Annotated in this window: 184 protein-coding genes and 4 pseudogenes (1 of these 188 only partly in view); 88 read left to right on the plus strand and 100 right to left on the minus strand. The window is 71.0% G+C overall.

Features of this window, described 5'->3' with window-relative positions; translation table 11 throughout:
- Positions 1 to 812, minus strand: the 5' portion of a protein-coding gene (locus BM290_RS25010) for an SIS domain-containing protein (RefSeq protein ID WP_093618098.1). The gene continues 304 nt to the left of window position 1, outside the view; the window shows 812 of its 1,116 coding nt (coding positions 1-812); the start codon lies at positions 810 to 812; its stop codon lies off the left edge, out of view.
- A 100-nt stretch (positions 813 to 912) separates the two neighbouring features.
- On the opposite strand from BM290_RS25010, the gene BM290_RS25015 reads away from it, so the two are divergent.
- Both BM290_RS25015 and BM290_RS25020 read left to right on the plus strand, forming a co-directional pair.
- Complete coding sequence (locus tag BM290_RS25015; protein ID WP_093618100.1) at positions 913 to 1,662, plus strand: GntR family transcriptional regulator; 750 nt, start codon at positions 913 to 915, stop codon at positions 1,660 to 1,662.
- A 34-nt stretch (positions 1,663 to 1,696) separates the two neighbouring features.
- Positions 1,697 to 2,173, plus strand: a complete 477-nt coding sequence (locus BM290_RS25020) for an NUDIX domain-containing protein (protein ID WP_307837944.1) — start codon at positions 1,697 to 1,699, stop codon at positions 2,171 to 2,173.
- A gap of 7 nt (positions 2,174 to 2,180) precedes the next feature.
- Here BM290_RS25020 and BM290_RS25025 read toward each other — a convergent pair whose 3' ends face one another.
- Both BM290_RS25025 and BM290_RS25030 read right to left on the minus strand, forming a co-directional pair.
- Complete coding sequence (locus BM290_RS25025; RefSeq protein WP_093618102.1) at positions 2,181 to 2,933, minus strand: SDR family oxidoreductase; 753 nt, start codon at positions 2,931 to 2,933, stop codon at positions 2,181 to 2,183.
- A 200-nt stretch (positions 2,934 to 3,133) separates the two neighbouring features.
- Positions 3,134 to 4,012 (minus strand): alpha/beta fold hydrolase, encoded by an 879-nt coding sequence (locus BM290_RS25030; RefSeq protein ID WP_239143645.1) that lies wholly within the window; start codon positions 4,010 to 4,012, stop codon positions 3,134 to 3,136.
- 107 nt (positions 4,013 to 4,119) lie between these two features.
- Between BM290_RS25030 and BM290_RS25035 the strand changes: the two genes are divergently transcribed.
- A complete protein-coding gene (locus BM290_RS25035) occupies positions 4,120 to 5,049 on the plus strand; it encodes an AraC family transcriptional regulator (RefSeq protein WP_093618106.1) in 930 nt (309 codons plus the stop codon).
- Here the strand turns inward: BM290_RS25035 and BM290_RS25040 are convergent.
- Positions 5,009 to 5,260, minus strand: a complete 252-nt coding sequence (locus BM290_RS25040; protein ID WP_093618108.1) for a hypothetical protein — start codon at positions 5,258 to 5,260, stop codon at positions 5,009 to 5,011. The two genes, BM290_RS25035 and BM290_RS25040, sit on opposite strands and share 41 nt — an antisense overlap.
- A gap of 25 nt (positions 5,261 to 5,285) precedes the next feature.
- On the minus strand, positions 5,286 to 5,816 hold the full coding sequence (locus tag BM290_RS25045; RefSeq protein WP_177319892.1) for a MarR family winged helix-turn-helix transcriptional regulator: 531 nt from the start codon (positions 5,814 to 5,816) through the stop codon (positions 5,286 to 5,288).
- 138 nt (positions 5,817 to 5,954) lie between these two features.
- On the opposite strand from BM290_RS25045, the gene BM290_RS25050 reads away from it, so the two are divergent.
- The gene (locus BM290_RS25050; protein WP_093618112.1) at positions 5,955 to 7,193 is read left to right on the plus strand and encodes an FAD-dependent monooxygenase; all 1,239 of its coding nucleotides are present in this window, start codon (positions 5,955 to 5,957) and stop codon (positions 7,191 to 7,193) included.
- A 30-nt stretch (positions 7,194 to 7,223) separates the two neighbouring features.
- On the opposite strand, the gene BM290_RS25055 is transcribed toward BM290_RS25050, so the two are convergent.
- Positions 7,224 to 7,823, minus strand: coding sequence for a TetR/AcrR family transcriptional regulator (locus BM290_RS25055; protein ID WP_239143644.1), 600 nt, complete (start codon positions 7,821 to 7,823; stop codon positions 7,224 to 7,226).
- A 92-nt stretch (positions 7,824 to 7,915) separates the two neighbouring features.
- Here BM290_RS25055 and BM290_RS25060 point away from each other — a divergent pair, with 92 nt between their 5' ends.
- Positions 7,916 to 8,665 (plus strand): SDR family NAD(P)-dependent oxidoreductase, encoded by a 750-nt coding sequence (locus tag BM290_RS25060; protein ID WP_093618116.1) that lies wholly within the window; start codon positions 7,916 to 7,918, stop codon positions 8,663 to 8,665.
- A gap of 91 nt (positions 8,666 to 8,756) precedes the next feature.
- On the opposite strand, the gene BM290_RS25065 is transcribed toward BM290_RS25060, so the two are convergent.
- Positions 8,757 to 9,473 (minus strand): alpha/beta fold hydrolase, encoded by a 717-nt coding sequence (locus BM290_RS25065; RefSeq protein WP_093618118.1) that lies wholly within the window; start codon positions 9,471 to 9,473, stop codon positions 8,757 to 8,759.
- Positions 9,474 to 9,568: 95 nt separating this feature from the next.
- Here BM290_RS25065 and BM290_RS25070 point away from each other — a divergent pair, with 95 nt between their 5' ends.
- The gene (locus BM290_RS25070) at positions 9,569 to 10,198 is read left to right on the plus strand and encodes a TetR/AcrR family transcriptional regulator (protein WP_239143643.1); all 630 of its coding nucleotides are present in this window, start codon (positions 9,569 to 9,571) and stop codon (positions 10,196 to 10,198) included.
- Positions 10,199 to 10,245: 47 nt separating this feature from the next.
- Here BM290_RS25070 and BM290_RS25075 read toward each other — a convergent pair whose 3' ends face one another.
- Positions 10,246 to 10,713 (minus strand): hypothetical protein, encoded by a 468-nt coding sequence (locus BM290_RS25075; protein WP_093618122.1) that lies wholly within the window; start codon positions 10,711 to 10,713, stop codon positions 10,246 to 10,248.
- Positions 10,714 to 10,900: 187 nt separating this feature from the next.
- On the opposite strand from BM290_RS25075, the gene BM290_RS25080 reads away from it, so the two are divergent.
- Complete coding sequence (locus BM290_RS25080) at positions 10,901 to 11,932, plus strand: methyltransferase (protein WP_093618124.1); 1,032 nt, start codon at positions 10,901 to 10,903, stop codon at positions 11,930 to 11,932.
- A gap of 284 nt (positions 11,933 to 12,216) precedes the next feature.
- Entirely contained in the window at positions 12,217 to 12,564 is a 348-nt protein-coding gene (locus tag BM290_RS25085) for a S24/S26 family peptidase (protein ID WP_093618503.1), read from the plus strand.
- A 96-nt stretch (positions 12,565 to 12,660) separates the two neighbouring features.
- Here the strand turns inward: BM290_RS25085 and BM290_RS25090 are convergent, their stop codons facing one another.
- On the minus strand, positions 12,661 to 13,308 hold the full coding sequence (locus BM290_RS25090; protein WP_093618126.1) for a TetR/AcrR family transcriptional regulator: 648 nt from the start codon (positions 13,306 to 13,308) through the stop codon (positions 12,661 to 12,663).
- A 71-nt stretch (positions 13,309 to 13,379) separates the two neighbouring features.
- Here BM290_RS25090 and BM290_RS25095 point away from each other — a divergent pair, with 71 nt between their 5' ends.
- From BM290_RS25095 to BM290_RS25105, 3 genes are all read left to right on the plus strand, one after another.
- Complete coding sequence (locus BM290_RS25095) at positions 13,380 to 13,862, plus strand: nuclear transport factor 2 family protein (RefSeq protein WP_093618128.1); 483 nt, start codon at positions 13,380 to 13,382, stop codon at positions 13,860 to 13,862.
- A 126-nt stretch (positions 13,863 to 13,988) separates the two neighbouring features.
- Positions 13,989 to 14,339: a hypothetical protein gene (locus BM290_RS25100; RefSeq protein ID WP_093618130.1), complete on the plus strand. Its 351-nt coding sequence runs from the start codon at positions 13,989 to 13,991 to the stop codon at positions 14,337 to 14,339.
- Positions 14,340 to 14,396: 57 nt separating this feature from the next.
- Positions 14,397 to 14,576, plus strand: a complete 180-nt coding sequence (locus tag BM290_RS25105) for a hypothetical protein (protein WP_093618132.1) — start codon at positions 14,397 to 14,399, stop codon at positions 14,574 to 14,576.
- A 110-nt stretch (positions 14,577 to 14,686) separates the two neighbouring features.
- Here BM290_RS25105 and BM290_RS25110 read toward each other — a convergent pair whose 3' ends face one another.
- Positions 14,687 to 15,670 (minus strand): S1 family peptidase, encoded by a 984-nt coding sequence (locus tag BM290_RS25110; RefSeq protein WP_093618134.1) that lies wholly within the window; start codon positions 15,668 to 15,670, stop codon positions 14,687 to 14,689.
- Positions 15,671 to 15,892: 222 nt separating this feature from the next.
- On the opposite strand from BM290_RS25110, the gene BM290_RS25115 reads away from it, so the two are divergent.
- Positions 15,893 to 16,777: a CPBP family intramembrane glutamic endopeptidase gene (locus tag BM290_RS25115; protein ID WP_203779455.1), complete on the plus strand. Its 885-nt coding sequence runs from the start codon at positions 15,893 to 15,895 to the stop codon at positions 16,775 to 16,777.
- Here BM290_RS25115 and BM290_RS25120 read toward each other — a convergent pair.
- Complete coding sequence (locus BM290_RS25120) at positions 16,765 to 16,953, minus strand: hypothetical protein (protein WP_093618136.1); 189 nt, start codon at positions 16,951 to 16,953, stop codon at positions 16,765 to 16,767. The two genes, BM290_RS25115 and BM290_RS25120, sit on opposite strands and share 13 nt — an antisense overlap.
- Positions 16,950 to 17,681, minus strand: a complete 732-nt coding sequence (locus BM290_RS25125) for a hypothetical protein (protein ID WP_093618138.1) — start codon at positions 17,679 to 17,681, stop codon at positions 16,950 to 16,952. Before BM290_RS25125 ends, BM290_RS25120 begins: the two co-directional genes overlap by 4 nt.
- Before the next feature lie 144 nt (positions 17,682 to 17,825).
- Here BM290_RS25125 and BM290_RS25130 point away from each other — a divergent pair, with 144 nt between their 5' ends.
- The gene (locus tag BM290_RS25130; protein WP_143133934.1) at positions 17,826 to 18,386 is read left to right on the plus strand and encodes a GNAT family N-acetyltransferase; all 561 of its coding nucleotides are present in this window, start codon (positions 17,826 to 17,828) and stop codon (positions 18,384 to 18,386) included.
- Between the two features lie 30 nt (positions 18,387 to 18,416).
- Here BM290_RS25130 and BM290_RS50945 read toward each other — a convergent pair.
- Positions 18,417 to 18,497: pseudogene (locus BM290_RS50945) on the minus strand (excalibur calcium-binding domain-containing protein); the annotation flags it as partial.
- A gap of 27 nt (positions 18,498 to 18,524) precedes the next feature.
- Complete coding sequence (locus BM290_RS25140; RefSeq protein WP_093618142.1) at positions 18,525 to 19,232, minus strand: hypothetical protein; 708 nt, start codon at positions 19,230 to 19,232, stop codon at positions 18,525 to 18,527.
- A 178-nt stretch (positions 19,233 to 19,410) separates the two neighbouring features.
- On the opposite strand from BM290_RS25140, the gene BM290_RS25145 reads away from it, so the two are divergent.
- Positions 19,411 to 19,815: a hypothetical protein gene (locus BM290_RS25145; RefSeq protein ID WP_143133935.1), complete on the plus strand. Its 405-nt coding sequence runs from the start codon at positions 19,411 to 19,413 to the stop codon at positions 19,813 to 19,815.
- Here BM290_RS25145 and BM290_RS25150 read toward each other — a convergent pair.
- The 6 genes from BM290_RS25150 to BM290_RS25175 all read right to left on the minus strand — a co-directional run bounded on the left by BM290_RS25150 (position 19,784) and on the right by BM290_RS25175 (position 25,560).
- A complete protein-coding gene (locus tag BM290_RS25150) occupies positions 19,784 to 21,487 on the minus strand; it encodes an endo-1,4-beta-xylanase (RefSeq protein WP_093618146.1) in 1,704 nt (567 codons plus the stop codon). The genes BM290_RS25145 and BM290_RS25150 overlap by 32 nt on opposite strands.
- 296 nt (positions 21,488 to 21,783) lie before the next feature.
- The gene (locus tag BM290_RS25155) at positions 21,784 to 22,674 is read right to left on the minus strand and encodes an NmrA/HSCARG family protein (RefSeq protein WP_093618148.1); all 891 of its coding nucleotides are present in this window, start codon (positions 22,672 to 22,674) and stop codon (positions 21,784 to 21,786) included.
- An 84-nt stretch (positions 22,675 to 22,758) separates the two neighbouring features.
- The gene (locus BM290_RS25160) at positions 22,759 to 23,199 is read right to left on the minus strand and encodes a MarR family winged helix-turn-helix transcriptional regulator (RefSeq protein WP_093618150.1); all 441 of its coding nucleotides are present in this window, start codon (positions 23,197 to 23,199) and stop codon (positions 22,759 to 22,761) included.
- Between the two features lie 281 nt (positions 23,200 to 23,480).
- Complete coding sequence (locus tag BM290_RS25165) at positions 23,481 to 23,885, minus strand: hypothetical protein (RefSeq protein ID WP_143133936.1); 405 nt, start codon at positions 23,883 to 23,885, stop codon at positions 23,481 to 23,483.
- A 36-nt stretch (positions 23,886 to 23,921) separates the two neighbouring features.
- Complete coding sequence (locus tag BM290_RS25170; protein WP_093618154.1) at positions 23,922 to 24,719, minus strand: class I SAM-dependent methyltransferase; 798 nt, start codon at positions 24,717 to 24,719, stop codon at positions 23,922 to 23,924.
- 40 nt (positions 24,720 to 24,759) lie between these two features.
- A complete protein-coding gene (locus tag BM290_RS25175; protein WP_093618156.1) occupies positions 24,760 to 25,560 on the minus strand; it encodes a class I SAM-dependent methyltransferase in 801 nt (266 codons plus the stop codon).
- A 46-nt stretch (positions 25,561 to 25,606) separates the two neighbouring features.
- Here BM290_RS25175 and BM290_RS48595 point away from each other — a divergent pair, with 46 nt between their 5' ends.
- Complete coding sequence (locus tag BM290_RS48595) at positions 25,607 to 25,750, plus strand: hypothetical protein (protein WP_177319893.1); 144 nt, start codon at positions 25,607 to 25,609, stop codon at positions 25,748 to 25,750.
- A 19-nt stretch (positions 25,751 to 25,769) separates the two neighbouring features.
- Here BM290_RS48595 and BM290_RS25180 read toward each other — a convergent pair whose 3' ends face one another.
- The 3 genes from BM290_RS25180 to BM290_RS25190 form a co-directional block, all read right to left on the minus strand.
- Positions 25,770 to 26,441: a dihydrofolate reductase family protein gene (locus BM290_RS25180; protein ID WP_093618158.1), complete on the minus strand. Its 672-nt coding sequence runs from the start codon at positions 26,439 to 26,441 to the stop codon at positions 25,770 to 25,772.
- Positions 26,442 to 26,659: 218 nt separating this feature from the next.
- Positions 26,660 to 30,241: a DUF4132 domain-containing protein gene (locus BM290_RS25185; RefSeq protein ID WP_093618160.1), complete on the minus strand. Its 3,582-nt coding sequence runs from the start codon at positions 30,239 to 30,241 to the stop codon at positions 26,660 to 26,662.
- A gap of 122 nt (positions 30,242 to 30,363) precedes the next feature.
- Positions 30,364 to 30,933 (minus strand): helix-turn-helix domain-containing protein, encoded by a 570-nt coding sequence (locus BM290_RS25190; protein ID WP_239143642.1) that lies wholly within the window; start codon positions 30,931 to 30,933, stop codon positions 30,364 to 30,366.
- Positions 30,934 to 30,971: 38 nt separating this feature from the next.
- On the opposite strand from BM290_RS25190, the pseudogene BM290_RS25195 reads away from it, so the two are divergent.
- Positions 30,972 to 31,439, plus strand: a pseudogene (locus BM290_RS25195) (methyltransferase); the annotation flags it as partial.
- Here BM290_RS25195 and BM290_RS48600 read toward each other — a convergent pair.
- Positions 31,409 to 31,717: a hypothetical protein gene (locus tag BM290_RS48600; RefSeq protein ID WP_093618162.1), complete on the minus strand. Its 309-nt coding sequence runs from the start codon at positions 31,715 to 31,717 to the stop codon at positions 31,409 to 31,411. The pseudogene BM290_RS25195 and the gene BM290_RS48600 sit on opposite strands and share 31 nt — an antisense overlap.
- Before the next feature lie 167 nt (positions 31,718 to 31,884).
- On the opposite strand from BM290_RS48600, the gene BM290_RS25205 reads away from it, so the two are divergent.
- Entirely contained in the window at positions 31,885 to 33,609 is a 1,725-nt protein-coding gene (locus BM290_RS25205) for a copper resistance CopC family protein (RefSeq protein ID WP_093618164.1), read from the plus strand.
- A gap of 203 nt (positions 33,610 to 33,812) precedes the next feature.
- Positions 33,813 to 34,886 (plus strand): hypothetical protein, encoded by a 1,074-nt coding sequence (locus BM290_RS25210; protein WP_093618166.1) that lies wholly within the window; start codon positions 33,813 to 33,815, stop codon positions 34,884 to 34,886.
- A gap of 149 nt (positions 34,887 to 35,035) precedes the next feature.
- Here the strand turns inward: BM290_RS25210 and BM290_RS25215 are convergent, their stop codons facing one another.
- Entirely contained in the window at positions 35,036 to 37,927 is a 2,892-nt protein-coding gene (locus BM290_RS25215; protein WP_093618168.1) for a M4 family metallopeptidase, read from the minus strand.
- A 229-nt stretch (positions 37,928 to 38,156) separates the two neighbouring features.
- Here BM290_RS25215 and BM290_RS25220 point away from each other — a divergent pair, with 229 nt between their 5' ends.
- Positions 38,157 to 39,179 carry a helix-turn-helix domain-containing protein gene (locus tag BM290_RS25220; RefSeq protein WP_093618170.1) on the plus strand — a complete coding sequence of 341 codons (1,023 nt, stop codon included), beginning with the start codon at positions 38,157 to 38,159 and terminating at the stop codon, positions 39,177 to 39,179.
- Positions 39,180 to 39,192: 13 nt separating this feature from the next.
- Here BM290_RS25220 and BM290_RS25225 read toward each other — a convergent pair whose 3' ends face one another.
- Positions 39,193 to 39,912 (minus strand): TetR/AcrR family transcriptional regulator, encoded by a 720-nt coding sequence (locus BM290_RS25225; RefSeq protein WP_093618172.1) that lies wholly within the window; start codon positions 39,910 to 39,912, stop codon positions 39,193 to 39,195.
- A 153-nt stretch (positions 39,913 to 40,065) separates the two neighbouring features.
- Here BM290_RS25225 and BM290_RS25230 point away from each other — a divergent pair, with 153 nt between their 5' ends.
- Complete coding sequence (locus tag BM290_RS25230) at positions 40,066 to 40,680, plus strand: TMEM175 family protein (protein ID WP_177319894.1); 615 nt, start codon at positions 40,066 to 40,068, stop codon at positions 40,678 to 40,680.
- An 85-nt stretch (positions 40,681 to 40,765) separates the two neighbouring features.
- On the opposite strand, the gene BM290_RS25235 is transcribed toward BM290_RS25230, so the two are convergent.
- Positions 40,766 to 41,782, minus strand: coding sequence for an ArsR/SmtB family transcription factor (locus tag BM290_RS25235; RefSeq protein ID WP_143133937.1), 1,017 nt, complete (start codon positions 41,780 to 41,782; stop codon positions 40,766 to 40,768).
- A gap of 140 nt (positions 41,783 to 41,922) precedes the next feature.
- On the opposite strand from BM290_RS25235, the gene BM290_RS25240 reads away from it, so the two are divergent.
- A complete protein-coding gene (locus tag BM290_RS25240) occupies positions 41,923 to 42,348 on the plus strand; it encodes a peptidase inhibitor family I36 protein (RefSeq protein ID WP_093618178.1) in 426 nt (141 codons plus the stop codon).
- 99 nt (positions 42,349 to 42,447) lie between these two features.
- On the opposite strand, the gene BM290_RS25245 is transcribed toward BM290_RS25240, so the two are convergent.
- From BM290_RS25245 to BM290_RS25260, 4 genes are all read right to left on the minus strand, one after another.
- On the minus strand, positions 42,448 to 43,623 hold the full coding sequence (locus tag BM290_RS25245; RefSeq protein ID WP_093618180.1) for a zinc-dependent alcohol dehydrogenase: 1,176 nt from the start codon (positions 43,621 to 43,623) through the stop codon (positions 42,448 to 42,450).
- Positions 43,620 to 44,162, minus strand: coding sequence for an SRPBCC family protein (locus BM290_RS25250; RefSeq protein ID WP_093618182.1), 543 nt, complete (start codon positions 44,160 to 44,162; stop codon positions 43,620 to 43,622). The genes BM290_RS25245 and BM290_RS25250 overlap by 4 nt, the downstream gene beginning before the upstream one ends.
- 359 nt (positions 44,163 to 44,521) lie before the next feature.
- Positions 44,522 to 45,106 (minus strand): type 1 glutamine amidotransferase domain-containing protein, encoded by a 585-nt coding sequence (locus tag BM290_RS25255; RefSeq protein WP_093618184.1) that lies wholly within the window; start codon positions 45,104 to 45,106, stop codon positions 44,522 to 44,524.
- Position 45,107: 1 nt separating this feature from the next.
- On the minus strand, positions 45,108 to 46,559 hold the full coding sequence (locus tag BM290_RS25260; protein ID WP_239143640.1) for a glutathione-independent formaldehyde dehydrogenase: 1,452 nt from the start codon (positions 46,557 to 46,559) through the stop codon (positions 45,108 to 45,110).
- A gap of 247 nt (positions 46,560 to 46,806) precedes the next feature.
- Here BM290_RS25260 and BM290_RS25265 point away from each other — a divergent pair, with 247 nt between their 5' ends.
- Entirely contained in the window at positions 46,807 to 48,276 is a 1,470-nt protein-coding gene (locus tag BM290_RS25265; RefSeq protein ID WP_177319895.1) for a GGDEF domain-containing protein, read from the plus strand.
- Between the two features lie 97 nt (positions 48,277 to 48,373).
- Here BM290_RS25265 and BM290_RS25270 read toward each other — a convergent pair whose 3' ends face one another.
- The 3 genes from BM290_RS25270 to BM290_RS47510 all read right to left on the minus strand — a co-directional run bounded on the left by BM290_RS25270 (position 48,374) and on the right by BM290_RS47510 (position 50,813).
- On the minus strand, positions 48,374 to 48,832 hold the full coding sequence (locus BM290_RS25270) for a hypothetical protein (RefSeq protein WP_093618188.1): 459 nt from the start codon (positions 48,830 to 48,832) through the stop codon (positions 48,374 to 48,376).
- Positions 48,833 to 49,065: 233 nt separating this feature from the next.
- Positions 49,066 to 50,328, minus strand: coding sequence for an alpha/beta fold hydrolase (locus tag BM290_RS25275; protein ID WP_239143639.1), 1,263 nt, complete (start codon positions 50,326 to 50,328; stop codon positions 49,066 to 49,068).
- A gap of 230 nt (positions 50,329 to 50,558) precedes the next feature.
- On the minus strand, positions 50,559 to 50,813 hold the full coding sequence (locus BM290_RS47510; RefSeq protein ID WP_143133938.1) for a hypothetical protein: 255 nt from the start codon (positions 50,811 to 50,813) through the stop codon (positions 50,559 to 50,561).
- A gap of 184 nt (positions 50,814 to 50,997) precedes the next feature.
- Between BM290_RS47510 and BM290_RS25280 the strand changes: the two genes are divergently transcribed.
- From BM290_RS25280 to BM290_RS25320, 9 genes are all read left to right on the plus strand, one after another.
- Positions 50,998 to 51,447, plus strand: coding sequence for a hypothetical protein (locus tag BM290_RS25280; protein WP_093618190.1), 450 nt, complete (start codon positions 50,998 to 51,000; stop codon positions 51,445 to 51,447).
- A gap of 432 nt (positions 51,448 to 51,879) precedes the next feature.
- Positions 51,880 to 52,560 (plus strand): DUF998 domain-containing protein, encoded by a 681-nt coding sequence (locus tag BM290_RS25285; RefSeq protein ID WP_093618192.1) that lies wholly within the window; start codon positions 51,880 to 51,882, stop codon positions 52,558 to 52,560.
- Positions 52,561 to 52,591: 31 nt separating this feature from the next.
- Complete coding sequence (locus tag BM290_RS25290; protein WP_093618194.1) at positions 52,592 to 52,954, plus strand: YciI family protein; 363 nt, start codon at positions 52,592 to 52,594, stop codon at positions 52,952 to 52,954.
- Entirely contained in the window at positions 52,954 to 54,201 is a 1,248-nt protein-coding gene (locus BM290_RS25295; protein ID WP_239143638.1) for an RNA polymerase sigma factor, read from the plus strand. Before BM290_RS25290 ends, BM290_RS25295 begins: the two co-directional genes overlap by 1 nt.
- A 37-nt stretch (positions 54,202 to 54,238) precedes the next feature.
- Complete coding sequence (locus BM290_RS25300; protein ID WP_239143637.1) at positions 54,239 to 55,222, plus strand: PaaX family transcriptional regulator; 984 nt, start codon at positions 54,239 to 54,241, stop codon at positions 55,220 to 55,222.
- A gap of 104 nt (positions 55,223 to 55,326) precedes the next feature.
- On the plus strand, positions 55,327 to 56,640 hold the full coding sequence (locus BM290_RS25305) for an extracellular catalytic domain type 1 short-chain-length polyhydroxyalkanoate depolymerase (RefSeq protein WP_093618198.1): 1,314 nt from the start codon (positions 55,327 to 55,329) through the stop codon (positions 56,638 to 56,640).
- Positions 56,641 to 56,758: 118 nt separating this feature from the next.
- Positions 56,759 to 57,049 carry a hypothetical protein gene (locus BM290_RS48605; protein ID WP_093618200.1) on the plus strand — a complete coding sequence of 97 codons (291 nt, stop codon included), beginning with the start codon at positions 56,759 to 56,761 and terminating at the stop codon, positions 57,047 to 57,049.
- A 117-nt stretch (positions 57,050 to 57,166) separates the two neighbouring features.
- The gene (locus BM290_RS25315; protein WP_093618202.1) at positions 57,167 to 57,955 is read left to right on the plus strand and encodes a hypothetical protein; all 789 of its coding nucleotides are present in this window, start codon (positions 57,167 to 57,169) and stop codon (positions 57,953 to 57,955) included.
- A 191-nt stretch (positions 57,956 to 58,146) separates the two neighbouring features.
- Positions 58,147 to 58,776, plus strand: a complete 630-nt coding sequence (locus BM290_RS25320) for a DUF4360 domain-containing protein (protein ID WP_373871067.1) — start codon at positions 58,147 to 58,149, stop codon at positions 58,774 to 58,776.
- A gap of 71 nt (positions 58,777 to 58,847) precedes the next feature.
- On the opposite strand, the gene BM290_RS25325 is transcribed toward BM290_RS25320, so the two are convergent.
- Positions 58,848 to 60,416, minus strand: coding sequence for a serine/threonine-protein kinase (locus tag BM290_RS25325; protein WP_093618205.1), 1,569 nt, complete (start codon positions 60,414 to 60,416; stop codon positions 58,848 to 58,850).
- A gap of 78 nt (positions 60,417 to 60,494) precedes the next feature.
- Positions 60,495 to 60,845 (minus strand): hypothetical protein, encoded by a 351-nt coding sequence (locus BM290_RS25330; protein WP_093618207.1) that lies wholly within the window; start codon positions 60,843 to 60,845, stop codon positions 60,495 to 60,497.
- Positions 60,846 to 61,051: 206 nt separating this feature from the next.
- On the opposite strand from BM290_RS25330, the gene BM290_RS25335 reads away from it, so the two are divergent.
- Both BM290_RS25335 and BM290_RS25340 read left to right on the plus strand, forming a co-directional pair.
- On the plus strand, positions 61,052 to 66,859 hold the full coding sequence (locus tag BM290_RS25335) for a ThuA domain-containing protein (protein WP_239143636.1): 5,808 nt from the start codon (positions 61,052 to 61,054) through the stop codon (positions 66,857 to 66,859).
- Between the two features lie 61 nt (positions 66,860 to 66,920).
- Positions 66,921 to 67,472, plus strand: coding sequence for a hypothetical protein (locus tag BM290_RS25340; protein ID WP_093618211.1), 552 nt, complete (start codon positions 66,921 to 66,923; stop codon positions 67,470 to 67,472).
- A gap of 34 nt (positions 67,473 to 67,506) precedes the next feature.
- Here the strand turns inward: BM290_RS25340 and BM290_RS25345 are convergent, their stop codons facing one another.
- Positions 67,507 to 68,358, minus strand: a complete 852-nt coding sequence (locus BM290_RS25345; protein WP_203779452.1) for an alpha/beta fold hydrolase — start codon at positions 68,356 to 68,358, stop codon at positions 67,507 to 67,509.
- 108 nt (positions 68,359 to 68,466) lie between these two features.
- On the opposite strand from BM290_RS25345, the gene BM290_RS25350 reads away from it, so the two are divergent.
- The 3 genes from BM290_RS25350 to BM290_RS25360 all read left to right on the plus strand — a co-directional run bounded on the left by BM290_RS25350 (position 68,467) and on the right by BM290_RS25360 (position 70,315).
- Positions 68,467 to 69,267, plus strand: a complete 801-nt coding sequence (locus BM290_RS25350; RefSeq protein WP_203779450.1) for a nucleotidyltransferase domain-containing protein — start codon at positions 68,467 to 68,469, stop codon at positions 69,265 to 69,267.
- 203 nt (positions 69,268 to 69,470) lie between these two features.
- Positions 69,471 to 69,860 (plus strand): HflX-like GTP-binding protein, encoded by a 390-nt coding sequence (locus tag BM290_RS25355; protein ID WP_143133939.1) that lies wholly within the window; start codon positions 69,471 to 69,473, stop codon positions 69,858 to 69,860.
- A gap of 224 nt (positions 69,861 to 70,084) precedes the next feature.
- The gene (locus BM290_RS25360; RefSeq protein WP_093618217.1) at positions 70,085 to 70,315 is read left to right on the plus strand and encodes a hypothetical protein; all 231 of its coding nucleotides are present in this window, start codon (positions 70,085 to 70,087) and stop codon (positions 70,313 to 70,315) included.
- A 45-nt stretch (positions 70,316 to 70,360) separates the two neighbouring features.
- On the opposite strand, the gene BM290_RS25365 is transcribed toward BM290_RS25360, so the two are convergent.
- Together BM290_RS25365 and BM290_RS25370 are read right to left on the minus strand one after the other, a co-directional pair.
- Positions 70,361 to 71,089 carry a hypothetical protein gene (locus BM290_RS25365; RefSeq protein WP_093618219.1) on the minus strand — a complete coding sequence of 243 codons (729 nt, stop codon included), beginning with the start codon at positions 71,087 to 71,089 and terminating at the stop codon, positions 70,361 to 70,363.
- 403 nt (positions 71,090 to 71,492) lie between these two features.
- On the minus strand, positions 71,493 to 72,485 hold the full coding sequence (locus BM290_RS25370; protein WP_093618221.1) for a hypothetical protein: 993 nt from the start codon (positions 72,483 to 72,485) through the stop codon (positions 71,493 to 71,495).
- 119 nt (positions 72,486 to 72,604) lie between these two features.
- Here BM290_RS25370 and BM290_RS25375 point away from each other — a divergent pair, with 119 nt between their 5' ends.
- Positions 72,605 to 72,877 carry a hypothetical protein gene (locus tag BM290_RS25375; protein ID WP_093618223.1) on the plus strand — a complete coding sequence of 91 codons (273 nt, stop codon included), beginning with the start codon at positions 72,605 to 72,607 and terminating at the stop codon, positions 72,875 to 72,877.
- Between the two features lie 180 nt (positions 72,878 to 73,057).
- Here BM290_RS25375 and BM290_RS47520 read toward each other — a convergent pair whose 3' ends face one another.
- The 5 genes from BM290_RS47520 to BM290_RS25400 all read right to left on the minus strand — a co-directional run bounded on the left by BM290_RS47520 (position 73,058) and on the right by BM290_RS25400 (position 78,356).
- Entirely contained in the window at positions 73,058 to 73,594 is a 537-nt protein-coding gene (locus BM290_RS47520) for an SMI1/KNR4 family protein (RefSeq protein WP_143133940.1), read from the minus strand.
- Positions 73,595 to 73,638: 44 nt separating this feature from the next.
- Positions 73,639 to 74,100, minus strand: coding sequence for a hypothetical protein (locus BM290_RS25385; protein WP_093618227.1), 462 nt, complete (start codon positions 74,098 to 74,100; stop codon positions 73,639 to 73,641).
- Between the two features lie 81 nt (positions 74,101 to 74,181).
- Positions 74,182 to 76,932 carry a tetratricopeptide repeat protein gene (locus BM290_RS50950; protein WP_143133941.1) on the minus strand — a complete coding sequence of 917 codons (2,751 nt, stop codon included), beginning with the start codon at positions 76,930 to 76,932 and terminating at the stop codon, positions 74,182 to 74,184.
- 171 nt (positions 76,933 to 77,103) lie between these two features.
- On the minus strand, positions 77,104 to 77,334 hold the full coding sequence (locus tag BM290_RS25395; RefSeq protein ID WP_143133942.1) for a hypothetical protein: 231 nt from the start codon (positions 77,332 to 77,334) through the stop codon (positions 77,104 to 77,106).
- A 194-nt stretch (positions 77,335 to 77,528) separates the two neighbouring features.
- Positions 77,529 to 78,356, minus strand: a complete 828-nt coding sequence (locus tag BM290_RS25400; protein ID WP_093618233.1) for an oxidoreductase — start codon at positions 78,354 to 78,356, stop codon at positions 77,529 to 77,531.
- A 101-nt stretch (positions 78,357 to 78,457) separates the two neighbouring features.
- Here BM290_RS25400 and BM290_RS25405 point away from each other — a divergent pair, with 101 nt between their 5' ends.
- A complete protein-coding gene (locus BM290_RS25405; protein WP_093618235.1) occupies positions 78,458 to 79,024 on the plus strand; it encodes a TetR/AcrR family transcriptional regulator in 567 nt (188 codons plus the stop codon).
- A 476-nt stretch (positions 79,025 to 79,500) separates the two neighbouring features.
- Positions 79,501 to 80,133, plus strand: coding sequence for an RICIN domain-containing protein (locus tag BM290_RS25410; protein ID WP_093618237.1), 633 nt, complete (start codon positions 79,501 to 79,503; stop codon positions 80,131 to 80,133).
- A gap of 114 nt (positions 80,134 to 80,247) precedes the next feature.
- On the opposite strand, the gene BM290_RS25415 is transcribed toward BM290_RS25410, so the two are convergent.
- Complete coding sequence (locus BM290_RS25415) at positions 80,248 to 81,486, minus strand: PQQ-dependent sugar dehydrogenase (protein WP_093618239.1); 1,239 nt, start codon at positions 81,484 to 81,486, stop codon at positions 80,248 to 80,250.
- 96 nt (positions 81,487 to 81,582) lie between these two features.
- Positions 81,583 to 82,044 carry a hypothetical protein gene (locus tag BM290_RS25420; RefSeq protein ID WP_143133943.1) on the minus strand — a complete coding sequence of 154 codons (462 nt, stop codon included), beginning with the start codon at positions 82,042 to 82,044 and terminating at the stop codon, positions 81,583 to 81,585.
- Between the two features lie 136 nt (positions 82,045 to 82,180).
- Between BM290_RS25420 and BM290_RS25425 the strand changes: the two genes are divergently transcribed.
- Both BM290_RS25425 and BM290_RS25430 read left to right on the plus strand, forming a co-directional pair.
- Positions 82,181 to 84,688 (plus strand): putative bifunctional diguanylate cyclase/phosphodiesterase, encoded by a 2,508-nt coding sequence (locus tag BM290_RS25425; RefSeq protein WP_143133944.1) that lies wholly within the window; start codon positions 82,181 to 82,183, stop codon positions 84,686 to 84,688.
- A 41-nt stretch (positions 84,689 to 84,729) separates the two neighbouring features.
- Entirely contained in the window at positions 84,730 to 86,070 is a 1,341-nt protein-coding gene (locus BM290_RS25430) for an ABC transporter substrate-binding protein (RefSeq protein WP_239143635.1), read from the plus strand.
- A 19-nt stretch (positions 86,071 to 86,089) separates the two neighbouring features.
- On the opposite strand, the gene BM290_RS25435 is transcribed toward BM290_RS25430, so the two are convergent.
- The gene (locus BM290_RS25435) at positions 86,090 to 86,953 is read right to left on the minus strand and encodes a helix-turn-helix domain-containing protein (protein WP_093618247.1); all 864 of its coding nucleotides are present in this window, start codon (positions 86,951 to 86,953) and stop codon (positions 86,090 to 86,092) included.
- A gap of 122 nt (positions 86,954 to 87,075) precedes the next feature.
- Between BM290_RS25435 and BM290_RS25440 the strand changes: the two genes are divergently transcribed.
- Complete coding sequence (locus BM290_RS25440) at positions 87,076 to 87,867, plus strand: class I SAM-dependent methyltransferase (protein ID WP_203779448.1); 792 nt, start codon at positions 87,076 to 87,078, stop codon at positions 87,865 to 87,867.
- Here BM290_RS25440 and BM290_RS25445 read toward each other — a convergent pair.
- Positions 87,848 to 89,038, minus strand: a complete 1,191-nt coding sequence (locus BM290_RS25445) for a MalY/PatB family protein (protein ID WP_093618249.1) — start codon at positions 89,036 to 89,038, stop codon at positions 87,848 to 87,850. The genes BM290_RS25440 and BM290_RS25445 overlap by 20 nt on opposite strands.
- A complete protein-coding gene (locus BM290_RS25450) occupies positions 89,035 to 89,502 on the minus strand; it encodes a mycothiol transferase (RefSeq protein ID WP_093618251.1) in 468 nt (155 codons plus the stop codon). The genes BM290_RS25445 and BM290_RS25450 overlap by 4 nt, the downstream gene beginning before the upstream one ends.
- Positions 89,503 to 89,591: 89 nt before the next feature.
- On the opposite strand from BM290_RS25450, the gene BM290_RS50045 reads away from it, so the two are divergent.
- Positions 89,592 to 90,152: a CGNR zinc finger domain-containing protein gene (locus tag BM290_RS50045; RefSeq protein WP_093618253.1), complete on the plus strand. Its 561-nt coding sequence runs from the start codon at positions 89,592 to 89,594 to the stop codon at positions 90,150 to 90,152.
- A gap of 41 nt (positions 90,153 to 90,193) precedes the next feature.
- A complete protein-coding gene (locus BM290_RS25460; RefSeq protein WP_239143634.1) occupies positions 90,194 to 90,940 on the plus strand; it encodes a hypothetical protein in 747 nt (248 codons plus the stop codon).
- A 168-nt stretch (positions 90,941 to 91,108) separates the two neighbouring features.
- Here the strand turns inward: BM290_RS25460 and BM290_RS25465 are convergent, their stop codons facing one another.
- The 3 genes from BM290_RS25465 to BM290_RS47525 are packed head-to-tail and all read right to left on the minus strand — an operon-like array spanning position 91,109 to position 94,339.
- Entirely contained in the window at positions 91,109 to 92,023 is a 915-nt protein-coding gene (locus BM290_RS25465; protein ID WP_143133945.1) for a hypothetical protein, read from the minus strand.
- 58 nt (positions 92,024 to 92,081) lie between these two features.
- Positions 92,082 to 93,263, minus strand: coding sequence for a barstar family protein (locus BM290_RS25470; RefSeq protein WP_093618257.1), 1,182 nt, complete (start codon positions 93,261 to 93,263; stop codon positions 92,082 to 92,084).
- Between the two features lie 29 nt (positions 93,264 to 93,292).
- Complete coding sequence (locus BM290_RS47525) at positions 93,293 to 94,339, minus strand: hypothetical protein (RefSeq protein WP_143133946.1); 1,047 nt, start codon at positions 94,337 to 94,339, stop codon at positions 93,293 to 93,295.
- 236 nt (positions 94,340 to 94,575) lie between these two features.
- Between BM290_RS47525 and BM290_RS25485 the strand changes: the two genes are divergently transcribed.
- Positions 94,576 to 94,893, plus strand: coding sequence for a hypothetical protein (locus tag BM290_RS25485; protein ID WP_143133947.1), 318 nt, complete (start codon positions 94,576 to 94,578; stop codon positions 94,891 to 94,893).
- A 256-nt stretch (positions 94,894 to 95,149) separates the two neighbouring features.
- Here the strand turns inward: BM290_RS25485 and BM290_RS25490 are convergent, their stop codons facing one another.
- From BM290_RS25490 to BM290_RS25500, 3 genes are all read right to left on the minus strand, one after another.
- The gene (locus BM290_RS25490) at positions 95,150 to 96,376 is read right to left on the minus strand and encodes a hypothetical protein (protein WP_093618264.1); all 1,227 of its coding nucleotides are present in this window, start codon (positions 96,374 to 96,376) and stop codon (positions 95,150 to 95,152) included.
- Between the two features lie 91 nt (positions 96,377 to 96,467).
- On the minus strand, positions 96,468 to 97,070 hold the full coding sequence (locus tag BM290_RS25495) for a response regulator transcription factor (RefSeq protein WP_093618266.1): 603 nt from the start codon (positions 97,068 to 97,070) through the stop codon (positions 96,468 to 96,470).
- Positions 97,067 to 98,176 (minus strand): sensor histidine kinase, encoded by a 1,110-nt coding sequence (locus BM290_RS25500; protein ID WP_093618268.1) that lies wholly within the window; start codon positions 98,174 to 98,176, stop codon positions 97,067 to 97,069. Before BM290_RS25500 ends, BM290_RS25495 begins: the two co-directional genes overlap by 4 nt.
- Before the next feature lie 108 nt (positions 98,177 to 98,284).
- On the opposite strand from BM290_RS25500, the gene BM290_RS25505 reads away from it, so the two are divergent.
- Together BM290_RS25505 and BM290_RS25510 are read left to right on the plus strand one after the other, a co-directional pair.
- Positions 98,285 to 99,163 (plus strand): ABC transporter ATP-binding protein, encoded by an 879-nt coding sequence (locus BM290_RS25505; protein WP_093618270.1) that lies wholly within the window; start codon positions 98,285 to 98,287, stop codon positions 99,161 to 99,163.
- Positions 99,164 to 99,176: 13 nt separating this feature from the next.
- Positions 99,177 to 99,896, plus strand: coding sequence for an ABC transporter permease (locus tag BM290_RS25510; protein WP_093618272.1), 720 nt, complete (start codon positions 99,177 to 99,179; stop codon positions 99,894 to 99,896).
- A gap of 91 nt (positions 99,897 to 99,987) precedes the next feature.
- Here BM290_RS25510 and BM290_RS48610 read toward each other — a convergent pair whose 3' ends face one another.
- Positions 99,988 to 100,398: a hypothetical protein gene (locus BM290_RS48610; protein WP_177319897.1), complete on the minus strand. Its 411-nt coding sequence runs from the start codon at positions 100,396 to 100,398 to the stop codon at positions 99,988 to 99,990.
- 183 nt (positions 100,399 to 100,581) lie between these two features.
- Here BM290_RS48610 and BM290_RS48615 point away from each other — a divergent pair, with 183 nt between their 5' ends.
- The gene (locus BM290_RS48615; RefSeq protein WP_177319898.1) at positions 100,582 to 101,610 is read left to right on the plus strand and encodes an ABC transporter substrate-binding protein; all 1,029 of its coding nucleotides are present in this window, start codon (positions 100,582 to 100,584) and stop codon (positions 101,608 to 101,610) included.
- Positions 101,611 to 101,625: 15 nt separating this feature from the next.
- On the opposite strand, the gene BM290_RS25520 is transcribed toward BM290_RS48615, so the two are convergent.
- From BM290_RS25520 to BM290_RS25530, 3 genes are all read right to left on the minus strand, one after another.
- On the minus strand, positions 101,626 to 101,919 hold the full coding sequence (locus tag BM290_RS25520; protein WP_093618276.1) for a hypothetical protein: 294 nt from the start codon (positions 101,917 to 101,919) through the stop codon (positions 101,626 to 101,628).
- Positions 101,920 to 102,206: 287 nt separating this feature from the next.
- On the minus strand, positions 102,207 to 103,454 hold the full coding sequence (locus tag BM290_RS25525; RefSeq protein WP_093618278.1) for an MFS transporter: 1,248 nt from the start codon (positions 103,452 to 103,454) through the stop codon (positions 102,207 to 102,209).
- Positions 103,451 to 105,202: an NAD(P)-binding protein gene (locus BM290_RS25530; RefSeq protein WP_093618280.1), complete on the minus strand. Its 1,752-nt coding sequence runs from the start codon at positions 105,200 to 105,202 to the stop codon at positions 103,451 to 103,453. The genes BM290_RS25525 and BM290_RS25530 overlap by 4 nt, the downstream gene beginning before the upstream one ends.
- 140 nt (positions 105,203 to 105,342) lie before the next feature.
- Between BM290_RS25530 and BM290_RS25535 the strand changes: the two genes are divergently transcribed.
- The 4 genes from BM290_RS25535 to BM290_RS25550 are packed head-to-tail and all read left to right on the plus strand — an operon-like array spanning position 105,343 to position 107,676.
- Positions 105,343 to 105,711: an ArsR/SmtB family transcription factor gene (locus BM290_RS25535; RefSeq protein WP_093618282.1), complete on the plus strand. Its 369-nt coding sequence runs from the start codon at positions 105,343 to 105,345 to the stop codon at positions 105,709 to 105,711.
- 57 nt (positions 105,712 to 105,768) lie between these two features.
- On the plus strand, positions 105,769 to 106,458 hold the full coding sequence (locus BM290_RS25540; RefSeq protein ID WP_093618284.1) for an arsenate reductase/protein-tyrosine-phosphatase family protein: 690 nt from the start codon (positions 105,769 to 105,771) through the stop codon (positions 106,456 to 106,458).
- Positions 106,451 to 107,227, plus strand: a complete 777-nt coding sequence (locus tag BM290_RS25545) for an aquaporin (protein WP_239143633.1) — start codon at positions 106,451 to 106,453, stop codon at positions 107,225 to 107,227. The genes BM290_RS25540 and BM290_RS25545 overlap by 8 nt, the downstream gene beginning before the upstream one ends.
- Before the next feature lie 38 nt (positions 107,228 to 107,265).
- Positions 107,266 to 107,676, plus strand: coding sequence for an arsenate reductase ArsC (locus BM290_RS25550; RefSeq protein WP_093618286.1), 411 nt, complete (start codon positions 107,266 to 107,268; stop codon positions 107,674 to 107,676).
- 61 nt (positions 107,677 to 107,737) lie between these two features.
- On the opposite strand, the gene BM290_RS25555 is transcribed toward BM290_RS25550, so the two are convergent.
- From BM290_RS25555 to BM290_RS25565, 3 genes are all read right to left on the minus strand, one after another.
- On the minus strand, positions 107,738 to 108,496 hold the full coding sequence (locus BM290_RS25555; RefSeq protein ID WP_093618288.1) for a TetR/AcrR family transcriptional regulator: 759 nt from the start codon (positions 108,494 to 108,496) through the stop codon (positions 107,738 to 107,740).
- A gap of 87 nt (positions 108,497 to 108,583) precedes the next feature.
- On the minus strand, positions 108,584 to 109,204 hold the full coding sequence (locus BM290_RS25560) for a TetR/AcrR family transcriptional regulator (protein WP_203779447.1): 621 nt from the start codon (positions 109,202 to 109,204) through the stop codon (positions 108,584 to 108,586).
- A gap of 138 nt (positions 109,205 to 109,342) precedes the next feature.
- Positions 109,343 to 110,035, minus strand: a complete 693-nt coding sequence (locus BM290_RS25565) for a hypothetical protein (RefSeq protein ID WP_093618292.1) — start codon at positions 110,033 to 110,035, stop codon at positions 109,343 to 109,345.
- A gap of 192 nt (positions 110,036 to 110,227) precedes the next feature.
- On the opposite strand from BM290_RS25565, the gene BM290_RS25570 reads away from it, so the two are divergent.
- Genes BM290_RS25570 through BM290_RS25580 form a run of 3 tightly spaced genes read left to right on the plus strand, consistent with a single transcriptional unit; the run spans position 110,228 to position 112,100 of the window.
- Positions 110,228 to 110,962, plus strand: coding sequence for an SDR family oxidoreductase (locus BM290_RS25570; protein WP_093618514.1), 735 nt, complete (start codon positions 110,228 to 110,230; stop codon positions 110,960 to 110,962).
- Complete coding sequence (locus tag BM290_RS25575; protein WP_093618294.1) at positions 110,962 to 111,867, plus strand: SDR family NAD(P)-dependent oxidoreductase; 906 nt, start codon at positions 110,962 to 110,964, stop codon at positions 111,865 to 111,867. Before BM290_RS25570 ends, BM290_RS25575 begins: the two co-directional genes overlap by 1 nt.
- 26 nt (positions 111,868 to 111,893) lie before the next feature.
- Positions 111,894 to 112,100: a tautomerase family protein gene (locus tag BM290_RS25580; RefSeq protein WP_093618296.1), complete on the plus strand. Its 207-nt coding sequence runs from the start codon at positions 111,894 to 111,896 to the stop codon at positions 112,098 to 112,100.
- Positions 112,101 to 112,161: 61 nt separating this feature from the next.
- Here the strand turns inward: BM290_RS25580 and BM290_RS25585 are convergent, their stop codons facing one another.
- Complete coding sequence (locus BM290_RS25585; protein ID WP_093618298.1) at positions 112,162 to 113,022, minus strand: LysR family transcriptional regulator; 861 nt, start codon at positions 113,020 to 113,022, stop codon at positions 112,162 to 112,164.
- Between the two features lie 72 nt (positions 113,023 to 113,094).
- Here BM290_RS25585 and BM290_RS25590 point away from each other — a divergent pair, with 72 nt between their 5' ends.
- From BM290_RS25590 to BM290_RS25600, 3 genes are all read left to right on the plus strand, one after another.
- Complete coding sequence (locus BM290_RS25590) at positions 113,095 to 113,691, plus strand: short chain dehydrogenase (protein WP_093618300.1); 597 nt, start codon at positions 113,095 to 113,097, stop codon at positions 113,689 to 113,691.
- A 70-nt stretch (positions 113,692 to 113,761) separates the two neighbouring features.
- The gene (locus BM290_RS25595) at positions 113,762 to 113,956 is read left to right on the plus strand and encodes a DNA-binding protein (protein WP_093618302.1); all 195 of its coding nucleotides are present in this window, start codon (positions 113,762 to 113,764) and stop codon (positions 113,954 to 113,956) included.
- Between the two features lie 48 nt (positions 113,957 to 114,004).
- A complete protein-coding gene (locus BM290_RS25600) occupies positions 114,005 to 114,400 on the plus strand; it encodes a hypothetical protein (protein WP_093618304.1) in 396 nt (131 codons plus the stop codon).
- Positions 114,401 to 114,422: 22 nt separating this feature from the next.
- Here the strand turns inward: BM290_RS25600 and BM290_RS25605 are convergent, their stop codons facing one another.
- The 4 genes from BM290_RS25605 to BM290_RS25625 form a co-directional block, all read right to left on the minus strand.
- Positions 114,423 to 114,860, minus strand: a complete 438-nt coding sequence (locus tag BM290_RS25605; RefSeq protein ID WP_093618306.1) for a hypothetical protein — start codon at positions 114,858 to 114,860, stop codon at positions 114,423 to 114,425.
- A 773-nt stretch (positions 114,861 to 115,633) separates the two neighbouring features.
- The gene (locus BM290_RS25615; RefSeq protein ID WP_093618310.1) at positions 115,634 to 116,254 is read right to left on the minus strand and encodes a hypothetical protein; all 621 of its coding nucleotides are present in this window, start codon (positions 116,252 to 116,254) and stop codon (positions 115,634 to 115,636) included.
- A gap of 40 nt (positions 116,255 to 116,294) precedes the next feature.
- Positions 116,295 to 117,368, minus strand: coding sequence for a hypothetical protein (locus tag BM290_RS25620; protein WP_093618312.1), 1,074 nt, complete (start codon positions 117,366 to 117,368; stop codon positions 116,295 to 116,297).
- A 23-nt stretch (positions 117,369 to 117,391) separates the two neighbouring features.
- Complete coding sequence (locus BM290_RS25625; RefSeq protein WP_373871065.1) at positions 117,392 to 117,733, minus strand: PadR family transcriptional regulator; 342 nt, start codon at positions 117,731 to 117,733, stop codon at positions 117,392 to 117,394.
- A 190-nt stretch (positions 117,734 to 117,923) separates the two neighbouring features.
- On the opposite strand from BM290_RS25625, the gene BM290_RS25630 reads away from it, so the two are divergent.
- Both BM290_RS25630 and xynC read left to right on the plus strand, forming a co-directional pair.
- Positions 117,924 to 119,273, plus strand: coding sequence for a 6-phospho-beta-glucosidase (locus BM290_RS25630; protein ID WP_093618314.1), 1,350 nt, complete (start codon positions 117,924 to 117,926; stop codon positions 119,271 to 119,273).
- 286 nt (positions 119,274 to 119,559) lie between these two features.
- Positions 119,560 to 121,311, plus strand: a complete 1,752-nt coding sequence (xynC, locus tag BM290_RS25635; protein ID WP_093618516.1) for a glucuronoarabinoxylan endo-1,4-beta-xylanase XynC — start codon at positions 119,560 to 119,562, stop codon at positions 121,309 to 121,311.
- 57 nt (positions 121,312 to 121,368) lie between these two features.
- Here the strand turns inward: xynC and BM290_RS25640 are convergent, their stop codons facing one another.
- Both BM290_RS25640 and BM290_RS25645 read right to left on the minus strand, forming a co-directional pair.
- The gene (locus BM290_RS25640; RefSeq protein WP_093618316.1) at positions 121,369 to 122,925 is read right to left on the minus strand and encodes a GGDEF domain-containing protein; all 1,557 of its coding nucleotides are present in this window, start codon (positions 122,923 to 122,925) and stop codon (positions 121,369 to 121,371) included.
- Between the two features lie 104 nt (positions 122,926 to 123,029).
- Positions 123,030 to 123,554, minus strand: coding sequence for a DUF2231 domain-containing protein (locus BM290_RS25645; RefSeq protein ID WP_093618318.1), 525 nt, complete (start codon positions 123,552 to 123,554; stop codon positions 123,030 to 123,032).
- A gap of 166 nt (positions 123,555 to 123,720) precedes the next feature.
- On the opposite strand from BM290_RS25645, the gene BM290_RS25650 reads away from it, so the two are divergent.
- Together BM290_RS25650 and BM290_RS25655 are read left to right on the plus strand one after the other, a co-directional pair.
- On the plus strand, positions 123,721 to 124,404 hold the full coding sequence (locus BM290_RS25650) for a response regulator transcription factor (protein WP_093618320.1): 684 nt from the start codon (positions 123,721 to 123,723) through the stop codon (positions 124,402 to 124,404).
- Positions 124,404 to 125,639, plus strand: a complete 1,236-nt coding sequence (locus BM290_RS25655) for a sensor histidine kinase (RefSeq protein ID WP_093618322.1) — start codon at positions 124,404 to 124,406, stop codon at positions 125,637 to 125,639. The genes BM290_RS25650 and BM290_RS25655 overlap by 1 nt, the downstream gene beginning before the upstream one ends.
- Positions 125,640 to 125,690: 51 nt before the next feature.
- Here the strand turns inward: BM290_RS25655 and BM290_RS25660 are convergent, their stop codons facing one another.
- Complete coding sequence (locus tag BM290_RS25660) at positions 125,691 to 126,665, minus strand: trypsin-like serine peptidase (protein ID WP_093618324.1); 975 nt, start codon at positions 126,663 to 126,665, stop codon at positions 125,691 to 125,693.
- A 346-nt stretch (positions 126,666 to 127,011) separates the two neighbouring features.
- Between BM290_RS25660 and BM290_RS25665 the strand changes: the two genes are divergently transcribed.
- Entirely contained in the window at positions 127,012 to 130,104 is a 3,093-nt protein-coding gene (locus BM290_RS25665) for an ATP-binding protein (protein ID WP_093618326.1), read from the plus strand.
- A 7-nt stretch (positions 130,105 to 130,111) separates the two neighbouring features.
- On the opposite strand, the gene BM290_RS25670 is transcribed toward BM290_RS25665, so the two are convergent.
- From BM290_RS25670 to BM290_RS25685, 4 genes are read right to left on the minus strand one after another with little or no spacing between them, the layout of a single operon-like run.
- On the minus strand, positions 130,112 to 131,680 hold the full coding sequence (locus BM290_RS25670) for an ATP-binding cassette domain-containing protein (RefSeq protein WP_093618328.1): 1,569 nt from the start codon (positions 131,678 to 131,680) through the stop codon (positions 130,112 to 130,114).
- Complete coding sequence (locus tag BM290_RS25675) at positions 131,677 to 132,489, minus strand: ABC transporter permease (RefSeq protein WP_093618330.1); 813 nt, start codon at positions 132,487 to 132,489, stop codon at positions 131,677 to 131,679. Before BM290_RS25675 ends, BM290_RS25670 begins: the two co-directional genes overlap by 4 nt.
- Positions 132,486 to 133,436, minus strand: a complete 951-nt coding sequence (locus BM290_RS25680; protein WP_093618332.1) for an ABC transporter permease — start codon at positions 133,434 to 133,436, stop codon at positions 132,486 to 132,488. Before BM290_RS25680 ends, BM290_RS25675 begins: the two co-directional genes overlap by 4 nt.
- A 1-nt stretch (position 133,437) precedes the next feature.
- On the minus strand, positions 133,438 to 135,069 hold the full coding sequence (locus BM290_RS25685; RefSeq protein ID WP_093618334.1) for an ABC transporter substrate-binding protein: 1,632 nt from the start codon (positions 135,067 to 135,069) through the stop codon (positions 133,438 to 133,440).
- A 256-nt stretch (positions 135,070 to 135,325) separates the two neighbouring features.
- Here BM290_RS25685 and BM290_RS25690 point away from each other — a divergent pair, with 256 nt between their 5' ends.
- Complete coding sequence (locus tag BM290_RS25690) at positions 135,326 to 138,496, plus strand: ATP-binding protein (RefSeq protein ID WP_093618336.1); 3,171 nt, start codon at positions 135,326 to 135,328, stop codon at positions 138,494 to 138,496.
- A gap of 20 nt (positions 138,497 to 138,516) precedes the next feature.
- Here the strand turns inward: BM290_RS25690 and BM290_RS25695 are convergent, their stop codons facing one another.
- Together BM290_RS25695 and BM290_RS25700 are read right to left on the minus strand one after the other, a co-directional pair.
- Positions 138,517 to 139,224, minus strand: a complete 708-nt coding sequence (locus BM290_RS25695) for an alpha/beta fold hydrolase (protein ID WP_177319899.1) — start codon at positions 139,222 to 139,224, stop codon at positions 138,517 to 138,519.
- Between the two features lie 89 nt (positions 139,225 to 139,313).
- Positions 139,314 to 142,508: an ATP-binding protein gene (locus tag BM290_RS25700; protein ID WP_093618338.1), complete on the minus strand. Its 3,195-nt coding sequence runs from the start codon at positions 142,506 to 142,508 to the stop codon at positions 139,314 to 139,316.
- 137 nt (positions 142,509 to 142,645) lie between these two features.
- On the opposite strand from BM290_RS25700, the gene BM290_RS25705 reads away from it, so the two are divergent.
- Both BM290_RS25705 and BM290_RS25710 read left to right on the plus strand, forming a co-directional pair.
- Positions 142,646 to 143,209, plus strand: coding sequence for a cupin domain-containing protein (locus BM290_RS25705; RefSeq protein WP_093618340.1), 564 nt, complete (start codon positions 142,646 to 142,648; stop codon positions 143,207 to 143,209).
- A gap of 4 nt (positions 143,210 to 143,213) precedes the next feature.
- On the plus strand, positions 143,214 to 143,807 hold the full coding sequence (locus tag BM290_RS25710; protein WP_143133948.1) for a carboxymuconolactone decarboxylase family protein: 594 nt from the start codon (positions 143,214 to 143,216) through the stop codon (positions 143,805 to 143,807).
- Positions 143,808 to 143,843: 36 nt separating this feature from the next.
- Here BM290_RS25710 and BM290_RS25715 read toward each other — a convergent pair whose 3' ends face one another.
- Genes BM290_RS25715 through BM290_RS25725 form a run of 3 tightly spaced genes read right to left on the minus strand, consistent with a single transcriptional unit; the run spans position 143,844 to position 148,460 of the window.
- The gene (locus BM290_RS25715; protein WP_093618344.1) at positions 143,844 to 145,082 is read right to left on the minus strand and encodes an MFS transporter; all 1,239 of its coding nucleotides are present in this window, start codon (positions 145,080 to 145,082) and stop codon (positions 143,844 to 143,846) included.
- A gap of 13 nt (positions 145,083 to 145,095) precedes the next feature.
- The gene (locus BM290_RS25720) at positions 145,096 to 145,890 is read right to left on the minus strand and encodes an alpha/beta fold hydrolase (protein WP_093618346.1); all 795 of its coding nucleotides are present in this window, start codon (positions 145,888 to 145,890) and stop codon (positions 145,096 to 145,098) included.
- Positions 145,887 to 148,460, minus strand: a complete 2,574-nt coding sequence (locus BM290_RS25725; protein ID WP_177319900.1) for an FAD-dependent oxidoreductase — start codon at positions 148,458 to 148,460, stop codon at positions 145,887 to 145,889. Before BM290_RS25725 ends, BM290_RS25720 begins: the two co-directional genes overlap by 4 nt.
- A gap of 123 nt (positions 148,461 to 148,583) precedes the next feature.
- Between BM290_RS25725 and BM290_RS25730 the strand changes: the two genes are divergently transcribed.
- Together BM290_RS25730 and BM290_RS25735 are read left to right on the plus strand one after the other, a co-directional pair.
- Complete coding sequence (locus tag BM290_RS25730; RefSeq protein ID WP_239143632.1) at positions 148,584 to 148,823, plus strand: 2TM domain-containing protein; 240 nt, start codon at positions 148,584 to 148,586, stop codon at positions 148,821 to 148,823.
- Positions 148,824 to 149,117: 294 nt separating this feature from the next.
- Positions 149,118 to 149,597 carry a lactonase family protein gene (locus tag BM290_RS25735; RefSeq protein ID WP_093618350.1) on the plus strand — a complete coding sequence of 160 codons (480 nt, stop codon included), beginning with the start codon at positions 149,118 to 149,120 and terminating at the stop codon, positions 149,595 to 149,597.
- Positions 149,598 to 149,682: 85 nt separating this feature from the next.
- On the opposite strand, the gene BM290_RS25740 is transcribed toward BM290_RS25735, so the two are convergent.
- Together BM290_RS25740 and BM290_RS25745 are read right to left on the minus strand one after the other, a co-directional pair.
- On the minus strand, positions 149,683 to 151,590 hold the full coding sequence (locus tag BM290_RS25740; RefSeq protein ID WP_093618352.1) for an alpha-L-fucosidase: 1,908 nt from the start codon (positions 151,588 to 151,590) through the stop codon (positions 149,683 to 149,685).
- 250 nt (positions 151,591 to 151,840) lie between these two features.
- Positions 151,841 to 154,114 carry an ABC transporter permease gene (locus BM290_RS25745; protein ID WP_143133949.1) on the minus strand — a complete coding sequence of 758 codons (2,274 nt, stop codon included), beginning with the start codon at positions 154,112 to 154,114 and terminating at the stop codon, positions 151,841 to 151,843.
- Between the two features lie 403 nt (positions 154,115 to 154,517).
- Between BM290_RS25745 and BM290_RS25750 the strand changes: the two genes are divergently transcribed.
- The gene (locus tag BM290_RS25750) at positions 154,518 to 155,162 is read left to right on the plus strand and encodes a hypothetical protein (protein WP_143133950.1); all 645 of its coding nucleotides are present in this window, start codon (positions 154,518 to 154,520) and stop codon (positions 155,160 to 155,162) included.
- 160 nt (positions 155,163 to 155,322) lie between these two features.
- Entirely contained in the window at positions 155,323 to 155,670 is a 348-nt protein-coding gene (locus BM290_RS25755; RefSeq protein ID WP_093618358.1) for a hypothetical protein, read from the plus strand.
- A 94-nt stretch (positions 155,671 to 155,764) separates the two neighbouring features.
- Here the strand turns inward: BM290_RS25755 and BM290_RS25760 are convergent, their stop codons facing one another.
- From BM290_RS25760 to BM290_RS25775, 4 genes are all read right to left on the minus strand, one after another.
- On the minus strand, positions 155,765 to 156,979 hold the full coding sequence (locus BM290_RS25760) for a WD40 repeat domain-containing protein (RefSeq protein WP_093618360.1): 1,215 nt from the start codon (positions 156,977 to 156,979) through the stop codon (positions 155,765 to 155,767).
- Positions 156,976 to 157,362, minus strand: coding sequence for a hypothetical protein (locus BM290_RS25765; protein ID WP_143133951.1), 387 nt, complete (start codon positions 157,360 to 157,362; stop codon positions 156,976 to 156,978). Before BM290_RS25765 ends, BM290_RS25760 begins: the two co-directional genes overlap by 4 nt.
- A gap of 180 nt (positions 157,363 to 157,542) precedes the next feature.
- Positions 157,543 to 157,743 (minus strand): hypothetical protein, encoded by a 201-nt coding sequence (locus BM290_RS25770; RefSeq protein WP_093618364.1) that lies wholly within the window; start codon positions 157,741 to 157,743, stop codon positions 157,543 to 157,545.
- A 398-nt stretch (positions 157,744 to 158,141) separates the two neighbouring features.
- A complete protein-coding gene (locus BM290_RS25775) occupies positions 158,142 to 158,600 on the minus strand; it encodes a hypothetical protein (protein ID WP_093618366.1) in 459 nt (152 codons plus the stop codon).
- 168 nt (positions 158,601 to 158,768) lie between these two features.
- On the opposite strand from BM290_RS25775, the gene BM290_RS25780 reads away from it, so the two are divergent.
- The gene (locus BM290_RS25780; protein WP_143133952.1) at positions 158,769 to 160,856 is read left to right on the plus strand and encodes an ATP-binding protein; all 2,088 of its coding nucleotides are present in this window, start codon (positions 158,769 to 158,771) and stop codon (positions 160,854 to 160,856) included.
- 7 nt (positions 160,857 to 160,863) lie between these two features.
- Here BM290_RS25780 and BM290_RS50060 read toward each other — a convergent pair whose 3' ends face one another.
- A complete protein-coding gene (locus BM290_RS50060) occupies positions 160,864 to 161,025 on the minus strand; it encodes a DEAD/DEAH box helicase family protein (protein WP_239143631.1) in 162 nt (53 codons plus the stop codon).
- A gap of 34 nt (positions 161,026 to 161,059) precedes the next feature.
- Between BM290_RS50060 and BM290_RS25785 the strand changes: the two genes are divergently transcribed.
- Entirely contained in the window at positions 161,060 to 163,315 is a 2,256-nt protein-coding gene (locus tag BM290_RS25785; protein WP_093618370.1) for a putative bifunctional diguanylate cyclase/phosphodiesterase, read from the plus strand.
- Here the strand turns inward: BM290_RS25785 and BM290_RS25790 are convergent.
- Together BM290_RS25790 and BM290_RS25795 are read right to left on the minus strand one after the other, a co-directional pair.
- Positions 163,305 to 164,096, minus strand: coding sequence for an ABC transporter permease subunit (locus BM290_RS25790; protein WP_093618372.1), 792 nt, complete (start codon positions 164,094 to 164,096; stop codon positions 163,305 to 163,307). The two genes, BM290_RS25785 and BM290_RS25790, sit on opposite strands and share 11 nt — an antisense overlap.
- On the minus strand, positions 164,086 to 164,985 hold the full coding sequence (locus tag BM290_RS25795) for an ABC transporter ATP-binding protein (RefSeq protein WP_093618374.1): 900 nt from the start codon (positions 164,983 to 164,985) through the stop codon (positions 164,086 to 164,088). The genes BM290_RS25790 and BM290_RS25795 overlap by 11 nt, the downstream gene beginning before the upstream one ends.
- 72 nt (positions 164,986 to 165,057) lie before the next feature.
- Here BM290_RS25795 and BM290_RS25800 point away from each other — a divergent pair, with 72 nt between their 5' ends.
- The 5 genes from BM290_RS25800 to BM290_RS25820 all read left to right on the plus strand — a co-directional run bounded on the left by BM290_RS25800 (position 165,058) and on the right by BM290_RS25820 (position 168,695).
- Positions 165,058 to 165,513 carry a GbsR/MarR family transcriptional regulator gene (locus BM290_RS25800; RefSeq protein WP_239143630.1) on the plus strand — a complete coding sequence of 152 codons (456 nt, stop codon included), beginning with the start codon at positions 165,058 to 165,060 and terminating at the stop codon, positions 165,511 to 165,513.
- A gap of 104 nt (positions 165,514 to 165,617) precedes the next feature.
- Positions 165,618 to 166,232 (plus strand): PilZ domain-containing protein, encoded by a 615-nt coding sequence (locus BM290_RS25805; RefSeq protein ID WP_093618520.1) that lies wholly within the window; start codon positions 165,618 to 165,620, stop codon positions 166,230 to 166,232.
- 115 nt (positions 166,233 to 166,347) lie between these two features.
- Entirely contained in the window at positions 166,348 to 167,196 is an 849-nt protein-coding gene (locus BM290_RS25810) for a DUF7674 family protein (protein ID WP_093618376.1), read from the plus strand.
- 71 nt (positions 167,197 to 167,267) lie between these two features.
- A complete protein-coding gene (locus BM290_RS25815) occupies positions 167,268 to 167,651 on the plus strand; it encodes a MerR family transcriptional regulator (RefSeq protein WP_093618378.1) in 384 nt (127 codons plus the stop codon).
- Between the two features lie 120 nt (positions 167,652 to 167,771).
- Positions 167,772 to 168,695 (plus strand): NADP-dependent oxidoreductase, encoded by a 924-nt coding sequence (locus BM290_RS25820; protein ID WP_093618380.1) that lies wholly within the window; start codon positions 167,772 to 167,774, stop codon positions 168,693 to 168,695.
- A 131-nt stretch (positions 168,696 to 168,826) separates the two neighbouring features.
- On the opposite strand, the gene BM290_RS25825 is transcribed toward BM290_RS25820, so the two are convergent.
- The gene (locus BM290_RS25825) at positions 168,827 to 170,410 is read right to left on the minus strand and encodes a methyl-accepting chemotaxis protein (RefSeq protein ID WP_143133953.1); all 1,584 of its coding nucleotides are present in this window, start codon (positions 170,408 to 170,410) and stop codon (positions 168,827 to 168,829) included.
- Positions 170,411 to 170,575: 165 nt separating this feature from the next.
- Here BM290_RS25825 and BM290_RS50765 point away from each other — a divergent pair, with 165 nt between their 5' ends.
- Both BM290_RS50765 and BM290_RS25830 read left to right on the plus strand, forming a co-directional pair.
- A complete protein-coding gene (locus BM290_RS50765; protein WP_275413287.1) occupies positions 170,576 to 170,707 on the plus strand; it encodes a hypothetical protein in 132 nt (43 codons plus the stop codon).
- Between the two features lie 67 nt (positions 170,708 to 170,774).
- Positions 170,775 to 171,938: a caspase, EACC1-associated type gene (locus tag BM290_RS25830; protein ID WP_177319901.1), complete on the plus strand. Its 1,164-nt coding sequence runs from the start codon at positions 170,775 to 170,777 to the stop codon at positions 171,936 to 171,938.
- A gap of 13 nt (positions 171,939 to 171,951) precedes the next feature.
- On the opposite strand, the gene BM290_RS25835 is transcribed toward BM290_RS25830, so the two are convergent.
- Positions 171,952 to 172,785, minus strand: coding sequence for a helix-turn-helix transcriptional regulator (locus tag BM290_RS25835; protein ID WP_093618386.1), 834 nt, complete (start codon positions 172,783 to 172,785; stop codon positions 171,952 to 171,954).
- Positions 172,786 to 172,886: 101 nt separating this feature from the next.
- On the opposite strand from BM290_RS25835, the gene BM290_RS25840 reads away from it, so the two are divergent.
- Together BM290_RS25840 and BM290_RS25845 are read left to right on the plus strand one after the other, a co-directional pair.
- Complete coding sequence (locus BM290_RS25840) at positions 172,887 to 173,537, plus strand: Atu4866 domain-containing protein (protein WP_093618388.1); 651 nt, start codon at positions 172,887 to 172,889, stop codon at positions 173,535 to 173,537.
- A complete protein-coding gene (locus BM290_RS25845; protein ID WP_093618390.1) occupies positions 173,537 to 174,865 on the plus strand; it encodes an amidohydrolase family protein in 1,329 nt (442 codons plus the stop codon). The genes BM290_RS25840 and BM290_RS25845 overlap by 1 nt, the downstream gene beginning before the upstream one ends.
- A 75-nt stretch (positions 174,866 to 174,940) precedes the next feature.
- On the opposite strand, the pseudogene BM290_RS25850 reads toward BM290_RS25845, so the two are convergent.
- Positions 174,941 to 175,508 (minus strand): annotated as a pseudogene (locus tag BM290_RS25850) (metallophosphoesterase family protein).
- Positions 175,509 to 175,683: 175 nt separating this feature from the next.
- Between BM290_RS25850 and BM290_RS25855 the strand changes: the two are divergent.
- Positions 175,684 to 178,137 carry a S8 family serine peptidase gene (locus BM290_RS25855; protein WP_203779445.1) on the plus strand — a complete coding sequence of 818 codons (2,454 nt, stop codon included), beginning with the start codon at positions 175,684 to 175,686 and terminating at the stop codon, positions 178,135 to 178,137.
- A gap of 150 nt (positions 178,138 to 178,287) precedes the next feature.
- Positions 178,288 to 178,758 (plus strand): DUF2690 domain-containing protein, encoded by a 471-nt coding sequence (locus BM290_RS25860; RefSeq protein WP_093618394.1) that lies wholly within the window; start codon positions 178,288 to 178,290, stop codon positions 178,756 to 178,758.
- A gap of 6 nt (positions 178,759 to 178,764) precedes the next feature.
- On the opposite strand, the gene BM290_RS25865 is transcribed toward BM290_RS25860, so the two are convergent.
- The gene (locus BM290_RS25865) at positions 178,765 to 179,241 is read right to left on the minus strand and encodes an NUDIX domain-containing protein (RefSeq protein WP_143133954.1); all 477 of its coding nucleotides are present in this window, start codon (positions 179,239 to 179,241) and stop codon (positions 178,765 to 178,767) included.
- A 187-nt stretch (positions 179,242 to 179,428) separates the two neighbouring features.
- Positions 179,429 to 179,769, minus strand: a pseudogene (locus BM290_RS25870) (hypothetical protein).
- Between the two features lie 413 nt (positions 179,770 to 180,182).
- Between BM290_RS25870 and BM290_RS25875 the strand changes: the two are divergent.
- Positions 180,183 to 180,758: an RICIN domain-containing protein gene (locus BM290_RS25875; protein ID WP_093618398.1), complete on the plus strand. Its 576-nt coding sequence runs from the start codon at positions 180,183 to 180,185 to the stop codon at positions 180,756 to 180,758.
- A gap of 111 nt (positions 180,759 to 180,869) precedes the next feature.
- On the opposite strand, the gene BM290_RS47535 is transcribed toward BM290_RS25875, so the two are convergent.
- Positions 180,870 to 181,376 (minus strand): GyrI-like domain-containing protein, encoded by a 507-nt coding sequence (locus BM290_RS47535; protein WP_177319902.1) that lies wholly within the window; start codon positions 181,374 to 181,376, stop codon positions 180,870 to 180,872.
- A gap of 96 nt (positions 181,377 to 181,472) precedes the next feature.
- Here BM290_RS47535 and BM290_RS25885 point away from each other — a divergent pair, with 96 nt between their 5' ends.
- Complete coding sequence (locus tag BM290_RS25885) at positions 181,473 to 181,925, plus strand: GNAT family N-acetyltransferase (RefSeq protein ID WP_177319903.1); 453 nt, start codon at positions 181,473 to 181,475, stop codon at positions 181,923 to 181,925.
- Between the two features lie 157 nt (positions 181,926 to 182,082).
- Here BM290_RS25885 and BM290_RS25890 read toward each other — a convergent pair whose 3' ends face one another.
- On the minus strand, positions 182,083 to 183,339 hold the full coding sequence (locus BM290_RS25890; protein ID WP_093618404.1) for an RNA polymerase sigma factor: 1,257 nt from the start codon (positions 183,337 to 183,339) through the stop codon (positions 182,083 to 182,085).
- Positions 183,336 to 183,704 (minus strand): YciI family protein, encoded by a 369-nt coding sequence (locus tag BM290_RS25895; protein ID WP_093618406.1) that lies wholly within the window; start codon positions 183,702 to 183,704, stop codon positions 183,336 to 183,338. Before BM290_RS25895 ends, BM290_RS25890 begins: the two co-directional genes overlap by 4 nt.
- A 199-nt stretch (positions 183,705 to 183,903) precedes the next feature.
- Between BM290_RS25895 and BM290_RS25900 the strand changes: the two genes are divergently transcribed.
- Entirely contained in the window at positions 183,904 to 184,548 is a 645-nt protein-coding gene (locus BM290_RS25900; RefSeq protein ID WP_093618408.1) for a dihydrofolate reductase family protein, read from the plus strand.
- A gap of 176 nt (positions 184,549 to 184,724) precedes the next feature.
- On the opposite strand, the gene BM290_RS25905 is transcribed toward BM290_RS25900, so the two are convergent.
- Together BM290_RS25905 and BM290_RS25910 are read right to left on the minus strand one after the other, a co-directional pair.
- Positions 184,725 to 185,111 (minus strand): hypothetical protein, encoded by a 387-nt coding sequence (locus tag BM290_RS25905; protein WP_143133957.1) that lies wholly within the window; start codon positions 185,109 to 185,111, stop codon positions 184,725 to 184,727.
- 550 nt (positions 185,112 to 185,661) lie between these two features.
- The gene (locus BM290_RS25910; RefSeq protein ID WP_093618412.1) at positions 185,662 to 186,501 is read right to left on the minus strand and encodes a helix-turn-helix domain-containing protein; all 840 of its coding nucleotides are present in this window, start codon (positions 186,499 to 186,501) and stop codon (positions 185,662 to 185,664) included.
- Positions 186,502 to 186,587: 86 nt separating this feature from the next.
- On the opposite strand from BM290_RS25910, the gene BM290_RS25915 reads away from it, so the two are divergent.
- Positions 186,588 to 187,286, plus strand: a complete 699-nt coding sequence (locus BM290_RS25915) for an SDR family NAD(P)-dependent oxidoreductase (RefSeq protein ID WP_093618521.1) — start codon at positions 186,588 to 186,590, stop codon at positions 187,284 to 187,286.
- A 125-nt stretch (positions 187,287 to 187,411) separates the two neighbouring features.
- The gene (locus BM290_RS25920) at positions 187,412 to 187,843 is read left to right on the plus strand and encodes an ATP-binding protein (protein ID WP_093618522.1); all 432 of its coding nucleotides are present in this window, start codon (positions 187,412 to 187,414) and stop codon (positions 187,841 to 187,843) included.
- A 555-nt stretch (positions 187,844 to 188,398) separates the two neighbouring features.
- On the opposite strand, the gene BM290_RS25925 is transcribed toward BM290_RS25920, so the two are convergent.
- Positions 188,399 to 190,027 (minus strand): MFS transporter, encoded by a 1,629-nt coding sequence (locus BM290_RS25925; protein WP_143133958.1) that lies wholly within the window; start codon positions 190,025 to 190,027, stop codon positions 188,399 to 188,401.
- Positions 190,028 to 190,990: an FAD-dependent monooxygenase gene (locus BM290_RS25930; protein WP_143133959.1), complete on the minus strand. Its 963-nt coding sequence runs from the start codon at positions 190,988 to 190,990 to the stop codon at positions 190,028 to 190,030. It abuts the gene before it with no gap.
- Between the last annotated feature and the right edge of the window lie 195 nt (positions 190,991 to 191,185).

Below are 191,185 nucleotides of genomic sequence, written 5' to 3' on the forward strand. Positions count from 1 at the left end.
TCGCCGGAGACGAAGATCGCGGCGAGGGTGCCCGGGGTGAGCGCGGCCTTGGGGCCGTGCCGGAAGGCCAGCGTCGACTCGCCCCAGGCCGCCACGTCGCCGGCGGTCAGTTCCAGGCATTTCAGCGCCGCTTCGCGGGCCAGGCCGGTGAGGCTGCCCGAGCCGAGATAGACGAGACGGTCGGGCCGTGACGCGGTCACCGTCTTCTCGATGCCGGTGGTGTCGGCGAGCACGGCGGCCGCCGCCCGGGCGAGCGCGTCGACGTCGACGTCACCGGCCAGGCACAGGTGCGCGGCCAGGATCATGCTGGTGAACGACGAGGTCATGGCGAAGCCGCGGTCGTTGGTGGCCGGCGGCAGGGTGATCACCACGGCGTTGGCGGCGTGCGCGTACCGGCGGACGAGGTCGCCGTCGGCGTTGCAGGTGATCAGGAGGTGGCGGGCCGCGGGGTGCAGCCGGTCCAGCAGCGCGGCCGCCGCGACGGACTCCGGGCTGTTGCCGCTGCGGGCGAAGGAGACGAGCAGCACCGGCCGGTTGCCGGCGGTCAGGGTCTGCGGGTCGGTGACGATGTCGGTGGTCGGCACGGCTTCGACCGGGCGGTCCAGCAGGCGGGTCAGTTCCGGGGCGAGCACCTGTCCGGCGTAGGCCGAGGTGCCGGCGCCGGTCAGGACGACGCGGGTCGCCGGGTCGCGCAGGGCGGGCCCGAGGACGTCGTCCAGCCGGGTGCGGGCGGCTGTCACCAGGCGCCGGGTCGCCTGCCAGACGGAGGGCTGCTGCTCGATCTCCGCCCGGGTGAAGTCACTGTCGGTCATTCCGCTCCTCGCCATGCTTCTGGTCTGGTGCTGGAAAGCTACTGGTATGCAACTGGTCTGTCAACGGTCGTGACCGGTATGGTGCTGGTAGCGTTGCGGCATGGAAGCGAGTCCCCTGATCGGCCCCGACACGATGCCCCTCTACCTCCGGCTCGCCGACCGCATCGAGGAGGATCTCCGGCAGGGCGACGGCTCCGACGGCGCCCGCCTGCCCTCCGAACGGCAACTGGCCGACCGCTACGAGGCGTCCCGCGTGACCATCCGCGCCGCCCTCGGCGAGCTGCGGGAACGCGGCATCGTCGTGTCGCTGCCGGCGCGCGGCTGGGCGATCGCCGCCGCCCCCCGGCCGCGCGGCGCCGGCACCGACGGCCGGGTCCTGGGCTTCACCGACCTCGCCCACCAGCGCGGCCTCACCATGCACAGCCGGGTGCTCTCCACCGAGGTGCGCCCGGCCACCGTCCGCGAGGCCGAGTTGCTGCGGACCGTCGCCGGCGCCGACCTGTTCGAGATGAGACGCCTGCGCTACCTCAACGACCTGGTCATCGCCGTCGAGCACAACCGGCTCCCGCTGGCGGTCGCCCCCGCCCTGGCCGGCACGGACTTCTCCCGGCGCTCGCTGTACGAGGTGCTGCGGGAGGCGTCACCGAAACAGCAGCCGCACTACGCGGACTACTCGGTCGAGGCGCGCAACGCCACCGCCGAGGAGCTGATCCAGCTGGAGATCACCGGACCGGTCCCGATCCTGTCGGCCACCCAGCTCACCTTCAACCAGGAGGCCGTCCCCATCGAGCTGACCGTCCAGGCGTACCGGGGAGACCGTTACACCTTCCGGGCCTCCATCACCGACTGACAGCGCCGTCACTGCCGGTGGATAGCCTGGCGCCATGACCACTGCCGACTTCACCGCCGCACTGCCGCGCAAGCGGATGGGCGCCGGGCTCCTGCTCTGCGACGAACGGGGCCGGGCGCTGCTGGTCGAGCCGACCTACAAGTACCACTTCGAGATCCCGGGCGGCGCGGTCGAGGCCGACGAGTCGCCGTACACCGCGGTGGTACGCGAGCTGAAGGAGGAGCTGGGCCTGTCGGTGCGGCCGGGCCGGCTGCTGGTCACCGACTGGGTGCCGCCGCGACCGGACCGTACCGAGGGCCTGATGCTGCTCTTCGACGGCGGGATCCTCACCGCGGATCAGACAGCGCAGATCCGCCTGCCCGCCGACGAGCTGCGCAGCTGGGCCTGGTGCACGCAGCAGGAGGCCGACCAGCGGCTCTCCGGCCTGCTGGCCCGCCGCCTCGCCGCAGCGGTCCGGGCCCGGGCCGACAACACCACCGCCTACCTGGAGAACGGCTACCTCGTCGCGTGACCCAGGGTCACGAGCGGTAGCGGCCGCTGAGCACGCCCAGCACGTCGGCGTAACGGCCCTCGGCGACGGCGTTGCGCTGCCACTTCACGCGCTCGACCAGGATCTGTTCGGCCTCGGGGCCGGCTTCGAGCAGGGTCATGACCTCGTCGAGGAAGTCCTCCAGAGGCATCGCCATCTCGGAGTTCCGCTGGTTCATCAGCGCGGTCCGGGTGGCCGGCGGCACCAGCTCGATGACCTGCACGCTGCTGCCGGTCAGCTGGACCCGCAGGCTTTCGGTGTACGAGTGGACGGCGGCCTTGGTGGCGTTGTATGTCGGGGTGGCCGGCAGTGGCACGTACGCCAGACCGGAGCTGACCGTCATGACGGTCGCGGCCGGCCGGGCGAGCAGGCCGGGCAGGAAGGCGTTGATCAACCGGATCGGGCCGAGCAGGTTGACCGTGACGGTGCGCTCGGCGACGTCGAGGGACGCCGGGTCGCGCAGGTCCTCGAGCTCCATGATGCCCGCCATGGTGATCAGCGTGTCCAGCTCCGGGTAGCGGACGGCCAGGTCGTCGCGGGCCGCGATGATCGACGCCGGGTCGGTGGTGTCGATCGTGACGGCGCCGATGCCGGGGTGCTCGGTGCGGATCCGGTCGAGCAGTGCGGTGCGGCGGCCGCCGACGATGACGGCGTTTCCCCCGGCGTGCAGGCGCAGCGCCAGTCCGAGGCCGATGCCGGAGGTGGCGCCGGGGATGAAGACGGTGTTTCCGGTGATGTTCACTGGGTTCCCTACGGTGACGATTGCGGAGATGCGGACGTGTCCGCATCTCCGCGGCGATGGAGGCGAGAAAGCACGTCACGGAATGCGATGCGGACGTGCGTATCCGAGCCGGGACGGGGCCGCCATCGCTGTCGGCCCCTTCTCCCTGCCGTGCATCCAGCATCGCGGCAGAGAGAAGGGACCGGAAGGCCACGTTCAGCCTAGGTGCGCGACACCCTGGCTACCGGCCGGCCGCGGGTGATCTGCGCGGCGGCCTCGGCAAACGCGCCGGGCTGCTCGAGATGGCCGAAGTGGCCGCTGCGTTCGAGGGTGACCGACCGGGCGCCGGGAATCCCGTCGGCCAGCCGGCGCGCCCAGGACGGGCCGGCCAGGAAATCGTGGCGTCCGGCGATGACGACGGTCGGGGCGGTCAGCTCGGCGAGGCGGTCGCGGACGTCGAACGGGACCGGATCCGCGGCGCCGGCCGGTTCCGCGTACATCCGCAATCCGGCCTGGAAGGCCGCGAACTCGTCGCGCCGGGCCCAGAAGTCGGCGAAGTAGAGCGGGACGGCGGCGGCGAAGGCCCGGCTGAGCGCGTCGTCGCCGTCGGCGACGGTGGCGAGCGCGGCGCGGAACAGGCCGGGCACGGCTGCGGCTTCCGGTACGTCCGGGTGACGCTGCGGGTACGCCTCGAGCGCGGCCATCCCGTCCGCCCAGAACTCCGCTCCCCCGTACGGCGACGTCGAATACAGGATCAGCCCGGCCACCCGGTCCAGGTGTTGCAGGGCGTAGGTCTGGGCGACGAAGCCGCCGTAGGAGTGACCGAGCACGTACACCGGGCCGGCGTCCAGATGGTCGACGACGGCGCCGAGGAACCGTGCGTACGTCGCGAGCCGGTAACCGCCGCCGGGCAACCGCCCGGACTCGCCGGTGCCCACCGGTTCCGGATAGACCATCGTGAAGTGTTCTTCCAGCTCCGGTGACCGCAGATATGCCCAGTCGAGGCCGGGCCCACCGGAGTGTGCGACACAGTACGGGCCACGCCCGGCCACGTGGAACACCTGCCGGACACCGTCGATCTCAAAGCTCTCGTCTCTCACCCCGCCATCGAACCGGGGCCGGCCCGCTCTCGCCATACTGAGATCTCGCAGACACATACGCATTCACCACCGCGCCCGGGGCGGGAGCCGCCGGTATCCTCCGCGCGGTGGACAAGATCAGCGAGGCGGTCACCACCGCACGAGCCGGCCGGGCCGTGGCCGTGCGCAACCGTTACGCCGGCTCCTGGGTCACCCGTTTCCCCGCCATCAACGGCGCCGGCCTGCACATCATCCGGCAAGGGACACTGTTTCTCATCCCGGAGCACGGCGACGCGGTACGGCTGAGCCCGGGTGACGTCGTCTTCGTGCCGCACGGGCCACCGCACGGGTTCAGCGACGGACCGTGCGCGTTCCGGGATCTGCCGCCGGCCCGCACGCCGTCGCCGGACCCGGAGCCGTACGACGTCGACTTCGTCTCCTGCTGTTACCACCTCGACCGCGGGCGCGGCCATGAGCTGCTCACCGGGCTGCCCGACGTCATCACGCTGCGCGCCGACGATCCGGGGGTGCGAGGACTCGCCGATCTGCTCGGTGAACACGCGTCCGGAGAGCACCCCGGCGACGACGTGGCGCTGCCCGCGATCATGGACCTGCTGCTGGTCCGGCTGTTGCGCATCTGGCACGACGGGCAGGGAGTCGCGCCGTCGCTCGATCCGGGTGTCGCGCGAGCCCTGACATCGATCCAGGAGAATCCGGAGAAGCCCTATTCCGTACGGCAGCTGAGCGCTCTGGCGCGGATGTCGCCCGCTTCGTTCGCCCGCCGGTTCAAGGAGGTCACCGGCGACACGCCGGGGGCCTACCTCATCCGCCGGCGGCTCGGCCGGGGCGCCGAGCTGCTGCGTCACACCGACCTGCCGCTGACCGTGATAGCCGGGCGGCTGGGTTATGCGACGGAGTTCAGTTTCTCGGCCGCGTTCAGCCGCGAGTACGGTGTGGCGCCCGGCCGCTTCCGCCGCCGGCACCGCGACGAACCGGCCACCCCGATCCGGCCATCGGTCAGCGGTGCTCCCGGACGCGTGCCACCGGCCACCCGATGAAGTCCGCGACCTCGTCGTCCGGGGTCGATTCGTCGACGACCCATTCCTCCAGGGCTTTCCGCAGGGACGGGGGTACGCCCGGCGTGACGACGTCGTTCTCGTAGTCGGCCCGGTTTGCGGCCTGCGTACGGCGGGCCTGGTCGGCGAGGAAGGGCGCTTCCAGGTATCGCCGGACGTGGACACGACAGCGTTCCTCGCCGCGACCTGCCATCGGTGAACCTCCGAACGACATCCGGCTAGGAACCGTGCCGGGGGCGGGACGATTCGAGGCTGCGCACGACGTCGGCGGTGGCGAGGTTCAGCTCGTCCAGGACGGTGACGAGTTGCCGCAGCAGCTCCGGCGGGTGCTGTTTCATCAGGGCGTCCACCCGGTCGCGCAGCGGCGCGAAGAATCGCAGGGTCTGCTCCTCGACGTCCGGGGGGATCCGCAGGGTGACGACCCGCCGGTCGCGGTGCTCCCGGGAGCGGACCACCAGGCCGGCGCTCTCCAGGCGGTTGATCAGCGTCGTCGTCGCGCCGGTGCTCAACCCGATGCGGCGGGCGAGGTCCTTGGGCGAGATCGGGGTCCCGCGATCCTGGGCGTACGCCACGTGACCGAACGCCTCGGCGTCGGCGGTCCCCACCCCCAGCCATCGCGCCACGTGCTGTGTCACGTCCATGGTCGAGGTCACGTACTGATTCAGGGCGTCGATGACCTGGTCGGGCAGGGGCATCTGCCGTCGCACGCCCGGATCGATCGCGGAGTCCACCCCATCAGCTGCCGTCATCACAATCCTCTCGCGGTCGATGCGCTCCCCCAGCCTAGCAGAGTTGACTTGAAATTTAAGTAGCTTCATTATGGAGCTACTTCAGAATCGTACCTTCTCCCGCCGGGGCGACCACCTCGGCAGACCGCAGGAGCAACCGTGTCAGACACCACCTCGGAACACCGCCGGCCGCCGCGCGTGCTGATCACCGGCGCCAGCATCGCCGGCCCGGCTCTGGCCTGGGGCCTCACCAGGATCGGATACGACGTCACCCTGCTGGAACGCTCGCCACGGCAGCGCGAGACGGGTCAGAACATCGACATCCGCGGGCTGGGCCGCGAGATCCTGCGCCGGATGGGCATCGAGGACGAGGTCCGCGGAAACCTGACCGGCGAGCACGGCACCCACTACGTCGACGACGACGGTCACGCCTACGCGACCTTCCCCCGCGAGGAGGGCCGCGACGGTCCCACCGCGGAGCTGGAGATCCTGCGCGGCACGTTCGCCGGGATGCTCGTCGACCTCGTCGAGAACACCGCCGATCTGCGGTACGGCGACTTCGTCACCGCCGTGCGCCAGGACGCGGACGGGGTGGACGTCGAGTTCGACAGCGGCGCCCGTGACCGGTTCGACCTGCTCCTGGTCGCCGAGGGCCGCAGTTCCCGTACGCGGAGGCTGCTCTTCGCCGATCGGACGCGCTACCGCGACTTCGGGGCGACCATCACCTACGGCACGATCGAGCGTCTGCCCGGCGACACGGACTGGTGGGACTGGTACACCGCCGTCGGCGGCCGGGTCGCCAGCCTCCGGCCCGACAACGTCGGCTCCATGCGCGCCACCCTGTCGTTCGCGTCCGACCCGATGGGGTACGAGGACCTCCCCGTCGAGTCCCAGTTGACCGTCCTGCGGGAGCGCTTCGCCGGGGCCGGGTGGCAGACCCGGCGCATCCTCGACGGATTCACCGCCCGGCCGGAGGAGTTCTACGTCCAGCGCGTGGAACAGGTGATCATGTCGACCTGGAGCAGCGGCCGGGTCGCGCTGCTCGGCGACGCCGCCTGGGGCTCGGGCCCCACCGGCATGGGCACCACGTTGTCACTGGTCGGCGCCCACGTCCTGGCCGGTGAGCTCGCCGGGACGTACGCCGCGAACGGCAACCACCCGGGGCGGGCCTTCGCCCGCTACGAGTCGATGCTGCGGCGCTACGTCGACAGCGCGCAGGGGCTGCCGCCCGGCGGCGCACGGCTCCTGCACCCGTCCACGCGGGCCGGGGTCACGGCGATCCGGGCGCTGCACCGTCTCACCGCGACCCGGCCGTTGCGCAAACTGCTGCAGAACAGCTCGTTCACCAGCGCACGGCACGTCCCGGACCTGCCCGAATATCCCTTGTTGAGGAGCTGACGCGACCCGTCGGGCGGTGCCGGGCAGCGCCTAGACGGGCGGCCAGTTACGCAGGGCGGTGGCGGCGACCTGCTGGAGTTCCGCACGGGTCGCGCCGCCGGCGGCCTGCACCGCCATCCCGTTCGCGATCGTCATGACATACCGGGCGATCAGGTCCGGGTCGGCGCCGGCCGGCAGGTCGCCGTCGGTGACCGCCTGCCGGAAACGGTCGCGCAGCAGCCGCTGACCTCCGGCGCGCCACTCGGCCAGCACGTCACGGGCGATCCGGCCGGTCTCGCCGACGGCCAGCGCGCCCTGGACCCCCAGGCAGCCGGAGGGGCAGCCCGGCTGAGTGTTGGACTCCACCGACCCGGCCAGGAAGGTCTCGGCCACCGCCCGGGCGTCCGGGGCACGCAGGGCGCGGACGACATACGCCCCGGGGCCCTGCTCGTAGCGCCGCAGCACCTGGCGGAAGAGCGCCTCCTTGTTGCCGAAGGCGGCATACATGCTCTTGCGGGAGATGCCCATGGCCTCGGTCAGGTCGGCCAGGCTGGCGCCCTCGTAGCCCTGCGCCCAGAAGACCCTCATCGCCTTCTCGAGCGCCTCGCCGGCGTCGAAGGCCCGTGGCCGGCCGAGCTGCATCCTCTCCATGACATGGATCATACCGCTTGTGCACCGATCGGTGCCGAAGTGCTAGGTTTCCTTTCGGCACCGATCGGTGCCGAAGTTTGGGGAGGTCAGAGATGCGCAGGTTGGAAGGCAAGACAGCGGTCGTCACCGGCGGCGGCACGCGGGGCATCGGCCGGGCCACCGCCGCCCGGCTGGTGGCCGAGGGGGCACACGTGGTCATCACCGGCCGGCGGGAGGCCGAGCTGGCCGAGGCCGTCGCGGCCATCGGCGACGGGGTCACCGCGGTGCCCGGCGATGTCACCAGCCCGGCCGATCTGGACCGGGTCTACGCGGCGGTGGCGGCCCGGGGGCAGGGCCTGGACGTGCTGTTCGCCAACGCGGCCACCGCGTCGTTCGCAACCATCGAGACGATCACCGAGGAGGACCTCGACCGGATCTTCGCGGTCAACGTCAAGGGCACCATGCTGACCGTGCAGAAGGCGCTTCCACTGTTGAACGAGGGCGCCTCGGTGATCGTCAACGCGTCCACCGCGGCGGACAACGGCACCGCCGGCTTCGGCGCCTACGCCGCCTCCAAGGCGGCCCTGCGGACCTTCACGCGCTCCTGGGCCAACGAGCTCAAGGGCCGGGGAATCCGGGTCAACGCCATCTCGCCCGGGCCCACCGACACCTCCGGGATCACCGAACTCGTCGGGGAGGAGAACGCGGCCGCCTTCAAGGCGGGCGAGGGCGCCCGGATCGCCCTCGGCAGGATGGGGCGCCCCGACGAGGTCGCGGCCGCGGTGGCGTTCCTCGCCTCCGCGGACAGCAGCTTCATGCTCGGCGCGAACCTGTACGTCGACGGCGGCGAGAACCAGATCTGACCCGACACGGCAGCCCGTACCACGCTCGCCCCGGCATCATCGTCCGATCATGTCCGGGGCGTTCGTCGTGGGCCGCCCGGACCGCGGGCGCTCAGAAAGAGCCCTGGGAGTGGCCGGCGAGCAATGCCTTGGCGACATCGTCGGGGTGGGTCAGCAGGGCCTCGTGACTGCCGGGAACCAGGATCGGGTGCGCGCCGACCCGGGCGGCGAGTTCCGCACCCGGGGCGGCCAGGGCCGTGTCGTTCTCGGCCAGCACGTAGGTGATCGGCACGCCGAGGGTGTCGACGCCGGGCAGATCCTGTGCATCGAGCATGTAGCCGCCGGGCTGCGGCATCAGCTGGTCGAACACGGCCCGTTGCAGCGCCTCCGGCTGATCGGGCATCAAGCCCTGCGCGAACGTGGCGAAATCGATGCCGATGGTGCCGTCCGGGGCGGCGGCGATCGCGTCCCGGACGAAGCCCTCCAGGGGGCCCATCGCCGCGGCCATCGACTCGCCGCGCTGCGGAATGAACGCGCTGAAGTACGCGATACCGGCCAGCCGGGCGGCGAGCCGGTGTGCCGCGCCGGTGATCGGGATGCCGCCCCAACTGTGCCCGACCAGAACGACATCGCGCAGGTCACGCCGCTCGACCGCGGTCACGATGTGGTCGACCGCGTCGGCCAGGCGAAGTCCGGCCGGGTCGTCGCCCAGGCTCAGGCCGGGCATCGTGAGCGCCGTGGCGCCGTGCCCGGCGGCACGGACGCGGTGTCCCACCGGGTGCCATGACCAGCCGCCGTGCCAGGCGCCGGGAATGAAGACGTAGTGCATCGAACCTCCTCGTACCAGTCGGCCAGACCCTAACATGATCGTCAGAGTCGACTCTGATGAGAGGAGTGGTCTGCGGCTGTCCTATGATCGACGGCATGCCCGCCGCGTCCTCCCCCGTCAACCGCCGGAGCGAGTACGCGCGGATGACCCGTGAGGCGATCCTCGACACGGCGCGCTCGTTGTTCACCGCACAGGGCTACTACGCGACGAAGGTGGAGCAGATCGCCGAGGCGGCCCGGGTGGCGCCGGCTACCGTCTACGCCGTCGGCGGCGGCAAGAGCGGCCTGCTCCGTACGCTGATCGAGACGAGCGTGAACTCCGCGGACAACGCCCGGCTGCTCGCCGACATCGAGGCCGCCACCGACCCCGGCCACCTGATCCGGCTGGTCGTCTCCGCCACGCGGACCAGGTTCGGGGAGTGGTCCACCCTCATGCGCCAGGTCGTCGCCGCCGCGCCGCAGGAACCCGCCGTACGGGAAGCCATGGAGATCGCACACGAGGGCCTGCGCGGCGGCCTCCGGGTCACCGCCGATCGCCTGAGCGCCCTGGGTGCGCTCCGCGACGGCCTGGACGCCGCCGAGGCGGCGGACATCCTCTGGCTCTACCTGTGCAATGCCGCCTACTTCGTCCGCGGCGACGATCTCGGCTGGCCGCTCGACAGGTCGGAGGCATGGCTGAACGTGGTCCTGCCTCGCGAGCTTCTGGGCGGTGAGCCGGCGCGCTGAGCCGGCGGCTCACCGGCCAGGGCCTGGGGATCAGCGCGGACCTCGCCTCACGCCGGTTCGCTCCTGATGAAGGCCTCCGGCCGGCACAGTACGGTGATCCGATATGACAGGCCGACGTTGGACCAGATCCGGCCGCGCAGCGTGAGGCAGATGCCGACCCGGTCTTCGTGTTCCGGGTGCTCGAAGAAGTCCGCGCCCGGGTCCGCGATGGCGCCGACCAGCCCTTGTGAGCCCTGTGCGGTGCCCGGCACCTGGAGCAGGCCGACGACGATCTGGATCTCGGCGTCGTCGAGCTCGTCGACGGTGTACCAGTGGGTGTCGGGCAGAAACAACTGCGAGTCGAGGACACGCCGCTGGTAGTTCGGTCCCATCATCCCGGATGCGGGATCGGGGACGTCACCGATCCAGGCCGTCCCCGCGAAGTCGGTGCGCAGCCGCTGGGCGCCGGAGTGGAACTCCGTCACGAGCGTGTCGATACGAGGCTGGGCGGCGAGGTGCACGGATGCGTCGGTCATGATCGCACTCTATTCCGGGCCGGTGACACCTGACGTGGCCACGGTGGCCTTTCGGATCGGCCACACCCCGTCGCCGGCGAGCCCCGGGCCCGTGGCCGAGCGCGTCCGCGCCGATTCGCTGGGTGACGCGACCACAGCGGACCGGCCTACGATGGGGTCCGACGACGGGTGACAGGGGGACCACGCCATGTCCGACGAGCCGCAGCGCATGTTCACACCGGCCGAGCAGATCGACGGCGCCGCGGCCGGCCCACCGCCGCCCGCTCGCATCATCGAGCTGGCCGCCGGCTTCATGGTCTCGAAGACCCTGTTCGCGGCCATCGAGGTGGGACTGTTCGCAGCCGCCGCACCCGACGGCAGCACCCCGGCCGAGCTGGCCGAGCGATGCTCCATTCCCGAGCGCAGCGCCCGTGCGATGGCCGACCTGCTGGCCGACGCGGGCCTGCTGGTGCGCGACGGCGGCCGATTCCGCAACGCGCCCGACGCCGAGGCGTTCCTCGCCGGGCGCGGCCCGTTCGACCTACGGCCGCTGGCCCGCTACTGGGATCTGGTGAGCTACCCGACCTGGCGGCACGCCACCGAGGCGTACCGTACCCGGCAAGGTGTGCGGCCTCAGCTCGACAAGACACAGACCGAGGCGTACGAGTCCGCCGTCGAGCTGGTCACCGCAGAGACCGCCGCCGACCTGGCCCGCGGCTACGACTTCGGCCCGCACCGGCGGCTGCTCGATGTGGGCGGCGGCTACGGCACGTTCGTCAGGCCGATCCTCACCGCGTACCCCGACCTCCGCGCGACGCTGGTCGACCTGCCGGAGGTGGCATCGGCGGTCGCCACGGAGGCGGCGGACGGGCCGCTCGCCGGCCGCCTGACCGCCGTCGGGCAGGACATCTTCGCCGAGCCACTGCCCGGCGGGCACGACGCCGTGCTGATCGCCAACGTGGTGCACCTGTTTCCGCCCGAGCAGATCGCCGAGCTGTTCCGCCGGGCGCGCGCGGCGGTCGCCCCCGGCGGGCGCCTGCTGCTGGTCGACTGGTGGCGCACCGACGTGGCGCCGCACCCGTCGGCGCGGTTCGGCGCCGGCGAGTTCCTGATGATCAGCGGCGGCGACCTGTACCAGGTGGACGAGGTCGCCACCTGGCTCGCCGCGACGGGCTGGCGCTTCGCCGGCCTGCACGAACTGCCGCCGCCCTCCGGCCTCATCGTGGCCGAGCCGGCCTGACGGCGTGGTTCTGCCCCGCAAGGTCGGCGGACGGTTCGGCGCGAACGATCCCGGCCCGCTCCGATCCACCGCCGGCGGGGTGCGAAGTCTTCCCGAGCCGCCTCGCCGGCGCCGGTCCGGCGGCGGCGTTCGCCACGTGAGCGCTTCCACGACCCGACAGTCAACGTCTGCGGTGGTACGAGCGATGCACCGCGCGGCGTCGGCCGGTCAGCCTCGGCCGTGGGAGGGCGCGTCGGCCGGAATATGGGTGGCCCGTGGTCGGGCCGTCTGGGATGGTGACGGCGATGGGAGCATTGGACGCGGTGGCGGCGCGCGTGGCAGAGGGACGCTCGGTCGAGTTCCGGCCCAGCGGCACGTCCATGATCCCGCTCATCCGCAGCCGCCAGTTGGTGACCGTCGCCCCGGTCGATCCGACGAAGGTGCAGGTCGGAGACATCGTCCTGGCCCGGGTCGCGGGGACGACATATCTGCACCTGGTGTCCGCCGTCGATACGAGCCGTGGCCGTGTCCAGATCAGCAACAACCGCGGCCGGGTCAACGGCTGGACCGATCACACACGGCTGTATGGAATCTGCGTGGCCGTCGACGGCACGCCACGCCCTCGAACAGCCGGCAAGACGCGCACCCCGTGAACCGTGACACGCCGCGGCAGCCCGGCTTCCTCAAGGGCCGCGATCTCGTCACGGTCGCCTGCCGGTGCCGGCTCCTGCCGAGAACAGCGGCCGGGTTCAAACCGGTCGCGGCCTCGCGGCGGGGCGATCCGGCGGTGCCGGATTCCGGGCGCCGCCCGCCTCGGTAGTGGGACTGCTGTCGACGGTCTTCCCGGTAGCGGGCCTGCTGTCGGTGGCGAAGCCGGTCAGGATGACGTCGACGGCGCGTTCGAGCACCGCGGCCGGGACCGGCGCCGCCGCGGTGGTCTGGGCCAGGCCGCGGATCAGCAGGTAGAGCTCTTCGACACCGACGTCGGGGCGGACCGAGCCGGTGGCCTGGGCCCGGCGCAGAGCCGTGTCGACGGCGGCCTTCACCTGCCCCGAAGCGGTCACGACAGCCGGTGGCGCGTCACGGCTCAGCATGGAGGCGAGGGTGAGCTTGCTCGCGCCGCGTTCGATCATCCGGCGGATCAGCGTGTGCAGGGCGGCCGTCGGGTCGGGCGCGGTGATCGCGGCCTGTGTCTGGTCGTGCAGGTCGGTGAAGTGCCGGACCAGCGCGGCTTCGATCAGGGACTCCTTGGTCGGGAAGTGCCGGAACACGGTGGCGATCCCGACGCCGGCCAGTCGCGCCACGTCCTCGGTGGATCCGGCCTCGCCGTGGGTGCCGAAGACGTGGTCGGCGGCGGCGAGGATTCGCTGCCGGTTCTCGCGAGCATCTTGACGCATGCCAGGACTTTAACCGAAGTCTGGACTTCGTTACTGTAAACGGAGTCCAGACTTCGTTAAGGAGCATCGCCGTGCGTACCCCTGAGGAAACCGTTCGCGCCGTGGCCGCCGGCGTCTGCCGCCTGATCCGCGGCGGGCTCACCGCCGCCGAGGAGGAGCAACAGCTCGACGACCTGGCCGCCTGCTACGCCGAGCGGACCGATGTGCGGCACCCGTTCAGCCCGCTGGGCGACGTGCCGCTGGACAGCCGCGAGGCCGTGCGCAGGCATTTCGCCGCCGGTGGACGCCCGGTCGGCGTGGAGCGCTACGACGTGGTCGACGACCGTGTCCTCACCACGGCCGATCCCGAGCTGGTGATCTTCGAGTTCCGGTATGCCGGCGTGGTCGAGGGGCGGGCCGTCACCGTGCCGTGCATCTTCGTGGTCCGGGTTCGCCAGGGCGAGATCGTGGAGTCCCGCGACTACGTCCACCACCTGGCCAGCGCCCGCGCTTTCGGTCGCCTGCCGGCCCTGACGGCCGCGCTCAGCACGGCTCAGGTGTCGCCCGCCGGGTGACTTCCGGACGTTCAGCGGAGGCGACGGTTCCCCACGGGGAGACCTATGCCCCATTCGCCCGATCCTGCCGACCGGTGATCACTCGTAGAGTTCCTGCGGTGTACGCACGGCAAGGAGAAGCAGGTTATGCGATCGACACGGACGACCTCGGCACCGGCTACTGGCCGCGGTGTCCGGATACCACTGCCGGCACGGATCATCATCGCGGTCATCCTGACGGTGGCCGGCGAGTTCCTTGCCACCGCCTGCAGCCTCATAGCGTCATGGCAGTACGACGGCGGCTTCTTCTCCGACCACCCGTGGCAACTGTGGTTCGCCCTGGCCTGCGCCGGGGTCGTCGCCTGCCTGGCGGTCCCCGGCATCGCCTGGTGGCTGCTGCTGCCCCGCGTGCGCCGACTCGGACCCATCCTGCTGGTGGCCGTCCAGACCGCCTGGATCCTGTATCTCGTCCACCAGCACACGACGTCACCGAGTTGATCCACGACATCACTGCGTACCACCCCCACGGGGCGGCCGGCGTGCGAGGATCGCGAGATGGACAAGGAGCTCGACGACCGTGAGAGCGCGCGCGTTCGTGCTGCGCGCTTCGGCAAACTACCGGCGCGTATCCATCCCGACAGCACCGTGGAGACGGTCGGCACCACCTCGCCCCAGAGCCGGCCGGACGCCGCGGGCAGCGAGGAGCAGCGTCAGGTTTTCCTCGCCGGAGGCTGATCGCCCGGCACGTACCGCCTCTGCCGGGGTGGTGACGCAGCGTCAGGCGGCGAGACCCCACGACTCGACGGGCGGCGTCCGCCGAGCCGTGGAGGGGTCCGGTTACCGGCTCAGCCGACACTCTCGCGTACGAATGCGTTGATGTCGCTGTTGCTCAATCGGGCATAGACGCTCGGGAATCGAGGGTCGCCGCATCCAGGCGCGAAGCTGACGATCCCGAACTGGACGACCTGGTCGCCGGCGGTGACGAACAGTGGTCCTCCGCTGTCACCGAGGCAGTGGCCGATCTTGTTCGCGGTGCTGGTGCACAGCGACACGCTCATGTTCGGCTGCGGCTGGTCCGGGTCCTTCTGGTAGGCGGACCGGCAGGCGCTGTCGGCCACCACCGGGACGGTTGCCTGCTTCATCCCGTCCGTGGAGGACAGCTCGAACTCTTCGCCGTCCTGATGTGCCTCCAGCGAGCCCCACCCGGTGAAGGTCGCCGGGTTGCCGGCCTTCTCCAGGGACTTGTCGCCCGACGGCACCACCGTGACCGGCGCGATCCCGGTCACCGGCTTGTCGAGGGTGAGCACGGCGACGTCGTACTCGAGCGGGCGTGTGCTGTACCGGGGGTGCAGCTTGACCTCGGTGATCCGGCGCACCTGCCCTTTCTGGCTGGTGAGGGTGGTACGGCCGAGCACGACCGCGATGTCCTTCAGCGGGTCGGGCGGGCTCTCCCCCTCGACGTCGAAACAGTGACCGGCGGTCAGGACGTGGCTCTCGTCGAGCAGGCTGCCGCCGCAGGTGAACCGATCCTTGTCGTCGGCGGCGGGATTCCCCTCGTCGTCGGTGGCCTTCAGGTTCAGCAACGCGGCCTGGAACGGGAAGGCGTCCTCGGCGGCGAGTTGCACCCGTGCCACCGGAGGCGCGGACCCGGACGGACCGCCCGAGGGGCTCGCCGGGCCGGACGACCGCGCGATGGCCGGTGTGCCGGCCCCCGAGGCCGGCGTGGTGGTGGTGCCGCCAGTGCAGGCGGTGACGCTCAGGGTCAAGCCGGCGCCGGCGAGCAGGAGCGCAAGGGTGCGGGTGGACAAAGTGGTGTCTCCAACGTGCATGATGATCTTGACGTGGGACAGCGTAGAGGTACCCGCTTCCGGGGGTTATCACGGGTTTGTGCCAGTTCGGCGGCCGCCCGGCGCTGAACGGAACGGCGGTACAGCCTGCTGTACTCCGATCCGGGTGTCTGCGGGATCGATCCGGGCGCGCCCGGCTGATGGACTTCACACCGCCGGAACGAGCCGGCGGAAACAATTCCTGAAGTCCTGATCGGAGGAGCCGTGGAAACGGTTCGTGTCCTCGTACGCCGCAATCCGTTGGTGGCATTCTTCGCCCTTGCCTTCGGCATCAGCTGGATGGCCTGGACGCCTTACATCCTGGGCAACACCGGCCTCGACTGGGAGCCGGACTTCCGGCTTCCGACCGGAGTGGCGGGTCAACTGGTGGGCATGCTGCCCGGCGCCTATCTCGGCCCGCTCGGTGCCGCGTTCATCGTCACCTCGCTCGTGGAAGGGCGTGCCGGCCTGCGGCAGTGGGCGAAACGCCTGGTCCGCTGGCGGGTCGGCTGGCGCTGGTACGTCGCCGTCCTGCTGCTGGTGCCCGCCACGATCGTCCTCGCCACGCTGGTCGTTCCCGGCGCCGTCGACGGCCTGTCCGTGCCGGGATGGCAGGTCGCGGCCGCATTCCTGCCGCTGCTGGCCGTCCAGATCATCACCACCGCGGCCGCCGAGGAGCCCGGCTGGCGCGACTTCGCGCTGCCTCGTCTGCAGGAACGGTACGGCCCGCTGTTCGGCACGACCGTTCTCGGCGTTCTGTGGGGCTGCTGGCATCTGCCGCTGTTTCTCACCGAGTGGGGCGGGACGGAGAAGTCCTGGACGCATCCGGTGCTCTTCGTCCTGTCGTGCATTCCGCTCAGCTTCGTGATGACCTGGATCTTCAACCGGACCGGTCAGAGCCTGCCGATCGTCATGTTCTTCCACGCCGCGATCAACACCACGTACTCGCTGGTCTGGGCCGAGGTCTTCACGACCCTGGACGGCGGCGACGTGAACCTGGTGAACCTGATCGGCGCGACAGCCGCCTCGGTGATCCTGCTGGTCGTGACCGGCGGCCGTCTGGGGCTGCAGACGCGCCACGCCGAGCCCGAGAGTGCTCACGCCGCCTGAACGGCCCACGGAGTGAGGCGGATGGTCCCGGCATCCGTCCGCAAACCCAGACCGTCCAGCATGCGCGTCTCGGCGGTGGTGACGGGGCCGCGGCCGGTCGTCTTGCGCAGCAGCAGTGTCGGTGTCCAGAAGGCGGCGGCTTCGGCGGTGAAGGCCACGGGGGTACGGTCGTTCACGACTGCACCACGGCGGAGAACGCCTGGCCTTCGCCGATGCGCCAGGCCGCGACGACCGGGGCGCCGCTCTGCAGGCCGGGATCGCGGGCGCCGAGGTAGTAGGCGCCGTCGCTGCGGGCGGTCTGCTCGTCGCGGCAGAGGTTGCTCAGGTGCTCCCGCAGTTCGGTGTCGGGCAGAGCGGCCAGCGCCTGCTCCCATCGTGCTTCGACACCATGCACCGGCCCGGTCTCGAAGATCTCGCCAGGACCGGTCATGGTGGCGGTGGCGGCACGCATGGCGTCGTACAACGAGCCGTCGGTGTGGATCCTGAAATCGATCTCCGGGAACGTCTTGCGCAGCTTGCGGGGCTTCCACTGCCGTTCGACGAGTTCCCGGCCGAGGTCGGCGCCGGTCATCCCCTCATCGAGTTGCGGCAGCCCGAGTGCGGCGCCTTCGCCGGTGTCGCCGGCACGGAACAGCGAACGACCGAGGTCGATGCTCCAGTGCGGGGCGATGAGATCCCAGCCCTCGAGGAGTTCGCCGAGGATCGAGATGCTGGGGTACGGCGGATGCACGATCTCGCCACGCGCCAGCACCCCGGGGTCGAACTTCTCGTCGAAGAGCTCCTGTGCCAGGTCGGAACAGGAGTAGTAGAGCGCGTACGTCGCCTGCCGGTCGAAATCGCCGAGCGGCCGGCCCAGCAGAATGGCGAACCCGTCGGCGAGCGAGCCGTTCCAGTCGTACGTCATGCCCGCGGACGATAGTCGCGAGCGTGATCGGCCGGTTGAACAGGGTCACCGCATTTGGCGACCCTGCACCGTCCGGCGATCCACAGATTCCACGACCCGGTGCTCCCGGAGCCTAGGCGTTCCTCCGGGCCGGTCGGCGACCGGTTGGTCTTCGCATTCTGGGCCGGGGCCGGGATGGAGGTCCCGGGCACGGGTCGGCGGTATGCCGGCAACCGGGATGATGCCGTAATGACCATGACGATTCGTGAGGCCGGCCCGGACGACATCGAGGCGATCATTTCCGTGGGGCAGCGGACGTGGCCGGCGACGTACGGGTTCGCCGGGCCGGAATACATCGCCACGGGGCTGCAGACGTGGTGGTCGACCGAGGCGATCCGGCGAAGTCTGGAAAACACGACGGTGCTCGTCGCGGAGCAGGACGGAGCGGTGACGGGCACCGGGAACATCGATCTGCGGGGCGAGACTCCGATCATCTGGAAGCTGTACGTGGTTCCCGAGGCCCAGGGAACAGGAGTCGGCTCGGCGCTGATCAGCGAACTGCTCAGCTACGCCGGCGGCCGCCCCGTACGGCTGGAATTCACCGCCGGAAACACGCCGGCGGCCGCCTTCTACGCCGCGCGGGGATTTGTCGAGATCCGTCGTGAAGCCGGTGAACGTCCCGGGTGGCCGGAGACCGTGTGGGTGGAACGGCGCTTTGCCGAGTAGCGGTAAGGCCTTCGGCGTGGCGGTGTCGGGCTATTCGCAGCCGATGCCGTCACCGTCGCGGTCCAGGTGTTTGGCGTAGCCGGGGTCACCGCGCCGGATCGGTGCCGCGCCCGCGTGGTGGGCGCTGCGCCCGAGGGTTCAGGGCGCCAGCAGCTCGGCGACCAGTCGACGCTCGGCTGCGGAAAGGGCGAACGGGCCGGCGGGGTTGCGTGGCGCGTACTCCGTCTCAGGTGTTCCCGCCGTCCAGGGCACATGGCCCCAGAAGGCGACCTCGTCGGAGGCTGCCAGCGCGGCCAGGTCCGTGGGGTCCTCCACAGCTCCCAGCGTCCGCATCGCTTGCGAGAGAATCGACGTGGCGCCGGGGGCGCCGGTCGCCTCGTCGCCGACCGCCGGCATGAGCAGCAGGAGGACCTGAGAGCGGCGTACGTCGTCCGGCTGACGATCGGCCGCGGCGACGAGTTCGGGCCAGGAGAGGCCTGGGCCACGCTGGTGGCCCTCCACGCTGGCGATCTCGATGACGTCGCGGCCGGAGCCGGGCAGAACCAGGTAGTCCACCCCGGCGTCGTCGGCGTCGTTGCTGAACACCACAGCGAGTTCGGCGTCACCGGCGAGTTCGACCGTGAAGACCGGCCACGTGCGAGGCTCGTAGAGATCGCGCATTCTGTCGAGCACCACCTCCTCCGGCACGCCCCACGTGCGCAGCAGCAGGTCCTCATCGTCGATGAGCTGCTCTTTCCAGTGCGCCGCCCAGAAGCCCGGCCGTTCGGTGAGGTGCCACCCGTCGACGGTGAGCGCTGCAACGTCCACGTCGTCGGGCATCGTGTCGGCGTAACCGGGAAGGATCATGGGAGCAAGATAGCCGCAGGAGCCGGCCGGAGCGTCCTGGGAGACTGGCCGTATGACGCGCACGGTAGAGGGAATCCGCATCTTTCGTGGTCCGCAAGGGGTCCCGGAGGGTGCGCTTCGACGTTTCGTCGGCACGACCGATCGCGAGTCGCAGGCTGCGCTCGATCGGTGCAAGGATTTGCTGATCGCGGTCACGCACTGGGTTCCACCGCGAGGTGCGGCGTCTGCCGGCGTCGAGGGCTGGAAGGCTCGGACACCGGAGTGGTTCGTTCGCGCGTGCGCCCCGGACGTGTTCCCGGCCCGGGCGGAGGCATCGAGGGCGGACGACGGGCAGCCGTGGGCCTTCGCCGACTGGATCCGATGGTTCGACCAGTCGTCCGGCCTGCAGCGCTCGTGGCGCTGGTGGGACGGCGGGATCACCGGCGATGCCGATTTCTGGATCGAGGTCGAGGTCTTCGAGGCTCCTGCTGTCGGCGCCTTGACGTGGATGATGCGGGCCGCCGGGGCACGAAGCGTCGCCGAGGCCGCCCGCCCTGGCCGGTCGGCCGGCGTCAGCCGCTCAGGACCCGGGTCAGGGCGGTGAACGCGGCCTTGGGCGCCAGGTCCCGGTCGAAGATCAGGTCGTCACCGAGCCGGGGTGGATAGGTGCCGGACTCGGTGGTGGACCCGTACCGGTCGGTGACCCCCCAGGTGGTGTAGGAGGTGCAGTTCGGGGCGGCCAGGCAGGCGGTCAACGCGGTGGCGTACTGCTCGGCCTGGCCGGCTGCCGGATCGCCGTACACATCGATCTCGGACACCCGGGCCGACAGCCCGAGCCGGGCCAGGTCCGCGAAGTGATCCTGCAGGACGGCCGCGGTGACCCGGTCGCCGGCCTCGTGGATGTGCGCCTCGAACCCGACCCCGTCGATCGGCACTCCCCGCTTCTTGAGCCGGGCGACCAGGCTGAGCAGCGCGTCCCAGCGCTCGCCGTCGGCTTCCAGGCCGAAATCGTTGAGATACAGCTTGGCGCCGGGGTCGGCGGTCCGGGCCGCCGCGAACGCCTTGTCGATGTACGTCTCCCCCATCGCCTGCTGCCACAGGTGGCGGCGCAGCCCCGTTCCCCCGTCCTCGTAGTCCTCGCTCTCGGTGGACAGCGGTTCGTTGACGACGTCCCATTCGGCGACCCGGCCGCGGTAGTGACCGGCCACGGCGCTGATGTGATCGAGCATGATCCGCTCGCGCCGGTCAGCCGGGGCGTCCTGCATCCACCGCGGGTTGGCCTCGCCGAAGACCAGGGTGTGGGCGTGCACCGTGATGCCGTTGGCCGCCGCGAAGTCGACCAGGAGGTCGCCGCCGGTGAAGTCGTAGCGGTCCGGCTGCGGGTGCACGAACTGCGGCTTCACCGCGTTCTCCGTGGTCAGCATGGAGAAGTGGGCGGCGGTCAGGCGGCGGTAGTCGTCGTCGGCCAGCAGCGGCTCGGCGGCCACGGCGGCGCCGATGGGCAGCGCCCTGCGGGCTGCGGCGAGCACCCGCAGCGACCCGGGCGGGGGCGCCGGCTGGGCGAGCGGCGGGGCGTCGACGACGGTGACGCTGCCGCCGTCCAGCCCGGCGGCCCGCAACGAGGTCAACGTCCAGCCGGCCGTCGCGCCGTCATCGGCGTCGGCGCCGAAGAACACCCGCCCGGAGCCGAACACGCCGGGGTCGGTGACGGACAGGCCGGCGTCGCCGAGCCGGACCGTCAGCTGCCCATCGGCCCGGGTGACGGTCACCGTGGCCGCGGCCGGTGCCGTCATCGTGGCCCGGCGGCGGACCGCCGGATCGTCGCCCCGCCCGTCCCAGACCTCCAGGCGCAGCTCGCTGTCGGTGACGGTGACGGCCAGCCCGGGCGGGTTGTGCCGCCACTCGTCGTAGACCACCGGCACATCGCCGGACAGGGTGAGCACGGCCGAACGGCCGGCCGGCCGATCCACCCCGGCGGTGATCTCCACCGGGCCGCGCACCTCGAGCCGCGGCCCGCGCAGGTTGACCGGCGGGTTCGGCCGGCCACCGGAGCCGTCCTGCCGCACGATCCGCCCTCCTGTGCCGGCGATCCGCACTCCGCCGGGGCCGACGGTGGCCCCGGCGAGATGGGTCCAGTCGTGGCCGTTGAGGACATCGACGGCGGTACGGTCGTCGGGTGACGCGTCGTCGCCGGCGCTGACCGCCGCCCACCCACCGGCCGCCACCACCGTCACCACGACTGCGACCGCGAGCCAGGCCCGGGGACGCGTCCGCATGCCATTTTCCACGACTCAGAGTGTGCAGCCACGCCGCGCGGCCACCGGCGTGACCCTCGACATCCGCAAGAGTTGTTCGCTCGCACCGGGCCTGCCGGCCACCGGGAAGTCGACGCCTCTCCAGCGCCCGGCCGAGGTACCCATTCAGGTCCTGCGGATGGCCGGCACGATCAACCCCGTTCCGGCATGCGTTGTACGGGTCCAGACGGGCGCGGCGGCCTCGCGGGCGTAGTCGGCGAGGTCTTCGCCCGCTCGGAGCATCGAGACCGAGGGCACGATTCGCCGTGGCCGGAGGCTCAGGCGCCGGCCGCGTCGGTGGGCGCGGTCCAGCCGGTGGCTCGGATCCACTCGGGCAGGTCCAGGGCGGCCGGTTCGATCGAGCGCACCACCGCGAGGTCCGACGGGTCTTCCGCCGCCTCCGCGAACTGGCGGAACATCGCCCTGTCGAGTTCGCTGGGAAGCACGCTCAACGGGAGGGCCTCGTACCGTGCCGGGAGCCCGGCGCGCTCCCCGAACGCCGCGGCGATCTCGGGGCCGGTCAGTTCGTCGCCGACGAGTTCGACGGCTCCGCCGGGCGCCTGCGCGGTGGCGAGCAGAAGTGCGGCGGCGACCCTGCCGATGTCCCTGATCGAGATCATCTTGAGGGCGACGTCCTCCGGCAGCGGCAGCCTCAGCACGATCTCGCCCTGTTCGAGGCTCGGCGCCATCACGGTGGTGAAGTTCTCCATGAAGGCGGTCGGGCGGACCATCGTGGCTCGCAGGCCGGACTTCCTCAGGTGCTCCTCGATCCAGTGCTTCGAGTCGTGGTGCGGCACACCCGACTCCCGCTCGGCTCCGAAGACCGAGTTGAACACAACGTGCGGGACATCCGCCTGGACCGCCGCGTCGACCAGCGCCGTACCGATGCGGATCTCGGCCTGGACCTCTTCGAGGCTGTTCGACTCGGGGGTCATGAAGTAGAACCCCGCGACCGTCGCCAGCGCGGCGGCCAGCGACGCCGGGTCGTCGGCCCGGACGGCCGCCAGCTCGACGCCGCGAGCGGCGAGCGCCTGAGCCCGGCCGGACTCCGGGTCGCGGACCAGGGCCCGCACCCGCGCCTTCTGGTCGAGCAGGGCGTCGACCACCGCCCCGCCCTGCTGTCCCGTCGCGCCGAAGACGGCGATCGTGCCGGTTGTCTGTGTGCTCATAGCGGCCACCCCTCATTAGTTCATGACGTGAACGAAAATAGTTCACGCCATGAACTTCGTCAAGGTGGGGCTATCGCGCGCCCCTCACGGTGTGATCGGGTGGTTCGAGGTGGGCGCGGAGAGGTCCGAGGTGTCCACGATGGCGGTGGCCACGCGCTCGAAGTCACGCTGGTCGCCGGGGTCGAGGTTCCTCGCGATCTCGGGCAGGCGCTTGGCGACCTCGGCGAAGATGGCCTCGCCGAGCACCTTTCCCGTGGGCGTCGCGCTGAGCATGACGACCCGCCGGTCCTGCGCCGAGCTCGACCGGCCCACCAGCTCGCGCCGCGCGGTGCGATCGACCAGCTGGCTCAGAGCGTTCTTGGTCATGCCCAGCGACGCGGCGAGATCCGCCATCTGCCGCGGCTCGTTCCTGACCGCGCAGATCAGCGTGGCCTGCGAGGGGGTCAGGTCGAACTCGGCGCAGATCTGCGCGTACTTGCGCTGAATCACCACCGAGAGCCAGAAGAGCTTGTCGCCATAGTCCACGCCGGCCTCCCCCGTCCGAGAACGAACGATCAGCCTACTCGCCGCGGGCCGGCAGGCCGCGCCACTCACCGGGAGACGCACACCTCTGCCCCACGGGCGGGCCATGCGGACCCGGTCAGTGTGCTCAACATCCGCCCAGCCCTCTCGTGCTCGCGTAACCGGGCGACAGGGTGATCGGCCCGACCCATCCGCGGATCACGGCGCGGATCTGACCACGCCGCGGCTGAGCCGGATGAACATCGCGGATGTGCTGTGGTGCAGCGCCGCCCGGCTCGGTGTCGTCACGGGGCTGCTTCCGCCTCCTGCGTCCGGTGGACGTTCGGGTGGCTTTCGTCCCCGGTGAGAACGGCGTCGGCGGTCTCGGCATAGGCGATGAGCGAGACGGTGTTCAGCCCGGCCGCGGCATGCTCGTCGTCGGCCCCGGCAGCCAGCCACGATCGATAGTCACGGAGGAACTCGCGGAAATCCTCGACGCGCCCGTCGTCGGTCAGGAACTCGTCGGCGCCGATGCAGCTCGCGCCGTTTCCCTGATTACCGGCCGAGTACAGCCAGAACTCCCGCCACTGCAGCAGCCACGGCACCGCCGAGTACTTCGGGGCCGCCGCGACGTACCTCGCGGCGGACTCCATGAACGCGTCCTGCTGGACATCGTGCGCGAAGGCCCAATGGTTTCGGTACATCAGCATCGACCAGCTCACGGCGGTCCCTCCCCTCGCTCGGCGTCACCGTGTCCTGACCGCGAGAGCCAGCCGAGTCCGGTACTGCTTGGTGATCCGTCCGCCGTGGACGTTGTCGATCAGGTGGGCGATGCAGGCGAACAGGTCGCGCCGGGCCTGCGGCTTCATGGCTCGATGGCCGGAGTAGGTCATGAGCAGGTCCAGGTACTCGTCGGCCGTGTAGGTCTGTTGCCAGTCGTAGCGACGGAACTCGACCGGGCCGAAGCGCGCCGATCGCTCGAATTCCGCTGCCTCGTCGGCAGTCTCGTCGTGGCTGGTCAGGCGCATGCCCGGTGGTGTCGCGGGGTCGAAGCGTTCGTAGCACCGCTGGGCGTCGGCGAAGAAGGCGTTCGTCCCGCCGGCGATGTGGTGGGTCGAGACGATGCCGAGGACTCCAGCGGGACGCAACAGGTCAGCTGCTTTGATCATCCGAACGTCGGGGTCGAGCCAGTGGAACGCGGTCGCGGAGAGCACCGCGTCGAAGGGTCCGGTCGAGGGCTGCCAGTCCTCGAACGCGGAGGCGACGACAGTGACGTTCGGGAATGGTGCGAGATTGCGTCGGGCGATGGCGGCCATGTCGGGGCTGAGGTCCATCGCGACGACGGTGCATCCCCGTTGGGCCAGGGGCAGTGTCGCCTGGCCGGTGCCGCACCCGATCTCCAGCACCCGGGCGTGCGGGCCGAGACCGGCGAGTTCGGCGAGGTCGGCGAACAGCTGAGGTGGATAGCGGGGGCGGCAACGGTCGTAGAGTTCGGCGTCCTCGCCGAACGTGGTGCGCAGCATTTCTCGATCGGTGTCGGTCATGGTGGCTGGTCGTCCCTTCAGGTCCCGAGCGGCGTGTCGCTCACGAATCGGCGGGCTCGGCTGACCGGCCGCTTGTCTGCACGAAGAGGAACCCGTTGAGCAGCAGCCGGGGATCGGCCAGCGCCGCGGTGGTCGCGGTCAGGTCGTCCTCGGTCAGTCCGTGTTCCAGCAGCGCGCCCCGCAGCTGCGGGATCCCGGCCAGCAGGAGCCGGCACCCGGCGCCGCCGCCGCGCCAGCTGCCGCCGTGCAGCCGGAAGCTCACGTCGGTGAGGCCGGCGGCGGCGAACGCGGCGGGTGCCCGGTGCGGCCACTCCGGGTCGTTGCCATGGGCGGAGAGCGCCCGCACGTGCGCCGGGAGATAACGGGACAGCAGCTCGCCGGTCCGCCGGTCCGGCGCGTCCGCGACGAAGGCGCCCGGCGCCACCATGTAGTCGCCGGTGAGCAGCACCCCGCCCCGCTTGAGCGCCCCGATCATCCGCCGCAGGGCCTGCTCGCGTCGCGGCAGGTGGCCGAGCACGAGGCGGGCGTGCACGAGATCGAACCGGCCGGGCGGATCGTCGGTGACCACGTCGTGCCGGCGCACGGTCAGCCCCCGGCGGGCCGGGATGTGTTGCGGCGCGATGTCGGTGGCCAGCACCTCGGCGCCCTGATCGGCCAGCCAGACCGCGATGCTGCCGGCGCCCGCACCGATCTCGAGACAGCTCGTTCCGGGCAGGTCGATCAGGTCGCCGATGAACTGCCGGGTCTGCGCGTTCAGCAGCTGCCCGAGGGCATCGTGGTGGTCGCCGGCCTGGTCGCTGGCGTTGTCGAAGGCATATCCCTGCGCTGTCGAACCCGTCATGACACCTCTCCGGTGGTACGGCACATGCCGGGCATTGTCGCCCCTGATGTCCAGTCTCCGGGACGTTCAGAACCGCACCCTCGATCGTCCGGGGCGGCGGACAGGTGTTGATCGCCTCATCGAGGGCGAGCGCGGCGACCTCGTGGCCGACGGCCGCCTGCCGCGCACCGGTCTCACCGGCTCGGGGTGAAGATGCCCCTCACCGCCGGTCAAGGACGTGGCGACGAATGCGGGCCGCGACGCGTGAACGTCAGGTGGGTGACGCCGCTGGGCGTGGTCACGCACTCGGTGGTGAACCGTTGTTCGAGTCCTTCGAGACCGTCCCAGAGCCGTACGCCCCGGCCGAGCACGATCGGCACGATCGAGACGTGCAGGTGGTCGATGAGGTCGGCGGCGAGGAAGTCACGGACCACCGACGGTCCGCCGCCGATGCGGACGTCGAGGCCGTTCGCCGCCTCCCGGGCCATCGCCAGAGCGTCCGCCGGGGACGCATCGACGAAGTGGAAGGTGGTCCCGCCCTTCATCGTGAGCGACGGGCGCGGGTGGTGGGTCAGGACGAACACCGGGGTGTGGAACGGCGGATTGTCGCCCCACCAGCCCTGCCAGTCCTCGTCGGTCCAGGGGCCGCGCTGGGGCCCGAACTTGTTGCGCCCCATGATCTCCGCGCCGATGTCGGTGGCCCAGGTGCCCGCCAGCGCATCGTCGACACCGACGCCGCCACCACCGCCCTCGCCGTGCATCCGGCGGAACGTCCGGGTGCCGAAGAACCACTCGTGCAGACGTTGCCCAGCGTGACCGAAAGGCTCCTCCAGGCTCTGACCCTCACCGGTGCCGAAACCGTCGAGGGAGATGGAGAAGTTGTGAACCCGGACCTGTGACACGCGACGACCCCCATCGGCGACTGCGATCTGCCATCACTCTAGGCTCGCGCACCCATGAACGCTCACCACACGACGAAAGGCTCACGACACGGCGTCATCGATCAAAAGCGATCCGGGGGTACGACCCGAGCGTGCTCGACGCCGTCCGGGGGGCGACCGCGGATCCGGCCCGGCCCGCGACCGCCGGTCGCCCGGTGTCGAGGGAGGGACCGTTCCGCCTACCGCATTGTCCCGCCGTGCCGCAGATAGTGCAGGTCGCACAGCAGTTCTGAGACGATCACCGGCTCCAGGGCCGCGAAGTCCGGCGCCCCGGACAGGCGCGCGTCACGCATCGTCTGCACCGGGTCCTCGTGCGGGTACTGGACGCTGATCCCCGGGTCGAGGGGGAAAGTCAGGGCGCCCCGGCCCGGCAGGTGGCACTCCATGGTGTCCTGGATGCCCGCGTCCATCGGCGAGCTGCGCTGCCACCATCCGCGCCGTTCCAGCTTCAGCAACCGGTCGACCGCGATGTGCGCCCCGACGAACTCGGTCAGTCGCTGCTGGGCCGCCTGTTCCGCGGTCAGCCGCCGGACCGGCCGCTGGAGCTGCGGGAACGGCTGGAGGATCTCGTAGTCGGTGAACAACTGCATCCAGGAGGTCAGGTCGGACTCCAGGTGCAGCGGGTGGGCCACGCCGACCGGGACATGGTCGGCCGGAGCGAACTCCTTGTCGTCGACGTCCGCGAGACTGCCGTCCTCGGCCACCCGGAACGCGGTGCCCACCGCCCCGTCCGCGGTGAACGTCGCCCAGACCAGACGCGACACCACGTGCCGCATCAGCGGGTGCCCGACCAGTAGCCGCCGGAACTCGTCGACGGTCCACCGCCGCTGGACCACCATCGCCGTCTCCAGCCGGTGGATCAGGTCCGCGGCCACCTGGCGGACGTCCTTCTTCAGCGTGGCGAACGTCTGGTAGGCGGCCGAGGCGAGCGCCTCGTCGTCCCGGGCGCCGGGCTTCGGCAGGTCCTTGCGCCGCATGCCGTCGTCGTCGGCCACGTACGGCTTGAGCTGCTCGTCGAAGCCCACCACGAAGCGGCGCGGTCCGTAGTCGAGGGTGAGCCGGCCTCGCGCGTCCAGCCCGAGGTCGGGCACCAGCCGGTCGGCCAGTTGCTCGGCGGTGAGGCCCAGCTCCCCGGCGACGACGTCGATCCGCTCCCGCGCGGCATGCTTCAGCCCGGCGAACCTCACCTTCTGCGCGATGCTGTGCAGGTGCATGAGGGCCACCTCGGAGCCGATCTCGCGGAGCACGTCGAGGCCGGTCACGGCACGAGCGTGTCCGCCTTCGCCGGGCCAGGCGCGGATGATCGGTGCGAGCCGGCGGACCGTGTCGTCGTCACCGGTCAGTGCCAGCGCCTCCAGAGCCCAGCTCTGCTTCGACGGGCGTCCCGCCGACTCCCAGCTCTGGAACAGCGACCAGCCGAACTCGGCCAGCGAGGCCCGGTCCAGGGTCTCCCGCACGATCGTGACGCCCGGGTACGGCGTGCCGATCCGCGACAACGCCAGCATGGTGCACAGGTGCCGCACGGTCGCGGCCGGCAAAGCGTGACGGCGATCGAGCAGCAGAACCGGGGCGAGCGCCGCGGCGTCGGTGGCCCATGCCGGCAGGTCCGGCATCCGCTTCGGCAGGATCTCCACCGGATCGATGGACAGCAGCTCGTCCACGGCGGTGGCGGCGGCCGGCCCGTAGGCGAGCACGGCGTGGCGGACGACGTCCTCGTGGCCCGCTGCGGCCACCGTACGCAGGGCCTGCTCCGCGAAGCGGCGTGCCGCACCGGCCGGACCGACCGCGGCGGGCGTCAGCTCGCGGGCCGCCGACTCGGGGTGCTGGCGCAGCCAGGACACCGCGATCCGCCGCACCGGCTTCCCGCCGCCCAGCCACTCCGCCATCAGGACCGCGACGTCGAGGCCTTCGGCGGGAAGCAGCAGGGAGCCGTAGAGGTCCGGCATGTCCGTGCGGCGGGCACAGTGCACCAGCACCGGCACGGCCTCCACGTCGAAGCGGGCCGACAGGCGAGGCATGGTCCATCTCGGGGACCAGAACTCGGTAGGCCGCCAGCGTGCCAGGAACTCGTCGGTCATCGCCCGCGGCGCCTCGGCGAAGAATCTCTCCTCGTCGGCCGGATGCTGCCGGCGTCCCGCACGCAGGTTCGCCGCCGTACGCTCCCACTCCGCCGGGCCGCTCAGCGGCGCGTCCCTCTCGAACCGGGCCAGGGCCGCCTCACGCTCGCCGCCGGGCCGGCACACCCGGGTCAGGTCCGGCGGGGTGAGGCCGTCGACCACGGTCGCGGTGACCACCGTGCGCGCCCGGGTCCACGGTGGCGCCGCCAGCAGCGGATGCAGCAGCTCGGCCGGTGCGGGCGGCAGCGTGGACAGCGAGGCGAGGATCGGCTCGATCTGCCGGCGGGAGGCGTCCGGCAGTACGGGCAGCGCCGCGCGGGCGATCTCCGGGTTCGCGGTCACCCGCCGGTGCAGCAGCTCGGTGATGCGGCGGTGGCTGCCCGGAGTGCCGGACGCGAGCCCGAGCAGACGCAGGGCACGCACCGGGAACCGCTCCGCGGCCTCCAGCAGCGCGGGCTCCGTGAGGTCGTCGTCGGCGTGGCGTACCAGCGCCTCGAACGCCTCGTCGGTGGGAATCAGCGTCAGGCCGTTGAACACCGCACGCCGCTCCTCGGAACAGCCGTTCCGGCCGGCCAGTTCGAGCAGACGCGCCCCCACCGCCGCCGGCCCGATCACATCGAGGACCGTGGCCAGCAACCCGAGCGACGGCGCCAGGTCGAACGCGCGGACGCGGTGGCTGATCCGCTCCCACTCCGGCGTGGTGGACACCACGAACGCGGCCAGCGCGTCCTCGCGCAGCTCTGCGGGACAGTCCTCGCCGAGCCACCCCGGCTCGGTGGGGAGCAGGAACGCCGCGAGCAGGTGCTGCTTCGTCGACCGGTAGGCCTCGATCGCCTGCCGGGCTTGCGCGTAGGCCGCGTCGTCGGCGACGGCGAGGCGGGCCCGCACCCGCTCAGCCGCGAGCCGCCACGGGGCGCCCAGCCAGTACGAGATGCGCTCGTTGCGGCCGAGATGCTCGCCATATCCGTTCTGCAGACCGCTCAGCTCCAGGACCGCCCGCGCCGCGAAGGTCAGCCCGTGGGCCGCGATCCATCCGTCGGCGACCGCCGGCTTGACATGCGCAGAGTCGAAAACGCTCCAGGACGACCATGCGGCCGCCGCCGCGCCGAGTGGGGTGATCCGGCTCCCGTCCAGGAACGCGCGGGCGGCGGCCACCAGGTCCGGCTCGCTGCGCCGGTCCGCCAGCACCCGTTCGCGATGATCGTGTGCCTCCGCGACGATGTCGCCGGCCTTGTTCACGGCGCCGGCGAGCGAGGGCAGCCGCGGACCCGGCCGGCCGCCCCGGCGCGGCCGGATCCGGCGCACCCACACGTCGGGAAGGACGAACCTGTCCTCGTCCGGAAGCTCGACCGGCTCGTCGTCACCCGGCTCCTCGTGCGCCGGGCCGATCGCGGGTGCGGGAAGGGCCGCCCGTGCCGGCGCCGCCGGTCCGGCGGTGGCGGCCACCTCCACGTACCCCTTCTTGATCTTCTCCGCGATCAGGCCGGCCATGTGCAGGCCCGCCGCCTCCTCGGTGGCGAGGTCCTTCACCCGTGTCTGCCCGGTGGCGCCGACACGTCCGAACCGGACCGTGACCGCCGTGCCCTCCCGCGACACCTGCCAGAACTTCGCCGATCCCGCGCTCCGGTGCTCGAAGATGCGCACCCTGTCTCCCCACCTCGATGGACGATGGGCGGCACCCTATCGACTGGTTACGACAAATGGATTCGACTCCTCGCCACCACGGGTTCCCGGCCTAGACGAACCGCCACCCACGCCCAGAGCGTTCACGACGCATGCTGCTGCGGTCTGCGGGATCGCACAAACCGGCCCGGCGATTCGCCGTACTGCTTGCGGTAGGCGCGGATGAAATGGCTGCTGTCGGCGAAGTGCCATCGGGCGGCCACGTCGGAGACCGTCCAGCCGCCGAGCGGGGCGGTCAGGTCCTGCCGGGCGCGCTCGAGGCGCCGGCGCCGGATGCAGGCCCCCACCGACTCGCCGGCCGTGGCGAACGCCCGGTGCAACGCGCGCACCGACACTCGCAGCTCACGTGCCACCGCTGTGGGGGACAGATCCGGGTCGTCGAGGTGCTCGTCGATGACCTGCCGTGCCGCCCGGACCAGCGGGGCCGACAGCCGCGGCTCGACGTCGTCGAAGTCGCGCCGCACCGCGCCGCGGACCAGTTCGAGCATCGCGTCCCGGGCGGCCGTCACGCCGCCCGGCCCGAGATCGTGCACCGTCTCGCCGAGCAGGTCCGCATAGGCGGTCACGAGGCGCATCTCGGGCGAGGCGACGAACCCGACGATACGCCGGTCGTCGAGCCCCGGGCCGAGCACCGAGTCGGGCAGGATCAGCACCCTGGCCGACGTGCCGGGCGCCACGCGGCGGCGCCGACGGGCATCTGGTCCTGGGCCTGATCGCGGACCGGCCCGACCTGACGGGGGTGGTGCTCGACCTGCCTCACGCGGCTGAGATCGCCCGCCGGAACGCGTCGAAGCACGGCCTGTCCGACCGCTTCACCGCAGTGGCCGGGGACTTCTTCACCGCCGTTCCGGCCGGGGATCTGCACCTGCTCAAGACGGTGCTGCACGATTGGGACGACGACCGCTGCCGCACCATCCTGGGTAACTGCCGCGCCGCGACGACGGCCGGCGGACGCGCCGTCGTCGTGGAGATGCTCCTCGGCGAACTCGGCGAGCCGGATTTCACCGCTGTCTCCGACCTGGCCATGCTGGCTCTGACCGACGGCAGGGAACGAGGCCTCGGCGAGTTCGACGCCCTCTTCGCCGCGACGGGCTGGCAGCGCGGGACGACCTATCCCGTCGGCGCCGGCTACCACGCCATGGAACTGCGAGCGGTCTGACCGCCGGACGTCGCCGAGGCGAAAGTGCCCCGGGATACCGCCGGCATTCCGGGGCAACCCCTTATGACGTACGAACCGCCGAAGACGCCGTCGACCTGCACCACCTCTTCGCCGATCCGGACACGCACACGGTCGGATCGGGACACTTCACCACCTTCGAGCAGACGGAGCGCTGGAGCGCCAACCGGGTGAAGGGGCTGATCGTCGATGCCGACGGCGGTGTCGTGGACGACGTCCAGCGCCACCTCGCCGGCGAAGGGCGGAAAGGCCTCGATCACCGTACGCAGTGCGGGCCTCGGGGAAGTCCGGCGCCCGCCCCGACGCGGTGTGGTCCACATAGGTGAGGCGGCGGACGCCGAAAGGGCCACCGAAGGCAGAACTTCGGTCTGACGAATAAAAAGATCTCGATGCTTGACTAAACCTTCCGTTCTCCGAGGATGGTGCGATGGGCCTCCTCCACCGAGTCGTCCTCGCGGTCGCTGCCGTCATCGTGCTCGTGTTCGCCGTGCCCGCGCCGGCCTCCGCCCACGGCACGCTGGGCATGTCCGTCCCGGCCGGCGGAGCGACAGTGAACACTCCACTGAACGACGTGGAGCTGTTCTTCACCGAGAAGGTGCCGGACAACGCGTACTTCGCGATCACCGCGCCCACGGGCGGGCGGGTCGACAACGGGTGGGAGCACTCCAGTCCCCGGCCGCTGGACAAGCCGGTCACCGAGTACTTCATGGAGGGTGGCAGGTTCGAGCCGCGGCAGTACACGACCGGGTTCCCGGCCCGGGTGCGGGTGGCCCACCTGCCGGCCACCGGGGAGTACCGGATCGACTACCAGTCCCGGGCTTCGGACGGGGACGATGTGCACGGCACGGTGACCTTCAAATACGCCGGGCCGGTGACGCCGGCTCCGGCGGGATGGACTCCCCCGACCGGCCAGGCCGGTCCGGCACTGAGCGGGACGGCCACGCCCGTGGCAGCCGGTTCGGCGGCAGCGTTGCCGGCAGCCGCCATTCCGGTCACGCCTGTTCCGGCCGCCCCGGTCGAAGGCGGCGCCAACTGGCTCGGCTGGCTCGGTGGGATCGCCGTCGCCCTGACCGCGGCGGCCGGAGTCAGCCTTTGGCGCCGCCGCACGTCCGCGGGATCCGGCCCACCTCGGCGCACCGTCGCGAGGGGCGCGGCAGCGAGGAGCGGCACGCCCGCAGCCGGCGCGGCGAAGGCCGGAGCGGCGAAGGCCGGAGCGGCGAAGGCCGGAGCGGCGGGCGAGACGCCGGCTCGCCGCACGGTGGCCCTGGCGCCGATCGCGTTCGGCGCCGTCGTGGTGGCACTCATCGGGGGTTACGCGCTGGGCCGGACGACCGCCGCCGCCTCGCAACGGCCACCGGCCGCCGCGCCGGTGCCGGCGGCTCCGGCAGCGGCGCAGGACATGACCGGCCACCAGCACGGCGTCGGCGGCGGGGTGGCCACGGTCGAGGCAGGTGGCACCACGGTCAGCTCCGGCGGTTACACGTTGCAGCCGGTACGGCGCTCCCAGCCGGCCGGCCGTACGGTCGACTACGCCTTCCGCATCGTCGGCGCCAACCAGCAGCCCGCCACCCGCTTCGCGGCCGTGCACGACAAGCCGCTGCACCTGGTGGTGGCCGGTCGTGACCTCGGAGGCTTCCAGCATCTACATCCCGCCATGTCGCCCGACGGCCTGTGGACGGTGCCGCTGACCCTGCCCCGCGCGGGCGCCTACCGTATCTTCGCCGACTTCACCGTGGCCACCGTCGGCGGCGCCACCACCCCGCTGGTGCTGGGCGTCGACCACCATGTGCCCGGCGACGCCGCCGAGACCGAGCTGCCCGCAGCCGCCGACCGAGCCGAGGCCGGCCCGTTCACGGTCACGATGGAGGGAACTCCCCAGGTCGGCGTGACGGTCCCGACCTCATTCCGGGTCGTCCGTTCCGGCGCCCCCGGCCCGGCTGTTCTCGAACGCTATCTGGGCGCTTACGGCCACCTGGTCGTCCTGCGCGAAGGCGACCTGGGCTACGTTCACGTGCATCCCGACCCCGAACTGGCCGATGGCGCGATCCGCTTCAACGTCTCGGCGCCCGGGGCCGGTCGCTACCGCGCGTTCCTCGAGTTCCAGATCGAGGGCCAGGTCCACCGGGCCGAGTTCACCCTGGACCTGACCTGACCGGCCGCGGCAGCCACCGAAGGGTGGCGCGGCCGCGCAGCAGGGGCCGGTACCGGTCGCCGACGCGGAGCTGGTGCTCGCTCCGGCCGGCACGCGGAGGCTTGGAGTATCACGGCGCCGGTCGAAGCCCGGCGCGTCGCGGGCCTGACCGTGTACGACCACCGGCTGGCGGGACCGCGCGACGCAACGGTAGGTTGCGGTCCGTGACTTCTCGCACCACCTCGCGCGACAGCTCGTCCGACAGCGACGGCAAAGCCACCACGCGACGCGCCCACCTGGTCGGCAGCTTCCCCGCCGACGACGCCGCCGAGGCGATGCGGATCGCCGCCACCCGGCTCGGGGCGGATCTGGACTACCTGCCCGACGGGGAGACCGGCGACCGGCGTTCCTGGATCACCACGATCATCGACGGCTTCCGGCACCACCCGGCGCTGGACCTGGTCCGCACCGGCGACTGGTCCAGCTACCAGGCGACACCCCGATACCGGGTGCGCCGCGGCGGACAGCTCACCGCGGAGACCATCGACCTGGGCATCGCCGCGGCAGCGGAGGCCTCGCTCCCGGCCTATCACGCCCAGCGCGCCACGACCGGTGGCCCCCGCTTCCAGGTCGGCGTTCCCGGAGCGCTCGATCTGGCGATGTTCACGTTCGGGCCGGCCGGCATGCTGCGGTACGCGGACCGGTTCGCCGGCGCCCTCGCCCGGGAGATGCGTGAGGTCCACGCGACGACCGGCGGCGACGTGTTGTTCCAGATCGAGATCCCGGTCGAGTTGATCCTGCTCACCCGTATGCCGGCGCCCGCTCGCAAGCCGCTCGCCCGGTGGCTCGCCACACGGGTGACCGCGCTGGCTCTCGCCGCTCCGGCGGGCGCCGAGTTCGGCGTACACCTGTGCCTGGGTGATCTCAACCACCGGGCCCTCGGCGCCCTGAAGGATGCCGGGCCGGTGGTCGATCTGGCCAACGCGCTGGCCGCCCGCTGGCCCGCCGACCGGCCGCTGCGGTACCTCCACGGCCCGCTGGCCGCCGCCGACAACCCGCCGGCCGACGATCCGGCTTTCTACCGCCCGCTGCGCGACCTGAGTCTCGGCGGCGCCCGGTTCGTCGCGGGCTACGCGCACGAGAAGCAGGACCTGCACACCCAGCAGCGCATCCGCGGCTACGTCGAGGATGCGCTGGGCGCCCCCGCGGACGTCTCCACCAGCTGCGGCCTCGGCCGCCGCGATCAGCCATCGGCCGTCGCCGCTCTGGACCGCATCAAGGAGCTGCTGTACGGCTGACCCGCGCCCGCACCACGGCGGCCCGCCTCGACCACCCGGTCGCCTCCGGCACTGCCTGACGCACGCCGTGGTGGGGCACACTGGAGTGTGCCCCACCACGCCCTGCTCCGGAGGGTTCCGAGCCGATGCCGAAGGGCGGCTGACCGGCACTACTTGCAGGACTTGGCTCCCGTCGCGTACGCCAGGCCGAACCCGGACGCCGACGAGTCCATGTAGATCACCTCGCGTCCCGTCGCCGCTGTCGCGTACATCTGCGCGCCGGGGCTGCAGGACGCCGGGCCGACGTACCTGCCCTGGAAGGTGTACTGCTTGAGTTTCGGGTTGAGCGAGTTGTCCGGGTAACCACCGTTGGCCATCCAGGCTTCCACCGGCGCCTCCTCGGTGACGGTGAGGGTCGTGTCGGACAGCGCGACGGTGACGGCCCGGATCGCCTGCGGCGAGTTCTCCTCGAACAGCAGGCGGCTGGTGCGGGTGGCGAAATCGAAGAGCCGCACCGAGTCGTGGTAGGCGCCCTTGCTCCACTGACCGTCGACGATCGTGCCGTAGTCGCGGTCGGTCATCCAGGCGACGCCGGTGCCGGACAGGTCGGGATAGCTCATCCGCTCCGCGCCGCCGTCACCGCCGGCGTAGGTCGTCTTCCCGGTCCGGACGTCGTGGACCTCGACGCCCAGCGACCACTGGTGCCCACCGGCGTCGGGCTGCTGGTAGATCTCGTAGCGCACGTACGAGATCTTCCCGCCCTTGACGCTCGGCGCCGTCGCGTTGCCGAACCACCCGGGATGGGCGAGCGTCTGCACGGCCGGCGAGTCGCCGCGCAGGTAGCGAACGACGTCGAGGTAGCCCTGCGCCGGGTCGTACTGGCTCCACGCGACGATGTCGCCGTCGAAGCCGAGGCCGTTGATGCGTTCCGGGGAGCGATAGAGCTCCTTGACCCGGCCGCCGCCGATGGGCGCCGACAGGATGCGGTTGGTCTCGTAGGTCGGTGAGGCGGGGTCGAGCGCGATCGACAGCCAGACGACCCGCTTGCCGTCGGTGTGCGGGAAGCCGTTGATGCTCCCGTCGGCCGGGGAGATCCGGTGGAGCTTGCCCTTTCCGTCGGTGCGGCCGGTCCAGATCGCTGTCGGCTCGGTGCGGTTGGCGTCCGACCGTGGCACGGCGAACCAGCCGCCCGCGGTGCCGGCCTTCATGTCGGCGTACATCCCGGTGTTGAGCCGGTCGATCAGGACCTTGGTGCCCTTGCCGTACAGGTTCGCCTTCCATTGCGCGGTGATCCCACGGGAGTCGAACGCCGTGCGTACCACCGTGAGGTCGGTTTTGCTCAGGCGGAACGACCGGGCGGAGGCGAGCACCGCCTCGCGGGCGTCGACGAAGTCCGACATGGGCGTCAGGTAGTCGGTGAGCGCCCGGTAGACGATCTTGTCGGCGGTCGTCGTGCCGAGTTTCTGGCGCAGGTCCCAGAGGGCGCCGGACACGATCGTGGAGTTGAGGTGCACACCGCCGTCGTCCATCGAGGGTGTGTCGATGAGGTGCTGGAAGTCGGCGGTGGTGGCGCCGTCGTCGAGGTCGCGCAGGGCGCAGGCGGCCGGCGCCAGGGTGCGGCAGAGGTCGCCGCCGAGCAGGCCGGCCTGGGGGTCGGACATCGGCGTGCCCGACGTGTCGACGTCGATGGCGTTGCCGAAGTAGTCGGCGAGGGCCTCGTTGAGAGCGCCGGACTGTCCGGCGTAGACGAGGTTCGCGGTGTGCTCGACCACCCCGTGGGTCATCTCGTGGCCGACGACGTCGGGGTCGGCGGCGAGCGGCAGGTACTCGTCGTCGCCGCTGCCGTACACCATCCGGGTGCCGTCCCAGTAGGCGTTGACGAACGGGTAGCCGCCGTAGGTGATCCCGACGACGGAGTCGATCGGCATGCCCTGGTCGTCCAGGCTGTCGCGGCCGAGTTTCGTCCGGTACCACTCGTACACCTGTGTGGCGTCCCAGGCGGCGTCGACGGCGCCGGCGGCGGTGAGGTCGGCGCCGAGCGTGGTGGTCGGTGACGCGAACGGCGTCATGCCCTCGGGGAACTGCCCGTCGAGCAGGTTGTAGTAGTCCCAGCCCCGGCCGTCCCAGGTGGTGATCGGCACCGTCGCGCCGCTCGGCCGGCGGTGGGTCACGTCCATCATCAGGTAGGAGCCGGCGTCGAGGAGCGCGAGCGGCACGGTGGCGCCGTGCAGGGTGGTGCCCTGGCCCGCGACCGACCCGGTCCCGTCGCCGGCCCGGCGCGGCTGCTTCGTGGCGGGCGGCACGGCGGCGGTGCCCTCGGCGGCCAGGGCGGCGGCCTGCTGGTCGGTGGCGAAGGTCTTGATCCGGCTGACGCTCAGCAGCGGCACCCCGGTCGTCGCGCCCACGTACACGTCGCGGAGCACGGGCCGGCCCGTCACGGTGTCCCTGCCCTTGACGAGCACGCGGCGGGCGAGCACGCCGGCGCCGGTCGGCATGACGAGCAGCCCCTGGTCGGTGCCGGAGAGGTCGGTGGCGGGTGTGCCGGGGCGCGGGGCGGAGCCGACGACCGCCGCGCCGGGGTGCAGGCTCCGGCGGACCTCGTCGACCGCCCGGGACACGGCGACCGCGGCGGGGATCGTGGTCACGCCGGTGTCGACGTCCAGCTCGGTGAAGTAGGTGCCGGACGTTCCGGTCACCGTGCGTTTTCCGGCGGTCTTCTCGGTACGCACGACGTACTGGGCGCCGAACACGGGCAGGCCCTTGTACTTCTGGTCGAGCCGGACGGTCTCCCGGACGCCTTCGGTCTCGACGCTCGCGGTGGTGAGCGTGCCGGCCGGATCATCGATGCGATAGCGATCCTTGTGCCCGGTGAGGTGGGTCTTGGCGGCCTGGTCCGGTGCGATCGTGGCGTCCACCGGGTCGGCGACGTCGTCCACGAGGGCGGGGGTGTCCGTCGGCGGCGCCACGGTGACCGGGACGGATCCCTCCGGCGCCGGGGGTGCCGCGGTCGCGGCCCGGGCGGTGGTTCCGAGGATGGCGGCCGAGGCCAGAACGGCGATCACGGGGAGTGCCCTGGATCTGCGCAACTGATGCTCCTGCGGGGTTGTGAACAGGCTCAGCCCACCTCACCGCGATATCGGCGACGGCCACAAGAACGACGTTGTGCACTTGCGCAAGTGAGCAGTTCCGCCCGTTGTCCACACCGGAGCCGCTTCTTACAGATCCGTAATCGCCGATTCATTCGGGCGAGAGAAGCCGTGCGCATGCTCGACCCGGAGGGACGTAGAACCTATGGGCGAGACGAATGTGCCGTGGTCGGCGACCGGTCTGGATCCACTGGCCGGCCGGGTGCTGGAGCACCTGGTGTCGGTGCGGTCGGCGGACCGTGACGAGGTGGCGTCCGCGGCCGGGGTGTCGCCGTCGGAGGCGGAGCGCGCGCTGGGGCATCTCGCGGAGTCGGCCCTGGCGTCGCGGATCGGCGGCACGGGACCGCGATGGGCGGCCGCGCCGCCGCGTTCGTCGCTCGGCGCCCTGCTGGCCCGCCGCCGGGCCGAGCTGGCCCGTGTCGAGGATCTGGTGGAGCGGCTCTCCGAGGCGCACGAGGCGGTGTCCGGGCCGCGCGCGACCGACATGGTGGAGGTGCTGAAGAGCGAGGACCAGGTGCCGGCGCGCTATCGCCAGCTGCTGATGGGCAGCTCGGTCGAGGTGCTGCATCTGGCGAAGCCACCGTATGTGACGGGTGCGGCGGCGTCGGCCGAGGCGGTCGAGGTGATGCCCGGCGTGCGGATGCGATCGGTGTACGAGACCGACGGCTTCTCCGACGCGACATCGCTCGTGACGGCGCTGCACGGGACAGGCCGGGGCGGCAAACTACGGCTGACCTCGCAGATCCCGGTCAAGCTGGTGATCTTCGACCGGGCCGCGGCGATGCTGCCGGTCTGGCTGGACCGTCCGTCGTCGGGTTCCCTGGTGGTCCACTCCCCCGCCCTCGTGATGGCGCTGGTCGCCCTGTTCGAGAGCGTGTGGCAGCGCGCCGAGCCGGTGTCGCTGGCGAGACGCTCCGAGCTGCCGGCGTCGGGGCGGGAGCTGCGGACGCGGGAGATCCTGCGGATGATGGCGGTCGGCATGAAGGACGAGACGATCGCCCGGATCCTCGACGTGAGCCGCCGTACCGTTCAGCAGCACATCAGCGATGCGGGCGCCCTGCTCGGCGCCCGGACCCGCTTCCAGATGGCCGTGCTGGCGGCGAAGCGGGGCTGGCTGAGCGACCAGGACGACAGCGTGGAGCAGCCGGAGCCGCTGCCGTCGCGTTGACGGCTCGCGCCGGTCAGGACCCGGCGCCGCCGAACAGGCGGGCGTGCACGCCGTCGAGGACGATCTCGAGCCCGCTGTCGAAGCGGTCCTCGGTGAACCGGTGCCGCAGGCCGGCCACCGACAGCAGGCCGTCCAGCCCGTTGCCGAGCACGGTGTCGCGCAGGTACTGGTCGATCTGCGGATGCCCGGCGTAGGGGGTGAGCACCGCGGTGGCCGGGTTGAGAGCGTAGCCGGTGACGAAGCTCTTGATCGTGCCGACGGCGAGGGTGACGTCCTGCGGGGCCAGGCGCGGGGTGATCGCCGGGTCGGTCAGCGCACGCACATGGTCGTTCCAGTGGCGTAGCTGTCCCGGGCCGGGCAGCGGCCCTGGACGGCCGAGGGCGTGCACGAACCAGGGGTGTGCGCGGTAGAGCTCCAGGGTGTCGCGGCCGATCGACCGTAGCCGGGATCGCCAGTCGTCGCCGGAGGTCGGGCGCTGCTCCGCGAACACGCGGTCGACCATGAGCTCCAGCAGCTGATCCTTGGTGTCGATGTACCAGTAGAGCGACATCGCGGTGATGCCGAGGTCCGCGGCGACCCGGCGCATCGACACCACCTCCAGGCCGTCCCGGTCGGCGAGCGCGACGGCGCTGCTCGCCAGGTCGTCACGGGTGAAGGCCTGTCCCTTGGCGGCTCGCGGCGTGCGCGCCGGTCGCAGCCACACCGACCCGTGGGTGTGCTCACCGGTCGACATGGCTCACCACTCTAGTGAGCCTGCCGTCCCGCCTGGCCACCGCACCCCCGAGCCATTCTTGTCATACGTCGTATGTCTACCTGGGCGACCGGCCACAGACTTATCATACGGCGTATGATAAGAATGGTGTCCCCCTATTCCGAGGACATCTTCATGAGTGACTCCACCCCGCCGCTGCGCGCCGAACGGCTGACCTTCTTCAGTGATGCCGTCGCCGCAATCGCGCTGACCCTGCTGGTCCTGCCGCTGGTCGAACTGGTGCCCGAGGCGATCGAGGACGGCGAGACCCCGGCCGAGTTGGTGGGCCATCACGTCGTGCCGTTCGCCAGCTTCCTGCTCAGCTTCTTCGTCATCTGGCGTATCTGGACGGTGCATCACCAGCTGTTCGACCGGGTGGAATCCATCGACCACCGCGTCGTGCGGATCAACTCGCTGTGGCTGTTGTGCGTGGTCGTCCTGCCCTTTCCCGCCGAAATGGTCGGCGCGTACGGCGACGAACCCCTGGTGATCGCGCTCTACATCGGTGTGCTGCTGGCGAGCAGCATCACGCTCACCGTGCTCGCGACCGCCCTTCGCCGGATCAACCCGGCCGAGTCATCTCCGCCCCGGACGTCCCTCGAGCAGCTGGTCGGCAATGCCGTGTGCCTGGCGCTGGCCTTGGTGCTCGCCATGGCCATACCCGGCGCCGGCTATTGGCCACTGCTGCTGCTTCTGGCCGACGGCCCCGTGCTGGCCCTCGTGCGGCGGCGGAGATCTCGACCGTCATGAGAAGGCCGCCCACGGCGCGGCTTTCCCGGCGAACGCACCGGCCACGCGTTCCGGCTGGTCGCGGAGGTCCCGGGCCGCTGCCGGGTCAGTCGGCATTGAGCAGGCCGGCGCCCAGCCCGGTGAGGGTGTGGCGGACCGTGTTGCGGTGCCGCCGGCTCACCACCAGGCCCGCCTCGCGCAGCACCGAGGCGTGCTGGCTGGCGCCGCCGGGTGAGATGCCGATCCGCTGGGCGAGTTCGGTGGTGGTGCAGCCGTCGGCGATCACCCGCAGCGCGGCAGCCCGGGTCACGCCGAGCAGGCCGGCCAGCGCCCGTTCGCCGGGTTCGCCGGGGCGGCGCCACAACCGCAGGGCGGTCGCCGGGTCGAGGGGCGCCGGGTAGATCAGCACGGCCGGCTCGTCGTTCCAGGGTATGTAGAGCCCGGGGTCGGCGTCGTTGAACAGCGACGGGGCCAAGAGCAGACCACGACCCCGCAGGTGTACGTCGAGGACCGCGGCCGGTCCGGACGCGCTGACGCCGAACGAGGCCGGCACCTCCAGGACCGGCGGCTTCCACTGCAGTGTCGGTGCGAGCCCGGCCAGCATCGCGTCCAGTCCGTGGCGGGCCATCACGTCGATGCGGGCGGCGCGTTCGTTGTCGAGCAGCGCCCGGATGCGTGGCCAGTACGGTCCGATCGCCGCGTCGTGAAAATCGGTCAAGGCGTGCGTCATCCGGATCCGGGCCGCGCGGTCGCCGTGCGCGAAGTCGGAGACCCACCCAATCTGGACACCCGCGTCGAGCGGGGTGAAGGCGAATTCGTCCCGTAGCGGTCCGGCCGGTGCGTGGCACAGCCGGTCGATGCCCTCGGCGAGGCTGTCGGAGGCCCCGAGCAGGGTGAACAGGTCGACGAAGCCGGGCGCGGGCGCCAGATGGCGGGCGATGTCGGCCACGTCCGGCGGCAGCCTGCGCGTGGCGGCCAGGGCCGGGTGGCGCCAGCCGTCGAGCAGTGTGCGCTTCTGCGGTCGTTGCAGCACGGACATGCTCAGCTGCAGTTCGGCCAGCGGACCCAGGACGGCCATCCGGACCCGGGCGACGTCGGCGACCGTGAAATGGATTCGCAGCACCTCGTCATCGTGCCGTCCACTGTGGTGTTTTAGCCAGGCCGGAATGTCGTTGATCGGGTTCCCGATAGTGCCGGAATCTGTGGCCAGCCATTCACGCCGCCCGATCCGTGCGGCGACGTTCGACACACGGGAGAAACGTGATGAAACTGCAGACAGCGATCCGGTCGACGGTCGCTATCGTCGTGCTGCTGTTCGGGCTGCTCGTCGCGGGCGGGTCACCGGCGACGGCCGCGCCGTCCGGCCCGTCGCAGGTGGCGGCCGCCTCGTACGCCGACTGCCCCTCGGGCAATGTCTGCTTCTACACCGGCAACGGCGGCACCGGCTCGATGTGCCGATGGAGCGACGCCGACCCCGACTGGTCGGCGGGCTCGGTGCGGTGCAGCTGGGCGCAGACCCAGCCGGCCCGGTCGGTGTACAACCACGGCCAGTCGACGGCCTACACCGCCGTCGCGTTCTACATCGGCCGTAACTACACGAGCTACAACGGGTGCATGGGCCGCGGCTGGATGGGCGACATCGGCCCGGTGTTCCTGCTGTCGCACAGGTGGTACAACGGCGCCTGCTGACCTTCCCGGGGGCAGGACCGCAGCGGCGTCCGCACGGGGGACGCCGCTGCGATCCGTCTCGACCGCGCCCGCGCCGGACTCCGGCAGGCGCAGCACCCGTCAGGGTTTGAGGACTACTTTCTCGCAGTTGTCCTGCTTGTTCTTGAACATCTCGAAGCCCCGTTCCGCCTCGTCGAGCGGCAGGGTGTGGGTGATGATCCGGGTCGGGTCGAGCTCGCCGCGTTCGATGCGCTGCAGCAGGGGCTTCATGTAGCGCTGGACGTGGCATTGGCCGGTCCGCAGGGTCAGGGACCGGTTCATCCAGGCGCCGGCCGGGAACTTGTCGAGGAACCCGCCGTAGACGCCGATGACCGAGACCACGCCGCCGCTGCGGCAGGACATGATCGCCTGGCGCAGCGCGTGCGGACGTTCGGTCTCCGAGCGTACGGCCTGCTTGACCCGGTCGTAGGCGGCGATGTGCGCGCTGCCGTGGGTGGCTTCCATCCCGACGGCGTCGATGCACTTGTCCGGTCCCCGCCCGCCGGTCAGTTCTAGCAGCCTCGACCGTACGTCGACCTCGTCGAAGTCGACCGGGATGTGGCCGGCCTGTTCGGCCATCCGCAGCCGGTACGGCTCCTTGTCGATGGCGATGACCTTCGCGGCGCCGAGCACCCGGGCGCTGTCCATGGCGAACTGCCCTACCGGGCCGGCGCCCCACACCGCGACCACGTCGCTGGGCTGGATGTCGCACATCTCGGCGCCCATGTAACCGGTGGGCAGGATGTCGGACAGGAACAGCACCTGCTCGTCGGTCAGCTCGGATTCGATCTTCAGCGGGCCGACGTCGGCGAACGGCACCCGCGCGTACTGGGCCTGACCGCCCGCGAAGCCACCGGTCAGGTGCGAGTAGCCGAAGATTCCGGCGACCGGATGGCCGAACATCTTCTCCGCGATGCCGGCGTTGGGGTTGGTGTTCTCGCAGCAGGAGTACAGCTCGGCGGCGCAGGCGGCACACGCGCCGCAGGCGATGGGGAACGGGACCACCACCCGGTCGCCGACGCGTAGCCGGTCCGCGGACACGCCGGAGCCGACCTCGATCACCTCGCCCATGAACTCGTGGCCCATGACGTCGCCGTCCTGCATCGTGGGGACGTACCCGTCGACCAGGTGCAGGTCCGAGCCGCAGATGGCGGTGGAGGTGATCCGTACGATCGCGTCGCGTTTGTTCAGGATCTTCGGGTCCGGCACGTCACGGACCTCGACCTTGTTACGGCCGGCCCAGGTGTTCGCCCTCACTGGTCGGCTCCCTTCGCGAGTTCGGCGTCCGACAGCGGTTGCGCCGGGCGTTGCGGGAACTCCTTGCGGGCGCGTTTGCCCCAGGGGGCGCCGTCGGAGCGCACCACCTCGCCGGTCTCCAGGACCTGCTTGAGCCGGCGCAGGTCGTCGTCGAGCTGCTGGTGCGGTTCTTCACCGAAGTACTTGGCGACCGCCTTGCCGATGACGCCGCCGGGGATGTCGTAGATCAGCACCACGTGGACCTCGGTGCTGACGCCGTCCGGGGCGGGCAGGAAGCGGACCGTGCCGGCGTTGGGCACGTCGGCGTTCCCGGTCGAGCGCCACGCGATCTTCTCGCCGGGATCCTCGTCGAGAATCTCCGCGTCCCAGGTGACGTTCTTGCCGAAGGGGGCGGCGGCCGACCAGTGGCTCGTCCGGCTGCCGGTCGTACGAACCTGTTCGACATGCGCCATGAACGTCGGCAGGTTCTCCAGGTCACGCCAGTAGGCGTACACCTCGGAGGCGGGTTTGCGGATGGTCGTCGTTGCCGTCAACTCCATGGATCCTCCTTTGCGTCCGCCGCGCGCCGTCGATGCGGCTGCCGATTCGTCGACCCGGGAGGCCTGCCCGGCGATCAGCAGGTCCGGCACGCCCCGCCCACCGTTGACCGGGAACGGGTCTGGTCATCGCCCCGCCTTCCCGCGAGGAAAACGCCTAAACCGGCCCAGCGACCCCTGGCCCCGTCGGCCCGGTGACATAGGGAAAGAGCCGGGGCATGTAGGCGCACCGATGGGGAAAGCTCGGCCACGGCCCGGGCCGCCGCGTGCGGCCACCATCCCTCGCCCTCCGACCGGGCCGGCGACCGCCGGTGATCCGGCACCCTGCCGACCCGGATCGGAACCGGGTCCAGGCTCACCGTCTAGGAGCGCGTGCCCGCCACCGCAGCGCCTGAGAGCTGCGGGCTCTTGGCGAACTCCCGCACGATCCGTTCACAGAAGGCCGGCAGGTCGTCGGGTGACCGGCTCGTGGTGATGTTGCCGTCGGTGACGACCGGCTCGTCGACCACCTCGGCTCCGGCGTTGCGCAGGTCGGTGCGAACACTGGGCCACGAGGTCAGCCGGCGCCCACGTGCGACGTCGGCCTCGACGAAGTTCCACGGGCCGTGACAGATCGACGCGACCGGCTTGCCCGACCGGACGAAATCCCGGACGAACCGCACCGCGGCGGGATCCATCCGCAGCTTGTCCGGGTTCACCGTCCCGCCCGGCAGCAGCAGCGCCTCGTAGTCGTCGACCGCCGCCTCGCCGACGAGCCGGTCGACCGGGAAGGCGCCGGCGTCGTCGAGGTCGTGGTCGCGGGCCTGGATCTCGCCGCCGCGGAGGGAGACCACGACGGTACGGGCGCCGGCGTCGTCCAGCGCTTTGCGCGGCTGTTCCAGTTCGACCCGTTCCACTCCGTCGGCGGCGAGGATAGCGATCCGGCGTCCGCTCAGCTCCGTGGCCATGTCAGGCACCCGCCCCCGCCATCGCCGGATGCAGGACGACCTTCGTCCAGCCGTCGTCGCGCTTGTCGAAGTGCTCGTAGGCCTCCGGCGCACTGTCGAGTGGCAGCTCGTGGCTGACGATGAACGACGGCTCGGCCTTGCCGCCGGCGATCAGGTCGCGCAGCTGCCGGTTGTATTTCTTGACAGGGGCCTGGCCGGTGCCGAGATGCTGGCCCTTGAACCAGAACATGCCGTAGTCGAAGGCGAGTTTACCCTGCTTCGCCAGCTCGTCACCGGCCCCCGGATCCTCGGGCACGAAGACGCCGACGTTGCCGATCCTGCCGGTGAAGCGCACCGAGGCGACCAGCCGGTTCATCGTCAGGTTGGCCTGCTCCCGGCCGTCGGGCTCGTGCGCCTGATAGCCGACGCACTCGCAGCCGTTGTCCGCCCCGAGCCCCATCGTCTGCTCGAGAACGGCCTGCACCGGGTCGACCGTCGAGTCGTCGATGGCGATCGCGCCGATCGCCTCGGCCAGCCGCAGGCGGTCGGGGTGCCGGTCGACGACCATCACCTTGCTCGCGCCCCGGATCGTCGCCGACAGGGCGGCCATCAGACCGACCGGGCCGGCGCCGTAGATGACCGTCTGATCGCCGGGCCGCACACCGGCCATCTCGGTGGCGTGATAGCCGGTCGGGAAGATGTCGGCGAGCATCACATAGTCGGTCTGGCGCTGCTCGGCGTCCTCCCCCAGCCGCAGACAGTTGAAGTCGCCCCACGGCACACGCAACAACTCGGCCTGCCCGCCGCCGTACGGGCCCATGTCGGCGAAGCCGTACGCGGCACCGGCCATCTTGGACTCAGGCTGGGCGGTCAGACAATAGTTCGTCAGCTGACGCTCGCAGTTCTTGCAATGCCCGCACGAGATGTTGAACGGCAGGACGACCCAGTCCCCCGCACGGATCTTGTCGACGCCGTCGCCGACCTCGACCACCTGCCCCAGATTCTCGTGCCCGAACCAGCGGCCGGGCTCGAAATCGGTGCGGCCCTCGTACATGTGCAGATCCGACCCACAGATGTTCGCCGACGTGATCCGCACCAGCACATCGGTCGGCCGCTCGATCCGCGCATCCGGAACATCCTTGACGCTGACCTTTCTCGGCCCCTCATAGACCACTGCTTTCATCACGATCTCCTCGTCTCGGGCTCTCGTTTCGCCCACGATCGGGCCTACGCTCTCTACTGAAAACACTCGACCGAACGCTGCGAGCAGATACGAGGTTCGCGCCGGTTCGGCCTCGGCGTGCCGGATCCAGCGCCCGCGACACACCGGCCCATCGGCGCCGCCGGCGACATCGCCGGCACCTTGATGACAATTCCGAACACACCCCGGCGCGGGAAACGTCCATGACGCTCGGCCGGGCCGCAGCCGCGCATTTTCGTCAATATCTCCCGCCGCGACGAAATCTGCGCGCACTTCTGATTCTGCAGGCCGTTCCGGGTCATCACAGATCTTCCCGGTCGGCGGCGCCGGAAATGACATCTCCGCGCGAACTCAGGAGTCGGCGCACGCCGGAGACCTGGAGGCCGGACCGGAGCGGTCCGGGGCGACGCACGGCCTTTCCCCGGCCGGGCCACGGTCCTCGCGTGAACGGCTGCTCAAGTCCGGGCCGGGCCGGCCGATGGTGCAGATCATGAGAACCGGCCGGCAACGTGGTGCCCGTGTGCACCGCAATCTGGTGCACGGCGGGTTCATCGTGCTGGTTCTCGTCGCGGTGGCCGCGTGGGCGTTCGGTGGACTGGCCGTACGACTCGGTGTGGTGGCAGTCATCGGTGCGATCCCGGCAGCCGGGATCGTCGTGGGAATGCGGATCAACCGGATCGTCAGCCGCACCTCCTGGTATCTGCTGCTCGCGGCGTCGGCGCTGTTCACGATCTTCAACTACCTGTGGTTCGTACAGCTCGGTCTCGGCCGGGACGTCGGGGCCGCCGGGCCGGCGAACCTGGTGCTCCAGGTCCTCGCCTACGGCAGCATCATGCTGTCGGCCTTGCAGGTGATCCGCAAACACAGTGAGGGTGACCGTGGCGGCATCATCGACGCGGCTCTGCTCGGCGTCGGCCTGATCACGCCGGTGTGGGAGTTCGTGCTGCGCCCCCACCTGCTCGGTCTGGAGGTGTCGGGCGCCAGCCAGGGGATCTATCTGCTGAAGATGCTGTTGCTGACGGGCACGCTGGGCGCGCTGCTGCGGATCGCCCGCACCGCCGGCACCGCCCGCACGTCGTTGATCTACTTCTTCATCAGCATCGGCGCGACCGTCGTCAGTGTGGTGTCGTCGTTGCTGTCGACCCGGCCGGGAAGTGACTACTACTCGCCGTTCGTGGATCTGTTCGCGATGATCGGCTATCTGGGACTGGCAGCGGCGGCGCTGCACCCGAGTTCCACCGAGTTCACGCAGCCCGCAGGGTGGCGCCGGAGCCGTCTCCGGCCGGTCCGGCTGTCGCATCTCGGGCTGGTGCTGGCGATGGTGCCGGTCGTCGGCAGCATGCCCGCAATGGTCGGCGGCTCCACCGACAACATGCTGCTGACCTTCGGCACGCTGCTGGTGATCCCGCTGGTCGTCGCCCGCATCGGCCTGCTGATGGCGGAACGGGCCGCCGACCAGGAGACGCTGCGCTATCAGGCGCACCATGACGAGTTGACCGGGCTGGTCAACCGCCGCCGGTTCTTCGCCCTGCTGGAGGAGGCGGTCAGGTCCGGCGACGGGGTGGCGGTTCTCTACTGCGACCTCGACAGGTTCAAGGCGATCAATGACGTGTACGGCCACGAGGCGGGTGACGAGGTGCTGCGTGTCTTCGCCGACCGGCTGCGCGGCACGCTGCGCAGCGAGGACATCGCGGCCCGGATCGGCGGCGACGAGTTCCTGATCCTGGGCACCGGAACGACCGCCGGTGACGCGGACGCGCTGAGGCGCCGGATCGAGGACGCGACGGCGGCGCCGGCCGTGTGGCGAGGGCATGAACTGTCGTTCGGAGTGACCGTCGGCGCCGCTCACGGTGGTGGCGCGGACACGACCGCGGACGGGCTGATGTCGGCCGCCGACGCCGACATGTATCGGCGCAAGGCCGTACGGCGGGACTCGGTGCCTCAAGCCCCGCGCCACCCCACGGCGGCCGAGGCCTCTCGACGACCGTAGGCCGACGATCGCTCCTGGCGGTGACCAGGGTGCCGGGCATCGGACGACGGCGGTGATGGCCGCCGCCCCATGCCGGGTCGACGAGGTTCCGCGTCCGTCACTCGTAGATGTCGACGTTCATTTTCGGGTGCTGGCCGTCCGGAGATCCTTGGGTGAGGCAGGTCCATCCGGACGGCGGGTCGCAGGTGAATTCGTTGTCGGTGTAGGTATCCGGATCATTCCAATAGATGACGACATCGCCATAGTCCGACGAATAGGTGACCGTGCCGCCGGTGCCGCCCTCGTCCTCGGTCGACGCCGTGGCCATACGGCCGACTCCGTTGGCCGATATCGTGTACGGCGGATCTTGCGTCCATTCCCCGTCGATCACCTGGGAATGCTTGAGGGTCAGTTCATAACTGGTCCGGTTCTTGACGACGACTTTGGTGGTGTAGTCACCGGGAGAGGACGGTGCGGCGAATGCCGCGCTCGGCACCCCGGCGGCGAGCGTTCCGATCGTCAGTGCCGCAGCACCGGCGGCGCGCAGCTGCGAGGCACGGAGAGTGGGCAGGTTCATACGATCCTCCTGAATCGTTGGATTTCCGACCGCTGATTTCGGATGCGGCAGGCATCATCGGCAGGGCCGCTGCCCAGTATCACGGACAAGGATCGGACGCCCTGCCGAAATCGCAGAACTGGACGGGCCGTCCGAGATCGGTGCCGGCAGGCCACGGTGATCGCCATTATGCTCGGACCATTCCCGCCGAATCGAAGAGTCGGTCCATTGAGCGAAAGCGCTGGACGACCTATTCAACGCTCCGTGGCCGCCCGCAGGAGCTCAGCGGCGAACGCGGCCGCACGTTCGATGTGCGGGAGGTGACCGCAGTCACCGTAGACGATCTCCCGATAGCTGCCACCGGCGCCCGCATACCGCTGCAGCACTGCGCGGGTCTGGCCGACCATGGGCTGCGGCGGAGCGACGTCGGCGCCGGGCCAGTCCGGCATCTCGCCGATCGAGCCGCGGTACGCCCGGTCGAGCAGCGACGTGTCCGACATGATCAGATCGCGGTCGCCGCGAATCCAGACGATCGGTGGTTTCGGCTCCGCGCCGGCCAGCGCGTCCGCGACATCGAAGTGCTTGGGTGACATGGCGTTGAGCACGCCACGATCACCGGGCCCGAACCACGGCCAGTTGGTCGCCGGCCCGCTGTCACCCGGATAGTTGTCGTCGCCGACCTGGGCGCTGAGCATCGCCGTGAGCAGAAGCTCCTCGTCGTCGCCGAGTGATGCCGGGTCCGCCACGTACCAGGAGCGCAGCACCGACCGGGGGCTGGTCCGCGCCTCGGCGGTACGGTCGCCCGCATCGAGGCGGGCCACGAAGTCGGGATGAACGGTGCCGCCCCCGGTGCCGGCGAAGTCCGCGCTCGTCGGGGTTCCGTCGAGGTCGCGGGTGCCGCCGAAGCCGTACGGGCTCATCGGCGCCGCCAGCAGCACCGACGTGAACCGGCCCGGGTGGTCGGCGATCATCCGCATGACCACGCCGCAGCCCATCGCGTGCGCCGCCACCACCACCGGCCCGCCCCGCGGGAACAGCACACGGTCGTCGAGCAGCGCGGCCACGTCGTCGGCGAAGTCGCGCAGACCTCGGGTGGCGTCCACCGGCGCCGCCTCACTGCGGCCGTATCCGCGTAGGTGCGGGGCGACGACCCGCAGGCTGTCCGGGAGCCGGCGGATCAGCGGCAGCCAGGACTCCGCGGACGAGCAGTCGCCGTGCACCAGCAGGACCGGCACACCGTCCTCCGGTCCGCCGACTAGCACGTCATAGGTCACGCCACGGGCCGGGCGAAGCCACTCGACATGTTCTTCGATCAGGCGTACGCCCAAGGCTGTGGGTCGGAATGTCTCGTCATGCCGGCGAGCCGCCACGACATACGTCTCGCCGGTCTCCGCCATCCGCGCCCGGATCGCGCGCTGACGTGCCCGGCGCCCCGAGTTGGCTGATCGGCCGTCGTCGACCATGGTCATCTTCTTCCCGCGGATCACCCATGCCACCGCGCGGTCGAAAATGATCACGGAGGGGCTCCACGCTGCGTCATCGACGGCTTGTCCTCGGTCGTTCGGCGTGCTGACGGCATGGGCGTCGAGCCGAACTCGGAGTCAGGCAGAGCGTGGCTGCCGCCGACGACTGTACCCGCCCGGCGGCGGAGGCGGGAGACCCGGTGTTTCGGGGTACGGACCGGAGAACTCGATCACCATCCCGCCGGTCCAGGTTCGACGCGGCGATCAAGCACGGGTATCGGCTGTCAGGGACGGCGTCTTGCGGACGCGATCAGCGAGCCGCCGAGGCCGGGCATCAGCTTGGCCGGCCGGCGCCATTCCCGCCAACGGTCACCCAGTTGCCATCCGACATAGTTGGACCGGATTTCTGTCGTCTCGAATCCGGAGGCCTTCAGAAGCCGGCGCAGAGACTTCACCGTGAAAGGCCGGATGTGCGCGCTCAGATACGGGTGAAGGGCATCTGTTTGCCGCGGCGAAGCACCGAACAGGATACTAGCCATTCTCGAAGAGATGCCGGAAGCAATCGTGAGCCGGCCGGCCAAGCCGCCCAGCAGGCTCGCGGAGCCGCTGCCAATTGCTGACGGCCTCCGGGCGGCAGGTGGACGCGCCGGCGGTGAACGCCGATGACCGATAGTTCCGGGATATGCCCGACGTGATCACTTTGTGCCGCCTAGTGTCGCTGGCATGAAGGTGTGTTTTCGTCTGCTCGCGCCGGCGCTGAGTGCCGTCATCGTGTCGTTGATGGCGGCCACTCCGGCCCTGGCGATCGCATCGGCTCGTGTGGCCAGGCTCTATGTCACCAACGATTCGTATTGCAGCCTGATCGGGGAAGGCTACGGCGGGACCATGCCTCTGGAATGGATCGACGACCCGACCGACGTCATCGCGGCCAACAGTTCCGGGGAAGGCATCGTCACCACGACGGCGAGCCGGCTGGACGCCAACGCCGTGTACCGGATCACCTGCGGCGGCTCGGATGCGGGGACGATCACCTGGTACATGCACGACAACGTGAACGCGCAGGAGGTCAGCTCCACCTACGACCTGGAAGGGAACGGCTTTCTCTGCGTCAGCAAGGACATCTCTGGCGATTCCGAAGCCAGGAGCTTCTCCTTCACACTGCGGGACTGCTGACCGCCTCCAGGGCGGCAGCGCGTCATCGACCTCCCGGGCGGCCCGTAGACGATCGCCCTCCGGTCGCGGCGAGGACCCGGACCGGGCAGCATCGTGGCAGTGCCGGGTCGGGGCCTTCCCTCTTGATCAGGAACTCCGCTGCTCCGGTTTCCGTCTTCGAGGCGAACCCAGCCGGGTCGCACCAGTCACCGGATGTGCCGCCGGCGCCGTTGCGGCTGGTGTCTTTCAGGTACCGCTTGCCCACCACGGCCCGGACGGCGTCGCCGTAGTCGCTGGACTGTGCGCGTGGTGCAGAAGTTCGACACGCTGATCCCCACGCCGGGCGAGCCCGGCAACTGTCGCCCTCTCCGGCTGGAAAATTTCCGGGCTGATGTCCGAACCGGGCGTCTCCGTTCGAGGTCCAGGCGAGGATCACGAACGAAGGAGCCCACGATGACCGCACAGACCACTCCCACCGGCGGCGCTGCCGCCCGGCAGTGCTCGCCGGCCGCCCGGATCACCCGCTCGCTGCTCGGGTACGGCGTGATCGCCGGACCGTTCTACGTGACGGTGAGCCTGGCGCAGGCGCTGACCCGCGACGGGTTCCGGCTGGACAGGCACGCGTGGAGCCTGCTGGAGAACGGCAGCCTCGGCTGGATCCAGATCACCAACCTGATCGTCACCGGTCTGATGACCGTCGCCGCGGCCGTCGGCCTGCGCCGGGCGATGACGGCCGGTCGCGGTCGCCGGTGGGCGCCGTCGCTGATCGCGGGGTACGGGGCGGGCATGCTGGGCGGCGCGGTGTTCACCGCCGACCCGGCCCAGGGTTTCCCGCTCGGCACACCGGAGGTCACCCCCGTGAGCTGGCACGGCATGCTGCACCTGGTGACCGGCGGGATCGGTTTCCTCTGCCTGATCGCCGCCTGCCTGGTGCTCGGCTCCCGCTTCGCCGGCGCCGGGCGGCCCGGTCTGGCCTGGTTCTCCCGGCTCACCGGTGTGGCGTTCCTGGCCGCCTTCGCCGGGATCGCCGGCGGCTCGCACGGGCCGGCCACTCTCGCCTTCGTCGCCGCGATCCTGCTCGTCTGGGCCTGGCTGGCGATCGTCTGCGTCCACTTCTCCCGCGCGGCGTCCTGACGCGGCCACCCGTACCCGGAAGGATCCGATCGTGCGATTCCTGATGATTCTGAAAGCCGCTCCGCCCGCGACCGAACCCCCGCCCGGCCTGATGGACGCGATCATGAAACTGGGCGCCGACGCCACCGCCGCCGGGGCGCTGCTGGACACCGCGGGGCTCGCGCCGAGCGTCGCGGGCGCCAGGGTGTCGCTCGCCGACGGCCGGCTCAGCGTGACCGACGGCCCGTTCGCCGAGGCGAAGGAGACCATCAGCTACGCCCTGTACGAGGTGCGCTCCAGGCAGGAGGCGGTCGAGTGGGCGTCCCGGTTCCTCGCCGTGCACCGTGACATGTGGCCCGGCTGGGAGGGCGACACCGAGATCCTGAAGGTGTTCGGGCCCGAGGACTTCGCCTGATGGGAGGATCGGTGACCGTGGCGGTCACCGATCCTCGCACCGTGGTGGAGACGGTCTGGCAGATGGAGTCGGCCCGGATCATCGCCGGGCTGGCCCGGATGGTCGGTGACATCGGGCTGGCCGAGGAGCTGGCCCAGGACACCCTGGTCATCGCGCTCGAGCAGTGGCCGGCCCACGGCGTGCCGCAGCATCCGGCCTCGTGGCTGACGGCCACCGCCAAGCACCGCGCCGTCGATCTTCTCCGGCGGCAGAGCCGTTACCGGGAGAAACTGGCCGAGATCGGCCGGGCCGCGCCGCACGCGGTCGACCCCGACGTCGCCGCCGGCCTGGACGACTACATCGGCGACGACCTGCTGCGGCTGATCTTCACCACCTGCCATCCGATCCTGTCCACCGAGTCACGGGTGGCGCTGACGCTGCGGTTGCTGGGCGGCCTCACCACCGAGGAGATCGCACGTGCCTATCTGGTGCCCGAGGCGACCGTAGGCAAGCGGATCACCCGCGCCAAACGGACCCTCGCCGGCAGCGGCGTGCCGATCGAGCTGCCGCCACCGGCCGAGGCGTCGCAGCGGCTGGCCTCGGTCCTCGAGGTCATCTATCTGATCTTCAACGAGGGGTACGCCGCGACCAGCGGCGACGACTGGATGCGGCCGGCGTTGTGCACCGAGGCGATGCGTCTCGGCCGGGTCCTGGCCGGTCTCGCGCCGCAGGAGCCCGAGGTGCACGGGCTGGTGGCGCTGATGGAGTTGCAGGCGTCGCGGATGCCGGCGCGGACCGCCGCCGACGGGTCACCGGTGCTGTTGCAGGATCAGGACCGGGGCCGCTGGGATCGCCTGCTGATCCGGCGCGGGCTGCAGGCGCTGGCCCGGACCGAGGGGACCTTCGGGCCGTACGTCCTGCAGGCGTCGATAGCGGCCTGCCACGCCCGGGCGCTGCGGCCGGAGGACACCGACTGGGTACGCATCGCGGCACTGTACGAGGTGCTGGCCTACGTGGCGCCGTCGCCGGTGGTGGACCTGAACCGGGCCGTGGCCGTCGGTCACGCCGACGGCCCGGCACGGGCGCTCGCCATCGTCGACGCCCTGACGCTCCCGCACTATCCGCTGCTGCCCGCGGTCCGCGGCGACCTGCTCGCCAGGCTGGGCCGCACCGCCGAGGCCCGCGACGAGTTCCGCCGGGCCGCCGCGATGACCCGCAATGCCCGGGAGCGGCACGTCTTCGAGTCCCGGGCCGCCGAGCTGGACTGACGAGCCGCCGCGGTCTGATCGTCTACAGTGCGTACCCGTGGCCGTACCCGCCGGCGGTGTTCCGGCTGTCGATCCCTTCGACATCGAGGAGATCTTCCCCGACGTCGACACCGGCTCCGTGTTGCCGCGCCGGCAGGCCGGCGGTTCCCCGCAGGGGCTGGCGGTCACCCTGGTGGCCGACTACACCCTGAGCACCCTGGCCTGGCTGCCGTCCGCCGCGATCGTGGCGCTGCTCGGCGAGTCCGGGGTGAGCAGCGCCGGCGCCCGGACCGCGGTGAGCCGGTTGGCACGCCGCGGGGTCCTGGAGGGCAGCCGGCACGGGCGGCACAGCTCCTACCGGCTGACCCCGGCCGCCGCCGCCGGGCTGTCGGCCGGCGGGGCCCGTATCGCGGCGTTCGCGGCGCCGGCGGACTCCTGGGACGGCTTCTGGACGCTGGTCGCGTTCTCCCTGCCCAAGGAGGAGGGCACCCGGCGGCGTGCCCTGCGGGGCCGGTTGCGGTGGCTGGGCTATGCGCCGCTGTACGACGGGCTCTGGGTGTCCCCGCACGCTCCGGGCCCGACCGCGCAGAGCCAGCTGGCCGCCGTGGGCACGGGCGCGATGACGGTGTTCCGTGCCCGCCATGTGGAGCTGGGCGCCACCGCCGGCCGTGACCCCATCGCCGCCTGGGATCTCGACGCGGTCGCCCGGCAGTACGACGCCTTCCTGGCCCGGTGGCAGCCGTTGCTGCCGCGGATCCGGTCCGGCGTCATCGTCGGCGCCGAGGCGGTACGGGCACGCACCGAGGTGATGGACACCTACCGGCGTTTTCCCGTGCTGGATCCGCTGCTGCCCACCCGGCTGCTGCCGCCGGGCTGGCTGCGCGCCGGTGCGCGGGAGACGTTCACGGCGGTGTACGACGGTCTGGCCGAGCCGGCCGAGCAGCATGTGCGGGCCGTGGTCGCCGGGTCCGCCGACGGTTTCGGCGATGGGGTCCGGGCCCACACCGTCGCGCAGTTGAACGCCGTCTCCGGCATCGCATAACCATCGACTTATCTCGATTGACAGTTCGAGTCCCTGCGGGGAGTCTATGTGTCATACATCGGTCGGCCGGCCCACCCCCATCCCCCACGCAAGGGAGTCGGCACATGAGAATCCGGCGCCTGCTGCTGATCGCAGCGGCCACCTCGCTGGCCACGGCGGCCTTCGTCGTCCCGGCGTTACGGCCCGCCTACGCGGCATCCCTCGTCGAGGTCACCGACTTCGGCGCCAACCCGGGCGGCATGCGCATGCATCTGTACGCGCCCGACAACCGCCCCGCCCACCCGGCCGTCGTCGTGGCCATGCACGGCTGCGGCGGCTCCGGCCCCGGCTTCTACCAGCAGAGCGAGTTCGCCCGCCTCGCCGACCAGCGCGGCTTCCTCGTGATCTACCCGAGCGCGCAGCAGGAGGCCGGGTTCGGCAAATGCTTCGACACCTGGTCCGATGCCGCCAAGCGGCGCGGCGGCGGCAGCGACCCGGTCTCCATCGTCTCGATGGTCACCTACGCCCAGCAGCGGTACGGCGCGGACCCGGCCCGGGTGTACGCCACCGGCAGCTCCTCCGGCGGCATGATGACCCAGCACATGCTCGCTGTCTACCCGGACGTGTTCAAGGCGGGCGCGTCCTTCATGGGCGTGCCGTTCACCTGTTTCGCCAACGCCGCGGACTACCCGCCCGGCAACAGCCGGTGCACCGGCGGCAGCATGGACCGTACCCCGCAGCAATGGGGTGACGCTGTGCGCCAGGCGTACCCCGGTTACACCGGCCCCCGCCCCCGCATCCAGCTGTGGCACGGCACCAACGACACCCTCGTGCCGTACTCGTTGCTCCAGGAATCGATCGAACAGTGGACCAACGTGTTCGGACTCGCTCAGACGCCCACCGGCACCGACACCCCGCAGCAGGGCTGGAACCGCAGCCGCTACGCCGACGCGTCCGGCGCCGTGCAGGTCGAGGCGTACCGCATCCAGGGCGCCGGGCACACCCTGCCGTCCACCGGCATGGCGGCGTACGCCCTCGCGTTCTTCGGCCTCACCGGCGGCGAGCCCAGTTCCCCGCCCAGCAACCCGCCGAGCAGCCCGGCCAGTCCCCCGCCGGCCGGCGCCACCTGCCGGGTCACGTCGACGGTCAGCGCCTGGAACACCGGCCTCACCGAGAACCTGACCATCACCAACACCGGCGCCACGGCGGTCAACGGCTGGTCGCTGGGCTTCACCCTGCCCACCGGGCAGACCATCACCTCCGGCTGGAGCGCCACCTACGCCCCCGCCTCCGGGCAGGTGACGGCCCGCAACGTCGGCTACAACACCACCATCGCGCCCGGCGCCTCGGTGGGCATCGGCTTCCAGGCCACGCACACCGGTGACACCGCGAAGGCGTCGGCGTTCACGCTCAACGGCACGCCCTGCACGACCGCCTGACCCGCCCCGTTCCGGCGGCCGGCGCCGCGGACTCGTCACACCGTCCGCGCCGGCCGCCGGATGTGGCTTACCTCATCGTGAGGTGTGGATGCGTTCGCGGGTGGATAGGCTGGCGTCCATGGCGACGATCCGGCACCTCGGTGTGGCGACCCGGACGCTGCCCGTCGTGCTGGCCCTGGTCCTGTCCGGTGTGCTCGGTGCCCACCTGCCCTCCCGCGCCACCGCCGCCCGGCCCGCCGCCGACGCCGTCGCCGTCCATCACGGGCAGCACGCCGACTCCGCCGCCGAGGTTCCCGCCCGCCCGGAGGCGACGGCCACCGCTGAGGCGACCTCGCAGGTCCCCGCGTTGACGGCCCAGCACATCGCCGACGTCCGGGTGTCCCGGGCGCCTCCGGCCGCCGTCGCCTGACCCGCGCCCGCCCGCGGTCTCCGACGCCTCACCGGCACGGCACCTGTCTGCCGTACGCATCCTCCCTCGCCCTCGGCGAGCGCCTTCGCGGACCCGATCCCGGACAGGAACCTCGACATGGACCTGGCACAGCTCCTTCTGCGTGAACCCGTGATGTGGGCCATCTGGCTCCTGTTGTTCGTGCTGGCCGTACCCGGCTTGGTGGTGCTGGCCTCGCCCGAGGGGGTCCGCCGGCCCCGGCAGGCGCTGCGCGAGGCGGCCGAGGCGCTGCGCGGCTACCGCGACCACCGGCGGCAGCGCCGGCAGCAGGCCCTCGACACCGTGCGGTACGCCCAGGAGCTCGCCGCCGCGGCCGAGCACGCGGCGGCGACCGCGCAACGCTGGCGCGACCGGTGGCATCACAGCCGGGTGCGTCTCGACGAGGCCTGGCAGGCGTGGCAGGACGCCGAGGGCCGCCGGGACCGCAGCCGGGCCGCCGCCGCGTTCGCGGCGCCCGAGACCGATCTGACACCCGAGGGGTACGCCGAGCGGGAGCGCGCCCTGGCCCGGCAGGTGCTCGCCGCGGCCCGGCACGGTCACCTGCCCATCGCCACGGTCGCCGACGCCCTCGCCGGCCGCGACGGCTGGGACCCGCGGCTGCATCCGGCCGACCAGGAGCTGCACGTGCATCGCGCCATCGCCGCACATCTGGCGCACCGCTACCGGCAGGCCGCCACCGCCGAACGCCTCACCTGGCACGACACCCAGCTCGCCGCCGCCACCCGCGACAGCCTGCGCGCCGAGGCCGGCGCCGCCGCGACCCGGGCCGCCGGCCTCCGGCACCTGGTTCCCGGGGCACCCACCCGTCAGTCGGCCATGGCCCGGCCCGGTCGGCAGTGGGCCGTTCGGTCGGAACTTTCCGCATGAGTTCCGCTCGCGTGATCCGCCGACAGGTTCCTAAAACCATTCTTTGACCCCGTAAGCCTTAAAACTCACGAAAGGTGCATTGAGCGCATCGCGGGTGTGAGCGTACGTTTCGGCGGCAGTCGAACGCTTCACAACCGAAGGGGATCCCTGTCATGCGTAAAGGCCGTAAAGCTCTCATCGCCACGGTGGCTCTGTTCACCTCGCTCGCCGGGGTCGCCACGGCCATGTCGGCGGGCGCCTCGACCAGTCCCGCGGCGCCTCAGCCGCCGGTGCCCAAGCAGGACATGGTCATCGACGTGGTCTCCGCCAACGGCTCGGGCTGCCCGCTGGGCACCGCCGCGGTGACGGTCTCCCCCGACAACAAGGCATTCACCGTCAGCTACAGCGAATTCACCGCCCAGGTCGGCGCCGATGCCGCCGCCACCGCCTTCCGGAAGAACTGTCAGCTCGCCCTGAACGTCAAGGTCCCGCAGGGCTACACCTACGCCGTCGCGAGCGTGGACTATCGCGGCTTCGCCCACCTGGAACGGGGCGCCTCGGCGACCCATTCGTCGCTCTACTACTTCCAGGGCGAACGCAACACCGGCCGGACCAAGCGCACCTTCAACGGCCCGTTCGACGGCGACTGGCAGCGCACCGACGCGTTCGGCGTCAGTTCCCTGTCCTTCCTGCCCTGCGGGGAGATGCGCTATCTCAATGTGAACAACGAACTGCGAGTCAGCTCCGGCTGGTCGGACAAGCACAAGGCCAGCTTCCTGACCATGGACTCCACCGACGGCAATCTCGACACCGTTTACCACGTCGCCTGGAAACGCTGCTGACCCGACCGGCAACGGCCCGGCATCATTCCCCCGTGATGCCGGACCGCACCGGCCTCCGCCTCACCGGCCGGTCAGCCGGCGCGCCGCACGCTGTCCAGGATCCGGGTCAGGGTCGGCTTCCACCGTGCCCAGTCACGGTCCAGCGCCGCCCGGGTGTCGGCATCCACGAACACGGTGAACAGGTAGATCTCCCCGTTGGGGAGGGCGACCGCTCTGGTGATGCTGTGCCCGTACCCCAGCGCGGAGTAGTTGGTGTGCGTCGTGGTGTATTCCCATTCGGCCGCGCTGGCTCCACCGGCCGGCGCGGTGGTCGCGGCCAACCTGATCCGCCGGTGGTAGTAGTACTCCGCCTGACCTTCGTCCTGCCGGGTCACATGGGTAAGCGCCGACTCGCCGGCGCCCACCCGTTCCTGGGTGATGAGCATCTTCGCCGTTGCGGCGCCGCTGCCGTCGCCGTTCCAGTGGTCGTCGCGGCCGGTCCATTTCTCCGGTACGGCGAAGGTGAAGGCGCCCCGGAACTGCACTGTCCTGAATCCGGCCGGCGGCGACGGTGTGACGGCTGCCGACGGCGGGACGGAAGCGGAGGCCGGTGCCCGGCTCGCGGAGGACGGACCCGGCGTGGACACCGCGTCGCCGGTGCGATCGCGGTCCGTCCTGGCCAGATACTCCCCCGCGAACGCCCCGGCGACGACCAGGCAGAAGAGCGCCGCACCGGCGATCCATGACGTTCTCCGGCCTCGCCTCGTGGGCGCCTGCCGCTCCAGCGTCGTCCCGGTGTCGGGATCAGCCGTTTCTCCCGGCGACAGCGGTACGACCGGCCCGGAGGCGCGGCCGGTCCGGACAGGCGGCGACGGCTCAGCCGCGGGCTTCGCGGTCATCCGTCGGCCGGGATCTTTGGCCAGCAGGCCTCGGATGACCGGCCACAGCCGATCGGCGCCGTCCGGCCGGGCGGGTTCGGTGGTCAGCACCGCCCCGAATGTCGCGAGCACGTCGTCTCGCTGGAACGGGGAGCGGCCGGTCACCGCGGCGTACAGAGTCACCCCCAGCGCCCACAGGTCTCCGGCGGCCGACGCCGCAGCACCGTTGATCCGCTCCGGCGCCAGGTACGCCGGGGATCCGATCATCTGACCGGTAGCGGTCAGCGCGGTGGCCCCGCGGATCGCGGCGATACCGAAATCGGTCAGCACCACCCGGTCACCGTCGAGCAGAATGTTCGGCGGCTTCACATCCCGGTGCAGGACCCCGTTCCGGTGCGCGGCCCCGAGCGCGTCGAGGACCCGCAGCCCGATCAGGGCGGCCCGCCGCTCGGACACCACACCGTCGTCGATGACCTGGCTCAGCGAACTCCCGCCGACCAACTCCATGACGATCCACGGCCGGCCGTCGTCGACCACGACGTCGTGCACGGTGATGATGCCGGGATGCTTGAGCTGGGCCGCGGCCCGCGCCTCCCGCAGCACCCGCGGCGCGGACGGGTCGGCGGAGTCAGCCGTCGCGCCGAGCAGATGGATCTCCTTGACTGCCACGTCCCGCCCGAGCAGCTCGTCGTGGGCGTGCCACACCGCACCCATCCCGCCGCGCCCCAGCTCCCGGACCAGGCGGTAGCGACCGGCAACCGTCCTCGCCACACCCGCAGACATGAACGGAATCTACCGCTCACCGGTGTCGATGCCGACCACCCGTGTTCCGCAACGGTCAGCGCGGCCGACGTCCGGACCTCAATCGCGGTGACCGGGAGTGGTCTGCTCCGCTCCCCGGCGCCACTTGGTCAGCACGAACCGCGGCCGGTACCTGGTCAACGCGATCACGCCGAGGACGAAGGACAGCAGAACCAGCACCGCCTGGACGCCCCAGGAGAAGAGGTCGAATTGGACGCCGGCATTGCCGACCGCTTGCAGCAGAAGAAATCCGCTGACGAGGATGTAGAACACCCCGAACTTCCGGATCTGCTCAGGGTCCTTCACACGGCCACCGGGAACTCTTCCGGCGGCCAGGACATAGAGCCCCAGGAACAACTCCCCCAGGCCCATGGCCGCCAGAACGATGGTCACTCCATCCATCAACTCCACCGCCTGAGGCTACCCAGCGCGGGCAACAGGGGGTCGCGGCGAGCCGTCCACGGACACTTCAACCGGACCATCGCATATCACCCCACCGACCTCGGCGAGTTACCGAACCGTTACACGATGAACTCTTGCTGGACATTCGGCGGGTGGCCCTAATTTGTATAGGGAATCAACAAATATCGATGTCCACTCAGGACAAGGAGAAGCGCGTGCCCCGTCCACGCCGTGCTCACCCCCGACGAAGCCTGCTCACCGCCGCCCTGCTCGCGTGCAGCCTGATCGTGACCGTCCTCAGCGGCGCCCCGGCCACGGCCGCCCCCGCCGGCCCGCAGCCCGCGGCGGCCCGGGCAGCGGCAGGCGCGGAGCCGTACTCCGTCCTGGTCTTCTCCAAGACCGCGGCCTTCCGGCACGACGCCATCCCGGCCGGCATCGCCGCCATCAAGCAGCTCGGCGCCGACAACGGGTTCACCGTCGACGCCACCGAGGACGGCGCCGCCTTCACCGACGCCAACCTGGCCAAGTACCGCGCCGTGGTCTGGCTCTCCACCACCGGCGACGTCCTCGACCCCGACCAGCAGGCGGCCTTCGAGCGCTACATCAAGGCCGGCGGCGGATACGCCGGCGTCCACGCCGCCTCCGACACCGAGTACAACTGGCCGTGGTACGGCGAACTGGTCGGCGCGTACTTCGCCAGCCACCCCGCCAACCAGCAGGCGACCGTGAAGGTGGAGGACCACGCCCACCCGTCGACGGCCGGCCTGCCGGAGCGCTGGTCGCGTTTCGACGAGTGGTACAACTTCCGGTCCAACCCCCGCAGCGACGTGCACGTGCTGGCCAGCCTTGACGAGACCAGCTACACCCCGGGCGCCGGTGCGATGGGCGCCGACCACCCGACCGCGTGGTGCCAGGACTACGACGGCGGACGCGCCTGGTACACCGGTGGCGGCCACACGATCGAGTCGTACACCGATCCGGCTTTCCTCGCTCACCTGCTGGGCGGCATTCAGACCGCGGCCGGGCAGCTGGACGCCGACTGCGGCGCCTCGCTGACCGAGAGCTTCGAGAAGATCACGCTGGACAGCAACACCAGCAATCCGATGGAGCTGGACATCGCCGACGACGGCCGGGTGTTCTACGTCGAGCGCGACGGCCGGGTACGGATCATCAAACCGGGCACCGGCACCACGGTGACCGCGGCCGACCTGGATGTCTTCACCGGCAACGAGGACGGCCTGATCGGCATCCGGCTCGACCCGGACTTCGCCGACAACGGCTGGGTCTACCTCTACTACGCCCGCAACGACGGTGTGGCCCGCAACCTGCTGTCCCGGTTCACCGTCACCGGCGACACCATCGACCCGGCCACCGAGAAGGTCGTTCTGCAGGTCAACACCCAGCGCAACACCTGCTGCCACGCCGGCGGGAGCATGACCTTCGACAGCGCCGGCAACCTCTACCTGGCCACCGGCGACAACACCAACCCGTTCGAGTCGGACGCGTTCACCCCGATCGACGAGCGGTCCGGCCGGCAGGACTACGACGCCCAGCGCACCGCCGGCAACACCAACGATCTGCGCGGCAAGGTGCTGCGGATCCATCCGGAGGACGACGGGTCGTACACGATCCCGGCGGGCAACCTCTTCCCGGCGGGCACCGCGCAGACCCGCCCGGAGATCTACGGCATGGGCTTCCGTAACCCGTTCCGCATCGGCGTCGATCCGGCCACCAACGTCCTCTACGTCGCCGACTACGGGCCGGACGCCAGTACCACCAATCCCGACCGCGGCCCGGAGGGGACCGTGGAGTGGAACATCGTCACCGGCCCGGGCAACTTCGGCTGGCCGTACTGCATCGGGGCGAACTACGCCTACAACGACTACCAGTTCCCGTCCGGCCCGAGCGGGGCGAAGTTCAACTGCGCGGCGCCGGTGAACAACTCGCCCAACAACACCGGCCTCACCACGCTCCCGCCGGCCGTCAGCGCCACCGTCGACTACGACTACGGCGGCAACCCGCGGTTCCCGGAGATCGGCGGGGGTGGCGCGCCGATGGGCGGCCCGGTCTACCGCTACGACGCCGGCCTGAACTCCACCCGCAAATGGCCCGCCTACTACGACGGCAAGGCGCTGCTGGGCGAGTGGAACCAGTCGAAGATGTACACCATGCAGGTGACCGCCGACGGCCGGTCCCTGGTCGACATCAACCAGCTGCTGGCCGGGATGAAGTTCATCCGCCCGATGGACTTCGAGTTCGGCCCGGACGGCGCGTTGTACATGATCGAGTGGGGCACCGGCTTCGGCGGCAACAACGACGACTCCGGCATCTACCGGATCGACTACATCGCCGGTGAACGGGCTCCGATCGCCGCGGCCGCCGCCACCCCGACCTCCGGGGCGGCGCCGCTGACCGTGCGGTTCTCCAGCGCGGGATCCCGCGATCCGGACGGCGGCGCGCTGACCTACGCCTGGACGTTCGGCGACGGCGCGACCTCCACCGAGGCCGACCCCACTCACACGTACGCCACGGCGGGCGACTACACCGCGCAGCTGACCGTCACCAATCCCAAGGGCCGCAGCGCGGTGGCGAACGTACCGATCACCGTCGGCAACACCGCACCGACGGTGAGCATCGAGTTCCCGCCGGACGGCGGCTTCTTCGAGTGGGGCGACCAGGTCCGGTACACGATCAAGGTCACCGACCCGGAGGACGGCGAGATCGACTGCGACCGGGTACGCCTGCAGGTGCTGCTCGGCCACGACGAGCACGCCCACCCGCTGGAGCAGCACACCGGCTGCACCGGCACCGTGCAGACCACCCTCGCGTCGGGGCACGGCGCGGAGGCCAACGTCTTCGCCGTCTTCGAGGCCACCTACACCGACGACGGCGGCTCGGGCGGCGCCGGACCGCTGACCGGCCGGGCGATCGAGCGTCTGCAGCCCAAACGCAAGCAGGCCGAGTACTACACCGGCACCGGCCGGGCACCCGGCGGCGTGGGTGGCGGCGATCCGGGCGTGGCCCGAGAGACCGGCAGCGACCCGGCCGGCGGCGGCCAGAACATCGGCTTCATCGAGGACGGCGACTGGTGGTCGCTGAGCCCGGCCAGCCTGACCGGCATCGAGTCGATCCGCTTCCGGGTCGCGTCCGCTGCCGCCGGCGGCCGGATCGAGGTACGCGCCGACGCCGTCGACGGCCCACTGGTCGCCGCGGCCGACGTGCCGGGCACCGGCGGCTGGCAGACGTGGACCGACGTCACCGCCCCGGTCACCGGCGCCAACGACGGCACCCTGTTCTTCGTCGCCCGGGACCCGGCCGGCGGGACGGCATCGCTGTTCAACGTGAACTGGCTCGACTTCCTGGGCCGGGGCGTCACCGAGAACGCGCCGCCGACGGTCAGCGCGGTCGCGACACCGGCCACCGGCACCGCGCCGGTCACCGTCGCCTTCGACGGTACGGCCACCGACAGCGAGGGTGACACCCCGCTGACGTACGCCTGGGACTTCGGCGACGGCGGCACGGCGACCACCCTGGACGCCAGCCACACGTACCGGGCGCCCGGCACCTTCACCGCCACTCTGACCGTCACCGACAGTCGCGGCGCCCGGTCGTACGCCAATGTCCCGGTCAAGGTCGAGGCCCCGAACACCTCGTGTTTCGGGGCGCGCTCGGACGACTTCCTCGGCAGCGCGCTGAACCGTGACCGCTGGACGGTGGTCCGGGAGAACCAGCTCTACTCGGTCGCCGACGGGATGCTGCGGCTGCCCACCGGCGTGGGTGATCTCTACGGCACCCGTAACGACGCCACCAACCTCGTCCTGCAGCCCGCGCCCGCCGGCGCCTGGCAGGCCACCACCAAGCTGACCGTGCCGATCACCGCGACCTACCAGCAGGCCGGTCTGCTCGTGTACGGCGACGACGACAACTACGCCAAGCTCGACCTGCTCTACAACGGGGCACGCACGGTCGAGTTCATCCGGGAGACCGCCGCGAGTCCCCGCAACGAGAGCGGGGACAGCACGCCGGCGCCCGCCGGCGACGTGATCTACCTGCGGCTGACCAGCGACGGGACGAACCTGACCGCGGAGGCCTCCGCCGACGGCCGGACCTTCACACCCGTCGGCCGGTCCGCCGCCCTGGCCGGTATCGCGAACCCGCGCGTCGGGGTCTTCGCCCTCAACGGGGGCACCACCGCACCGGTGGTGGACGCGACGTTCGACTGGTTCCAGTTCACGCCGGACGCCCCGGCCGAACCGGTCACCCCGTCGGACGAGTTCACCGGCGCCACGCTGGACAAGTGCCGGTGGAACGCGATCGTGCGGGAGGACGCGGCGACCTACCGGGTCACCGACGGAGCCCTGCGCATCGACGTGCCCAACGGCGACATCTACACCGCCGACAACACCGGGCCGACGAACTTCGTCCTGCAGACGGCGCCCACCGGCGACTGGACCCTGCAGACGAAGGTCGACGGCAGCCTGCTCGACGAGCAGTACCAGCAGGCCGGGCTGCTCGTGTACGGCGACGACGACAACTACCTGAAGCTGGACTTCGTCGCCGACAACACCGCGGGCCAGCCGGTCAGCCGGCGGATCGAGTTCCGCAGCGAGATCGGCGCCGTGGTGCAGGACCCACAACCGCAGGCCGGCAGTCTGACCTCGGCGGTGTGGCATCTGCGGCTGACCCGGGCCGGCAACACCTACACCGCCGCGTACTCGGCCGACGGCACGGAATGGACGACGTTCGACCCGCTGACCAACGCCGCCGTCGGGGCCGCCCCGAAGGTGGGGCTGTACAGCCTCGGCGCCGCCCAGACCGCCTCGAAGACGGTCGCGTTCGACTACTTCCGGATCAGCACCGGAAACGCCGACACGACGGCGCCGGTGACCAGCGCCAAGGCGTCCGGCACCCCGGTCGAGGGCTGGTACCCCGGCAACGTCACGGTCACCCTGACCGCGACGGACGGGACCGGTGGCAGTGGGGTGGCGGGCACCGAGTACCAGCTTGACGGCGCCACCACCTGGACCGCCTACACCACCGGCGTCGCGGTCAGCGGCGACGGCGCCCACGAGGTACGGTTCCGCTCGACCGACACGGCCGGCAACGTGGAGCAGACGAAGTCGATCACGATCAAGATCGACGGTACGGCTCCGGTCACCTCGGCCCGGTTCGCGCCGGCCAACGACGACGGCTGGCACAACGGCACCGTGCCGGTGGTGCTCACCTCGGCGGACGCCGGTTCCGGGGTGGGGCTGCTGGAGTGGTCGCTGGACGGTGGCGCCTGGACGCCGTACACCGCACCGGTGGACGTCACCGGGGACGGCCGGCACGAACTGCTCTACCGGGCCAAGGACAAGGCCGGCAACGCCGAGACGCTCAAGTCGGCGGTGGTACGGATCGACGGCGCCAAACCGACCCTGCTGGTCTCCGGGCTGGCCAACGGCCAGCTGTACGGCGACAGCCAGGACATCCGGACCTCGTGGCAGGCGGTCGATCCGACCTCCGGCATCAGGACCACCACCGGCACGCTCAACGGGCGGCCGTACGTCAACGGTTCTCTCCAGGCGCTGTACGAGCTGCCACTCGGCCTGCACGAGCTGACCGTGACCGCGACCGACAAGGCGGACAACAGCACCTCGACGACGATCCGGTTCTTCGTCACCACCTCGTTCCGGGACATGCAGAACCTGCTGGACCGGTTCAAGGCGACCGGACGGCTCTCCACCAAGGCACACCGGCAGCTGTCCACCAGACTGGACACGGTCCGCGCCTCGGAGGCGGCAGGCGAGGACGAGCGGGCGGTACGGCAGCTGGGCACCTTCCGGACGCTCGTCAACGACGCCGCTCTCGTCACGGACACCGACGTCCGCGACACCCTGCTGCGTGACGCCGACGCGATGATCGAACGGCTCGGCGGCACCGCGAGCCGGGCCGGAACGCGGGCCAACGACGGCAAGCCGCTCACCCGCGCCGGCCGGCTCGCCGAGGATCCCACCCGGGTCTCCCCGGACCGCGGGCTCTGACGACAACGGCCCCGTCCCGCCACCCGGCGGGGCGGGGCCTCCCGATGCAGGAAGGAACAGCGTGATACGTCGTACCCGTGGAGCAGCCGCCGTCCTGGCCGGCCTGCTGCTGGCGCTCCTGCCGGCGGCCGGTCCGGCGTGGGCGCACAACGGAAAACTCAAACTGGAGGTCGCGGGCGACGGCGCCGTCGGGATCACCGTGCAGGCCAGCCACGCCGACGGGCACCGCCTGGAGACGCTGGTCCGGCTGGCGCTCACCGCCACCGCCGCCGACGGGCGCGCGGTCGGACCGGTACAGCTCGAACCGACCGGCGAGGGCCAGGGCTTCTACGCCACCGGCCCGATCCTGACCCCCGGAAAATGGCAGGTGACGGTCCGTGCCCCCGCGCCCAACGCCAGCGAGGTGACCGTCGACGTGGAGGCCAGGTCGGCGCAGTCGGCCCCGGCGCAGGTGCCGGCGGTCTCAGCGGCGAAGCGGGCCGAGTCGCCGCCCACCACACGTGCGTCGTGGTGGCCGTTCGCCCTGGGCGGCCTTGCCGTCCTGGCGATCATCGCGATGGCGTTGCCGGCGCTGCGCAGGCGCAGAGCCCGGGAGAGCACCGGCAACCCGTGACCCGTCCGGCGCTGCCGATGCCTCACCCCGCGCTTCAGGTCGCCGACGCGATGCCTCTGATCCGATCCAGGATGTATGCGGCCAGCGCGTCCGGCGCCTGTTCGGGGATCCAGTGGGAGACGCCTTCGAGGACCTTGAAGTCGAACGGCCCGGTCACCCACCGGCCGGTCGACTCGGCGGCGCGGCGGCCGATGGCGATGTCGTCGGTGCTCCAGACGTAGGTCGTCGGAACGGTGACCGCGCCGGCGCTGAGCCCGACGCGGGTGTCGAGCGGCATGGCGCGGTACCAGCGCAACGCGGCGGCGAGGCCGTCCGGGTCGGCGACGAGCCGGTCGGCGTACGCCCTGGCCCGGCCGGCATCGAGACCGGAACGCTCGAGCATCGCCACCGCGAGCCGGCCACCCCGCGCCCGGATCGCAGCCTCGGGAAGCCACGGCAGTTGAAAGAACCCGACATGCCACGCCTGCCAGGCCTGCCCGCTGGTCAGCATGGCTGTCACCACCGCCCGCGGGTGCGGCGCGGAAACGGCGGTGAGGGTGTGCAGGCGATCCGGTCTCGTGGCGGCGACCATCCACGCCACCCCGCCGCCCCAGTCGTGGCCCACCAGGTGCACCCGTCCGGCCCCGGCGGCATCGATGAGAGCCACGACGTCCGCCACGAGCTCGTGAAGCCGGTACGCCCGCCGGGACCGGGGCCGGGCCTGCGGGGTGTAACCGCGCTGGTCCGGCGCGATGACCCGGTAGCCGGCCGCGAGCAACGGCCGGGACACGCCGCTCCACGATCGCGCGCTCTGCGGAAACCCGTGCAGGAGCACGACCGTCTCCGCGCCCACCGGCCCCTCGTCCACCACGGCGAACCGCATGCCGTCGCGCGAAAACGACTCCACGGCATCGAAGTTACTCTTTCCCGTTCCGCCGCACCGGAATCAGCGGCCGGAAACGCGCAAAACACCTGGCTGACAGGACCCGCCGTGGGACACGCTGAGCGTATGAGGGTGAGTGGTCTTCATCGTGACGGGACGATTGCGCGGGAGGGCCGGCTCGATCGAGTCCCGGCCGTTTTCGGTCCGGTGGTCGAGGCGGCACGGGTCGAGGTCACCTCGGCCTTCGGGGCTCATCGGCTGCACAGCGCCTACCTGTACGGCAGCATCCCCCGCGGCACGGCGATCCCCGGAGTCTCCGACCTCGACGTGCTGCTCGCGTTCCGGGACGAGCCCGGCGACGCCGATCACGCCCGCGCCCGCGCCGTCGAGGACGCACTCGATCAGCGCTTCGAGCAGATCAACGGCGTCGGCATTCTCCTGTGCGGCACCCGGAAGTTGCTCAGCGACCTCGAGCGTCACGACCTCGGATTCTTCGTCGCCTGCCTCTGCACGTCGTGGATCGGTGACGACCTCGCCGCACACCTGCCGTCCTACCGGCCGACCTCGCTGCTGGCGCGCGAGACCAACGGAGACCTGGATGCAGCCCTCGTACGCTGGTCGCACCAGGCCGCCGAAGCCACCACCAGCACGGATGCCGAGGTCCTGACGCGGGGCATCGGGCGGCGGCTCGTTCGTACCGGCTTCACCCTGATCATGCCCCGCTGGGGCGGCTGGACCAGCGACCTCGGGCAGGAAGCGGCACTCTTCGGCGACTACTACCCCCATCGAGCCGCCCAGATGACGATCGCGGCCGACGTCGCCCGCCGGCCGTCGGCTGATCTGTCGGTGGCAGGGATGCTCATCGACGACCTGGGGCGGTGGCTCGCCGACGAATACACGGCCGTGCACGGCAAGAAGGCACCTCGCCCGTGAAGAAACGTCGGGCCCATTCCGGCTTCCACGAGCGACCCGGGCGGCGACGAGGCCCTCGGAACCCGGCGGATCCGACCGCGACATCACCCGGCGGTCGACAAGACGCTTCGGTACCCCTCGGCCGGCATCCATCGCCCGAAGCCGCGGTGGTCGACGGTAGAAAACGTGTGGCTCACCGGCGTACCCGAACCGATCATGGCTGAATGAGACAGTACCGGGACCTCGGTGACCCACTCGACGGCGCCGACGTCGTGCTCATCGGTCTGTTCTCGGCCAAGGACAAGCAGTACGAGGCCACGCTCGACGAGTTCGCTGCTCTGGTCGAGGGCCGCGGCGGGCGGGTGGTGGCCCGGTATGTCCAGCGTCGCGGTGCGTCCGACCGGTGGAAGCAGCGCCCAGGCGGATCGCGGCGAATGTCGCAGCCCTTTTCCCGTCGCACGTTGCTGACACATGGCAAGCTGCGCGAGATCGCCCAGGCGTGCCGAGAAGCGAACATCGACGCCGCGGTCTTCGTGAACGTCCTGACGCAACGCCAGCGGAGCGTCCTCTCCGAAATCCTCGGCTGCCTCATTCTGAGCGGCGAGGACGCGTGAACCACATGCGACGTCACCGGTCCCCGATAGGCACCTCGCTGCCGCACGGTGGCACGAAGTGCTGGAGAGTGCGCCATGTGGCAGATGAGGGCGGAACTCGGCACCTCGACGAGGATTCGCCGTTTGATGCCGGGTGATAACTTGCGAAGGGTGACGGTGGCGTATTCAACACGGTGAGCCGCCGGATCGTCCACCTTTCCGCTCGACGTCCTGGGAGAGATCCGATGACGAGCAACGATGGGCCCCGGGGCGCTGCACGTCTCGGGATCTGGTCAAATATCGAGTTCTGGATCGCCTTCGGTGCTGCCTTCGGCGCTGCCTTCGGCGTCGTCGCCGGGATCCTGCTCAACAACGTCGGTCTCGGTGTCGCGCTGGGTGCGGCCCTGGGTACGGCCCTGGGTGTGACCGCCGGCGTCGTCGTCATCGCGCGAGCGACCAACCGCAGCAGATCCTGAGCGTCACCCCTCTCATCGGCACGACACGACTCCCGGGAACGGAACTCAGTCGCCGAACTCCTCACCTTCGTCGTCGTCCGGAACCATCAGCCACTCGCCGGACAGCCGTTCCCGCACCGCTTGCACCGCCGCCGGGGTCCGGCCATGGACCCACAGCCACGTCTCGCCGTCATTTCGCAGCAGCACATCAGGCCCGGCGAACCAGCGGACTCCCGGCCCGTCCATCCCCGCCCAGAATGGGAAGACCGGCAGCGGCAGGCGCTCGAATGCGGCGCTCACCAGCGCATTCGCGGTGTCGTCCAGCTCCCGGTCATCGACGTTACGATCGTCGGCGGAGAACATCGCCTCCGACATCACCATTTCGACAAGCGCCACCGAAAGCCGATCCGAGTAGGGCACCCAGCCGTCTCCGACGTTCACCACGACCGGCGGGTCGTCCTGACCGATCGCCGGGACCGGAACACCCCACGATGCGCAGCCCTGCGACTCGACCCGAAACACCAGGACACCATGAGGGTCGACCTCGAGGCTCTGGGGCCGAATCAGGTTGTCCTGGGCAGCGGTCAGGTCCCGCCGGCGGCCGAACAGCAGATAAGCCTCACGCAGAGCAGCCGGCAACGCGAACCCGACCCGATCCTCGCCCACCTGCACCAGGGCCGGATCGACACCATCACCCTCGACGACTGGACGGCCGAACGCCGCAGTCAGCGCTCGAACGAACTCCCACCCTTGATGGCGATCGCCGGCGACCAGTCGGTCCAGACCTCCGAGCATGTCGATGACCTTACAGATATCCGACTCGCCGATCTTGACGCGTCAGCCCTCGAAAGAGGTGGACTCCCGGCTGTGTGTCGCAGGCGGCAAGGCGAAGTACATCGGTGACTTCGGACGTCGATCTGCAACGGCCTCCGAACGGAAGTTCGTCGACCGGCTTGGATGTCAAGGAACAGCGGCGCGCACGTCGCCCTGAAGCATGGGGCAGGCTCACCTCCGAGTTTCGAGGGACCTCGACCGGCTGATTCACGCCGGCACGGTCGCACGCGTTACGGCCGAGCAGTACGTAGTGATCGAGGCAGGATCGAATATCCTCTCTTCGGCACGACAAGACGCCAGGCTGGTACAGCAGCCGCCGGCCGTGCCGGCGGCGCCCGGTGGCTCCTCGATGAGACGACACCCATCACGCGAAGGGATCCCAGTGCGCCGCGTACCGCAACAGTGAGCGGGCTAGGCCGGAGTGGGCCGCCGCCCATCGGCTGTCGAAGAGAAACCACTGGTCGAAGCCGAAGAAGGTGTCGATGTAGCGGGCCGCCTGAACGATATGTGTGTCGAGGTGGACCAGCGATTCGGTGGGCTGCGGCGAAAGCGGGGCCACCATGGAAGGTAACGGGTCGGCAGCCGGCACCGGCACGAGGTCGGCGAGGGCGGGGCTGTATCCGGGCAACCGGGCGTAGCGCTGCAGCGCCGGGCCGATATCGTGCTCACCGGATACGATCAGCGCCCGCAGCAGCCGAACGTCATAGGGCACATCATCCACTCGGGAAGCTTCCACGCTTTGAAGGTGGGCGCTGAGCTGCGGCAAGCCAAGCCCGACGAACTCGACAGCACCGACAAGGTCGAGGTTACGGTCAGTGTCGGGCGACTCCCAGGACAGCCGGACAGAGAAGACCGACTCCGGCCCGGCGGCCCCTGCGACCCGAACGGTACGAACGGGCACGTCGTTGTCGAACAGCGCACCCGCACGGGCGGCGTTTGCCGGCAGCGGCCAGGAGCCGTACAGCGGGAACGCGAGCCGGTCGGGTGACGAGGCGGCCGCCTCGTCGTCGATGAAGTAGTAAGCCAGGTCGACCTCATCGTCGTCAGTCCGAACCCGCAGTGCGTGTTCGCCGAGCCGGATGTAGTCGTCCTTGTCGTCGCCTTCCACCCACAGGTGCTCATGGAGCAGCGCTCGCAACTGATCCACCGACCCAGGTGGGGGAAGGTTCTGTCTCCGGGCCTCGTCGAAGATCGAGTCCAGGCCGTAGACGTCGCCACCGAGTTCGTTGCTGATCCATTCCTCGGGTGTGTCGTGGCCCCACCCTCGACGGAACCAGTCCAGCACGGTGCTGTCAGGCAGGGCGACTACCCGTTTGCTGAACGGCGATTCCTCTCGCCATCGACACACGAAGTACATGGGCCGACCTTAGGCGGCGCGACTGCCTGGCTGCAGGAACACCGGCCAAAGGCCGAGACCATCGCAGTCCCCCACCGCATTCACATCATGGTGAACTCGGGCACGAAGCTGAAGCGGCCATGCGCCACCAGCCGGCGATCACCTTGGCCGGCATGTCCGGCGCGTCGAAGTGGACAACGTCATCGGGCGCGAAGTCGAACCGACCGTCCTCCGGCCGGCAGGATGCGGGTCCCGCGCCGGAGGCCGGCAGCGGGTACGGCCTGACGTGGCAACCCAGGTCCGCCTCCGGTCAGGAGGCGGCATTCCTCCTGCTCGCGGCCATCAGCGAGACGGCCCGTCACCAGTGCCTGAACCCATCGACGTTGATGTTCGTCTCGAAACCCATGTCGTAGATCCCTGAGCGCCATGGGCGGACCGACCTCGGCAGGTCCTCGGGGCGAGCCCTTTCAGAACGCACTCGACTCGGCATGACGAGGCACCGGGCCGTCACAGCTGATCACAAACCGTGACGGCCGCCGCCGGCCCGGGCGCGGACAGCGGCAAATCCGGATGGTGGCGGCGGGGACGGCCGCTTAAAGATCGTAAGCGTCGCGGTTGTCCGTCGCGGCGGGCAGTGCTTCTCGGCCGCCGTCGTCGAGGAGAAGTTGAAGCAGTTCGACGACGTTGGTTGCGACGACCGGCATCTCTCCGACGAGCCCGTAGGTATCCCAGGCAACGGCATAGACGCGTCCCGCCCGTTCCGGTGCCAGGTCGATGACCAGGTGCGGCTCAGTGGAATTGCCATTTCCCCCGTCCACGAGGACGTAACAGCCGTTGGTGAGGTCTCCTGGCTCGTCATGCGCGACCTGCTGGGCGACGTCCTCCCCGAGCAACCGCGGACTCGCCGGCACGAAACTGTCCGGGCCACAAACACGTCGAGGGAAAGGGCTGTCGGAGAACAGGAAGGCACCGCCGCACAGGTCGTACAGCCGTCGTAAGTCCTCGGGAAGCGTGGGAGTCTCCGGCACACCGGCGGCTCCGCGAGGCGCGAGCACCTCGCAGTCCGTTCGGGCTGCGATGTCACCGAGCAGCCGGGCCAGGCTTCCGGGGGAAGCGTCTTGTGGTTGCACGACATGAGCGTACGGACCGCGCGCATCTGGTGACAGGAGTCGTTTCAGGTGTCGTAGCAGCCGTCCCAGGGTGGGTCGAAGCCCAAGTCGTCCGGTACGAATTCTGCGTGATCCTCTCCGTCATAGTCCTCGGAGCGGTCGATCAGCCCGAAGGTGTGGCCCTCGAACTCGACGTGGAACAGCTTGATGGCGATGTCACCGAACACCCGCCCTGGCAGTGCGTCGAGCCAGACGCCGAGGCACGCCTGGGCGCGATCGATGGAGGCGTCCTCGTCCTCGCTGGTGCCGGCGCACCAGATCTGCGAACCGGTATGGGCGCCGTCCGCGTCGAATCGATGCAGTACGGCATACCACCGCTTGTGGCGAAACCAGGAGGCGGCTGCTCCGGCGCCGTCCTCGAGGGTGGCCGTCACCGACCCGAAAAACTGTCCGCCCTGGTAGGAGCCGATCGAACTGGTGCGGTGGTCGGGCTCATACGCGATGGGAACACGCAGCGGGATTGCCATGACCGGGATGTTAGGCCAGGGGTATGACAACGAGGACCATACGACAGCGCCCGCCGGCACGAGACCCTCCGCGTCGCCTGATCAGTGGTCACCGAACTCATCGCCGACGGGACGGGGCCGATCGCGGAGGCGGCCGCGCAGCTCGTCGGCCTCCGGCATCCCCAGACCGGCGTAGATGTCCAGGGCACGTTCGAAATTCTCGCGCGCGAGCTCGGGGGCGCCCTGCCCGGCGTAGACATGGCCCAGTCCGGCGTACGCCCGGGCCTGTTGTTCCTCGGCCCCGATCGCGGCGGCGATAGCCAGGGCGGCCTCGTGGTGATCCCGCGCAGCGCCGAACTGGTCGAGGGCACGGGCGCATTCGGCGAGACCGTTGAGCGCCCACGCCTCGTTGCCGCGGTTGCCGATCTCGCGGGTCAGGACGAGCGACTGCCGGTGGTAGTCGCCGGCCGTCTCCGGCTGGCCGAGGCGCAGGTGCAGCAGGCCCAGCCCGTCGAGAGCCCCGGCCTCCCCGTTGCGGCTGCCGAGCTGCCGGTACAACTGCACCGCCTCGCGCAGGTGCGCGCCGGCGGCGTCGTATCGGCCGGTGATCGTCTCGGCGTGGCCGATGCCGTTGAGCGCGTCCGCGGTGCCCGCTCCGTCGCCGGCGTCGCGGTGCAGGGCGAGCCCACGGGTGAGATATCCGATCGCCGAGTCGAGGTCGCCGAGCCGCCGATGGCTGACGCCGAGATTGATCAGGGCGCGCGCTTCCCCGGTACGATCGCCCGCCTCGACGAAGAGCGTAAGCGCCCGCTGGTGATGCGCCGCGGCAGCCGCGAGGCTGCTCAGCTGCAACGCGACGTTGCCGAGATGGATCTCCGCGCCGGCCTGGCCGCCCGGGTCGCCGAGGCGCCGGAACAGCTCGATCGCCTGCTCGCAGGCGCTGACGGCCGCGGTGGCCTCGCCGAGTCTCAGGTGCGCGCCGCCGACGTCGGTCAGGGCCTTGGCCTGGGCGCGCAGATCTCCGGCGAGCCGGGCGGCCCGGACGGCTTGCTCGTGTATCGCCACGCCCACGCGGTTGTGCGCACCGGACAGATACCTGCTCAGCGTGCGCGCGAGATCGAGGGCGTGGGTGGGCCACCCGTGCTCGGCCGCGTAGGCGGCGACGCCGACGAGCGTGGACTGTTCGCCGTCCAGCCAGGCCACGGCCGCCTCCGGAGTCGACAGGCCGGGCGCCTCGGCGGCCGGGGCGGGTGTGCCCTGTCGATGGCTCTCGCCGCCCGGGTGCAGGACGTTCACGGCCGCCGCGACGGTGCTCAGGTAGTAGTCGAAGAGTCTGGTGAGCGCGGCTCGGATCTCGTGCGGTCGCTCGTGGTCGTGGGCGCGGACCATGGCATGTACCCGGATCAGGTCGTGGAGCGTGTAGCGTCCGTGGCCGGCGGCCTGGATCAGGTGGTCGTCGCAGAGCCGCCGCAGTCCGGCGCGGGCGCCGTCGAGGTCGCTGCCGATCAGAGCGGCGGCGGCGTACGCGTCGAGGTCCTCAGCCGGATGCAGGGCGAGCAGCCGCAGCAGCCGCTGTCGTTCGGCGTCCAGGCGCTGGTAGGACAGGTCGATGGCGAGTTCGACGCCGTCTTCGAGGCGCTGCCCCCGGTGCCGCTGCCGTAGCCGCTCCGCGTGGTCGGTGAGCGTCCAGTCGGGCCGGCCCGCGATCTGTGCCGCGACCAGCCCGAGCGCCAGCGGCAGCCGTCCGCAGAGCTCCACGATGCGCGTCGCCGCCTCGGGGTCCTCACCCGTGGCGACCGCACTCGCGCCGCGCCGCAGGAACCGCAGTGCCTCGGGCCGGCTGAACACGTCCACGGCGATCGAGGCGGACGGCTGCAGGGCGGCGAGGCTGCGGCGACTGGTGATCAGCACGGGACCGGCCGGCAGCAGTGGCCGCACCTGATCGACGTCGGCCGCGTTGTCCAGCACCACCAGGGATCTCTCGTCCGCGAGCAACTCCCGGTAGAGGCGCGTCCGAGACGGCAGGTCGTACGGGATCTTCGGTCCGGGAACGCCGAGCAGCCGCAGAAAGCCGTCCAGCACGGCCGCGGGATCGGCGGGCGGCTGACGTGGGTCGTGGTGGAAGCCGCGGAGATTGACGAAGAGCACCTTCCGGTACGGCTTCTCCGCGTGCAGGAGATGGGCGACGTGTACGGCCAGCCAGGTCTTGCCGACCCCTGCCATTCCCTCGATCGTGCCGACCACGGCGTGAGTTGCGGTCAGCGCTCGCCGGAGCCGGCGCACGTCGGAGGTGCGGCCGGTGAAACCCGGCAGATCCGGCGGGAGTTCGTCGTCCACCCGCACCTGCGCGGCCGCTCGCTGCTCCCCGCCGGCCACCAGCAGCGCCTGGTGCCATTGCGCCACATAACCCGGTTCGCTGTGCAGCGCCCGTACGATCGCCACGACCAGATCCGTGTTGAGGCGACGCCGGCCCATCCGGAAGCAGTCGACCACTGTCGTCCTACCCACCAGCTCGTTGCCCGGGCGCCCGGCCTTCGTCCACGCGTCGTTGACCCGGCTGGTGATCGTCGTGAACGAGGGCTCGCCCGCCCACTCTCGCAGCAACCGCAGCCGGAGGGCGATGTCGTCCGCCGTCGCCACCCCGCCCGGATCCGGGGGCCTTGCGTACGGCCGCCCCGTGCCGGCGCGTCGCGTCCTCGGTGTCGCCCGCCGCACTGCGCGCTGGAGCGTGGCCAGGCTCGGCACGGGTTGACCGCCGGCATCGGCGACCATGTCCCGGTGCAGTGCGGACACGTTGCCCCGCCAGTGCGCCAGCCGTTCGAGCAGCGCGTCGTCGACGACGAAGCGGACCATTCGAGCAGACCCGTCCGGTAGATCCACCATGGAGCGTTCGAGAAGTCAACTATGCGGAGCCCACAGCTCGGAGGGCAAGAGCGAGGCTGCGAGTTCTCACTGGAGCTGATCTCTTCTCATTTGGTTCTGATCTGATCTTCCCCGGCTTCCGTGGAGTCGTGACAGCTGGTTCTATGCGACCGACAGGGTGGTATGGAGCCTTTCATATTCATTGGGTGTGAGCATGTCGAGCTTGGATCCCCGGGGCGGCATCGCCCTGCGCGCGGGGGCGGGCGGTAACGCCGACGCTGCGGCCGCGCTCACCGTCCGCCGCCCGACCCGGTACTTCTCCTCGATCGCCCCGCCGGACGTCCCCGCAGCGAGTTCGCGGCGGATCGCCGCGATCAACTCGATCTTCGACATCCGGGGCATCAGCCAGCCTCCGTCTATGGTCAGCCGATGCTCCCACCGATCCGCCTGGTGTCGAAACTCATGGACATCGAACCCACCCGATCGAGCGTCCACCTTCCGTGGCGTCGAAATTGACGGACAAACGGCACGTAGGACGGTGGCTGAGCGTCCCCGGCGGGCACGGACGCGTTGCGGCAGTGAGTTTCTCAGCGAGGGACACCGGTGGCGCGCAGGATGAGGGTGTCGAAGGCCAGGTCGGACATGACACGCCGCGACGCGATCAGCGGTCGGGCGCCGAAGCCGACGGCGTAGCGGGTCTTCGGGCGGCGGGCGGTGACAGCTTTGCCGATGGCGTCGGCGATGACCGACGGCGGAGAGTTGCGGCGGCTGTTGGCCTCCGAGCCCAGGGCTGCCGCGACCGCCTCGGCCTGCTTGGCATAAGCACCGTGGCCGGAGGCGTCGCGGAGTTTGTCCGCAGCGATGCCGCCCCATTCGGTCGCAATACCGCCGGGTTCGATGACCACGACGTTGACACCGAACGGTTTGGCCTCCAGGCGCAGGCAGTCGCTGATCGCCTCGAGGGCGAACTTGGTGCCGTGATACCAACCGCCAAGCGGGGTGTAGATCTTGCCGCCCATCGAGGTGATGTTGACGATGGTGCCGGAGTGCTGGGCCCGCATGTGCGGCAGCACCAGTTGCGCCAGCCGAGCGGCGCCGAACACGTTGACCTCGAACTGCGCGCGGGCCTCGGCCAAGGGAACGTCTTCGATCGATCCGTAGGAGCCGTAGCCGGCGTTGTTGACCAGCACGTCGACACGACCGGTCTCGGCGATGATCCGCTTGACGCCGGCCTGCATCGACTCGTCGTCGGTCACATCCATCGCCAGCGGGCGGATCCCGGCGGCGGCGAGCTTCTCCAGCCGATCGACCCGGCGGGCGGCTCCGTAGACGGTGAAGCCGAGTTCGTGCAGTTTCTGGGCCGTGGCCTCGCCGATGCCCGATGACGCCCCGGTGACCAGTGCGGTCTTGGTCATGTCAAAACCTCCAGTAAGATGAACTCAGGTTCACAATCATCATGAACCATGGTTCACCTTCCGGCAAGTCGCACCGGCCGCTGCAACCGAGGAGCAACCGAATGACATCAAGCCGCCCCCTGCGTGCCGACGCGATTCGCAACCGAGCCAAGATCTTGACCGCGGCCAGCGAGCAGATATCCAGGCACGGGATCGAGATCGGGATGGACGAGATCGCCGCCGCCGCCGGCGTCGCGGTCGGCACCCTGTACCGGCACTTTCCCAACAAGACCGAACTCGTCGCCGCCGTCGTCGTCGACTTCTTCCACCGCGTCGCCGACGACGCCGAAGCCGCGAACCAGCGCGTCGTCGAAGGCGCGAGCGCCCTCGACGAGATCACCAACTTCCTCCGCCGGGTCATCGAGGCTGCCGCCATCAACCACGCCGCCAAAGCCGCCGCCAGCGCCATGGGCACCCACCCCGGCGACCCGGCCGCCGAACAACGCTCAGCAGCCGCCGTAACCAGCATGATCAAAGCAGGCCAGACGGCCGGCGACATCCACCCCGACGTCACCGTCGACGACATCTACCTATTGGTCAACTCCGCCCCCACCGACCAACCGCCAGCGGCCCGCCGCCGATGGCTGGCCCTCGTCCTTCCCGGCCTCACCACCCACCCTCGCCGCTGACCCACGGCGTTGTCGACGCCAGCCAGGCCCCCGCTGACCCACGAGAGTCCCACTGTCAGCGCCCTGCCGAGTGGTGTCGAAGCTTCCAGACACGAAATCCACCGACGATCATGCGGTGTTCAAGGTGACCGTCAAACGGTGTCGGGAACCGCGGAGACAATCAGCGCCTGCTCCTTGCAAGCTTCGCTGCCGCCGTCGCGGTGCTTCACCTCGGCCAGAGCATCAGCTGACCACCTGTCTGCGGATCAGAATCGGTGCGAGATGCACATGTCGCCTTGTCTCACCGAATTCGATCCGGCGCAGCCCGGCTACCCTCAGCCCGGATCAGATCCATTGAGAGCCCACAGAGGCCGTGCCTGCATCGGTGAGCAATCGTTCGGGATCGGTCGGGTTCAGAGTCTCGGTCGGTGAAGGTTGACACCGTTTCCCTTGGCCGGCGGAGACCGGCGAATCCACGAACATCGAGGGAGAACGACGTGAAGAGCTTCACACGAGCCGTGGTGTCGGCCGCGGGGGCATTCGCCGTGGCCGCGATCGCCGTGGCGGCGCCCGCGCAGGCGAGTGCCGTGTCCCCGTCGTCGCCAGGGTTGAGGGGAACCGACGCGGCGGGCAACGCGGTGACCGTGACGGAGGTGGCCGGGACCGGTGAAAGGCAGGCCATGGCCGCGCCGGTCGGCGGCAACATCGTCAACGTGAATAGCGGCAGGTGCCTCGACGTCGCCAACGCCCAGGTCGGCAACGGCGTGCCGATCCAGCAGTGGGACTGTCTCGGCAGCGGCCAGAAGAATCAGATCTGGTGGTTCGCCAACGAGACCCACATCGGCGAGTACTACTGGTACAACGTGGTGACCACGCTCGACGGGCAGTGCCTCGACGTGACCGGCGGAAGCGGCGCCACCGGCAACGGCGTGCCCGTCCAGCAGTGGAACTGCCTGACCGGCCAGACCAACCAGCAATGGCGGCTGGAGATCGTCGGCTACGGCATCAGACTCATCGCCCGGCACAGCGGCAAGTGCCTCGACGTCGTCAACGCCTCGAAGGCCAACGGGGCACGACTGCAACAGTGGAGCTGCCTCGGCACGGCCAACCAGGCCTGGGATCTCTACTGATTAGCCGATGCCCGGCCGCTGACGGCGAGACCCGCCGGCAGCGGCCGAGCAGAAGATGGCGCTTTCAGCTGCAGCAGCTGGTTCAGCAGTTGCGCGGGTGCCGCCGGCCGGCCGCTACGGCGTCGTCACACCGCCGGCGGCCGGTGGCACTCGCTCGAAGCGCACCCGGCTCAGGAATCCCGGCAGGTCGCTGAGCACGTACAACTCTCCCTGCACATCGACGCCGAAGGCGGTCGGCTGGGTGGGGAGGTGGCCGATGGTGGCGGACTCGTAGCCGCCACCGGCCTTGGGGCGTACGGCGAAGGCAGCGGTCGAGCAGTAGTCGCTCGCGAGGTAGACGCCCCGCGCCTCGGGGGTACGCGATCCGCGGTACACCACGCCGCCGGTGACCGAGCAGCCCTCGGTCATGAAGTGTTCGTACTCGAAGACGGGATCGACATACCGCACGCCCGGACGGCACTGGTCCGGGTCGAACACCGGGGTGCCCTCCCTGCAGGACCAGCCGAGGTTGGCGCCGCCCTGCCACGGGCGGACGTGGTCGACCTCCTCGACCAGGCCCTGACCGACGTCTCCGATCCACAGGGAGTTGTCGATGTCGATGGAGAACCGCCACGGGTTGCGCAGCCCGTAGAGCCAGATCTCCGGCCGGGCGCCCGGCTTGCGGACGAACGGGTTGCCGGCGGGCACGCAATAGGGTTTGGCCCCGCAGGCCCGGGCGACGTCGATCCGTACGATCTTGCCGAGCAGCGTGCCGAGGTCCTGACCGGCCTTGTACGGGTCGTTCGCGTAGCCGCCGTCACCGGTGGACCAGTAGAGGTAGCCGTCACGGCCGAACGCCACCTGCCCGCCGTTGTGGTTGCCGTACTCCGCGTGCTCCTGGGTGAGCAGCACCTGCAGCCGGTCCGGGGCGCCGATCGGCAGTCGCGCCAGGGTCAGCGCGCCGGCCGGAAGGCTCGTGTAGGACACGTAGAGCATGCCGGTCCGGACGAAGTCCGGGGCGGGCGTGATGCCGAGCAGGCCGCGCTCGTTGTCCGACGTGTCGATGCGGGCGGTGAGGTCCAGGATCGGTGCGGCCGCCAGCCCGGTGTCGGGATGATAGGACCGGACGGTGCCGTCCTTCTCCGCGATCAGCATCCGGCCGTCGGGCAGGCCGGTGATGGCGACGGGCCGCTGCAGACCGAAGGCCACCTGCTCGGAGACGACGGTCAGCTCGGTGAGCGGCACCGGGGCGGCACGGTCGGCGCCGGGCGTGGCAGCGCCGGCGGCCGGACCGGAGGCGGACATCAGCGCTGACGAGACGAGAGCGAGCAGGCCGGCCGTCATGGCGGCCGTACGACCGCGCCATCGCACCATCTTCGGCTCCTAAGCAGAGTGACGGAGGATTGTCGGGAGCGCTCCCACACCTTACATCGATCAGTAACGATTGATAAGGGTTCGATGACGGCGGGCTCAGCAGCCTTGTTGCAGGGCTTGGCCGGAGAGTGTGCTCAGGTCCACGAACCGCAGCCGAGGAAACGTCTGTCGCCGGATCACATCCACGGCAGCCTCCGGCAGGTGGCCGAGGTCGATCGCGACTTCGGGCGCGGCGACCATGCGGTAGGGGCCACCGTCGATGTCAGCGTCGTAGGCGAACAGTCCGCGTTCCGCGGCCAGCTTCCACGTGTTCTCGCACTTGGCGGCCAGGACAGGCGCGAACCGGGCAGTGGTGGTGGCCGGGCGGGCCAGGACGGCCTCGATCGCGGCCACATAGGCATCGGTGTCTCGCAGGAACGCGTCGGGCGCGTAACCACCGCCGGCGGTGCTGAACAGGGCCACATGGCCCTCATCATCACCGGCAAGCCAGTCGTACTCGGCGCCCAGGATGTCGTCCGCGGACTTCGCGCCCATACCGCTGCCCCTATTGTCGCTCACACCCATCCACCGGCCGCGTGTCGCCCATCATCACATCATTCTGAGACGGGCGGCGCGGAGAGAGGTGCGCCTCAGCAATACGCCGTCCGATCCGACTGGTGTGGATGACACATCCAGCGACAGACAAGGTCTTGCGATGGGTGCTCGACTACGAGCAGTTCTCTCGCTTCTGTTGTGGCCCGCCGCCGCGCTGATCGGGCGTCTCCGGTACGCGCAGAAGTTCCTTCTCGTCGGCCTGGTGCTGCTGGTGCCTCTGGTGGTGACGGCGAACTCGTACATCGCTGTGCAACGGGAGCAGATCGACGCGACCGTACGGGAGCAGCAGGGGCTCCGTTACCTGCGGACGTTGCTGGTGCTGGCCGGGGACATGGTGCAGGCACGACGCTCCGCGGTGTCCGCCGGTTTCGACCTGTCCGTCAACCTCGACGCCGCTCTGGCCAGGGTCGATGAAGTCGATCGTCAGGTGAGCGGATCGTGGCAGGTGCACGCGGAGTGGGGCAAGACCCGGGAAGCGATCGTCACCACCATGGAGATGGCCACCCAGGCCAAGTCGGTCCAGTTCACGAAGTATCAGGAGGCGTCCGACTCGATCCTGGCGCTGATTGTCACGCTGGGTGACCGGTCGGGGTTGATCCATGATCCCGATCTCGACTCGAACTACATCGCCCGGATGTTGCAGGACTGGCTGCCGTCGCTGGGCGACATCGCCGGCCGGATCGCCGACCTGCTGGAGCTGAACAGCCAAGGGCAGGGTGACGAGCAGCTGAAGGTCTTCATGGAGCTGGGCAAGTACTTCGGTGTCGTCTCCAACAGCGGTCAGCACCTGGCGCGGGCCGCGGACGCGGTGGCGGCGTCCGGCGGCGACGACGGCGTGGTCGCCGCCATCCGCAGCCAGTCGCGCGAGCTGCACACGGTGACCGAGGCCATGGGAGGCCGTCTGGCGCTCGCCGTGAAACACCAATCGTTGCAGCAGTTCCCGTCCCATTCGGCGGACGCGGTACGGGTCGCCACCAACAACTACGCCTCGGTCGCGGTTTCCAGTCTCGACCGGCTGCTGCAGATCCGGATCGAGCGGTCCACCGACCGTATCGAGCGGGTGCAGGGCTGGCTCGGGATGGGCGCGTTGCTGGCCGTGTACCTGTTCGCGGGCTTCTACATCTCCGTCGCCACCCCGGTACGCCGGATCGTCGAGGCGCTGCGCGCGGTGGCCGGCGGCGACCTCAGCCGACGCGTCGAGATCAGCACGAAGGACGAGATCAGCTTCATCGCCGAGGTGCTGAACGAGACGATCATGACCACCGAGGCCGCGACCGGGCGCCTGGCGTTGCTGGCCAGCAGCGACCCGTTGACGAGTCTGCCGAACCGGGCCGCCGTGCTCGAACGCCTGGACGCCGCCCTGCTGCGCGTGCAGCAGGGTTCCTCCCTGCTCGCCGTGCTCTTCATCGACCTCGACCGGTTCAAGCTCGTCAACGACTCGTTCGGGCACGAAGCGGGCGACACCGTCCTGCGTGCGGTGGCCGAGCGCCTCATCACCGGGATGCGGCGCACGGACATGGTGGCCCGGCTCGCCGGTGACGAGTTCGTGGTGATCAGCGAGGAGATATCGGAGATCGGCTCGGCCGTGTCGGTCGCCGAACGAATCGTCGCGAGCATCAGCGAGCCGATCCGCATCGCCGTCAACGACACCCACCGTGACGTCGCCATCGGCGCGAGCATCGGCATCGCCTTCGTGGCGACCGGGAATCCGGTGTCGGCCGATGACCTGCTACGCGACGCCGATGTCGCGATGTACCAGGCCAAACAGAAGGGCCGCGGCCGTGTGGAGATCTTCGACGAGAGCCTCAGCGCGGCCCTCGAACATCGCGTGCGTACCGAGCAGGACCTGCGGAACGCCATCCAGTGCGACGAACTGGTCGTCTTCTACCAACCGATCGTCGAGGCGGACACGCGGAGCATCGTCGGGTTCGAGGCGCTGGTCCGCTGGCAGCATCCGACCCGCGGGCTGCTGGCCCCGGACGCCTTCATCCCGGTCGCCGAGGAGAGCGGTTTGATCGTCCCGCTCGGCGCAGCGGTCCTGTTGCAGGCGTGCAGCCAGTTGTCGCAGTGGCAGCGTGAGCGGCCCGGCTGCGAGCGGCTGCGGATGTCGGTGAACGTGTCCGCTCTGCAACTCGATCATCCGTCGTTCATCCCGACGGTGGCGGCCGTCATCGAGACGACGGACATCGACCCGGCATCGCTCTGGCTGGAGATCACCGAGACCAGCCTCGTGGCCGACGTCGAGCGGGCGACCGCAGCCTTCGAGGCGTTGCACGATCTCGGGGTGGGTCTCGCCCTGGACGATTTCGGCACCGGCTATTCGTCGCTGGCCTACCTGCAGAAGTTCCCCATGCAGGCTCTCAAGATCGACCGATCGTTCGTCGACCGGCTGGGCCGCGACCCGGAAGCCGCCGTCATCGTCGAGATGATCATCGGGGTGGCGAGGACCCTGCGCCTTCTGGTGATCGCTGAGGGAGTGGAGAACGAGGAACAGGCAGACGAGCTGTACGGGCTGGGCTGCACCCTCTACCAGGGTTACCACTTCGGCAGGCCGGCCCCCGCGGAGAAGCAGTGGCAGGAGAGCGGCACATCGATCGTCGCGGTCTGAGGTGGGTTTGCCCGCTTTCCGAATGGCGGCCGACCAGTCTTGTGACACTGGACGTACCAGCCACGGGGGAGAACATGTCAGTCAGACGCTTTCGCATGTTGTCGCTGATCACCACGCTCGTCATGGCCGCCACGGTCGCCGCCTGCGCTGATGACGGCGCGCCGGAGGAGGCGGCGAAGGACCAGACGCTCACCGTCTGGCACTACGAACGCCCGGAGAGCGCGATGGCGATCGCCTGGGCCGAAGCGATCAGATTGTTCAAGGAAGCACATCCCGGCGTGACGGTCCGGTTCGAGCAGAAGACGTTCGAGCAGATCCGGCAGAACGCGGCCATGGCGCTGAACGCCGACGACCCACCCACGGTGGTGGAGTACAACAAGGGCAACTCGACCGCCGGCCTGCTGGCCAAGCAGGGCGTGCTCACCGACTTCACCGGTGAGTCCACGAAGCGCGGCTGGGACAGGATGCTCACACCGAGCCTGCAGACCACCACCCGCTACGACACCGACGGCATCATGGGCAGCGGTGCCGTGTACGGCATCCCGAACTACAGCGAATTCGTTCTCGTCTATTACAACAAGGACATGTTCGCCAAACACGGCGTCGCTGTGCCGCAGACCCTCAGCGCGTTCGAGGCCGCGATGGACGTCTTTGTCAAGGCAGGCATCACGCCGTTGTCGGTCGGCGGCGCCGAATACCCGGCTCAGCAGATCTTCTACGAACTCGTGCTCTCCAAGGCCGATCGGGCGTTCGTCGACGCGTATCAGCGGTACATGGGGAACGTGGATTTCACCGGACCCGCGTTCCAGTTCGGTGCGACCACCTTTGCCTCCTGGGTGCGCAAGGGTTACATCGCCAAGGACTCCGCCCGGGTCAAGGCCGAGGACATGAACCTGGCGTTCATGAAACAGCGCTTCCCGATCGTGATCGTCGGCAGCTGGATGTACGGCGACTTCGTCCGTGGCATCAAGGACTTCGAGTGGGGCACCTTCCTCTTTCCCGGCAACCGGCTGCACCCCGGTTCGAGTGGCAACCTGTGGGTGGTGCCGGCAAAGGCGAAGGACAAATCCTTGGCCTACGACTTCATCGACATCACGATGAAGCCGGAGATCCAGCGCCTGCTCGCCGAATCAGGCGGTGTGCCGGTGCACGGCGACGCGTCCGCCGCCCCCACCGGCAAGAACACCGACCTGCTCGCGCATTTCGCCACGATCGAGGCGGCGGACGGGCTGGCGTTCTACCCCGATTGGCCGGCGGCCGGATATTACGACGTGCTCGGGGTGGCGATCCAAGATCTGATCAACGGCACCAAGAAGCCCGACGAAGTCCTTGCCGACATCGCGAAGCCGTACCACGACAATGTCGTTCGCCTGGGCAAATAGGCAGTCTCCGGACGGCGTGTCAGGCGGCGGCAAGGGCCTCGCCGAAGAGCCGGCCAGCCAGCTCCACACAGCGCATCCGGGCAGGCGAGAAGTCATACGGCATCTTGGTGACCGCCGTGGCGGCACTCATCACCTTGCCCTCCTCCCCCGTCAGGCCGGCGTCATAGATCTCGAAGATCTTCTCCTCGTCCGCGTCGAGGCCCGCCGCCTCGATGGCCTGTTTCACGGCCATCAGATGAGCACATCGCTGGACGGCGAGCTCTTCGACACGCGGGTCGGCGGGATCGACGCCGTCGTCGAGGGCGGCCTCGGCAGTCTCCAGACGGTCCTCCTCGGCTCGCAGCCCGGGGTGGGTGGCGAGCACGATGAACGTGCCGGCCTGGATGGCGGCGCCCAGCGGCCCGAAGATCCGTTCGGTGACCAGCAGGGCGTTCAGATCGGAGGGGCGCAACGCACCCGGAGGCAGGTGGCTGAGCCGGTCCGTGACCAGCTCGGAGAGCAACCCCAGCGGGCTGCCCACCGCTTGCAGGCGCTGGACGGCCGCACGCCGGCGTCTGATGGCGGCCTCCTGCGCCGCCAAGGTCTCCTCCAGCCGGCCCAGGACCGACTCGATGGCCGGGGCCTGGTCCAGGGTTTCGTCCCGGGCTTCGCCGAAGGCGGTCCGCATGTCGTCCAGGCTGATACCGGCATCGGCCATCTTGCGGATCCACAGCAGGCGCGTCATGTCGTCGTAGCCGTAGCGGCGGCGGCCGTCACCGCCACGCTCGGGCTCGGGCAGCAGACCGATCTCGTGGTAGTGGCGGATGGCGCGTGGGGTGGTCCCGGCGAACGCGGCGGCATCACCGATCTTGACCTGCCGGGGAGGTGTGAAGGAGGGGTGCATCGCAGACAGAGCCTTTCGTGCTGTGGTGCCCCGACCTCATCACATGCCGCTACGGCATGTGCAACATCCCGGGCGGGCGCCACCGGTTGCCGAGCGCCCGGCCCGTGCCTACGGTGTTCGTCGTGACGGCGGACCTGTTCGATGCGACAGCGATGTACGACGAGGACTACCTGCACTTCTTCGCATCACCGGACGACGGTGCCGCGCCGACGCACGGCCCGGTGGTGGGTACGGCGTACACCGCCGCGTCCGCCATCGCTGACATCGTCTGGCGGCTGCTGGATCTGCGGCCCGGCATGAGCGTGCTCGATCTGGCCTGTGGCCATGGAGCGCTGGCCAACATCCTGGCGAGCCGCGGGTGTGCGGTCACCGGCCTCGACTCGTCAGCGGTGTTCCTGGACCGGGCCCGCGCCGACGCCACGGCCATGGGCGTCGACGTGGACTACGTCCAGGGCGACATGCGACGCCTTCCGGGCTGGACCGGCCGGTTCGACCGCCTGGTCAACTGGACGACGGCCTTCGGCTACTTCGACGACCCCACCAACCGCACCGTCCTGGCCGAGATGGCCCGAGTCCTGCGTCCCGGCGGGCTGATGGCGATGGACCTGGACAACCTGCCGAGGTTCCTGGCGTCGTACACCCCATCGCGGATCACCGCGACCCGGCGCAACGGTGACATGCTCGTCGACCGCCACCACCTCGACCCGCTGACCGGCCGGTTCGAGGTGGAGCGCACCGTGCTTCGCGACGGTCACGTCCGCCGGCTGACCTTCCTCAAGCGTCTGTTCGGATTTCCCGAACTGCGCGACTGGTGCACGGCCGCGGGCTTCACCACCGTTTCCGGGTACGGCGAAGACGCTGAACCACTGACCATCCACCACCATCGGATGATCGTCATCGCACAGGTCCGGTAAGGCCGGCGCTGCGCATTCCGGAGGCGTTCGACGCGTTCGACCCGGTCACCGTGGTCAGGCGGGTCAGGATCTCGGTCAGCACCGCCGGGCTGGTGGCGAAGTTCAGCCGTACCCTCGATGCGGTGTTGATCGCCGTGTGCTGGGCGAACTCGGCGCCCGCGCTCAGCTTGACCCGGGCCCGGTCGAGCAGCGTGGCGGCCGGATCCGGGCCGAACCGGTCGCCGCAGTCCAGCCAGGCCAGATAGGTCGCCTCCGGCGGGCGGTAACCGGCCGCCCACGGCAGTGTCGCGGCCCACTCGGTGACCTGGTCGCGGTTGGCGGCCAGGGTGGCCAGCAGGCCGTCGAGCCAGTCGTCGGCCTCGGTCCAGGCGGCCACGGTGGCGGCCCGGCCCAGCACGCCGGGCTGACCGAAATAGTCCAGCGGCATCCGGGACAGGGCGTCGCGGATGCGGCGCGGGCCGAGGTGCGCGACCGCACACCGCAGTCCGGCGATGTTGAAGGCCTTGGTGGCCGAGGTCGCGGTCACGGTACGGGCCGCGGCCTCGGGACCGAGCGACGCGAACGGCACGTGCCGGTGCGGCGCGAAGACGAGGTCGGCGTGGATCTCGTCGGCCAGGACCACCACGTCGTGGTTCGCCGCTTCGCCGGCAAGAGCAGCCAATTCGGTACGGGTGAACACCCGGCCGCTCGGGTTGTGCGGGTTGACCAGAACCAGCATCGCGCAGCCCCGCAGATCGGCCGGCCCGTCGCCGGGCAGTGGCAGCGGGACGACCCGGCGCCCGGCGCGGACGATGCTCGCCAGGAACGGCGGATAGGTCGGCACGTGGACGGCGACGGCGTCGCCGGGCTCGGTGGCGTGCTCGATCATCACCTGCAGGATCTGGATCAGGTCGCTGAACACCCGGGCCTGGCCGGGCGCGGGCGTCCACCCGTGCCGGGCCGTCATGCGCTGCTCGAACGCGGTGATCACCGGATCGCCGGCCGGCCAGTGCGGATATCCGAAGTCGGCGACCTCGTGGATCCGCCGCCGGATCACCGGCGCCACCGGGAAGTCCATGTCGGCCACCCAGGCGCCGAGCACGTCCGGCTCGAGCGAGCCCCACTTGACGCCGTACCCGGCTCGCAGTGCACCGGGGTCCGCGCTCGCGTCGAAGACGCCGCGGGCGCTCATGCCCGCCCGCCGGCGTGGAGGGCGTCGCGCAGGATCTCCATCTGACCGTGGTGCTGGGCGAGTTCCTCCAGTACGTGCAGCAGCGCGCCGCCGCGGGTCAGAGGACGGTCCGGACCCTGGAACGACCGGGGTGGCTCGGCTCGCAGCGGGCCGTCGAGATCCGCGTCCCGGGCGTCGGCGTCGAGCCGTGCACGCAGGGCGCGGACCTCGGCGAGCAGCGGGCCCACCGGTCCGGCGGCGGTGAACTCGGCGTCCCGGTCGCGGGCCACGGTCCGGCCGGCGACCAGCGCGCCGGACCAGTAGTCGGCGACTCCCACACAGTGGGTGAGCAGCGCGTACGGCGAATTCGCCCCGGGCAGTGCGGGCCGGGCGGTGGCCAGGTCGTCGCCCAGCCCGGCGACGATGCCGGACATCCCGTCGAGCGCTCGCCCGACGAAGTAGAGGTAGTCGTCCACGGATATCACCAGCAGCCTCCCGCACGTGTTGTCACCACCTGAGCCGGTGACGCCACCTGACCTTGCGGGATCCTGGCGTCACCTGTCAAGGTGGTGACGTGACCTTCGTCTTCGTCGGCGGCAACCTCGCCCTGGACCTGCTCGGCACCCTGAAATGGCGCCGCACCGCCGGCGAGGAGTGCCTGGGATCACCCGCCGACGCGGCCCGGTGGGCGGTCGCCTCCGGGACGATGACCAGCGAGCCCCGCTTCTCCCCCACCGACCTGACCGCGCTCCTGGAGTTGCGCGAGGCGATCTACCGGCTGTTCCGCGCCGCCATGGCGGGCGACCCGCCGCCCCCCGCCGACCTGCGCCTGGTCAACGCGGCCGCGTCCCGGCCGGGCGTGGCGCTCGAACTCACCCCGGCCGGCACCACCCGCGTCGGTGATGCCACGGCTGTCGCCGCCGAGGTGGCACGGGCGGCCGCCGGACTGCTCGGGGAGATCTTCGCCGGCGGCGGCCCGCGGCTGCGCGAGTGCGAACGCCCGGCCTGCACCCGCCTGTTCGTCGACCGGTCCCGCGGCGGCACCCGCGCCTGGTGCGGCATGGCCGAGTGCGGCAACCGGGTCAAGGCCGCCGACTACCGCGCCCGGAAGGCCGCGGCCCGGCGCCCCGGATGAGCCCGCGCCCCCGGCGTCTCCTCTGGACACCCGCTGTCACCATGGCGGGCACAGTTGAGATGCGGCGCGGGGGCGACATGCAGATCATCGAGGTGACCGAACTCGGGGTACGGTCGGCGGCAATCCGGCTGCGACGGCGTGACTCAGCGCTGCAGTTCGTGCTGTATCCGATGGTCCACATCGGGAAGCCCGAGTTCTACACGGCGGTGACCACCCGGCTCAAGCGGGCGGACGTCGTCGTGATCGAGGGTGTGGGCGGCGGCCGGCGGAAGCACTCGGTCCTGGTCAGCGCGCTGACGCTCAGCTATTCGGTGCTTCGGTTCAATCGGCGGACAAAGCTGGTGGAGCAGAACATCGACTACGCCGCTCTCGGCATTCCGGTGATACACCCGGATGTCAGCTTCGAGGAATTCACGGTCGGCTGGCGGCGCGTGCCCCTCCTGCACCGGCTGCTGATGTGGTGCGTTCTTCCCTTCGTCGTGGTGACACGCCTGTTCGGCGGCACCCGGATGATCTGGTCACGGTCGATGGAGCTGAACGACCAGCCGTCGATCGGGGAGGAGGCCCTCGACGACTGGTCGCCACGACTCATGACCGCCCTCGGTGGTGACCGCGACGATCGGCTCCTGTCCGCGCTCTGCCGTCTGCACGAGGAGCGCAGCGCGGAGAACATCGAGGTCGCGGTCGTCTACGGCGCCGCTCACGTGTCCCCCATCGTGCACGGTCTGGCGAAACGGTACGGCTACCGGCCACGCTCCGCCGAATGGCTGACCGTCGCCGACCTGTGACCCGGCACCCGCCGCCGTACGGCAGTTCCACCGGCTGCGGCACCGCCAGGTCCCGGTCGGTGCGCGGAAACAACCACCGACAGGGTCGGCCGCGCGGCCGGCTCCGTCTACGCGCTTCGCCACAGCTGTATTGCGGTCGGCAACGGACAACCGGCGCCGGCCCGGGGCTCACTCCCCCGGCAGCAGCGCCGGGCCGGCCCCCGCGAAGACGGTGTTCGCACCGGTCAGGAACAGCTTCGCGGTCGCGACGCCCAGACGTCGCACGGTCCGGCCGTCATCGAAGCCCCGATGGTCACAGCCGGAGTAGCGCACCACGACCTCGCCACCGCCGGCCAGCAACACGACCACCTCGTCACCGTAGGAGACGTCCGGCGTGCAAGTCCGGGGCTCGTCCGGCCCGCCGCCGACCGGCTCGGCACGGACCGCGTCCAGCGACCGCTGGGCGGCCGCGCCGTCCAGCCGCAACGACGAGATGATCGATTTGCTGCCCAGCAGCGAGTACCGGCACGCCGACACCGACGTGACCGCGCCCTCGGCGGGCGCCCGCACCGGCCGGTACGCCGGGTTGTCCGTGATCGGGTGCCGCACCAGGCAACCCTGATGGTCGGCGCCCTCGACCACCCGCACGGTGCCCACGATCTGTTCCCGCAGGTCCGCCCCCACCTGCACGATCACCGCCACGCCATGCAACCGTACGGTGGTCCGGTCACCGCGCCGCGTCACCCCGTCGGCGGGCTCGCCCAGCTCCGGCCCCAGGGACACCACCGGCCCGGTGTCGGCGACGTCCACGCTCTCCATACACCCCGCCGCGGTGGAGATCCCGGGGCGGCCCACCACCGGCGGCGAATCGGCATCCTTTGGCCGCGGCCCGACGCACCACTGGCCCAGCCGCTGGCTGCCGTTGTCGTACCCGAAGTCGGCGGGCACTCCCACCTCGATCCCGCCGTACGACTCCCATCGCCACCCCGCGGGAAGCGCAGCCGCCGACGGAACCGGCCCCGTGGCAGGCTCCCCGGCGGCCCAGGCACACGCCGCTACCGACAGCCCCGCCGCCAGCGCCACCGCGATCCCGGGCGCCCTCATCCGTACAGTCTCGCCCCGCCCGGGCGGGAGAACCGGCGTTCGGTGAAACCGGGCGCCGTCACCGCAGTTCCACCTTCACGCCCTCCTCGATAAGGAACTGAACCAGGTAGTCGAAGGTGAGAGCGGCCCGCCAGGTGAACCGGTCGTAACCGGGAACCAGATGGGCCCGCGCCACCGAGGAGTCGTGCCAGATCAGCCGGAAGCCGGGGGTGGCGCCGCCGTCGCCGGTGGCACACTCGTGCACCCAGAACAAGTCGGTGCCGAACCAGCCTCCCGGACCGTTGATCGCCTCGCCGAGCGCGCAGTAGAACGCGTCCTCGTCGGTCACATGACGTCCGTCCAGGTGGTACACGGTGCCGGCGGGCTTGTCGGGCTCGTGTGAGCGGTGCAGCGCGGCGGCCCGCACCCACCGCCGGCGGCCACCGCGGTCGAGGGCCGCCCACAGATGGGGCCGGGTCGGGCCGCCGGAACGCCACATGTCCCAGAGAGCACGGTCGACGCCGGCCAGCGGCTCCATGATCGGCCCGTCGAGGGTGAGGTCGACGAGGCCGTCTCCGTGGGCCGACGGACGGGTGGCGACGATCTTTCCCCTCACGTTGTGCTCCCCCGGCATGCTGCTCACCGTGCCGTCGGTACGGACGTGCGCCAACTCGGCCTCGATCGAGCCGGTCGGGCCGGGGCGGCAGCCGAGCAACGTGACCGGTGGCCCCGGTGGCCAGGGGTCCGCCCGTTGCCGGAACAGCCCGGTGATGTCACCGCAGTCACCGGCCCGCTCGTCCGCCCGGTCGTCGATGCCCGTGACGAGCAGCCGGTATCCGAAGGCTTCCGGTGCGGTGGTGCCGTGCCGGTTGTTGTGGCCGTCGAAGCGGTGACCGGTCAGGTCGACGTCGAGCCGGTCGGAGCCGTCAGCGGCGGGCCGGTGACCGACGAGGCGGACGTCGAGAAGCTCCTCCACGCTGAAGCCGCACTCGTGGCAGGCGCCGGGATCGCAGGGCTCATCGGCCGGGCGTCCGGGAACGTGCACGGGCTCGACGACGAGGATGCCGAGCCAGTCCGGGCCGGTGCCGTCGATCGCGGCCCGCAACGGGCCGGTGGGCCGGCAGCCGACCAGCGTGTAGTGCTCGTACACCGGCGGGGCCGGAAACACCCGGTCGGTGAAGAGACCGTCGATGTCGCTGCACTCGGTGACAGTCTCGCCGGACTCGATGTCGAGCAGGCGCCAGCGGAGGGGAATCGGCACGACCCGAGCTTAACGACCTTGACGGCCGCCTATAGGTAGTCGAAGAACCGCCAGTACCACGATGCTTCGGCAGACCCGAAAACCCATTGATTCGGGCCCTCGTACGGCATCTTCAGGATGTGCCCGGGGACGAGCCAGAGCTGCGCCTGCGCTGACACCTGCTCGATGAGGCGGTAATCCTCCTGATGCACCGGCGGCGTCCGGGCGGCATCGGAGGCAGGCCCCACCCGGTACGGCAGGCAAGCGGTCAGGGCGCCGAAATTGCTGAGAACGACCGCCAGCCCGCTTCCTCGGTCGTACGTGCGGGTGACCTCGGCCGGGATCCGGATGACCCCGAAAAAGGCGGCGTCCTCCCGTGGACCCTGCCCTCCGGGCAACGGACAACCGAAGGCCGCGCTCAATCCCTCGGCCAACTGATCGAATCGAGTTTGCGTCGTCGCAGGATCGAAGTCGCTCGGGAACTCCAAGCCGACGGCCGAGCCCATTCTCCCCGGCTCGTCCAGGGCACGCAGTATCGACAGCCAGTCCGTTTCACCTTCCGCCGGCGCATCCGGCGCGATGCCGGCGACATCCTCCGGGAGCCGGGAGGTGCCCGGCTTTTCCTGCTCGGCGTACGGGCTACCGCCTCCACGGCGACAGAAGAACTCGGCTCTCCTTACGAGTTCGGCCGGTATGCCACAGAGACGCCCCGGACAGACACCGGCCGCAATCAGCTCATCACGCAGTGGCAGCGGCGTATTCGGATGGTGAGCGACGACGTGACGTTTGTGGGTCGTCGCATTCGGGAGTTCGGCTGCCTCCGCTTCCCGGCGGGCCAGAACCTCCAGTGCCGCCGCGGGAGCCCGCAGGTGATAGAGAGCCTCATTCCGTACGCCGCGATCCGCATCCTGCAGGAGGATCGCGACGGCATTCGGAGGGGTGTTCGGGTTCCGGGCGGTCCACAGTCTCACCGGTCGGATCGGGTCGGTCGCCAGTTCCCGTAGGCGCTGCTCCGTCGTATCGATCGACCGGGCTTCATTCACCCTGAGGAGCCCGAGCTCGCGCTCAGCAACCGATCGAGTGTGCTGATCCACCATCGCGGCATGGTCTCAGCCGCGGGCCCGCGACGCACCTGCAATTCCGCTCGCGGCAACCACCCCACCCGGTACGACGAGCAACCACTCCGCAGCCTTCGACCACCGGCCGCCCCAGTCTGTTGAGACTGTGGGGCTCAAGCCCGCAGCCATCTTTTAGTCCTCGCGGAATGTTGTTACGGCACCCCGCTTCGCGCTTTTACCGTCTCCGCATGGCCATCGGCGAACAGGAGATTGTGATGCGGAAAGCATTGGCCAAGATCATGGTGGCTGTGGCGGTCGTCGGCGGCGGCGTCCTCACCGCGTCCAGCCCGGCCTCGGCTGCCATCGGTGGTTGCAGTCAGGGCTACGGTGGTTTGCACACCACCGGATACCTCGTCTGCTACACGGGAAGTGGTCAGTACCAGGTCCGGGTGACGTGCGACAACGAGAACCCGTTCGGTAGGGACTACTACCGGTACGGCGCGTGGGTGCCGGTGACGCAGACCAGCACAGCGGCTTGCAGCAACGGCGACTACGCCTACAACCTCTACACGCGTCTCCTCACCGACCTGTGAGGCCTGTGCCGATGTCGGCCACAGCCGTTCGCTGATCGCGGCGACCGGCACGATGGCTTCGCAGCGGAACGGCCGGCTTGTCGTACCGGATAGCGGCTGCGCGGGTTCACTGAGCCGGTCGAGGCCCTGCAGCAGCTCACCCGGCGCCTCGATGCCGCCTGCGGAAGCGCCGAAGCCATCGCGTCGCCGCCGTCGGGATGCCGGGAGGGTACGGACCTCAGCCGTCGCCCGCGTGTGCCGGCCGAGCCGCAGCCGGTCACCGTTCGAACAGGTCGTCCGGGTCGCTCACCCAGGCGGAGAAGACCGGCACCCCGTGCCACGGTCCGGGCTGCGTCGTGCCGCCGGTTCCGGACGTCTGCGAGGCCACCGCGACCACGGCGTACGGATGAGCGAACCGCAACTCGGCCTCCCGCGCGAGCATCCGGCCGAGTCCCACGGACTTGTACGACACCGTCGAGGTCAGCGCGGCCGCCTCGAACCCGTACTGCCCGTACCGGGCCACCGCCGTCTGCTGCGCCTGATGGGCGAGCCCGTCGACCCCGAGCAGGCCCGCGAGGACCTTCGCCGCGGCGGGGAACCCCGGACCCGTCACGGACAGGTCGAGCGTGGAATGAGCCGACCAGCAGGGCAGCACCGCGGAGTAGCGCTCGCTGTCGCCGTGCACCTCGGTCTCCCGGATGGTCCACAACGGGGTCTCACCGAGCGGCAGTCCGGCGAGCGAGACCTGGCTCCTCGGCCGACGGCCCGAGACACATGCGGGAGCGATCTCGTACGCCGCGGCCAGCACCCGGGCCGGATCGACGCCGGGCGCCGCGGCCACCGACACCACCTGAAGCCCACCCGTCTGGTCGTAGTCGTCGTCGGGGTCCTCGGCGGGCACGCCGGACGCCACGTGCACGATGATCTCGCCGGCGTGCTCCGACCGGGCGATGAACATCCGGTGGCCCGAGTGCGGTGTCCGCAGCGCCTGGCTCAGCCGGGACGCCCACGGCGAGTCAGGGCCGAGGTCCGCCGCCGGGGTGGCCGTGAACGGCTCCCGCCAGGAGACCTTCGTCGCGAGCACGGTCGCCAATACGAGCAGCGCCTGGGGTGAGACGTCCGGCATGGATTCGATGAGACCGAGGCTGTGCTCCCGCACCCATCGGTCCAGCTCCGGCCGGCCCGGCAGCGGCCCGAAACTCGTCGTCGGTGGCAGCCCGGCCCACCAGCCGGCCGGCCCGGAGACGTCGGCATCCGGGCCGTACCACACCGCGGAGGCGGCCCCCACCATGCTGTGCGGCTGTTCGAGCAGGGCGCCGGCCAGCGTGGCCGCCTCGTCCGGGTCCATCCCGAGGTCCTCGGCCAGGTCGTGACCGGGTGGCGCCGCCTTCGCGACGAGCGCCAGCAGCAGCCAGGCGCCCAGCGGGGAGGCCACATGGTGCTGCGTCCCGGCAACCCGGTGAAACCGCTCCGCGTACCGCCCCAGCGCCGGGATCAACTCCATCGCCACGTCCCTCCCTCGGATGTGGCTCCACCTTCGCAGGCGTGATCAAGAGCCATCGGCCGACCCGGCAGCGGCCGGTGTTCCGGTCTCGTCAGATCCAGTCGTGTTCGCGGGCGTACCGTGCCGCCTCGTGGCGGGTCTGGGTCTGGGTCTTCTGCATGGCGCTCGACAGGTAGTTACGCACCGTTCCCTGCGCGAGGTGCAGCCGGGCGGCGATCTCCGCGACCGAGTAGCCCTCCCCCGTCACCCGCAGCACGTCGAGTTCGCGGTCGGTGAGCGGGCAGTCGTCCATCACGGCGAGCGCGGACACGTCCGGGTCGATCCATCGGCGCCCGGCGCGCAGCGTGCCGATCACCGTCGCGATGTGCGCCGGCTCCGCGGATTTGCTGACGAAACCCTGCACCCCCAACTTCAAGGCCCTGCGGAGTACGCCGGGACGCGCGTGCCGGGTCAACATGAGGATGACCTGGTCCGGCCGGGTCGCCCGGATGGACGCGACAGCGGCCAGCCCGTCCACCCCGGGCATCTCCAGGTCGATGACGAGCACGTCGGGCCGGTGCAGCAGGGTCGCCTCGACCGCGGCGGCGCCGTCGGCGGCCTCGGCGAGCACGGTGATGTCGGACTCCAGCGGCAGCAGCGCGGCCAGGGCCTTGCGCAGCAGCGCCTCGTCGTCGGCGAGCACCACTGTCGTCATCGCTGCGCCACCGCCGGGAAGGCCGCGGCCGTGACGAACTCCCCGTCGCCGGCGGTGACGGTCAGCGTGCCGCCGTCGTCGGCCAGCCGTTGCCGCAGCGCCGACAGGCCGCGCAGCTCCGGCACCGTGTCCCCGGCGAACCCGTCGTTGCCGATGCTGATCCCGGACGGTGACACCACGATGCGTACGCGGGTCGCCTCGGAGTGGCGCAGGATGTTCGTCGTGGTCTCGCGCAGCACCTGCCCGAGCAGCTCCCCGGCACGCGCGTCCACCTCGCCCTCGCGGGTGACCCGCACCCGGATCCCGGCCGCCTCGAACAGGTTCTTCGCGTTCTCCAGTTCCGCGGACAGGTTGAGCCGGTGCTGGGCGTACGCGAGCTTCCTGGTCTGTTCGATGGTGTCGCTGACCAGGGCGTGGATCTCGCGCAGCTCCTCCTCGGCGCGGGCCGGGTCGCGCTGCACCAGCTTGCCGGCGAGCACCGCCTTCAGTTTCACCACGTGCAGCGTGTGGCCCTGGATGTCGTGCAGGTCGCCGGCGAAGCGAACCCGTTCCCGGATGACGGCCAGCTCGGCCTCCCGCTCTCTGCTCATCTCCAGCTCCTGGACGATGTCGTAGAACCGCTCCCCGACGAACGACAGCACCATGACCACCGCGCTGACGACGGCCGGGATCAGCACGTAACCGACCAGCGCCGCGGAGTCGACCAGCAGCCGGGCCGCGCCCACCGCCGTGACATAGCCGACCAGTGCGGCCGCCGCCGTGTGCCGCAGGCGCGGCAACCGGGGCACGACCAGCGAGGCGACGCTGGAGATTCCCCAGTACGCGTTGGGGGCGCCGATCACCAGCGACCCGACCGGCCAGACCGCGGCCGCGACGATCACGCACGGCAGGGCCACCCGGGCGACGTCGTTGGCCGTCCACCGCTCGAAGGCCACCAGCGCCGCGACGACAGCGGGCGCCAGCACCAGCACGTGCCACCAGGTGCGCGCGTCGACCGCCACCACGACCACCGCGGCGAGCACCAGGGGCGGCAGCGCGGAAGCCAGGTTCAGCCTGCGCAGCCGGCCCTGCGTCGCCTCGGTGATGCGCAACGATCTTGCGTTCATCCGTCCAGTATTCGGGTGCCGCCGCCCGCCGGACAGTGACACCACGTCACCTGTCGCCGTGACGTGACGGCACTGACCGTACCCCGGAGAAATTGATGGTGTTGTGTCATGCCAACTCCGGTCATCGCAGTCGAGAAACTGAATCTGCGGTACGGCGACTTCCACGCCGTCCGTGACCTGTCCTTCGAGGTACGCCCCGGCGAGCTGTACGCCCTGCTCGGCACCAACGGCGCCGGGAAGACCTCGACGCTGGAGATCGTCGAGGGCCACCGGACACCGACGTCGGGTGCGGTACGGGTGTTCGGCCACAGCCCCCGCGACCGTGCCGCGGTCCGCCCCCGGATGGGGATCATGCTGCAGGAGAGCGGCTTCTCCCCGGACCTGACGGTGGCCGAGTCGGTCCGCCTGATCGGCGCGCTCACCCGCCGTGACGACGACGCCGGCCGGGTCCTCGACATCGTCGGCCTCACCCGTAAGGCGGACACGGTGGTGGCGCAGCTGTCCGGCGGCGAGAAGCGGCGCCTCGACTTCGCCACCGCGGTGTACGGCAACCCGGAGCTGCTGTTCCTGGACGAGCCGACCACCGGCCTCGACATCCAGTCACGCGACGCGCTCTGGGAGGCGGTCGACCGGCTCCGCGAGAACGGCACGACGATCGTGCTGACCACGCACTACCTGGAGGAGGCGCAGCAGCGCGCCGACCGGATCGGGCTCATGCACCGGGGCGTCCTGCACCGCGAGGGCACGGTCGGTGAGCTTACCCGCTCGCTGCCGTCGCACATCCGGTTCCGGCTGCCCGCCGCCTCCCCGGCACTGCCGCTGCCGTCCGCCGCCGCCGGTGACGGCACGGTCGTCGTCGAGACGTTCACCCTGCAGAAAGACCTGCACCTGCTGCTCGGCTGGGCACACGACCACGCCGTCGAGTTCGAGGACCTGTCCGCCGGTGCGACAGGGCTCGACGACGTCTTCCGTACCCTCGACCGTTAAGGAGACCCGCACCGTGCTCGCCATCGCTCGTAGTGAGCTCATCCAGATCTTCCGCAACCGTCTCGTGCTGGTCACCAGCCTCATCATGCCGGTCGCGGTCAGTGCGTTCTTCATCTACCGCCACGAGGTCTTCGCCGCCCTCGGCAGCCTCGGCTACATCGCGGCCGTCATCATGGTGACCGTCGGCGCGTTCGGCCTCTACACCTCCACCGTCACGACCCTGGCGTCACGCCGGCAGAACCTGTTCCTCAAACGGCTGCGCTCGACCGCCGCCGGCGACGCCGGCATCCTCGCCGGCCTGATCCTGCCCGCCACGATTCTGGCCGCCGTGCAGGTCACCGCGATCCTGGCCGCCCTGGCCGCGGTGTCCGGCCGCCCGGCCGACATCGCGCTGCTGGCCGCGGCGGTCGTCGCCACCCTGGCCATGATGATCGGTCTCGCCCTCGCCACGGCCGGCCTGACGAACTCCCCCGAACACGCCCAGGTGACCACGCTGCCGGTCAGCCTCGGCGTCATCGCCGTGGCAAGCTGGGTCGGCATCAGCGGCACCGAGGAGCTGACCCTGCTCAAGCGCCTGCTGCCCGGCGGTTCGGCCACCGAGCTGGTGCTGAACGCCTGGAACGGCGGCGTCGCTCTCGGCGACTCCCTGATCCTGCTGGCCCCGACCGCCGCGTGGGTCGTCGTGGCGGGCGCCCTGGCCGGCCGCTTGTTCCGCTGGGAGCCGCGCCGCTGACGCCCGCCCGGCATCTGCGGGGCCGGACCGGCGACGCCCCCGGGCTGCCGGTCCGGCCCGCCGCACCTCGACTGCCGGCGGCTTCCCTCGATCAGGATGGATGCGCGTCATACGCCCAGACGACGGCGACGTCCGGCTTCATGCGCAGCCACAGCGTCGCCGCGGGCGCGTCGTCCGGGAAGTCGACCCGGAGCAGCTCACGGCCTCCTGGTCCACGCTCGACCCCGACGGTCCGTACACCCGCGATTTCCAGATCGAGAAGCTCCGAGCCACCGTTCTCGGCTCGCAGCCGGAGCCGGACGACCTCGTATCCGGGCTCGATGTCCATTGTGACCTCGTAACCGGCCCGGGTCGTCCGAAAGGTCACCGACGTGTACGGCCACAGCTGTCGCCAGCCGTACTCGTAGCCGGTTGCCTTCTCGTCCTGGGCGTACGGATAGGTCGGCTCCTCCTCGAACAACCAGATCAGATCGTCGTAGTCGGGCACCGGTTCCATGACCATCGGAGGATGATCGCACCCGGGCGCCCGCATCACGCCTTCGAGGCAGTCTGCAGAGCCGGCCCGCCGCCACCGGCCCTGACCGATATCGGCGACACCGCGCCGGCGCTGCGGCCCGCCCGGCGAAGTGGAAAGTCGGCGATCCGTCGCTTCCGCGAACCGCACGCATGGAGAAGCATGCATGTCATGCGAAGACTTCTCGCGTTGATGACGGCGGTGGCCGTCCTGGTGTCCGCGTCACCGGTGGCGGCCGCCGCCCGGTCCGGCACTCCCCCGCTGGTCCGGGTGCGTTCGGCGTCGCGATCGCTGCCGATCCTCGCGGCCCTGGCGAACGGATTCTTCACCGACGAGCACCTGAACGTCGACTACGCCCAGTTCGTCTCCTCGCGGCCGACGTTCATCCAGATCGACCAGCAAGAGATCGAGTTCATCGTCTCCTCCATGGACAACGCCATCAACTACCAGCTCAACCCGGGGAACCCGGCCGGCCGCATCCTCGACAACGTGATCGTGGGCGCCCACGATCAGGGACTCGGACTGGCCCTGACCGGAGCCGCGGGCCATCCGGACGCGTCGAGCCTGCGCGGCAAGCGCGTCGGCGTCGATGTGCCGCACTCCGGGTTCGGGCTGCCCGCCGAGAAGATCCTGCTGGAGAAGGGCCTGACCGCCGGCGCCGACTACACCCTCGTCGCGGCGGGCAGCACCCCCGCGCGTTTCCAGGGCCTGCTCGACGGCTCCTGGGAGGCGGCGATCATCAACGCCGAGGGCGTCGTCCGGGCCCGTGAGGCGGGACTCCCGGTGATCGGCAGGGTGAGCGACCTGTTCGACGCCTACCAGGGCGGTGTGCTGGCCGCCAATCGTGAGTGGCTCGCCGCCCATCCGGCAACAGCGATCAAATTCATCCGGGGGTACGTACGGGGCGTGTCGTGGGTTCTCGACCCACGCCACCGGGACGCGGCGATCGCGCTCCTGATCGACGCCGAGACGCCACCCGCGCTGGCCGCGAAGATCTACGACCTCAACGTGGCCACGGACGGTCTCGCCCGATGCGGCGCCCTGAGCCCGGCCGGTTTCCGTGCCGTCCTGGAACTGCGCGACGAGTTCCACGGCTTCGAAATCCCACAGGACATCGACCACCTGACATCACCCGAGGGCGGCCTGTACGACCTGTCCTATCACCATCGCGCGGTCCGCGGCTGCGGGCCCTGCCGTTGACGCGCCGAAGGGTGCTCATCGAGTGGCGGACCACCGCTCCGCGAGGCGCGTCGTCAACAGCGCCTCGCGGTCGGACGCCGGGATGCTGCCGTCGCTCAACTCAGGGAACTCCCCGATCAGCCGGACCTTCAACTCGAACCTCAGATCGGCCTCGGCGGGCCCGGGAGACACCTGCGCGTCACCGGCCGTCGGCGCCACGCCGGGTCCGGCATGAGCGGCGTGCGGATCCAGCATCGTGACGGCGAAGGCGGCGAGCACGCCGGCCATCAAGCCACGACGCCACGACTCCATCCGGTCGACGGCGGGCACAACGACCTCCCTCGGCCTGTGTCAGGAGTAGATCCAGGCAGGTCACAGTACGTGCGACAGCGGTCTTCGGATCATCCTTCCAACGATCACGACCCGGTACCGCTCCGAAGCCCGCAACGTCGCGGAGGCCCGCGTGCGCCTGCCGGAGGCCGGTCGATCAGCAGCACCGCTTCCAGCCCCCGTCGCCGGCAGCGCGTTCGACGATGCGGAAACGGACCGGCTCATGGGTGACGCAGCGGCAGGCACGGCCCGCTCGTCGGGAGGACCGCTTCGGGAACCGGCCTGGCCTATGGCCGTGAGGATGCGCGCGAGCAGGCCGCGATCGCGGTGGCCGCGGCGGCGCAGCAGATCGCGATGGCCACGAGCACCGGGGTGTACGAATGGGTTGCGGTGTGCAGTGCGGCCGCGGCCAGTGGGGCGCCGGCCTTGGCGAGGGTCATCGGCGCGACCAGGATGCCGGCGAGGGTGGCGTAGCGGCGGGTGTCGTAGCGCTCGGCGAGGATGACGGGTTTGGCGATGGTGGCCACGCCCAATCCGAGCCCGAACCCGGCGACCGCCAGGACCGCGCCGCCCGCGCCGGCGCCGACGGCCGGGAGCAGCAGGGTCGCGGCGGCCTGGACCGCGAAGACGCCCGCGGTGACGGTGGTGGTCCGGCAGCGGCGTCGCAGGCCGGTGGTGATCAGCCGCCCGGCGACGGACAGCACGCCGAGCAGCCCGGCGACGGTGGCGGCGAAGGCGGGCGGGTGGCCCCAGCCGATGAGGGCGGCGATCAGCAGCACGGTGTAGGCGCTGGTCGCCGTCGTGTGGGCGGTGAACCCGGCCGCCAGGAGCCAGAATCCCCGATCGGCCAGCGCGGCCCGGACAGCCCGCATGCCGGTGTCGCGGTCCCGCGTCGTGGCGTGGCCGCCCGCTGGTGGAGGCCGGACGACGGCGGCGTGCAGCGGTGCCGTGACGGCGTGGATGCCGGCGAGGATCAGCAGCGCGGTGCGCCAGCCGTGCTGGGCGGTGAGCCAGCCGGTCAGCGGCAGGAAGACGGTGCTGGCGAAGCCGGCGACCACGGTCAGCGCGAGCAGCGCCGGCGAGCGGCTGTCCGGCCGGTGCCAGGCGATGATCACGGCGAACGCGGCTTCGTAGAGGCTGGCCGCCGACGCGGCGCCGACACCGATCTGCACCGCGTACAGCTGCCACAGCTGGCCGGCCTGCGACCACGCCACCAGCATCACTGTCCCGAGCAGCGACCCCGCGGCCATCAGCGCCCGGCCGCCGTGACGGTCCAGCCGGCGGCCGATCGGCACGGCCAGGACCGCTGAGGTGAGCACGGAGGCGGTGAACGCGCCGGTCACGGCGGTGGTTGAGGTGTGCAGGTCGGCGGCGATCGGGACGAGGAACACGGCGAAGGCGTAGTAGAGGGTGCCGTAGCCGATGGTCTGAGTGATCGCCAGCGCGGCCACCAGGGTCCGGTTGCCGTGTTCCGACGGGCGGTGCCCGCCGGCCGTGGGGCCGGCGGGCACCGGGGCGCCGGTCGGGCGGTTCACGAGCAGCAGCCGCCGCCGGTGGAGCTGGTGAGGCTGATCAGGCCGGTGACGCTGGGCAGGGCGCCGGGCCGGTCGGCCAGTGCGGCGATCTGCAGGGCGGTCTCGTGGTCGAGGCCGATCCGGTCGGCGGCCGCGCGGACGGCGTCGCCGGGGCCGGACGCGGTGGGCAGCAGCGACATGGTGGCGTCGGCCAGCGCGACCGGAACGTCCGGGCTGAGGCCGAAACGGGCGGCGACCTCGCGGGCGGCGTTCTCGGCGACGAGGCTGGAGCTGCACACGCCGGTCTCGGGCAGGTCGAGCCGTACGTCGTCGGCGGCGTCGAAGTCCCCGGCGAGCGCGGCGGCGATGGATCGGACCTGCTCGTATCCGGTGGCCATCAGGAAGGTCGGCGCGCGGCCGTAGGACTTCATGCCGACGGCGTAGTAGTTCGGCTCGGGCTGGCCGAGCTCGCGGTGACCGTGCGGGGCGACGGTGCCGCAGGAGTGCTGGTTGGGGTCGATCAGCTCGGCCAGGGTGCGGGTGCAGCCGAGGATCGGGTCCAGGTCCAGGCGCAGCTCGCCGGTGATGCCGTGGTCCGGGCGGAACCCGGTCGCCGACACGACACGGTCGGCGGTGAGGGTGCGCCCGTCGGCGGCGACCAGCGTGATGCCGCCGGTCCCGCGACGCACGGTGTGCACGCCGAACCCGGTGACCAGGGTGAGTCTGCCGGTGTCGACCAGGGCGTGCAGGCCGGAGCCGAGGGCGCCGCGGGCGGGCAACTGGTCGGCGTCCTCCCCGCCGAAGGCTCGCTGGGCGGAGCCGCCGCGCACTGCCCAGGTGATGCGGGTGCCGGGTTCGGTCTCGGCCAGGCGGGCCAGGTCGAGCAGGGTGTTGGCGGCCGAGTGCCCGGCGCCGACGACGATGGTGTGCTTGCCGGCGTGCTGCTCGCGGGCGGCGCCGAGCACGTCGGGCAGGGCATGGTCGATGCTGTCGGCGGCCTCCGGCTCGCCGTGGGAGGGCAGTCCGTTGGCGCCGAGCGGGTTCGGGGTGCGCCAGGTGCCGGACGCGTCGATGATCGCGCTCGCGGTGACCTCGGTGCCGTCGGCGAGACGGACGACGAAGGGCAGGTCGGCGCGGCCGGGGGTACGCACGCGGTCGGCGCCGACGCGGCTGATCGCGGTCACCCGGGCCCCGAGGCGCAGGTGCGCGGCGATGGCGGGCAACGTGGCCAGCGGCTGCAGATAGGCGTCGACCAGCTCGGCGCCGGTGGGCAGACCTTCGTCGTCGGGCGCGGCCCAGCCGGCGGCGTCGAGCAGGCGGCGCGCCGCGGCGTCGATGTCGTAGCGCCACGGGCTGAACAGGCCGACGTGGGCCCACTGCCGGACCGAGGCGCCGACCTGGTCACCGGCCTCCAGGACCAGGAAGGCGACAGCCCGCTCGTGCAGGTGCGCCGCGGCGGCCAGCCCGACCGGCCCGGCGCCGATCACCACCACCGGCAGGCCCTCCGGCCGGCCCCCGGTCACGACGGCCGGGGCCGGCAGTGGTCCCCCCGCGCCGGTCGTGTCGGCGCGTCCGCTGCGGCCGGCCTGCCGGGGTGGGGCCTGCTGGTCGGGCGGGCCGTCAGCGCCGCAGCACCCGGCGCCGCCGGTGACCGCCTGCTCCTTGGCGTGCGGGGCGCAGCAGGCGTCGGCTGCCGCGGCCTCTTCGGCGGTGCCGCAACACGGGTGCTGCCCGGCAGCCGGGATGGTGCTCGAAGCGTCGCCACTCATCGCGGGCCCTCCTCGTGAGGTCAAGGTCGTTCCGGGTGCGGGAGATCCGATGTCACGCCACCCGGATTCGACAATCTTCGAATCCGATGTCTGTCGAAACCACGCTTGCACGCGAATTCGATATCTGTCAACCTCGACGCATGTCGAAACCACCGACCGTGTCATCCACCGCCGAAGACGTCCCGTGCTGCACGCCGATGGCGTTCGAGCGCATCCCGGCGGAGATGTCCGGCACGCTCGCGCAGGCGTTCAAGGCGCTCGGCGACCCGATCCGGCTGCAGCTCATGTCGATGATCGCGTCCGCGCCGGGCGGCGAGATCTGCGTCTGCGACCTGACCCCGGCATTCACCGTCTCCGGGACGACCATCTCGCATCACCTCAAGGTGCTGCGAGAGGCCGGCCTGGTCGACGCCGAGCGCCGCGCCAGCTGGGTCTACTACCGGCCCCGGCCCGCACTGATGCGACAGCTGTCGGCGCTGCTGGCCGTCGACCAGCCCGCGAACGCCTGACCGTTTCCCGCCCGCAGGCCCTTGCCCCGGCACGATAGGTCAGCAATTATTGAGTCAATGAACGCTGAGGCTTCTTCCCTGCATGTGCGGGCCCGGGTCCACGCCGCCCTCGGTGACCCTGCCCGCCTCGCGATCGTCGACGCGCTCACCCTCGGTGACGCGTCCCCCGGCGAGATCGCCGCGGACCTCGGCATGCCGACCAATCTGGTGGCCCACCACGTGTCGGTGCTGCAGGACGCCGGCCTGCTCGTCCGCGCCCGCTCCGAGGGCGACCGCCGCCGGACGTATCTGCGGCTGGTGCCCGGCGTGCTGTCCTCGCTGACCGGGCCACGACTCGAGGGCGCCGAGCGGGTGGTGTTCGTCTGCACCCACAACTCGGCCCGCTCGCAACTGGCCGCCGCCCTGTGGCGTGACCGCATCGGCGGCGAGGTCGCCTCCGCCGGGACCGTCCCGGCCCAGCGAGTACACCCCCGCGCGGTGCGGGTCGCCCACGAGCACGGCCTGGCCCTGGACCCCGGCGGCACCCGGCACGTCGACGACGTCCTGCATCAGGGGGACCTGGTCATCGCCGTCTGCGACAACGCCCACGAGGACCTCACCGGCCCGATCCGCCCGCGACTGCACTGGTCGGTGCCCGACCCCGCCCGCGTCGACACCGACGAGGCGTTCGAGGCCACCTACACCGATCTCGCCGACCGCATCGACCGGATCGCGCCCGTCCTCACCACCGCAGCCGACCATGGCTGACCTCATCCACGCCGACACGACCCGGAGTCACCTGTCCATGCGCCCGATCACCCTGTGGCGGCGGCTGCTCGCCGAGTTCCTCGGCACCGCGCTGCTGGTCACCGCCGTCGTCGGCTCCGGGATCATGGCGGTCCGGCTGTCCCCGGACGACGTGGGCCTGCAACTGCTGGAGAACTCGGTCGCCACCGCGTTCGCCCTGGGCGCGCTGATCCTCACCTTCGGCCCGGCCTCCGGCGCCCACTTCAACCCGGTCGTCTCCGCCGCCGACTGGCTCCTCGGCCGCCGCACCGGCACCGGGCTGACGATCGGAGACCTCTGCGGGTACGCCGTGGCGCAGACCCTGGGAGCGATCGCCGGGTCGGTCCTCGCGAACCTCATGTACGGCTTGGCGCCGGTCACCCTGTCGACGAAGGACCGCGCGGCGGGGAACCTGTGGCTCGGCGAGGTCGTCGCCACCACCGGCCTGCTGCTGCTGATCTTCGCGCTCGGCAGGTCCGGCAGAGCCGCTGTCGCCCCGGCCGCGGTCGGGGCGTACATCGGCGCCGCCTACTGGTTCACGTCGTCGACGAGCTTCGCGAACCCGGCCGTCACCGTGGGCCGGGCGTTCACCGACACGTTCGCCGGGATCGCCCCGGCGTCGGTGCCGGGCTTCGTCGGCTTCCAGCTCGTCGGCCTGTTCGTCGGCGTCGGACTGCTGCTGGCGCTGTACCCCGACGCCGGCAGGTCGCCGGACGACATCGTCGTCGAGCACCCCGCAGCCAACTCCTGATCAGCCCTTCCCCTCTCCAGCATCGCGAAGGATCCCTCATGAGCGACACCAGGCCCACCGTCCTGTTCGTCTGCGTCCACAACGCGGGCCGTTCCCAGATGGCCGCCGGCTGGCTACGCCACCTCGCGGGCGATCGCGTCGAGGTCCGCTCCGCGGGCTCCGCACCCGCCGAGACGATCAACCCGGCAGCGGTCGAGGCGATGAACGAGGTCGGCATCGACATCACCGGCCAGACCCCCACCAGGCTGACCTGGGACGCCGCGCGGGAGTCCGACGTGATCATCACGATGGGCTGCGGCGACGCCTGCCCGGTCTTCCCCGGCAAGCGCTACGAGGACTGGAAGCTCGACGACCCGGCGGGCAAAGGGGTGGACGCCGTGCGCCCGATCCGCGACGAGATCAGGACCCGCATCGAGGCGCTGCTCGCCGACCTGCTCCCCGCATCCTGACCGGCCTTCGGAGGGCTCGACAGCGCCCACGCGGACGGGCCGGCCGGCGTCCTCGGCCGCGTCAGCCGGCGTCGTCGATGCGTTCGAGCCAGCGGTCGAGCAGCGCCACCTCGACCGGTTCCAGGGCGTCGGTGCCGGTGAGGGCCAGCTGTGAGCGCATCTGGCGGGCGGTTGCCCGGATCGGGTCCGGCTCGCTCGGCCGGGCCGGGCCGGTCAGCACCGCGGCGAAGACGGCATCGCGGGTCCGGTCCGGCAGACCGGGGTCGTCGAACAGGTGCGGCTGGGCGATCCGGCTCAGGGTAACCCCGATATTGGCCGGCAGGATCATCCGGGCGGCCTGCCGGGGGGTGACGGCCAGCGCGCCCGCGGCGGCGCACCGCATCAGCGTCGCTTCGAGCAATTCCAGGATCCGGTGGTACGTGGTGGCGGCGGCGTGTGCTCGGGGGGCGAACATCAGCTGGTAGACGGCGGGATTCTCGGCGGCGAAGGCCATGTGGTCGGTCCAGCCGGCGTGCAGGTCGGCGACGGGATCATCGGTGACCTCCAGCTCCTGCTTGCGCTGGGCGTAGCGCTCGAAGGCGTCATCGGCGACGGCGTCCAGCAGGCCGTTCTTGTCGCCGAAGAGCCGGTACAGCACGGGCTGGGTGACGCCGACCTCCTCACACACGGCCCGGGTGGCGATGTCGCCGCCGGGCGCGGAGGCCAGTTGCCGGCGGGCCGCCTCGATCAGGGCCGCGCGCAGCGCCGCGTCGTCGGCGGCGCCGGTGGCCCCGCGCCGCCGCACCCGCCCCTGGTCGGCCCGGCCGTCACCCTCACTCATGAGATCGATGCTACGCCAGGGCGCTAGCGATGCTCGGAAGCGTGTCCCGGCCGACCGGCTGCGGTACCGGCCCAGGCGGACAGGGGCTTACGCGTCGCAGGCCGGCCGCGGTGTGGCGACACCCAACGCGGGCAGGAGCACGCTGTCGACCAGCGCCACGGCGGTCTCCTCGTCGAGCCCCTGACGCAGGAGCGCCACCCGGTGGAACGCCATCGACGGGACGATCGAGGCGACGAGGCCGGCCGGCACCGCCGGGTCGACGGCTCCGCCGGCGATCCAGCGGTCGATCACCGTGCGCAGCGCCTGGGCGGCCGGCCGGGCGATCGACGCGATGGCGGCCTCGCGGACATCGTCGTCGTGGGGCATCTCGTTCAGCACGTTCGCCAGGACGAGCGCTGCCCGGGCGGTCGGTGTCACATAGTGCCTCACGCAGACCAGCAGGTCGTCGCGCAGCGAGCCCTCGTCCGGAAGCGTCACCTCGGCCTGCAGGCTCTGCGCCGCGGCGATGACCAGGTCGGTCTTGCTGGCCCATCGACGGTAGATCGCCGCCTTGCCGGTCCCCGCCCGTCGCGCGATCTCGTCCAGTTTCGTGGCCGAGTAGCCTCGCTGCAGGATCACCTCGACCGTCGCGTCCAGAATCGCCTGCTCCAAATCGGGGTCACGCGGGCGTCCGAGCGTTGCGGGGGTCTCGGGTTCACCAGTCGTCACCCCCGGCATTTTACGGGACCACCGAGTACCGTAAGAGGTCGGGGCCCCGGCTTCAGAAAACGCCGGGACCGACACGTCCCCCGACCACCAGGGCCGCGCCGGCCGCGATCACCCGGTTCTCCTTGCCACCGGGGCCGCTCACTCCACAACGGCGACGACGTCGAAGTAGTCGTTCCGGAAGGTGGCGAGACCCTTCCAGTACTTCTCGCCATCGGCGAAGCCGGGCTGGTCGAGCAGGACATGGAACCGGTCGAAGCTGGACCACGTGCCGAAGTTGATCAGGCGTTGCCCGTCCTGGCTGCGATGGAAGTTGACGGTGCGCAGGCCCGGCGTCACCAGAGATGCCGGGGCACTGTCGGCGACCCGCTCCAGCAGAGCCTCCGACTGATCGTCGAGCACGGTGAACAGGCCGAAGTGCACAACCGGCGTGTGCGCCAGGGAGACTGTCGTCGTGGCCTCGTTGCCGTCGCGCCACACCAGGTCGTACACCCGCCGGTCGAGCACGCGGGCCGGGACGCCGAGCGCCTCGGCGCTGTCCAGCACCTGGCATGCGGCGCCGGCGCCGGCGTCGAACCGGCTGTACACGGTGACCCGGTTGTGGTCACGGCTGGCGAGCACGACGGCCCCGCGGAAGCCCTGCTCCCACCGCCAGCCCCGCACCTTGGTGATGATCAGCGGCAGCGCCAGCGACTGCTCCTCGGTCCGGCGTGGCGTGCGGTTGGGCGGCTGAGCACCGGCGGCAGGCCCGGCCTCCTCCGGTACGCCGAGTTCGAGTCGTTCGATGACGGCGACGACACCCGAGTCGGCGGTGGGCTGCAACGTGATGGCCATGGGTCATCCTTCCAGGGTTTACGGGACTGATCAGTTCCGTAAGACTTACGGTACCCCGAAGTTCCGTAAAGAGCCAAGCGGCAAATCAGCGCTACGTCACATCGCTAGCGAAGATACGGGTTGCGTGTTACGTTCGTCGTATCAGTGAAACGCCAATCGGCTATCACCACTAGGGACAGGGATGTGAACGTCATGGCAGATCAACGGGTCGCCGTCGTCACCGGCGCATCACGGGGCATCGGCCGCGCCATCGCGACCACCCTCGCCGCCGCCGGTCAGGCCGTGGTCGTCGGCTATGCGGGCAACGACGTGGCGGCAAAAGCGGTCGTCGAGGAGATCACCGCCGCCGGAGGGCGCGCGGTCGCCGTACGGGCCGACGTGGCCACCGAAAGCGAGGTGTCGGCGATGTTCGACACCGCGGTCGACACGTTCGGTGGCGTCGACGTGGTGGTCAACTCGGCCGGGCGGCTGGCGCTCTCGCCGATCGCCGACCTGGACCTCGACGTGCTCGACGAGTTGCACCGCACCAACATCCGCGGATCCTTCGTGGTCGCCCGCGAGGCGGCGCGCCGTGTCCGTACCGGTGGCGCGATCGTGATGCTGTCGACCTCGGTGGTCGGCCTGCAATTGCCCAACTACGGCGCCTACGCCGCCAGCAAGGGAGCGGTGGAGGCGATGACGCTGATCCTCGCCCGGGAGCTTCGTGGCCGGGACGTCACGGTGAACACGGTCGCGCCCGGCCCCACCGCCACGGACCTGTTCCTCGACGGCAAGGACGAGGCGACCATCGCGCGGCTGGCCGCCCAGCCGCCCCTGGAGCGGCTGGGCGCCCCGGCCGACATCGCCCGCGTCGTCGCCTTCCTCGCCGGTCCGGGTGGACGGTGGGTCAACGGCCAGACCCTGCGCGCCAACGGGGGGATCGTCTGATGGCCACCGCGACGAAGGTCATTCTGGTCACCGGCGCGTCCAGCGGCTTCGGCCGGCTCACCGCCCGGACGCTGGCACGACACGGTCACGTGGTCATCGCCGGCATGCGCGCGACGCGGGACCGCAATGCCGGGGCGGTCCGAGAGCTGGAGGAGCTGGCCGCCGCGGAGAGCCTGTCGCTGTCCGCCGTGGATCTGGACGTGCAGTCACCGTCCTCGGCCGACGCGGCGATCGCCGAGATCGCCGCGCGTCACGACCGCCTCGACGTGGTGGTGCACAACGCCGGCCACATGGTTCTCGGGCCCACGGAGGCGTTCACACCCGAGCAGCTCGCCGCCGTGTACGACGTCAACGTGCTGGGCACCCAGCGGGTCAACCGGGCCGCCCTGCCGATCCTGCGCCGCCAGGGCTCCGGGCTGCTGGTCTGGGTCGGCAGCTCGTCGACCCGGGGCGGGCACCCGCCGTTCCTGGCGCCCTACTTCGCGGCCAAGGCGGCGATGGACGCCCTGGCCGAGAGTTACGCCGCCGAGCTGATCCGCTTCGGCATCGGCACCACGATCGTGGTTCCGGGCGCCTTCACGTCCGGCACCAACCACTTCGCGCATGCCGGCCGCCCGGACGACGAGGCCACCGCGGCCGCCTACGACACCCACTACGGCGAGATCCGCGCCTCCATCGACCAGCGTCTGGCCGATCTCGTGCCACCGGATGCCGACGTGCAGTCGGTGGCCGACGAGATCGCCCGCGTGGTCGGCCTTCCCGACGACCGGCGGCCCTTCCGGACCCACGTCGATCCGAGCCGTGACGGCAGCGAGGTCGTCTCCGTCGTCGCCGACCGGATCCGGGTGGAGTTCTACCGCCGGCTCGGCATCGAGGAGCTGCTGCCCTCGCATGCCGCCCTGTGACAACCACTACCAGCCAGGAGAGACTCATGCCGTTCGCCAACCTCAAGGTTCCCGCCGACACCCTGACCCCCGAGTCCAAGAAGAAGCTCATCGACGCCGTGACAGACGCGTACGCCGACGTGTACGGCGAGCGCGCCCGGGCGACCACCCTGGTGCTGGTCGATGAGGTCGTCGAGGGCGGCTGGGGACTCGGCGGCAACGTCCTGACCGCCGAGATGCTCGGCCGCAGCTGACTCGGACCGGAGCGCGGCCGGGCCGTACCCGCCTCGCCGCGCTCCGGCGGCTGAGACCGCGCTATCGGGGCGCGTCGGCGACGGCGCGGCGGGCGTGGTCGATGAAAGCGCCGGTGGCCGGATGTGTGGGCACGCGCGGCCAGAGCAGCCACACCGCAACGGTGCCGCCGTCGATGATGGGCAGATAACGAACTCCGGGGTACGGGTGGGTCCGCTCGGTGCCCTGGGCGGTGACACCGACGGCCTCACCGGTGGCGATCGTGGTCAGCCACTCGTCGACGTTCGCCACGTCGAAGGTCTGCGGCCGCTGGTCGCGTGGCCACAGGTCCCCCGTGGTCGCGGAGGTGGAGCACAACACCACCCGCTGGCCGCGGAGGTCCGCCAGCCGTACCGAGGACCGGCCGGCAAGAGGGTGACCGTCGGGGACCGCGGCGAGGCGGGGCTCCCGGTACAGCTCGGCGGCGAGCAGGTCGCCGGGCGGCGACGGCATCAGGCGTACGATCGCCGCGTTCAATTCCCCGCGGCGCAACGCGGTCTCCGGATCGTCACGGCGGTGCACCCGGACAGGCGCGGCCGGGTGCTGGTCACGCCACGTCCGCAGCAGGCTGACCGTGTGGTCGCCGAGCGCGGCCCAGGCGAAGCCGATGTGCAACGGCTGCGGGCCGGTGGCGGCTTCGGCGAGCGCGTCGTCGAGCTGGTTGAGGATCAGGTGGGCGCGCTCGTGCAGTCGCCGACCGGCGTCGGTGAGGGAAAGCCGGCGGGTGGTGCGTTCGACCAGCGTCGTGCCGATCCGTCGTTCCAGCTGGTCCAGGGTGCGGGAGAGGGCCGGCTGGCTGATCCGGAGCACCGCCGCGGCGCCGCTGATGGTGCCGTGGTCGCCGATGGCCGCCAGCGCCCGCAGGTGCCGCAACTCCACATTCATAACTGTCGAGCATAGATGGCTGCGTGAACAGCATTTCCCTGCCCGGCGGCTGCACGCCTAGCGTCGTGGGGCATGAGAATCCTGCTCACCGGAGCCACCGGCACCCTCGGGTCGTACCTGCACAAGCGACTGTCGTCCCGTGGCCACGAGATCGTGTCCGTCGCCCGCCGCAACGCCGACCTGAACCACGACATCACCGACCCGGCTGAGGTCACCGCCGTGTACCGGGCCGCGGGCCCGCTCGACGCCGTGGTCAGCGCCGCCGGCCACGTGCCGTTCAAACCGGTCGCCGAGATGACCCCGGAGGACTACCTGTCGGCGTTCCACGGCAAGGTGCTCAGCCAGATCGAACTGGTCCGCCAGGGTCTCCCCCACGTCACCGGCCGCGGATCGTTCACGCTGATCACCGGCATCCTCGCGCGCGAGCCCATCGTGACCGGAACCGCCGCCTCGATGGCCAACGCCGCGGTGGAAGCGTTCGTGCGCGCCGCCGCCATCGAGATCGCCCCGCAGCGGATCAACGCGATCAGCCCCAACGTCTTCACCGAAAGCCTTCCGGGGTACGGCAACCTGTTCCCCGGGATGGGCTCGGTGGACCTCGCCGACGTGGCGCAGGCGTACGTGCGCTCCGTCGAAGGCGCCCAGACCGGCCAGATCTACGTCCCCTGACACCGGTCTGTCCGACTAGCTGGCATACGACTATACTGTTCGTGTGACATCTAGCTCTAGCGTCAGGCTCATGGGAGCCCACGAGATCCGGGAACGCCTCGGCGGAGTCTCCCGCCAGCGCGCCTACCAGATCACCTCCCGCCCGGACTTCCCACCACCGGTCGCCAACCTGGCGCAGGGCAAGATCTGGCACGCCAAGGACGTCGAGGCCTGGATGATCGCCCACGACCGCCCACTCACCGACACCCGGCCGCTGCCACGATGAGCGCCGGACCGGCCGAGCGGGACCAGCGCCGGTCGGTAACCTGGCCGCATGAGCGACTTTGACCAGGATCGAATCGACAGGCGTTATGCCTTCTGGGCCACCTACTACGGCGGCGACCCGACGGAGATAGACAAAATGCGGTGGATCACCTTCGCCAACGGGACCGGTGGGTGCCTGCGGCACGTGGATGCCAGGGCGGAGATCCTGCGTCGCTTCGACCGGGAAGCCAGTCAGCGCGGCATCCACCCGGCCGGGACAGCGTTCGACAGGAGTGCCGGGGTGTGGCGCGAGTCAGAGGGCGCCTACCGCAACTATCACCGCGGCGGCGACTACGGCGACGACGTCTCGGCAGCCGAGGCGACCGAGATCCTGATCGGGTTCGGCTACCCGGCAGAGGCCTTGATCGCCGATCCCGTACACGAGCCTCGCTCACAGTCCCGTTGACCCGGTGGCCGCCGGGCGCCACTCAGTCGCCGATGACGTCCGGGCTGGAGAACTTCTCGCTGTGGGCGACCCGGAACCTGCCGTTCACCTTCACCAGCAGCCGGATCTGGTATGTGCCGTAGGTCTTGTTGCGCAGGTTGAACACGACACCGCTCCTCTTGCCGGCCTTCGTGCTGCGCACCACCCACGTCGAGGAGCCCTCGGCCTTGAAGCGGACCTGAACCTTGGTGCTCTTCGTGTAACTCTTCACGCCGGCGGCGTAGGGCGTGACCGAGAGCTTGAAGGTCGTGTCGTAGTAGGTGACGGACTCCCACTCCGCCCCGATGCACGCCTCCTTCCCGGTTGCCGGACTCTTGACGCAGGAGTCACCACCGGCGGCGAGGGCAGGTGCGGGGACACCCACCATTCCCGCCAGCACGGCGCAGACGGCGAGCAGCAGGGTTGCGAGGCGCCGAGCCATCGAGTCTCCCGTCGAGATGAAGCAATTCGGTGCGGTCGGCCGGCAGCGATGCGCGACGGAACGGCCCTCCTGATCGTTCAGGCCAGGGCTCGATCTGAGGACTCCCGGGGAAGCAAACGGGATCTACCCAGGGCGCGATTGACACCACCTCTCTTGACCACCTCGTACATGCGCGGAGGGACCGCGGGCACGAAAGGCATGCCACCCCTCCCCCATGGCGGTCGATGCCGCCTCGCCGGCGGCCAGGGCTGGGCGGCAACTGAGGGCGGCGACCCGACGGGAGGCGGTGGCCGAGCAGGCGGCGCCCGGTCACCGCCTGCGATGGTCGACAACACGGCATCCTTCACCGCTGCCCGCATCCGGCAGGTCCGGGCAGGGCGCAGAGCGACGAGGGATGCCTGGACCGCCAGCCCGTCACGGACGTGGATCTCCGCGGCCCGATCGTCGATGGGCCTGCCAGGCGACGACCTCACTGGCCAGCCACACCTTGCCCTGCGCGAGATCCGCCACCGGCCGCGGGAAATCAGGACGGCTGGTGATCTGAAAAACACGCTGCCGACTGATGAATCCGAACAACTCGCGAATCTCGTGCGCGCCGACGAGGCCGGCGTCGCCCAGATCTTGCCTAATGCTAATAGACATAGGGCAACTGTACAGACGACCCCTTCTGACCGGAAGTCGAACCACCCACCGACCACCTGATCAGGCGCACCGCACCGCCACACGTCGGCCTGACAGTCCAGCGCCGCCAGGTCATTCGAAGTCGAGGGCTGTCAGTCGAACCAGGCGACGAGGCGTACGCCTTCTTCTCCGAAACGCTCTGCCAGGGATCGCATGACGGCGAAAACGTGATCCCATCCGGTGCCGGCGCCGAGCACGTCGTTGCGGGTCACCCTCTTGTACGTCAAGTTGATGGCGCCGTGCTGCCATCTGCCGTATGCGGCGGTGGCCGGAGACGTCCCGACCACGGGGATTCCGTATTCAGCCACGACGTCGGAGGGCCATTCGTCCTCCACGCGGTAGTAGCGGTTCTCGTTGATCTCGAGTACGCCCCGGGCCCGGGGCGTAACGGTCATGTCGAGGTCGCGCAGTTCCGGCCAAGAAACCCAGGTGCTGCCGCCGATCGCGTCATCGATTCGGGCGTCGTGTTCGTATTCGTTTCGGACGGCTTCCGACACGTCGGGCGGCAGTCCACGCCCTTCGGCGACCGGCTCCCAACCGTTCCAGTTGCGGATGCCGAACAGGCAGCCCAGCGGTTGGTAGTCGCCGCCGGGATAGAGCGGGTAGAGATTCATGCAGTGCACCCACGACACGTCATGGTGGGAATCGGCGCCGAGTGCGGCAGCCCTTTTCAGGTCACGCACTTCGATCACACCGTAGATGTCGGTTCCCACGTCACGGCATCGTACGTGGGCGGCAGACGACGCCGGCGCTTCAGGCGACGCGGCGACGGCGGGCGTTCATGGTGGACGGCAGCAGGCAGCCGACGATGATGGCCAGGATCGGCAGGAGCGACAGGATGGCCAGCGGCTGGGCGCCGAAGAAGACGAAGCCACCCCAGTAGACAGACGGGCCGGTGCCGTTGCGGTGGGTGCTGGCCAGCAGCGAACCGGTGCCGGTCGGGATGTTGCCCAGGCAGGCCGGGGTGAGCAGCAGCAGCGTGGCGAGACAGAGCCGTGAGTACATCCGCTGACGGCGGGCGCTGTGGCGGCTCATCCGCTGCGCGGTGCCGAAGCCGAGCAGCGCGCCCAGCAGCGCGCCGGTGAGGCCGCCGAGGATGGTGTCGCGCAGGTGGCCGGGCGGCTCGGCCCACATGATGTCGACACTCAGCGTCGGAGGGTTGGCCTCGTCGGCGGCGACGGCCTGCACGGTGGCCAGATACCCGTCGCGGGTGCCGGTCACCTCGGCCTGCGCCGGAGGCGAGACATTCGGACCGTACCCCTCGATGGTTGTCCGCACCTCCCGCCACCCCTGGGTGCGCATCCGCTGCTCAACGGCGGCGGCGATCTCCCGGTGGTCGCCCTGCGGGGTCGTGGCGCTGGTGACGGTGGCCCGTCCGGCCCGGAGGCCGGTGCCGCCGGCGAGGCTGTCGTTGCTGTTCGGGTTCCAGAAGGTGTGCCTGCCGTAGTAGCTGACCTTGTCGTCGACGGGGACCGGAAGGACGGTCGTCGCGAGACTCATCGCGGTGGTCCTGCCGGGCGCCCACGCATCCACGCCCCGCCATGCCAGCCACGACCCGAGCGCGATGCCGCTCAGCCCGCCGAGCACTGCCGCGACCGCCGCGACGACGACCGCCCGGCGCCCGGCCTCGGCGGCGCGCCGGCCGAGACCGTGCCGCAGCAGGTGGACGACCTCGCGGGCGGACGGCCGGGACCGGCCGGGACCGGCCGTGTCGAGCAGTGTCGCGAGCAGCTCCGGGCCGCGCTCGTGCCGGTACGCCCGGGGGTAGGCGAACAGCCAGCGACGATACCTGCGTTCCAGGCTCGTGGTGTCGGTGTCGTCGGGCATCGGCGTTCCTTCGATGGTCGAGGTCAGGCGGGCTCGGGGGCGCCGGCCGGGCCCGCCCGGCGCAGCCGCTGGGTGACCATCCGCGCGTCGCGCCGCATCTGCTCGGCCTCGGCGGCCAGTGCGGAAACGCCCGGGGTGGTGAGCCGGTAGTAGCGGCGGAGCCTGCCGTCGATGGTCTCCTCGCGGTCGACCTCGATCAGGCCCTCGTCGGTGAGGCGGTCGAGCGCCGCATACAGCGTGCCGGCGGCGAGGCGGACCGTGTCGTCGGACAGCCGCGTCACCTCCCGGATCACCGCGTAGCCGTGCAGTGGTTCGACAGCGAGCGCCGACAGGATCAGAAAGCTCGGCCGCCGCATGCCCGTCATGGCGACCAATATACAGTTCATCGACCTATAGGCAAGCTGCTCAACCCGGCTTTGAGGCGCCGATAGAGTGGCTGAGAGCAAACACCTCAAAACCGGTGGGGGTACGCCGGCCCCGGCCCCGCCATCAGTAGTCTTTCCGAGCGGCGTGTCCCGGAGGCGGCCGAGCCGGGCGTCGCATGGAAGGAGTCCGATGAAGCTGACGATTCTCGGGGGCGGCGGTTTCCGGGTTCCGCTGGTCTACCGCGCGCTGCTCGCCGACCACGATCCCGGCCGGGTCACCCGGGTCACCCTGCATGACCTGGACGCGCGGCGGCTGGACGCGATCGGCCGGGTGCTCGCCGAACAGGCCGGCGGGGTGCCCGACGCGCCGGTCGTCGACGCCACCACCGATCTCGACGAGGCGCTCCGCGACGCCGACTTCGTGTTCTCCGCGATCCGGGTGCACGGTCTCGAGGGCCGGGTGATCGACGAGCGGGTGGCGCTCGCCGAGGGGGTGCTCGGGCAGGAGACGGTCGGCGCCGGCGGTGTCGCGTACGGCCTGCGGACCCTGCCTGTCGCCCTGCACATCGCCGAGCGGATCGCCGCGGTGGCGCCGCAGGCCTGGGTCATCAACTTCACCAACCCGGCCGGCATGGTCACCGAGGCGATGTCCCGCCGTCTCGGCGACCGGGTGATCGGCATCTGCGACTCCCCCGCCGGCCTGGGCAAACGCGTGGCCCGGGCGCTCGGCGCCGACCCGCGGACGGTCCGCCTCGACTACGCCGGGCTGAACCATCTCGGCTGGCTGCGGCGCGTCGAGATCGACGGCGTCGACCGGCTGCCCGGCCTGCTCGCCGACGACACGGCGCTGCTGTCGCTGGAGGAGGGCAGACTGTTCGGCGCCGACTGGATCCGCACCCTCGGCGCGATCCCGAACGAGTATCTGCACTACTACTACTTCGGCCGCGAGGGTGTGGCCGCCGCCGGGGGCGCCGCGCAGACGCGGGGCGCGTTCCTGCTCGACCAGCAGAGCCGGTTCTACGCGTCGGTGGCCGGCTGCGACACCGGCGCCCTGTCCGCCTGGCGGGCCACCCTGCTGGAGCGGGAGACCACCTACATGGCGGAGAACCGGGAGGCGGCCGGAGCGGGCGACCGGCACGAGGGCGACCTGGAGTCCGGTGGGTACGAGCAGATCGCCTTGGCGCTGATGCGGGCCATCGCGCTGGACCAGCGGGCCACCCTGATCCTGAATGTCCGGAACCGGGGCGCCCTGGCCGGCCTCGACGACGACGCCGTGGTCGAGGTGCCTTGCACGGTCGGCGCCGGCGGGGCCCGGGCCACCGCCGTCGGCCCGCTGGCGGATCACGCGGCCGCGCTGGTCGCCAGTGTGAAGGCGGTCGACCGCGCGGTCATCGAGGCGGCGGCCACCGGCAGCCGGCAGGCGGCGCTACGGGCGTTCGCCGTGCACCCGCTGGTCGATTCGGTCGCCGTGGCCCGGCGGCTGCTCGACGAATACCGGAATCGGCTGCCGCAACTCGGCTACCTGAGTCAGGAACCGTGAAAAGACCCCGGAAATGTGAAACAAAAGTCTCGTCAAAATTCTGTTATGCAAGTGCCGCCTTCCTGGTCCGAACCTTTAGGAATCGGTGATTTATCGCAGCGGAACAATCGTTGCGGAAATGGTTCGTTTCTGCGAGGGTATGCATTCGATGAACGCGCCTCGATCATTGACGGGCGCCGGTGTTCAGCCTGACGCCATCCCCCATGGCGACGTAATGGACGGCGCCGGCCGGCTCGATGGGTCCGCGGAGGCGCGGACGGGCATCCCCAGCAGGAGGACGAGCACCATGCAGCAGGATCAGGGCAAACCAGTGGGCGGCAGGTCGGGTGTGCTGCGCCGTCGAGCCGTTCTGGCGGCGATGGGAGCGGTTCCGGTCGCGACGGTGGCGGCGTCGGTCGTCCGGGCCACCGACGCCTCGGCGGCGGCGGCGAACATCAATCCCTCGGTGCCGAAGCAGACGATCCGGGGCTTCGGCGCCATGTCGCACGCGGCCTGGATCGGTGACCTGACGGCCGCCCAGCGCACCACGGCGTTCAGCTCCGGCAACGGCCAGCTGGGATTCTCCATCCTGAGGATCCCGGTCGGCGAGACCCAGGCGGACTGGAGCCGTGACCTCGCGACGGCCAAACGCGCCGTCGAGCTGGGCGCCACCGTCTTCGCGTCGCCGTGGAATCCTCCCGCCGGCATGATCGAGACCTTCACCCGCAACGGCCAGGCCGGCCAGAAGCGTCTCAAGGCCGGCTCCTACAGCGCCTACGCCAAACATCTCGACGACTTCACCGCGTACATGCGGAACAACGGGGTGAACCTGTACGGCATCTCGGTGCAGAACGAACCCGACTACGCGTCCGAATGGACGTGGTGGACGCCCGCCGAGATGACGAAGTTCCTGCGGGAGAACGCCGGCTCGATCAGCACCAGGGTCATCGCGCCCGAGTCGTTCCAGTACGTCAAGTCGGTGTCGGACCCGATCCTCAACGACGCCGCGGCACTGGCCAACGTCGACATCATCGGAGCGCATCTCTACGGCACCCAGTACTCCCAGTTCGCGTACCCGCTGTTCAAGCAGAAGGGCGCCGGCAAGGAACTCTGGATGACCGAGGTGTACTACCCCAACAGCAACACCAACTCCGGGGACGCCTGGCCCGAGGCCCTCGATGTGGGCGAGCACATTCACCGCGCCATGGTCGACGCCGAGTTCCAGGCCTACGTCTGGTGGTATCTGCGGCGCAGCTACGGCCCGATGCGCGAGGACGGCCAGATCAGCAAACGTGGCGCCGTGATGGCGCAGTTCGCCCGGTTCGTCCGCCCCGGATACGTGCGTGTCGACGCGACGGCGAACCCCGCGTCGAACGTCTACGTCTCGGCGTACCGCGGAGGCAACACCGTCGTCATCGTCGCGGTCAACAAGAGCACCTCGCCGGTCGGTCAGCAGTTCACCCTGGCCGGCACGACCGCGTCCGGCAGCGTGGCGAACTGGGTGACCGACGGCAGCCGCAACGTCGCGCCCCAGACCGCGATGACCATGGCGAACGGCTCGCTCACCGTCACACTGCCCGCCCGCAGCGTGACGACGTTCGTGCTGCCGGTGACCGGGACCGGCGCGGACACCGGCGGGAGCACCGTGAAACTGGTCCACGTCAGCTCCGGCCTGGTCCTCGGCGTGCAGAGCATGTCCACCGCCGACGGCGGTCTGGCCGTCGTCTGGGACGACAACGGCAGCGCCGACCACAAGTGGGTCAGGGTCACCGACGGCGACGCCGTCCGGTTCCGCAACGTCAACAGCGGCAAGGTGCTCGGCGTCGACAGCATGTCGACCACCGACAACGCGAAGGTGCTGCAGTGGGGTGACACCGGCACCGCCGACCACCGGTGGACCCTGGCGGCCAACAGCGACGGCTCCTACCGGATCCGCAACGTCCACAGCGGCAAGGTCCTCGCCCTGCTCAACGGCGCCGGCACGCGGGGCACCCAGGTCGTCCAGTTCGCCGACAACGGCAGCGCCAAGAACAACTGGCGCCTGGTCCAGGTCAGCTGACACGACGGACTCCGGGCCGGCCGGGATCAGCCGGCCGGCCCGGGGACGTGGCCGCCGCTACGCCGGGGTGGCCTGCGAGACCGCTCCGGCGACCCGGCCGCGGCCCTGGCGCTTGGCGTCGTAGAGGCCGCGGTCCGCCTCGGACAACATGGCCGAGAGCTCCCGGGTGCCGCCGTACTCGACGCCGATGCTGACCGACACCGTCAGACCGGGGGCGATGGTCTCCCACGGATGCGTGAGGATCGCGTCGAGCACCTGCTGTGCTCTCGCGTAGGCCACCGGACGCTGAACCTCGCAGAGGATCATGATGAACTCGTCACCGCCGAGCCGAGCCGCCAGATCGACCGGGCGGATCTGATCGGACAGGATCGCGCCCAGACGCGTGAGCACCAGGTCGCCGACCTCGTGCCCGAAGCCGTCGTTGACCGCCTTGAAGTGGTCGACATCGATCATGAACACCGCGCACGCCGACTCCTCGGACCGCGCGTCACCGAGCGAGGAGCAGAACGCGTTCAGGCCGCGCCGGTTGGACAGTCCGGTGAGCTCGTCCACGACGATGTCGCGTGCCAGCCTCTCGTGGTCGCGGCGGCGACGCTCCACGGCGACGGCCTCCTGCATGCCGGCCATCCGGTCCAGCCGGTCGTTCCACCGCAGCAACGCCAGCTCGGCGCCGTACCGCAGCGCAGCGGGGTTCGTCCCTGGACGTTGAGCCGCGAGGCTGAGCATCAACAGACGAGTGCTCGACGGCAGGAAGAATCCCACACCCTGGGTGGCCTCATCGGCCAGCAGAGCGGCACGTTCGGCGTCACCGGCACGCGCCGCGCCGATCGCCTCGCCCGCGGATCCGTCGACCGGTGGCTCCACGGTCCCCGCGGTGAACGCCGCGAGCAGACCACGGTGGCCGCGGTACTGCTCGACCCATGGCGGCGGCCACTCCGGCCCGACCGGAACGGGAACCTCGGCGAGAGCCTGCGCCGCCCGGCCGGCGGCGCCCTCCCAGTCGCCGACAGCGGCCAGGGCACACGCCCAGTCCAGCGCCAGCTCGGTGGTGTTGAGCGCGACGACCAACCGCTGTCGTCGCCTCGTCGCCGACCAGCGGTCGTCCGTGCACCGCGCCAGCACCGTCTCGGTGAGGGTGTAGTTCTCCATCGCGAGTTCCCAGAGCCCGAGTTCGTGCGCGACGCAGCCGACCTCGATCAGGGCCGCCGCGCGATGCACCACCGGCGCTGACGAGTCCTCGTCGTCGAGCAGCACCACCGCCCGCACCAGCAGGCTGGCCGCCGAAGGGGTGCAGGCGGCGTCACGCCGGCGGTCCGCGGCCCGCGACGCCTTGGCCGCGATGGCCAGAGCCATCAGGACCTGATTCCCGATCGATCCGGCAGTTTCGAGCATCGCGTCCAGATGCGCGGAGTCGTCGACCCGGGCCGCGCGGCCGGCCAGCGAGCGGGCGAAGTGCAGGAGGACGACGACGTCGGCCCAGCCCCGGGCCACGGCGGCACGCGACAGGCGTTCCACAGCGGCCGGATCGTGCTGCACCTGGGCGCGTTCGATCAGCAGGTACGCCTCTTCGACGGACGCCTCGTGGCCCGTGTCCGGCCGATCGTCGTTCGTCACCTGGCCTCACCAACAAACGCCGACCCGTCACTTGCCCCTACCAGTCGACCACGAAGGCGGGGAACTGAGTGTTCGGCGGTGCGGGCGACGCGAGCCGGCGGCTCTCAGTCGCCGTCGGATCCTCCGGGGCCGTTCTGAGCGGGCGCCGAGCTGACGGTGCCGCTCCACGAGGCCTTGGCGCCGGAATCACCGATCCGGTAGATGTCGTAGACGGCGAAGCCCGCGATGACAACGGCGAGCGCCATGACGGCCCTGGTGATCGCCGCGGACCCGGCCGCCAGGTAGGTGCGCCGGCGGGCAGTGCCGTCCGCCTCGCGCCCGCGCCACCAGATCGCCACGGCCAGCAGCGCGACCGGCAGCGCCGCGACGATGGCGGTGTCACCCAGTTCGGTGTGCTCGTGCAGCAGAGCGGACCCGGTGACGCGGTGCTCGAGCCACTCGCCGGCGCTGGTCGTGACGGGCACGAGAGCGACGACGAGCAGCGACAGAAGGGCGTTCGGGCCGGCCAGGCGGCGGCGGATCGACGGCGAGACGGCGGTCAGCACCAGCAGCAGCGCGGCGAGCGGCAGCAGCACCACGACGGCGTGCACGAGCAGGATGTGGGCCGGCAGGCCGTTGATGGTGCCCATAGGATTCCTTCCGAACGGCAGGGAGAGGCGACGTGGTCCCGGTACGGCCCGGGTCGGCCACGGCATGCCGTAACGCTAGGCACCGAATCTTCACGTTCTCCCATTTTTGACGAGGACGCTTGCCTGGTGACCGAACGGGAAGCAGGAGTGAATCCAGAGTGACGCCATGACCGACGCCGCCCGGCCGGCGGCACGACTGCTGGTGGTCGAGGACGACCGTGAGGTGGGTCCCCTGCTGGTGCGGTTGTTCCGCGGCGCCGGCTACGAGACCGATCTGGCCGCCGACGGCCAGGCCGGGCTGCATCATGCCATGACCCGGCCCTACGACGCGCTCATTCTCGACCGGGGTCTGCCCGCCATCGAGGGCCTGGACCTGCTCGCCAGGCTACGGCGCTCCGGGATCACGGCGCCGGTGCTCGTGCTGACCGCCCTGGGCACCGTGGCCGACCGGGTCGCCGGCCTCGACGGCGGCGCCGAGGACTACCTGGTCAAACCATTCGAGGTCGACGAACTTCTGGCCCGCGTACGAGTCCTGCTGCGCCCTCGGCCCGCGACGGCACGGCAACTGGCCGTCGGGCAGGCGCGATTCGACCTCGTCTCCCGGACGGTCACCGGCCCGGACGGTTCGACGGTGGCGCTGTCCGGCCGCGAGAGCGACCTGTTACGGCTGCTGGCGCAGCATCCGTCCCGGGTGTTCACCCGTGAGCAGATCGTCGCCGAGGTCTTCCCCGACGCCGGCGGCGTCACACTGGCCGACACCTACGTGCACTACCTGCGACGCAAACTCGGCCCCGGGGTGATCGCCACCGTGCGAGGTGTGGGCTACCGGCTCGGACGGGGTACGCCCTGATGAGACCTGATCCCGATGAGGTGCTGGTGACGCGGGCACGGCGGGTCATCGCCCTGCAGACCGCCGCCGCGATCACCGTGAGCCTGCTGGTGCTCGGCGTGCTGGTGTTCGTCGTGGTGATCCACAGCCAGAACACCGCGGCCACCAAACTGTTGCAGCAGACCGCGGCGAACGCCGACGACGTGATCGATCCGCCCCCTGACGTGTGGATCTTCATACAGGCGGCTGACGGCGGCTGGGACGCGACCGAGAACGCCCCCGCCGGATTACCGGACCGCAGCGTGGTGGACCGGGTACGCGCCGACGGGGCCAGCCGGACGACGGTGATCGACGGCCGCGAAGGCGGCCACCTCGCCGTGACCACACGGCGTGACGGCCGGGTGGTGCAGGTCGTGATGAGCCGGCACGAACAGCACGACGAACGGGAACGCCTGCTCGGTGCCCTCGCCGTCGGTGAACTGGTGGGACTGCTCGTCGCGCTGCTGTCGGCGGCGTTGCTCGCACGTCGTGCGACGGCCCCGCTGGCCGACGCGCTGGCCCGCCAGCGGCATTTCGTCGCCGACGCCAGTCATGAGCTGCGCACTCCCCTGACCCAGCTGCACACCCGCGCCCAGCTGCTGCAGATGGACCTGCGGGGCGGCGCGGACCCCGCGAGCGTCGTCACCGACGTCGACCATCTCGTCGCCGGAACCCGCCACCTCGGTGAGGTCGTCGACGATCTGTTGCTCTCCAGCCAGCTCGGCCGCCGCGACGACATCCGCGTGCCCGTCGACATCCGGGCCGTCGCCGACGACGTCCTGGCGAGCCAGACCGGCCGCGCCGGAGCACAGGGGGTGGAACTCGCCCGGCACGCCGACTCGGCCGGAACCTTCGTCGTGCTCGGTCACCGCGCGGCGCTGCAGCGGGTGCTCACCGCGCTGGTCGACAACGCGCTGAGCCACACCCCGGCGGGTGGGCACGTCCACGTCGAACTCGGCGCCGCCGGCGCCACGGTCACTGTCGTCGTCCGTGACGACGGCACCGGGTTCGACGAGGCCGACGCCGAGCGGCTGTTCGCCCGCTTCGCCCGCGGCGGCCACGACGATCAGCGCCGATTCGGTCTCGGGCTCGCGCTGGCCCGCGAGGTGATCACCGGACACGGCGGCACCATCGAGGCGGCGGGACGCCCGGGAGAAGGGGCGGCCTTCACCATCCGCCTGCCCGCGGCGGAGGACGGCCGGCTCGAACCCACCTGACGGATCATGGTCCAGCTCGGCGACCACGATCCGCCGGGTGGATGTGCCGGCTCAGACGGGACTGTGCTGGGCGGTCTCGAACAGCGGGCGGGTGATCGCGGTGGTGAACTGCGGGCCCACCAGGTGACGCCTACCGGGGGTGTAGCCCCACGAGTTGTCGCCGACCACGGTGCCGAGCCCCGTCCGTACCTCGAAATCGGTCATTCTCGGTCCTCCGCTGGAGCCTCCGCCCATCACGCAGGCGGCGCCCCACTGGCCGCGCGGCTCCCCGGCCTCCTGGACCTCGACGGCGGTGCCCGTGCAGTACGCGAGACGCTGCCCGGTGTACTCGGGCAGCCCCTCACGCGCCGGATCGGCGCTGGCCCGCGGATATCCGAACTGATGGACGGTGCGTCCGCCGGGCACGTCGTAGCCGATCCGCTGGGCCGCGCCGACCGCGTCCTGCACGCGCCGGCCGGCAGCGTTCGGGTTGAGCACCACGAACGCCTGGTCGTAGGCGGAGTAGCCGGGGTCGATCTGATCGTTGCGCAGCCACGTGGCGGAGGCCACGGAGATCCGGCCGACGAACCTGCCGTACGGCGCCCGACCGTCGCGATAGCCGGGGATGAACAGCACGTTGGCCGACCACTGGTTGTCCTCACCGAGGAGGTCGGTGTTGTTCACGCAGTGGGCGGCGGTGACCACGGTGCTGCGGTTGGCGCTGTCGAGAACCGTGGCGGTGCAGCTGGAGTCCTCGCCGTGATCGGTGAAGAACAGCCGGCCGACGGTACGCGGGAGGGCGTTGGCCCGGGTCCAGGGAGCGCCGTCCGGTTCGCTCACGGCCGGCACGTCGGCGGACGGGCTGGTCAGGGCCGAGATCCGGTCCGGGGTCCAGTAGTCGAGAACGGCTTGGCGGGCCGCCGGGGTGATGGCTGCGGCATGGGTGTCCACGGGACGTGGGCCCGCGTCCGCCGGCTGCTGCACGCCGATCGTCGCGAGGGCGGCAACAACTCCGGCGACGCCGATCGCCAATGGCTTCGCAATCATGGCACGAACGCTAGGAACCGAATGTCAGGAAGTGGTTGGACCGGTCGGCGGCCTGACGAGGCGGGGCCGCCGAAGCGCCGCTGTGGACAACGTCCTCACCGTCACCGGCGCCAAGGACCGTACCGACCTCTTGATCCCCGGTCACGGTGCCGCGAAGCGCGGAGCGTGTCAGCGAATAGGCCATCGCCGATGGCGGCCGGGCACGCTATCGTCTTTTGTCACCAGCAAGCGGTGACGGGTTCCACGGCAGAGTGTTCCGGTCGATTCGGGGTCGAGTTTGGCTTCTCCTGCACCCTCCCCTCCACCGGCCGACGGTGATGGCCTCAAGATTCAGATCCTCGGTCCCTTGCGGGTACGGCGTGACGGTGTCGAGTTGGACCCGGGTCCTCCGCAACAGGCGCTGCTTCTCGCCGTCCTTCTGGCCCGCTGCGGCCACCCGGTCGGGGTGCACGAGCTGATCTCGGTGATCTGGGGCGACGACATCCCCAGCAGCGCACGCAACATCATCCAGAAGTACATCGGGGCGCTTCGGCGTCTGATCGAGCCCGGGCTGCCGTTTCGCGATCACGGTTCGTTCCTGCGCCGGCACGGCGACTCCTACTCGTTCACCGGTGCTCCCGACATCCTCGATCTCGTGCTGTTCCGGCAGCTCGTCGCGACAGCGAGAGCCGAGACGGCCGGGCATCGGCCGAAGGCGGCGCTCGACAGCTACGTCGAAGCCCTTGCACTGTGGCACGGCCCGGCAGGTGACGGCGTCGTGTACGGCACCGGCGCGACGCCGATCTTCGCAGCCATCGACGACGATTACTACGACGCCTGTGTCGCGGCGGCCGACCTCGCGGTGTCGCTGCGGCGGCCCGAACCGGTGCTGCGGGCACTCCAGACGGCCGCGTCGGCAGCGCCGTTCCACGAGCCGGTGCAGGCCGCTCTCATCCGCGTGCTCGGCGCCGCCGGCCGTCAGGCCGACGCGCTGTCGGTGTACCGCACGGTCCGTGACCGCCTCGCCGAGGAGCTGGGCATCGACCCGGGCCGGCCGCTGGAGGAGGCACACCGTTCCGTGCTGGGGCGGCCGACCGCAGCGCCGGCCGAACCACCGGTGACAGCCGCGTCCGCCCTGGTGGGGCGGGCGAGAGAGCTGGCCGTACTGCGCGGCGTCGTCGGTGAGGCGCGAGGGGGACGGACGGCGGTGGGCGTCGTCGAGGGCGAACCCGGCGTGGGCAAGACCATGCTGGTCGAGGAGGCCGCGGCCGAAGCCGCCGGGCACGGCGCCCTGACCGTCTGGGGCGCCTGCCTGCCGGGCGACGGGACACCGGCGCTGTGGCCCTGGGAGCAGGCCCTCGGTACGGTCGTCGACAGCCTGCCCCCGTCGTCGCAGGAGAAGTGGCGGGCCAGCGACCTCGGCCGTCTGCTGGAGCCGCGCGACGACGACGCCCCGGCCGGCCCGGGTGGGAGCAGCCAGTTCCGGTTGTTCGAACTCGTCGTGGCCGTCGTCGCCCAGGCAGCGGCTCAACGCCCGATGCTGCTGGTGCTCGACGACCTCCAGTGGGCCGACACCGCGTCCCTCCGCCTTTTCGGGCATCTGGCCGGCCGGCTGCCCGGCGGCTGCGCCGTCATCGGGATCCTGCGTGACCGTGCGCCGCTGCCCGGCTCGGATCTGGCCGGCGTGCTCGCCGTGGCGGGGCGGGTGCCCGGCCATCGGAGGATCCGTCTGGGACCGCTGCCGGCGGCCGACGTGGCCGAGCTCGTACGGCGTGAGACCGGCCGCGACGCCGACGCCGAGGTGGCGCGCACCATCCACGCCCGTACCGCCGGCAATCCCTTCTTCGCCCGGGAACTGGCCCGGATGTTCGTCGATGATGCCGCCTCGGTCGCGGCCGGAGTGCCGTCCACCGTCCGCGACGTGGTGCGCGACCGGGTGGAGAGCCTCGACGATTCCGCACGTGACCTGCTGTATCTCGGGGCGGTCGTGGGTCGTGACATCGATCTCGGCCTGCTCGCCCGGGCGGCCGCGGTGGAGATGCCGGACTGCCTGCGGCGGCTGCAGCCGTCGTTGGCGCTGGGCCTGATCGAGTCCCGGCGCGACGATCCGGCTGCCGTCCGGTTCGCCCACGACCTGGTCCGTGAGTCCGTCCTGGAGACGACTCCGGCCGAGCGGGTGCCCCGGCTGCACCTGGCGGTCGCTGACGCGTGGGAGCTGACCCACGCCGACGACGAGTCCGCCGTCGAGCCGCTCGCCTATCACCTGTGGGCGGCGGGGCCGCTGGTCGATCCGGGCCGCGCCGCCACGGCCCTGATCCGGGCCGGTCACCGCGCGGCGGTCAAGTTCGCGTTCGAGGCAGCGGCCGGGCATCTGCGGTCGGCGGCGCGGATCGCGCGCGCGGCCGGTCTGCCGGAGCTGGAGCTGTCCGCTCTGTCGACGTTCACGGTGGTGGCCCGCCGGCAGGCGTCGTACGTCGGCCCCACTGTCGATCTGGTGGAGCGGGCCGCGCATCTGGCCACCCGGCTCGGCCGGTACGCCGAGGCCGCCGACCACATGTACGTCCGGCTCAACGCCGCGTACTTCTCCGGCGAACGCGACCGCAGCCGGTGGGCGCATCAGCTGGCCGATCTGGGCCGGTCGTCCGACGACCCGGTCGTGCAGGTGACGGCCCGCCAGGCGATGGGGTTGCACCACTGGGATCAGGGCGCCATCGGGCAGGCCTACCTGTCGTTCAGTGGCAACGACTACTACACGATCGCCGACGGCGTGGTCTCCCGGCGCTCGGAGCTGGCGTTGCGCCGCGACATCCCGCCCGGCGGCGGCCCCGGATGGCATGCGGTGGTGACGGCGCTGCACGGCGATCCCGGCACGGCCTTCTCCTTCCTCGACGCCTGGGACGAGCCGGGCAACGAGGTGGTGGCGTCGATCTGGGTCTACTACACCGCGATGATCGCCACGATGGCCGGTGATCTTCCCGCGGCACGGCGCGCCGTCGAACGGTGGACCGGGGAGAACCTGGCGGAGGTCAACGCCGAACGCTCCCACTACGTCCGGCAGTACTGGCACTGGGTGCGAGCACACGCCCACGGTGACCCCGCATCGGCTGCGGCCGACGCGGAGCGGCACCTGGCGGCGACGCTGCTAGACCCGCCGCGGTGGGGCATCGCCTATCACCAGAGTCTGATCGCGGAGATGTGGCTGACGGCGCAGCGACCGCACGAGGCCGCGGCGGCGCTCGGGAGGGCCACCGCCGCCCTGGACGAGCACGGGCAACGCTATGCCGAAGGACACGTCCTGCTCATGCGGGCACGGCTGCTCCTGGCCAGTGGCGAGCCCGGCACCGCCGTCCGTGCCGCGGCACAGCGGGCACGTGACCGATCGGCGGCACGCGGGGCGCACCTGTTCGCCCGCCGCGCCGAGCGCCTGCTCGACGGACTCGGCCCCGATCACGGGCGGTAGGGCCACCTCACGTCGCGGCCGGGGACCGCCGGGGCGTCTCGCCGGAGAGCGCGGTGAAGACCTGGTCCGCCGGGCCGTGCCGCACCAGGCGGCCGTGGTCCAGGACCGCGACCCGGTGGGCCAACCGGGCGACGACGGCGAGATCGTGCGAGATCAACAGGTAGCTGAGTCCCCGCTCGCGTTGCAGACCCGCCAGCAGCGCCAGGATCTGGTCCTGCACGGCCACGTCGAGGGCGGAGACCGGCTCGTCGAGCAGCAGCAGAGCAGGCTGCAGGGCCAGCGCCCGCGCGATCGCCACCCGCTGGATCTGCCCGCCGGACAGCTCGCCCGGCCGGCGATCCAGGTACGACCGCGGCAGACCCACGCGGTCCAGCAGTTCGCGGGCGGCGGCCCGGCGGGTCACCCGGTCGCCGATCCGGAAACTCAGGAGCGGCTCGGTGATCGTCTGCGCGACGGTGAACGAGGGGTCGAGTGACGCCTGCGGGTTCTGGTGCACGAGCTGGAATCCTCGCCGCAACGGCCGCAGGCGGCGCTGACTCCACCCGGTGATGTCGGCGCCGCCGACGATCACCCGGCCGGTGTCCGGGCGTTCGAGCCCGCAGCAGATCCGCAGAGTGGTCGTCTTGCCGGAGCCCGACGGGCCGACCAGGCCGAGCGTCTGCCCACGCTCCACCGACAGCGTCAGCCGCTGCACGGCCCGCACCGACCGGCCGCCGCCGGGCCCGCGGAAGGTCTTGCTCACGTCCTCCAGCCGCAGGATCGGCGGCGCCACCGCGGGCCCGGCGCTGCGCGGACCGGTGGGCGGCGCGATCAGCAGCCGGCGAGAGCGGTCCCGGCCCGGGCCGGGCGTGACTCCCGGCGCGACGTCCTGCTCGATGACCCGGCCCGCGTGGATCGTCGCGGTCCGCTGGGCGTACTCGGCCGCCACCGCCGGGTCGTGCGTGATCAGCAGCAGCGACAGTTCGCGCCGCGCCGTCAGCCGGCGGAGATGATCGAGGATGCGCCGGCGGCTTCCGGCGTCCAGAGCGCTGGTGGGCTCGTCGGCGATGAGCAGCCGTGGACCACCGGCCAGCGCGACGGCGATGAGCACGCGCTGGCGCATGCCGCCCGACAGTTCGTGCGGATACTGCCGTGCCCGCCGTGCGCTGTCGTCCAGGCCGGCGGCCTCCAGCAGGGCGAGGACCTCGGCGCGCACTGATCGCCCGGCGACGCCCGGCCGGCGGCGGACCGCCTCGGCGACCTGCGCGCCGATGCGCATGGTGGGGTCCAGGCCGGTGGCCGGGTCCTGCGCGACGAAACCGGCGACAGTCCCGCGGATCGCCTGAAACGCCCGGTCGCCGGCGTTCGTCAGGTCGTGCCCGGCCACCTCGATCGTGTCGGCGGCCACGACCGCCGAGCCGGGCAGCAGACCGAGGAGGGCGCGGGCCAGGGTGGACTTGCCGCAACCCGACGCGCCCACCAGAGCGACCGTCTCCCCCTGCCGGACGGTCAGATCGCAGTCGGTCAGCACGTCGCGGCGCCGGCGCCCGACGGTGTAGGCGACCGACAGCCGGCGTACCCGGACGAGCGCGGTCACGGCACGTCTCGTCCCAGGGACCGGACGAGGTGGTCGAGACTGAGCAGGACCAGCCCGACGAAGACACCGGGCAGCAGGGTCAGCCAGGGCGCGGCGACGAGATGGTCGCGGCCCTGCGCGATCAGGCCGCCCCACTCGGCGGCCGGCGGCGGCGGGCCCAGGCCCAGGAAACTCATGGTGGAGATCACCAGTATGGCGGTGCCTGCGTCGAGGAGGGCCAGCGCCAGCACCGGCGCCCACGAGTGGGGCAGAACGTGGCGCACCGCCGATCGCAGCCACGACGCGCCACCGGCTCGCGCCGCCTCGACGTACGGCAAAGTCCTGATCTTGAGGGTTTCGGCGCGGGCCACCCTGGCCAGCCCGGGGAAGATGCCGGCCGCCACGGCCACGGTGGTGGGCACCGCGCCGAACCCGAACGCCGTCACGATCAGCAGCGCGAGCAGCAGGCGGGGCAGACTGACCAGGACGTCGACCGCGCGCATCACGACGATGTCGGGCCATCCGCCGGTCAGGCCCGACAGCACCCCGACGACGAGACCGGCGATGAGGGCCAGGCCGACCGCCGCGGCGGTGATCCCGATGGTGTGTGTCGCTCCGTACAGGACCCGGGTGAACTGATCGCGTCCGAGCTCGTCGGTGCCGAACACGTGTGCGGCACTGGGCGCGAGAAGCTTCTCCGCCGGCACGGTGGCGTACGGGTCGTACGGGGTGAACAGATCCGGTGTGACAGCCGAGATCGCGACCAGCAGCAGGAAGAAGCCGGCCGGCAGCGTGCCGGCCCGGCGCCGTACCGCCACGGCGGCGGTCACCCGGCCCGGCGCATCGCGGTGACGCGCGGATCCAGCATCGGATGGATCAGGTCCACGACCAGGTTGATCGCCACGACCGCCGCACCGGCCACCAGCACGACCGCCTGGACGACCGGGACGTCCTGGTCGAGCACGGCCTCCTGGACCAGCCGGCCGAGCCCGTCCCGGCTGAACAGGGTCTCCGCGACGACCGCCTCCGCGACTGTCGCGCCGAGCAGGAGGCCGAGCACATTCACCGCCGCCGGCGCGGCGTTGCGCAGTCCGTGCCGGGTCACCACGGCGAACCGGGACAGCCCGGTGGCGCGCACGGTGACCACCCAGGGCTCGGCCAATGTCCTGTCCAGACTGCGGGTCAGCACCTGAGCTAGCATGGCCGCCGCCGGCGCCGCCATCGTCACCGCGGGCAGGACGAGGGTGCGCCAGCCGTCCGAGCCGACCGCCGGGAACCAGCCGAGCCGGAACGCGAAGATCTGGATCAGCAGCAGGCCGACGAAGAACGGCGGGAACGACACGCCCGCCGCGGGCAGCCGCCGCAGCAGGAACCGGGCCACGCCGGACCGCGCCGACACCGCCATGACCGCGATGGCGCCGCCGCCCGCCACCGCCAGCAGGACCGCCAGCGCGCCGAGGGCGAGGGTCGGGCCGAGACGGTCCGCCAGCAGCCCGGACACCGGCACGTTACGGGTGAAGGACTCGCCGAGATCCAGATGGGCCAGCCGCCACAGGTGATGGGCGTACTGGTCGTGGATCGGTCGGTCCAGGCCGTACCTCGCCTGAAGGTCCGCCAGTTGCCCGGCGCTGAGGCTCTCGGCCGCGACGTCGCCGGCCGCCAGCAACTGTGTGACCGGATCACCGGGCAACAGGTACAACACCACGAACGTGACGGTGTAGACGGCCCACAGCGTGCCGAGCGCGGTCGCGATCCGGCCGAGAACGTAGCGCGTCACCTCAGCCGTCCGCTCCGGACAGCCACACGTCGTTCGCCCGGAGGAAGGACTCGCTGGTGAAGGCGAAACCCTGAACCCGGCGGGACAGACCGACGGCCTGGACCCGCTCACAGATCGGGAACGAGACGGCCTGCTCGACGACGTAGCGCTGCAAATCGGCGTACGCCCGGCCACGCTGAGCCGGATCGATGGCCCGCAGGCCCTGCGCGAACAGCGCGCTGATCCGTTCACCGGTGCCGGCATCCTGGCTGTACCGGGCGGTGCCCTGTCGGCTGACGGCCTGATCGAGGGCGGAACCGAGCACGCTGGGGTCCGCCCGGGTCAGGAAGGCGAGCGCCAGGTCGAAGTCACCGGCGGCGAACATGTCGACCCGCTGCGCGGCGGTGACCACCCTGAGCTGCAGGTCGATACCGGCCTGGCGCAACTGGTCCTGCAGCAGCTGGTCGCCGGGCAGTGCCGCCGTGACCGGATCGACAAGGCTCAACCGCCGGCCGTCCCGGTAGCGGTATCCGTCCGGCTCACGCCGCCAGCCGGCCTCGTCGAGCAGCCGGCCGGCGCCGTCCGGATCGTGTGCCAGGGCCGGGGCCTGCGGGGCGAAGTACGGTGTGGTCGAGTCGAACACACCCGCCACGACCGGATAGCCGGGCCAGTAGATTGTGTCGGCGTAGGTCCGGCGATCGATGAGTTTCTGCAACGCCTGGCGCACCCGCCGATCGGCCAGCGGCCGCCCGTCGGTGACGTTCGGCACCAGCTGGTAACTGACCCCTGGCAACGGCCGTGACTCGACGCGTCCACCGGTGGCACGGATGAGCTTCTGATCCGGTTCGGAGATCGGCTCACGGGGCCAGGCGACGTCGATGGCCCCGCTGGTCAGGCTGCCCACCCGGACGCTGTCCTCCTTGATGTAGCTGAACGTGATGGCGTCGAGGTGGGCGGCGCCACGGTTGCGGACCAGCGACGACGGCCAGGCGTAGTCCTTGCGCCGGGTCAGGTGCACCCTCGTGCCGGCGGTGAACTCGTCCATGACGAACGGGCCGGACCCGGCGATCCGGCCGGCACAGCGGCGCTCGGGCGTCTCCCGATAGGTGGCGGGCGACAGGATTGCCAGCGTCGTCGTCGAAGTGGCCTGCAGGAATGCCGCGTTGGGCTGGTTGAAACGCACGGTCACGGTGTCCGGGTCGACCACCGTCGCCGAGGCGTACCCGGCGAGGTAGGTCAGGCCCAGCACCGACTTCGCACCCAGGGCGACGGTGGCGTCGAGCGCGGTCTTGACGGCCGCGGCGTCCAGCGGGGCGCCATCGCTGAACGTCACGCCGCCTCGGAGGTTGAAGGTGTACTCGCGCGCGTCGCCGGAGACCGTCCAGTCGGTGGCCAGCCACGGCACGATGGCACCGGTCGCCGGGTCCTGGTCGGTGAGGGAGTCGGCGACCTGCCGGTTCACCGACCGGGTCTCGATCCAGTAGACCTGATTGGGGTCGGCGCAGCGTTGCGCATCGTCCCAGAAGGCGACGCGTAACGTGCCACCGGCAGCGGGCGAGCCGTCGCGGTCGGCTCCCCCGGCATTCGCGTCGCAGGCGGCGAGGCCGAGGACGGCGAGGAGCAACAGCGTAAGAAGATGTCCGAGCTTCTTCATGGCGGTACCACCAGAGTTCACGGTCACGGCCCTTCCGGAGTCCGGCCCAGATTAGGAATCCGCTCTTGACGCCGACGGAAGGCGTCCAGCGTGGCAGCGGGACGGCGTTCCGGAACTGTTCCGTCCACGTCAAGTGCGACACCGCGTCCACCCACGACGGTCTCCCCCACCGGCGAGCCGCTGCCCTACAGTGCTAACCGGGCGGTCCGGGGACGGACGGTCGAGGGCAGGAGCGGTACGAGGTGGGAGCGCAACGGTGGACGCGTCATCGCCGGCCCGGCACGACGGTCTTCGTTTGCAGATCCTCGGCCCGTTACGGATCTGGCGCGACGGCGCCGAACTGGATCCCGGGCCTCCACAACAGGCCTACCTGCTGGCCCTGCTGCTCGTCCGGGCCGGGCGACCGGTCAGCGCGACCGAGTTGATCGACCTCATCTGGGCCGACGACGTCCCCCCGTCGGCGCTCAACATCCTGCAGAAGTACGTCGGGTCGCTGCGGCGGCTGCTGGAACCGTGGCTCGAACCCCGCGAGACCGGTTCCTACCTGCAACGCCGTGGCGCCTTCTATCTCTTCACCGCGGGGCCGCACGTGCTCGACGTGGTCCGGTTCCGTCAGCTGGCCGAGGCGGCCCGGACCGACGACCGGCCCGATGTGGCGCTCGATCAGTACGTACAGGCCTTGAGACTCTGGCACGGACCCTCCGGTGACGGTGCCGGACGCCGGCCGGATGCCGGCTTCGAGGCCCTGGACCTGGAATATCTCGGTGCCGCGGTGGCCGCCGCCGAACTCGCCGTCACGCAGGGCCGGGCCGAACAGGTCCTCCCCGCGCTGATGCGGGCCGCGGAGATGGCGCCGCTGGACGAGCTGGTCCAGGCCGCGCTGGTCGTCAACCTGCACACCGCCGGCCGGCCGGCGGCTGCGCTGACGGTGTTCCAGCGGGCACGATCCCGCCTGGCGGAGGAGCTCGGCATCGAGCCCGGGCCGGCGCTGCGGTCGGCCCATGAGCGTCTGCTGGGCCGGCCCTCCGTCGCCGACACCGGCGGGTCGACGCCGGAACCGCCGGTCGACAGACTGGTCGGGCGAACGCGGGAACTGGCCGATCTGCGGCAGATCATGGACACGACGTTCGCCGGCGGGTCGGGCCTGGTGATCGTCGAGGGTGAGCCCGGCGTCGGCAAGACGCGGTTGCTCCTGCAGGCGGACGCCGAGATGGCGGCCAGAGGTGGCCTCGTCGCCTGGGGCAGGTGCGCGGAGAGTGCCGGGGCGCCGTCGATGTGGCCGTGGATCCAGGTGATCACCACGCTTCTGCGGCGTCTGCCCGCCGGTTCGCGCCGTCCATGGCACACCGGCGAGCTCGGCCGGCTGGTGGGGTCACCGGCCGAGGTGACCGAGACGCCGGTGCTGCCGGACAGCGGTGCCCGTTTCCGCCTCTTCGAACAGGCCGTCGCGCTGATCGCGGAAGTCTCGGCGCGGCAGCCGGCGCTGCTGCTCGTCGACGACCTCCAGTGGGCCGACATCGCATCGCTGGACCTGCTCGGCCACCTCGCGGCCAGGCTGCCGAGGGGCGCAGCCGTCATCGGCACCCTCCGCGATCGCGCTCCACTGGCCGGCCCGGCTGTCGCGCGTACCCTCGCCGCACTGAGCCGGCGGCCCGGGATGCGCCGCATCCACCTCAGCGGGTTCAGTCAGGCAGAGGTCGCCGAACTGATCCGGCACGAGACCGGGCAACAGCCCGATGCCATGGCCGCGCACCGCATCCACGCCCGGACCGGCGGCAACGCGTTCTTCGTCCGCGAACTGGCCCGCCATCTGCGCGCCGGCGGCCGGCCCGCCGGCGCGGCCCTCGACGCCGGCGTGCCCGAAACCGTGCTGGACGTCGTCCGCGACCGCGTGACCGACCTCGGTGACGTGGCGATCGACCTGCTCAGGACCGCCGCGCTGATCGGCCAGGACATCGACCTCGCCCTTCTGGCCTCCGCCGCCGGCGTCGACGTGCAGGCCTGCCTCGACCGTCTGGGACGCCTGCATGCGCTCGGCCTGGTCGAGCCGGTGGCCGGCGATCCCTACTCGTTCCGCTTCACCCACGACCTGCTTCGCGAGTCGGTCACCGCCACGACACCGCCGGCGCAGACCCCGGGGCTGCACCTGCGCATCGCGGAGGCGATCGAGGCGACGACCTCCGACGACAGCGCGATGGTGGAACGCCTGGCGCACCACCGGTGGGCCGCGGGACCGCTCGCCGAACCGGCCCACACCGGGCGAGCGCTGCTGGAGGCGGGCCGCTGCGCGGCGAGCAAGTCGGCGCTGGAGGCGGCCACCGGCCATCTGCGGCTGGCGGCACAGGTGGCCCGCGACGCCGGTCTGGCCGATCTGGAGCTGTCCGCCCTGTCGCTGTTCATCGCGGTGGACGGCATGCGGGCCGGGTACGTCGGCTCGGCGCTGGACCTGCTGGAGCGTGCCGAGGAACTGGCCCGCGAACTCGGCCGGGAGCGGGACGCGGCGGACTTCCTGTTCTCCCGCTGGGCGGCGTTCTCCCAGGGCATCCAACTGGAACGGGCCGGCCGGCTGGCCCGGCGCCTGCTCGATCAGGGCGAGAACTCGGCCGATCCGACGGTCCGTGCCTACGGGCGGCACGCGTGGGGCATCCACAACTGGGACATCGGGAACATCGCCGAGTCGTACCGATATCTCAGCCTGTCCGTCCCCCCGATGCGCACCGGCACGATCCGGCGCGAGCAGGCGCCGCTGCGCCACGATCTGCAACTGCTCTCACCGGTGATGCTCGGCCTGATGACGGCGTTGCACGGCGATGTCGACGGCGCCCGGGAGCAACTCGACGCCGTCGAGGACGCCGCCGGTGACGACCCGTACGCGATCACGGTGTGGTCCGCCTTCTCGGTCACCGTCGCCGCGCTGGCCGGTGATCCGGTCTGGGCTCGCCGCGCCGCGCAGCGTGGCATCGCCCAGGACCCGGAGTTCTCGTTCGTCTTCCTCGGCAGCTACCAGCGTCTCGCGCTCCACTGGGCACGGGCCATGTCCGAACCCGGCGGTGACCTGGACGCCGCCGCGGCCGCCGAACGGCTCATCGCCGCCGCCCTGCTCGACCCGCCACGCTCGGGGCTGGCCACCTGGTACGGACTGCTCGGGGAGATGTGGCTGCGAGCCGGCCGCCTGAACGACGCCGCCGAGGCTCTCGACCGCGCCGACCGGTTCGTCTCCGTCCACGGGCAGCGCTACGCCGAGGGTTTCCTGCTGGTGCTGCGGGCGATGCTGATGCGAGCCCGCGGCCTGCCGCCCGCCGTGGTCCGGGCAGCCCTCGAACGAGCCCGGGTGCTGTCGGAGGATCGCGGCGCACACCTGTTTGCGCGCCGCGCCGAGCAGATGCTCCGCTCAGACCCGCCGGGAACGCGCCCCGACGGGCCGTGACGGTCGTAGCACGTGCGACGTCACTGCTGTGCCGCCTTCTCGATCAGGGCGACGGTCGCGCCCGGCCGGGACACGAAGATCATGTGTGACGCCCCCTCCACCACCTGGATCTCGCCACCGGTGCGCCGGGCCATGAACTCCTGGGCCATCGGCGGGATGATCAGGTCCGCCCCACTGATCAGGTGATAGCAGGGGATGCTGTGCCAGGCCGGGACACCGGTCGCCGGCTCCCCGAGGGCGGCCCCGGTGGCGGGCCGCTGGGTAATCGCGTACACCTGGGCATCGGCGGCGGGAACGTCGCCGGCGAAATGGGGATGGAAGACGCGGGGATCCACGTAGAGGTCGACCTGCCCGTCGGCCAGCGCGACGGGCTTCAGCGACTCGCCGATGGTGCTCCCGGGGAACTTCTCGACCAGGGACTGCGCGCTCTCGCCCTCTTCCGGCACGAACGCCGCCAGGTACACCAGCGCGCGGACGTGCGGGTTGCCGGCCGCGGCGGCGGAGATCACCGCGCCGCCGTACGAGTGTCCGACAAGCACGATCGGCCCGCTGACATCCTGCAGCAGGGCCCGCACCTGTGCCGCGTCGGAGGCGAGCCCGCGCAGCGGATTCGGTGCGGCCACCACGGGATGCCCGTCGGAGACGAGCCGTCTGATGATCGCGGCGAAACCGCTGCTGTCGGCGAAAGCACCGTGCACCAGCACGATGGTGGGTTTCTCGGGGTCCATGCGTCACCTCTTCTGCCGTGGTGACGGAAAGCTATGCCGGCCTACTTGACGGCGACTGGACGGCGCTTCGGCGGCGCGTTCCGTTGCCGTCAAGTCGGTTGGCCGGCCGCGAGCTCCCGCAGCATCCGGGCAGCGCGGTGTGCGTAGAGGTGTGCTTCGCGGTCGACGGACAGTGCGTGGGCTCGCTCGGCAGCGGCCCGGACCTCGTCGAGGGGCGCTCCGGACGCCTGCACCAACTTCGCGCGGATCAGCAGGATCAGTCCTTCGGGATAGCGTTGCCCGAACGTGTCGAGCGCCCGATCCGCGCAGTCGAGCGCCGTGGCGGCCTGCTCCAGTTGCCCGGCCCGCAGCCGTGCCTCACCGAGCAGCCCGAACCAGGTGGCCACGCACGAACGCGGCGTGTCGAGCAGATTCGCCCGGATCAACCGCTCCGCACGGTCCGCGGCCCCGGCCGGGTCCCGGCCGGCCATCGCCAGCGCCCACAGCCGGGCCAGCCGCAGATAGGAGCCCTGGAAGACGAAGGTGAACCCGGGGTCCACGGCGATTCCCCGTTGCGCCACGCGCAGCGCCTCCGCGGCGTCGCCGACGTTCGCAGCGGTACGTGCGGCCATCGACGCCCAGACCGTGATCATGTACGGGTCGTCGCCGGCCAGTTCCTCCAGGGCGCCGAGCAGCGCCCTGGCGGTGCTCAGGTCACCGTGCTGTGCCGTCATCTCGGCGAAGATCGCAGCCGGCAGCATCTGCAGGTCGTGCCGCAACGGGTCGTCACCGCGGCGGGCGGCGTGGCCACGAAGGACCTCACCGGCTTGCCGCAGGTGCCGGACGCCCTCGCCGACGTTGCCGATGTCCCACTGGTGAATGCCCCAGGCGTTCAGGCCGTACGCGCGGATGGTGGGATCGGCGGCGGCCCGCCCCTGCTCGAACAGCCGGCGCGCCAGTGGTGCCGCCCGGTCCAGCTCGATGGCCTGCGCGTGGCCGGCCCACCGGGAGAACAGGAAGTCGGCGGCCTCACGGTCCCGGCCGAGGCGGCGGGCGAGGTCCTCGGCCCGTTCCAGCAGGTCGAGCGCCGCGGCACCGCCGTACAACGATCGCATCCCCACCACGGCCGCGAGTTGTTTGAGCGCGGACAGTTCGTGCTCGGCCAGGCCGGCCGCCCGGGCGACGGACGCGGCGGTACGCAGCTGCCGTTCCGCGACGTCGAACGCCGACTTCGCCGCCGTGATGCCGCCCGCGCGGGCCAGCGCGGTCGTCGTGCGCGCCGGATCAGCGAGCGGTCCCGCGGTCCAGAGGTGATGGGCGAGGCGCTCGGCGACGGATCCGGTGTCCACGGTCAGCTGTTCCAGAGCGTCGGCGACGCGCAGGTGCAGCCGGGGAACCTCGGAGGGCAGGGTCACGGCGACGACGGACTCGCGGATGAGGTCGTGCGGGAAACGCACCGAGAACGGATCACCGGTGGAGAACGTGAGCAGACCCAGAGCGTCCACGGTGTCCAGCAGCAGCAGACACGCCCGGATCTGCAGACCGGCCGCATGAGCGAGCACGCGGACCTCCACGTCCCGGCCGATCACGGCGGCGATCTGCAGCACGGCGCGGGCCTCCGGGGCGAGCCGCCCGGCGCGTTCCTGGACCACATCGCGGACGGTGGCCGGCACCCCGGCCCGTTCCACCGCCGCCGCGGTGATGACTCCCGCGTCCGTGGCCAGCAGGCACGACAACTGGTGCACGAAGAACGGATTGCCGCCGGTACGGGCATGAATGCGCTGGGCCACGCCGGCGCCCGGATCATGACCGATCCGATCGCGGACCAGTTCGCCCACCTCGTCCGGCACCAGTGGCACCAGGCGGACCCTGCGGTGGGCGGGGATCCGGCCGGCGGTCGCGAGGAACCGGGTCAGCTGTGAGCCGGGGACCGGCACCCGGTTGCGCAGCGCCGCGATCAGCGCTGTCCCCAGCGGGAGCCGGGCCGTGAGATGGCCCAGCACCTGCAGGGACGAGGGGTCGGCCCACTGCAGGTCGTCCACCACCAGCACCACCGGCCGCCGCGCGGCGACCTGCCCGATCAGGGCGGTGATCTGCTCGAACAGACGGAACGGGGCGCCGCTGTCCGGCATCCCCGAGCTGTCCGGCATCTCACCGCGCGGCTGGACGAGGCGGCCGAGTTCGCCGTCGAGGCTTTTCCGGCGAGCCGGGGCGGCCACGTTCTCGAGCAGCCTGCCGACGATCTGCGTCCAGGGCCACATCGCGGGTGTCCCGTCGCCCTCCAGGCAACGCCCCCACACGACCAGCACATCGGACAGGTCCGTGGCGGCCTCTTCGAGCAGACGGGTCTTGCCGATCCCCGGTTCGCCCTCGACCAGCACCAGACCGGTCTCCCCGGATCTGGCGGCGGTCACGGCCTGCCGCAGGATCTCTAGCTCACCGGCCCGGCCGACCATGCTGCCCGGCGTCGCCGACGCCGGGCCGGCCCTGCGCGGTTCGCCCACCGGTCCCCGGCCCGCGTCGTGGCTCCGGCGCGGCCGGCGGACCGGCCCCAGCACCTGGTCGTAGGCGTCGAGCACGGCCGGCCCCGGGTCGGCGCCGAGGTCCTCGGCAAGCCGGGCGCGGAACGTCGCGAACGTCGACATCGCCTCGGCCTGCCGCCCCGCGGCAGCCAGCATGACGATCAGACAGCCGTGCAGCGTTTCGTGGAACGGCGCCATCGCGGCGGCAAGTCGCAGAGGGGTGAGCAGGCGGTCGGCCCGTCCGCACGCGACCGCGAGGTGGGTCGCCGCGACACAGGCGTCGAAGAACTCGTTGTCGAGGGCGGCGAACAGCGTCCTCATCGTCCCGGTATGCCCCAGGCCGTCTCCCGCGTGGCCACGCCACAGTTGCAGAGCCGAGAGGTACGCGTTCAGAGCGCTCTCCCCCGTGGACCGCTTCGCCGAGGCCACCAGCCGCCGGAACTCGACCACATCGAGCGTGCCGGCGCCGGCGTCGAAGAGGTAGCCCCGCTCGGATCGCCGCAGGTAGGACCCGCTCTCGCGGGTGGACAGCGCGGGTTCGAGCAGCCGGCGCAGCGCGCCGACGTACTTGTGGACGATGTTGACCGCGGTCGCCGGGACGTCGGCCTCCCACACCATGCCGATCAGCTCGTTGGTGGTGACCTGCTGGTCCGCGGAGGCCAGCAGCGCGGCCAGCAGGCCGGCCTGCTGGGGCGGTCCCGGGTCGATCTCGACACCGTCTCGCCAGACCCGCAGGGGGCCGAGGATCTCCAGGTGCAGTGAGGAGCGCGAACGCCGGTCCATGTCGCGGAACGATATAGCGCGGACGGAACACCGACTTGACGAGTCCGGACGGTGATCTCGAGAACCGTTCAGTTCGCATCAAGTGCGCGGCGCGAGGCTTCGGTTTCCGCATCGTCTTCTGAGACAAGGACTCCGCTATGAACTCGACGCACCCGGTCCGGAGAGTGGTGACCGGCCATGACGCCGCCGCACAAGGCGTGATCCTCCAGGACGGATCGCCGACCCGGGTGATCCCGGTCGGCGGCCCCGGCGGCCCGACCTTCTACGAGGTGTGGAGCACCCGCGAGACGCCCGCGGTGATCGACCGGCAGTCCGGTGAACCGGCCGAGGAGGGCCTGGTGCTCGCGCCTCCGGCCAACGGCACCCGTATCCGCGTGATGGACTTTCCGCCGGAGGACGACCGGATTCGCAACCTGACCAGCGCGGGGGCCGCCGAGAAGTTCGCCGAGATGGGCGGTGCCGACGCCGCCGTCTCCACGGCGAGCGCGCCGCATCCGCTGATGCATCGCACCCAGACCGTCGACTACGCGATCGTCATCGACGGGGAGATCACCCTGGTCCTCGACGGCGGGGAGACCACTCTGCGGGCCGGGGACATCGTGGTTCAGCGCGGTACGGGCCACGCCTGGGCCAACCGGTCGTCGGCGAACTGCCGGGTCGCGTTCATCCTGATCGACGGCCAGTACACCGACGGGCTGTGAACCGGTGGAGCCTCCTTCGCGCATCTCCCCCATTCCACCCGGCGACCTGAGCCCCGAACTGCGTGAGGTGCACGACGGCATCGCCGGCCTCGTCGCGCACGAGCAGGAGCGCATCGTCATCCTGGACGACGACGGCGCTCTGATCGGGCCGTTCGCGCCGATGCTCACCTTCCCCACCTTCGGGGTGCCGGCGCTGATGCTGCAGCGGGCGGTCGCGGCCGAGGCCCGCCTCGACCCCGCCGTCCGCGAGGTGGCGATCCTCACCGTGGGCGCCGCCTACGGTGCCCGCTATCTGTTGTACGCCCACGAGCAGACCGCTGATCAGGTCGGACTGCACGCGGCCCAGGTCGCGACGCTGGCGTCCGGAGGCCGTCCGCCGGACCTGACCGACGATCAGGCCGTCGCCCACGACGTCGCCCGGGCGTTGACCGCCGGCCGCATCCTGCCGGGTTCCACCTACGACCGGGCCGTCCGGTCGCTGGGCCGGGAGGGCGTCGGCGAGCTGGTGTTCCTCATCGGCAGCTACTGCCTGACCGCGGTCGTGCTGAACTGTTTCGACGTGCCGGTCCCGGTGGGTCACCGGGGACCGTCGACGTAACACGTCGCTCGGCCGGAAGGGTGCCGGCGTCAGCGGTCACGCGCCGACGACGGCACCCTTCCGGGCCCGGCTGTCACGGCGGACGATCGTCACGACGTACAGCAACAGACCACCCGCGGTGAGCACGAACCCCGCCCAGACCGTGGACAGGGTGCCCCAGCCGGCGGCGAGGGTCAGCGCGCCACCGATCGCGCCGAGCGAGTTGGCGAGATTGAGGGCGGCCAGGTTGACCGCCCCCATCAGGGTCGGCGCGTCCGGGGCGAAGCCGGTCAGCCGGACCTGCACCGTGGGGATCGCGACCATCATGCTCGCGCCGACACCGAACAGGCAGGGCAGCAGCACGATCAGGTTGTCGCCGGCGATGCCGATCGGCACGAGCAGGACCAGTGTCGCGGCGTACCCACCGATCAGGCCGCCGCTGGCGAAACGATCGGCGACGCGTCCGCCGAGCTGGTTCCCGGCCGCCATGCCGACACCGAAGACGGCGAGCGCGACCGGGACGAGCCCGGCGTCACGACCGGCGGCGTCGGTGATGAAGGGCCCGATGAACGTGTAGACGGCGAAGATGCTCGAGATGCCGAGCGCGGCCACCGCGAACATCACCCAGACGCCGGTACGGCGCAGGCCGCGCAGTTCACCGACGATCGAGCCGCCGTGCAGGTCACCGGTGCGCGGTAGCCAGGTGATCAGAGCGAATCCGGCGAGCACACCGAGGGCGACAACCGTCCAGTACATGGCGCGCCAGCCCGCGCTCTGACCGACCGCGGTGCCCAGCGGGGAGCCGACGACGGTGGCGACGGTGAGGCCGCCCATCACGGTGGCGAACGCCTTGCCACCCCGGCCCGGACCGTACACGTAGGCGGCGACGACCGCCCCGGCACCGAAGAACGCGCCCTGGACGCTTCCGGCGGCGAACCGGGCGACGACCAGCGATGCCAGATTCGACGCGAGCGCGGACAGGGCGTTACCGGCGAGCAACAGCCCGATCAGGCCGAGCAGCAGGGTGCGCCGGTTGGCCCGGGCGGCGAGCAGGGTGATCGCCGGGGAGCCGATGACGACACCGACGGCGTAGGCGGTGATCGCGTACGTGGCGGTGGGCACGGGAACCCCGAGGTCGGCGGCGAACAGCTGGATGATGCCGTTGCTGCCGAACTCACCGGTGCCGATGGCGAAGGTGCCCAGCGCCAGAGCGAACAGGGTCAGTCCCGGCGCTCTGACTGCTCGGTGCCGGTTCTCCTCGGCTGCACATTGAGCTTCGTAGGCACGCTGATGCATCGTCGGGCCGGCTTCAGCAGGCGGCGAGCTTGATGAGGTCGGTGACCGCGGCCGGCTGGGAGATCATCGCGACGTGTGAGGCGCCGATCTCCCGGATCCGCGCGCCGGCCCGCCCTGCCATGAAACGCTGTGCGGCGACCGGTAGCACCTGGTCGTCGCGGGCCGCGAGGTACCAGGAGGGGATGCCGGCCCAGGCCGGGGCGGCGGACGGCTCGCCGAGGGCGCGCAGATCAGCCGGTCGCTGGCCGGCCCACAGCAGCCGGGCGGCGGTGGCGGGCACGTCGCCGGCGAAGACGCCCGGGAACGCGCCGCGCTTGATGTAGGCGTCGACGAGTCCCTCGCCGTAGGGGCGGAAGTCGAGGGCCGCTTCGGTCAGCCGGGTTCCGGGGTACCGGTTCTGCAGGTCGATCAGGCTCTCCCCGCGGTCCGGCGCGAAGGCGGCCACGTAGACCAGCGCTCGTACGTCCGGGTTGCCGCCGGCCGCGTTCGTGATCACCATCCCGCCGTAGGAGTGCCCGACGAGCACGACCGGGCCGTCGATGGTGGCGAGCAGGCTGGCCAGGTAGGCGGCGTCGGCGGACACGCCGCGCAGCGGATTCGCCGGTGCGATCACCGGATACCCGGCGCGCAGGAGCCGGTCGGCGACACCGTTCCAGCCGCCCGCGTCGGCGAACGCCCCGTGCACCAGCACCACGGTCGGCGTGGCCCGGGCCGGAGCGGTTCCGGCCTGCGCGGCCGGGGCGCCGAGCACGGCGCCGGCGGTGATCGCGGCGGAACCGGCGAGAAGAGAACGGCGGGTGGTGGTCATCGGATTTCCTCCATGGTCGAGGTGGATTCGGCGGTGATGGTGATGTCGCCGGTCGGCAGGGTCTGGCAGGCCAGCAGCCAGCCGTCGGCCAGTTCGGCGGTCGAGAACATGCCCCGGCTGTCGGTCTCGAAGGTGCCGCCGAGGACCCGCACCCGGCAGGTCCCGCAGGAGCCCTCACCGCAGGACTGAGGCAGCCGGACACCGGCGGCATTGGCCGCGTCGAGCACCGATTGCCCCGGCCGGCACGTCACGGCCGGTCCGCCACCGGCAAGGGCGATGGTGTACGCCGTGACGCCGCTCGCCGCCGCGGCGAGAGCCACCGCGTGGGCCCGTTCCCGCCGGGTCCGGCTGCTGCTACCGGACACGAACGCCTCGGTGTGGATGGCCTGCCTCGGCACCCGGAGCGAGGTCAGGACCCCGATCAGGTCCTGCATCATCGGCGCGGGCCCGCACAGATGGACACGGGTGTCGCCGTCGACAAGGGGAGCCAGGTCGGCCTCGCCGACGCGGCCGTACCAGTCGGTGACGACCACCTTCACCACCAGGCCCGGCAACCGCCGGCGCAGTGCTGTCAGCTCCCGGCTGAACAGGACCTCGTGCTCGTCCCGGAAGCTGGCCAGCAACACGATCCGGCCGCGGTGGCCGGCGTCGGCGGCCGCGGTCAGCACGCTCAGCAGCGGAGTGATCCCGACGCCGCCGCTGATCAGCAGCAGGGTCTCGGTCTCCACGCCGCCGGTCCAGGTGAATTCGCCGTACGGGCCACTCACCCGCAGTGCCTGACCGGTCGTCACCTCCTGGTGGAGAAAGGCCGAACCCAGCCCCTCCGGCTCGCGCCGGACCGCGATCTCCAGGAAGGCGGTCTGCTGCGGGCCGGTGCAGATCGAGTACGACCGCTCGATCGGCTCCACGGCGACCGGCAGCTCGACCTTCACGTACTGCCCGGCGGTGAAGGTGAACGGCAGGGGCCCGGAGCCGAGCGGTTCGAGACGCAACCGCCGTACGGTCGGGGTGAGTGATTCGATCGCGGCCACCCGGAGGTAACCCTGCCACGGCGTGCCGGGATCCGGCGGCGGCGGCCCCTTCCGGACGGCGCGCCACAGAGCGCCCACCTGCCGCGGTCTCAGCACCGCGTTGGCCGCCATCAGACCGCCCGCCAACGCCCCCACCACGCCGGAACCCCAGGCGTCCTGCCCCGCCACGAACAGACCCTTGATCGGGGTACGGCAGCCGGCCACCGGCGAGCGCAGCCGCTGCGGGGTCGCCGCGAGGCCGTAGAAGGACCCCCGGACGCTGTTCTGGTAGTTCTCGAACGACAGCGGGGTCGCGAGTTCGGTGAAGGCGATCATCTTGCGCAGGCCGGGCCACTGCCGGTCCAGGCGGGTGATCAGCCGTTCCGCCAGCAGCTGTTTGAATTCGCGGTAGCTCTCCGGCCGGTCGTCGGCCACGCTGCCGCGCCACTGCTCGACCACCGCCGGGTCGACCAGTTCGAGCGCCTCCATGGTGTGGCGGTGGGCCGCCGGATTGTTGAGCGACGGGAGCGAGACGTACAGGGTGCCCTCGCCGTCGAGATCCGGCATGAGCCAGTGGTTCTCGCCGCGCAGCCCGAAGTCCGCGGGTGACCCTTTCAGCCCGATGAACAGCATCACGGCCGACATCTCCGCCGGCAGGTCGGTCAGCCGTCGGTCCTGCCCGCTGAGCGCGTACGTGTTGCGGACGCCGGCCGCCGAGACGACGGTGCCGGTCCGGACCCGGTATCGGCGCCCGGTGGCTGTGTCCTCGACGTCCACACCGGTCACCCGGCCCCGGTCGGTGAGGATCTCGAGGACCCGTTGCCGGGGGCGCAGTTGCACGCCGTACCGCTGGAGGATCTCGGTGATGATCCGGCCCAGCTCGGCCGGGCCGCCGACCGGATGGGCGGTGCCGTCCATGAAGAACGTCAGCGGAACCGCGGCGTGATAGCCGAACGCGCTCGATCGCGGCGCCGTTCCGTAAAGACCCCATCGGGCGGCGAAGATCGCTCGGAGCCGGGGGTCACGGAAGCTGCGTGCGACCTGGTCCGACACGGATCGGTACGTCTTCGGGAACAGCGCCCGGACCATCGGGGCGCCGACGTTGCGCACACCGGCCGGAAACGAGGCGAGGACATTGCGCGCTGCCAGCCCGATCATCGCCCGGCGGATGGTCCGGAAGAATGCGTCGATCGCGGCGGCCTCGTCCGGGAACGATTCGACCAGGCGCTCGCGGAATCGATCCCGGGTGGCCGGCACGGCGAAATCGAATTCGGGGAAGTGCAGCACGTCGTAGTCGTCGGGCAGGGGCGACAGTTGCGCCCGGCCGTCGGTCATGAACTCCAGGAACGGTCCCGCGTTCGCGCTCATGTAGTGCAGGCCGGTTCCGAAACGGTATTGCCCGGCCCGGGAGAACTCGTGGGTCATCCCGCCGATCGTGTAGTGCTGTTCGAGCACCAGGACGCGCCGCTCGCCGAACTGCGCGACAGCCCGGGCCGCCGCCAGCCCGCCCATTCCCGAGCCGATGACGACGACGTCGGCTTCCTCGTTGTTGTCATTCATGTTCGCTCCCTTTTGGCCAAGGGTGGCGAGACCGACTTGACAACGACTGAATGAAATCGTCCAGGCTTCGTTCAGTGCCGCGCCATAACGTCCGCCGGTGACGACGCCGAAAATGGCTCGAATGTGGCCCTCAACCGGAAGGCGGCAACCGACATGCACAAGGACGCGAACGCGGTGCGCTGGGGCGTACGCATCCACCTGATCTGCTACCTCGCCGCCAACCTGATCCAGGTGCTGGTGTGGTGGCTGTTCACACCGGACCTGCATTTCTGGCCGATCTGGTCGATCGTCGGCTGGGGCGCGGGCCTGGCCATCCACATCTGGGCGGCCCGCACGACGACCCGGCGGCTGCTCGACACCTGAGCCGGCCGCCGCGAGGATTACCGACTTCTTACGCCTCCACGGCGGCGTGATCCCCGTGCTGTGCGACCGACGTATCCGGGGCCACGAAACGTCGCCGAACCGGAGGTACGACAGTGCGCAGGAGAACAGGCATCGCCATCGCCGCCGCCTCGCTCATGGCGGCCGGAGCCGTCTCCACAGGAATCGCGTCGGCACACCAGAACCCGGACCCGGGGCATCGCCAACCGGCCGCGCCGCCTCGCGGCTCCGACAGCGCGGGCATGGTGCTCGTCCAGTCGAACCGGCTACCTGCTCATGACCGAAGCCGCCAAGTCCGGGGTCACCTCGTACGAGCTGCGCAAGGACGGCCGGCTACGCGTCATCACCCGCTCGGTCGAGTCCGGCCAGCAGGTCCTGTGCTGGATCGTCCGTGCCGGGAGGTTCTTCTACGGCACCAACCCCGGAAGCTCCACCATCAGCCTCTACACCGTCGACGGGAAGGGCCGGGTGAGTATCGGCGGCAAGGACGGCGTCATCGCCACAGCCGGCGGCGACGCGGCCGCCGAGCAGGTCGCCACTGCCGACCCGAACGCCGGCCGGGCCCCCGGCGCCGGGCCGATCGACATGGCCGCCGCCGCCGACGGCCGGCTGCTCTACGTCCAGAACACCCTCGCCGGCACCGTCGAGGGCTTCCGCGTCGGCCACGACGGCGCCCTCACCCTGGTGAGCACGTTGCGCGAGGGGCTGCCCGTCTTCTCCGGCGGCGCGGGCATGGAAGGCATCATCGCGTGGTGAGGCCGCAACGATCAGGCGCGTAGCCGGGTGGCGGCCGCTCGCCGCCCGGCGCAGCCCCGGCCCCCGGCAGACTCGGTGGCTCCCATCAGGCGGGGCTCTGCTCGATGAGCTGCCACTGCTGCTGGCCGGCCGCGTTGTAGGTCCACTGGTCGATGTCCGCGCCGTCGGCGGTGCCGGCGCCGGCGACGTTGAGCGCCAGCCCACTGAGCCGGTTGACCAGCACGTGGTGGCCGTCTCCGATCGGGGTGACGGCCCAGTGCTGCTGGGGCAGGTCCTCGTCGGGTCCCAGGACCACGTTGCCGCCGTTGCTTCGAGACAGGCCCGCGACCTGCATCAGCGTGCCGGTCGCGACGTTGCGGATCCGGCAGTAGCCGTCGACGGCGGCGAGGAGCTGCCACCTCTCACTCGCGGCACCGGTCGTCGGGCCCTGGACTACGTCCGTGCCGACACCGACGGCGGCCTTGCCGCTGTGCCGGGCGACGAGCCGGTAGGTGCCGCCGGTCGGCGCGGGCGGGGAGACCGGCCGGGGCGCGGCACGGCGGGCGCCGATGTGCAGGCCGCTCACGTTGGCGTAGCCGCCGGTTCCGGAGTGCACCTCCAGGCGTACGAAACCGGCGTTCCGAGCGGGCCACTCGGCGATCTTGGTGGTCCGGTCCGGGGCCCAGGTCCCCGAGGCCGCCTCGGTGAACACGACGCCGTCCACACTGGTGGCGATGGTGTACGAGGTGATGTCGCCGTCGGTGAGGTAGTGCCGGTCCCACTGTTTCGGCAAGTATTCCAGGGTCGAGACGCCGTTCCAGACGCCGCCCAGGTCGACGGTGAGAGTGTGCGGCAGCGGCAGGCTCCAGGTCGACCAGCAGGTCTCGTAGTCCTTGTCGCTGAAGCCGTCGATCGCGCGCAGCGGTCCCTCACCGGTGTGGAAGCCGGTGGCGTAGGCGTTGACCGGGGTGATCTGGTGTTCGCAGCGCAGCGGCTGGGCCGGCAGAGCGGGCCGGGTCGCGGGTTTCCACGCCGCGCCCACCTCGGCGAGCCGGTTGACGATGTTGGTGTCCAGGCGGCCGTCGCGGTTGGGCGGGCAGTTGAGGACCAGCGAGGTCCACTTGGGTTCGAGGTCGGCCAGGTGGTGCAGGATGGCGTCGCGGCCCATCGGCTCGGTGGACGGGGTGTCGGGGTGCCAGAACCAGCCGTTGCTGATGGTCTGCCCCTGGATGCCGGCGTACCTGTTGCCGTCCGGGGCGGTGATGCCCAGCGGCTCCTCGAAGTAGATGGCGTCGCCGAGCCACGGCTGGGAGAGGCCGCCGTGGTCGATCATCACGATGCCCGGCTGCAGCGATCGGACCAGCTCCTGCACCCGCTGGTACGGCACCTGCTGCTGGCCGGTCTGCCAGGCGTACCCGTCGGTGATGAACATGTCGATCGGGCCGTAGCCGGTCAGCAGCTCGCGGATCTGGTCGAGCACGTAGGTGACGTCGGCGGGCGTGACCGTCTCGGTGGCCGGAACCCCGTGCCGGCCGTACGCCTGCACGCCGTGGCTACGGTCCCAGATCGAGAAGTACAGGCCGACCTTCAGGCCGCGAGCCCGGAAGGCCCGCACGTACCGGGCGACGATGTCCTGCCGGTAGCCGCTGGCGGCCACGTTGTACGAGTTGGTCTTCGTGGGCCACAGGCAGAACCCGTCATGGTGTTTGGTGGTGAGGACGCCGTAGCTCATCCGCGCCGCCACGGCCGCCGCCGCCCACTGCTCGCAGTCGACCTGCGGTGGGGCGAAGGTGAGCGGGTTCTGGTTCGGCGCCGCCCACTCCTCGCCGGTGAACGTACCCATGTTGAAGTGGTTGAACATGCCGAACCGCAGGTCCGCCAGCCGCGCGAGATTCGCCGGCGACGGGCTCGCGTGCGCCGCTGCGGCGTCGGCGCTCACGCCGACGGCTCCGGCGACGGTCGCCATCGCGGCCGTCGACATCAGGGTACGGCGGGACACTCCGGAACCGGACATGAGACTCCTCGAAGCACGCGATGGCAGCAGCCGCACGACGATGTCGATACCGGCGTGTTAGCGATTTGTTAACGCTAACCGGCACATGTTCGCACAGCGGATCACAGAAATCGATGGATTCGAAAAGGGCCGGATGGCGGGGTCGTGCATCCACGACCGAGGCGGGTGGCGCCGGTTCACATCCGAGCTGCCGGTCCCCGGGTGGGGACGACCCGGAACCGCCACCGTCGCCAGGGTGTGGGCGGGTGGCTCACTCGTACCGCAGGTCCTCGGTCGATGTGATCCGGCGGGCCGCCGGGAGCAGCACCGCGACCGTGGTTGCCAGGACGAGGGTGAAGCCCAGGGCGACCGGGGTGAGGACGGCGGGGACGTCGAAGCGGATCGGCACCTGCGACATGCGCATGAGGGCCGCACCGAGCCCGATGCCGATGCCGGTGGCCAGAGCCAGACCCGCCAGCAGGGGCACGATCGCCTGCAGCAGCACCGACCAGACCACCGTGGAGCGGCGGGCGCCGACCGCGGTGAGCACGCCGAGCAGCCGCCGCCGCTCGTGCAGGCGGGCCGCCACGTCGAGCAGCAGGCCCAGGCCCATCATCAGCAGGATCACCGTCGACCCGACGTTGAGCGCGGTCCGCAGGCCGGCGAACTTGTCATACTCCGGGGCGAAGGCGGTGAAGTGGGCGATCGGATCGATCTCGGCGGCGACGCCCCGGATCTGCCGGGAGACGGCGACCGGCGCGTCCGGGCCGGTGAAGACGCGGGTCTCGATCAGCCACCGGCCGGTGCCGGTCAGGACCGCGGGGGCCGCTGCGGAGGTCATCAGGACGCTGCGCGAGACGTTCTGCGCGTCGGAGCCGACCAGTACGGCGGGGCGGGCCGACCGGGGGATCGGGATCCGCCGGCCGGGCACCGGATCGATGTCACCCTCCTGCAGGGTGACCGATCGGCCGACGTCACCGAAGACGAAGACGTCGCCGTCGGCGCACCGGTCGAGGGTGGCGAGCCGGCTCAATGCCGCGCAGTCGCCGACGACGAGGTAGCCGATTCCCCACTCGGTGTCCTTACTCGTCACCGGGCGCCTGGCGATGGTGCCGGCGTGGACGCCCGCCACCGTTTCGAACATCGCGCTGCGAGTACGCATGGCAGCCGGATCGAGGGCGCCGTCGGCCTGGAGCATGTAGGCGGGGTCGGCCGGGGCGTCGGGCCGTGCCCGGTTGACGGTGGCCGCGGCGAGGAAGGTGTGCAGGGCGATCGCTCCGGTGACCGCGACGGCGATGCCGGTGACGGCGCGGGTCGAGGCCGCCGGGTTGCGCCGCAGTTGCTGCGACGCGAGCTGCCAGGACGCCGGGCCGCCCGGCAGCAGCCGCGACACCAGCGGCACCAGGTAAGGCAGCAGCGGAACCAGGGCGACGACGAGCAGCACGACCCCGAGCCCGGTCTGCTCCTCGCCGGCCGCACCGGCGTCGCCGGCGAGCGGGTAGAGCAGGGCCAGGCTCGCCGCGAGCGGGATGAGACGCCACCACAGCCGGCCTTGCCAGGTCGTCGAGCTGCGGAACACCCCGAGCGGCTCGACCGTCGCGCCGCGGAATCCGGCCAGGGTCATCGCGGCCGCCAGCCCCACCACGAGCAGGACCGCCGACGCCGCCAGGGCCGGAACCGGGCGGATGTCGCCGGGAAAGGCGCTGAAGCCGAACAGGGGCAGGTCGGCGGCCCACATCCGGGCGAGCAGGTAGAGCGTCAGGCCGGCGACCGATCCGAGGACGGCCGGGGCCAGGCTCTCCCCCACGGCGATCCGCAGCACCGCCCGGCGGTCCGCGCCGACCAGCCGGATCGCGGCCAGACGCCGGTCCCGGGTGTCGGTGCCGAAGCGGAACGCGGCGCCGATGAAGATGGCGATCGGCAGCAGCAGGGTGGCGACCAGCGCGGCCACGGTCACGTAGGTGCCCGCGTCGTCCGGCTGGTCCGCGGCGGGGCGGCCGAAGGTGTCCACCCGTTGGGCACCGTTGCCCAGCAATTGCCCGACCTCCCGATAGCCGGCGTAGTAAGTCAGCTCGGCGGGGCCGGAGAGCCCTGCCGGCTCGATGGTGCCGACCACCTCGTACGGCATCTGGCGTCGCAGGACATCGCCGTCCGGGCCGGCCAGGGCGGCGTGCAGAGCGGGCGACACGTACATCTGACGGTCCGCCGGGAACGCCCGGACGCCCGGCGGCAGTGGGGCCGCCGGCGACTCGGGCCAGATCAGCCGGCCCCGGATGGCGTCGCCGCCCCACTGGCCCTCCGCGCCCGCGACGATCAGGGTGTCTCCGGCGGGCACCTCCGGCGCGCCCGGCGCGAAGTCGGTGCGGGCCGCCTCCCGTGCCTCCCGGGCCTGGATCATGACCGGCACCGACGCCGCGAGCAGGAGCACCGCGAAGCCGATCGCCACCCCGGCGGCCGCCATCGCCGTCCGGACCCAGGCGCGCCGGCCACCGGCGAACGACAGCCGCAGGCCGAGCAGGATCTCGGCCGGGATCCGCCTCACCACGGCCGGGCCGTGCGGAGGCTCTCGACCCCGGCCGGTAACGCCGTTGCGATCATCATGCCGGCGCACTATACACCCACGTTGATAGTGTCGGGATTCCCGACCAACCGGGATGAAGCTGGTGATCTTCGACCGATCGGCCGCCTGCCGTGCCCGGGCCTGGCCGATCGCGATCCGCCGGTCCGGTACGACAGCTCGGCGCCGGTACTCCCCGCGACCGCGCCGCATCGGGCGATGGGTTCCGCAGATCCATGCGCTGCTCCACGAGCGTGCGGCTCGTCACGCCTCGGGGGTGTGTTCGGTCGCGGCCGTCTGATCCGACACCAGGACGGGAGCGACATCGGCCACTGGTGTCGGCACGTCTCAGGTCTCGCGTGTCGTTGCGGGCCGGGGTTGAATGGCCGCCATGCCGAAGATGAAGATCAGCGCCGCCGACCTCGAGACGTTCACCGCACCCGCCGCCCGCGCCGGGGTTCCGGTCGCCGATTGGCTCGCCGCCGCCGGCCGGCAGCAGGCCCTCATCGACACGGTCACATCAGCTCAGCCCGGGTCCCGGATCCTGTTCGTTCCCGTCGACGCGCCGACCTCCGCGGCACTGGACAGGGAGACCGAGCGGACCGGGGCCCGGGACTGGGTGTATGCGGCCCGGCTGGTGCGTGACGTCGTCTGCGCACCCACGCTGGATCCCGACCAGTTGTGGGCGGACGTGGTCACCGACCTGTCCATGGTGATCGCGTCGGCGCAGCAGCGCGCCTACATCGAACGGTCCCGGATCGAGACGATCGTCGGGGACACGGTGCTGCTGGCCGTCCCGGACTCCTACACCCGCGACATCGTCGAGTCCCGCCTGCGGCCCTCGCTGGCGGAGTCCCTGTCCCGCCTGCTGGGCCGGCGTGTGCAGGTGGCGGTCCGCATCGACACGCTGGAGCAGCATCCGGTCCGGCAGCCGGCGCCCGCGGTGAGGAGTTCGAGCAGCCGGGACGAGGCGCTGCGCGAGGCGCTGGAGATCATTCGGGGGCTGCAGGGCCGCTTCGTATCCACGCCGGCCTGACCCTCGCTGCCGCCGACCGGCTGCTCCCTCGGCTCCGACTGACAGCGATGATGTCCGGCGCCACCGGGTCAGCAGCCGGGAGATCGATTCTGATAACGTCCGGCGGCGCTACGGGGACTCCGCGGGGGCGGGGCGGCGCACGACACCTGTGAGGCACCTCGTGGGACTGCTCATCAAACTCCTGATCCTGCCGTTTCGCCGCCCGGTCCTGGCGATCGTCATCGGCCTGGTGATCCTCGGGGGTGTCTTCGCCTACGACTGGGACGGCGCTCCGACATGCGGCGGCGCCACGATGGAGCAGGGGGACGTCTGCCGTGAGGTCGGCGACTCGACCGGCTCCTCCGACCGGACGTTCGAGCAGGCCAAGTCGAACCAGGCGGCCGCACCGTACATCTGGGGGTCCCTGGGCGGAGCCCTCGTGGTCCTCGGCGGCGTGAGCCGGCCCATCCGCCGCCGTCGCGAGGCCGCCCGCCAGGCGGCGGCCGCCTCGGCGCCGGCCGCTGCCTGACCAGGGTTCCAGGTCGTGCGGTTGTCCGCCTACGAGCCGTGGATGACCCGCACGTTCGTGACGACTGCACCGGCCTGCGCGACAGCTGATCCGTTCAGAGGGCCCAGGTCCAGACGGTGCCGTCGTAGTGGCCGGACACGACGGTGGGGCGGCCGGCGAGGTTGCTGATCGCGAGGGCCTCGGCGGCGTGCTCCGGACCGGTGAGGCCGGGGCCGTACGGCACACCCGCTGCGAGATCCCAGAGGCGGACACCGCTGTCGTCGCAGCCGGAGACGGCGACCGCCCGTCCGGCCACCTCGCCGATCGCGATGGTCCTGATGGCCTTCGGCAGCTCCATCAGCGTCTCCCCCGCCGAATCCGCGGCCGTGAGATCCCATCGGCGCATCGCCCCGTCCTCACTGCCGGAGACAGCGATCGGCGTGCCGTTCACGACGCCGACGGCAACGGCCCACACCGTCGTGGTGTGCTCGCCGAGCACGCGCACCAGACGTTCACCGGTCACGTCCCAGAGCCTGACCACGCCGTTCCTGCTGCCGGTGACCGCGATCACGCGTCCGCCGGCGGTGCCCGTCGCGATGCAGGTGACCGGCGCGCCGAGCGTGGTCCCCAGGACCTGACCGACGCGGCGAGGGTTGGCCGGATCCCAGACCCGGACCGTCCCCTCATGGCACGCGGACACCGCGACGACCTTGCCCGCGACAGTGCCGAACGCGACCCCGTTGATACCGCCGCCGATCGGTGCGGCCGGGGTCGCGCTCCGCGGTGGATCCGACGTCAGATCCCAGACCCGAAGAGTGCCGTCGACGCTCGTGGACACGGCCGTGTCGCCGTGCAGCGCGAGGCCGTACACCTCCTGGTGGTGACCGGTGAGCAGGCCGCTGCGAGCCTTGCCCACGACCGGGTTCCACAGTTGGATCGTGCCCTTCGCGTGCCCGACCACGGCCAGAGGCTCGCCCCGGAGCATGCCGAGAGCGACGGACCAGATCGTGTCGTCCCCCGCGCTGACCTGCCGGCCGGCCGACTGGTAGGAGTGCGTCCCGGCGCGGTCCCGCGAGGTTCCGTACCACCAGGCGGCGGCCGCGGCCGACACGCCGAGTCCCATCCCCGCGGCCGCTCTGATCAGCTGCCGCCGCGACAGCGGCCGATGCGGCCGGGGCGGGCCTTCCCGCGACGGATAGTGGTGGTGCACGTGGACGGAGTTGACGCCGCCGTTGATGACGCCGGTGTTGGCGATGCCGCCCTGCTCGGCCCGGCCGTTGCCGGATCCGGACACGGCCGATCCCGGTGGCGGCGTCTCGTCGACGGTCACGCCCGCGGCATTCGGGAGATGCCCGTGTTGGCCACCGATCCCGGCCCCCTCGCGGTGGCGCTCCCGGACCGGTTCACCTCAGCGGTACGGCCGTCGCCGCCCGCCTCGATCCCGGTGTTGGCCCGCCCGCCCTCACCGGCGTACGCCGCACCGCTGCCAGCCACCCGGTCCGTGGTCGCCGGTCGTGCCGGACCGGGCGACCGCGACGCCGGCCACGCCGCGGCGACGGCTCCGGCGGCGAGCGCCGTGCTGACGAAGAACCCGACGACCGTCACCCACCGGTCGGCGTTCTCCAGGCCCTGACCAGACAGGAACACCGCCCAGCCGCCGAGGGCCACCAGGGACAGGACCGCCGCGGCGATCACCAACTGTGTACGGGACACCGACGCATCATGGCCGCCAGCCACGATCACGGCATCGGCGCGCCCGGCCCCGTCCGCAGCGGCCCTCGACCGGGTTTCACCTGCGGTTCGGCCCCGTACCGGACACGGTCGGCGGACGGGCGTGCGGCGCGGGCCGTACCTCGATCGGCGACCCGGATTCCCCCTCCCGATACCGAGGGCTCACGTCTGTCGTACGGCGACCGGGTGGCGTGCCTCGTCGAGGACGGCGTCGATCCGATCCGCCTCGGCGGTCAGGCGCAGGCGGGTGATCTCGGGGAGCAGCCCCAGGGTGTGCAGCGCGCGGGCCATGCGGTAATGCAGGTCGGCCAGCCGCCGGCAGGCGTCGAGGATGCCGGCCAGGTCGTCGTCAGCGGTGGGCATGGTGGTCGTCCTGTCCTCCGGCGGCTCGGCCGGTGCGCAGTCCCGGCGACAATTGCGCTGGTGAAGGGAGCAATCCTGCCGCTCAGATTACCGTGAAACCCGCGACGGTTCGCCGAGTCGGAGGATGGCGAAACCATGGCGGACATTGCCGGTCGCGTCCGGTTCTCACCAGCGACAACGGGGCCGGTGCGTCAAGATCCGGCCGGCCGTGACAACCGGTCGGGCCGTCGGGTCCCTGGCCGGGCTCGGCACCGCCGGCGAGCCCGCGCGTGGCCGGCTGCCCGGACCGACGAGATCGATCCGGCGATCACCGCAGCGCCGGGCTGCCCTTCGGGGACAGCCCGGCGAGCTGGGCCGAGCGGTGGTCTGGCGGCGGCTCCCGGGTCACCGGATCGGGATCACGTCCACCAGTCGGTGCAGACGAGGCCGGCGTCCTGAGTGGTCATGCAGGCGCGGAACGTGAGGGTGTTGCCGTTCGGGCGGCGTAGCGCCGCGCCGCTGGTATTGGGCCGGTGGTCGGTGGAGACGGTGAAGGGTCCGCACTGCGCCCAGCCGTTGCCGCCCGTGTACGACCAGTCGAGCCAGACCTGATCGCCCTGCCGGGTCTGGCCCTGGATCCGGGCGAACACGCGCTCCACGCCCGGCTGGAACTGCTTGATCTTCAGCCTGATCGCGACGCCCGGCCACACCACCACCTCCCTCAGCGTGGTGTTGGCGTCCTGATCGAACGGGATGCCGATGAACTCGTCACCGCATCGATGGGCGGCTTCGGCCGGCGTGGCGCCGGCCAGTGTCCCGCCGGCCGTCACCAGGACCGCCGTGGCCACGCTCGCGACGATCTTCTTTCGTAGATTCATGAGCTTCCCCGTCGTACCTCGAAGGTTGTCGGGTCTTGTCTAGTGGCGTGTGGATTGTCTGGCCAGGGCTCGGCGGTGCCTGGACAACAACCCTGGACAAGGCAGCGACAATCGACGATGGATGTCGCAGCAAGACGGGGGTGGGCGATGCCGAGGCCGGAGCGGCCCTTGGACAATCTCGACGACCCGGCCGCCCAGCTGGCGGCCGGGTTGCGCAGACTGCGGGAGAAGGCGGGCAATCCGTCGTACCGGTCGCTGGCCGTGCTGACGAACTTCTCGGCGGCGACGCTCGCCGCGGCGGCGTCCGGGCGGAAGCTGCCGACGCTGCCGGTGACGTGCGCGTATGTCCGGGCGTGCGGGGGTGACGTCGCCGAGTGGGAGGGCCGCTGGCGGGAGCTGGCGGGGTCACGTCCGCCGGAGCCGGGTGTGCCTGTCGAGGGCGTTTCGCCGTACGTCGGACTGGCCCCCTTTCAAACGGATGACGCCGACCACTTCTTCGGACGGGGTCTGCTCGTCGACGATCTGGTGCGGCGGGTGTCGCAGCGCCGGCTGGTCGTGGTGTTCGGGCCGTCGGGTGTCGGCAAGTCGTCGCTGGTGCGGGCCGGGTTGATGGCGTCGATGCCGGAGCCGGCCGTGCTGATCGTCCCGGGCGAGCATCCGCTGACCGACCTGGCGTTGCAGCTGGCGGTCCTGGCCCGGATCCCGGCCGGTGCGCTGCTCGACGACCTGGCCGGCGATCCGTCCCATGCCGAGCTGGTGGCGCGGCAGGCGATGCTCGCCGAGAGCGGCGAGCTGCTGCTGGTCGTCGACCAGTTCGAGAACGTGTTCTCGGCCTCCGTGCCGGACGCCGAGCGGGCGGCGTTCATCGGCGCGCTGGTGTCCCTGTGCCGGGAGGGCAGCGGGACACGCGTGGTCCTCGCGGTGCGCGCCGATCACTATTCGCGGTTCGTGGAGTTCCCGGACCTGCTGGCGGCGATGCAGGACGGGCAGTTGCTGGTCGGCGCGATGAGCCCCGCCGAGCTGCGCGAGGCCGTCGTGCGGCCCGCCGACCGGGTCGGGTTACGGGTCGAGGGCGCGCTGGTCTCCGCGATCGTCGCCGAGGTGGCGGGCCGGCCGGGTGCGCTTCCGCTCGCCTCGCACGCGCTGCTGGAGGCGTGGCGACGGCGTCGCGGCACCACCGTCACGCTGGGCGGTTACCAGGCGGCGGGTGGGGTGGACGGCGCGGTCGCGGCGACCGCCGAGGGCATCTACCGCGATCTCGACGACGAGCAGCGGCTGGCGCTTCGCAGGCTGCTGCTCCGGATGATCGATCTGGACGATCTCGCGGGGGTACGGGGCAGACGGGTCCCGCGGTCGCAGATCAACGCGGCCGATCTGGTCGACCGGCTGGTCGACGCGCGGCTGCTCACCACCGACCACGGCAGTGTGGAGCTGGCGCACGAGTCGCTGATCCGGGCGTGGCCGCGGCTGCGGCGGTGGGTCGACGAGGACCGTGCCACGCTGCGCGCACACCGGCACCTGGCGGACTCCGCTGTCGTCTGGGAGGAGCTCGGGTACGACCAGGACACTCTCTACCGGGGCAGCCGGCTGGCGCTGACCCGGCGGTGGACCGCGTCGCCGTCGTGGCGGTCGGCGCTGAGTCCGCTGGAGCGCCGGTTCGTCGACGAGAGCGTCCGCCACGAGGCGGCCGAGACGCGGCGCCGGGACCGCCGCCGGTCGGTGCGGCGCTGGGCGTCGACGGTTCTGGCCGGTCTGCTGCCGCTGGCGACCGTCGCGGGCGCGGCGTCGATGGTGGACCCGCTGGTGTGCGAGCGGGAGGCCGTGGGGCTGGCCGACGTGCGTACCGGTCTGCTGGTGGCGGCGGAGGACGGTTATCAGGGCCTGGACGCGGGCTTGTTGCGGGCCAGGACACGCCCGGACACCTACGGCACGTGGGAGCAGTTCCAGCGGTGCCGTCTCCCCCGGTTGCCGGACAACTTCCTGCTGAGAGGGTTCGCCGCGCACCGGCGTTTCGTGTCGGCGCGCCCGCGTCAGGCGGAGGACACGGTGCTGCGGCTGTCGCAGGCGTCCAAGGGGCCGTACGAGTGGTTGCGGGCCGTCCCGGTCGCCGACGGCCAGGTGGCGCTCTACTCGATCGGCCGCAGCCGCTACCTGTCGATCCGCCGCGAGGGCCCGTCCCGGTACACCGGCATGCTGCAGGCCTCCGCCACCTCGACCGGCGACGCCGGCCGTTTCCGTTTCACCGCCCTGCCGTGAGGGCGGGTCACCGGCCGCCGGCGAACGCGACGATCTCGTCGAGGCCCGGCCGGTGCGCGAGGGTGGTCTTGCCGGCGCCGGGCGGTCCGCTGACGACGACCAGGGTGGGCTTCTGCACCAGGCGTTTATAGCCCATCCGGCGGGCCGGGCTCAGACGCGTCCCCGGCACGCCGATCAAAGATGGGTCGGCGGAGAGGGAGAACATGATCAGCCGTTCTGGTCTGGCGCGGTACGCCCGTACCGTCGCGTTCCTGCTCGGTCTGCTCGTGCTGATCTTCAGCGTGGTGACCAGCGTGCTGGGGACCCGCAGCCGGCAGATCGCCGACCAGGATCATGCTCTCGCCCTGACGCTGCAGCAGCAGGTGGCGGCGCTGGACAACTACTTCGAGCGGGCCCGGGCGATCGACGCCGTCCTCGCCGACAATCCGGTGTTCACCGACTTCTACCGGGCGCCCGGCACCGACCAGGAGAAGATCGCCGCGGGCGGCCCGCTGCTGGACCGGGTCAACGACGCGCTGGCGTACCTGACGCAGCTGTTCCCGGGCCGGGTCGGTGAGGCGTGTTTCATCGACGGCAGCGGCGCCGAGATCGCGCGGGTGGTCAACGGCGTGCCGGCCGCGCCGGCGGACCTGTCGCAGGACGAGGACGACAACGCGTTCTTCGCGCCGACCCTGGCGCTCGGCGCCGGCGAGGTCTACCAGGCCAAGGAGTACGAGTCCCCCGACACCCACAACGCGGTCATCTCCAACTCGACCGCCGTGCGCGCCGCCGGGCACACCGGCATCGTGCACTACGAGATCGCCCTGGACAGCTTCCGGATGACCGCCACGCCCGGCCGGATCGCCGCCTCGATCGTCGACGCCGGCTCCGCCCGGGTCATCGTCGACACCCGTGCCGGGACGGCCGACGATCCGGCTGTCAGCACCGTCGTCCGGTCCGGCCGCGATCACGGCGTCACCACCGTCGACGGCCGGCGCATCGCCTTCCAGCGCATCGCCGCGACCGAGGGCAACGCCAACGACTGGTACGTCGCCGCTCACGCCCCGGCCTTCGGGGCGGGCTGGACCCGCGGTCTGAGTGTCGGCTCGCTGGCGCTGTTGCTGGGCGCGCTGCTGACACTGCTCGTCTCCGGCGTCAGCTGGTCGTTGCACCTGCGGGCGGTGCGGCGCGCCGCGGCGTACGACTCGCTCACCGGCCTGCCCAACCGCACGCTGCTCACCGAACGTGTCGGCGCCGCCCTGCGCGGCGGCCGGGACGCGTCCGTGGTCTTCATCGACCTGCGCGGGTTCAAGGAGGTCAACGACGTCGTCGGCTACCACCACGGCGACCTGCTGCTGACCGACGTCGCGGGCCGCCTGGTGCAGGCCGCTCCCCCGGACGCCACGGTCGCCCGGGTCGGCGCCGACGACTTCGCCGTGCTGCTGCCCGGATACCGGCCCGCGGCGGCCGAGGATCTGGCACGCACCCTGCAGACGGCGCTGCACCACACCTTCCTCATCAAGGACATCACGCTGGACGTGGAGACCGCCGCCGGGGTGGCGGGCGGACCGGTACACGGCGACGACCCGGAGACGCTGCTGCGGCACGCCGAGACCGCCATGCACCTGGCAGCCGCCGACGCGACGGGGGTCCAGCAGTACGACCCGGCCCACGACACGAACGCGGCGCACCGGCTCGAACTCCTCGGCGACCTGCGCCGGGCGATCGGCGCCGACGACCAGATCATCCTGCACTACCAGCCGAAGATCGACCTGGTCACCGGGCGGCCGGCCGGTGTGGAGGCGCTCGTGCGCTGGAACCACCCGGTCAAGGGACGGATGGCGCCGGACACGTTCATCCCGATGGCCGAGTCCACCAGCCTGATCCGGCCGCTCACCGACCACGTCCTGCAGATCGCGGCCCGCCAGGCACGACAATGGCAACAGGGGGGTACGCCGATCCCGGTCGCGGTCAATCTCTCCACCCGCTGCCTGCTCGACCCGCACTTCGCCGACCACGTCTTCGACCTGCTGCAGCGCACCGGGCTGCCGGTGGAGCTGCTGGAGCTGGAAGTCACCGAGAGCATGGTGATGGCCGACCCCGACCGGGCTCTCGCCGTGCTGCGCGCCCTCCACGACGGCGGGATCCGCCTGTCCGTCGACGACTTCGGCACCGGCCACTCGTCGATGACGTACCTCCAGCGGCTGCCCGTCCAAGAACTCAAGATCGACCGGTCGTTCGTGCAGCAGATGACCGATGTCGACGGCGACGCCGTCCTGGTGCGTACCGCCATCACGCTCGGCCACAACCTGGGCCTGTCGGTGGTCGCCGAGGGCATCGAGGACGAGGAGACCGCGGCGGCTCTGCGCGAGCTGGGCTGCGACATCGCGCAGGGCTACCACTTCGCCCGGCCGATGCCGGCCGACGAGTTCGACCGCTGGCTCGCCGGCACGGCCGTGCAGCCGCCGGTCAGGTGTTGAGGTCGCGCCGGTTGAACACGACTGTCCCGGCGGCGGTCAGCAGCAGCGCGGCGACGGCGAGGACCGCGGCGTGGCCCCACGGCATGCCGTGTCGCAGCGGCTCGGCGCCGATGTAGTAGTAGAACGGCGACAGGTACTTCCCCGCGTCGAGGCCCAGTTGGCCGGCGAAGGCGTGCAGGGCGTAGGAGAGGATGCCGACGGCCGCGGTGACGGTGAAGACGAGGCCGCGCCTGCCGGTGGCGGCGCCGATGCCGATGGCCACGGCGCCGAAGACCGTGGCCAGCAGTGCCAGGGTGGCGCATTGGGCCGCGAACTCACCGACGGAGATCTCCCGGAGCTGGGCGGCGCCGCGGATGGTGAGCATCCCGGCCCAGACCGCGACAGCGATGACGACGGCGCCGGCGGTGAGCGCCGCGAAGCGTTGCACGACCAGGCCGGTCCGGCTCACCGGGTGGGCCAGCACGAGATCGAGGCGGCCGGCCTCCTCGTCGCCGGCCAGGGTCCGGGCGCCGGTGGCGGCCCCGTAGAACATCGCGATCAGCGGCAGGATGAGGCCGAACACCGAGGAGCCGAGATAGCCGGCCGGAGAGCTGAGGTCGTCGAGGCGCAACGCCTGGCGCATGGCCTGGGGGTAGGCGGCGACGGCTTCGGCCATCTGCCCGCCGGCCAGTTGCGGATAGAAGGCGGCATACATGCAGCCGGCGAGGGTGGCGCCGATCGCCCAGCCGGCCAGGACACGGCGATCATCGGTGAGGGTACGGATGAGGACGTCAGGCCGCACTGTCGGCTCCGGTGTAGTAGGCGTGGAACAGGTCCTCGAGGGCGGGTTCGGTGGCCGTCAGGCTCGTGACGGTGTGGCGGGTGGCCGCCCGCAGCAGCGCGTCGGGGCTGCCGGTGAGCCGGCAGCGCAGGGTGGTGGCGGTGACCCGCAGGTCGGTGACGCCGGGCAGGCCGGCGAAGTCGGCGGCCGTGACCGGGGTGGTGAAGGTGAGTTCGATGTCGCGGACCGCCTGGTGGCGTAGCCCGGCGACGGTGTCGAGCGCGGCCAGGGCGCCGTCGCGGATGATCGCGACCCGGTCGGCGACGGCCTCGACCTCGGCCATGATGTGGCTGGACATGAAGACGGTCCGGCCGTCCGCGCGGGCCTCGGTGACCAGGTCGAGGAAGGTCTGCTGGACCAGCGGGTCGAGTCCGCTGGTGGGCTCGTCGAGGATGAGCAGTTCGGGCCGGTGCATGAACGCCTGCACGATGCCGAGTTTCTGCCGGTTGCCCTTGGACAGGCCGGTGATCCTGGCAGTGGTGTCGAGGTCGAGGCGTTCGGTCAGCGCGGTGATCCGCCGCGCGGGGATGCCACCGCGCAGCGCCGCGAGGAAGCGCAGGCAGGACGCGACCGTCTGACGGCCGTCGACGATGAAGTCGCCGGCCAGGTAGCCGACTCTGCGGTGCAGCGCCACCGCGTCGGCGCGCGGGTCGAGGCCGAGGACGCGCAGGGTGCCGCTGGTGGGGCGGATCAGGTCGAGCAGCAGGCGGATGGTGGTGGACTTGCCGGCCCCGTTCGGGCCGAGGAAACCGAGGACCTCCCCGGCGTGCACGCGCAGGGTGAGGCCGGCCAGACCACGGCGGCGGCCGTAGGTCTTGGTGAGCTGGTCGAGCACGATGACGTCGTCCATGCCCGTCACTCTACTGAAGTTTCAGAGATCCGTGAACATTCGGATTGTTCTGATGGCGCTTATGATGGGCGGGTGACTGATCAACTCCTCGCGGCCGCGGAGCGCTTCGCCCTCACTCTCAGCCAGTACGGCCTGCAGCGCATGACAGCGCGGGTCATGGCGGCCCTGCTCTTCACCCAGCAGCCCACGATGACCGCCGGGGAGATCAGCGAACAGCTCGGCGTCAGCTCGGGTGCGATGTCCGGCGCGCTCAAGACCCTCATCAGCCTGGGCATGATCGAGAAGGTTCCGGCGCCGGGCAGCCGCCGCGAGCACTTCCGGTTCCGCGACGGCGCCTGGGCCACGCTGATGTCCCAGCAGAACGCGGTCCTGGCGCTGATGACCGACGCCGCGGACGACGGCATCGAGGTCGCCGGCGAGCAGACCCCCGCGGGGCGGCGCCTGGAGGAGATGCGGGACTTCTACGGTTACATGCTGCGGGAGATGCCCGGCCTCATCGACCGGTGGCAGCGTACCCGCAATCCATGATCATTCCGCGCTGACCTGCGCCTGAGGGGCTGTTCGCGGCGGTACCGTCACGGGAGAGGATGCGGCCGGACCGTCATCCGTACGCCCAGAAGGATCCGACGACGATGGTCAGGACCACCGAGGAACCGCAGCCGTGGGCCGCCCCGACCGCGAGCGCGTCACTCGGCGGTGGCCCGGCCCGCGCCTGCCGGGTGTGGCGGGAGAGCGACGGCACGCTCCGGCTGAACCTCACCGGGTTCGCCATGATCGGTGTCGACGTGGCGCTGCTCTGGACGCAGAACGGCACCGGCTTCAGCATCGTCGGCACGGTGGTGCCCCCGCCCGACGGCGGCATGCCCGGCGTGTACATGCGGGTGGACCAGACCGTCGGCGCCGTCGACCGGCGACGCTCCCGGCGTGTCTCGGTGCAGGTGCCGGTCGTGCTGATCCTGCCCTCGGGGCAGATGTTCCCCGGCCTGGCGATCGACCTGTCGCTGGGCGGGGCTCGCGTCATCGTCGACCTCGACGTCGACGACCTGGGCGAGGAGGCGATCCTCGACCTGGTCGACGGCCTGGCTCCCGGCCAGTCGGTCACCCTCGAGGTGGCGCTGCCGGACGGCCCCGCGGACTTCGACTGCCACGTGCGCGGCAGCGACGAGCCCGGCGACGTCCGTCTGCTGTTCGTGGACATGGAGGCCGGGGTCCGCGACCGGCTCGCCGCCTTCGAGCGCAGCCAGTGACGCCGTGCCCACCGAGCCGGGACGGCCAGAGCGCGGCGCCGGAGCACTGCCACCGACCCCGGGCGTGTACATTCCCCGAGCCGATGCCGGAGGCGTGACGACTGAGGACTCGGGAATGACGGACGGACGAAGCCCCACCTACCTCGGGTTCCGTGACTACCTGTGGGATGTGCTCCCGGAGGCCCGGGAGCACATCCTCACCGAGGAGTTGTACCAGGTCGGAGATGGCGGTGAGATCGATCTGACCGCATACCGATACATGTCCAACGCCTTCCGTCAGGTCATGGAGGACGCCGCCGGGAACGGCGATCGGGATCTGGTACGGCGGTGTATCGCTCTGATCGAGACGATGCTCGCGTCGGGCGACCGGAACCTGGTCGACGTGGTGCAGATCAGGGTCATCGAGAAGACCGGTCACACGCCCGGTCTGACGGATCTGGTCCGTGCCTACGCGGGCCCGTTGACGTGGCCGAGGATGGCGAACACCGAGGGCCTGCCGGGACCCGCCGCGCCGGGACCGGCCGAGGCGCCGGTCGCCGACGGCCGGCCGGGCCCCGAGGCCGCGGCGGTGCGATCGTGGTTGTGGGAGAGGGTGCCGTCCGTCCGCTATTTCGTGATCCTCACCGAGCGTGAAGAGACTCGGGCGACGATGTCGTTGTCCGCGATGACGGCCCAGCGTTATGTCGCCGAGGCGATCGTGCGGGAGATGGGCCAGGATGCCCTGGAACATGCGCTGGGCAGCGGCGACCCCCGGCCGACCGAACAGTTCGCGGCCACCCTGGAACTGCTGCTTGCCGAACCCGGCCTAGTCGCTCTCGTCCGCTCGCAGGCCGCTGAGATCGTCGCCGCGGCCGACCGGAACCCGCTGTTGCGTGAGCACGCCGCTCCGGGGCTCCAGAAGCTTCTCGGCGATCAGGAACCGCAACCGGACTCGGTACGCGTCCGGCTCGAGGACCTCGGCTGAGCCCATCCGGTCCCGACCTCCGAGGTGCGGATGATCCGAGGCCCGGAGCCGGCGCGCGTAGGCTTTCCGGAATGCGGATCGGTGAGTTGTCCAGGCGTACGGGCGTGAGCCCCCGCTCCCTGCGGTACTACGAGGACCAGGGCCTGCTGACCAGTTCCCGTTCCGACGCCGGGCAGCGTCACTACGCCGATGCCGACGTCGAGCGCGTGGCGTTGATCCGGCAGCTGTTCGACGCTGGTCTGTCCAGCCGTGTGATCGCCTTGGTGCTGCCGTGTGTGGACACCCCGGCCGATCCGGCCATCACCGAGTCGGCGTTCGTGACGATGACGCACGAGCGCGACCGGATCGACGCCGACATCGCGCAGCTGCTCAGGAGCCGGGACGCGCTCGACGAGCTGATCGGGATCAACCGCAGGTACTGGGCGCAGCTGACCTCGGCCCCGGTCCCGGGGTGACCCCGCGAGCGTGAGGCTGTGAGCCGCGCCTCAGCCGGTTGCCCTTCACACCGATGTCAACGGTGAGGATTCCCGTGACGCCCGGAACGCCCGGGCCGGTCACACCGGAGGCGGCAGAACATGGCACAGGCATGGGGTTTCAGCAGGTACGGCGGGCCTGAGGTCCAGGAGTTCTTCGATCGTCCCGATCCGGTCCCCGGTCCCGGCGAGGTGCTCGTCCGGGTCGAGGTCGCCGGCGTCAATCCGATGGACCACGTCATGCGCTCGGCTCCGGTGCCCGGGCTGGACAGCGGGCGTCCGTTCCCCCGCGTTCTCGGCATGGAGGCGGCGGGAACCGTCCTGGCCTCGGGCGAGGGCGTCGACGGGCTCGACGTGGGTGACCCGGTCTTCGGCTTCGCGCTCACCGGTGGCGGCACGTACGCGGAGACGACGGTGCTGTCCGCGCCGCACACCGCTCGTATCCCGGCGGGACTGTCACCGACAGTGGCGGCGACGCTGCCGGTGGCCGGGACCACCGCGGTCGATGCGCTCGACCAACTCGGTCTCCCCGCCAGCGCCACGGTCCTGATCAACGGGGTCGGTGGTGGAGTCGGGCTGCTCGTCGCCCGGCTGGCCGTCGCGCGCGGGCTGCGGGTGATCGGCACCGGGAGCAGCGCCAAACGTGAGGCCGCCGAGTCGATCGGGGTGCGGTTCGTCGACTACACCGCCGGGGATGTCCTGGCCGCGGCACGCGAGCTGATTCCGGACGGCGCCGACGGGATCGTCGACCTGGTCGGCGGCGTCTCGCTGCGTACGGTCGCCCCGTTGGCCAGGGATCCCCGCAATGTCATCGCCGTCAATGACATGTCGGTGTCCGGCGTCGGTGGGCGTTTCATCGAACGGCGTATCGACCGCGAGAGCCTCGAGCGGGCCGCCCGGCTGGCCCTCGACGGACTCCTCACTCCCGTCATCACCGCGGTCCATCCCCTCGCCGACGCTCCGGCCGCCCTTGCCGCCGTCGAGAACGGTGACACCGCGGGCAAGGCTGTGATCAAGGTGGCCTGAGACGCGTCGGTCCGCCGACGCCGCAGACCATCGGTCCCGGCGGCATGCGCCGATCTCGGCACGAGATCGACTGCGCCTCCATGGAGATGCTCTTCGGCAGTGCCGAGCGGCCGGGCCGTTGCCGGCCCGGCCTACAGCCGGAACCGTTCGACGATCTGGCGCAGGTCCGTCGACATTCCGGCCAGCTGGGTGGCGGCGCGGTCGGCCTCGGTCACGCCGACCGTGGTGAGCTGCACCGAATGCGCGACCCCGGTGATCGTCTCGGCGACTCGGGAACCGGCCTGAGCGGCCTCGCTGACGTTGCGGCTCATCTCGTTGGTGGTGACCGTCTGCTCCTCGACGGCCGAGGCGATGGTGGTCTGGAACTCGTTGATCCGGGCGATGATCTCGCTGATCTCCTCGATCGCGGCGACCGCGCCGGCCGTGTCGGCCTGGATCGTGGTCACCCGCCGGCCGATGTCCTCGGTGGCCCGAGCGGTCTCCTGGGCGAGTTCCTTGACCTCGCTGGCCACGACGGCGAAGCCCTTGCCCAGCTCGCCGGCGCGGGCGGCCTCGATGGTGGCGTTCAGCGCGAGCAGGTTGGTCTGCTCGGCGATCGCGGTGATCGTCTTGATCACGTCCCCGATCTGCGCCGACGACTCACCGAGCTTGGCCATGACGGCGCTGGTGTTCGCGGTGACCTCGACGGCCCGGTTGGCCACCTGCACGGCCTGGGTCGCGCTCTCGCTGATCTCCCGGATCGAGGCGCCCATCTCCTCCGAACCGGCCGCCACGGTCTGGATGTTGTGCGACATGGTCGCGGCCGAGTCGGCCACCGTCGACGCCTGCCGGGCGCCCTCCTCCGCGCTCGCCGAACTCTGTCTGCTGGTGGTGGCCAGGGAACCGGCTTCCCGGGCCAGCGATTCGGAGTGTGCGGTGAGGTCGGCGACGGTCTGCCGCAGCGAACCGGTGGCGGCCCGCAGCGAGCCGGCCATGTGCCCCAGCTCGTCGCGCTGGTAAACGTCCACGTCGCCGGTCAGGTCACCCGCGGCGACCCGGTCCAGCACACCGCTGACCCGGCGCAGCGGCACGATGATCAGCCGGGACACGACGAGCGCGCAACCCACGCAGAGCAGCAGCGCCGTACTCAACGCGACGATGACCAGCGTCCTGGTCCGGGTCATCGTGTGGTCGAATCCGCGCCCGGCGACCATCGCCTGGTTGGCGGCGGTGATCTCCTCGGTGAGCAGCCCCTCGTACGCCTTGCGCAGATCCCGGTTGGCGCCCAGGGCGAGCGTGACCGCCGCCGCCGGGTCGGTCCGGTACAGCTGGAACTCGTCCTTGACCGCGGCGAACCACTTGTCGCTCGCGGCCTTGATCTCGTCGACCTCGGCGCCCTGGCCGCCGGACAGCTGCCGGGCCGCCGTGAACGACGCGTCGACCTTCTCCTGCCGCCCGAGCGACTCGGTGGCGAACTTCTCGTCGCCCTTGAGCAGGTAGCCGCGCTCGTCGTTGGCGGCGGCCTTCAACGACAGGGCGGCATCGTTGAGATCACTGATGTACGGCGCCATCTGCCCGATCTCGGCGTTACGGGTGGCGGCCATGTCGTTGATGCCGATGACGCTCAGCGCGCCGGTCACCATCGTCCCGGCGATCGCCACTCCGGCGACCGTGAGCACCTTCGTCGAGACCTTCCGGTCCCGGGCCCACTGTCCTACACCATGCCCTGCAGTCACGATCGTCCCCTCGCGACGTCCCCGTTGATCGGCTATGGGTGTGCCCTGGATGTCTGGTCACCGATCCTACGGAGAGCGTCCGGGAAGCGTGTGCGATGCACGGAAGTCGTCCGGCCGGCGAAGTGCGCGGCCGTCGGGGCGAAGCCCAGCGTGCCGTCGGGGCGGATGTCCCCGAACCAGCTGCTGACGCCCGGGGTCAAGCCGGTCCGGTTCGGTGGTCAGGCGGCCACGATCGGCGACATGGGAGAGTGGAGCGACAAGGTGCCGGTGGAGCTCGGTCACGTATCGGCTGCGTAGCCGCTCGCCGGCGCCGGCGGTCGAAGCCACCCCGGCCGGGCGGAGGAGCACGGTGACGATTGAGCGAGTGCTGCTCGTGGAAGAGGACGAGGGCGACGCGTTCCTCGTGCGGGAGCTGCTGGCCGAGGAAGGACTGGCCGCCGATGTCGTCCGGGTCGACAACGTCCGGCAGGCTTTGAAACACCTCGACGGCGTTTCCGTGATTCTTCTCGATATCGAACTTCCGGATTCTTCCGGACTCGATGGACTGGAGCGAATCAAGCAGCACCGGCCAGATGTTCCCGTCATCATCCTCACCGGACGAGCGGGCCGGGGCCTGGCCGAAGCCGCTTTACAGGCCGGCGCCGACAACTATCTGGTGAAAGGCCAGGTGGACGGAGTTCTGCTGACGCAGGTCCTGCAGTTCGCGGTCGAGCGCGCCGGGCTGCAACGCGAGCTGAGTGCGCTCCGCCAGGCGCAAGCCGATCTTCGCCACGACCAGCACCGCGGCACGTCCGTACGGCTACCGCGCAAAGAGCAGTCCCGATGCCTGCTGATCGGCTCCTCCCGCTATGACGACTCCGCCACGTATCCGAATCTGCCCGCGGTCGAGCACAACCTACGCCGGCTTGCCGAGGTCCTGGCCGATCCGGAGTTGGGCGGGTTCGCGCCTGACCGGGTGCATGTCGAGCTCAACCCGACAGAGTCGATCGGCGCACGCCTCGCCGATCTGGCCGAGCGCACCGAGGACGTCTTTCTCGTCTACTACGCCGGCCACGGCCTGGTGGACGAGGATGGCGAGCTGTACTACGGCCTGCCGTCCATGCGCCCTGGCCGGATATGGTGCACCGCCCTCCCGCACCAATGGATCCGCCGTGCCATGCTGAACACTCCCGCGACGTCCCGAGTCCTCGTCCTCGACTGCTGCTTCTCCGGACGTGCCATCGAGGCCATGACCGACGCCGACGCGACCATCACCGGGCAGCTCGACATCAGCGGCGCCTACACGCTGACCGCCACCAGCAGGAGCCGCGTGGCACGCGCACCCGGCGGCGAGTTGCACACCGCGTTCACCGGCGAGCTGCTCACTCTGCTGCGCTCAGGGCTGCCCGGCGAGGGCCCTCTCCTGCCGGTCACCGCGATCTTCTCGCCGCTGGTCAAGGCATTACTGGCGAAAGACCTACCGCGCCCCCAGCAGCGCGGCACCGGAACCATTGGTGATCTTGCATTGATTCGTAACGCCGCCGGCTGACCACGGCCTGGCGTTACCCGATGTTCTCCGAGACGTCGGTACGCGCGAGCATGCCGAGCAGCCGCACCGCGTCCGCGTCGCGGGTGTCCGGCGCCGCCCGGTAGACGATCAGCTGCTGACCTGACGCGCCACGGACGTCGAACGCCCGATACGTCAGCGTCATCTCCCCGACGGCACTGTGCCTGAACGTCTTGGCCTCACGCGTCTTGCCCCGCACATCGTGCTGCTCCCACATCCGGCGGAAGTCGTCGTCGGCGGTTGTCAGCTCCTCGGTCAGCGCGAGGGTGCGCCGGTCGCCCGGATGGTGCCCGAGGGCGAGGCGAAGATTCGCCACGCACGCGTGCGCGGAGCGTTCCCAGTCGGTGAAGAAGACCCGGCCCACCGGATCCAGGAACGTCATGCGAGCCAGGTTGTCGGTTGCGGTGAAGTCGGAATACAGCGCCGCCGCGATCGGGTTGCGGGCGAGCAGGTCCAGGCGCCGGTTGACGATGACGGCGGGCAGGTGCGGCCACTCGGCGAGCAGGTCCCGCAACTCGTCGTCCACCCGGTCCGGGGCGGACGGCCGATCGCCGAGGGCCACGTCCGCGAGGCGGAACAGGTGCTCGCGGGCCTCCGGTCCGAGGTCGAGAGCGCGGGCGATGCCGTCCAGCACCGAGGCGGACGGGGCTCGTTCCCGTCCTTGTTCGAGCCGGGTGTAGTAGTCGGCGCTCACCCCGGCGAGCACGGCGACCTCCTCCCGGCGTAGCCCGGCCACCCGGCGCCGGCCGTGCGAGGGCAGGCCGACATCGTCGGGGCTGAGCCGGGCCCGGCGGGCGGCGAGGAACCTGCCAAGATCGGTGACAGTCACGTGACCACGCTAATCGGCGGTGTCGTGAGGTATCCAGGGTGCGCCGCACCCAGGGACGACGCACGCTGGCTACCGGCTGCCCCAGCCGCGACGGTGGGTCCATGACCACACACCGAATCGACAGTGCCGCGCTGGACGAGGCGTCCGGGCCGCTGCTGTTCGTCAACGCGACGATCCACACCCTGGACCCCGCCCTCGGCGACCTGGAGCACGCCGGCCTGCTGCTCGACGGGGCCACTGTCGTCAGCGTCGGTCCCGGACGGCACTCCGCGGCCGAGGACGGCCGGACCACCGTCATCGACTGCACCGGGCTGCGCGTCGTCCCGATCGCCGGGCTCAGCAGCCTCGCCCCGGGAAGCCCGGCCACCTTCGCGGTCATCGCGACCGGCACTCCCACCCCCTGGGAACACCTTCTCTGGCGTCCCGGGCAGGCCGTCCTGGTGATGGTCGACGGACGGCCCCGCACGTCCGCGGCGGCACCCGCCGTCCCCGTCACCCGGCCCGAGGCATCCGACAGCCCGTACGTCGGCATGTGGATCGACGAGTCCGGGTTCCTCCACCAGGAGCTCACCGCCGCCGGCCGGTACGACGAGACCCGCGGCGGCCGCCCGCACGCCTACCAGGGCAGCTTCTGGATCGACGGCGACCGCATCGTCTACCTCGACGACCAGGGCTTCTGGGCGTACGGCCGGTTCGACGACGGAGTGCTGCACCACGCCGGATACGTCCTGCGCCGCGCCGAGGAGAACTGATGAGCATGCTTTTCACCGGCGGCCACGTCGTCACCATGGATCCCGCCCTGGGCGACCTGCCCCGCGGTGACGTCCTGGTCAGCGGCGAGCACATCGTGGCTGTCGGACCCGACCTCAGCAACCATCCTTCGGCTCTCGGCGCGGACGTCGTCGACACCACCGGCCGGATCGTCGGCCCGGGGTTCGTCGACACCCACCGGCACGCCTGGCAGACGCAGCTCCGGCGCAGCACACCCGACGTCACCGACCTCGGCGCGTACGTCATGAACACCCTCGCCCGCATCGCCCCCGCCTACCGGGCCGAGGACATCTACGTCGGCACCCGGCTCGCCGCCCTGTCGGCCCTGGACGCCGGCATCACCACGATGCTCGACTTCTCGCACAACTCACGTACGGCCGCACACTCCGACGCCGCGATCCGGGCGCTGGTGGACACCGGTGTCCGGGGCATCCACGCGTCGATGGCCCCGCACTTCGGCGACTGGGACGAGCAGTGGCCGCAGGACGTGGAACGGCTCCACGCGGCGCATTCCTCGGGGCTGGTCACGGTGCGGCTCGCCACGCTGGCCACCGACGAGGTCGCCGGGCCGTTGCCGGCGTACGGTCCGCGGCTCGCGGCGGTCGCGCGGGATCTCGGGATCGGGGTCAGCGTCGACGCGGTGTTCGGCACGTCGTCGTCCGCGGCGATCCTGGGCTGGGAACGCGACGGCCTGCTCGGCCCCGAGGTGACGCTGATCCACGCGACCGGGCTGACGTCGCAGGCGTGGCGGGCGATCGGCGACACCGGGACGACCGTCTCGCTCGCGCCGACCTCCGAGGCGCAGATCGGGCTGGAGACCGCGGTCCCGGCCGTCGACGAGGCGCTCGCGGCCGGGGTGCGCCCCGGTTTGAGCATCGACGTCGAGGTCGCGCTGGCGAGCGACATGTTCACCCAGATGCGGGCGCTGCACGCCATTCAGCGGATGCGGGCGGTCAACGCCGGGTACGGCACCGGCGCCGTACCGCACCGGATCACCACCCGGGACGTGCTGGACTTCGCCACGCTCCAGGGCGCCCGGACCAACGGGCTGGGCTCGGTCACCGGCTCACTCACCCCGGGCAAACAGGCGGACCTGATTGTCGTCAACGCCACCGACGTCAACAACATGCCGCTCAACGACGCGGTCGGCACCCTGGTCCTGGGCGCCGACCCTCGCAACATCGAAACGGTCGTGGTGGCGGGTCAGGTCCGTAAGTCCGGCGGCGTACTCGTCGGGGTCGACGTGGCCCGGCTCCACGAGCAGGTCGTCGCGTCCAGGGACGCGATCCTCGCCGCCGCGGCCCGGTGACGTCCCTCCGTCAGAGGCGCAGCCGACCTGCTGGTCACGTTCGGGAACCCTGATCGGCGACCCGGTGTGAACCGCTCAGCCGAGGATCCGGCGCGGGCGCCCCGGCGGGGTGCCGCGCCGGGGCCACTCCCGCGGATAGCCGACCGACGCCTCCTCGAAGCGCACCCCCGTCGTAGTAGGTGGTCCGCGGGATGTGCAGGTGTCCGTAGACGGAGGCCGCCGCCCGGTACCGGACGTGCCAGTCGGCGGTCAGCTCGGTGCCGCAGCACTGGGCGAACTCGGGGAACCGCAGGATCCGGGTCGGCTCGCGCACCATCGGCCAGTGGTTGATCAGCACCGTCGGCAGGCCGGCCGGGACCGCGTCGAGCCGCTTCCCGGTCAGCGCCACCCGCTCCCAGCACCACTGCACCGGATCCTCCCGGGGCGTCCACAACTCGTGGTTGCCCGGCGCCCAGATCACCTTCGCGAACCGGCCGGCGAGCAGCCGCAACGCCCACACCACGTCGGCGAACATCTCCCCCACGTCACCGGCGACGATCAGCCGGTCGCCGTCACCGTCCGGGTGCAGGCTCTCGACGATCTCCCGGTTCTCCGGATGGCCGACGTGCAGGTCACTGATCGCGAACAGCGTCGATGCGGGCACCCGACCAGGCTAGCCAGCGCCGGGCGGGACCGCCGGCACCACGGGCGACCACGGTGGATCAGCGTGCTGACGTCGGGTTTTCAGCGTGACGTCAGCGCCGCCTCCGCGCCCCCCGCCACGATGCCGTCGACCCGCAACAGCGAGGCAGGTCGATGGAATCGAAAGGACGGGGCGCGTGAGAATCCCAGCAACATCCCCCAGGCCGTGGAGCCGTACGGTCGCCGCGGCGGCCGTGGCGGCGGTGTCAGCCCTGGCGCCGGCCACCTCCGCCGTCGCGGCGGAGGCCGACCCTGCGCCGTTGATCGCGGCATCGGGTGAACCGGTCGCCGCCGACAGCTACATCGTCGTCCTGCGAGCGTCCGCCGACAGCTCCCGGGCGGTGGCCCGCTCCCGCACCAGCGGCGTGCGGGTCCACCGCGAGTACCGGCACGCTCTGCACGGCTACGCCGCCACCCTCACCGCCGGTCAGCTCGCCGCCGTACGGCGTGATCCGGCCGTCGCCTACGTGGCCGCCGACCAGATCGTCACCCTCGACAGTGTGCAGACCTCGGCGACCTGGGGCCTGGACCGCGTGGACCAGCACGGGTCCACCCTGAACAGCACCTTCGCCACCAAGGCGACCGGCGCCGGCGTGACCGCGTACGTGATCGACACCGGCATCCGGGCCGGTCACACCGAGTTCGCCGGCCGGGTCGCCGACGGCGCGGACTTCGTCGGCGACGGCCGCGGCACCGACGACTGCCGGGGCCACGGCACCCATGTCGCGGGGACCATCGGCGGCACCGGGTACGGGGTGGCCAAAGCCGTGACTCTGGTCCCGGTCCGGGTCTTCGGCTGCAGCGGCGGCGCCCCGACCTCGACGCTCGTCGCCGCCGTCGACTGGGTGACCGGCCGTCACACCGGCCCGTCGGTGGCCAACATGAGCCTGGGCGGCCCGGTCAACCCGGCGCTGGACGACGCGGTGGCCCGCTCGATCGCCTCCGGGGTGACGTACACCGTCGCCGCCGGCAACGAGACCACCGATGCCTGCACCCGCAGTCCGGCGCGTACCCCGGCCGCCATCACCGTGGCCGCCAGCACCCGCGAGGACAGCCGCGACACCGGCTACTCCAACTACGGATCGTGCGTCACCGTGTTCGCGCCGGGAACCGGCATCACCTCGGCCTGGAACACCTCCGACACCGCCACCGAAACCATCGACGGGACCTCGATGGCCGCACCGCACGCCGCCGGTGTCGCGGCCCTCTACCTGGAGAGCCACCCGACGGCCGCACCGGCGACGATCAAGTCGATGATCGTAAACACCGCCACGGCCGACGCCCTGAGCCAGATCGGCACGGGCTCGCCGAACCGGCTGCTGTTCGCCGCCGCCGACGGGACCGCCCCGGTGCTCGCCGGCGGCGACCTGGACGCCGACGGCCGTACCGACCTGGCGCTGACCGGCGGCGCGGGCTGGACCACGGTGCCGGCCGCGTTCTCCGCCGGCGACGGCACCTTCCGGGTCACCAACACCGGCGTCGGCGACTTCGCCGGCTGGGCCCAGGTCCCCGGCGTCCGGCTCACCACCGGAGACTTCAACGGCGACGGGCGTACGGACGTCGCGCTGACGCCCGGCCCCAACACGCCGTGGTGGTTCACCCAGCCGGTGGCGTTCTCCAACGGCGACGGCACGTTCCGGATCACCAACACCGCGCTCAACGACTTCGCGGCCTGGGCGCAGGTCCCGGGAACCACGGTGGTGCCCGGCGACTTCAACAACGACGGCCGTACCGACCTGGCGCTGACCGCAGGCCCGGAGACGCCGTGGTGGTACACGCAACCGGTGGCGTTCTCCAACGGCGACGGCACGTTCCGGGTCACCAACACGGCGCTCAACGAGTTCGCGAGCTGGGCGCAGGTCCCCGGCGCGTCCACGGTCGCCGGTGACTTCAACCGCGACGGCCGTACCGATCTGGCTCTGGTCGGCGGGTCCGGCTGGTCGACCGTCCCGGTGGCCCTCTCCAACGGCGACGGCACGTTCCGGGTCTCCAACAGCGGCGTCGGCGACTTCGCGGGCTGGGCCCAGGTCCCCGGCGCCCGGCTCACCACCGGAGACTTCAATGCCGATGGGCGTACGGACATCGCGCTGACGCCGGGTCCGAACACCTCGTGGTGGTACACCCAGCCGGTGGCGTTCTCGAACGGCGACGGATCCTTCCGGATCACCAACACGCCGCTGAACGACTTCGCCGGCTGGTCACAGGCCGCGGGCGCCCGTACGGTCACCGGCGACTTCAACCGTGACGGCCGTACCGACCTGGCGCTGACAGGCGGCGCCGGCTGGACGACGGTGCCGGTGGCGTTCTCCACCGGCGACGGCACGTTCCGGGTCACCAACACCGGCGTCGGCGATTTCGCCGGCTGGGCGCGGGTCCCCGGAGCCACCGTGGTCACCGGCGACTACAACCGCGACGGCCGTACGGACGTGGCGCTGACCCCCGGCCCGAACAGCCCGTGGTGGTACACGCAGCCGGTCGCGTTCGCCAACGACGACGGCACCTTCCGCATCACGAACACTCCGCTGAACGACTTCGCCGCCTGGTCGCAGTCGTCCGGCGCCACCGTGGCCGGCCGCCGGACAACCGGCTGACCGCACCGTTCCGGGGAGGGCGCCCACGCGCTCTCCCCGGAACGACGACATCCCCGAATGCCTCGGGAGATTGGCAAAGTCATTTACTTGAATCGATATTTACTGCGGTGAAGCCTGGTGTGGGCACATCGGACCAGACATGGAGGATCAATGATCCGATCACGACTGCTGCGCTCCGCCGTCATCGTCCTGCTCGCCGCCGGAGCCGGGCTCGTCGCCACGCCCGGCGCATCGTTCGCCGCGCCGTACGACGGGCAGAATCCCGAGACATCCGGCTGCGCCAACACCGCCACCACGCCCCGCTCGGCATCGATCTACGCGGGCAGCGTGAAGGTGGGTGTCGTCCAACTGCGATACAGCACGGCCTGCCGCACCGTGTGGGGGCGGACCATCGCGTACTACTCGACCAAGGGCCTCACCCAGGTCTACCGCAACAGCGACGGCGCCTACCAGAGCTGTCTGCCGTTCACCTGGGTCGCCAGCCTGGGTGGCTACTCCTGCTACACGCCGATGCTCAACGACGCGGGCGTGACGTCGTACGCCACCGGCTGGGCATGGACCTCGGGCAACACCGACGTGGGATCGGCCAGCACCGGCAGCTACCTGCAATTGCAGCCGTAGCGGCTCTCACGTTCCCCGGTGGGCGGAGATCGCCATCTCCGCCCACCGGGAAACCAGGCGCCCGTCCGGAAGCCCTGAACAGTCGAGCGGCGTCCACCGAGCTTCCGCCACCTCGCGATTCGGCCGAAGGTCAGCCGTCGACGCGGTGCCCCGGAAAATGGTGAGCCGGTCGCGTTTGCCTTCGAGTTCGGTCACGGTCTCCACCAGCACCGTGACCACGGGGGCCAACACGATCCCCAGTTCTTCCCGGCACTCCCGACGAACGGCGTCCTCAGCCGGCTCCCGCCGAGGACGATAGCCACCACCAGGCAGTCCCCAACGCTGCTGGTCGGTGTAGGAGTGCCTGATCATCAGGCACAGCCCCGGATCGGACGGGTGCAGGATCAGCGCCTTGACACCGAAGGTGCTGGGCTTGAAAACCTTCCAGTAGGTTTGCAGAGCCGTGCTCACAATACGGGTGACCAAACGGGAAACGCTGTTCAAGAATTGTCTTCCGATCTCATTCGTCCGCCGGTGCGAACCATCGTAGGGAAAGCTCGCCTCGACGGCGTCGGTCGAAATGCGTCGAGGGATTCCCCGCGCCGGCTTCAGCGACGGCGGACCCACCGGCCGTCCACGCGTCCGCCACCCAGGGCCCTGCCCGCCCGGACGGCACGACCGCCGCCTGCGCTCACCGATCGCTGAGCGCCGGCGGCGTGATCACCGACAACTCCAGCACCGCGGGCAGCTCGGCCACCCCCGGCCCACCGGAGCGGATCCAGGCCACCAGGTCGCCGACCACCGCGTCGTCGAGCATCAGCCCGAACCAGACCGGCCGCGCACCGCGCCGCCGGGCCGCCGAGCCGGCTGCACCACCATCACGTTCGACTGTGAGCACACGTCCAGGCACAGGCTGGGCCGCACCCGGTGAACCGGTTCCAGCGCCGCCCGCAGCCCGTCGAGCTGGGCGTCGTGATCGACCGCCGGATGTTTGGTCCGGCTACCGCAACAACAATCCCGGCACACCGTCACCGTGCAGCCGTCGACCACCGATCCTCCTTCTCCGTACGGTCCACCACCGTAACCGCAGCCGATCACCACCAAGATCACGGGGCATCCGGAGATCCGCGCCCTCATCCTCTCGGACAGGAAGCCCGTGGTGGCCTACCGCGACGGTGCGGCCCGCCGTGTCTCCGCCGGCCTTGCCTCCCCGTCACACCGCAGCGGCATCCATCGCCAGTTGTCTCCGTGTTGTCCGGAGTTGTTGTCCGACCACCGCGTGCGGATGCCAGACAACTCTCAAGCCGCTAGACAGAGACCTCACCGACAGGCTGCACGGGTGGTCGACGGTAATCCCATCGATCCGGGCGCGCCTTCCGCTGCCCGCACGTGTGTCAGCGGAGAAGAGCCGAGTGGATCGTCTTGAGAGGACACGGGGAAGGACCATGAAGAAGCGAGCACTGCACATGGTGATGGCAGGTGTGTGCGCTGTCGTTGCCTCATTGGTGGCGGCAACGCCGGCGCACGCCGACTGGTATCCCAACAGGTACTGGATCCAGGCATTCCATTCGGACAGGTGCCTGGACGTCATTGACGGCAGCGCCAACGAGGGCGCCCGGGTTCAGCAGTGGGATTGCAATTCCAACTGGCAGCAGCAGTGGGCGTTCAATCAGGTGGGCACATATCAGGGCATGCCGTTGTTCCAGATCGCCTCCCGGCACACCAACTACGGGAAGTGCCTGGACGTCCTCGACGGAATCATGACCAACGGGCAGCCGATCCAGCAGTGGACCTGCGACACCACGCCGCAGCAGCGGTGGATCCAGGAACGAATGCCCTATGTCCACACCCGCGGCGGATACGACTACCCGGTGTTTCGGTATCGCTCGATGAAGAACTCGACCATGTGCTTGGACATCAGCGGCGTCAGTCCGAACAATGGTGCGCGGCTTCATATCTGGGGATGCCACAACGGCTTCAATCAGATGTTCGACAACTGGGATCTGGGCTCGAAATACTGAGGCGGGCCGAGTCGAGCGTGGGGGCATGCACCGCCCGGCACAGGCGCTGCGTGCCCTACCGTAGAGACGTGGTGGTCACCGTGCCGGACGAATCCTGCACTTCAGGCCTGGTCAGGGTTGACGGCTGCCGTCGGCGAGGCGGATGGCCAGCTCGATGCGCCAGCGGGTCTTCATCCGCTCGGTCCGCGGGTCGGTCAGGTATGCCTCGTACCGGCACGCGAACCCGTCGCCGCCCGGGTCCTCCGCGCAGTCGAACGACAGGCCCCTGTCGTGGGCCCAGTCGATGAGGGTGCCGTTGGCGCGGCGGCCGTGATTGACGTAGGTGAGGGCGGCATAGCGACCAGCCGGCAGGATTCCCGGGCGTATCCGGTCGTCGCCGCGGACCGGTTCGGCGGTGACGGCACCGACCTCGACGTCCATGGCGCCCTGCATGTTCACCACATGCAGGCGGAAGAAGACCGGGCCGAAGCCGACACCCCAGTCGTCGAGGCGTTCGAAGAGCTCGTCCATGAGCCTGTCACGGACGGCGAACATGCCGCGGAACGGGGTGATCGTCCGGATGCCGGCGGTGTGGCGCTCCGGTTTCGTGACCACGGCCGGACCCTCGACGATCTCCACAGGCGCCTCCTGTCGTGCGGCTCCGATCCTATGTGCTCGACGTTCCGCCCGCCGCAACGCGCCGGCCGGCCCGTGAGCCCGATCCGGCTGCGCCCCTTGCGTGCGTCCGACGCCGAGGTGATCGCCGGCTGGGCCTCGGACCCGCAGTTCCGCGCCGCCGCCGCATGGACCGACCGGTCCCCCGCCGAGCACCTGAGCTTCCACCGGACGCTGATCGTGACGCCACCGCCGGGGCTGTTACGGCTCGGGGTGGTCCACGACGGGGTCCTGGTCGGCTACGTCGATCTGCACGGCACCGACCCGGACCGGCGTGAGCTGGGCTTCGTCATCGGAGAGCGGTCGCGCTGGGGCGCCGGCCTGGGCCGGGCCGCCGCCGCGGCCGGCATCGCCCACGGTTTCGAGAAGCTCGCCCTGCGGGAGATCCGGGCCGAGGCCGACGACCACAACCGGCGTTCCATCCGCATCCTGGAAAGCCTGGGCATGACCCGCTACGACCGGTCCGGGTCGATGCACCGGTTCGTCCTGCGAGCCCCGCTCCCGGGCCGCTGACGGTTCCGGCGTCGTGCGTGGACAACTACGAGACCGTCACGGGTGCGCTCGGGCCGGTAGGTGTTCGAGGTCCTGGTGACGCGAACGATCGTTGCCGGAGGTTCGAGTCCCCGGGACGGCACGGTGGCGTCCCCGACCGGCGCGGCGCGGGGACGGGTCAGCCGGAAGCGGGATGTGGCGCCAACCGGGCGGCACGGATTTCCAGGTAGCGGCATTCGGCCAGGCTGGTGGTGCCGCGGGCGGCGCGGTGGTAGTGCTCGCGGGCCGCCGGATGGTCGCCGGCCATCTCCAGAAGGTGTGCGCGGACCGCGTGCAGCCGGTGGTGGTCGGTGATCCGCTCGTCGGCGGCCAGCTCGTCCACCAGGGCCAGGCCGGCCCGCGGCCCGTCGATCATGGCGACCGCCACCGCCCGGTTCAGGCTGGCCATCGGGTTCGGCGAGAGCCGCACCAGGATCTTGTAAAGGATGTTGATCTGCCGCCAGTCGGTCTCGCCGGTGCTGGGCGCCTCGTCGTGCAGCGCGGCGATGGCGGCCTGCAGCTGGTAGGGGCCGAGCGTCGAGCGGCTCATCGCGTCGGTGACCAGCGCGACGCCCTCGGCGATGCGCCCGCGGTCCCAGCGCGAGCGGTCCTGCTCGTCGAGCGGGATCAGCTCGCCGTGCGGGCCGGTGCGGGCTGCCCGGCGGGCGTCGGTGAGCAGCATCAGCGCCAGCAGGCCGGCCACCGCGCCGTCGTCCGGCAGCAGACGGTGCAGCAGACGGGTCAGCCGGATCGCCTCGGCGGCCAGGTCGTCGCGCCGCAGCCGGTCTCCGGAGCTGGCGGTGTAGCCCTCGTTGAAGATCACGTACAGCACGTGCAGCACGACCCGCAGACGCTCCGCCCGATCCTGCCCGACCGGCATGGTGAACGCGCCGCCGGTGGCCCTGATCCGTTGCTTGGCCCGGCTGATCCGGGCCGCCATGGTCGATTCGGGCACGAAGTAGGCGCGGGCGATCTCCGCGGTGGTCAGGCCGCCGACCGCGCGCAGCGTCAGTGCGACCTGCGAGGCCGGGCTCAACGCCGGGTGGCAACACAGGAACAGCAGGGTGAGCGTGTCGTCCCGGTCGGCCGGGGTGTCCTCGCCGGGGCCGGGCGATGTCGGCTCCGGCTCCAGGGCGGTCACCTCGTCCTCGCGCCGGCGCCGAGCCTGTTCGCTGCGGATCTGGTCGACCAGGCGGCGGCCGGCGACCGTGACCAGCCAGCCGCGCGGGTTGTCGGGGACGCCCTCGGCCGGCCAGCGTGTCGCCGCGGCGAACAGCGCTTCCTGCACGGCGTCCTCGCTGAGGTCGAACTGCCCGTACCGACGTACCAGCGCGCCGAGGGCCTGCGGCGCGAGCGCGCGCAGCAGGCCCTCGACGGTGGCGCGGTCGGCGCTCACGCGGTCGGGCCGCCGGAGAAGATCACCTGGCGGACCTCGATGCCCAGGCCGTCGAACCGGGCGTCCGGGATCATGGCGGCCAGCTCCAGCGCCCGGTCCCTGCTCGCGACGTCGACCAGGTAGTAGCCGCCCAGGAACTCCTTGGCCTCCAGGTACGGGCCGTCGGTGACGACCGGCACACCGTCGCGGACACGGACCACCGCGCTCTGGGACGGGTCAGCCAGCGCCTCGGTGTCGATCATCTCGCCGGACTCGCGGATCGTCGTCATGAACTCGCCATGGCCGGCCATGATCTCCTGGCGCTCGGCCTCGGTCAGCGCCTCCATGATGACGGGGTTGATGTGCATGATGAGCAGGAACTTCATTGCCGTCTCCTGACGTCGCGGCGCCCAGCCGGGCCCCTTCACCAGGTGGTCGTCGCGGACCGCCCGCCCTTGACATCCCGGCGGCAGGTTCAACAGATCAGTTCATTTTGCCGGTACGGGTCAAGATCCGTCGACCGGCTCCGACCTCACGATGACGATCCCCGTCTCACCACCGTCATCGCCATCACCGGAGGAACACGTGGCTCAGCTACTGAAAGTCCAGAATTTCAACGTCTCGAGTGACGGCATCGGCGCCGGGGAGGACCAGACCCTCGAGAGGCCCTTCGGTCATGTCGAGCCCGAGAGGCTGTTCGCCTGGGCCGGCGCCACAGCGAGCTGGCCCATGCGCACCGACCCCGGGGGCAGCCGGGGTCTCGACGACTACTTCACCCGGGACTACGCCTGCAACATCGGCGCCGAGATCATGGGCCGCAACAAGTTCGGTCCCCAGCGCGGCCCCTGGCAGAACCACGAGTGGCGCGGCTGGTGGGGTGACGAGCCTCCGTTCCGTACCCCGGTGTTCGTCATGACCCACCACCGGCGTCCTTCATTCACGCTCTCCGACACCACGTTCCACTTCGTCGACGATGACCCGGCAACGGTCCTCGAACAGGCCCGGGAGGCGGCCCAGGGCAAGGACGTCCGACTGGGCGGCGGGGCCACCACCATCCGGCAGTTCCTGGACGCCGACCTCGTCGACACCCTGCACGTGGCGGTCTCGCCGGTGAAACTCGGGTCCGGGGTACGGCTCTGGGAGTCCCCCGACGAGCTGCTCGACCGGTTCCACCTGGAGGTCGTTCCCAGCCCGAGCGGGGTGACACACCACCTCTTCTGGCGAAGGTGACCGATCCTCAGGGTGGCCCTGGCCTGCTGTTGCCGCCTGGGCTGCCCTGAGGCCGGCCGGACAGCGGCGGCGTCTGGTCGAGCACGTCAACCGCCGATGGGCGGGCAGCCGCCGCAGTGCGGGCTGGTGGCGCCCCAGGTCGCGTCAGCGGGCGACCGGTGGAGGCCCGGAGACCCTCACCCGCCACGTATGAGGCTCCTGCCGTTCAGCGGCTCCGGCAGTCCGACGCCGACGACGGCATCGTGCCGCCCGCCGTCGGGGCAGGCGCTGCGCGCGGTGCCCCAGACCGTGACGGTGACCGTCCCCGGCGTGGACGTCACCTCGGCGCCGATGGGTGTGCGGCAGTCGGCACCGGGCACGACGACGAGCAGTTGCCGTCCCGGCGGCTCGCCGCCTTCGAGCCGCCACGGCAGCGCCACCGCGCCCGGGATCGGACCGGACACCGCGCGCAGCGGGGACAGCGGTACGGGCGTCTCGGTCTCCCACGGCTCGCTTCGCACGCATCCGCCGGCCAGGCCGACGGCGAGCACTGCCGAGCAGAGACGGCTCAGTGGCACATGCATGTCTCTCCCTCCCCACCGCTGGGACGAACCCGTCCGGCGGCCCGGTTCCGTCGAGCGGGGGTCACCTTCCGGCGGCTCTGCCGCGATCGGAGCCCGTCGGCTACCGGCTTCGGCAGCGCCTGCCGGAACCGGCTCAGGGGCCGCCACCGGGCCGGTCCGACCTGCCGATCCCGACGGAGCCCACGCGGCCGCACGCTTCTCGCCGAGCATTCGACCGGCGAAGAGCCCGTGCCGGTCGCGGCCCGCCTGCCGAACCCCGAGCAGGTTTGACAGGCTGTTTCTGCGAAGGTCATCGCTCTCGCGCCGGCGGCGGTCGGATCGTGCGGCGAGCCCGGCGGTGGCGTCGCCGGGGATCGTGGACGAGAGACGGCCGGCCCGGGCGATGGCCGTACCCCGGTCGCCGGCGGTCGCTGCGAGCGAGATCCGGTTGGCGAGCCGGCCACCGGGCCACCCGCCCGGGAGAGGCGGCCGCGCCGCATCGCCACCATCAGTCATCCGGGCCGTGCCGGGCGCATGCCGGGACGCGCTCGACGATGCAAGACGGCCCTGATCAGGTCCCGCTTGCGGCGCCGGTGAGGACGGCCAGGCGCAGTCTGGTCTCGTCGTCGCTGTCCGGCGCGGCGCTCATGATGACGATCTTCAGCTCGGCGTCGCCGTCGGTGAGCACGTCGCAGTCCACCGCGATCGGCCCGACTTCGGGATGGTCGATGATCTTCTGGTCGCTGCGGTGGGCGCCGACGGTGCCGTCGGCCCAGAGCGCCGCGAACCGGTCACTGCCCGCGGTCAGCTCCGCGATCAACGTGAGGAGCCGGCGGCTGCCCGGGAACCTGCCGGTCGCCCGGCGCAGGTCGCCGACCAGGGCGGCCTCGGGCGTCCCGGCCACCAGCGACGTCACAGCGTGCCGGCTAAGCCGTGGCGCGCCGGCGAGGAACGTGTCGCGGGCGAAGTTGCGCAAGTGGGGTGGAGCCTCCGAGGGGTCGCCGCAGAGTGCGGCCCAGCTCCGGTTCCACCAGATCAACTGCCAGTCGGCCGCGAAAACGGCCACTGCCGCGTCGCCGAGCCGCCGGACCACCCGCTGGACGCTCGCCGGGACATGATCGGTGATCTCGGCGGCGTCCGGGGGGTTCAGGCCGGCCAGCCGGTAAAGATGGTCGCGCTCGGCGACGGACAGCTGCAACGCTCGGGCCAGTGCGGCCGCCACCTGCGACGACGGGTTGGTGAACCGGCCCTGCTCGAGCCGGACCAGGTAATCCACCGAGATGCCGCTGAGCTCGGCAAGCTCTTCCCGGCGCAAGCCCTTGGCCCGGCGCGATCGGCCCGGCGGGAGGCCCACCGCGGCCGGCGACAACCGGCCACGCCATGCACGAAGAGTGTTCCCGAGCTCGTTCATGCCCCGATTCTTCCGCGTCCAGCGAGGATCAGGGTGGTAGCGCTGTTCCCTGGATGCCGGCGCGGGCGCCGGGCACGGTGGTCGGCATGACGATCACCTTCATCACCGGGGCCAACCGGAGCCTCGGCTACGAGACGGCTCGCCGGTTGATCGCGGCCGGCCACACCGTGCTGCTGGGCGCCCGCGACGAGCGGGCCGGCAAGCCGGCGGCCGACGAGCTCGGCGCACGTTTCGTCCGTATCGACGTCACCGACGACGCCTCGGTGGCCGCGGCGGCCGCCGACGTCGAGGCCCACGAGGGCGCGGTCGACGTCCTGATCAACAATGCCGGGGTCCACGGTCCGGCGGGCGACCCGAGCACCCTGACCGGCGCCGACGTGCTCGCCGTCATGGACGTCAACGTCGCCGGGGTGGTCCGTACGACGACCACGTTCCTGCCGTTGCTGCGACGCTCCGCCGATCCCGTGATCATCAACGTGAGCAGTGGCATGGGCTCGCTGGAGGCCACGCACGACCCGTCCCGGCCCGAGTCGACATATCTGGCGCCGGTCTACACCGCGTCCAAGGCGGCGCTGACCATGCTGACCACACAGTACGCGAAAGCCCTCCCGGGGATCCGCGTCAACGCAGCCGACCCGGGCTACACAGCGACCGACTTCAACGGCCACTCCGGCCCGCAAACGGTCACCGAGGGAACCGACGCGGTCGTGGCGCTGGCCACCGAGGGCCCGGGCCACAGGTCGGGCCGCTTCGTCGACCGTCACCGGGAGATCACCTGGTCGTGATGCCGGCGGTGGGCCGCCCCGTACGGGTCGGCCCACCGCGGTTCGCACGTACCTCGCCCGACATCTGAGCCACTCGCCGGCGGGCGGACCGCATGATCAACCGCCCGTTCGGGCATCAGGAGCGAGTGACCGAACTTCTGACCTCGCCACCGCCACCACAGGCCGACGGGCTGCACGCCTGGGCACTGAGCGACAGCACCGAACTGCGAAGCCTCCGGGCGCGCCTGCGGCAGGCGGTGAACGCCTTCGCCGCGACTGACGGTGCGGCGCTGGACGAGATAGCGGAGAACATGGTGCTGGTCGCCACCGAACTGGCCACCAACGCCATCAGGCACGGCCTGCCACCCGTCACGGTGCGGCTGCTGCACACCGCGGACCAGTTCGTCATCGACGTGGCCGACCACGACCTGAGTGCCGTACCCGAACTCGCCGGCACCCGCCCGCCCGGCGCAGGCGGCCGCGGACTGCACCTGGCCCGAGCCCTGTCACTGCAGGTCGGCTGGTACGCCACCGACACGACCAAACACGTGTGGGCCTGCTTCCCCATCCATCCGTGACCGGCCGCACCTCACAGACTCGCTTCGGAGTTCGGCGGCTCCACCGGGCGAGGCGCGGTCATGACTGCGCGACGGCATGACGTGCCGCGAGCAACTGCGGATCGTCAGGCTCCGCCACTCAGGATCTTCCGCCGCGAACGCCACGCCCGCGCGGGCAGCGGCTACGGCCTGCTCAGTGGACGGGCCGCCGCCGGCCGACGTCCGTACCGCGAGTCGTTCAGGGGTCTGCCGGTTTCGTACTCGCATCCGCGCGCCGGCGTGGGACGCACCCGGAACCCGGCGCGTCGGGCCCGCAGCGCCGGCTGGGTGAACCGGGTCCGGCGGGAGTCAGCACCCGATGACGAGGTGGCCGCCTGGCCCACCGAAACCACCGGGCCAGGCCCCGGACGCCCGAAGGGCTCCCGGCCCACACCCGCGAAGCGCTGGCCCGCCATCAAGAAGAAGCAGGTCAAGAACCTGGAAGCGGAAAAACGACGTGGAACGCGAAGCCACGACTGCCGCGGACGACCCCGGACCACCGCGGCCGATGACGCGAGCCTTTCCGGCGTGGAGTTCTCAACTTCCCTGTCGTGTCGGCACCAGGAGAGCTGACAGGATCGCGGATGTCGCCGCGGCGGTGGCGACGACGAACGCGGTGGTGTAGCCATCGCCCGGCGGCGTGCCGGCCGATCCGGCATGGGCTGCCAGGACCGTGGTGGCGATGGCCGAGCCGAACGCGCCTCCGACCGTACGGACCACGGTGTTGATGCCGGTGACGACCCCGACTTCGCTGCCCTGCACGGACTGGACGATGAGGTTGGCCATCGAGCCGAAGGCGAAGGACGCCCCGGCGCCCATGGTGAAGCCGCCCAGCAGGAGATGCCAGGGTACCGAGTGGAATACGGTGAGCTGTGCAAACGACCCGCTGGTGAGGGCGGCCCCCAGTACCAGGGTGCGGCGGAAGCCCAGCGCAACGCCGAGCCGCCCGGCGAAGGTGCCCACCAGAAGTTGGCCGATGGCGCTCGGCAGCAACAGCAGGCCCGCGACCGTCGCGGTCGTACCCAGTCCGGGCCCGTCACCGGCTGGGGCCTGAGCGAGTTGAGGCAGGAGCAGAAAACCGGCGAAGATCGCCAAGCCGATGAGGAAGGCGGTCACGTTCGTCATCGCGACGGTGCGCTGAGCAAGGACATCGAGGCGGATCAACGGCCTGGCGGTGCGCGATTCCAGCCGGATCCAGAGCAGCAGCAGCACTGATCCGCCGCACAGCAGGGCCACGTCGGCCGGTGAACCCCAGCCCAGGGACGGTGCTTGCGTCACCCCGAGCAGCAGTGATGCCAGGACCGCCGCCAGCAGGAGCGCCCCGGCCCAGTCGATGCCGTTGCCATCGCCGCGTGGGGACGGCGGTACCCAGCGGTGGGCGGCGACAGCGACCGGCAGCGCGACCAGGCCGAGCCAGAAGAGCCAGGAGACGTCGAGGTGGTCGACGATCACTCCGGACAGCGGCAGCGCGATGCCGGAGCCGACGCCGAAGATGGCACTGATGAGGCTGATCGCTCCTGGCACCTGTGGTTGCGGGAAGGAGTCGCGGACCACTCCGAAAGCCAGCGGGAACACGCCACCGGCCACTCCCTGCAGCACCCGGCCGGCAATCAGGACTCCCACGCTGGGTGCCAGGGCGTTGACGACCGCGCCGAGGCAGAACATCAGCAGTACGGCGGTGAGCATCCGGGCTTTGCCGTACCGCTCGCCCAGCTTGCCGACGACGGGTGTCGCGATGGAGGCGGACAGAAGGAAACCGGTGAGGATCCACGACGTGGTCGTAGGGCTCGCGTTGTAGTTTCGCGCGAGGGCCGGCAGTGCGGGAAGCACCAGGACCTGCGACAGCGCGAAGCTGACGCAGGCGGCGAGCAGAACGGCCAGGACCCGGTTCGGGTGGCTGGTCAGCGGTTGCGCTTCCGGTGCCGCGGGAGCGGGATCGTTCTCCGGGGTCTTCATGGGGGGTCCTTCGACGGCTTGCTCGGGGGCGTACATCGATGGGGTGCACGCCACCGATCGGGCCGTGCGATGCGGATGTGCGGGGTCAGCCGACCGGCGGCGGCCCTCCGCTGCAGCGCTGGAAACGAGCTGCCCTCCGATCGGGTCGGGGATGTGGGGCGCGGCGAAGGCGATCCCGCGGGCCCGGATGTCGGCGCCGAGCCGGGTCACTCATGCGGCGGCCCGCCCGTTGAGGCTGGAGTTGAAGTGATGAACCGCGGAGGCGGCGCTGAGGCCGAGTTCGGCGAGACCGCGAAGACCGGGCCGGTCGAGACGGTCGACACGGGACAGCCACCGCAACGGCAGCATGGAGAAGCGGATCGCGGCCGGCGCATAGCCGGCCATCTCGCGGTGGAAACGATGGGTCGCCAGGGCGATGGTGCTGTGCCCGTCGCGAGCGGCGAACAGTTCGCGCGCGAGGTGGTCCGCGTCGATGATCGCGGTGGCGGCGGCGCGTCCGCCGGTGGGCGGCATGGCGTGCACCGCGTCGCCGAGTGCGGTGACCGGTCCGGCCGGCCACGGCGTCAGGTCCGCATCGGGGTCGGCGGCGTAGAACCGGAACCCGGCTGCGGAGCCGGGGTCGGCGGCGGCGATGAGTTCGAGCACGGCCGGGGGCCAGCCACGAACTGTCGACAGCGTGAACTCGATCAGCTCCGGCCCGGTCATCGCCTGCACGGTGGCGGGCGGCAACACCTTCTCGGTGGCACTCAGTCCCCACACCAGGGAGGGCGCCTCCGTGATGGCCGGGACGGTCGTGCAGGAGGCCGGATCGATTGCCGGGCCGCCGCTCGGGTCGTGGACCTGCATGAACACCGACGCTCCCGCGAGGCCCAAGGAGAGCACCGGCCCGTCGCCGACGATGGTGGGCAGCAGGGCCCGGGTGCGGTCGGTGAGCGGGGTACGGGCAGCGATGCCCCCGAAGCCGATGGGGCCGGCCAGGTCCCGGCCGGCGAGCGAGGCCGCCACCCGGGAGCGGGTGCCGTCGGCGCCGACGAGGACGTCTGCGGTGTCGGTGCTGCCGTCGGCGAAGTGGGCGGTGATCCGGCCGTCGGACAGAACCTCGTGGGAGACATATTCGGCCCCGAACCGCACCTGATCGTCCAGGCCGTGGGTGAGCAGGGTTCGTAGCGGCACGCGTCCGATCATGAGAGTGTCGGTGCCCTGATCGGAGGGGCGGGTGACCAGCGGGCGCAGGTGGTGATCGGTCCAGGTTTGACATCCTCTCCGCCCTAATGGACGGAGATTCCCTCCACGCTGCGCGTGGAACACGCAACGTCCGGGTGGGTTCCCGCTTCTCTGCGCGCCGCCGGGACGAGTCCCGGTCTTACG

The organism is Actinoplanes philippinensis (genome assembly GCF_900113015.1).
In the GTDB taxonomy this organism is placed as follows: domain Bacteria; phylum Actinomycetota; class Actinomycetes; order Mycobacteriales; family Micromonosporaceae; genus Actinoplanes; species Actinoplanes philippinensis.

What these genes read in the sequence shown, in the direction of transcription:
- BM290_RS25015 (WP_093618100.1), top strand. Translation starts at nt 913, where the DNA reads ATGGAAGCGAGTCCCCTGATCGGCCCCGACACGATGCCCCTCTACCTC.
- BM290_RS25020 (WP_307837944.1), top strand. Translation starts at nt 1,697, where the DNA reads ATGACCACTGCCGACTTCACCGCCGCACTGCCGCGCAAGCGGATGGGC.
- BM290_RS25040 (WP_093618108.1), bottom strand. Translation starts at nt 5,260, where the DNA reads ATGGCAGGTCGCGGCGAGGAACGCTGTCGTGTCCACGTCCGGCGATAC.
- BM290_RS25045 (WP_177319892.1), bottom strand. Translation starts at nt 5,816, where the DNA reads ATGACGGCAGCTGATGGGGTGGACTCCGCGATCGATCCGGGCGTGCGA.
- BM290_RS25055 (WP_239143644.1), bottom strand. Translation starts at nt 7,823, where the DNA reads ATGGAGAGGATGCAGCTCGGCCGGCCACGGGCCTTCGACGCCGGCGAG.
- BM290_RS25060 (WP_093618116.1), top strand. Translation starts at nt 7,916, where the DNA reads ATGCGCAGGTTGGAAGGCAAGACAGCGGTCGTCACCGGCGGCGGCACG.
- BM290_RS25065 (WP_093618118.1), bottom strand. Translation starts at nt 9,473, where the DNA reads ATGCACTACGTCTTCATTCCCGGCGCCTGGCACGGCGGCTGGTCATGG.
- BM290_RS25070 (WP_239143643.1), top strand. Translation starts at nt 9,569, where the DNA reads ATGCCCGCCGCGTCCTCCCCCGTCAACCGCCGGAGCGAGTACGCGCGG.
- BM290_RS25075 (WP_093618122.1), bottom strand. Translation starts at nt 10,713, where the DNA reads ATGACCGACGCATCCGTGCACCTCGCCGCCCAGCCTCGTATCGACACG.
- BM290_RS25080 (WP_093618124.1), top strand. Translation starts at nt 10,901, where the DNA reads ATGTCCGACGAGCCGCAGCGCATGTTCACACCGGCCGAGCAGATCGAC.
- BM290_RS25085 (WP_093618503.1), top strand. Translation starts at nt 12,217, where the DNA reads ATGGGAGCATTGGACGCGGTGGCGGCGCGCGTGGCAGAGGGACGCTCG.
- BM290_RS25090 (WP_093618126.1), bottom strand. Translation starts at nt 13,308, where the DNA reads ATGCGTCAAGATGCTCGCGAGAACCGGCAGCGAATCCTCGCCGCCGCC.
- BM290_RS25100 (WP_093618130.1), top strand. Translation starts at nt 13,989, where the DNA reads ATGCGATCGACACGGACGACCTCGGCACCGGCTACTGGCCGCGGTGTC.
- BM290_RS25105 (WP_093618132.1), top strand. Translation starts at nt 14,397, where the DNA reads ATGGACAAGGAGCTCGACGACCGTGAGAGCGCGCGCGTTCGTGCTGCG.
- BM290_RS25110 (WP_093618134.1), bottom strand. Translation starts at nt 15,670, where the DNA reads ATGCACGTTGGAGACACCACTTTGTCCACCCGCACCCTTGCGCTCCTG.
- BM290_RS25125 (WP_093618138.1), bottom strand. Translation starts at nt 17,681, where the DNA reads ATGACGTACGACTGGAACGGCTCGCTCGCCGACGGGTTCGCCATTCTG.
- BM290_RS25140 (WP_093618142.1), bottom strand. Translation starts at nt 19,232, where the DNA reads ATGATCCTTCCCGGTTACGCCGACACGATGCCCGACGACGTGGACGTT.
- BM290_RS25150 (WP_093618146.1), bottom strand. Translation starts at nt 21,487, where the DNA reads ATGCGGACGCGTCCCCGGGCCTGGCTCGCGGTCGCAGTCGTGGTGACG.
- BM290_RS25155 (WP_093618148.1), bottom strand. Translation starts at nt 22,674, where the DNA reads ATGAGCACACAGACAACCGGCACGATCGCCGTCTTCGGCGCGACGGGA.
- BM290_RS25165 (WP_143133936.1), bottom strand. Translation starts at nt 23,885, where the DNA reads ATGCTGATGTACCGAAACCATTGGGCCTTCGCGCACGATGTCCAGCAG.
- BM290_RS25170 (WP_093618154.1), bottom strand. Translation starts at nt 24,719, where the DNA reads ATGACCGACACCGATCGAGAAATGCTGCGCACCACGTTCGGCGAGGAC.
- BM290_RS25175 (WP_093618156.1), bottom strand. Translation starts at nt 25,560, where the DNA reads ATGACGGGTTCGACAGCGCAGGGATATGCCTTCGACAACGCCAGCGAC.
- BM290_RS48595 (WP_177319893.1), top strand. Translation starts at nt 25,607, where the DNA reads ATGTCCAGTCTCCGGGACGTTCAGAACCGCACCCTCGATCGTCCGGGG.
- BM290_RS25205 (WP_093618164.1), top strand. Translation starts at nt 31,885, where the DNA reads ATGGGCCTCCTCCACCGAGTCGTCCTCGCGGTCGCTGCCGTCATCGTG.
- BM290_RS25220 (WP_093618170.1), top strand. Translation starts at nt 38,157, where the DNA reads ATGGGCGAGACGAATGTGCCGTGGTCGGCGACCGGTCTGGATCCACTG.
- BM290_RS25225 (WP_093618172.1), bottom strand. Translation starts at nt 39,912, where the DNA reads ATGTCGACCGGTGAGCACACCCACGGGTCGGTGTGGCTGCGACCGGCG.
- BM290_RS25230 (WP_177319894.1), top strand. Translation starts at nt 40,066, where the DNA reads ATGAGTGACTCCACCCCGCCGCTGCGCGCCGAACGGCTGACCTTCTTC.
- BM290_RS25240 (WP_093618178.1), top strand. Translation starts at nt 41,923, where the DNA reads ATGAAACTGCAGACAGCGATCCGGTCGACGGTCGCTATCGTCGTGCTG.
- BM290_RS25250 (WP_093618182.1), bottom strand. Translation starts at nt 44,162, where the DNA reads ATGGAGTTGACGGCAACGACGACCATCCGCAAACCCGCCTCCGAGGTG.
- BM290_RS25255 (WP_093618184.1), bottom strand. Translation starts at nt 45,106, where the DNA reads ATGGCCACGGAGCTGAGCGGACGCCGGATCGCTATCCTCGCCGCCGAC.
- BM290_RS25270 (WP_093618188.1), bottom strand. Translation starts at nt 48,832, where the DNA reads ATGAACCTGCCCACTCTCCGTGCCTCGCAGCTGCGCGCCGCCGGTGCT.
- BM290_RS47510 (WP_143133938.1), bottom strand. Translation starts at nt 50,813, where the DNA reads ATGGCTAGTATCCTGTTCGGTGCTTCGCCGCGGCAAACAGATGCCCTT.
- BM290_RS25280 (WP_093618190.1), top strand. Translation starts at nt 50,998, where the DNA reads ATGAAGGTGTGTTTTCGTCTGCTCGCGCCGGCGCTGAGTGCCGTCATC.
- BM290_RS25285 (WP_093618192.1), top strand. Translation starts at nt 51,880, where the DNA reads ATGACCGCACAGACCACTCCCACCGGCGGCGCTGCCGCCCGGCAGTGC.
- BM290_RS25295 (WP_239143638.1), top strand. Translation starts at nt 52,954, where the DNA reads ATGGGAGGATCGGTGACCGTGGCGGTCACCGATCCTCGCACCGTGGTG.
- BM290_RS25305 (WP_093618198.1), top strand. Translation starts at nt 55,327, where the DNA reads ATGAGAATCCGGCGCCTGCTGCTGATCGCAGCGGCCACCTCGCTGGCC.
- BM290_RS48605 (WP_093618200.1), top strand. Translation starts at nt 56,759, where the DNA reads ATGGCGACGATCCGGCACCTCGGTGTGGCGACCCGGACGCTGCCCGTC.
- BM290_RS25315 (WP_093618202.1), top strand. Translation starts at nt 57,167, where the DNA reads ATGGACCTGGCACAGCTCCTTCTGCGTGAACCCGTGATGTGGGCCATC.
- BM290_RS25325 (WP_093618205.1), bottom strand. Translation starts at nt 60,416, where the DNA reads ATGTCTGCGGGTGTGGCGAGGACGGTTGCCGGTCGCTACCGCCTGGTC.
- BM290_RS25355 (WP_143133939.1), top strand. Translation starts at nt 69,471, where the DNA reads ATGAGACAGTACCGGGACCTCGGTGACCCACTCGACGGCGCCGACGTC.
- BM290_RS25360 (WP_093618217.1), top strand. Translation starts at nt 70,085, where the DNA reads ATGACGAGCAACGATGGGCCCCGGGGCGCTGCACGTCTCGGGATCTGG.
- BM290_RS25365 (WP_093618219.1), bottom strand. Translation starts at nt 71,089, where the DNA reads ATGCTCGGAGGTCTGGACCGACTGGTCGCCGGCGATCGCCATCAAGGG.
- BM290_RS25370 (WP_093618221.1), bottom strand. Translation starts at nt 72,485, where the DNA reads ATGTACTTCGTGTGTCGATGGCGAGAGGAATCGCCGTTCAGCAAACGG.
- BM290_RS25375 (WP_093618223.1), top strand. Translation starts at nt 72,605, where the DNA reads ATGCGCCACCAGCCGGCGATCACCTTGGCCGGCATGTCCGGCGCGTCG.
- BM290_RS25385 (WP_093618227.1), bottom strand. Translation starts at nt 74,100, where the DNA reads ATGGCAATCCCGCTGCGTGTTCCCATCGCGTATGAGCCCGACCACCGC.
- BM290_RS50950 (WP_143133941.1), bottom strand. Translation starts at nt 76,932, where the DNA reads ATGGTCCGCTTCGTCGTCGACGACGCGCTGCTCGAACGGCTGGCGCAC.
- BM290_RS25395 (WP_143133942.1), bottom strand. Translation starts at nt 77,334, where the DNA reads ATGTCGAAGATCGAGTTGATCGCGGCGATCCGCCGCGAACTCGCTGCG.
- BM290_RS25400 (WP_093618233.1), bottom strand. Translation starts at nt 78,356, where the DNA reads ATGACCAAGACCGCACTGGTCACCGGGGCGTCATCGGGCATCGGCGAG.
- BM290_RS25405 (WP_093618235.1), top strand. Translation starts at nt 78,458, where the DNA reads ATGACATCAAGCCGCCCCCTGCGTGCCGACGCGATTCGCAACCGAGCC.
- BM290_RS25415 (WP_093618239.1), bottom strand. Translation starts at nt 81,486, where the DNA reads ATGGTGCGATGGCGCGGTCGTACGGCCGCCATGACGGCCGGCCTGCTC.
- BM290_RS25425 (WP_143133944.1), top strand. Translation starts at nt 82,181, where the DNA reads ATGGGTGCTCGACTACGAGCAGTTCTCTCGCTTCTGTTGTGGCCCGCC.
- BM290_RS25435 (WP_093618247.1), bottom strand. Translation starts at nt 86,953, where the DNA reads ATGCACCCCTCCTTCACACCTCCCCGGCAGGTCAAGATCGGTGATGCC.
- BM290_RS25445 (WP_093618249.1), bottom strand. Translation starts at nt 89,038, where the DNA reads ATGAGCGCCCGCGGCGTCTTCGACGCGAGCGCGGACCCCGGTGCACTG.
- BM290_RS25460 (WP_239143634.1), top strand. Translation starts at nt 90,194, where the DNA reads ATGGCGGGCACAGTTGAGATGCGGCGCGGGGGCGACATGCAGATCATC.
- BM290_RS25465 (WP_143133945.1), bottom strand. Translation starts at nt 92,023, where the DNA reads ATGAGGGCGCCCGGGATCGCGGTGGCGCTGGCGGCGGGGCTGTCGGTA.
- BM290_RS47525 (WP_143133946.1), bottom strand. Translation starts at nt 94,339, where the DNA reads ATGGTGGATCAGCACACTCGATCGGTTGCTGAGCGCGAGCTCGGGCTC.
- BM290_RS25485 (WP_143133947.1), top strand. Translation starts at nt 94,576, where the DNA reads ATGCGGAAAGCATTGGCCAAGATCATGGTGGCTGTGGCGGTCGTCGGC.
- BM290_RS25490 (WP_093618264.1), bottom strand. Translation starts at nt 96,376, where the DNA reads ATGGAGTTGATCCCGGCGCTGGGGCGGTACGCGGAGCGGTTTCACCGG.
- BM290_RS25495 (WP_093618266.1), bottom strand. Translation starts at nt 97,070, where the DNA reads ATGACGACAGTGGTGCTCGCCGACGACGAGGCGCTGCTGCGCAAGGCC.
- BM290_RS25500 (WP_093618268.1), bottom strand. Translation starts at nt 98,176, where the DNA reads ATGAACGCAAGATCGTTGCGCATCACCGAGGCGACGCAGGGCCGGCTG.
- BM290_RS25505 (WP_093618270.1), top strand. Translation starts at nt 98,285, where the DNA reads ATGCCAACTCCGGTCATCGCAGTCGAGAAACTGAATCTGCGGTACGGC.
- BM290_RS48610 (WP_177319897.1), bottom strand. Translation starts at nt 100,398, where the DNA reads ATGGTCATGGAACCGGTGCCCGACTACGACGATCTGATCTGGTTGTTC.
- BM290_RS48615 (WP_177319898.1), top strand. Translation starts at nt 100,582, where the DNA reads ATGCGAAGACTTCTCGCGTTGATGACGGCGGTGGCCGTCCTGGTGTCC.
- BM290_RS25530 (WP_093618280.1), bottom strand. Translation starts at nt 105,202, where the DNA reads ATGAGTGGCGACGCTTCGAGCACCATCCCGGCTGCCGGGCAGCACCCG.
- BM290_RS25535 (WP_093618282.1), top strand. Translation starts at nt 105,343, where the DNA reads ATGTCGAAACCACCGACCGTGTCATCCACCGCCGAAGACGTCCCGTGC.
- BM290_RS25540 (WP_093618284.1), top strand. Translation starts at nt 105,769, where the DNA reads ATGAACGCTGAGGCTTCTTCCCTGCATGTGCGGGCCCGGGTCCACGCC.
- BM290_RS25545 (WP_239143633.1), top strand. Translation starts at nt 106,451, where the DNA reads ATGGCTGACCTCATCCACGCCGACACGACCCGGAGTCACCTGTCCATG.
- BM290_RS25550 (WP_093618286.1), top strand. Translation starts at nt 107,266, where the DNA reads ATGAGCGACACCAGGCCCACCGTCCTGTTCGTCTGCGTCCACAACGCG.
- BM290_RS25555 (WP_093618288.1), bottom strand. Translation starts at nt 108,496, where the DNA reads ATGAGTGAGGGTGACGGCCGGGCCGACCAGGGGCGGGTGCGGCGGCGC.
- BM290_RS25565 (WP_093618292.1), bottom strand. Translation starts at nt 110,035, where the DNA reads ATGGCCATCACGTTGCAGCCCACCGCCGACTCGGGTGTCGTCGCCGTC.
- BM290_RS25570 (WP_093618514.1), top strand. Translation starts at nt 110,228, where the DNA reads ATGGCAGATCAACGGGTCGCCGTCGTCACCGGCGCATCACGGGGCATC.
- BM290_RS25575 (WP_093618294.1), top strand. Translation starts at nt 110,962, where the DNA reads ATGGCCACCGCGACGAAGGTCATTCTGGTCACCGGCGCGTCCAGCGGC.
- BM290_RS25580 (WP_093618296.1), top strand. Translation starts at nt 111,894, where the DNA reads ATGCCGTTCGCCAACCTCAAGGTTCCCGCCGACACCCTGACCCCCGAG.
- BM290_RS25585 (WP_093618298.1), bottom strand. Translation starts at nt 113,022, where the DNA reads ATGAATGTGGAGTTGCGGCACCTGCGGGCGCTGGCGGCCATCGGCGAC.
- BM290_RS25590 (WP_093618300.1), top strand. Translation starts at nt 113,095, where the DNA reads ATGAGAATCCTGCTCACCGGAGCCACCGGCACCCTCGGGTCGTACCTG.
- BM290_RS25595 (WP_093618302.1), top strand. Translation starts at nt 113,762, where the DNA reads ATGGGAGCCCACGAGATCCGGGAACGCCTCGGCGGAGTCTCCCGCCAG.
- BM290_RS25600 (WP_093618304.1), top strand. Translation starts at nt 114,005, where the DNA reads ATGAGCGACTTTGACCAGGATCGAATCGACAGGCGTTATGCCTTCTGG.
- BM290_RS25605 (WP_093618306.1), bottom strand. Translation starts at nt 114,860, where the DNA reads ATGGCTCGGCGCCTCGCAACCCTGCTGCTCGCCGTCTGCGCCGTGCTG.
- BM290_RS25620 (WP_093618312.1), bottom strand. Translation starts at nt 117,368, where the DNA reads ATGCCCGACGACACCGACACCACGAGCCTGGAACGCAGGTATCGTCGC.
- BM290_RS25625 (WP_373871065.1), bottom strand. Translation starts at nt 117,733, where the DNA reads ATGACGGGCATGCGGCGGCCGAGCTTTCTGATCCTGTCGGCGCTCGCT.
- BM290_RS25630 (WP_093618314.1), top strand. Translation starts at nt 117,924, where the DNA reads ATGAAGCTGACGATTCTCGGGGGCGGCGGTTTCCGGGTTCCGCTGGTC.
- xynC (WP_093618516.1), top strand. Translation starts at nt 119,560, where the DNA reads ATGCAGCAGGATCAGGGCAAACCAGTGGGCGGCAGGTCGGGTGTGCTG.
- BM290_RS25645 (WP_093618318.1), bottom strand. Translation starts at nt 123,554, where the DNA reads ATGGGCACCATCAACGGCCTGCCGGCCCACATCCTGCTCGTGCACGCC.
- BM290_RS25650 (WP_093618320.1), top strand. Translation starts at nt 123,721, where the DNA reads ATGACCGACGCCGCCCGGCCGGCGGCACGACTGCTGGTGGTCGAGGAC.
- BM290_RS25655 (WP_093618322.1), top strand. Translation starts at nt 124,404, where the DNA reads ATGAGACCTGATCCCGATGAGGTGCTGGTGACGCGGGCACGGCGGGTC.
- BM290_RS25660 (WP_093618324.1), bottom strand. Translation starts at nt 126,665, where the DNA reads ATGATTGCGAAGCCATTGGCGATCGGCGTCGCCGGAGTTGTTGCCGCC.
- BM290_RS25685 (WP_093618334.1), bottom strand. Translation starts at nt 135,069, where the DNA reads ATGAAGAAGCTCGGACATCTTCTTACGCTGTTGCTCCTCGCCGTCCTC.
- BM290_RS25695 (WP_177319899.1), bottom strand. Translation starts at nt 139,224, where the DNA reads ATGGACCCCGAGAAACCCACCATCGTGCTGGTGCACGGTGCTTTCGCC.
- BM290_RS25700 (WP_093618338.1), bottom strand. Translation starts at nt 142,508, where the DNA reads ATGGACCGGCGTTCGCGCTCCTCACTGCACCTGGAGATCCTCGGCCCC.
- BM290_RS25705 (WP_093618340.1), top strand. Translation starts at nt 142,646, where the DNA reads ATGAACTCGACGCACCCGGTCCGGAGAGTGGTGACCGGCCATGACGCC.
- BM290_RS25715 (WP_093618344.1), bottom strand. Translation starts at nt 145,082, where the DNA reads ATGCATCAGCGTGCCTACGAAGCTCAATGTGCAGCCGAGGAGAACCGG.
- BM290_RS25720 (WP_093618346.1), bottom strand. Translation starts at nt 145,890, where the DNA reads ATGACCACCACCCGCCGTTCTCTTCTCGCCGGTTCCGCCGCGATCACC.
- BM290_RS25725 (WP_177319900.1), bottom strand. Translation starts at nt 148,460, where the DNA reads ATGAATGACAACAACGAGGAAGCCGACGTCGTCGTCATCGGCTCGGGA.
- BM290_RS25735 (WP_093618350.1), top strand. Translation starts at nt 149,118, where the DNA reads ATGACCGAAGCCGCCAAGTCCGGGGTCACCTCGTACGAGCTGCGCAAG.
- BM290_RS25740 (WP_093618352.1), bottom strand. Translation starts at nt 151,590, where the DNA reads ATGTCCGGTTCCGGAGTGTCCCGCCGTACCCTGATGTCGACGGCCGCG.
- BM290_RS25750 (WP_143133950.1), top strand. Translation starts at nt 154,518, where the DNA reads ATGCCGAAGATGAAGATCAGCGCCGCCGACCTCGAGACGTTCACCGCA.
- BM290_RS25770 (WP_093618364.1), bottom strand. Translation starts at nt 157,743, where the DNA reads ATGCCCACCGCTGACGACGACCTGGCCGGCATCCTCGACGCCTGCCGG.
- BM290_RS25775 (WP_093618366.1), bottom strand. Translation starts at nt 158,600, where the DNA reads ATGAATCTACGAAAGAAGATCGTCGCGAGCGTGGCCACGGCGGTCCTG.
- BM290_RS25785 (WP_093618370.1), top strand. Translation starts at nt 161,060, where the DNA reads ATGATCAGCCGTTCTGGTCTGGCGCGGTACGCCCGTACCGTCGCGTTC.
- BM290_RS25795 (WP_093618374.1), bottom strand. Translation starts at nt 164,985, where the DNA reads ATGGACGACGTCATCGTGCTCGACCAGCTCACCAAGACCTACGGCCGC.
- BM290_RS25805 (WP_093618520.1), top strand. Translation starts at nt 165,618, where the DNA reads ATGGTCAGGACCACCGAGGAACCGCAGCCGTGGGCCGCCCCGACCGCG.
- BM290_RS25810 (WP_093618376.1), top strand. Translation starts at nt 166,348, where the DNA reads ATGACGGACGGACGAAGCCCCACCTACCTCGGGTTCCGTGACTACCTG.
- BM290_RS25815 (WP_093618378.1), top strand. Translation starts at nt 167,268, where the DNA reads ATGCGGATCGGTGAGTTGTCCAGGCGTACGGGCGTGAGCCCCCGCTCC.
- BM290_RS25820 (WP_093618380.1), top strand. Translation starts at nt 167,772, where the DNA reads ATGGCACAGGCATGGGGTTTCAGCAGGTACGGCGGGCCTGAGGTCCAG.
- BM290_RS50765 (WP_275413287.1), top strand. Translation starts at nt 170,576, where the DNA reads ATGTCCCCGAACCAGCTGCTGACGCCCGGGGTCAAGCCGGTCCGGTTC.
- BM290_RS25840 (WP_093618388.1), top strand. Translation starts at nt 172,887, where the DNA reads ATGACCACACACCGAATCGACAGTGCCGCGCTGGACGAGGCGTCCGGG.
- BM290_RS25845 (WP_093618390.1), top strand. Translation starts at nt 173,537, where the DNA reads ATGAGCATGCTTTTCACCGGCGGCCACGTCGTCACCATGGATCCCGCC.
- BM290_RS25860 (WP_093618394.1), top strand. Translation starts at nt 178,288, where the DNA reads ATGATCCGATCACGACTGCTGCGCTCCGCCGTCATCGTCCTGCTCGCC.
- BM290_RS25875 (WP_093618398.1), top strand. Translation starts at nt 180,183, where the DNA reads ATGAAGAAGCGAGCACTGCACATGGTGATGGCAGGTGTGTGCGCTGTC.
- BM290_RS25895 (WP_093618406.1), bottom strand. Translation starts at nt 183,704, where the DNA reads ATGAAGTTCCTGCTCATCATGCACATCAACCCCGTCATCATGGAGGCG.
- BM290_RS25905 (WP_143133957.1), bottom strand. Translation starts at nt 185,111, where the DNA reads ATGCATGTGCCACTGAGCCGTCTCTGCTCGGCAGTGCTCGCCGTCGGC.
- BM290_RS25910 (WP_093618412.1), bottom strand. Translation starts at nt 186,501, where the DNA reads ATGAACGAGCTCGGGAACACTCTTCGTGCATGGCGTGGCCGGTTGTCG.
- BM290_RS25915 (WP_093618521.1), top strand. Translation starts at nt 186,588, where the DNA reads ATGACGATCACCTTCATCACCGGGGCCAACCGGAGCCTCGGCTACGAG.